This is a genomic window from Vibrio owensii CAIM 1854 = LMG 25443, assembly GCF_000817815.1.
Taxonomy (GTDB): Bacteria; Pseudomonadota; Gammaproteobacteria; order Enterobacterales; family Vibrionaceae; genus Vibrio; species Vibrio owensii.
In genome coordinates this window covers 57,672-254,876 of the sequence record NZ_JPRD01000023.1, presented here as the reverse complement: position 1 = coordinate 254,876, position 197,205 = coordinate 57,672, and the positions used below count along the sequence as shown (strand labels likewise).

General features: G+C 45.7%; 185 protein-coding genes, 2 pseudogenes and 1 riboswitch (1 of these 188 cut by a window edge). Of the genes and pseudogenes, 82 read left to right on the top strand and 105 right to left on the bottom strand.

The window, feature by feature from the left end; genetic code table 11:
- On the top strand, positions 1 to 738 hold a 738-nt coding region (locus tag H735_RS14735; RefSeq protein WP_042980037.1), incomplete at its 5' end, for a transketolase-like TK C-terminal-containing protein.
- Between the two features lie 116 nt (positions 739 to 854).
- On the opposite strand, the gene H735_RS14730 is transcribed toward H735_RS14735, so the two are convergent.
- The 3 genes and pseudogenes from H735_RS14730 to aroG all read right to left on the bottom strand — a co-directional run bounded on the left by H735_RS14730 (position 855) and on the right by aroG (position 5,052).
- The gene (locus H735_RS14730) at positions 855 to 2,417 is read right to left on the bottom strand and encodes a methyl-accepting chemotaxis protein (RefSeq protein ID WP_020194812.1); all 1,563 of its coding nucleotides are present in this window, start codon (positions 2,415 to 2,417) and stop codon (positions 855 to 857) included.
- A 221-nt stretch (positions 2,418 to 2,638) separates the two neighbouring features.
- Positions 2,639 to 3,810 (bottom strand): annotated as a pseudogene (locus H735_RS14725) (MFS transporter).
- 189 nt (positions 3,811 to 3,999) lie between these two features.
- Positions 4,000 to 5,052 (bottom strand): 3-deoxy-7-phosphoheptulonate synthase AroG, encoded by a 1,053-nt coding sequence (gene aroG, locus H735_RS14720; protein WP_009706150.1) that lies wholly within the window; start codon positions 5,050 to 5,052, stop codon positions 4,000 to 4,002.
- A gap of 460 nt (positions 5,053 to 5,512) precedes the next feature.
- On the opposite strand from aroG, the gene H735_RS14715 reads away from it, so the two are divergent.
- On the top strand, positions 5,513 to 6,493 hold the full coding sequence (locus H735_RS14715) for an OmpA family protein (protein ID WP_020194811.1): 981 nt from the start codon (positions 5,513 to 5,515) through the stop codon (positions 6,491 to 6,493).
- 462 nt (positions 6,494 to 6,955) lie between these two features.
- On the opposite strand, the gene cyoE is transcribed toward H735_RS14715, so the two are convergent.
- The 4 genes from cyoE to H735_RS14695 are packed head-to-tail and all read right to left on the bottom strand — an operon-like array spanning position 6,956 to position 10,195.
- Positions 6,956 to 7,870, bottom strand: a complete 915-nt coding sequence (gene cyoE / locus H735_RS14710; protein ID WP_020194810.1) for a heme o synthase — start codon at positions 7,868 to 7,870, stop codon at positions 6,956 to 6,958.
- Positions 7,863 to 8,882, bottom strand: a complete 1,020-nt coding sequence (locus H735_RS14705; protein ID WP_020194809.1) for a COX15/CtaA family protein — start codon at positions 8,880 to 8,882, stop codon at positions 7,863 to 7,865. Before H735_RS14705 ends, cyoE begins: the two co-directional genes overlap by 8 nt.
- 12 nt (positions 8,883 to 8,894) lie before the next feature.
- Positions 8,895 to 9,431: a hypothetical protein gene (locus tag H735_RS14700; protein ID WP_020194808.1), complete on the bottom strand. Its 537-nt coding sequence runs from the start codon at positions 9,429 to 9,431 to the stop codon at positions 8,895 to 8,897.
- A complete protein-coding gene (locus H735_RS14695; protein WP_020194807.1) occupies positions 9,428 to 10,195 on the bottom strand; it encodes an SURF1 family protein in 768 nt (255 codons plus the stop codon). Before H735_RS14695 ends, H735_RS14700 begins: the two co-directional genes overlap by 4 nt.
- On the opposite strand from H735_RS14695, the gene H735_RS14690 reads away from it, so the two are divergent.
- Entirely contained in the window at positions 10,194 to 10,430 is a 237-nt protein-coding gene (locus H735_RS14690) for a DUF2909 family protein (protein WP_005425979.1), read from the top strand. The genes H735_RS14695 and H735_RS14690 overlap by 2 nt on opposite strands.
- Before the next feature lie 2 nt (positions 10,431 to 10,432).
- Here H735_RS14690 and H735_RS14685 read toward each other — a convergent pair whose 3' ends face one another.
- Genes H735_RS14685 through coxB form a run of 4 tightly spaced genes read right to left on the bottom strand, consistent with a single transcriptional unit; the run spans position 10,433 to position 14,756 of the window.
- Positions 10,433 to 11,317, bottom strand: a complete 885-nt coding sequence (locus tag H735_RS14685) for a cytochrome c oxidase subunit 3 (RefSeq protein ID WP_009706156.1) — start codon at positions 11,315 to 11,317, stop codon at positions 10,433 to 10,435.
- Positions 11,318 to 11,328: 11 nt separating this feature from the next.
- Positions 11,329 to 11,934, bottom strand: a complete 606-nt coding sequence (locus tag H735_RS14680) for a cytochrome c oxidase assembly protein (RefSeq protein WP_020194806.1) — start codon at positions 11,932 to 11,934, stop codon at positions 11,329 to 11,331.
- 21 nt (positions 11,935 to 11,955) lie between these two features.
- The gene (gene ctaD, locus H735_RS14675) at positions 11,956 to 13,596 is read right to left on the bottom strand and encodes a cytochrome c oxidase subunit I (RefSeq protein WP_020194805.1); all 1,641 of its coding nucleotides are present in this window, start codon (positions 13,594 to 13,596) and stop codon (positions 11,956 to 11,958) included.
- Complete coding sequence (coxB, locus tag H735_RS14670; protein ID WP_020194804.1) at positions 13,593 to 14,756, bottom strand: cytochrome c oxidase subunit II; 1,164 nt, start codon at positions 14,754 to 14,756, stop codon at positions 13,593 to 13,595. The genes ctaD and coxB overlap by 4 nt, the downstream gene beginning before the upstream one ends.
- Before the next feature lie 330 nt (positions 14,757 to 15,086).
- Between coxB and H735_RS14665 the strand changes: the two genes are divergently transcribed.
- On the top strand, positions 15,087 to 16,781 hold the full coding sequence (locus H735_RS14665) for a phospho-sugar mutase (protein WP_020194803.1): 1,695 nt from the start codon (positions 15,087 to 15,089) through the stop codon (positions 16,779 to 16,781).
- A gap of 94 nt (positions 16,782 to 16,875) precedes the next feature.
- Here H735_RS14665 and H735_RS14660 read toward each other — a convergent pair whose 3' ends face one another.
- Complete coding sequence (locus H735_RS14660) at positions 16,876 to 17,295, bottom strand: GNAT family N-acetyltransferase (RefSeq protein ID WP_020194802.1); 420 nt, start codon at positions 17,293 to 17,295, stop codon at positions 16,876 to 16,878.
- Between the two features lie 88 nt (positions 17,296 to 17,383).
- On the bottom strand, positions 17,384 to 18,016 hold the full coding sequence (locus H735_RS14655; RefSeq protein ID WP_020194801.1) for a LysE family translocator: 633 nt from the start codon (positions 18,014 to 18,016) through the stop codon (positions 17,384 to 17,386).
- Positions 18,017 to 18,266: 250 nt separating this feature from the next.
- Here H735_RS14655 and H735_RS14650 point away from each other — a divergent pair, with 250 nt between their 5' ends.
- The 3 genes from H735_RS14650 to H735_RS14640 all read left to right on the top strand — a co-directional run bounded on the left by H735_RS14650 (position 18,267) and on the right by H735_RS14640 (position 20,217).
- The gene (locus H735_RS14650; protein WP_009706163.1) at positions 18,267 to 19,094 is read left to right on the top strand and encodes an AraC family transcriptional regulator; all 828 of its coding nucleotides are present in this window, start codon (positions 18,267 to 18,269) and stop codon (positions 19,092 to 19,094) included.
- Positions 19,095 to 19,165: 71 nt separating this feature from the next.
- Positions 19,166 to 19,909 (top strand): AzlC family ABC transporter permease, encoded by a 744-nt coding sequence (locus H735_RS14645; RefSeq protein WP_020194800.1) that lies wholly within the window; start codon positions 19,166 to 19,168, stop codon positions 19,907 to 19,909.
- Positions 19,906 to 20,217: an AzlD domain-containing protein gene (locus H735_RS14640; RefSeq protein WP_005435565.1), complete on the top strand. Its 312-nt coding sequence runs from the start codon at positions 19,906 to 19,908 to the stop codon at positions 20,215 to 20,217. Before H735_RS14645 ends, H735_RS14640 begins: the two co-directional genes overlap by 4 nt.
- 8 nt (positions 20,218 to 20,225) lie before the next feature.
- Here the strand turns inward: H735_RS14640 and H735_RS14635 are convergent, their stop codons facing one another.
- The gene (locus H735_RS14635; RefSeq protein ID WP_020194799.1) at positions 20,226 to 20,840 is read right to left on the bottom strand and encodes a fumarylacetoacetate hydrolase family protein; all 615 of its coding nucleotides are present in this window, start codon (positions 20,838 to 20,840) and stop codon (positions 20,226 to 20,228) included.
- 206 nt (positions 20,841 to 21,046) lie between these two features.
- A complete protein-coding gene (locus H735_RS14630; protein WP_020194798.1) occupies positions 21,047 to 22,084 on the bottom strand; it encodes a porin in 1,038 nt (345 codons plus the stop codon).
- Positions 22,085 to 22,652: 568 nt separating this feature from the next.
- On the opposite strand from H735_RS14630, the gene H735_RS14625 reads away from it, so the two are divergent.
- The 3 genes from H735_RS14625 (at position 22,653) to H735_RS14615 (ending at position 25,542) form a co-directional block, all read left to right on the top strand.
- Complete coding sequence (locus H735_RS14625; RefSeq protein WP_005435562.1) at positions 22,653 to 23,621, top strand: porin; 969 nt, start codon at positions 22,653 to 22,655, stop codon at positions 23,619 to 23,621.
- Positions 23,622 to 24,026: 405 nt separating this feature from the next.
- Positions 24,027 to 24,917 carry a DMT family transporter gene (locus H735_RS14620; protein ID WP_020194797.1) on the top strand — a complete coding sequence of 297 codons (891 nt, stop codon included), beginning with the start codon at positions 24,027 to 24,029 and terminating at the stop codon, positions 24,915 to 24,917.
- A 10-nt stretch (positions 24,918 to 24,927) separates the two neighbouring features.
- Positions 24,928 to 25,542 carry a glutaredoxin domain-containing protein gene (locus H735_RS14615; RefSeq protein WP_020194796.1) on the top strand — a complete coding sequence of 205 codons (615 nt, stop codon included), beginning with the start codon at positions 24,928 to 24,930 and terminating at the stop codon, positions 25,540 to 25,542.
- Positions 25,543 to 25,609: 67 nt separating this feature from the next.
- On the opposite strand, the gene H735_RS31920 is transcribed toward H735_RS14615, so the two are convergent.
- The 3 genes from H735_RS31920 to H735_RS14605 all read right to left on the bottom strand — a co-directional run bounded on the left by H735_RS31920 (position 25,610) and on the right by H735_RS14605 (position 27,539).
- Positions 25,610 to 25,744: a hypothetical protein gene (locus H735_RS31920; RefSeq protein WP_009706169.1), complete on the bottom strand. Its 135-nt coding sequence runs from the start codon at positions 25,742 to 25,744 to the stop codon at positions 25,610 to 25,612.
- Positions 25,745 to 25,877: 133 nt separating this feature from the next.
- On the bottom strand, positions 25,878 to 26,225 hold the full coding sequence (locus tag H735_RS14610) for a hypothetical protein (protein WP_020194795.1): 348 nt from the start codon (positions 26,223 to 26,225) through the stop codon (positions 25,878 to 25,880).
- Between the two features lie 123 nt (positions 26,226 to 26,348).
- A complete protein-coding gene (locus tag H735_RS14605) occupies positions 26,349 to 27,539 on the bottom strand; it encodes a multidrug effflux MFS transporter (protein ID WP_020194794.1) in 1,191 nt (396 codons plus the stop codon).
- Positions 27,540 to 27,650: 111 nt separating this feature from the next.
- Here H735_RS14605 and H735_RS14600 point away from each other — a divergent pair, with 111 nt between their 5' ends.
- Complete coding sequence (locus H735_RS14600; RefSeq protein WP_020194793.1) at positions 27,651 to 28,538, top strand: LysR family transcriptional regulator; 888 nt, start codon at positions 27,651 to 27,653, stop codon at positions 28,536 to 28,538.
- Between the two features lie 187 nt (positions 28,539 to 28,725).
- On the opposite strand, the gene fhuB is transcribed toward H735_RS14600, so the two are convergent.
- The 4 genes from fhuB to H735_RS14580 form a co-directional block, all read right to left on the bottom strand.
- Complete coding sequence (gene fhuB, locus H735_RS14595) at positions 28,726 to 30,720, bottom strand: Fe(3+)-hydroxamate ABC transporter permease FhuB (RefSeq protein WP_020194792.1); 1,995 nt, start codon at positions 30,718 to 30,720, stop codon at positions 28,726 to 28,728.
- The gene (locus tag H735_RS14590; protein WP_020194791.1) at positions 30,720 to 31,673 is read right to left on the bottom strand and encodes an iron-siderophore ABC transporter substrate-binding protein; all 954 of its coding nucleotides are present in this window, start codon (positions 31,671 to 31,673) and stop codon (positions 30,720 to 30,722) included. The genes fhuB and H735_RS14590 overlap by 1 nt, the downstream gene beginning before the upstream one ends.
- 91 nt (positions 31,674 to 31,764) lie before the next feature.
- A complete protein-coding gene (locus H735_RS14585; protein ID WP_020194790.1) occupies positions 31,765 to 33,888 on the bottom strand; it encodes a TonB-dependent siderophore receptor in 2,124 nt (707 codons plus the stop codon).
- Positions 33,889 to 34,095: 207 nt separating this feature from the next.
- Positions 34,096 to 35,004, bottom strand: coding sequence for an AraC family transcriptional regulator (locus tag H735_RS14580; RefSeq protein WP_020194789.1), 909 nt, complete (start codon positions 35,002 to 35,004; stop codon positions 34,096 to 34,098).
- Between the two features lie 219 nt (positions 35,005 to 35,223).
- Here H735_RS14580 and H735_RS14575 point away from each other — a divergent pair, with 219 nt between their 5' ends.
- The 3 genes from H735_RS14575 (at position 35,224) to H735_RS14565 (ending at position 38,932) form a co-directional block, all read left to right on the top strand.
- Entirely contained in the window at positions 35,224 to 35,982 is a 759-nt protein-coding gene (locus H735_RS14575) for a siderophore ferric iron reductase (protein WP_020194788.1), read from the top strand.
- Between the two features lie 79 nt (positions 35,983 to 36,061).
- The gene (locus H735_RS14570; RefSeq protein ID WP_027726584.1) at positions 36,062 to 36,847 is read left to right on the top strand and encodes an ABC transporter ATP-binding protein; all 786 of its coding nucleotides are present in this window, start codon (positions 36,062 to 36,064) and stop codon (positions 36,845 to 36,847) included.
- A gap of 264 nt (positions 36,848 to 37,111) precedes the next feature.
- A complete protein-coding gene (locus H735_RS14565; protein WP_020194786.1) occupies positions 37,112 to 38,932 on the top strand; it encodes a putative bifunctional diguanylate cyclase/phosphodiesterase in 1,821 nt (606 codons plus the stop codon).
- A 34-nt stretch (positions 38,933 to 38,966) separates the two neighbouring features.
- Here H735_RS14565 and H735_RS14560 read toward each other — a convergent pair whose 3' ends face one another.
- The gene (locus H735_RS14560; RefSeq protein ID WP_027726583.1) at positions 38,967 to 40,253 is read right to left on the bottom strand and encodes a peptidoglycan DD-metalloendopeptidase family protein; all 1,287 of its coding nucleotides are present in this window, start codon (positions 40,251 to 40,253) and stop codon (positions 38,967 to 38,969) included.
- A gap of 123 nt (positions 40,254 to 40,376) precedes the next feature.
- A complete protein-coding gene (locus H735_RS14555) occupies positions 40,377 to 41,006 on the bottom strand; it encodes a hypothetical protein (protein ID WP_020194784.1) in 630 nt (209 codons plus the stop codon).
- Between the two features lie 149 nt (positions 41,007 to 41,155).
- Here H735_RS14555 and H735_RS14550 point away from each other — a divergent pair, with 149 nt between their 5' ends.
- The 4 genes from H735_RS14550 (at position 41,156) to H735_RS14535 (ending at position 46,604) form a co-directional block, all read left to right on the top strand.
- Positions 41,156 to 41,557, top strand: coding sequence for a GFA family protein (locus H735_RS14550; protein ID WP_005435541.1), 402 nt, complete (start codon positions 41,156 to 41,158; stop codon positions 41,555 to 41,557).
- A gap of 200 nt (positions 41,558 to 41,757) precedes the next feature.
- A complete protein-coding gene (locus H735_RS14545; RefSeq protein ID WP_005435539.1) occupies positions 41,758 to 42,429 on the top strand; it encodes a YoaK family protein in 672 nt (223 codons plus the stop codon).
- A 471-nt stretch (positions 42,430 to 42,900) separates the two neighbouring features.
- Complete coding sequence (locus H735_RS14540; protein ID WP_005435537.1) at positions 42,901 to 44,265, top strand: YjiH family protein; 1,365 nt, start codon at positions 42,901 to 42,903, stop codon at positions 44,263 to 44,265.
- Positions 44,266 to 44,732: 467 nt separating this feature from the next.
- Entirely contained in the window at positions 44,733 to 46,604 is a 1,872-nt protein-coding gene (locus tag H735_RS14535) for a methyl-accepting chemotaxis protein (protein ID WP_020194782.1), read from the top strand.
- Between the two features lie 81 nt (positions 46,605 to 46,685).
- On the opposite strand, the gene H735_RS14530 is transcribed toward H735_RS14535, so the two are convergent.
- From H735_RS14530 to H735_RS14520, 3 genes are all read right to left on the bottom strand, one after another.
- Complete coding sequence (locus tag H735_RS14530; protein WP_027726582.1) at positions 46,686 to 47,009, bottom strand: VPA0510 family protein; 324 nt, start codon at positions 47,007 to 47,009, stop codon at positions 46,686 to 46,688.
- 235 nt (positions 47,010 to 47,244) lie between these two features.
- Positions 47,245 to 48,402, bottom strand: a complete 1,158-nt coding sequence (locus tag H735_RS14525) for an amino acid permease (RefSeq protein WP_009706178.1) — start codon at positions 48,400 to 48,402, stop codon at positions 47,245 to 47,247.
- A 784-nt stretch (positions 48,403 to 49,186) separates the two neighbouring features.
- The gene (locus tag H735_RS14520; RefSeq protein WP_020194780.1) at positions 49,187 to 49,498 is read right to left on the bottom strand and encodes a hypothetical protein; all 312 of its coding nucleotides are present in this window, start codon (positions 49,496 to 49,498) and stop codon (positions 49,187 to 49,189) included.
- A 140-nt stretch (positions 49,499 to 49,638) separates the two neighbouring features.
- On the opposite strand from H735_RS14520, the gene H735_RS14515 reads away from it, so the two are divergent.
- Entirely contained in the window at positions 49,639 to 49,986 is a 348-nt protein-coding gene (locus tag H735_RS14515) for a helix-turn-helix domain-containing protein (RefSeq protein WP_009706181.1), read from the top strand.
- Between the two features lie 92 nt (positions 49,987 to 50,078).
- On the top strand, positions 50,079 to 50,834 hold the full coding sequence (locus H735_RS14510) for a hypothetical protein (RefSeq protein WP_042980034.1): 756 nt from the start codon (positions 50,079 to 50,081) through the stop codon (positions 50,832 to 50,834).
- 86 nt (positions 50,835 to 50,920) lie between these two features.
- On the opposite strand, the gene H735_RS14505 is transcribed toward H735_RS14510, so the two are convergent.
- The 7 genes from H735_RS14505 to H735_RS14475 form a co-directional block, all read right to left on the bottom strand.
- Positions 50,921 to 51,667, bottom strand: a complete 747-nt coding sequence (locus H735_RS14505; RefSeq protein WP_020194778.1) for a phosphatase — start codon at positions 51,665 to 51,667, stop codon at positions 50,921 to 50,923.
- Positions 51,668 to 51,693: 26 nt separating this feature from the next.
- Complete coding sequence (locus H735_RS14500) at positions 51,694 to 52,428, bottom strand: nucleoside/nucleotide kinase family protein (protein ID WP_020194777.1); 735 nt, start codon at positions 52,426 to 52,428, stop codon at positions 51,694 to 51,696.
- 9 nt (positions 52,429 to 52,437) lie between these two features.
- Positions 52,438 to 52,956, bottom strand: a complete 519-nt coding sequence (locus H735_RS14495; RefSeq protein ID WP_005435522.1) for an MltR family transcriptional regulator — start codon at positions 52,954 to 52,956, stop codon at positions 52,438 to 52,440.
- 59 nt (positions 52,957 to 53,015) lie between these two features.
- The gene (locus H735_RS14490) at positions 53,016 to 54,287 is read right to left on the bottom strand and encodes a zinc-binding dehydrogenase (protein WP_020194776.1); all 1,272 of its coding nucleotides are present in this window, start codon (positions 54,285 to 54,287) and stop codon (positions 53,016 to 53,018) included.
- Positions 54,288 to 54,334: 47 nt separating this feature from the next.
- Positions 54,335 to 55,756: a PTS mannitol transporter subunit IIBC gene (locus tag H735_RS14485; protein WP_020194775.1), complete on the bottom strand. Its 1,422-nt coding sequence runs from the start codon at positions 55,754 to 55,756 to the stop codon at positions 54,335 to 54,337.
- A gap of 12 nt (positions 55,757 to 55,768) precedes the next feature.
- A complete protein-coding gene (locus H735_RS14480) occupies positions 55,769 to 56,212 on the bottom strand; it encodes a PTS sugar transporter subunit IIA (RefSeq protein WP_005425097.1) in 444 nt (147 codons plus the stop codon).
- Between the two features lie 475 nt (positions 56,213 to 56,687).
- Positions 56,688 to 57,407 carry a GntR family transcriptional regulator gene (locus H735_RS14475; RefSeq protein ID WP_020194774.1) on the bottom strand — a complete coding sequence of 240 codons (720 nt, stop codon included), beginning with the start codon at positions 57,405 to 57,407 and terminating at the stop codon, positions 56,688 to 56,690.
- Between the two features lie 313 nt (positions 57,408 to 57,720).
- Between H735_RS14475 and mngA the strand changes: the two genes are divergently transcribed.
- The 3 genes from mngA (at position 57,721) to manA (ending at position 63,760) form a co-directional block, all read left to right on the top strand.
- Positions 57,721 to 59,655, top strand: coding sequence for a PTS 2-O-a-mannosyl-D-glycerate transporter subunit IIABC (gene mngA, locus H735_RS14470; RefSeq protein WP_027726581.1), 1,935 nt, complete (start codon positions 57,721 to 57,723; stop codon positions 59,653 to 59,655).
- Positions 59,656 to 59,811: 156 nt separating this feature from the next.
- Positions 59,812 to 62,451, top strand: a complete 2,640-nt coding sequence (gene mngB / locus H735_RS14465) for a mannosylglycerate hydrolase (protein ID WP_020194772.1) — start codon at positions 59,812 to 59,814, stop codon at positions 62,449 to 62,451.
- 115 nt (positions 62,452 to 62,566) lie between these two features.
- Entirely contained in the window at positions 62,567 to 63,760 is a 1,194-nt protein-coding gene (manA, locus tag H735_RS14460) for a mannose-6-phosphate isomerase, class I (protein ID WP_020194771.1), read from the top strand.
- Positions 63,761 to 63,997: 237 nt separating this feature from the next.
- Here the strand turns inward: manA and H735_RS14455 are convergent, their stop codons facing one another.
- Both H735_RS14455 and H735_RS14450 read right to left on the bottom strand, forming a co-directional pair.
- A complete protein-coding gene (locus H735_RS14455) occupies positions 63,998 to 64,384 on the bottom strand; it encodes a GlcG/HbpS family heme-binding protein (protein ID WP_020194770.1) in 387 nt (128 codons plus the stop codon).
- Between the two features lie 9 nt (positions 64,385 to 64,393).
- On the bottom strand, positions 64,394 to 65,362 hold the full coding sequence (locus tag H735_RS14450; RefSeq protein WP_020194769.1) for an aldo/keto reductase: 969 nt from the start codon (positions 65,360 to 65,362) through the stop codon (positions 64,394 to 64,396).
- Between the two features lie 128 nt (positions 65,363 to 65,490).
- Between H735_RS14450 and H735_RS14445 the strand changes: the two genes are divergently transcribed.
- The gene (locus H735_RS14445; protein ID WP_020194768.1) at positions 65,491 to 66,366 is read left to right on the top strand and encodes a LysR family transcriptional regulator; all 876 of its coding nucleotides are present in this window, start codon (positions 65,491 to 65,493) and stop codon (positions 66,364 to 66,366) included.
- 9 nt (positions 66,367 to 66,375) lie between these two features.
- Here the strand turns inward: H735_RS14445 and H735_RS14440 are convergent, their stop codons facing one another.
- Positions 66,376 to 68,148, bottom strand: coding sequence for an SgrR family transcriptional regulator (locus tag H735_RS14440; RefSeq protein WP_020194767.1), 1,773 nt, complete (start codon positions 68,146 to 68,148; stop codon positions 66,376 to 66,378).
- 227 nt (positions 68,149 to 68,375) lie between these two features.
- Between H735_RS14440 and H735_RS31915 the strand changes: the two genes are divergently transcribed.
- Together H735_RS31915 and H735_RS14435 are read left to right on the top strand one after the other, a co-directional pair.
- Complete coding sequence (locus H735_RS31915; RefSeq protein ID WP_009706196.1) at positions 68,376 to 68,507, top strand: hypothetical protein; 132 nt, start codon at positions 68,376 to 68,378, stop codon at positions 68,505 to 68,507.
- Between the two features lie 235 nt (positions 68,508 to 68,742).
- Positions 68,743 to 69,282 (top strand): peroxiredoxin family protein, encoded by a 540-nt coding sequence (locus tag H735_RS14435; protein ID WP_005435499.1) that lies wholly within the window; start codon positions 68,743 to 68,745, stop codon positions 69,280 to 69,282.
- Between the two features lie 114 nt (positions 69,283 to 69,396).
- On the opposite strand, the gene H735_RS14430 is transcribed toward H735_RS14435, so the two are convergent.
- Positions 69,397 to 69,765, bottom strand: coding sequence for a winged helix-turn-helix transcriptional regulator (locus tag H735_RS14430; RefSeq protein ID WP_005435493.1), 369 nt, complete (start codon positions 69,763 to 69,765; stop codon positions 69,397 to 69,399).
- 167 nt (positions 69,766 to 69,932) lie between these two features.
- Entirely contained in the window at positions 69,933 to 70,517 is a 585-nt protein-coding gene (locus H735_RS14425) for an NAD(P)H-dependent oxidoreductase (protein ID WP_020194766.1), read from the bottom strand.
- Positions 70,518 to 70,787: 270 nt separating this feature from the next.
- Here H735_RS14425 and H735_RS14420 point away from each other — a divergent pair, with 270 nt between their 5' ends.
- From H735_RS14420 to H735_RS14410, 3 genes are all read left to right on the top strand, one after another.
- Entirely contained in the window at positions 70,788 to 71,129 is a 342-nt protein-coding gene (locus H735_RS14420) for an ArsR/SmtB family transcription factor (protein WP_009706198.1), read from the top strand.
- A gap of 85 nt (positions 71,130 to 71,214) precedes the next feature.
- On the top strand, positions 71,215 to 72,270 hold the full coding sequence (gene arsB / locus H735_RS14415; protein ID WP_020194765.1) for an ACR3 family arsenite efflux transporter: 1,056 nt from the start codon (positions 71,215 to 71,217) through the stop codon (positions 72,268 to 72,270).
- 153 nt (positions 72,271 to 72,423) lie between these two features.
- Positions 72,424 to 72,642 (top strand): hypothetical protein, encoded by a 219-nt coding sequence (locus tag H735_RS14410; RefSeq protein WP_005435487.1) that lies wholly within the window; start codon positions 72,424 to 72,426, stop codon positions 72,640 to 72,642.
- Between the two features lie 35 nt (positions 72,643 to 72,677).
- On the opposite strand, the gene H735_RS14405 is transcribed toward H735_RS14410, so the two are convergent.
- The 10 genes from H735_RS14405 to H735_RS14360 form a co-directional block, all read right to left on the bottom strand.
- Positions 72,678 to 73,460, bottom strand: a complete 783-nt coding sequence (locus H735_RS14405) for a helix-turn-helix transcriptional regulator (protein WP_020194764.1) — start codon at positions 73,458 to 73,460, stop codon at positions 72,678 to 72,680.
- A 37-nt stretch (positions 73,461 to 73,497) separates the two neighbouring features.
- Entirely contained in the window at positions 73,498 to 74,031 is a 534-nt protein-coding gene (locus H735_RS14400) for a YbhB/YbcL family Raf kinase inhibitor-like protein (RefSeq protein ID WP_005435484.1), read from the bottom strand.
- A 238-nt stretch (positions 74,032 to 74,269) separates the two neighbouring features.
- Positions 74,270 to 74,632: a RidA family protein gene (locus H735_RS14395; RefSeq protein WP_005534602.1), complete on the bottom strand. Its 363-nt coding sequence runs from the start codon at positions 74,630 to 74,632 to the stop codon at positions 74,270 to 74,272.
- A 14-nt stretch (positions 74,633 to 74,646) separates the two neighbouring features.
- Positions 74,647 to 75,693: a lactonase family protein gene (locus H735_RS14390; RefSeq protein WP_020194763.1), complete on the bottom strand. Its 1,047-nt coding sequence runs from the start codon at positions 75,691 to 75,693 to the stop codon at positions 74,647 to 74,649.
- Positions 75,694 to 75,772: 79 nt separating this feature from the next.
- Positions 75,773 to 78,226 (bottom strand): beta-N-acetylhexosaminidase, encoded by a 2,454-nt coding sequence (locus H735_RS14385; protein WP_020194762.1) that lies wholly within the window; start codon positions 78,224 to 78,226, stop codon positions 75,773 to 75,775.
- A gap of 356 nt (positions 78,227 to 78,582) precedes the next feature.
- A complete protein-coding gene (locus H735_RS14380; protein ID WP_020194761.1) occupies positions 78,583 to 79,212 on the bottom strand; it encodes a bifunctional 4-hydroxy-2-oxoglutarate aldolase/2-dehydro-3-deoxy-phosphogluconate aldolase in 630 nt (209 codons plus the stop codon).
- Positions 79,213 to 79,228: 16 nt separating this feature from the next.
- Positions 79,229 to 80,173 carry a sugar kinase gene (locus H735_RS14375; RefSeq protein ID WP_020194760.1) on the bottom strand — a complete coding sequence of 315 codons (945 nt, stop codon included), beginning with the start codon at positions 80,171 to 80,173 and terminating at the stop codon, positions 79,229 to 79,231.
- A 103-nt stretch (positions 80,174 to 80,276) separates the two neighbouring features.
- A complete protein-coding gene (locus H735_RS14370) occupies positions 80,277 to 81,800 on the bottom strand; it encodes a sodium:solute symporter family protein (protein WP_005435470.1) in 1,524 nt (507 codons plus the stop codon).
- A 234-nt stretch (positions 81,801 to 82,034) separates the two neighbouring features.
- Entirely contained in the window at positions 82,035 to 82,427 is a 393-nt protein-coding gene (locus H735_RS14365) for a RidA family protein (RefSeq protein WP_020194759.1), read from the bottom strand.
- A 51-nt stretch (positions 82,428 to 82,478) separates the two neighbouring features.
- Entirely contained in the window at positions 82,479 to 83,924 is a 1,446-nt protein-coding gene (locus H735_RS14360) for an N-acyl-D-amino-acid deacylase family protein (protein ID WP_020194758.1), read from the bottom strand.
- Between the two features lie 179 nt (positions 83,925 to 84,103).
- On the opposite strand from H735_RS14360, the gene H735_RS14355 reads away from it, so the two are divergent.
- The 6 genes from H735_RS14355 to H735_RS14330 all read left to right on the top strand — a co-directional run bounded on the left by H735_RS14355 (position 84,104) and on the right by H735_RS14330 (position 91,775).
- Positions 84,104 to 85,375: an amino acid deaminase gene (locus tag H735_RS14355; protein WP_020194757.1), complete on the top strand. Its 1,272-nt coding sequence runs from the start codon at positions 84,104 to 84,106 to the stop codon at positions 85,373 to 85,375.
- 89 nt (positions 85,376 to 85,464) lie between these two features.
- A complete protein-coding gene (locus H735_RS14350) occupies positions 85,465 to 86,328 on the top strand; it encodes a MurR/RpiR family transcriptional regulator (protein ID WP_005425077.1) in 864 nt (287 codons plus the stop codon).
- 471 nt (positions 86,329 to 86,799) lie between these two features.
- Positions 86,800 to 88,431 carry a methyl-accepting chemotaxis protein gene (locus H735_RS14345; RefSeq protein ID WP_020194756.1) on the top strand — a complete coding sequence of 544 codons (1,632 nt, stop codon included), beginning with the start codon at positions 86,800 to 86,802 and terminating at the stop codon, positions 88,429 to 88,431.
- A 365-nt stretch (positions 88,432 to 88,796) separates the two neighbouring features.
- Positions 88,797 to 89,747 carry an HlyD family secretion protein gene (locus tag H735_RS14340; RefSeq protein WP_020194755.1) on the top strand — a complete coding sequence of 317 codons (951 nt, stop codon included), beginning with the start codon at positions 88,797 to 88,799 and terminating at the stop codon, positions 89,745 to 89,747.
- A 4-nt stretch (positions 89,748 to 89,751) separates the two neighbouring features.
- A complete protein-coding gene (locus H735_RS14335) occupies positions 89,752 to 90,678 on the top strand; it encodes an ABC transporter ATP-binding protein (RefSeq protein ID WP_020194754.1) in 927 nt (308 codons plus the stop codon).
- The gene (locus H735_RS14330) at positions 90,678 to 91,775 is read left to right on the top strand and encodes an ABC transporter permease (RefSeq protein WP_009706212.1); all 1,098 of its coding nucleotides are present in this window, start codon (positions 90,678 to 90,680) and stop codon (positions 91,773 to 91,775) included. Before H735_RS14335 ends, H735_RS14330 begins: the two co-directional genes overlap by 1 nt.
- A gap of 75 nt (positions 91,776 to 91,850) precedes the next feature.
- Here the strand turns inward: H735_RS14330 and H735_RS14325 are convergent, their stop codons facing one another.
- The 3 genes from H735_RS14325 to fdhF form a co-directional block, all read right to left on the bottom strand.
- Positions 91,851 to 92,222, bottom strand: coding sequence for a hypothetical protein (locus tag H735_RS14325; protein ID WP_027726579.1), 372 nt, complete (start codon positions 92,220 to 92,222; stop codon positions 91,851 to 91,853).
- 192 nt (positions 92,223 to 92,414) lie between these two features.
- Positions 92,415 to 93,341: an endonuclease/exonuclease/phosphatase family protein gene (locus tag H735_RS14320; protein WP_020194753.1), complete on the bottom strand. Its 927-nt coding sequence runs from the start codon at positions 93,339 to 93,341 to the stop codon at positions 92,415 to 92,417.
- Positions 93,342 to 93,434: 93 nt separating this feature from the next.
- Positions 93,435 to 97,673 carry a formate dehydrogenase subunit alpha gene (fdhF, locus tag H735_RS14315; RefSeq protein ID WP_027726578.1) on the bottom strand — a complete coding sequence of 1,413 codons (4,239 nt, stop codon included), beginning with the start codon at positions 97,671 to 97,673 and terminating at the stop codon, positions 93,435 to 93,437.
- 315 nt (positions 97,674 to 97,988) lie between these two features.
- On the opposite strand from fdhF, the gene H735_RS14310 reads away from it, so the two are divergent.
- The 5 genes from H735_RS14310 to copI all read left to right on the top strand — a co-directional run bounded on the left by H735_RS14310 (position 97,989) and on the right by copI (position 105,522).
- Positions 97,989 to 98,411, top strand: a complete 423-nt coding sequence (locus tag H735_RS14310) for a hypothetical protein (RefSeq protein WP_020194751.1) — start codon at positions 97,989 to 97,991, stop codon at positions 98,409 to 98,411.
- 135 nt (positions 98,412 to 98,546) lie between these two features.
- A complete protein-coding gene (locus H735_RS14305; RefSeq protein ID WP_020194750.1) occupies positions 98,547 to 99,935 on the top strand; it encodes a TolC family protein in 1,389 nt (462 codons plus the stop codon).
- A gap of 12 nt (positions 99,936 to 99,947) precedes the next feature.
- A complete protein-coding gene (locus H735_RS14300) occupies positions 99,948 to 101,672 on the top strand; it encodes an efflux RND transporter periplasmic adaptor subunit (protein ID WP_020194749.1) in 1,725 nt (574 codons plus the stop codon).
- Positions 101,669 to 104,878, top strand: coding sequence for an efflux RND transporter permease subunit (locus H735_RS14295; RefSeq protein ID WP_020194748.1), 3,210 nt, complete (start codon positions 101,669 to 101,671; stop codon positions 104,876 to 104,878). Before H735_RS14300 ends, H735_RS14295 begins: the two co-directional genes overlap by 4 nt.
- Before the next feature lie 77 nt (positions 104,879 to 104,955).
- Positions 104,956 to 105,522, top strand: a complete 567-nt coding sequence (gene copI, locus H735_RS14290) for a copper-resistant cuproprotein CopI (RefSeq protein ID WP_020194747.1) — start codon at positions 104,956 to 104,958, stop codon at positions 105,520 to 105,522.
- 81 nt (positions 105,523 to 105,603) lie between these two features.
- Here copI and H735_RS14285 read toward each other — a convergent pair whose 3' ends face one another.
- The gene (locus H735_RS14285; RefSeq protein ID WP_020194746.1) at positions 105,604 to 106,131 is read right to left on the bottom strand and encodes an autotransporter domain-containing protein; all 528 of its coding nucleotides are present in this window, start codon (positions 106,129 to 106,131) and stop codon (positions 105,604 to 105,606) included.
- Between the two features lie 150 nt (positions 106,132 to 106,281).
- On the opposite strand from H735_RS14285, the gene H735_RS14280 reads away from it, so the two are divergent.
- The gene (locus H735_RS14280) at positions 106,282 to 107,190 is read left to right on the top strand and encodes a LysR family transcriptional regulator (protein WP_020194745.1); all 909 of its coding nucleotides are present in this window, start codon (positions 106,282 to 106,284) and stop codon (positions 107,188 to 107,190) included.
- A 109-nt stretch (positions 107,191 to 107,299) separates the two neighbouring features.
- Here the strand turns inward: H735_RS14280 and H735_RS14275 are convergent, their stop codons facing one another.
- Both H735_RS14275 and H735_RS14270 read right to left on the bottom strand, forming a co-directional pair.
- Positions 107,300 to 107,830 (bottom strand): hypothetical protein, encoded by a 531-nt coding sequence (locus H735_RS14275; RefSeq protein ID WP_009706222.1) that lies wholly within the window; start codon positions 107,828 to 107,830, stop codon positions 107,300 to 107,302.
- A 110-nt stretch (positions 107,831 to 107,940) separates the two neighbouring features.
- On the bottom strand, positions 107,941 to 109,272 hold the full coding sequence (locus H735_RS14270) for a ferredoxin reductase family protein (RefSeq protein WP_020194744.1): 1,332 nt from the start codon (positions 109,270 to 109,272) through the stop codon (positions 107,941 to 107,943).
- Positions 109,273 to 109,484: 212 nt separating this feature from the next.
- On the opposite strand from H735_RS14270, the gene blaCARB reads away from it, so the two are divergent.
- From blaCARB to H735_RS14255, 3 genes are all read left to right on the top strand, one after another.
- Complete coding sequence (blaCARB, locus tag H735_RS14265) at positions 109,485 to 110,336, top strand: CARB/PSE/RTG family carbenicillin-hydrolyzing class A beta-lactamase (RefSeq protein WP_009706224.1); 852 nt, start codon at positions 109,485 to 109,487, stop codon at positions 110,334 to 110,336.
- A gap of 129 nt (positions 110,337 to 110,465) precedes the next feature.
- Positions 110,466 to 110,981 carry a TetR/AcrR family transcriptional regulator gene (locus H735_RS14260; protein ID WP_005435424.1) on the top strand — a complete coding sequence of 172 codons (516 nt, stop codon included), beginning with the start codon at positions 110,466 to 110,468 and terminating at the stop codon, positions 110,979 to 110,981.
- 2 nt (positions 110,982 to 110,983) lie between these two features.
- Positions 110,984 to 112,033 (top strand): alcohol dehydrogenase family protein, encoded by a 1,050-nt coding sequence (locus tag H735_RS14255; RefSeq protein WP_020194743.1) that lies wholly within the window; start codon positions 110,984 to 110,986, stop codon positions 112,031 to 112,033.
- A 96-nt stretch (positions 112,034 to 112,129) separates the two neighbouring features.
- Here H735_RS14255 and H735_RS14250 read toward each other — a convergent pair whose 3' ends face one another.
- Positions 112,130 to 112,702 carry a GNAT family N-acetyltransferase gene (locus H735_RS14250; RefSeq protein WP_020194742.1) on the bottom strand — a complete coding sequence of 191 codons (573 nt, stop codon included), beginning with the start codon at positions 112,700 to 112,702 and terminating at the stop codon, positions 112,130 to 112,132.
- A gap of 7 nt (positions 112,703 to 112,709) precedes the next feature.
- Positions 112,710 to 113,873, bottom strand: coding sequence for a MerR family transcriptional regulator (locus H735_RS14245; RefSeq protein WP_027726576.1), 1,164 nt, complete (start codon positions 113,871 to 113,873; stop codon positions 112,710 to 112,712).
- A 193-nt stretch (positions 113,874 to 114,066) separates the two neighbouring features.
- Here H735_RS14245 and H735_RS14240 point away from each other — a divergent pair, with 193 nt between their 5' ends.
- A complete protein-coding gene (locus H735_RS14240) occupies positions 114,067 to 114,720 on the top strand; it encodes a DsbA family oxidoreductase (protein ID WP_020194740.1) in 654 nt (217 codons plus the stop codon).
- 70 nt (positions 114,721 to 114,790) lie between these two features.
- Here H735_RS14240 and H735_RS14235 read toward each other — a convergent pair whose 3' ends face one another.
- The 5 genes from H735_RS14235 to H735_RS31405 form a co-directional block, all read right to left on the bottom strand.
- Complete coding sequence (locus H735_RS14235; RefSeq protein ID WP_020194739.1) at positions 114,791 to 115,189, bottom strand: NUDIX hydrolase; 399 nt, start codon at positions 115,187 to 115,189, stop codon at positions 114,791 to 114,793.
- 19 nt (positions 115,190 to 115,208) lie between these two features.
- Complete coding sequence (locus H735_RS14230) at positions 115,209 to 115,724, bottom strand: GNAT family N-acetyltransferase (RefSeq protein ID WP_020194738.1); 516 nt, start codon at positions 115,722 to 115,724, stop codon at positions 115,209 to 115,211.
- A gap of 127 nt (positions 115,725 to 115,851) precedes the next feature.
- Positions 115,852 to 116,214 (bottom strand): VOC family protein, encoded by a 363-nt coding sequence (locus H735_RS14225; RefSeq protein WP_027726575.1) that lies wholly within the window; start codon positions 116,212 to 116,214, stop codon positions 115,852 to 115,854.
- Between the two features lie 115 nt (positions 116,215 to 116,329).
- The gene (locus tag H735_RS14220) at positions 116,330 to 117,736 is read right to left on the bottom strand and encodes a cytochrome-c peroxidase (RefSeq protein WP_020194736.1); all 1,407 of its coding nucleotides are present in this window, start codon (positions 117,734 to 117,736) and stop codon (positions 116,330 to 116,332) included.
- 357 nt (positions 117,737 to 118,093) lie between these two features.
- Positions 118,094 to 118,246 (bottom strand): hypothetical protein, encoded by a 153-nt coding sequence (locus H735_RS31405; RefSeq protein ID WP_005452601.1) that lies wholly within the window; start codon positions 118,244 to 118,246, stop codon positions 118,094 to 118,096.
- Positions 118,247 to 118,517: 271 nt separating this feature from the next.
- On the opposite strand from H735_RS31405, the gene speG reads away from it, so the two are divergent.
- A complete protein-coding gene (gene speG / locus H735_RS14215; protein WP_009706233.1) occupies positions 118,518 to 119,042 on the top strand; it encodes a spermidine N1-acetyltransferase in 525 nt (174 codons plus the stop codon).
- Positions 119,043 to 119,101: 59 nt separating this feature from the next.
- Here speG and H735_RS14210 read toward each other — a convergent pair whose 3' ends face one another.
- The 9 genes from H735_RS14210 to H735_RS14170 form a co-directional block, all read right to left on the bottom strand.
- The gene (locus H735_RS14210) at positions 119,102 to 119,899 is read right to left on the bottom strand and encodes a hypothetical protein (RefSeq protein WP_020194735.1); all 798 of its coding nucleotides are present in this window, start codon (positions 119,897 to 119,899) and stop codon (positions 119,102 to 119,104) included.
- Between the two features lie 162 nt (positions 119,900 to 120,061).
- Positions 120,062 to 121,183, bottom strand: coding sequence for an OmpP1/FadL family transporter (locus tag H735_RS14205; protein WP_020194734.1), 1,122 nt, complete (start codon positions 121,181 to 121,183; stop codon positions 120,062 to 120,064).
- 106 nt (positions 121,184 to 121,289) lie between these two features.
- Positions 121,290 to 124,430, bottom strand: coding sequence for an efflux RND transporter permease subunit (locus H735_RS14200; RefSeq protein ID WP_027726574.1), 3,141 nt, complete (start codon positions 124,428 to 124,430; stop codon positions 121,290 to 121,292).
- 5 nt (positions 124,431 to 124,435) lie between these two features.
- On the bottom strand, positions 124,436 to 125,569 hold the full coding sequence (locus H735_RS14195; protein WP_020194732.1) for an efflux RND transporter periplasmic adaptor subunit: 1,134 nt from the start codon (positions 125,567 to 125,569) through the stop codon (positions 124,436 to 124,438).
- Between the two features lie 75 nt (positions 125,570 to 125,644).
- Positions 125,645 to 126,436 carry a hypothetical protein gene (locus tag H735_RS14190; RefSeq protein ID WP_020194731.1) on the bottom strand — a complete coding sequence of 264 codons (792 nt, stop codon included), beginning with the start codon at positions 126,434 to 126,436 and terminating at the stop codon, positions 125,645 to 125,647.
- Between the two features lie 629 nt (positions 126,437 to 127,065).
- Positions 127,066 to 129,222, bottom strand: a complete 2,157-nt coding sequence (locus tag H735_RS14185; RefSeq protein WP_020194730.1) for a prolyl oligopeptidase family serine peptidase — start codon at positions 129,220 to 129,222, stop codon at positions 127,066 to 127,068.
- Between the two features lie 176 nt (positions 129,223 to 129,398).
- Positions 129,399 to 130,970 carry an ABC-F family ATP-binding cassette domain-containing protein gene (locus tag H735_RS14180; protein WP_020194729.1) on the bottom strand — a complete coding sequence of 524 codons (1,572 nt, stop codon included), beginning with the start codon at positions 130,968 to 130,970 and terminating at the stop codon, positions 129,399 to 129,401.
- 342 nt (positions 130,971 to 131,312) lie between these two features.
- Positions 131,313 to 131,708 carry an SAM-dependent methyltransferase gene (locus H735_RS14175; RefSeq protein WP_020194728.1) on the bottom strand — a complete coding sequence of 132 codons (396 nt, stop codon included), beginning with the start codon at positions 131,706 to 131,708 and terminating at the stop codon, positions 131,313 to 131,315.
- An 8-nt stretch (positions 131,709 to 131,716) separates the two neighbouring features.
- Positions 131,717 to 132,607: a DMT family transporter gene (locus H735_RS14170; protein WP_020194727.1), complete on the bottom strand. Its 891-nt coding sequence runs from the start codon at positions 132,605 to 132,607 to the stop codon at positions 131,717 to 131,719.
- A 113-nt stretch (positions 132,608 to 132,720) separates the two neighbouring features.
- Here H735_RS14170 and H735_RS14165 point away from each other — a divergent pair, with 113 nt between their 5' ends.
- The 3 genes from H735_RS14165 to H735_RS14155 all read left to right on the top strand — a co-directional run bounded on the left by H735_RS14165 (position 132,721) and on the right by H735_RS14155 (position 134,206).
- Entirely contained in the window at positions 132,721 to 133,314 is a 594-nt protein-coding gene (locus H735_RS14165; protein WP_020194726.1) for a TetR/AcrR family transcriptional regulator, read from the top strand.
- 59 nt (positions 133,315 to 133,373) lie between these two features.
- Entirely contained in the window at positions 133,374 to 133,625 is a 252-nt protein-coding gene (locus H735_RS14160; RefSeq protein WP_020194725.1) for a DUF6482 family protein, read from the top strand.
- Positions 133,626 to 133,780: 155 nt separating this feature from the next.
- The gene (locus tag H735_RS14155; protein WP_009706243.1) at positions 133,781 to 134,206 is read left to right on the top strand and encodes a universal stress protein; all 426 of its coding nucleotides are present in this window, start codon (positions 133,781 to 133,783) and stop codon (positions 134,204 to 134,206) included.
- A gap of 65 nt (positions 134,207 to 134,271) precedes the next feature.
- Here the strand turns inward: H735_RS14155 and H735_RS14150 are convergent, their stop codons facing one another.
- From H735_RS14150 to H735_RS14140, 3 genes are all read right to left on the bottom strand, one after another.
- The gene (locus H735_RS14150; protein WP_020194724.1) at positions 134,272 to 134,490 is read right to left on the bottom strand and encodes a hypothetical protein; all 219 of its coding nucleotides are present in this window, start codon (positions 134,488 to 134,490) and stop codon (positions 134,272 to 134,274) included.
- Positions 134,491 to 134,608: 118 nt separating this feature from the next.
- Entirely contained in the window at positions 134,609 to 135,361 is a 753-nt protein-coding gene (locus H735_RS14145; RefSeq protein ID WP_020194723.1) for a DeoR/GlpR family DNA-binding transcription regulator, read from the bottom strand.
- Entirely contained in the window at positions 135,354 to 136,106 is a 753-nt protein-coding gene (locus H735_RS14140; RefSeq protein WP_020194722.1) for a glycerophosphoryl diester phosphodiesterase, read from the bottom strand. The genes H735_RS14145 and H735_RS14140 overlap by 8 nt, the downstream gene beginning before the upstream one ends.
- Positions 136,107 to 136,336: 230 nt before the next feature.
- On the opposite strand from H735_RS14140, the gene ugpB reads away from it, so the two are divergent.
- The 5 genes from ugpB (at position 136,337) to H735_RS14115 (ending at position 141,461) form a co-directional block, all read left to right on the top strand.
- The gene (gene ugpB / locus H735_RS14135; RefSeq protein WP_020194721.1) at positions 136,337 to 137,644 is read left to right on the top strand and encodes a sn-glycerol-3-phosphate ABC transporter substrate-binding protein UgpB; all 1,308 of its coding nucleotides are present in this window, start codon (positions 136,337 to 136,339) and stop codon (positions 137,642 to 137,644) included.
- A 127-nt stretch (positions 137,645 to 137,771) separates the two neighbouring features.
- Entirely contained in the window at positions 137,772 to 138,653 is an 882-nt protein-coding gene (gene ugpA / locus H735_RS14130; protein WP_020194720.1) for a sn-glycerol-3-phosphate ABC transporter permease UgpA, read from the top strand.
- Positions 138,653 to 139,501, top strand: a complete 849-nt coding sequence (gene ugpE / locus H735_RS14125; RefSeq protein WP_005439065.1) for a sn-glycerol-3-phosphate ABC transporter permease UgpE — start codon at positions 138,653 to 138,655, stop codon at positions 139,499 to 139,501. Before ugpA ends, ugpE begins: the two co-directional genes overlap by 1 nt.
- Positions 139,502 to 140,659 (top strand): sn-glycerol-3-phosphate import ATP-binding protein UgpC, encoded by a 1,158-nt coding sequence (locus H735_RS14120; RefSeq protein WP_020194719.1) that lies wholly within the window; start codon positions 139,502 to 139,504, stop codon positions 140,657 to 140,659. It begins immediately after the preceding gene.
- A complete protein-coding gene (locus H735_RS14115) occupies positions 140,652 to 141,461 on the top strand; it encodes an HAD-IIB family hydrolase (protein WP_020194718.1) in 810 nt (269 codons plus the stop codon). The genes H735_RS14120 and H735_RS14115 overlap by 8 nt, the downstream gene beginning before the upstream one ends.
- A gap of 71 nt (positions 141,462 to 141,532) precedes the next feature.
- On the opposite strand, the gene H735_RS14110 is transcribed toward H735_RS14115, so the two are convergent.
- Positions 141,533 to 141,721 (bottom strand): hypothetical protein, encoded by a 189-nt coding sequence (locus H735_RS14110; RefSeq protein ID WP_009706250.1) that lies wholly within the window; start codon positions 141,719 to 141,721, stop codon positions 141,533 to 141,535.
- A 588-nt stretch (positions 141,722 to 142,309) separates the two neighbouring features.
- Here H735_RS14110 and H735_RS14105 point away from each other — a divergent pair.
- The 3 genes from H735_RS14105 to H735_RS31905 all read left to right on the top strand — a co-directional run bounded on the left by H735_RS14105 (position 142,310) and on the right by H735_RS31905 (position 142,990).
- Positions 142,310 to 142,645 (top strand): hypothetical protein, encoded by a 336-nt coding sequence (locus H735_RS14105; RefSeq protein WP_005439068.1) that lies wholly within the window; start codon positions 142,310 to 142,312, stop codon positions 142,643 to 142,645.
- An 88-nt stretch (positions 142,646 to 142,733) separates the two neighbouring features.
- The gene (locus tag H735_RS31910) at positions 142,734 to 142,862 is read left to right on the top strand and encodes a hypothetical protein (protein WP_009706252.1); all 129 of its coding nucleotides are present in this window, start codon (positions 142,734 to 142,736) and stop codon (positions 142,860 to 142,862) included.
- Complete coding sequence (locus H735_RS31905) at positions 142,862 to 142,990, top strand: hypothetical protein (RefSeq protein WP_009706253.1); 129 nt, start codon at positions 142,862 to 142,864, stop codon at positions 142,988 to 142,990. The genes H735_RS31910 and H735_RS31905 overlap by 1 nt, the downstream gene beginning before the upstream one ends.
- Positions 142,991 to 143,049: 59 nt before the next feature.
- Here the strand turns inward: H735_RS31905 and H735_RS14095 are convergent, their stop codons facing one another.
- The 8 genes from H735_RS14095 to H735_RS14060 form a co-directional block, all read right to left on the bottom strand.
- Positions 143,050 to 143,466: a MarR family winged helix-turn-helix transcriptional regulator gene (locus H735_RS14095; protein ID WP_005439069.1), complete on the bottom strand. Its 417-nt coding sequence runs from the start codon at positions 143,464 to 143,466 to the stop codon at positions 143,050 to 143,052.
- Positions 143,466 to 144,380 (bottom strand): CDF family Co(II)/Ni(II) efflux transporter DmeF, encoded by a 915-nt coding sequence (gene dmeF, locus H735_RS14090; RefSeq protein ID WP_020194717.1) that lies wholly within the window; start codon positions 144,378 to 144,380, stop codon positions 143,466 to 143,468. The genes H735_RS14095 and dmeF overlap by 1 nt, the downstream gene beginning before the upstream one ends.
- A 223-nt stretch (positions 144,381 to 144,603) precedes the next feature.
- Entirely contained in the window at positions 144,604 to 145,167 is a 564-nt protein-coding gene (locus H735_RS14085; RefSeq protein WP_020194716.1) for an HD domain-containing protein, read from the bottom strand.
- A gap of 118 nt (positions 145,168 to 145,285) precedes the next feature.
- Positions 145,286 to 146,173 carry a hypothetical protein gene (locus H735_RS14080; protein ID WP_020194715.1) on the bottom strand — a complete coding sequence of 296 codons (888 nt, stop codon included), beginning with the start codon at positions 146,171 to 146,173 and terminating at the stop codon, positions 145,286 to 145,288.
- A gap of 157 nt (positions 146,174 to 146,330) precedes the next feature.
- Positions 146,331 to 147,335: a CobW family GTP-binding protein gene (locus tag H735_RS14075; RefSeq protein WP_020194714.1), complete on the bottom strand. Its 1,005-nt coding sequence runs from the start codon at positions 147,333 to 147,335 to the stop codon at positions 146,331 to 146,333.
- A complete protein-coding gene (locus tag H735_RS14070; protein WP_005531901.1) occupies positions 147,325 to 147,885 on the bottom strand; it encodes an LbetaH domain-containing protein in 561 nt (186 codons plus the stop codon). Before H735_RS14070 ends, H735_RS14075 begins: the two co-directional genes overlap by 11 nt.
- Before the next feature lie 148 nt (positions 147,886 to 148,033).
- Positions 148,034 to 149,368, bottom strand: coding sequence for a dihydroorotase (locus H735_RS14065; RefSeq protein WP_020194713.1), 1,335 nt, complete (start codon positions 149,366 to 149,368; stop codon positions 148,034 to 148,036).
- Positions 149,369 to 149,472: 104 nt separating this feature from the next.
- Positions 149,473 to 149,931, bottom strand: a complete 459-nt coding sequence (locus H735_RS14060) for a Fur family transcriptional regulator (RefSeq protein WP_020194712.1) — start codon at positions 149,929 to 149,931, stop codon at positions 149,473 to 149,475.
- 179 nt (positions 149,932 to 150,110) lie between these two features.
- On the opposite strand from H735_RS14060, the gene H735_RS14055 reads away from it, so the two are divergent.
- Complete coding sequence (locus H735_RS14055; RefSeq protein ID WP_020194711.1) at positions 150,111 to 150,959, top strand: patatin-like phospholipase family protein; 849 nt, start codon at positions 150,111 to 150,113, stop codon at positions 150,957 to 150,959.
- A 180-nt stretch (positions 150,960 to 151,139) separates the two neighbouring features.
- Here H735_RS14055 and H735_RS14050 read toward each other — a convergent pair whose 3' ends face one another.
- Complete coding sequence (locus H735_RS14050; RefSeq protein ID WP_020194710.1) at positions 151,140 to 151,988, bottom strand: pirin family protein; 849 nt, start codon at positions 151,986 to 151,988, stop codon at positions 151,140 to 151,142.
- 323 nt (positions 151,989 to 152,311) lie between these two features.
- Here H735_RS14050 and cspE point away from each other — a divergent pair, with 323 nt between their 5' ends.
- The 4 genes from cspE (at position 152,312) to H735_RS14030 (ending at position 154,759) form a co-directional block, all read left to right on the top strand.
- Complete coding sequence (gene cspE, locus H735_RS14045; RefSeq protein ID WP_020194709.1) at positions 152,312 to 152,524, top strand: transcription antiterminator/RNA stability regulator CspE; 213 nt, start codon at positions 152,312 to 152,314, stop codon at positions 152,522 to 152,524.
- A gap of 297 nt (positions 152,525 to 152,821) precedes the next feature.
- Positions 152,822 to 153,031 (top strand): hypothetical protein, encoded by a 210-nt coding sequence (locus tag H735_RS31665; protein WP_020194708.1) that lies wholly within the window; start codon positions 152,822 to 152,824, stop codon positions 153,029 to 153,031.
- Positions 153,032 to 153,093: 62 nt separating this feature from the next.
- Positions 153,094 to 153,234, top strand: coding sequence for a hypothetical protein (locus H735_RS14035; RefSeq protein WP_009706263.1), 141 nt, complete (start codon positions 153,094 to 153,096; stop codon positions 153,232 to 153,234).
- A 325-nt stretch (positions 153,235 to 153,559) separates the two neighbouring features.
- A riboswitch (purine riboswitch) is annotated at positions 153,560 to 153,659 on the top strand.
- Between the two features lie 95 nt (positions 153,660 to 153,754).
- The gene (locus H735_RS14030; protein ID WP_020194707.1) at positions 153,755 to 154,759 is read left to right on the top strand and encodes an adenosine deaminase; all 1,005 of its coding nucleotides are present in this window, start codon (positions 153,755 to 153,757) and stop codon (positions 154,757 to 154,759) included.
- Positions 154,760 to 154,835: 76 nt separating this feature from the next.
- On the opposite strand, the gene H735_RS14025 is transcribed toward H735_RS14030, so the two are convergent.
- Positions 154,836 to 156,470: a sensor domain-containing diguanylate cyclase gene (locus tag H735_RS14025; protein WP_027726573.1), complete on the bottom strand. Its 1,635-nt coding sequence runs from the start codon at positions 156,468 to 156,470 to the stop codon at positions 154,836 to 154,838.
- Positions 156,471 to 156,618: 148 nt separating this feature from the next.
- The gene (locus tag H735_RS14020) at positions 156,619 to 157,548 is read right to left on the bottom strand and encodes a LysR family transcriptional regulator (RefSeq protein WP_020194705.1); all 930 of its coding nucleotides are present in this window, start codon (positions 157,546 to 157,548) and stop codon (positions 156,619 to 156,621) included.
- Between the two features lie 168 nt (positions 157,549 to 157,716).
- Between H735_RS14020 and H735_RS14015 the strand changes: the two genes are divergently transcribed.
- The 3 genes from H735_RS14015 to H735_RS14005 all read left to right on the top strand — a co-directional run bounded on the left by H735_RS14015 (position 157,717) and on the right by H735_RS14005 (position 159,815).
- On the top strand, positions 157,717 to 158,211 hold the full coding sequence (locus tag H735_RS14015; protein WP_009706267.1) for a hypothetical protein: 495 nt from the start codon (positions 157,717 to 157,719) through the stop codon (positions 158,209 to 158,211).
- Between the two features lie 3 nt (positions 158,212 to 158,214).
- Positions 158,215 to 159,204: an efflux RND transporter periplasmic adaptor subunit gene (locus H735_RS14010; RefSeq protein ID WP_020194704.1), complete on the top strand. Its 990-nt coding sequence runs from the start codon at positions 158,215 to 158,217 to the stop codon at positions 159,202 to 159,204.
- A gap of 137 nt (positions 159,205 to 159,341) precedes the next feature.
- Positions 159,342 to 159,815 (top strand): peroxiredoxin, encoded by a 474-nt coding sequence (locus H735_RS14005; RefSeq protein WP_005531886.1) that lies wholly within the window; start codon positions 159,342 to 159,344, stop codon positions 159,813 to 159,815.
- Positions 159,816 to 159,885: 70 nt separating this feature from the next.
- On the opposite strand, the gene H735_RS14000 is transcribed toward H735_RS14005, so the two are convergent.
- The 3 genes from H735_RS14000 to H735_RS13985 all read right to left on the bottom strand — a co-directional run bounded on the left by H735_RS14000 (position 159,886) and on the right by H735_RS13985 (position 163,767).
- On the bottom strand, positions 159,886 to 160,590 hold the full coding sequence (locus H735_RS14000) for a class I SAM-dependent methyltransferase (protein WP_020194703.1): 705 nt from the start codon (positions 160,588 to 160,590) through the stop codon (positions 159,886 to 159,888).
- Between the two features lie 198 nt (positions 160,591 to 160,788).
- Positions 160,789 to 161,196, bottom strand: a complete 408-nt coding sequence (locus H735_RS13995) for an SPOR domain-containing protein (RefSeq protein WP_009706270.1) — start codon at positions 161,194 to 161,196, stop codon at positions 160,789 to 160,791.
- A gap of 1,401 nt (positions 161,197 to 162,597) precedes the next feature.
- On the bottom strand, positions 162,598 to 163,767 hold the full coding sequence (locus H735_RS13985; RefSeq protein ID WP_020194701.1) for a D-alanyl-D-alanine carboxypeptidase family protein: 1,170 nt from the start codon (positions 163,765 to 163,767) through the stop codon (positions 162,598 to 162,600).
- 499 nt (positions 163,768 to 164,266) lie between these two features.
- On the opposite strand from H735_RS13985, the gene H735_RS13980 reads away from it, so the two are divergent.
- Positions 164,267 to 165,874 carry a BCCT family transporter gene (locus H735_RS13980; protein WP_020194699.1) on the top strand — a complete coding sequence of 536 codons (1,608 nt, stop codon included), beginning with the start codon at positions 164,267 to 164,269 and terminating at the stop codon, positions 165,872 to 165,874.
- A gap of 170 nt (positions 165,875 to 166,044) precedes the next feature.
- Here the strand turns inward: H735_RS13980 and H735_RS13975 are convergent, their stop codons facing one another.
- Positions 166,045 to 167,007: an NAD(P)H-dependent oxidoreductase gene (locus H735_RS13975; RefSeq protein ID WP_020194698.1), complete on the bottom strand. Its 963-nt coding sequence runs from the start codon at positions 167,005 to 167,007 to the stop codon at positions 166,045 to 166,047.
- 132 nt (positions 167,008 to 167,139) lie between these two features.
- On the opposite strand from H735_RS13975, the gene H735_RS13970 reads away from it, so the two are divergent.
- The gene (locus tag H735_RS13970; RefSeq protein ID WP_020194697.1) at positions 167,140 to 168,039 is read left to right on the top strand and encodes a LysR family transcriptional regulator; all 900 of its coding nucleotides are present in this window, start codon (positions 167,140 to 167,142) and stop codon (positions 168,037 to 168,039) included.
- 54 nt (positions 168,040 to 168,093) lie between these two features.
- Here the strand turns inward: H735_RS13970 and yghU are convergent, their stop codons facing one another.
- On the bottom strand, positions 168,094 to 168,954 hold the full coding sequence (gene yghU / locus H735_RS13965; protein ID WP_020194696.1) for a glutathione-dependent disulfide-bond oxidoreductase: 861 nt from the start codon (positions 168,952 to 168,954) through the stop codon (positions 168,094 to 168,096).
- Positions 168,955 to 169,170: 216 nt separating this feature from the next.
- Positions 169,171 to 169,737 (bottom strand): TetR/AcrR family transcriptional regulator, encoded by a 567-nt coding sequence (locus H735_RS13960; protein WP_020194695.1) that lies wholly within the window; start codon positions 169,735 to 169,737, stop codon positions 169,171 to 169,173.
- Positions 169,738 to 169,836: 99 nt separating this feature from the next.
- Between H735_RS13960 and H735_RS13955 the strand changes: the two genes are divergently transcribed.
- The gene (locus H735_RS13955; protein WP_020194694.1) at positions 169,837 to 170,370 is read left to right on the top strand and encodes a dihydrofolate reductase family protein; all 534 of its coding nucleotides are present in this window, start codon (positions 169,837 to 169,839) and stop codon (positions 170,368 to 170,370) included.
- 189 nt (positions 170,371 to 170,559) lie between these two features.
- On the opposite strand, the gene H735_RS13950 is transcribed toward H735_RS13955, so the two are convergent.
- Positions 170,560 to 172,104: a hypothetical protein gene (locus tag H735_RS13950; protein ID WP_152447586.1), complete on the bottom strand. Its 1,545-nt coding sequence runs from the start codon at positions 172,102 to 172,104 to the stop codon at positions 170,560 to 170,562.
- 365 nt (positions 172,105 to 172,469) lie between these two features.
- Positions 172,470 to 173,189 (bottom strand): beta-ketoacyl-ACP reductase, encoded by a 720-nt coding sequence (locus H735_RS13945; RefSeq protein WP_020194692.1) that lies wholly within the window; start codon positions 173,187 to 173,189, stop codon positions 172,470 to 172,472.
- 440 nt (positions 173,190 to 173,629) lie between these two features.
- Here H735_RS13945 and H735_RS13940 point away from each other — a divergent pair, with 440 nt between their 5' ends.
- Together H735_RS13940 and H735_RS13935 are read left to right on the top strand one after the other, a co-directional pair.
- Positions 173,630 to 175,114, top strand: coding sequence for a DUF1800 family protein (locus tag H735_RS13940; RefSeq protein ID WP_020194691.1), 1,485 nt, complete (start codon positions 173,630 to 173,632; stop codon positions 175,112 to 175,114).
- Positions 175,115 to 175,119: 5 nt separating this feature from the next.
- A pseudogene (locus H735_RS13935) lies at positions 175,120 to 176,466 on the top strand (DUF1501 domain-containing protein).
- A 156-nt stretch (positions 176,467 to 176,622) separates the two neighbouring features.
- Here H735_RS13935 and H735_RS13930 read toward each other — a convergent pair.
- From H735_RS13930 to H735_RS13920, 3 genes are read right to left on the bottom strand one after another with little or no spacing between them, the layout of a single operon-like run.
- A complete protein-coding gene (locus H735_RS13930; protein ID WP_020194689.1) occupies positions 176,623 to 177,417 on the bottom strand; it encodes a metal ABC transporter permease in 795 nt (264 codons plus the stop codon).
- Positions 177,418 to 177,420: 3 nt separating this feature from the next.
- A complete protein-coding gene (locus tag H735_RS13925) occupies positions 177,421 to 178,347 on the bottom strand; it encodes a metal ABC transporter solute-binding protein, Zn/Mn family (RefSeq protein ID WP_020194688.1) in 927 nt (308 codons plus the stop codon).
- Complete coding sequence (locus tag H735_RS13920; RefSeq protein ID WP_005439147.1) at positions 178,337 to 179,479, bottom strand: membrane protein; 1,143 nt, start codon at positions 179,477 to 179,479, stop codon at positions 178,337 to 178,339. Before H735_RS13920 ends, H735_RS13925 begins: the two co-directional genes overlap by 11 nt.
- Before the next feature lie 313 nt (positions 179,480 to 179,792).
- Here H735_RS13920 and H735_RS13915 point away from each other — a divergent pair, with 313 nt between their 5' ends.
- The gene (locus H735_RS13915; RefSeq protein WP_005439149.1) at positions 179,793 to 180,446 is read left to right on the top strand and encodes a cupin domain-containing protein; all 654 of its coding nucleotides are present in this window, start codon (positions 179,793 to 179,795) and stop codon (positions 180,444 to 180,446) included.
- A 69-nt stretch (positions 180,447 to 180,515) separates the two neighbouring features.
- On the opposite strand, the gene H735_RS13910 is transcribed toward H735_RS13915, so the two are convergent.
- Positions 180,516 to 180,755, bottom strand: a complete 240-nt coding sequence (locus H735_RS13910; protein WP_020194687.1) for an HP1242/YdcH family protein — start codon at positions 180,753 to 180,755, stop codon at positions 180,516 to 180,518.
- A 233-nt stretch (positions 180,756 to 180,988) separates the two neighbouring features.
- Here H735_RS13910 and H735_RS13905 point away from each other — a divergent pair, with 233 nt between their 5' ends.
- The gene (locus H735_RS13905) at positions 180,989 to 181,792 is read left to right on the top strand and encodes an SDR family NAD(P)-dependent oxidoreductase (protein ID WP_020194686.1); all 804 of its coding nucleotides are present in this window, start codon (positions 180,989 to 180,991) and stop codon (positions 181,790 to 181,792) included.
- Between the two features lie 311 nt (positions 181,793 to 182,103).
- A complete protein-coding gene (locus tag H735_RS13900) occupies positions 182,104 to 182,976 on the top strand; it encodes a B12-binding domain-containing radical SAM protein (protein ID WP_020194685.1) in 873 nt (290 codons plus the stop codon).
- A 63-nt stretch (positions 182,977 to 183,039) separates the two neighbouring features.
- On the opposite strand, the gene H735_RS13895 is transcribed toward H735_RS13900, so the two are convergent.
- Complete coding sequence (locus H735_RS13895) at positions 183,040 to 183,954, bottom strand: LysR family transcriptional regulator (protein ID WP_005439159.1); 915 nt, start codon at positions 183,952 to 183,954, stop codon at positions 183,040 to 183,042.
- Positions 183,955 to 184,059: 105 nt separating this feature from the next.
- Positions 184,060 to 184,929 carry an AraC family transcriptional regulator gene (locus tag H735_RS13890; protein WP_020194684.1) on the bottom strand — a complete coding sequence of 290 codons (870 nt, stop codon included), beginning with the start codon at positions 184,927 to 184,929 and terminating at the stop codon, positions 184,060 to 184,062.
- A gap of 130 nt (positions 184,930 to 185,059) precedes the next feature.
- Here H735_RS13890 and H735_RS13885 point away from each other — a divergent pair, with 130 nt between their 5' ends.
- Positions 185,060 to 186,208 carry an aminotransferase-like domain-containing protein gene (locus H735_RS13885; protein ID WP_005439163.1) on the top strand — a complete coding sequence of 383 codons (1,149 nt, stop codon included), beginning with the start codon at positions 185,060 to 185,062 and terminating at the stop codon, positions 186,206 to 186,208.
- A 437-nt stretch (positions 186,209 to 186,645) separates the two neighbouring features.
- Positions 186,646 to 187,674, top strand: a complete 1,029-nt coding sequence (locus tag H735_RS13880; protein ID WP_027726572.1) for a hypothetical protein — start codon at positions 186,646 to 186,648, stop codon at positions 187,672 to 187,674.
- Between the two features lie 111 nt (positions 187,675 to 187,785).
- Here H735_RS13880 and H735_RS13875 read toward each other — a convergent pair whose 3' ends face one another.
- Both H735_RS13875 and H735_RS13870 read right to left on the bottom strand, forming a co-directional pair.
- Complete coding sequence (locus H735_RS13875; protein ID WP_009706294.1) at positions 187,786 to 188,112, bottom strand: DUF4156 domain-containing protein; 327 nt, start codon at positions 188,110 to 188,112, stop codon at positions 187,786 to 187,788.
- Positions 188,113 to 188,191: 79 nt separating this feature from the next.
- Positions 188,192 to 188,656, bottom strand: a complete 465-nt coding sequence (locus H735_RS13870) for a hypothetical protein (protein ID WP_020194682.1) — start codon at positions 188,654 to 188,656, stop codon at positions 188,192 to 188,194.
- A 272-nt stretch (positions 188,657 to 188,928) separates the two neighbouring features.
- Here H735_RS13870 and H735_RS13865 point away from each other — a divergent pair, with 272 nt between their 5' ends.
- Positions 188,929 to 189,636: a lipoate--protein ligase family protein gene (locus H735_RS13865; RefSeq protein ID WP_020194680.1), complete on the top strand. Its 708-nt coding sequence runs from the start codon at positions 188,929 to 188,931 to the stop codon at positions 189,634 to 189,636.
- Between the two features lie 61 nt (positions 189,637 to 189,697).
- On the opposite strand, the gene H735_RS13860 is transcribed toward H735_RS13865, so the two are convergent.
- Positions 189,698 to 190,126 (bottom strand): VOC family protein, encoded by a 429-nt coding sequence (locus tag H735_RS13860; RefSeq protein WP_020194679.1) that lies wholly within the window; start codon positions 190,124 to 190,126, stop codon positions 189,698 to 189,700.
- A 252-nt stretch (positions 190,127 to 190,378) separates the two neighbouring features.
- Here H735_RS13860 and H735_RS13855 point away from each other — a divergent pair, with 252 nt between their 5' ends.
- The gene (locus H735_RS13855; RefSeq protein WP_020194678.1) at positions 190,379 to 191,848 is read left to right on the top strand and encodes a DEAD/DEAH box helicase; all 1,470 of its coding nucleotides are present in this window, start codon (positions 190,379 to 190,381) and stop codon (positions 191,846 to 191,848) included.
- A 212-nt stretch (positions 191,849 to 192,060) separates the two neighbouring features.
- Positions 192,061 to 192,447: a hypothetical protein gene (locus H735_RS13850; RefSeq protein ID WP_020194677.1), complete on the top strand. Its 387-nt coding sequence runs from the start codon at positions 192,061 to 192,063 to the stop codon at positions 192,445 to 192,447.
- A gap of 96 nt (positions 192,448 to 192,543) precedes the next feature.
- Here the strand turns inward: H735_RS13850 and H735_RS13845 are convergent, their stop codons facing one another.
- Entirely contained in the window at positions 192,544 to 193,437 is an 894-nt protein-coding gene (locus H735_RS13845) for a LysR substrate-binding domain-containing protein (RefSeq protein WP_020194676.1), read from the bottom strand.
- A 432-nt stretch (positions 193,438 to 193,869) separates the two neighbouring features.
- Here H735_RS13845 and H735_RS13835 point away from each other — a divergent pair, with 432 nt between their 5' ends.
- Both H735_RS13835 and H735_RS13830 read left to right on the top strand, forming a co-directional pair.
- A complete protein-coding gene (locus tag H735_RS13835) occupies positions 193,870 to 194,244 on the top strand; it encodes an MmcQ/YjbR family DNA-binding protein (RefSeq protein ID WP_020194675.1) in 375 nt (124 codons plus the stop codon).
- A gap of 5 nt (positions 194,245 to 194,249) precedes the next feature.
- Positions 194,250 to 194,792 (top strand): nucleotidyltransferase family protein, encoded by a 543-nt coding sequence (locus H735_RS13830; protein WP_020194674.1) that lies wholly within the window; start codon positions 194,250 to 194,252, stop codon positions 194,790 to 194,792.
- Between the two features lie 7 nt (positions 194,793 to 194,799).
- On the opposite strand, the gene H735_RS13825 is transcribed toward H735_RS13830, so the two are convergent.
- A complete protein-coding gene (locus H735_RS13825) occupies positions 194,800 to 195,723 on the bottom strand; it encodes a LysR family transcriptional regulator (protein ID WP_020194673.1) in 924 nt (307 codons plus the stop codon).
- A gap of 121 nt (positions 195,724 to 195,844) precedes the next feature.
- Between H735_RS13825 and H735_RS13820 the strand changes: the two genes are divergently transcribed.
- Entirely contained in the window at positions 195,845 to 196,513 is a 669-nt protein-coding gene (locus H735_RS13820) for an SDR family oxidoreductase (RefSeq protein ID WP_020194672.1), read from the top strand.
- A 99-nt stretch (positions 196,514 to 196,612) separates the two neighbouring features.
- Positions 196,613 to 197,205, top strand: partial view of an MFS transporter gene (locus H735_RS13815; RefSeq protein ID WP_020194671.1) — the beginning only. 595 nt of this gene lie beyond the right edge of the window; 593 of the gene's 1,188 nt are visible here — the first part of the coding sequence; its start codon is at positions 196,613 to 196,615; its stop codon lies off the right edge, out of view.

Below are 197,205 nucleotides of genomic sequence, written 5' to 3'. Positions count from 1 at the left end.
GGTATCGCACTACACGGTGGTTTCGTTCCTTACGGCGCAACATTCCTAATGTTCATGGAATATGCTCGTAATGCTATGCGTATGGCTGCTCTGATGAAAGTTCAGAACATCCAAGTTTACACGCACGACTCTATCGGTCTTGGCGAAGATGGTCCAACTCACCAACCGGTTGAGCAAATCGCGTCTCTACGTCTTACTCCAAACATGAGCACATGGCGTCCATGTGACCAAGTTGAGTCTGCAGTAGCATGGAAACTAGCAATTGAACGTAAAGATGGCCCATCGGCGCTTATCTTCTCTCGTCAAAACCTAGCGCAACAAGAGCGTACAGCTCAGCAAGTTGCTGATATCGCTAAGGGTGGTTACATCCTGAAAGACAGCGATGGTAAGCCTGAGCTAATCCTAATCGCGACAGGTTCTGAAGTTGAACTAGCAGTGAAAGCAGCAGAGCAGCTAACCGCTGAAGGTAAGAAAGTACGCGTTGTTTCAATGCCTGCAACAGATACATTCGACAAGCAAGACGCAGCTTACCGTGAATCAGTACTACCATCAGATGTAACGGCACGTATCGCTATCGAAGCGGGCATTGCTGACTTCTGGTACAAGTACGTTGGCTTCGACGGCCGCATCATCGGTATGACAACATTCGGTGAGTCTGCACCAGCAGATCAACTGTTCGAAATGTTTGGTTTCACTGTAGAAAACGCAGTAAACACAGCAAAAGAACTGCTAGCTTAATCGCTAAGTATTGTCAGTTTTCTCTATTGCGAATTTGAAAACTGAAAAGCCCCGCTTCGGCGGGGCTTTATTTTATCTAATCATTTTTCAACAACGATTCAGCTAGCTGGTTTGAATCACTTCTCTTCAAACTGAATAGCAAGTCGATAGAAGTCTTGAACTTGATCTTTCAACTGCTTACTGTTCTGTTCTACAGAATGTGTAGCCGCTAAGTTCTGCTCTGCTGTCGACGCAATCGAATGAATGTGCTGATTCACGTCGCTAGAAAGCTGCAACTGCTTATTGGCAGAGTCCGCGACATTCACCATCAAACCACTCATGGTTTGCATCATCTGTTCTACCTCAGACAGACGCGCCGCACTTTGTTCAGCCACTTGCGAACAGGTGTCTGTTTGATCTTTATTAGCGATGATATCCTTCTGCCAGCCTTGAATCGTCATTAGCATAGCTTCAATCGATGCTTTAATTTGCTCAGTCGCATTCGAGGTACGTCCAGAAAGCGCCCTCACCTCATCAGCCACAACAGCAAAGCCACGACCTTGTTCACCCGCTCGCGCTGCCTCAATTGCAGCATTGAGTGCTAGCAGATTAGTTTGATCGGCAATCCCACCAATCTCTTCCATTAATTGACTGACCTTTTGTGCTTGATCGCTCAATTGATAGGTCGTTTCTGTCGCCTTCTCAGCTTGCAAGCTTAGTTGCGCTAGGTTGGTATGGGTTTGATCTATCGTTTCTTTCGCCATTAGACAGGACTTCAAAGTATCATCAATCAGCAGATGAGCATCGTGAGTGCTGGATGAAACCGAGTTCGCTGATGCCTCCATCGAGTCAGCAGCATCACGAACTTCATGAATGTCTTTGTTCTGCTGCGTCAAAGCAGTAAGTACTTCTGCTGTGGTATGACTTAACTCTTCAGCGCAATTTTGGAGCGGTCTTGCCGAGTCCGTCATACGCCCCAGAACGGTACGAATACGAGCAGAAAGCATTTTGATGTGAAAGTCCGCGATAGAGAATGGCTTATTACCGGAATACACCAAGCGACTCACACTGTCGTATTGCGCTTGCAGTTTTTTAAACTGTTGCGGCGTATCAATGAGTTCTTGGCGGAATAATACGGTAAGCACGCCTGCCGGTAATAATGTCGCAAGCCAAGCGAGTGGCCCTTCAAGTGATAAAGCAAAGCTAGTGACCGGTGCGGCTAATGCACCTAGAAGAATCGCATAGCGTAGTGTTTCATTTAACTTCAGTGACCATGCACGTCCCGACTTCTCTGCTTTCAGAAGCCCTTGGTAAGCCTTAGAAGCGATATCAACCCATTCACGCTTTGGTTTCACACGAACCGATTGATAGCCCACCATTTGATGGCCTTCATAGATTGGGGTTACGTAAGCATCGACCCAATAGTAACCACCCGACTTCGTACTGTTCTTTACAATTCCGCGCCACGCTTTGCCTTGTTTTAGGCGAGTCCACATATCACCAAAAGCGGCTTTGGGCATATCTCCGTGACGAACGATATTGTGGTTTTGTCCGAGCAGTTCGTCGTGGCTGTATTCTGCGATTCGACAAAACGCATCATTACAGTAAGTAATGACACCTTTGAGATCGGTGGTTGAGACCAGCTCGTCGGAATCCCCTACGAGGGTTTCTTGAGCTTTATTGGAAGTTGAGACTGACATAGATGAGGCTTCTATAGTTTTTATTAAATTGCGACAGGTTATATACACGATTGTTATATTTATTACAAAATGCTAGAGAAAAAACCTTACAGATGCGACATTTCGAGCTCGAAAAACTTACTTAGATAACAATAATTAACCAATTATTTTGTGAGTTGTGAGCCGATAGACAAAAAAGACCCAGCGTACATAACTGGGTCTTATAAAATCTTGAAGTTGATTTATGCAACTTGAGATTCAGAGTTATTATTTGCTTTGATAAAAATATTCCCATCACCAATAGAACAAAAGGCAGAACGTACAAATTCAAGCTCTGCCATCCTACGGTAGATTCCAACCAGCCAGACAAAAGCGCAGTAACGGTGACGCAGCTGAACACGAAAAACTCATTAAACGCCTGCGCTTTACTCTTGTTCTTTGCTTCATAACTCTGGCTAAACAAGCTTGTTGCAGCGATAAACATGAAATTCCATCCAACCCCGAGTAAGATCAACGCGGTACTGAAATGCCAAATAGAAAGTCCGTGCATATTAATCGCGATACACGCAATAAACAGTACTCCACCAGCTAAGATCATCTTCTTCGCCCCAAACTTCTCGATCAAACTGCCCGTAAAGAAAGCAGGAACAAACATGCCCAAGACATGCCATTCAATCACGCCAGCCGCTCTGGTGAAGTCAAAGCCACAACCAATCATCGCCAATGGCGTTGCTGTCATCAGAATATTCATGACAGCATAGGCAACCATCGCGGCTAGAACTGCGATCATAAAGTTAGGACGGCGAACAATGACTTTTATCGAGTCTGTTTTTAAATGCGAATTCTGGGTGTGTGCCGGGGGGAATCGAATCGTTTGAAGCAAAGTGAGTGCGGTAACATACAAACCAATCAATACAGCAAAAGCACTAATATACAGTCCATCGCTTGACCACTTTTGTGAATAGACAGCGAGGTTTGGCCCCAATACTGCGGCAAGTACCCCACCCGCCATGGAAATAGAAATTGCGCGGTGCCTCGCAGATTCATCACAAACTTCAATCGCAGCAAATCGATAGAGCGTACCAAATCCAATCCCTACACCTAATAAAAACGTAGAAGCACAAAACAAAGTGAAGTTTTCTAACGAAAGCGCATAAGTTGCTAATGAAGCGCCCAAGATGCCAATAACGTTACCCAAGCTAAAACCTAGACGACGCCCTAGTTTTCCCATAATTAAGGAAGCAGGAATCGTCGCTGACATCAAGCCAAGAAATTGCAACGCTACTGGTAGAGTAATCATGCTTGAAGAAGGAGCGATTTGCTTTCCGATGAGCGCGATGACTGAGATTAAGAGAATGTTCCCTGTCATTAATAAAGCTTGGCAAAGTGACAATAGCCAGACGTTTCTGTTCATCTCATTCCTTGAGTGTTTTTTAATCTATGCCCACACCATAACGGATTTAAAACTAAAACACATGACTTATGTGCAACACGTTTATTCCTTGTTTTGGTTTATTTGGATATAACCGATTTCATTTTATGTTTTCAGAACATTAAAAAAGCCAGCGAGTTGCTGGCTTTTATGAACACGAAATATTGATGCTTATTTGGCGCGACGAGCTTTTACAGCATCTGATAACTGACGTAGAACGGTTTCCGTATCTTCCCAACCAATACATGCATCTGTAATAGATTGGCCGTAGTTAGCGACTTTGCCGTCTACTAAGTCTTGACGACCTTCAACAAGGTGAGACTCAATCATCACACCAAAGATTGCGTCTTCGCCGCCAGAAATCTGCTCTGAAACATCATCAGAAACCAGCATTTGACGCTTAAATTGCTTAGAGCTGTTTGCGTGGCTGAAGTCGATCATGACTTTCTTCGGCAGACCAGCAGCATCTAGCTCATCTTTGATTTGTGCAACATGAGATGCGCTGTAGTTTGGCTCTTTACCACCACGTAGAATGATGTGACAGTCAGGGTTACCTGCTGTTTCTACGATTGCAGAGTGGCCGTATTTTGTTACTGATAGGAAGTGGTGAGATGCGCTTGCAGAGCGGATTGCGTCGCTAGCGATCTTGATGTTGCCATCAGTACCGTTTTTAAAGCCAACTGGGCAAGACAAGCCTGACGCTAGCTCACGGTGTACCTGAGATTCAGTCGTACGTGCACCGATAGCACCCCAGCTAATAAGGTCAGCGACATACTGTGGCGTGATCATATCTAGGAATTCACTTGCCGTAGGAAGGCCCATGTCAGTAAGGTCAAGCAACAGCTTACGACCAATACGAAGACCATCATTCAGCTTGTAAGTATCATTTAGGTACGGGTCATTGATTAGACCTTTCCAACCAACCGTTGTACGTGGCTTTTCAAAGTAAACACGCATAACCACTTCAAGTTGCTCACCTAATTCATCACGAAGCACTTTGAGCTTTTTGCCGTACTCGACAGCAGCTTCTGGATCGTGAATAGAACATGGACCAACGATCACAAGCAGACGGTCATCTTTACCTTCAAGAATATTGTGGATGGCATTACGACATTCAAAAGTGGTTGTGGAAGCAGTTTCGGTTGCCGGAAATTTCTCAAGCACTGCAACAGGTGGCAATAGCTCTTTTACTTTATTAATTCTTACATCATCAGTTTGAAACATTACTTCTACTTCCTAATTACTATCCCAGCCCCACTAATTTGCCCAAACTTTACTCAGTGCAACATTGTTCACAAAGCAAGCAACAATAAGGGCTGTGGGCTTATTTAATTGTGTCAATGCAAGTAACTTATCGGCTTAGAAGAACAGTTGCAATCACTTTTTTAAAAAAAATGCAAATTAACACTCCATGTTCAAAACAAAACACAGTGTAAATTTTAATGTACAGAAAAAGTTCAAAATAATCATATATTTTCCTGTAACTTTGAAAAAGTTGTCTACAATGTAAGAAATATCAGAAGTTTGTGAGGGAGTTCGCGACTAAAAGTCTAGCAAGATCTAAGATATTGTTGCTTGATGTTAAATTAAATGACTATTAAACTAATTTCTTATAACTACCTAGTTTTACTCAAATTGTTAAAACAAAGTAGAAATTAATATGCAATCAATACAAGGAAACACTATGAAAAAAGTAGCAATTGCAGTAGCAGCAGTGGTAGCTGGTGGTTTAATTAACTCTGCTCAAGCTGAAATGTATATCGGGGGCAAAGTAGGCATGACTACACTAGATGATGCTTGCTATTTAAACAGCCCTTGTGATGATGATGCTTTCGGTGCCGGAATGCACATCGGTTACGACTTTACCGATATCATTGGTCTTGAGTACGGCGTTGATTACTTAGGTGACTACAAAGCTAACTTCAAGTCAGGGGCTAGTACAGTTGATACGATTGACGGCGACCTTTGGGCATTAACACTTGCACCAAAATTCAACTGGCATCTAAACGATACGTGGAACCTATTCGCGAAAGTCGGTGGTGCTTACATGATCTCTGGTGACGAGAAAGACATCGTTCCTACAGGCTCATTGGGTGCGGAATACACTATCGATAGAAACTGGAGCGTTCGTGCAGAGTACCAACGTTACCAAGATATTTCTGACGACGTTCTAGATGATATGGACGCCAACTTCTTCGGCATCGGCGTTAACTACAAGTTCGCAGCAGCACCTGTTGTAGCGGCAGTAGTAACAGAAGAGGTTATGGAAGAAGAACCAGTAATGATGACGAAGACGCACAAAGAAGAGTACGGTACAGGTACGTTTGAATTCGACAGTGCAACACTTACTGATTCAGTATCTGAGCGTCTAGATAACTTCGTTAACTTCTTGAACGAGTACCCACAAGCTCAAGTTGAAATCACTGGTTACACAGATAGCTCTGGTCCAGCAGCATACAACCAAAAACTGTCTGAGCGTCGTGCTCAATCTGTTGCAGATTACCTAATCGCAGCAGGTATCGATGCAGACCGCTTCACAGTTAAAGGCATGGGTGAAGAGAACCCTGTAGCTGACAACAGCACTCACGAAGGTCGCGAGAAGAACCGTCGTGTTGAAGTTGTAGTTCCTGAGTTCCAATACGAAGAACTAGTTCAACCAGAATAAGAGTTACCGCTCTAATTTCTAATCTAAGGGATGTTTCGGCATCCCTTTTTGTTTGCCTCTTCATTTGTTCACTTCAGTACCATTTATTTGCCGCTAAGACTCTCTCAACTCGCTCACTGTCTAAATCAAACTTCTTGTTTGTTCCGTCATAACACTTCTGGTTCGAGCTCTTATATCAAAGGCGACAGTTTAAGCTCATAGATTAAGGATTTGTTCAGCAAGACTTGACGGGGTTAAACAGAAAGCCGTGTGGCAGTTCTTAATGAGCTCTCCTCCTCTCTCCCGTTACAAACTAAAGCGTGATTCATAAATCCTCAGCTAACGGCACAGCGCTCAAAAAGGTATTTATCAAAAGGTTTGGTTCACACCACTAAGTAGTTACACCGCAATATGATTAGATATAAAGACCAACAAAAAACCGCACCTGATCAGTGCGGTTTGGAGAAACAAAGAAGAGAGCATCTATAGCGAGAAGATCAAACCAAGATAATGGTCTGCCAACAAAGCAACAAATAAAGCGAGTAAGTGATAAATGGAGAATTTGAATGTCTCCATAGCGCTGTTTTGTTCCGGTGAGAACTTCAATTTCCACGCGTGATACATAAAGCCAATGTTAAGAAGCAAAGAAGAGAAAAGATAAACCGAACCGACCATACCCACCAGCACTGGCAGAATACAAACGAGCGTGAGTAGAACTGTGTACAGAAGAATCGAAGTTTTGGTGTACTCAATACCATGGGTGACCGGGAGCATTGGAATATCCACTTTTCGATAATCTTCAACACGATGAATCGCCAATGCCCAGAAATGAGGTGGCGTCCATATGAAGATAATCATCACCAAAAGCCAAGCATGAGCGTGTAACTCTCCCGTAACTGCAGTCCACCCTAAAAGTGGTGGCATAGCACCTGCAATTCCTGCAATCACAATGTTTTGTGGGGTCGCTCGTTTAAGATACATGGTGTAAACCACCGCGTAACCGAGCAAGCTTAAAAACGTCATCCAAGCTGTTAACGGATTAACCAGCGCATACAGAAGTACGAAACCAACAACACCTAACGTAACAGCAAACAACGCGACTGATAACGGATTCGTATCACCAGAAGGCAGAGGACGCTTGTGAGTTCGAGCCATTCGCGCATCAATTCGGCGATCGATGAGGTGATTAAACGCTGCCGCGGAGCCAGCCATTAAGCCAATTCCGATAAGGCCTATCGCCGCTTGTAGCCAAGGAAAACTGGCCACCGGCGCTAAGCTCATTCCGACAATGGCGGTAATCAACATAAGCGCAACGACTTTGGGCTTTGTTAGTTTTAAATAAGTTGAACCGAGCTTCTTCTTAACACTTTCTAGAGGTAACGCGATTTCTTTACTCATAGCGAACTCCTTTCGCTTGATGACTCCAACGAGCTTTACCCTGCCATAGGTAGAACTGACTAACACAGATAAGTGAAAGCATGACCGCTGCGCCTAAATTGTGCGCGACTGCCACATAGATAGGAAGTTGGAACACAACATTGCTTACACCCAATAGGATTTGGCAAACCAAAGCTAAGCCAATCCATACACCCAAGCGCTGAGAATGGTGTGAGTCTTGTTTTAATAGTAATACGCAGTAAACCAGCACAACACATGCGGTAATGATGGCTCCAATACGATGGCTGACATGAATTGTCATTCTTGCTGGGTAATCTAGAACACCAAACTCATAGTTATCAAACCCTGTTTGCCAGAAAGAAAACGCCTCTTTCCAAGATAAGTAACTGGTCCAATTCCCCTCACAAATCGGTAAAGCGGTGCACATAAGAGCAGCGTAGTTGGATGATGTCCAACCACCAAGCAAGACCTGTGTTAACACTACGCCAAAAGCGATCAAGGAAAAGGTTCTTACGTTTTTGGAAGATGGCGAAAAGTAGAGGCTGTTCTGAGATTTAATCTGACAATAGAACACCGCTTGGAGAGCAAGCAATGTAAATCCGCCCAGTAGGTGCAGCATAACAATTACTGGCATGAGTTTTAAAGTCACGGTCCACATCCCCAATGCTGCCTGACCAATAACTAAGACGCAGAGTAAAATCGGAATCGTCGCATCAACACGTTCAGCCCTAACGGCAACAATCGCCATCATCAAAATTACGAGCCCCAAGGTGCCCGCGAAATAACGATGAATCATCTCCAGCCAAGCCTTTCCCTGCTCCACTGCTCGTTCTGGAAATAATGCATTCGCTCGAGAAACTTCAGCATCGGTTTGAGGAACGAGTAATTGACCATAACATCCTGGCCAATCTGGGCACCCTAAACCCGCATCAGCAAGGCGTGTGTATGCACCTAGCATAATGACGACGAGGGTAAGACAAAGACTGAACTTAACTAAACGTTTTAACGCCATATCACTCTCTCCCTAACCTACACGTGATAACTTCAATAGTTTTCGTAGATCCGCCAAAACGTCTTTACTCAACTGCACCAAATCCTCGTTGGCTTCCGGTGTATAGGCCATCACAAGCTGCCCTAATGGATCAACAATCAACATTTGCCCTGCTTGTACTTTTTCCGACAACGAATCATTCATTTGCATCACCATCATCGTTTCGCTCGTACTAGCTGCCTGCTTTGATGTCCAGATAACTGGGACAACTCGCTCTTGGTATTTGCCCAACGCAATATGACTCTGCTGCATGAGGTGAAGTTGTTGCTGACACTGTTCTTGGCAATCAGAGGGCAACACATAAGCCAGTTGCCACCCTTTTTCACTAAGAGGTGATGTCTGCCCCAATTGTTCAAACGTGGTATAGGGCTCCACCAGCTCACCTCGATTGGTGACACCTGTTTCGTACCAACCTTGACTAAGCACCACTTTGGCAATAACGGCCGGGAGGACAAAAAGAACAATGAGCGATAACAGTACAATTCTTCCTCTCGTGACTGCTGATGTCATACCTCACCTCCTTGTGAGCGTGAACTTTTAAACCATCGAATGAAGATCATCACCGTGATAAGCAGAAATACACCCGCCATAGCAAACCATTGAAAGGAGTAACCAAAATGCTTAGCACTGGTTAATGGCAAAGGATTCCATGGGAAAGAATACGGCCATCGAACTAAATTGTTTGGCTGTACGACGGTCGGCATTAATTCGACATTGAGTAACTGGCTCAGTTGATTTATGTTGAGGTTTTGGACACGTATCGTATCGCCAACTTCTGCCATCAAGTCAGAACTCAAAGGGTTCATCGATTTACGATATAAACGCCCAGTAACCTCGTAAGGAGCTTGTAAAGTTTCCACTTTAGGTAGCACAGAGCGTGAAGCTCCCCCTTTGACAAACCCTAACTCAAGGAGGGTCAATGTGGTTGGGTCTTGGGTCAAAGAAACGACTTGAAACGCTAAATAACCCACTGCCCCTTCATACGTCTGGTTATCTAAAAGGATGACCGGAAGTGCCTCCGGAGTCACATTGGCTTTCACCTTAATGCCAATCACACTCTCCTCACGCCAATCATTGTTCTCCAGTACAGTGCGTATATCCTGATAAGGTGCATTCGCTCGTGCTAAAATAGCTTGTTCTAAAAGCTGCTTTTCGTTACCACGTTCGAGCTGCCAGAAGCCCAGTTTGACCAATAGAGAAAACACGACCACAGTTAAACAAACAGCAATCCAAACCCATTTCGATAACATCAAAAACGAAACCGGAGGTGCCATGTCCACCGTATTTCTGTTCAAATTAACGCTTGTCCTTTTGCTGCTTTTCATCATCTTTAACCTCGCAAAAGCGCTTATCGAAATGGTTCGCGAAGACCCAGAGGACTCATCAAAAAAAGGCAAACCAATGAGCCATTACCTTGGTCGTCGTGTCATGTTTTCTGCGTTAGTCGTGATACTCCTTCTGATTGCTCTAGGGGCAGGATGGATCGCCCCTAACCCTCGTCCTTACTAGTTTTACAGCACATAAACAAAAACAAATAAACACAGCCAAACCACGTCTACAAAGTGCCAATACCAACTGCCCGCTTGGAACGCAAAATGGTTTTTAGGTGAAAAGTGGTCCTTGGCGATGCGGAACAGCAATACGATGAGGAAGATGGTACCGAGACAAACGTGCAAGCCATGAAAGCCCGTGAGCATAAAGAAGGTATTGCCATAAACGCCCGATTGCAGTGTCAGACCAATATCTTGATAAGCATGGGCATACTCAACCGCTTGGTAATAGAGGAAGAAACCCGCTAAGACGATGGTGATCTCCAACCAGACAATCAGCGCCGTTCGCTTATCTTGTTCTAAGCTGATGTGTGCCATATGTAACGTAATCGAAGACAATAGCAACAAAATCGTATTGGTTAATGGAATGCCTTGCCACGGCATTGCTTGGGTCGTATCACCACCCGGCGTGGTAGTGAGCGGCCATATCGCCTCGAAAGCTGGCCACAACACTTCATGAGTCATGGCATTGTTATCTGCGCCACCTAACCAAGGCACGGAAATCATTCTTGCGTAGAACAGAGCACCAAAGAACGCACCAAAGAACATGATTTCTGAAAAGATGAACCAGCTCATCCCTTGTCGAAATGAACGGGTGATTTGCGCGCTGTACTTTCCGGTAAGAGATTCGGTGATAACGTTGCTGAACCACCCAGCCAACATGTAAAGTAAAAACAGCATACCAACCGCAAGAATAATGCCGCCTAGCGTCCCAACCGCACCGTCACTTTGAGTGCCTTGAACGGTCATTCCAGCACCGACAGCGACAAGGAATAACGCAAATGCCCCTACAATAGGCCAACTGCTTTGTGCGGGAACATAATAGGTGTCAGGCTTGTTACTCATGAGTTCTCTCCTTACAGACGCGCTTTGGTTTGAGGCGTTAAGGTCTGTTTCTCGCTCCCTGAGAGGCTAGCTGTCGAAGACTCGCCCGATTGAGGAGGAAATTTGTAGAGTGTGTAAGACAAGGTCAATGTATGAATTAAATCCGGCACGTCCGGCTCAATGTAGAAAATCAAAGGCATACTCGCTTGCTGCTTACCTTCCAATGGTTGTTGATTAAAGCAAAAACACTCGATCTTATTGAAGTAAGCCGCACCAGTACCCGGCGATACGGAGGGCACAGCTTGTCCTACTAAATCTTCACCGCTTTGATTAAAAGCAAGATACTCCGTTTGAATCACTTCGCCAGGATGAACATCCATGGATACAACTTTTGGTTTGAACTCCCAAGGCATGTCTGGACTGACGTGCGCCATAAATTCCACACGAATCGTTCTACTGATATCCGCTTGCATTCCTGTGGGTTGAATCGCTGCGACCTCACTGGTTTTACCGTTAATACCCAATGCATCGCACATAATGTCGTAGAGCGGTACGAGGGCAAAACCGAAGCCGAACATCATTGCTGTCGCTAACAGCAACTTGATAGTGAGTTTCTTATTGGATGAATTACCTTGCATCTCGCTCACCTCACTCTTTTCTTAATCAACTTTTGGCGGCGTTGTGAACGTGTGGTGTGGCGCTGGACTTGGTACTGTCCACTCTAGACCTTCCGCCCTCTCCCATGGCTTGGCTGGCGCTTTTTCACCGCCACGGATGCATTTAATCACTAGCCACAAGAAGATCAGTTGGGAAAGACCAAAGGCAAAGCCACCTATCGATACGATTTGGTTTATGTCAGCAAACTGGATGGCGTAATCGGGAATACGTCGTGGCATCCCAGCTAAGCCCAAGAAATGCATTGGGAAGAACAGTACGTTAACCGAGATAATTGAGCACCAGAAATGCCACAGGCTTAGCTTGTGGTCATACATATTGCCTGTCCACTTCGGTAGCCAGTAATACGCTGCCGCCATAATCGAGAACACCGCACCAGATACCAAGACATAATGGAAATGCGCGACAACAAAGTACGTGTCGTGGTATTGGAAGTCCGCAGGCACAATTGCCAGCATCAAGCCTGAGAAACCACCTATCGTGAATAAGACAATAAAGGCGATGGCAAATAACATCGGTGTCTCGAACGTCATGGCACCTCGCCACATGGTCGCCACCCAGTTAAACACTTTCACGCCGGTTGGCACGGCTATTAACATGGTGCAGTACATGAAGAAAAGTTCGGCGAATACTGGCATCCCTGTGGTAAACATATGATGTGCCCACACTAGGAATGAAAGCAGCGCGATACTACAGGTTGCGTAAACCATCGAATGGTAACCGAACAACTTCTTGCCACTAAACGCCGGAATGATTGCCGAAACAATACCAAACGAAGGCAAGATCATGATGTACACCTCTGGGTGACCAAAGAACCAGAAAATGTGTTGGAACATCACCGGGTCACCGCCACCAGCGGCATCAAAGAAGCTGGTACCGAAGTATTTGTCGGTCAAAACCATGGTCACCGCACCGGCTAATACGGGCATCACAGCTATCAGTAAGAACGCCGTGATTAGCCAAGTCCAGACGAACATTGGCAACTTGAACCATGTCATGCCCGGTGCTCGCATATTTACGATAGTCACGATGACGTTGATGGCACCCATGATGGAACTGATCCCCATGATATGGACTGAGAAAACAAACAACGCCGTACTGTCAGGGCCGTAGGTTGTAGAAAGTGGCGCGTAGAAAGTCCATCCGAAATCAGGACCACCACCCGGTAAGAACAAAGAGCCGATCAAAATGAGGAAAGCAAAAGGTAAGATCCAAAAGCTCAAGTTGTTCATTCGTGGTAACGCCATATCTGGAGCGCCAATCATCATTGGGATCATCCAGTTAGCTAAGCCGGTAAACGCAGGCATGACGGCACCAAATACCATCACCAAACCATGCACGGTCGTCATTTGGTTGAAGAACTGAGGGTCAACCAATTGCAAACCCGGTTGGAACAACTCAGCGCGAATGATCATCGCCATCGCACCGCCAGTGAGGAACATGGCAAAACTAAACCATAAATAAAGCGTACCGATGTCTTTATGACTGGTGGAATAAAGCCAACGCGCTAGCCCTTTTGGTGCGTGATAATGATCGTGGTCATCTTCAATCGCAATGGTGGTGTTTGCGGTCGTTTGCGCTTCTGCAGGAGCAGATTTCACCGCTTTTTCAATTGGCTTACTCATATTTCCTCCTTGGCACTTTCTTGTGCCTTAAAGGCGTTAACATCGGATGCTTGAACGGTATCGCCAGTGTCATTTCCCCAAGCATTACGTTGATAGGTAATAACAGCAGCAATTTCTTGGTCGCTAAGTTGGTTAGCAAAAGCTTGCATCGCTGTCCCTGCACGACCGTTTACTAGTACATCGATGTGAGCCATAACCGGGCCTTTAGCTATTTCGCTGCCTTTAATCGCCGGGAATGCGCCCGGAATACCTTCACCATTAGCTTGATGACACACGGCACAACGCGCGGTGTAAATCGACTCACCTTGCCCCATCAAGTCTTCCATTGAAAGGTCTTGTGTTAGTGCTTCTTGTGCAGCCGCTTTTTGTAATGCAATTTCTTGTTTCTTGTCTGCCATCCATTGGTCGAAATCGTCTTCCGCCATCGCATGAACGACAACCGGCATGAAACCATGTGCTCGACCACAAAGCTCTGCACACTGACCGCGATACACACCTGGTTCGTCAATCTTGGTCCAAGCTTCATTGATAAAGCCTGGAATCGTATCTTTCTTAACTGCGAAATCAGGCACCCACCAAGAATGGATTACGTCATCAGACGTCATTAATAAACGAACTTTACGGTTGATTGGCAAAACGAGCGGGTTGTCTACTTCGAGTAAGTAGTGCGCCCCTTTCGCTTCGATGCCATCAATTTCTTTTTGGCTGGTAGCAAGTAGGCTGAAGAATTCGACGTCCTCTCCGAAATAGCTGTAATGCCACTTCCATTGAGAGCCTGTGATCTTCACAGTGAGGTCAGATTGACTGGTGTCCTCCATCGCCACCAACGTTTTTGTAGCAGGAATCGCCATGGCAATGAGGATAATGACGGGGATAATGGTCCAGATAATCTCCACTTTGGTACTTTCATGGAAATTTGCCGCAACTGCCCCTTTTGACTTGCGGTGTCGGAAGATGGAATAGAACATCACACCAAACACCACAAAGGCGATGGCACAACAGATGTAGAAGATCAGCATATGTAATTCATACACTTGCTCACTGATCCCTGTAACACCTCTCGTCATGTTGTAATCGTTTTGCTCTGACCAACTGTACGAAGAAAATGTGATAAAAATCACATTCGTTAATAAGGCTAGAGTAGTCGCTAATCTTTTCAAAAGATCTCTCCTCTGCTCAGCCGCTGCGCTTGCGCGAGCTTCCTTGTTTCCCGATGCAAATATCGAACAAATTTACAAAAAATCACAAAAACTACGATTTCAATGCACTTTGTTATATTTATGTTAAAAGGCTAGTTATAGTTCAATAGTTCTTCAAGAAATAAAATGTGAATAAATTCTGTAGAGAGAGAAAAATAAATTCGGTTTATCGATTGCCCTCTTTGAAATGTAATTGAGAACCATTTACATTAATAAAAAGAAAACATTGGGGACACTTTCCTGATAAAAGTGTCTAAACAAGTAGGCTCCCCCTGCTAAGGAAAGATGAATATGACAACACAAATTACTCAATGGCTAGCACGAGATCCTGACCCAAAAACTCGTGAAGAGCTTCAGCACCTAGTCGATGCGAATAACGAACAAGAACTGACAGATCGATTTGGCTCACGCTTAGCATTTGGTACAGCAGGTCTGCGAGGCAAAGTTGGGGCAGGTCCAAATCGCATGAACCGTTTGGTGATTCAAGAAACAGCAACTGGTCTCGGTCACTATCTGATTGAACAAGTGAAAGATGCACCGTCTCGCGGTGTTGTTATTGGTTACGATGGTCGCCCTGATTCACAACAGTTCGCACACGATACAGCTTCCGTACTTACTGCTTTAGGCATTAAGGTTTACCTAACCTATAAAGTAGCGGCAACACCAATAGTTGCTTTTGGTGTTCGTGAGTTAAATGCAGCAGCTGCTGTGGTGGTTACCGCAAGCCATAACCCGCCTGAGTATAACGGCTTTAAAGTTTACTGGGAAAATGGCGCGCAAATCATTCCACCGCACGATTCAGGTATTGCTACAAAAATCGATGAAACAACAACAGAACCGCTTCCTCTGATGTCACTGGACGATGCGAAAAAAAAAGGTTTGTTAGTTTGGCTCGAAGACGAGTACTACCAAACATACCGCAAAACAATGAACGACAATGCCCTGCTAACACCGGACAGCAACACAGATATCTCGATTGTTTACACGGCAATGCACGGTGTCGGTGCGGACATGGCAGAAACGTTGCTCGCAGACGCTGGCTTTAAAAAAGTGGCAAGCGTTCCAGAGCAGCGCGAACCGGACGGCACGTTCCCTACCGTAAACTTCCCGAACCCGGAAGAAGCAGGTGCAATGGACATGGTGATGGCGCTAGGTAAATCTGTCGATGCCGACATTGCTTGCGCGAACGATCCTGATGCAGACCGTTTTGCTGTGGCGGTAAAACGTCCAGATGGCGAATACCAGATGCTAACCGGTGATCAAGTGGGCTCATTGTTTGGTGATTACTTACTGCAAGCTCAACCAAACGCACTTGTTGGGAATACCATTGTGTCTTCTCGTCTATTGAGCAGCATTGCTAAAACACACGGCGCAGAATACTACCAAACGTTAACTGGCTTTAAATGGCTAACCAACGTAGCAATGACACAAGAGACAGAAGTAAATCCGTTCCTGTTTGCTTACGAAGAAGCACTGGGCTACACCGTTGGCAATAAGGTTTGGGATAAAGACGGCCTGTCAGCGCTGGTCGCTTTCTCTCAATTGACAGGTAAGCTAAAAGCACAAGGCAAAACGCTTTGGGATAAGTTAGAAGAGTTATACCGCCAACACGGTTTCTACTTTAACGCGCAGCGCAGTATTGCACTTGACCCGAAATCACCACCAATCGGTGACAAACTGCGCGCAAACCCACCGACAGAGATCGCGGGTAAACGTATCGAAGTCATTGAAGATCTGAAGTCATCACTTCGCTTTGTGACCGATGGTCCAACAGAAGAGATTGACTTGCCTGCAAGTGACGTACTGGTTTACCACCTAGAAGACAAATCACGCGTGATTGTTCGCCCTTCAGGTACTGAACCGAAGTTGAAGTGTTACTACGAAGTGATCAGCGACTTCCCAGCAGAGATGGATTACACGCAAGCTAATCAAGCAGCGGAAGCGAAGATGAACTCATTGATCGAAGCACATCAACAAAGCTTGTAATTCGGGTTTGAAACATCGATTCTGTGACAACAGCAAATCGCAAATAGTAAAAGAGGCGCATCGTGCGCCTCTTTTTTGTTAAATTCAAACCAAATCAAGCAATCTGTTTTTGCAGGAAATGTTTATCAATGCCTGCTGCTGGGTAACCTGAATACTGCCCTACTTTTTCAAAACCCAATTTCAAGTAAAAATCGAGTGCTTGAAAGCTATAAGTATCGAGGTACAAATGCGTTATTCCACGCGGTTTCACTTGTTCTTCCAGTAGAGAAATCAGTTTGCTTCCCAATCCCGAAGTGCGTGCCTCTGCATCTACCCAAAGATATTCAACGAACACGGTGTTATTGAACATCTCTCCCGTGAGTCCACCAATCACTTTGCCCTCGTCATTACGGGCAAAACAACCAATGGCATTTACATCACCATCCGGTAAATGCATGCGGTTATATGCTCGGATGCCATCACGGATAAAGTCGAGATCGTTTTGTTCTGGGTTGAGTTTAAATTCAAGTTTCATACTGCCACTCCTTGGAAATCAGTGTGATACTAAAACAAAAAGCCAGCGAGTGCTGGCTTTTGTTTAAAAATCTGATTGTTCCTACACACTACATCGCGAAGCTACTGAGCATCCACACCGCAAGGATTACGAACACCAAACCCATTAGCTTACCTTGGTACATGCGGAATTTATCGTTTTCCAATAACCCTTTACCCAATGTCCCCGCCAATGCAACCAGCAAGATATTGAATAGCAAGCCTAAGACGTTTAGCAGCAAACCAAGTGCGAGCATTTGCTCACCCGACGATGCGGTAATGTTGCTAGAGACAAACTGAGGTAAAAACATCACGAAGAACACTAAGGCTTTCGGGTTCAGCAGGTTACTCATCAAAGCGCGTTGATAGTAAGTCGATGCCATTTTGTTTTTTTGGTCAAGCTCTGGTGCAGCAGATACATCCGCTCGTAGACAATCCCAGCCCATTTTTAGTAAGTACGCGCCCCCCAGTAGATGAAGCACTTTTAACGCGATTGGACTCATTGCAATCAAGGTTGACACGCCCATTGCGGCCAATAAGGTTAAGATCACGCCGGATGTCGCGTTGCCCAAGCTCGCAAACAGACCAACTTTCTTACCATAGCTCATGCTAGAACTGGCAATCAGCAACATGTCAGGTCCAGGTAACAAAAGAAGTGCAACAACAGCAGTGAGATAAACAGGGAGTACAGATAAATCGATCATGGTGGAACTGGCTTTCTAAAACAGGCGGCGGATCTTATACCAATGAATAGATAACAACCAGACCAAATATCTAACCAAGGAGTAAAATTCAGAAAATAGAAAAGGTTTAATGTTCAATTTAAAAACAATTAACCTTTTTGGTGTTTATTTTTAATACCGATAGCAATTTTGTACAAAAATAAGCAGGATGGATCCGGTAGACTCCAAATGATGTGATGCCACGATTAATGCTTGCGCAGTTCGGAACAAGATGAAAGAAAAGAATAAGGAAATCGCGACTTTTAAGATTGCTCAAGAGCTCGGTGGCTTGGAGCTGCTCGACGCAAAGTACGAAAAACAGAATTTCTCTCGTCATAGCCATGAAGGCTACACCATCGGTGTGATTGAAAAAGGCGCGCAACAGTTCTTTCGTACTGGTGGCAACCACATCGCACCGCAAGACAGTATCATTCTTGTCAACGCCGACGAGGTGCATAATGGTCATTCAGCATCAGAAGGCGGTTGGGAATACAAAGCCATGTATCCCGTACCAGAGCAGTTTCAAACGCTTGGGGAAGAACTTGGCGCACCCAATGTCGCGCAGCCCTACTTCCCCCAACCTGTCGTTTACGATCCGGAACTAGCTAATCAACTGCGATTAGTGTTCGATACTCTAGAGAAGTCCGATAACCGCTTATTAAGAGAGACACTTGTCTACGGTACGTTGGTCAAACTTGCCAGTAAGCACAGTACACATCGAGCTCCTCTTCAAGATGCAACCAAAGCGCAAAAGCAAGTACATCTGGTCAAAGAGTTTCTTGAAGACTTTCCTCAAGCCGATGTCTCTTTAGAAGAACTGGCGAAATTAGCGGGATTAAGTCCTTTTCATTTGTTGCGTGAGTTTCAAAAGCAGTTTGGTTTCCCACCGCACGCATTTCAGATTCAACAGAGGCTCAGAATGGCGAAAAAACTGCTCAAGCTAGGACAAAAGATTTCCGACGTTGCTCAAGAGTGTGGCTTTCACGATCAAAGCCATTTGCATCGTCACTTTAAAAAAGCCATGGGCGTAACGCCTGGGCAGTACATCAAGCATTGTTAGCAATTTTGTACAAGGCAGCGTGCTGAGGTCAGCCTACCTTAACAGCATGTTTTTCTATTTAAGTTGAAGTTATGGATACTACTTTGCCAACTCATCAAGACTCAAAATCCTCACTCTTTTTACAAGGCACCATCGCAATGATGCCATTGAGCATTGCTGTATTGCCTTGGGGATTACTAGCCGGCTCATTTGCCATTGATACTGGCTTACACCCTTTGGAAGGTCAGGCGCTTTCCGCCATTCTGTTTGCAGGCTCCGCACAGCTCGTGGCCATGGGGATGATTAAAGCAGGCGCTGGCTTGACGACTATGTTGCTGACTACCTTTTTTATTACCTCTCGCCATTTTCTTTATAGCGTTTCGATGCGCAGTAAAATTTCGCCTTTGCCACTAAAATGGCGCCTTTCACTTGGCTTCTTACTCACGGATGAGCTATTTGCTATTGTCGGGCACCAATCCGATAAACAATTTGATCGATGGTACGCCCTTGGCGCTGGATTAAGCTTTTATCTCTTCTGGAACTTCGCAACGCTTGCTGGCATCGTTGCTGGCAGCTTGATACCTGAATTGAATGAACTCGGATTGGAATTTGCGGTTGCTGCCACCTTTATCGCGATTGTGGTGCCAACGATAAAAAGCATTCCCGTATTATGCAGTGTGTTGGTGGCATTAGTTAGCTCAGTGGCGCTGAACTACTACCAAGTGGAAGGGAGCTTGATGTTCGCGAGCATTCTCGCCATGTTAACGGGCTATTTTGTAGAACAATTTACGACGAAAGCTCCAAACATTGAGAATACACCGGAGGAGCGCCAATGATCTTTTTGTCTATCTTAGCCATGACCGCCTTGGTGTTCACCAGCCGTTATCTGTTCTTAGAACCGAAATTACCGCTTAGGTTGGGGGTAAGAACTCAGAAAGTATTGAGCTACGCAAGCCCTGCAGTACTCACCGCAATTTGGGCTCCAATTGTGTTTATGCCAGAGGGTGAACTTAGCGTCACATGGCAAAATCCTTTCCTATTGGCAGCTCTATTAGCCGCTGCGATTGCGTACCTCACCAAGAATGTCTTGCTCACCACCATAGTAAGTATGGTCGCGTTCTTATTGCTTCGAATTTGGTTGTAAGCTCACGACTAAGCAGCTACCCACTCAATCTCTAACAAGGTGATGTCTCCACACTTCAAACGCCCAAGGAAGACATCGCCTTGATGCACTTCTCCCACGCCCTTTGGTGTGCCTGTCATCACGACGTCGCCATCTTCTAGTGTTGTATAGCTCTTCAGCTCATCGAGAATATTCATTGGTGGGTAAAGCATCTGTTTAACGTGCCCTTTTTGAACATGAACACAGTTAATCAAAAGCTCTAAGTTGAGATCGTCTATATCGACACCTTTAAGAGAGTGGAATCGACTAAATACTGCTGAACCGTCAAACGCTTTGGCGCGCTCCCACGGTAGTCCTTTTTCTTTGAGGGTAGATTGTAAGCCGCGTTTGGTCAGATCTAAGCCGAGCCCAACCGCATTGTAATGACCATTTTTGATCAGAAAACAGATTTCTGCTTCGTAATGCAAAGGCTCTTGATGAAATGAGGTGAGTTTGGTTGAAACGGAAGTCGCCGGTTTATTAAACACGACCATTTGTTCTGGCATGGCATTATTAAGCTCTTGAATATGCTCAACGTAGTTACGTCCAACACACAGAACTTTACCAACTTTAACTTTCTTCTCTTCAACCTGAATGACGCTCATTGCTCTTCCCTGCAAAACAAAACGCACATGATAATCTAACTGCTTGAGTTACCCCCACTAGTTCCCGCTCTGGAATGTTAAAAACAAGACATTCAGCCCGTTTTGCTCTTGCACTCTTCAAGGCGAAACGCTCTTGTTTATCAAACACTAGATATGAAAAAAGCCAGCACGAAGCTGGCTTTTATAGTAACTAGGACAGGTTACTATTATAGGTAGTAACGAGCACCAAGTGCCCATTTGTCGTCTGTTTTACGATCGTTAGAATCGTTTAGGTCGAACTGGTAACCAGCGTAACCAACAAACTTAGAAGTGAAGTTGTATTCAGCTTGAACAGCCATTTCTTCACGATATGTCTCTTCAGCAAAGCTCTTAAGTTCTTTACCTTCAACCATTTCGTAGTTAACGCTTAGGTTAAGACTGCTTGGGAATGCGTATGCAATTAGAGCTTCGTATGCGTTACTCTCTGCCAATTTAACATTGTCGTTGTTACGCTTAAATGTGTTCATGTTTTCGTTAGATGCAAACACAGCCGCAACATAAAGGCCTTGACCGTAAGAGCCGTAAGCTGCAGAAACTAGGTGAGACTCAGCTGAAGCTTTACCTGTGTACTTGTTAGTATCAAGGTAGTCACCGCCATTGTACGTGTAACCGATTTTCGCGCCCATGATTGCGTAAGAAAGTGCAACTTGCATGCGGTCATCGTATTCAGCGCCGTCTTCTTTAGCACCTTGCCAACCTAGACCGAAGTTGATTGAACCAGCTTCACCTAGCTCGATTGCGTTGCGGTAAGAAAGCATCTTGTCCGCACGACCAGTACCTAGGTTACCGTGGTCATCGTAGATAAAGTCGTTCGCAAACGCGATTGGCATATCAGCAACACCAGCTACGTCGTAGTAAGGTGCCCATTGAGTACCACCAACTGCACGGCCGTATACGTCGTGAGTTAGACCTAGGTAGCCAAGACGAGTTGTGAAAGAGTTGTCGCCACCGTCTAGGTAGTTAAGAGCCCACTCACCACGAGCGTCAGCTGTGAAGCCGTTGCCTAGGTCTTGAGTTGCTGTGAAGTTGATACGTGGAGAGTTAGTACCTACATCTGTGTCGCCTTGCTCAGAACCGTTTAGGTTAACTGAAACGTGACCACCGATAGAGAAAGTAGTGCCGTCGTTGTTGTAAAGCTCCACTGCTACTGCTTGTGTACCAAATGTTGCTGCTGCGATCGCTGCTGCTAGGAATTTTTTGTTCATTATAAAATCCGTGTATTTATGCATTAGTTTATAAGTCAGTTTTATACAAAAGTGGATTGGGGCATCTCTTCCATCAATGTCGCGTCACTTTTGCTTAACAACTGCTAATCAATGTATTTCAGAAGTTCCCAAGAGCAGAGTGAAAAGATGTAATAAAAAAGAAAAATGGCAAACGTTTAGCTCGAATCAATACACAAATTTGGAAAACAACACCTAAAAACAGAAACATTTTGTTACATCTACGAAGAAACACCAAGCATAAGTTATTGTTAAACGGTCAGATAGTCTAATATTTAAGAAACCCAATGTTACATTTCGGGTAAAGAAATATGATTAGGAACTTTTTTAAAAACACACTGTCAATTAGGTAAGACAGAAACATCAAAAAAGATAAAAAGCCCTTTCCTCTTATTTTCATGAATAGGAGCGCATTCATGCATTTGAAATAAAAATGCAATGGAATCATAACTTAACAGAAATCTATCTTTCATTTTCGCGGTTTACCTTAAGCGTCATCGACACAAATCGAGCAAGTAAGCTCATCGATTACAACTAGGGTAATAAGAAAATGAAAAAGGCAGCACTAACTACTGCAGTTCTAACAGCATTGGTATCATCACCATCTTTCGCAGCAACAGTTTACAAAGACGACGGCACTGAATTAAAAGTTGGTGGTCGTGTTGAATTTCGTGGTGACTTCATCGGTTCAGACGGTGCGGAAATCGATGGCTCTATGGAAGATGCATCACGTGCACGTCTAAACCTAAAAGGTAAGACAGACATCGGTAACGGTCTTTCAGCTTTTGGTGTTTACGAAGCGGAACAAAAAACAGGTAAAAGCGAGTTTAAAAACCGTTACATGTACGCTGGTGTGAGTGCTGATGCAGGTGATTTTTCGGTAGGTCGCCAAGACATGGCTGCTGTTATCATCTCTGATATGACGGATATCACTGAGTTCTCAGGTGTTCAACAAGTTATTGATTCATCTTCTGATAAGCAAGACAGCGTATTCGCTTACCGTGGCGAATTTGATGCTCTACAAGTTCAAGCAACTTACCAAGCTAACTCTGGTGACAGCCAAGACAAATACGGCATCTCTGGCCTTTACTCTCTACCAATGGGTCTAGACCTAGGTCTTGCTTACTCTGGTGGCGATGTAGATAAAGATAACTCAGAAGACCAAATTCTTGGTGGTATCGCTTACTCTCTAGAAAACCTTTACCTTGCAGGTACATACTCACAAGGTGCACTAGACGATTCTGAAGACTTCACCGCTTACGAAATTGCAGCAAGCTACAAACTAGCAAGCAAGTTCACTGTTGTTGGTCTTTACACGTACCAAGAAAACGATCCAAATGGTGGCGCAAAATACGATGCTCTTGATGGTTTTGAGCTAGTCGGTTACTACAAGCTTAACAGCAACTTCCGTACTTACCTTTCTTACTACATGAACCAACTCGACGAAGAGAAGGATGCAGAAGGTAAAGTGATTCAAGGCGAAGACACACTACGTCTAGGCGTACGTTACGACTTCTAATAAAAACTTGTCCTAATAGCGAGTCTTTTGGCCGGCACTATTGTGTCGGCTTTTTTGATCGTATTAACTAACAAAGAACTTGCCCTCTTTTAATGCACCAAATCCCGAAGTTAGTGCATTTCCTCTAGTTTATCTTAAGCAATACCGATCTAGCCCTTTAAAATCAATAAATTAAAAGTTGGCACACTAGCTGCAATACTTAGATCGAGCAAATGCATGGCAGCGTTTGTGCTTCTCGTTCTTTGTACCTACTTCGGTAGGCACGTCCTTTGAATTGGTAATGTCGCCTCCCTCTGGGAGGCATTTTTTTATTGGCTACCCACAGATTAGGACGTATGATTCTGATAATTCTCTAAAACCGGAAATATCCAATTGAATCATCATCCTGTCCAAGGGGCATCTTGGATGCTTACCGCAGGTTTGGCATTCGCCATCGTCAATAGTTTTGCTCAAGTTGCGAGTATTCACTTTGGTGTGTCATCCACCACATTTGCACTCTTCCAGTACGCCATCGCATTTTTCGCTATCTTGCCTTACTTGCGAACCTTAGGTATCCGCCAATCTCTGCGCACGAATCATTTTGCTTGGCACGCATTACGTATCTTCTTAGCGGTTATTGGTATTCAACTTTGGTTGTGGGCGCTCGCTTACCCCGTCCCGATTTGGCAAGGTATTGCGTTGCTAATGACCTCCCCTCTTTTTGCTACCGTTGGTTCAGGCCTGATTCTTAAAGAGAAAGTGGGAGTCGCTCGTTGGATTGCGACACTAACGGGCTTTATTGGCGCGATGATCATCCTTGAGCCATGGTCAGACTCCTTCACATGGGCAACCTTGCTTCCTGTTGGCGCAGCGTTTTTCTGGGCTTCTTATTCTTTGATGGTGAAGAAACTATCAGTGAACGATCCTCCTTCCACTATGGTGGTCTATCTGCTTCTACTGATCACACCATTTAATATCCTGCTCGCCGTTCCTACTTTCGCGATGCCAGAAGGTTGGAGTATCTGGGGCATTTTGGTTGCTGCAGGTGTACTGACTGCTCTTGCACAGTGGGCGGTTGTTAAAGCTTATGCCGTAGCGGACGCCTCTTTTGTACAACCCTTTGACCATGCAAAGTTACCACTTAACGTGTTCGCTGGCTGGTTAGTGTTTAACTGGGTTCCACCGGGTCGACTATGGCTTGGTGCCGCAATCATTATCGGCTCGATTGCTTTCATTACTCATTGGGAAGCAAAAAAAGAAAGTAATTTGAAAGAAATATTTGGGTTTTGGGTTCTATATTTTCAGGAAAGGAAATGAGGAGCATCTTATGACACAGCCAATCAAAATTACATTGTATCGTTGGGCAGGCAGCTGGGGACCGTTTAAAGTAAACATCCCATGTGGCGAATGCACACTAACAAAAGACATTCTTGCAGATACGTTTGAGAACGAATTAGCAGACGTACCTGTAGAGCTTGAAGTGAAAGATTGGTTGTCTCACTGGTGGGAACCGTTGAAGCTTGGTGCTTGGCACGCCCCTATCCTAGTTGTTGAAGGCAAAGTCGTCAGCCAAGGGGAAGCGCTAAACAGAGGTGTGCTTGTCCAGTCTGTTATTGCTGAATGGACCAAACGAGACCAACTTCAAGGCAACATCGTTTACGGTAAAGCGACCTGCCCTTACTGTGTAAAAGCCAAAAAACTGCTTGATGAAGCGGGTGTGGAATACAAATACCATGACGTTGTAAAAGACAGTGCAGCACTTTATCGCATGATCCCAGAAGTAAAAGCGATCATCGGAGAGAAAACACCAGTCACTGTCCCACAAATTTGGTTAGATGGTCAGTACATCGGAGGCGCCGATAACTTGGAAAAGTGGTTAGCGGAAAAGGGATTGGATAGTGTGCCAGATAACGTGGTTGAGATCCCAAACCAAACAGCTTAGAGCTCCGAATTCAAAAACCGATACCTAGAATGCAAAAAGCCCCGACATGATGTCGGGGCTTTTCTTATTAATTCGCTAGCTTTTTCATAACGCGAGCAAACATAGAAGGCTTTTTCTTCTTCGCTTTACCGTAAAGCGCTTTGTGCATCGCATCTTTGGCAATCATTTGGCCAAAGTAAACACCACCAAGTTCGTAACCCATGACCTTCTCCTAAGAAGTAATTGACTGGTTTATGTTGTAATTTTACACCATAAAAACCACAAAACAAGACTTTAGTCACAATTATTTTGTAATTTACTTACAGAATTTTTATCCTAGCGAATCAGAACGATAATTAACGCTTAAGCTGTTGGTAGGTTTTACCTGCTGCTTTGTACGTGTCTTTTGGTTTGATCTCAAAGAAAGTCTCAAAGAACCAAGCTGCGAATTTGATCAGGTGATCACCTTCATTCATTACATGTTCAACGAATTCTTTCTCTTCACCCGATTCATCGGCTTGAACCGTGATGTGGTAGATACGTTTTTCGCCTTCTACTTCAGCAAGACCAAATTGACCAGTCAGTGATTCAGCCGCTTGCGCTACTTCCTCTTCCTCACACGCTTTTAATAGCTCTAGCGCTTGAGGCAGGTTTTCTTTTTGACAGATTTCTTTTAGCAGTGCTTCAAATTCGTTTTGTTGCATGATTTCACCTAACGATTAACGGGTGTTGTCGAACACTCACTTCCATAAGCCAAGTGTAGGTAACGACACAATAATTGGTTGCGCATTTTAGAGAGGAGCTTAAATGCTTGCAACCAGATTTAACTATGAACGTTCCGGTTGAACCAAGCCATTTGAAGGCGTACGAAACTGCCCGAGCAGCAAAACAACGTAAGAGATAACGGCGACTAAAACGTAGAACATACCTAATTGATGTTGAGTTGTTACCCAACTTTCAACGAGGTAACCACCAAACAAACCTGCCAAACACATCTGGATAGATCCTGACAAAGCAGACACAGCGCCGGCTTGCTGCTTGTGTGGAGACAATAAGAGGCTAATTGACACAGGAAAAGACATCCCCTGTGCAAAGCTCAAGCAAGTGAACGCCACCAATAACGACACAACGTTAAACGGCAAACAAAGTAACATAACGCCAGAAGCCGCGACGATGACAAAGCTCATCAGTAAAATCTGCTGTTCTTTATAACGTGAGTTGATGAAGTTGAGCACCAAACTGCCCATCAATAAGCCAGCCGAAGGCACGATCATTAGTGTTCCGTAATCAGCAGCGGTTAATCCAAGCTCTTGTTGCATCAAAAATGGATAAAGAGACAAGGTAACCAAAGCAGATAAGTAGCTAAGCCAGTTGTAGCTTGCGCTGCCAATCACTTGTTTATTGGTTAGTAATTCAAGGTAGTTCAGCATTACACGTTTTGGTTCAAAGCGTCGCTTGGGATACGGCAGTGTTTCATGCAACACAGCAAAGCCCAATGTAAAAATCGCTAACAGATAAACAAGCACGAACACAAAAACCGCATGCCAACTGATGTGATAGGCAATCCAACCACCAAACAAAGGAGCGACTATCGGCATCACGGACGCTGTGACTGATATGTAAGAAAGCGCTTTGGTTAACTGTGGCCCATCGTAACTATCACGCAAGACGGAGCGTCCAAGCACGGAGGCACTACCCGCCCCAAGTCCCTGCAACAAACGTCCGGCTTCAAGGGCAACAATATGATCAGCAAACACAATACAAATGACCGTACCAATCAAGTAGACGCTCTGCCCCAAGAGAAACACCGGTCTTCGTCCAATGGCATCCGATAAAGGCCCATAAAACAGCTGCGAAACACCGAAACCAACAAGGAAAAAAGTCACTAGGTTTTGAACGGTATGCTGTTGCAAAGCGAGGTCATGACTGATCAGAGGCAAAGAGGGAAGATAAATGCTGACGCCTACTTGACCAGTCGCGATGATCATCATCGCCAATAATAATGGTGTTTTACGCAATATACCCTCCTTACAACATGACAGTTTCACGACAGACAGTGTATATTTGTTACTCAAAGATGATAATCAACCAAAATGGAAAGGGATTATTTCCCCTGAGGATGGAATTGAATGGATTGGATACAGAGTGTTAATAGCTACATTCGCGTTGTTGAAGAAGGCAGTTTCAATGCAGCAGCACGTAAACTCAATACCACCAGCTCCGCCATCAGCAAACGTATCCAATGGTTGGAAGATAAGATCGGCGTCCAATTACTAAAACGAACGACGCGCTCCATTAGCCAAACCGAGGCAGGCGCTTTGTTTTACGAGCGCGCTAAAGTACAACTCGACTCTTGGCAGTCCGTACTCGACGAAACTCGTTCCGTTAACCAATCTCCTGCAGGGCTCCTAAAAATTGGCGCTACGCTCGCCGTCGGCTCTAAGTTCTTGGTGCATTACCTTGATGACTTTCTGGAAAAATACCCAGACATAAAGCTGCAATTGATTACAACCCTACCCGGTCAAATACCTGAACTCAGTTTAGATTTGTTCATCAGCCGAGAGTTAGAGCAATTGAATTCGCTTAGCTTTAAAGCAAGCCCTCTGTTCGAACACAAGGCCCAGTTTTATGCGGCCCCCAGTTACCTAGAGAAACATGGCACACCGCAAAGTGTTGAGGAACTGTCACAACATAACGTTTTGATTTGGGGTGAAAAGCCCGTAAGAGAAATCAAGACTAATCGTGGGAAACGCATTAGCCTTTCAGGGAATTTCGCCACCACCAACCCAGAAGCTCTGTTTCACGGCGCAAAACGTGGCATGGGCATCTTGCTATCAAACAACGTGATGATAAAAGAGGACCTGAGATCCGGAGCCTTAGTGCCGATTCTTCCAGACATCACAGCTGATGAAGCCACCGTCTATGCGTATTACCCTAAGCTCGATTACCAACACACTCGAACTCAACTCTTCTTGGACTACTTAAAGAGTCGCTTAGAAGAAGAAAAGCGCGCTTAATCTGATTACGCTTTGGTTGCAAAAGCACTGGGGAATCGCAAGAGTGCGTTGGTCTTTCTTGAGTGCTTTTGAGTGATAGATAAGAAGTTATCACTTTCCTCACTCTAAAAGAGCCAACGCACCAAATCATACTAAGAACAAGGTTCGCTGATATTTGATGACAAAAACCTTCAGCCTACTCACAAACCTACGAATTTCGGGATTTCAGCAACAAGAAGATGAAGTAGCTGCCACCGATAATAGAAACCAACGTGCCTGCCGCAAGCTGAGCGGGGAAAACTACCACTTGTCCTAACCAGTCGGCGAACAACATTAGTGCCGCACCAATCAAAAACGATAAGATGATCTGTTCTCGAACCAAGCGCGCACCAACCATCGCTGCAATATGTGGGGCCAGTAACCCGACAAAAGCAACCGGCCCCATGGTGGTTGTCACCATCGAACATAAAATCGCGACAATGCACAATAGAGCAACATAGGCGATGTTGATGTTCAACCCTCTTGCACTGGCAAACTGACGACCAGTAGCAATTAAAGTCACCCAACGGCTCAACAGTAAAGCAGCACCAATACAAACGGTTATCACGATAGCCATGATCGTTGCCGCATCAGGTTCAACACGATAAGTAGAGCCAGCTAACCACGCCAACAGGGTGTACTTCCCTTCCCCTACTCGCGTTAAAGAGAACTGCACTAAAGCCTCCAACACTGCGGTCAGCGAGATACCCGTCAGGATGAGAATCGAGGGTGCAAACTGATGCTTCTTACCAAGGAATAACAGCAAACACAGTGCAATAGCGCTGCCCAAAAACGCAATCCACGGGCTTAGTGAATGAATCGAGTATCCCATAAACAGGCTACTGAAAATCAATGCTAAAACAGCACCCGCCGATACACCGAGGATGTCTGGGCTCGCAAGTGGGTTATAAACCAAGCGTTGTAAAATCACACCAGCGACAGCAAGGCCCCCACCAGCAAATATCGCAGTTAACATCCTAGGCCAACGGATTGACCATTCAAACGCATCTGGAATTGTAAAGTAGCCCATATCAGAAGCCGGTTGTGACAATGTACTTAACGCCAACAAACCGAAGATCATGATGAACAACAAGAAATAAGCCAAAGATGAGATAGACTTTGGACCTTTCGGCATAGAGAAAAACATTTGATCTTGGGCAGACATTTGTTTGCGGGCAATAATGATCAAAGCTGGAGCTCCAATCACCGCGGTTGCCGTTCCTGTTGGAATCATATCCAAAGACCATTGAGCTAAGAATATTGCCAGACTGTCGGTCACACAGAGTAATAGTGCGCCTAACGCACAGCTTGCAATGAGTTCTGATTTCGCCTTTAAAAAGCCCAAGTGCCTCGCGATATTTGGGGCAATCAAACCAATAAAGCTGATAACACCCACCGAGGTAATCGACACTGAAACCAACCACACGCCGATTGCCATTAGCACGAAAAAGGTTGTACCTATGTTAAGGCCACGCGCAGCAGCTCCTTCCGTACCAATAGAAAGCAACGTCAAAACCCTCGGTGCCAACAGAAAAATAGCAGAGATTGGCAGTAACTTAGGCATTAACCAAAGCACTTGTTCCCAACCGTTTTGCCCAAGATCGCCAGCTCCCCATACAAACAGGTTTTGTGCGTACTGGTCGTTAAGTAAGATAATCGCGGTCGCAAATGCGCCTAACAGTAAGTTAACCGCCATACCGGCCAAAACAATTGGCAAGCCACTCATGTTTTTGATGCCAACAATGGAAACAATAAGCCCCATTGCAAGCAAAGCCCCGACCAGCGCAAACCAAACTGAATACTGAGCCACCAACATCGGCGCGACCACATTTAGAATGACCAGACCAAGCCATGCACCGGACGATGTACCTAAGGTAAGCGGAGACATCATGCGATTCTGTGTTAGCTGTTGAAACAGGCTACCTATAGTACCGAGTGTTCCACCAACCAAAATCGCCATTACCAAACGAGGTAAGTTTACATAGGCTAACGCCATCAACTCGAATGAATCATCGACCATTCGTTCGAACGAAGCGGTGTCACTAATCTGTGAGATTTGCCGGAACAACTCATCAACGGGACCAAATTCAGACTGACCTAGCCATAAATGAACAGAGGCGGCGAGCAATAACACCGCCCCCATCATCAAACCACTGAATCTCATTACTGCTCCGCTAGCGTCAACAACGATTGCGCCATGGCTTCAGCGTTATACAAAATCGACATCGCCCCGCCGTAGCTCCAACTTGCCGCTACTGGGCTAAATTGGCCATTACGCACGAAAGGCATACTCTTCCAGATTGGGGACTGATTTAATTTGTCTTGGTATGGGAAAGGTTCGAAGTAAAGCGCAATGCCATTCTTCACCTTCTTAAGCTCCGTCATACGCTTTTGACTGATACCCCACTGACTCGCAGGAAGATCCATTGCATTTTCAAAGCCTAACTGCTCAAGCGCATACTGCGGGATCGAGTTATCACCGTAAATGTACACCGAAGTGGTGCTGGCAAAACGGAATGAAGTAACTTTCGGTTTGTCACCTTGATACGCCTTGGCTAACTCAGCCTTTAGAACAGCAATACGCGCATCCATCTCAGCCAGTTTATTGTTCGCTTGTTCTTCTTTGCCAAGCAATTGAGCTATCTTCTTAAAGTTCTCGATAGCCGCCGCCGCGTTGCTATGCTGCTCACTATAAGTTTGATAATAAAATACTGGCGCAATTTCAGAGAGTCGCTCTTGCAGATCTTTCTGAGGCGAAGCAATAAGGATCACATCAGGGTTAAGCTTCTTAAGTGCAGAAAAGTTAGGCTCTGTTCGAGTACCAATATCCGCCACACCTTTTGGAATCGCAGGTTGCACAACCCAATCACTGTACCCTGCAATATCAGGCACCGCGACCGGTGTTACGCCTAGTTCGATCACTTGCTCAGCTATATCCCAGTTCAGTGCCGCCACTCTAACGGGTTGAGCTTTAATAGTCTTAACACCTTCACTATCTTCGACTTGGTAATCCGCCATCGCATTAAACGATAAAGTGCCAGCTAAAACAGACAGAGTGAGTTTTGTATTCAAATTTTTTGCTTTAGAAAAATGGGAAGCGATTGATTTTAAGCTCATATATTTGCCTACTTAATCTAAATTCGATATTTGTTCAAACGACAAAAGCAGCCGAATTAAGGCTGCTTTAGTAGTGATATTCCTAACCTAGTTAGAACTCATAGTTCACACTAAGCTCGACAGATTGCTCTGCACCGAACCAGCAGTTCGATTGGTCGTAACACGCGTAATACTCTTCGTTGAAAACATTGTTCACGGCTAGGTTCGCTGTTGCACCAGATAGCGTATCGCTAGCTGCCCCTAAGTCGTAACCTACAGACAAATCAACCACCGTGTAAGACGGAACTTTACCTTGTGTATTACTCGCATCCATTTGCATTTCGCCAACGTAACGAGCACCTACGCTGAATCGAGAGCCCGCTAGCATGCCGTTAAATACGTTGTAGTTTGCCCACATATTAGCCGTGTGTTCAGGTACATAAATTGGCGTCGTACCTTCTAAACCGTTGTTAGAGTCTTCAGTAATTTCCATGTCAACATACGTATATGCTGCAGTAATATCGAAGTTCTCGGTCGCGAACCAACGTCCTGATAGCTCTGCACCTTGCGATACCACTTCACCCACTTGGATTCTTGGGCCATAAACGTTGGTTGGGTCTGTCATCAACATGTCTTCTTTCACAATATGGAATAGAGAAACCGTTGCTTCTTTCGACATATCATCAGACAGGTATTTCACACCAATCTCTGCTTGCTGTGCTGTCTCTGGGTCAAACTCATTACCAGCCTTATCAACACCCGGCGCTGGTTCAAAGCTCGTCGCGTAACTAGCAAAAGGTGCTAACCCATTGTCAAACTGATACAGAGCCCCTAAGCGGTAAGTAAACTGTTTATGATCAGATTCATGCGCGTAGTAATCACTCTCTGATTTGTAATGGTCAAATCGTGCGCCAGCAATCAACACTAGTGCATCTAAACGGATTTGGTCTTGCAGGTAAAAGCCCAGTTGGCTTGATGTTGTGTCATCTAGATATTCACCCATTTTAGTTACATCGCTACGATCTAACAGATCATTGTTAGGGTTCAATGGATCAAAGCTATTAAAGCCACTGCCATTCGCAATGTAAGACGAGTAGTTAACATTACCGTCTAAGTCTTGGTAATCTAGACCAAGCAATAGATTGTGTTCGACAGACCCAACATTGATGATGCCGCTCAACTGGTTATCAATAACAAAGCCTTTGAAGCTTTCATCCGTTGAATACAAATAACGATCCAGCTGGTTCGGCGTGCTTGGGTCGTAACTCACATGATAAGTGTTCTCTTGGTATAGAGACGCATCGGTGTAACGAGCATTCTGTAAGAATGTCCATTTATCATTGAAGTCATGGTTAATCTTATAACCAACCATCAACACTTCACGTTCCAACGTATTCCAATTCTTATCACCCATCGAAACGGATGGATCGCTTACTTTCAGAACATCTAATGGCATTGCCGAGTTAATGCCCATTGAAGGATCTTTTTGGTAGTAAAGGTTAAAGTTAACTAATGTACTGTCAGTTGCTTGCCAATCCACTGAGGGAGCAATTAGGTATCGCTCTTCTTCTGCATTATCAACTTGGCTATCTTGTTTACGAGCAAGCGCGATCAAACGGTAAGAAAAATCACTGTCGCCAAACTGACCAGTGGTATCGATAGAAGCTTCCTGTAAATTACGTGATCCCGTCGCAACGCCAACCTTAGTAGATTGCTCTGTTTGCGGGGCTTTCGCGATCATATTCACCATACCACCCGGTGGCATTGCACCATAAAGTACAGAAGTTGGTCCTTTAAAGATCTCGACTTGCTGCATTGCAATCGGGTCAATCTGTGGTTGTAGGTTCCAACCATTTAAGAATTGAAGCGAAAGACCATCGTAGTAGTTAACGTTGTTGGTCGCAAAACCACGGATAGAGTACGAATCAAACATGGCTACCGAACTACCACGGTTTTCAGTTACAACACCCGGTGCATAACGAAGGGCTTGATTCAAAGATTGAACACCTCGTTGCTCTAACTGTTCTTCATCAATAACGGTAATACCTTGAGGCGTTTCTTCTGGCTCAAGCGCCGACTTAGTTGCAGTATTACGATAAGCTTTTCCTAAAACAGTGATAGTTTCTATGTTCGAATCTGTCGCTGTAACAGCTTCTTCTGCTAAAGCCTGCGTGGAAAATGCAGTCAACAACGCAACTGCCAGTGATGAATACTTAAAACGAACGTGAGTGGTCATGATTCCCTCGGTACCAATGCTTAACTTAAATAGTAATAAATCTCATTTGCATTGTATGTATCTATAAAAGGGATAATTAACAATTTGGTGCAAATTCCAAAAGAACTTGGCCAATTTTGAGAAGAGTTAGGTCAATTGATGATTAAAAATACAATTAACCTTATTGGTTGAGAGGCTTTGTAGGGAGTACGCAGAAAGAAGATATGACTACGATTTAATAATAGGCACCCAGTATTCCATGACGGCATCTGCGGCATTAGATTTATAGGCTGACGGGTACACTTCAAGTTCGTAACCGTCGACACCTCGATAACCAGATTTAGGCAACCAATTAAGTACGAACCAACTCAGAGTGTATCGAAGATTCTCAATCGGGCCACAGTGTTTAACCACTGCATAGGTTTGTTTAGGAACGGATAAGACCTCTAATTTATCAGAGATAATGCTTGGCAATTGAGGGATTGAGATTTCGTCTTTAAGTTCGACCCCAGCCCAATAGCGGATATTAGTACCATCAAAACTCGATCGAGTAAGGTCGACAACGCCAATAAATTGAAAGGCATTCTCATCAGGAAGCGACACTTCTCCTTCTAAACGCGACCACAGTTGCGGGACTTTCTGGGCAAAATCTTGCGTCAGTGAAAACAAACCACTGATTTCCGAGGTAATCCCCTTAACCAAGAAAGGCTCTCTTTCGTCGATACGCACATTAACAAAACTTAGCGCGCCCTTTTCTTCAGCGCTTACCGTTTCAGACACTTGTATCGGCTTTCTTAGCCCTACTCTTTTTCCCGCTTTTCTGTACTGACTAGGGCTTGAACCAAACATCTGCTTAAACGAACGACTAAAACTAATTTCTGAATTGAATCCGAGTCCAAGGGCGATATCGATCACTCGCTCTTTGCTGTCCAACAATTCTTCAGCCGCTTGGCTTAACTTAAGTTCTCTCACGTAGTTTGCAACAGTCAGCCCGGTTTCAGCCTGAAACACCCTTTGCAATTGCCATCGTGACCAGCAACTCTGCTTCGCAATATCCTCTAATGATAGTGTCGAGCTGAGGTTCGCATGGATATAAGCCAAAACGCGGCTGATACGGTCAAATGCAGGTGTGTTCATAGTCAAGCAATCAAATTCTCGGTAGTGGTCATAACGTATTAGATGTCAGAGATACTTTTATCATTTAAAGGCGCTTTTATCACTTAAAAATGGCTAAAGTGCACCCAATTCATCCTTAGCTCTCATTGAAATTTCTCCGAGGAGATGCCCCATTTTGTATGGTTATCATCGATAAGGTTCGCTATGATAACGCAATTAATTCTCATTTAATGGTTTAAGATGCTTTCCCAGCTGCACAATGTTTTCACTCGTCGGAGAGCCCCTTCTCTACACCAAAAAATCTTCGCTTACTCTAAACAAATTACGCCTTATCTTAGTGGAAGTTATGGTTCTCTGAGCAGCAAAAGTATCGCTATTACGAATGATAATAGCCATATCGAAATCAAGCGCGTATACGATGGCCTTGCAAAGAGTCAACCTGAAGCGGGTAAAGCCTACTGGTTAACACGAACTTGGGACCTAGTATGCTGGCAACCTGTCTATGTCACCTTTGTTTCAATATACGGCCTTCATTCGCTGCCCGATATCAAGAATATTGGTCAATTTAGGTATAAAGAGTTCGTCACAGGATACCGTTTCTTCAATGGTGACCATCAGCACGGCACACCAGAAGAGTTAATCCCACACGCTGGTAAAGCCATACTTGAACTCACTGAGTTTTTCCGCGAGCAGATTAGTGAGTGGACACGCATCCGCCCGGGCTTTACCAACCATTTACTCGCGGATCTATTATTGGGTTGTTTAATCAAACTGCAACAGCACGAGCAAAGCCTGACCAATGAGTATATAACCGAGCAAGCGAAACTATGGTTAGCGGCATGCCAACTGCCAGATAGTCATTTAGCCAGCCTCAAAATCGACGATACTTCGGGAATGCTTAAGCTCGTTAGGGTCAGCTGCTGCTTAGTCTATAAGTGTGACTCTGGGAAATATTGTGACGATTGTCCTAGGCATCCAGACAACAAGAAGAGCGCTTAACACCACCATCTAATTTCAAAGGCCAGTAAAGGTGCATTTGCTTTTATCAAGTGACTTTGTTGGTCGAGGCATTACTGACATGTTTCAACTTTCAAACATCAAAGTCGTTCGTGATGAGCGAACCATTCTCTCAATTGACGAGCTTTCCATTCCAACGAATGAACTCACCGTGATTCTTGGTCACAACGGTTCAGGAAAATCGACATTGGTTAACTTGCTCTCAGGGCAAATGGCACCGGACCACGGTACGGTAGAGTTAAATGGTGCTTCTCTCTCCTCTTTAAAAAGCAGAAACCTAGCCAAGAAGATCGCGTATCTACCGCAAAAGCTCCCAGCTTCTGCAGGCTTAACGGTAGAAGAGTTGGTTCGTCTAGGGCGTTTTCCTTGGCGAGGCACATTTGGTCTTTGGAACTCAGAAGATCAATCCATTATCCAACAAGCGATGGAAAGAACGGGCGTTGCTGAATTCTCGCAGGCACTAGCGGACGATTTGTCCGGTGGTGAACGCCAGCGAGCTTGGGTATCTATGTTGCTTGCTCAGCAGTCACCAGTATTAATCCTCGATGAGCCAACGTCAGCACTGGATGTTCATCACCAATTTCAACTGATGAGTTTGCTGTCTGAACTGAACAAAAAAGAAGATGTGGGTGTGATTGTCATCTTGCATGACTTGAACCTCGCACTGCGCTACGCGACACACATCGTTGCTTTAAAAAGAGGTCATATCGCATTTGAAGGAAGCGCTGATAAGTTACTCGACGAACAAGCGCTGTCTGCACTGTATGAATCTCCTATCCGACTGATCGACCATCCTGTACCAGCCAACACCGCAGCAAGTGAGAAAGTCGCCGTCGTCTGTGAATAGCTTAGGAAACTCTCATAAAAGACGACATAGCGCAGTCTCTAGTATCTAGTCACTACCAAGGAGACTGCCACTTTTGTGAGAGGTTGATTCAGTCCTTGCTAACCCATTAGTTGAAAAATGCCTTTCTTAAGCAATCAGAGTTTGAAAAATCACGTGAAGTAAACAATAGTTAACGTGATGCATATCGATTAAATGAGAAAAGATCGTGTAACAAAACCAACATAAACACGATATGGCAAAACACAACGTCGGGTGAAATATTCAATGGATCATGAACAAAACAGTATCCAATTGCTTGATGAGATTCTAAAACTTAACGGTAGTGCATTACTCGATAGAGTAACGCTGGAGCTCCATCAACAGTTTCAAAGCTACTGCACATGTGTAGTGGAAATAGCGCACCTACAGCACTGTGCCGTAACACTTTCCAATTCAAGTGGTGGCACCATTGCTGACAGCATGTGTTATGGATTAGAGGGCACACCTTGCGAAAAGGTGGCACAAGACATCGGTGAGATTATTTTCTATCAAGATGAGGTCTACCGTCTCTACCCTAAAGACCAGCTATTCCAAGATGCTGGCATTCAAGCTTACATCGGCCTTCCACTGAAAACACACAATGGGGAAGTGCTTGGTATCTTACTTTCGACCTTTCCTCGCGCCATCAATGAGCAAGAGGCAAAGGAAATCATCTTCTATCACCGTTTCTTGTCCAACGTGATCATCCACAGCTTAAGAGAGAAGTGGATCAGTGAACGTTCAGACAAACTGCTTAATCAACTGAGTTATGAAGTCTCCCATGACAACCTCACTGGTTTGCTCAATCGCAGTTGTTTGGCAGACACGCTAGAAACACTCACACAACAAGCTACGCGTCCTTTTAGCCTCGCCTATTTGGATATCGATAATTTCAAATCAATTAACGACATTAACGGTAACTACATTGGCGACCAAATTATCAAATTCACCGCAAATGCGATTCAGCAGAGCTTAACGTCACCAAATAACGCGTTCCGTGTTGCAGGAGACGAGTTTGCCTTCATCACTTATGACGAAGACCCTGTCGCGGTTTGTCAGGAAATTCTAGATAAGATTGAAGCGGGTTATTCAGACAAATCCAACCGTATTTCCTTTACGGTCAGCATTGGTATTGCTCGTGCTCCTGTTCATATGCTCAACAGCGACGACCTAATTCTCAATGCCAGCCTAGCGCTCAAAGACTGTAAAAAGCACCGAGATACACGCATACAACACTACGACACCCATTTAAGTGCGCTCTATCATCGCCAAACACAGTTGATTGAAGCACTGCGCGAACAACTGCGTTTGAGTATCGATGAAAACGAAGAGCTATACGTCGTCGTTCAACCGATTGTGGACATCACCAGTGACCGCTGGGATTACTTTGAAATCCTAGCGCGATGGAACAGCAGCGTTTACGGCAGTGTCTCTCCCGTAGAGTTTATTGAAGCAGCCGAACAATCCGGGTTGATCATAGAGCTAGGCGAACGAATTGTTGAACTGGCTTGCCGTGCGAAACAAGATCTTGAACGACAGCTTGGCTACAACGTGAAGCTTTCTATTAACTGTTCTGCACACGAACTGGTCGATTCAAACCGTTACATGAACTTTTTAACGCGTATTTTGGAGAAATACGACCACCAAGCGACTGACTTTGTTATTGAGCTCACCGAAACGGTTTTGTTGTCACAAAGTGGCCGCGAACAGATGGTTCTGAACTCACTTCGTTATCTCGGGTTTAAAGTTGCACTGGATGATTTCGGTACGGGTTATTCTAGTCTGAACTACATCCATAACTACCCTATCGACAGCATTAAAATTGATGCCACCTTTGTGAGAAATATGTTGGCGAACACCACGTCAGAACAAGTGGTGCTGCTCATTGCTCAATTAGCACAACTGTTAGAAGTCGATTTGATTGCGGAAGGGGTTGAAGACGACAGAGCCTTACAGAAACTGATAGAGATGGGGTGCCACCACATCCAAGGCTACTTCTATTCGAGGCCACACAACGTCAATGAACTGATAAGTATCATCAACGAAAAACAAGTGAAAAGCGCATAAAAAAGACCAAACAATGTTTGGTCTTTTTTGTATTTTATAAAACTGCTTTTTCTTTGTCTTTCAGCAGTTTGTCCATCTCGTCTCGATTAGCGACAAAGCTCGCCATTTCCTTCTTCGGCACTGAACTCGCCATAGGAATGTTGGCACGCATTGCGTTCACCGGACGACCGTATTCGATCAACTCGTAGTGAAGGTGCGGACCTGTCACACGCCCTGTTTTACCAGATAGACCAATACGTTGACCACGAGAAACCTTTTGGCCTTTCTTCACGAGGATCTTGCTAAGGTGCAAGTAACGCGTTTTGTACTTGCTACCGTGCTCGATCACCACGTAGTTGCCCGCATATGGGTGTTTACGCGTCATGATAACAGTACCGTCACCGGTCGCTTCTACTGGTGTACCAATAGGCACAGCCCAGTCCGTACCGTTGTGCGGTGCAACACGCCCTGTTACAGGGTGAAGACGTGTCGGATTAAAGCCAGAGCTGATACGCCAGCTACGGCTGACAGGATAACGTTGGAAGGCACGCTGTAGGCTCTCGCCTTTCGCGTTATAGAATTGACCGTCGGTATGAAGATAAGCGGTAACTTCACGACCACGGTTATAAATTTTGATTGCTTCTATTTCGTTCTTGCCAGTTGGTACGCCATCAATGCTTTGAGATCGGCGAACCACTTCAAATCGGTCACCAGCACGTAAATCTTTACCGAAGTTCACTTGCTCTTTTAGCAGGTTAACCACTTGGCTGATTTCAGCGGAGCTCAAGCCTAAGCGATTTGCGGATGACGAGAAACTGCCTCGAATCACACCAACCAATGGCTCTTGTTGCCACACACCAGGAATTGAGATGTCTGAGAAATCGTAGCTGCCATCGTCATTACGGTGGTAAACCACTTTATCGGCAATGGAGAACTGAAGCTCCATCTTTTGTAGCTCGCCTGTCGATTCATCACGCCAGAAACGCAATGTATTGCCAGGTTTCAGGGTATCAAGAGCAAGGAAGTTCAAATCCGTTTCCATCACTTTCATCAACGAGCTGTAGCCGAAGCCCAGTTGGCTAAAAATGGTACTCAGGTTATCACCTGCTTGGATTTGGTATTCAAAATTGGGTGGAGTGACAACTTCTGCTGTTGTCGCATCAAGAATATTTTCGACAACCTGCGATTCTGGCAGGTTCAATGCGATGGTTTTGGTAAGGGAAGACTCTTTGAGAGAGTTGGAAACACCAATCGCAACTAATACTGGCAAGGAGTACAACAGTAGCGCTTTACGACTTGTCAGATTCGGCAACCGTCTTGTTGTAATTTCATTTGTAGACACGGGAATTACTATCTCCTTTATAACAAGGCTCATAGCTTATGCATTCCCGCATAAGAAATCACTATGAAATTACGAGATCTAGCGCAGAAAACACTTATTTTTTACAGAAGACAAAAAAATTCATTACTGTTGCATATGTAGGTTATTACCTACACGTTTAAGCGTCGCTGAATTCAATTGATTTGGTTGTTCTGCCATCGCTTGATCTTCGCCATGTTGAAGATAAGAAAGCGAAATTTGCGTATCACTCTCCCACTTCAAAGAAGACATCTGAATTCGGTCACCAATGAAAACACTGTTCAATAGCACAACTCGGCTTGGCACAGCATCAAATTTGAACAAACCGATGTAATAAAACGCCCCTGAACCTTGTGTCGTCACAATCACTGGCGCGACAATCCAAGGGGTTTCATTGATGTCGCGTTGAGCAATAAACTCGGTAGGAACTAGCACTTCACCTCTGGTGCCACCTGCGTCGTATTGACCTTTTAGGAAGCTGTTCTCTTTATCCCAATCTTCTAGAAACGTTACCGCACCTTGCTCAGGAACTTGAACCGTCCACGGATTTCGTGACTGAATCCCCAGAACTTCGGCCACGATAGGATTAGATTGTGCCTGCGCTTGAGGAAACTTCGCCATAATCTCTTCATTGGACAGACTAAATCGATAAATGCCCGCAATGATCACCACAGCTAACAGGACGATTGGGATCAGTAGAATGAGAGGGATAGGTAGGATTCTCTTACGAGCCATGAAGACTTCCTTGTGTTCTTGTTCTCTTAATTATGTTCGGAGTATATACCAATTCACCCGTGAAGACCTCAACGCCTACTCGTTCGATTTGACTCAAGTGTTTCAAAATTAAACTAAACTGTTTGGTGGGCAACCAATAGGTAATAACGATGACAAAAATCACCCACACATGCGAGTGTGCCTGTGGCTTAGTCCAACTTCGTTGCACGGCGGAGCCCATTCGCACTTCTATCTGTCACTGCTTCGAATGCCAAAAGCGAACTGGCAGCGTGTTCGGCGTTCAAGCTCGATTCAACAAAGACCAAGTCATCCTCGATGGTGAGGTCACCAGTTACATTCGAATTGCTGATTCAGGCAATCAAGTTCAATACGAGTTTTGCCCTGCGTGCGGCACGACCATGCGCTTACTCTTATCGGACGCACCAGATTACGCCGTGATTCCGATGGGTTTGTTTAACAATAAAGAATTTGCAGAACCAACGGTCTCTATTTACGAACAACGAAAACACGGCTGGGTAAGCTTTGATTGCACCATGGAACACATCGGTTAAGCAGAAACAGCCCCAATCTGAAAAATTACTTAGCACTCAACCTATCTACTTTCGATATGCTTATTTACTCTCGATGCGAACAAATCATTCAACAAAAGTTGAGACTTTATTGAGAATGATCAACCGCGTAATAGCAGAAGTACTTTCGTTCCGCGCCACGAGCGCTATAATCTGCTCCTAACATTTGGTGAGGTTTTATTGTGATTTCCAGACTTCCTCGTTGGGTGGAATATGGCGCGTTTTTGCTTGCTCTTCTCGCAGGCTGCGTCAATGCCGTGGGTCTTCTCGGCTTTCAACATCAAGCGATAACGCATCTTTCCGGAACCGTAACTCAGCTAGGGAACAGCTTACTAACAGGTGTGGACTCAACCATCCACCTGCTCTTTATTGTATTCAGCTTTTTAATTGGCTCTGCGTTTAGCGGATTCTTTATTGAAAGTAGCGCTCTTAAACTTGGCCGCCGTTACGGTGTTGCACTTTGTATTGAAGGCAGCTTGCTACTGTTGAGCTTAGGCTTTTTGGTACAAGGCAATGTATATGGTCAGTACCTTGCTTCTGCTGCATGCGGTTTGCAGAACGCGATGATAACCACTTTCAGTGGCGCTGTGGTACGAACAACGCACATGACCGGCATCATTACCGACCTAGGTATTATGATTGGAGAGAGCTTACGTGGTCGTCAATTTGACCGACGTAAAGCCAAGCTGTTCATCTTTATCTTTTTAGGTTTCTTGTTAGGTGGTACTGCTGGTGCGGCATTGTTTAACGTTTATGAACTGTATGCGTTGGCCTTCCCTGCACTTCTCGCATTTGTTATTGCCATCGCATATTGGTGCTACTTGTACCTACTCAATCGCAATCAAACAGCCTAAATGTAATACGACGGTTTAAGCATTCGACTTAAGCCGTCACTCTTTTACTCTCTCACCTATCTCTTTCTGCTTTAAACGAATCCCTTCGATTGCTCTGATTCAGCTATTTGTTCTTTAATCCCTTAAAAGTTGTGCCACTACTGGGAGAAAACACCGCTTTCGCCTTGAGATCCGAATCACATTTGCTAGGCTTTTTATTGCTTTGGTCACACTGTGCCGTTTAACAAGCTGCTCAGAGGGGCTTGCGTGCTACAATTTTCTAACACAAGCAACAAATTCATATACAAGATTCTGGTTTTGATTCAATTGACCGAAAAAACGGCTGAATAACTAGATGTATTTAATGAATAGTATTGCAAAGGATACAGTTTGCGGGTAATCTCCGCACACTGTGATTAAATACGGATGTTTAGTGAATATTTATGTCATGGAATATGGCGAGTATTGACTAGTAGTAACACGAGACAAAAAATGCATAACAACACCAATGCTGCTGAAGCGCCTAAGGGCAACTTTTGGATGTTCTTCATCCCATCCCTGATCGGTCTTCTACTTTTCATGGCTCCAATCTCTTACGATGGCGGCCTGACAATCCCTGTTGCGGTAATGGCAAAAGTCATTCCTGCGGTTCTTGGCGATACCTTAATTGCGATCGTGACCGCTATTGTTGCTTTCATGGCTATAGCTTCTGTTTTGTGCAAAATTTTCAAGCCAGCAGCAATCCTACGTAATGGTTTCTTGAACGGCCTATTTAATCCTTCTCCACTTTGGTTAATGGTTCGCCTAATTGGTGGCGCAGCTGTACTGATGACTTTCTTCCAAGTGGGCCCAAAAGCGATTTGGGAAGAAAACACTGGTGGCCTTGTGCTTACTGGTCTTCTACCAACACTGTTTGCGGTATTTATTTTTGCAGGCTTATTACTGCCTCTACTTCTTAACTTCGGTCTACTAGAACTGTTCGGTGCACTTCTAAGTAAAGTAATGCGCCCTGTATTCAACCTTCCTGGCCGTAGTGCTATCGACTGTATGGCTTCATGGTTGGGCGATGGTAGTGTTGGTATCCTGCTAACCAGTAAACAGTATGAAAACAACTTCTACACCCAGCGTGAAGCAGCGGTTGTAGGTACGACGTTCTCTGCGGTATCTATTACGTTCAGCTTGGTGGTACTTGCTCAGGTTCAATTAGAGCACCTATTCCTGCCTTTCTACGGCGCAATCTGTTTGGCAGGTGTTATCGCAGCGATCATCATTCCTCGCCTTCCACCATTGAGCCTAAAGAAAGACCGCTACATGGACGGCAGTGAGCCTAAGAAAGACGCAGACGCAGTACCTGCAGGTCACACAACTTTCTCTTGGGGTATGGATCTCGCACTAAAACGTGCTGGTCAAGTAACTTCAGTACGCTCAGTATTTAAAGAAGGCGTACACAACGCAATCGACATGGTCTTTGGCGTACTGCCAGTGGTTATGGGTCTTGGTACTGTTGCGCTGATCATTGCTGAATACACATCGGTATTCGAAATCCTAGGTCAGCCATTTATCCCTTACCTAGAATTGCTACAAATCCCTGAAGCAGCGGCAGCATCTCAAACTATCGTAGTTGGCTTTGCGGACATGTTCATCCCAGCGATCCTAGCGGCATCAATCGACAACGAGATGACTCGCTTCGTGATTGCAGCTATGTCAGTTACTCAGCTTATCTACATGTCAGAAGTGGGCGCACTGCTTCTAGGTAGTAAGATTCCAGTAAACATCGTAGAACTGTTCGTTATCTTCATTCTACGTACGCTGATTACGCTACCAGTTATTGCCGGTATAGCTCATTTAATTTTCTAAAATCATACATCTTACAAAGGCTCCGCTCTGTCGGGGCCTTTTTTGTATCTGCTGACTCGTTTTGCAATTTCCCGCCTGTTTTGTCACATCTCCCCTTATGTATTCAGCTTTCGAATAGCCTCACTTTAAACACATAAGTTATAAATATAACTTTAAATTCATTGATTTAAATTGCAGAAAACCAACAACTCAGACTTGTTTCTATAAGGCTCAATGATACTATTCTTATGTTTTTAACAGTTTGATGACGAAGTTCAACAAATTAGATCAATCTCACAACTTTATAAAACAAGCGGCTTTTTGTTCTCGTTTCGCCAACAAAAGTCGTAATTAGCCTTCAGGTTTCTGATAAATCTGTCGATAACAAAAATAACAAACACAATAATGTGTTCACTTCTGCCGAATGTGCCCGATAAAAAAGAGGTGCAAGCAGGGTAAACCAGCCGGGAGACTCGAGAGGGAAAAGTATGAAATTCAGACATAAGGTTGTCACCGCCTCTTCTATTTTATTGCTTGTGACTGTGGCATTGCTGTCGACACAACAAGTGATGACTATTCGTTCACAGATCGAAGAAAACATCGACACCAGTGTGAGTGAGATCCTATCCAGTGTGGGGAACACGGTAGAATCCGAAATGAACGCTAAAAAAGAACTCGCTCAATCCATGACTGAGATTCTTGAAATTAACCCAAGCGACCACGATTACGTGAAAGAAGTGCTAGAGAAGCCAATGCCAAAATCAAGCTTCTTGGCCATCGGTTATGCTTACGACAGCAACGGATTCGTGATTGAAAACGATGACGGTTGGGAAGCCGGCCCTGATTACGATCCTCGTGTTCGCCCTTGGTTTGTATCAGCAAAAGCAGAAAACAAACTTGTTGTCACCGACCCTTACGTGGATGTGTCTTCTAAGAAAGTGATCATCTCTATCGGTACACCAGTGCGTGAAGCTGGCCAGTTCTTAGCAGCCATGTTCTACGATATGGAGCTAACCACCCTTTCTGACTTGGTCAACCAAGTAAACCTATTCGATGCTGGCTACTTGTTCCTAGTGACTGCGGATGGCACAACCATTGCGCACCCAGAAGCAAAATACAACGGCGAGAAGCTATCAAACTACCTACCGCAAGTATCACTAACGTCTGGCGCTCAGCACATCGAGATGAATGGCGACAAATATATGGTCAGCCTAACGCACATCGCGAGCGAGAACTGGTATGTGGGCGCGGTTGTAGACGAGAGCATTGCTTATGCTGCGGTAGGTAAGCTGCGTAATAGCGCAATCATCTACTCATTGATTGCCGTTATTGCCTCTATCATCGCGCTGACTATCCTTATCCGTACCTTGATGCGCCCTCTTGATGAGCTAAACACAGCGATCCAAGCTGTAGCATCAGGCAAAGGCGATTTGACACAGCGTTTGGATACCAATACCGATCAAGAATTCTCTGAGCTCGCGAAAGGTTTTAATACCTTTATGGAGAACTTGCAGCATCAAATCATCGAATCGAAGAGCATTTCTGATCAGATCCTAAGTGGTACGCAAATCACCGCTGAAGGCGCTCGTGATTCGGCTTCTGCGATTCAAACTCAGCTGCAAGAACTTGAACAGCTCGCAACCGCAATGCACGAGATGTCAGTGACTGCGACAGAAGTTGCGAACAACGCACAAGGCGCGGCAAGTGCAGCGAAAGAAGCAGACGATGCAACGGTGCAAGGTTCTTCTATCGTGAATGAGTCTACAGAGACGATTAACCTGCTTTCAGACAGCATCGATCAAGCAGTTGAGGAAGTGCAAGGTCTTGAGTCAGCAACGGCAAACATCGAAACGATTCTAAAAGTAATCAACGACATCGCAGACCAAACCAACCTACTGGCACTGAACGCAGCAATCGAAGCAGCACGTGCAGGTGAATCGGGTCGCGGCTTTGCAGTCGTAGCGGATGAAGTTCGTACTCTGGCGCAACGTACTCAAGAATCCACGACCGAAATCCGCAGCATGATTGAACAGCTTCAATCTGGCGCCTCTTCTGTGGCTAGTGCTATGCACCAAAGTAAAGGCAGCGCAGTAGAAGCGGTAGAGAAAGCAGAACACGCCAACGACGCCCTGCAACGTATTCGCGATGCGATCCAACGTATCTCTGATATGAACTTGCAGATCGCATCAGCAGCAGAAGAACAAAGCTTGGTAGCGGAGGAAATCAACAACAACACGGTTAACATTAAAGATCTGTCGACCCAAGTTGCTGATTCAGCGAACCGCACCAACGATGCAATGCAAGCCCAACATGAAGATGTTCGTAAGCAAGACGAGATCCTAAACCGCTTTACGGTCTAACTTCTCCTCTTTAACCCAGAACAAATTTCATCACCCAACAAGTAAAACAGCGAGCCAAAGTGCTCGCTGTTTTTTGTTTGCTTACAAGACCACATGTATATAGCGATCTTTCGAGCGCTTGTAATAAAAGTCATCCACTTTTAGGTAGGTAAAATTGCCAATCTGAATATAGGTGCTACGTGGTGGAATGTGTTTGTAATGGTAGTAGTGATGCTTCGGTCGCTTGTGCTTCACCACCACAACCTTTTTGTGTTTATGCTTATGTTTGTGCTTATGATGATGGTGGTGATGTCCGTGATGATGTCCGTGTTTGTGGTGATGTTTAGGGTGTGCCATTGCTTCAGCACTGAACATCCCCAAAGAAAGCATCATTCCAACGACTGTGAAAGAAAATCGCTTCGACACTCGGTTCCCCTTTACTTTATAACTTGTTAGTCATCATAAAGAGAGTGGTCGCAAGCCATGTCAACCTGTGGCGAGACAGTTTCACCTCAAGGTCAAATATCATCACGATTTATCAGGCAACGGTCAGGCCATACACGCCGTTGATGCAGCACTAACAATTCTGCACAAAAAAGCCGCTTGACCAGTTATGGGCAAGCGGCTTTCTAGATTCAATTTGTGTGTTCGTAAAGTCGATTTATACCGCTTGAGCGAACAGCAAGAAACAACCGAATAGGAAGATCATGCTCATACCCATCGCACCGCCACCAGCTTCGTACACGCTGTTGTCTTCTACAGGTACACGACGCACTTTCATGGTCATCGATAGTGGAACAAACACCGCTAGGAATACAAGGATGATACCTGCGTAGCTAAGGATCGCTAAGAAGTGCTCTGGAGCAAATACCGCGCCAAGCAACGGCAGAATAAACGTCGTCACGAATACCACTGGCTTACTTGCTTTTAGAAGGTCTGCATTTTGGTCGTAAAGCGCCATCGCCACACCCAAGAAAGACGTCAGCAGTGCCAAACCAGTAAACATAGACAGAATGAACTCAAGACCTGTGTACTGCTGACCAAGAACAGAGATCAACTCAGACACGTTTGAGAACTGGATAAGTTCGTGTGGTGGCAAGTTACCCACTACTGCAAACAACCACAGTAGGTAACACACAAGAGGGATCGTCGAGCCAACAATGATCATGTTGCGCAGTTGGGTTTTGCTCGCTTCTTTGTTGTAAGTCACCAAAGAAGGAATCACGACCATGAAGCCAAAGCTTGTGAACAGAACTGAACTTTGCTTGATCAGTGCCATTTTGTCTGCGTTCACGACTTCACTCAGACCTTCAAACGACACGTTTGGCGCAAGAGAAAATAGTGTAAGAACAAGCGCGACAATCATACCGATGAATAAGCCACGGTTTAGCTTATCAACCACACCGGTACCCGCCGATACAATTAGACCAACCAAAACGGTAAAGCCAACTTGGCTAGAAATAGTAGAAAGTGGTAGGCCCATTGACGCAGTCACTTTTTGTACCAAGTCACCAGCACCGATGATGTACGCCATTAAAAGACAAACAAGCAGCGCGTACAAAAGACCGTTAGTAACAAACTGACCGCCTTTACCAAGGGTTTCACGAGCAATCGCGTTCATGCTAACGCCACCACCTACTTTACAGCTTGCTTCCAATAGAAGAAGTGCAGCGTAAGTTGTACCCGCCCAGATGAACAGCATAAGAAGAGTGCCCCAAAGGAGGCCGAATTGAGCAAGCACCATTGGTATAGCAAGCATACCAGCGCCAAGAGCAGTACCTGCAACGATCAGGGAGCTGCCGACAAGTTTTAGGTTCACGGTTAATACCTCTAAATTTAATCCGTTTTGTTTTGACTTATCCTGCTTTTGGTTCGAAGCACGATCTACGGAAACGCCCTACTTTGCAGCCAATGAATTCGATGCTAAACACCAATTCAGGATGCAAGAAGCCTAGACTCAAGACGGATCTATCCTGTCTGAGTACATTGGGGATGTAGGGAATCATTTCCGGGCAGAGTTCGATTAACGGAATGTCTCACTTTGGGTTCGAAGCAAAATCAGCACATCCATTTTCGTCAATCCCATTCTCTGCTGAATGGATTTGGTTCGAAAGGATTGTAAGGCATAAATAGGACGATTGAAAAGCAAAAGCTCCATCTTATAGCCATATATTTTAACAACTATCAGTTGATGCAACAGATATGTTGTAAAACCGCCGATTATTTAGCCTTTTGTTGTTATAAAGCTTAAGAAGTGAGCTATGACGCTCAATTTTTGAGGTGTACATGAAAATGTACACTTTGTTGAGAGGTGTTAGAAACCCGGAACATAGCCTAGATTCAGCAATATCGTTATTATTCGCTCCGTACCGACACGTTTCGGTTCACATACCTCTAAACACTGATTTACGGTTCGAAAATATAGGTAAATGAGTGTTCCGAATGCTGGGTTTGGTTCCCCAGCATTTGCATCCTTTCTTTAAATTCCTTCGGTGCTTTTATTTGACACAATTGGCTTTGTGGGATTTCGCTCGTTCATGTTGTTACAGCTCTCCATACTTTACAGTTATCCATGCTTTACAACGAGCAACGCTTTCAACCGATCACATTTCCTTGTCAAGTGCGTCAATGATGTAAGTGAGTGCTGCAACACCCATATCTGCCACTAAGCGCTCTATCAGGCTCAAATTCTCATAGGTTTGATTCAGCTCAGTCTGGTCAAGATCGCATCGATGCAAAAACAGCTCTTTATACTTCATCAACCTTTTCTGTGATTCTCGGGTTAACCATGTCATATCCAAGCGACTATCACGGCTGCGATTGCGAATTTCATCAAGCAATTGTTCTAAAACGCGTTGCATTTTGCGAATGCCTACTTCACCAGAAATTGATTTATAAAGCTGATATTTTTCCATTTTCTGAAACTGACTGAAATTTAGTAATTTTTTTGTGGAACGTCATTCTTATCGCTATATCAACTTGGGTAAATACGAGGTGGTTAAACTGGTCCGGATATTGCGTGCTTCAGGACAAAACTGTCCTTTAAGGAGCGCCTATGCATGTAGACCCACTGATTGAAGTACTGATTGCTCGACGCAAAGAGAGAGGTATGTCGCGTGAGCAAATGGCAAAAGTCGCAGGGATGAGCGAAAAGACTTACCAAAGAATTGAGAGAGGCGAATCGGATTTAAAACTCTCCCAATATCGCTCCATTCTGCGGGCTCTCAACCTAACAGATTTGGATGTCGCCCTCGATGCTAGAGGGGTCGGTAACATTTCTGCAAGCGATGTTGCCTCAGCAGCGAGATTACTGTCACCAGAGGCACAATCCATGCTGACTAAGCTGATCTTCTTGGTGTTAGAACAGAAAGCCAACGAAAGCAAAAGCTCAACGAGAACATAAAGTCGTGCCCTAGACTCCTCAGTCAAACAAAGTTATGGTGAGCTAAACTTAAAGATTAGAGCTTCGGTACTCCAACCATGGGGGAATGCATTATGAGAAGCATCTGGGTCATGATCACCGCCATTCTCTGCTTGCTAGGGGCAACAAGCCTGTCTGCACAGCCGCAAGTGAAGCCCGCAGTAAAGCCGATCACGCAACCGGGTAACAAACACGATTTGCGTCCTGTGAATCGCCCTCATAGGCCAATCAAGCCGCCCCACTATAATCGGCCACCTTATTACCGTCCGCCCTACTACAGACCACCCTATTACCACCGACCACCTTATGTCGTTAGGCCACCTCGCTATCATTCGTCGTTTATCTATGTGAGACCGGGGTATTGGTATCCACCTTATCGTGGACGTTATTACTATTATCATAGCGATCTCGTAGGCATAGCGACCTTCGCCATCTTTGCCGGCATCACCTATGCAATCGTTCAAGACTCGTATTACCGCAGGAATGGAGACCGCTATGATTACGTCCGTTACCCGCCAAGTGGTAACTACACGATTGTGAATGGAAACACCATCACTACGTCCTCCTCAACGTCGTCAAACTATGCGCCATCGTCGTCAGGGAAAGTTGTGTCTTCTTCGCCAAGTTCGAACGCGCCGCGAGTCACCCACGTTGTTCCGGCGACCAAACCTGAGCCTAGCCCTTACAAGCTTGGAGAGATCGTAGATTCACTGCCTCACACGAAAGAAACGGTCGTCGTCGACGGACAGAGCTATTTCAAATACAAAAATACTTGGTTTGCGCCACTCAGGGCCGAACGTAAGTTTGTTGTGGTGGAATCCCCGTTGTAGTGCTTTATGTCTCATCCAAAACGAACTAAACCCGCACGCTGCGGGTTTATGTTTGTTCGTAGATTGTCGTTTGAGTTACTCGCTTCTCAATAGAGCGCTTCGAACTCTGGAATCCTCGCCTTACCTCTCAGTAATAAGAAGTTCAAGAATCTGCTTGTCGACGTAGTGAGTATCTTCTCTTCATCCACATTGTGTTTCTCCAGCAAAGCAATTGCCAAGTCTAACTTGGAGATCTCTTCACAGAAGTGAGCATCCGACCCTGTGCTGAAGTAAACGCCAATCTCTTTGCCGAGCTCGACAATGCGATCACAACGAGAATCACTGCCCTTGCGGCTTTTGCCTGTCAAAGATGTATTGTTAACTTCAATTGCAACATCATGTTCTTTGGCACAGCGCAACACTTGCTCCATATCAAATGGATAATTTGGGTTACCTAAGTGACCAAGAACATCCACTCTGCCGCTTTTAATCGCATTGATCAGGGCCGCAGTATGCTCAGCTTCGGTCGCGGGCTTGAAAACGGGCTCATGGAAACTCGCAATCACCCAGTCAAGATGTTGGTCAGAGGACGGTGGTAAGTCTATCTCCCCTTTAACATTCAGCGTGTTGGCTTCTACGCCACGGAGAATACCTACATCGTGTAAAAAGCGGGGCAAAATTCTTTGATTGTTGAAATACCAGTAGTGAGGGGCTCCTGGCATCTCGGGAGCATGATCGGTGGTACAAAGAAGTTTTAGCCCCTTATTCTTAGCAGACGATGCGTTCTCTAAAATGGTGCTGTAAGCGTGTCCACTGGCAATAGTATGGGTGTGGCTATCAATCACGATATCCATGGTGACCTCCTGAGATTGTGGACGAACTATCGAATTTCGAACGAACCGTTTTGATTGAGGAACAACGATAAATCTGCAGGAATCGAATGATTCAATACTTTATCAACGTTGACCGCATCTGAACGCAAGTAGAACTCCAAGGCGGCTTCTGGGTCTGTGCCACCACGAATCTTACGATTGACTAAACGCTCTTGTAGAAACTCCGCTTGAGTATCAATAAACACCGTAAAATCGGCCAAGCGATGCAGCTCTTTCCATACTGGTTCATCTAGTAACAACCAGTTGCCCTCGACGACGACAATATTGCGGTTAACCTGAATGGCATCATCAACCGGATCATGTAAGTTGCGGTCGTAGTAAGGCCATTTGCTGTCTTTCACTTTAAGCTGTTTCAGCTTATCGATAAGCTCAGTGAGATTGAACGTCTCGTAAGAGCCTTTAATGCTGCGCAGAGGAACAATTTCACCATTACGTTCAATGGTGTTGCTGTCGAGGATTTCGTTCGGGTAGTGAAAACCATCAAAAGGCAGAACCTGAAGTGGCTCTTGGTTATCATCTTGTTCAGAGAGGTATTCCCAGAACGCAGCAAGGGTGGACTTACCGCTGCCCGGAGGGGCACACAAGAACACGACAATACGTTCCTGTTTCTCATGATATAGGCGGGTAAATTTTTCGATAAGAGGTTGATGGATTCGCTTTACGTCTGCATCGGGAAAGGTAGCTTCGGTTTCAAAACCACTGACGTTTAAATTCACTTTCATGGTGAACCCTTATTGATTGATCTCCCCTTCGATTCTTTCTATCAACATTTCACACGACAGCTTCAACACTGTTTTGATGAGAGATTCGTATCTCATTTGCGAAAAGGACTCAAACGAAGAGAACTTAAGCTGATTGATCGACTCAAGATAAAAGCTGTCTTGCTGAGAAGAGAGTACCGCTTGGTTTTTGATGAAGTCATAAATCACGTCATCCGCGAATTCGACTTTCTCCGGTTGGCTAACCACATACTCCAACACCTGATCGTACAACCCGATATCGGCGTAAGTTTCCAAAGAGATTTTGCCCATCGCAAACATCAGCTTCGATACCACATCGGTCGTCACCAACGGACCATCTTCTTTCAATAAAGGATCCACAGCATACTCCTTCACTAGATCGTCTTGGACGAACACGCTCGGAAGTAATGCTTTTAACTTGAGGTTAATTATTTTGTTAGAAACCTGAAGAAACGCCGTGGCATTTTCGCACTCGTCCAGTTTCTCCAGTAGTTCGTCTTCACGTGACAACGTATTATGACCTCTCCATTATGTGGCAGCGCAAAGGCTACCACACAAATTCGTTGCAACTAAACCGTTAAGCTCACGTCATAAAACTCAAGTAACGCTTTTTCTGCATGTGCGTTCCACACATAGTTATTCGCGTTCAAAATTGCGTCTAATTCGGCGAAGAACGGGTCTTGGTCTGCCAACGATAAGAAATCATCAATCGCGGTCAATGGCAGGTCAATGTGTGGGTAAATCAACTTCTTACCACCCGGGATATCCAACTGATTCAAAATCGTATGTGGCGCAGCTTGCAGACCACCAACGTGCGTAATCATGAACGATGGATTGATCTTACCTTGTGAAGACAAGTCGATAGATTCAACCATATCGCCAGTCGAGCCACCAGATGTGCCCACAATGTGCGTTGATTCGTAATGCACGTTGTAGAAGTTAAACGGTACTTTGAATTTTTTATCGGTAGGGCCTGCGAAGAAGTTCAAGCAACCATCGTTACCCAACAGCTCATCGGCTTGTTCTAGCACCTGCGATACCGCTGCATACACCATCACGTCGTCGTAGCCTTTGCCATCGTTCAGCGCTTTCAGATAAGTCACAGGGTCATCGACTTGAGCTGTGTTCACGTAATAAAGTTCAACGCCCTGCTCTTTTGCTTTCTCAACCGGAATTAAGCACTCTGCTCGGTCCAAACGTGCGGCGTCGATGTCTGTTACCACAATCAACTTTGGCTTCACCGGACCATTAATCGCGTAGTCAATCGCGCCAATCCCCATAGGGCCAGCACACGCTAGTAGCGCTAATGCTCCGCCCTCTTTGATGCCCATATCGTGCTCGTACACGTATTGCGTAGTGTGGTAACTCGCATGGTAAGCACCGATGATGCATGACATTGGTTCAGCCAAAGACGCATCTGCAAAGTAGTCACCGTGGTAAGGCAGCACACAGCCTAAATCGATAGCGATTTTAGGTATGATGGAATACGTTGCGTTGCCACCAAAGGTTTCGTAGCTGTAACCCGCAGAGTAACCACTAGGCAAACCCATTGCTGGTTGCAGTACAAAGTAATCGCCTGCTTTGTATTGGTCTTTTAGGTTCTCACCGACTTCAACAATCACACCTGCGTATTCATGACCCGTCATCACTGGCACTTCATCAATGTTCTCAGGGACGCGTTTGTGTTTGCTACCCAACAATGCTGCTTTGTAAGTGGATAGGCAAATGCTGTTTGAAATGTTTTTAACCAGAAGTTCATCGGCTGAAATACTTGGCAAATCAAAGGTTCTTAGTTGAACGTCTTTCTCGCCACAGATAACCGCTGCCGTTGTTTGTACCATGATTTCTCTCCTAAATGGGGTGGTAGGTGCCACCCCATACTGCATTGTTAGGCTGGTTGCTCAGTCGCGACCGCTTGTTGCTTAATCGTATCCATCAGCTCATTGAGCGCTGGGTCATTGAGGAAGTTCTTAATCGTTACCACTGGCAAGCCTGTTGCTTTGATGGCTCGACTTTCTAAGCTTTCGTGCGTCACGACAATATCGGCTTCACTTGGGACTTTTTCGATAGCGAAGTTCTTCACTTCAATATCAATCCCGGCTTGAACTAGCTTGCGTTTGAAGGTTGAAGCCCCCATCGCACTTGAGCCCATACCCGCATCACAAGCGAATGCGACAAATGAAATTGGTTTGTTGACTTCTTGTGTTGCTGCAGCAACTGGTTTGATTGCGCCTTCCGCTTTCATGTCTTTCATATCAGAGACTGATTGTTCAAACTCGTCTCCTTTGTCTTCGGCTTTGCTCATCTTCAGAATCGCACTTGCGACAAGGAAGGAAACAATCGTTGCAGTTGTGACACCTGCGATGGTCGCTAGGAAGCTGCCTTTCGGTGTTAGTGCTAGGTAAGAGAAGATTGAGCCTGGACTTGGACCTGCTACCAAACCTGCATCAAGTAGGTTGAAGGTTGCGATACCTGTCGCGGCACCCGCAATCATCGCCAAGATCATGATTGGCTTCATTAACACGTACGGGAAGTACAGCTCATGAATACCACCGAAGAAGTGAATGATAATGGCACTTGGCGCAGAACGTTTAGACAGACCTTGACCAAACTTCGCGTAAGCCAGCAGCATACCAAGACCCGGACCTGGGTTAGATGCCACCATAAAGAAGATAGATTTGCCTGTTTCAGCGGCCGCCTGCAGACCTAGTGGGTAATAAATACCTTGGTCAATAGCGTTGTTTAGGAACAGCACTTTCGCAGGCTCGTTGATGATCGCAAGCAGAGGAAGGAATCCCGTTGCCACCAAGGCTTCGATGCCTGATTTCACAAACAAGTTTGCCGCTGTTACTGCTGGGCCAACAATCTCGTAGGCGAACAGACACAGGATCATGCCCACAATACCTAGTGAGAAGTTGTTCACCACCATCTCAAAACCAGAAGGAATACGGTGTTGGATTCGCTTATCCATTTGCACCACAACCCAAGCACTGAGTGGGCCCATGATCATTGCGCCAACAAACATTGGGATGTCCGCACCAACGATAACCCCCATGGTACCGATGGCACCGGCTACCGCGCCGCGTTTATCACCAACAATTTGACCGCCGGTATAACCGATTAACAGTGGTAATAAGTAAGTGATCATTGGACCAACAAGTTCCCCAAACGCTTCGTTTGGCATCCAACCTGTTGGGATAAAGAGTGCAGTAATAAAGCCCCAAGCGATGAAGGCTCCGATATTTGGCAGCACCATGGCGGTCAAATGCCCCCCGAATGCTTGCACATTGGCTCGCATGTTTGCTTTCACGTTATGTTCCTTTTAGTATGCTTTTATTATGTCTAGCACTTGTTCCTTAGATGAAGCTTGTGCCAGTTTTGCAATGTTCTCTTCGTCCACAAACATCTCGCTCAGCGCTTGAATCACCTCAATGTGGGTATCAGAGTCTTTTGCAGCTAGGGTAATTAGAATGTTGGCAGGACCAAGGTCCGAACCAAAATCAACTGGTGAAGGGAAAATATGAATGCCCAAGCCCGTTTTTAGGACACCGGTTTCTGGGCGAGCATGTGGCATCGCCAGTCCAGGGCACAACACATAGTAAGGACCATTTTCTTCGGTCGATTGGATGATGGCATCCGCGTATTGCTGAGAAACGTAACCTTTGTCTTCTAGGTATTGCGTTGTCTTTTTAACTGCGTCTTGCCATTGGTAAGCGCGGTCATTAATAACATCTACTAGTTCGTGGTCGATTAATTCATACAGCATTTTTAAACCCTATCAACAGTTCGGTATCGATGGGTTAATTATCAATAAGAGTCGTAGAACCGCGCAAGCACGCCTCTTTTGTGCAACAAATCACAATTAAATGGCTGTCAATTTGTTTTAATGAACATAGCTCAAAAATAGACAAAGAAAGTTAGCAACAAATTTTCTTTCAGCAACATGTCAATAGGCATAATTTGAACCTCCGCACCTATCCAAACATTTCTAGAAATTCGCAATAGTTTATCTCGATCACATTACGACTATTGACTCGCTATTTATCGTGATTAAATTCAAACTTCATTTTCCACTAATTCGGCGCTAGTGAGTTTCAAACAGGGATAATCATCACACTTGTTTGCTAAAAGAAATCGAAACGTTGCTTAGTTTCAGCATAGAGCGAACAGAAGGTCGGAAGAGAAAAGACACAAAAAACCCGCCGAGTGGCGGGTTTAAAATGAAATGCGTAATATCGCGCTTACGACTTATGACGTTTTGCCACCAGCGTAAACTTGTAGTCAGTCGATTTGAAGTAGTTGCGGCTGTATTCAAACACCACATCCCCTTGTAAGAAACCACGCGTGCGCTTTTCGATAATCGGCTCAGCCGGATCAATATCTAGCAGCTCTGCAATGTCTTGCGGTGGCAGTACTGGGATGATTTCTTGCTCACTGCGATCAATCACCATGCCCTTCTCTTTCTCGATAAAGTGGTACTTAGAACCTTGCATCACTTGATAGGTGAGATCAGGGAACATGTCTGTCGGTAGCCAAGTTTCTTCTACCGTGATTGGGTTGTCATCTAGGTAACGAACACGTTTCACGTAAAAGACTTTGTCATCTTCATTAATGTTCAGTGCATCCGCCATCGTGAGCGATGCTTTAGTGATCTCGAACGCGACCACATCACTGTGCGTGACTGCATTTAGGTGCGCCCACTTCTCTGCAAAGCTGGTCTGTTGGTAAATGTCGTAGTTAACCTTGTTCTCTTTCACATAGGTACCACTACCCTGCACACTTTCCAGTTCGCCATTTTCAATCAGCAGTTTTAACGCTTGGCGAACCGTGACTCGGCTACAAGAAAATTCTTCGCGTAACTGAGCTTCGGTAGGAAGAGCGGTTCCTACTTTGTATTCGCCATCGCTGATCTTCTCGCGAATCGCATCCGCAATCTGGCGATACATTGGCAGTCTTGCCATGTTTACCTCTATAAAAACAATACAAATGACCATTCAAGTGAACTTGTTTGAGACAACTCAAGAACCGAGCACACTGGAGTGAACTATCATTGCAAGAAAGACTTGGTTTATGAGCTCTATAATACGAATTCAGGTCAACATGACAAGCACTTGTTCGCATATCGGCATACAAAAACAAGCCAAAACAATACAACAATAATACATACTTTAATTCAACTGCGATCCTGATCACGGATCATTTGTATTTAAAAGGTATTATTCACATCATTGTTGAATGCACAACAATGTCGAATGTGACAATGGGACAAAAGTTATGAAATTAACCTCTCTTACAAACCCATCGCTGATAAACCTACAAACGACGTTCGAAAGTCGTGACGCAGCGATTCGTGCACTTGCCGACCAGCTAGACCAGCAAGGCAAACTGCATAACAAGGAAGAATACCTACAAGCAGTGTTTGCTCGTGAAGAGCAAGGCCCGACGGCGCTAGGCGAAGGCTTAGCAGTACCGCACGGTAAGACAGATGCAGTAAAAGAGGCGGCGTTTGCCGTAGCCACACTAAAACAAGACTTAAAGTGGCAAGGTCTGGATGAAGACGAAGACGTAAACCTGATCTTCCTAATCGCAATTCCAAATGCGGAAGCAGGTTCAACACACATGCACTTGTTGACCGAACTGACCACAACGCTAGTGGATGACGATGTTCGTGAAGCAGTGCTAAATGCTACAAATGTAGAACAAATTTTCGCTTTGCTTGATGGTCAGGCAGAGCAAGAAGAAAAACAAGTCCAATTAGATACAAATGCACCAACCATCGTTTGTGTGACGGCTTGCCCTGCGGGTATTGCGCACACTTACATGGCAGCAGAATACCTAGAGAAGACAGGTAAGAAGCTGGGTTACAACGTGCATGTTGAAAAGCAAGGCGCAAACGGGATTGAAGATCGTCTAACTGCTGAACAGCTCAACAGTGCAACAGCGGTCGTTTTCGCGGCTGAAGTGGCAATCAAAGAGTTAGAGCGTTTTGACGGTATTCCTCGTGTAGAAGTGCCAGTTGCTGAGCCGATCAAACACTCTGAGCGCATTCTTAACGAAGCAGTTGAAGCAGGTAAAGCAGGTCGAAGTGCAGGCGCTGCAGTTGCAACCAACGACAAACCGAAGAAGCTACCACTTAAAACTGAACTAAAACAAGCACTGCTATCAGGTATCTCTTACGCGGTTCCTCTTATCGTTGCTGGCGGTACCGTACTTGCTGTTGCCGTGCTATTGGCACAAATGTTCAACCTACAAGATTTGTATGCAGAAGAAGGCTCTTGGCTGTGGATGTACCGCAAGCTAGGTGGTGGTCTACTGGGTACATTGATGGTTCCTGTACTGGCGGCATACACCGCTTACTCATTGGCAGATAAACCAGCGCTTGGTCCAGGCTTTGCCGCAGGTATCGCCGCGAACCTTATCGGCTCTGGCTTCCTTGGTGGTGTTGTCGGCGGTTTGATTGCTGGTTACGTCATGCGTTGGGTAAAAGAGAACATACGTTTGAACCCAGCGTTCAACGGCTTCTTAACCTTCTACTTATACCCGGTTATCGGTACTTTGGTTGCTGGCTCATTGATGCTGTTCGTTATCGGTAAACCTGTTGCTTGGCTAAACCAAGGTTTGACAGACTGGCTAAACGGCATGTCTGGTACCAACGCCCTACTTCTAGGCGCAGTAATTGGTTTATTCGTATCGTTTGACCTTGGTGGTCCAGTCAACAAAGCCGCTTACGCATTCTGTCTGGGTGCAATGGCGAACGGTGTTTACGGTCCATACGCTATCTTCGGCTCAGTGAAAATGGTCTCTGCGTTCACAGTAACGGCTTCAACCATGCTTGCACCTCGCCTGTTCAAAGATTTTGAAATCGAAACAGGTAAATCAACTTGGTTGCTTGGTCTAGCGGGCATCACTGAAGGTGCGATTCCGATGGCTATCGAAGACCCAATCCGCGTTATTGGCTCATTCCTACTTGGATCGGTCGTAACAGGCGCAATGGTAGGTGCTGCTGGCGTAGGTCTATCGACTCCAGGTGCAGGTATCTTCTCAATCTTCCTACTACACGATGCAGGTCTAGGCGCATTCACGGCTGCGGCAATCTGGTTTGGCGCTGCGCTGATTGGTGCAACTATCTCGACCATCACTCTCATCATGTGGCGAGCACACGCAGTAAAAAAGGGCAAATTTGTCACTGAGGCTGCCGCTCAACATTAATTCGAATCATTCATAGATTCGCTCAACACAAACTTTGGGCGTGGGATTTCTGCGCCCTAAATATTCGTCGGCAAGCATAAACGCCGCAAAAACGAATAGAAAGCAATCAAATTTAAAACAAATTAACGGCAATTATTGCCTAAGACGGTAAAAGTTATGACTACATCTCGCGTTCATATTACTCCTCACATGCACTGGGATCGTGAATGGTACTTCACTACAGAAGAGTCTCGCATTCTGCTAGTGAACAACATGGAAGAAATCATGACTCGTCTGGAAAACGATCCAGACTACAAATACTACGTTCTAGACGGTCAAACCGCAGTTCTAGAAGATTACTTCGCAATCAAGCCAGAAAACAAAGAGCGCGTACGTGAGCTAGTACAAGCAGGCAAACTGATTGTTGGCCCTTGGTACTCTCAAACGGATACGATGCAAGTATCTGGTGAATCTATCGTACGTAACATGCTTTACGGATTGCGCGACTGTCTAGCGCTAGGCGAGCCAATGAAGATTGGTTACCTACCAGATTCATTCTCTATGAGCTCTCAGCTACCAGCTATCTACAACGGTTTTGGCATCAATCGCGCAATGTTCTGGCGTGGTTGTTCAGAGCGTCACGGCACAGATAAAACCGAGTTTTTGTGGCAATCAAACGATGGCAGCGAAGTCTCTGCGCAAGTACTGCCACTGGGCTACGCGATTGGTAAATACCTACCGCAAGACGAAGAAGGTCTGCGCGCGCGTCTAGATAAATACTTCCCAGTGCTAGAAAAACCGTCGGTAACAAAAGACATCTTACTACCAAACGGTCACGACCAAATGCCTATCCAAAAAGACATCTTCGAGGTGATGGATAAGCTACGTGAAATCTACCCAGACAAAGAATTCAAAATGAGCCGCTTTGAAGAAGTGTTCGAGCGTATTGAAGCCGAGCGCGATCAGCTTGATACCATCAAAGGCGAGTTCAACGACGGTAAATACATGCGTGTTCACCGTACTATTTCTTCAACGCGTATGGACATCAAACTGATCCACGCAGAAGTAGAAAACAAGATCGTAAACATTCTTGAGCCATTAGCGTCTATCGCATGGACACTGGGCTTTGAATACCACCACGGTCTAATCGAGAAGATGTGGAAAGAGAGCATGAAGAACCACGCTCACGACTCGATTGGCTGCTGCTGTTCAGACAAAGTACACGCAGAGATCTTGAACCGTTACATCCTTGCTGACGACATGGCGACCAACCTGATCAACTTCTACAAACGTAAGATTGTTGACCACATGCCTGCACGCGAAGGTTGCGACAAGCTAGCACTATTCAACCTATCGCCATACGCTCGTGAAGAAGTGGTAAACACCACCATCACTATCCGTGCAGAACAGTTCAACCTGTTTGATAAAAACGGCACGCCAGTTGAATACTTCATCCAAGATCAACGCGTAATCGACCCAGGTAAGATTGACCGTCAAATCGTTCACTACGGTAACTACGACCCGTTCATCGAGTACGACATTCAAATCAAACACACTGTGCCAGCGATGGGCTTCACTACCCTACACATTCAAGCGAATGAGAAAGGCACACAAAAAGTGGCTGAGCAGAAAGAGTTCCTTCTTGAGAACGAATTCTACCGCATCAACGTCAACGCAAACGGCACTCTGAACATCTTCGACAAAGAGACAGAGCACCTTTACGAACAAGCGCTGCGCATTGAAGACGGCTCTGACGATGGTGATGAATACGACTACTCACCTTCTCGTAAAGAGTGGCTACTGTACTCAGACGAATTCGATGCAGAAGTGAATGTGAAGCACGAAGGTTTCCAATCTGTGGCAACCATCAAGCTGCGCATGAACTTGCCAGAGAACCTACAACAACGTGAAGAGCGCACAGGTCAAAACGGTTACCTAGACGTGAACTGCCAAGTGGTTCTAAAACAAGGTACACGCCGTATTGAAGTTCGCATGGAGCTGGACAACCAAGCTGACGACCACCGCGTTCGCGTATTAGTACCAACACCGTTTGTGTCTGAAACCGTAGTAGCAGATAACCAGTTCGGTTTGATCACTCGCCCAACGAACGATCTAGAAATGGCGAACTGGGAAGCAGACGGCTGGAAAGAAGCACCAGTGCCGGTTTACCAACTAATGAACTTTGCTGCGGTTGAAAACGCACAAGGTGGTATGGCGCTAATGAGCAACGGTCTGCGTGAGTTTGAAGTGATTTCAAGCCAAGGCAATGAAGAGCGTGACACATTCGCCCTAACCCTTCTGCGTGGTATTGGCGTATTGGGTAAAGAAGAGTTGTTGCTTCGTCCGGGTCGTCCATCTGGTATCAAGATCCCGACGCCAGATTCACAAGTACGCGGCAAGATCGTTTGTGAGTTCGCACTGTTTGGTTTCGCGGGCAACCACATCGAAGCAAACGTAATGGCAGCGGCGCGTGACAACGTGACTCCAATCCAGTGCTACAACAAGCTCCCTTACAACGCGATGAAGCTGAACGTAGGCGAGCAAAATTTACCGCTAACGCACAGCTTGCTAAACAAATCGCTAGAAGGCGCGGTACTGAGCGTACTGAAGAAGGCGGAAGACGAGGATGCACTCATCCTGCGCGTCTACAACCCATCAGAGAGCGAAGTGATTAACGACACAGTGGCGTTTACTTCAGAAGTCACGTCATGGAAAGAAACTCAGCTAGACGAGAAAGTCCTACTAAATGAAGTGGACACTGCATCGTTCGGCACGCTGAAGCCGTGTCAGGTTAAGTCTTTCCAAGTGAAGTTCTAATCCGGTTCTCGGGATAAGGCCATCGACTAGATAGCCCGTCCAAACCGACTCAGGCTTGCTCTCATCGTGGAGCAAGCCTCTCCTCTTCTTTCGTTCCAATCAAGAGAATATCGCCATGCAACACGCTCTATTCAAACTGGACAATGTGATTCAAAACTACGCTTGGGGCAGCCACACCTCGATTCATGATTTATTCGGCATCGACAATCCAGCAAACGAGCCACAAGCAGAAATCTGGATGGGTGCTCATCCAAACGGCTGTTCAAAGCTTGCTGACACCAAACAGCTGCTGTCAGAAGTCATCAACCAAAACAAAACGCAATCGCTGGGTGATTACACCGCTGCACGTTTTGGTGAACTGCCATTCCTATTTAAAGTGCTTGCCGCTGAAACACCGCTGTCTATCCAAGTACACCCTAGTAAGCACAAAGCGGAAATTGGCTTTGCTCGTGAAAACGAACAAGGCATCCCGCTTAATGCTGCAAACCGTAACTACAAAGATCCAAACCATAAGCCGGAGTTGGTTTATGCGCTGACGTTTTACAAAGCGATGAACGGCTTCCGCCCAATTGAACAGATCTTATCTCTGTTTGAGCAAGCGAACATCACTGCTCTAGAGACTGAAATCAACGCACTGAAAGCCACACCAAACAGTGAAGGTCTTAAAGTGTTCTTCTCTGCAATTATGTCGTTAGAAGGCGAGCGCAAACAACAGGCTTTGAATGAGCTATACGCAAGCTTAGAGCGCCCTGCGAAAACTACTATGGCACGAGAAGCTTACGGTTATATTCAGGACTTCCGTCAGCATTACGCGGACGATATTGGTCTGTTTTCGCCATTGATGTTGAACACGATTGAACTCGCTCCGGGCGAAGCAATGTTCCTTCATGCTGAAACGCCACACGCATACGTCCAAGGAACAGGTTTGGAGATCATGGCGAACTCAGACAACGTACTGCGCGCTGGCTTAACACCTAAGTACATCGACGTTCCTGAGCTTATCGACAACACCATCTTCAACGCGATTGACCCAGAACAAATCAAGCTCGCGCCCGTGCATAAACAAGGCAAGCTTAGTTACCCAATTCCGGTGGATGATTTCGGTTTTGAAGTGATGGCCGTTGAAGGTACAGCAACGACTCAATTCGTACGTAGCGCAGAGATTTTGTTTTGTATCGAAGGGGAAATCTCGGTTTCTAGCCAAGACGATCACATCACTTTGAAAGCGGGTGAATCGGTCTTCGTCTGCAGCAACTCAGTGAAGTACGTTTGCCAAGGTCATGGCACCTTAGCTCGCGCCTTTAACTGATTGGCAAAATGAACTGACAGCTTATTGGATAGCAGCTTTCTGTTATCCAGTAAGCACGCTCCTAACCTAGGTTTGCGCTGATTTTGTCAGTGGTCAGCAATAACCACCTTGTCACTCTCCACTTCGATGACGCTTTTCGAAGGCGAGCAGGCATTTACCGTTGATATTCGTGGTCAACTCCATCATTTTGACCATCCCCACCAATGTCTAGCGAAGAGCATTGGTGGGATTTTTTGTTTACAGCGCTTTTAATACTTCCATCGCAAGTGCTTCATCATCTTGCTCAGCCAAACCACTGATGCCAATTGCCCCGACGACTTTCCCCTCTTGTTCTACAGGTACTCCGCCCATAAAGCCCGTGATCTTTGGGTCAGTCCAATAGCTCAACTGCTTACCCGTCTCACGAGCCCAAGCGCCCAAATTTCCACTAGGCTGACGGTCTCTAGCCGAGGTGTAGGCTTTATTTTGTGCCAACAAACCTGCTTGCACGCTCACATCATCCATTCGGGCAAAACCGAGCAACTCACCATGCGTATCCACCACGGCAACCGCAATGTTTTGCTTGCGAGCAGTCGCAATTTCCAATGCCGTTTGAATCAGAGTTTGAACTTGTACGTATTTCATTTTTCTCTCCTAAGGAATCTCATGGCCAAGGGTTTTCTCGAACAATCCATACCAATGGCTGCGTGATAGCGTGACGTTCTCTACTTGAGCACAAGCGCGAATACGCTGTGGGTTTGCAGTACCAATAACAGGCTGAATTTGGTTTGGATGACGCGTCAGGAAGGCTAAAACAATCGCCTCAGACGACACACCATATTCAGCTGCTAGCGCCATCACCATCTCCGCCGTCTGTCTGGTATTGTGATCATCAGAATGTAAGCCACGCTCTGAGAATCTGCCCTGCGCCATACTGCCCCACGCTTGCAGTTGGATATTGTGCCTACGGGCATGCTCCAGTGTTCCTGCAACGTAGTCAGATGCAGACGAAGGAAGCCCCATGCCCTGCTTGATGAAGTCAGACTTAGCCAGACTCATTTCTAACTGGTTCGCCACAATAACTTCGCCCGTTGCATGTTGGAGAAGATCAATTTGAGCACTGTTCATGTTAGAAACACCGAAGTGGTTAACTTTGCCAGCTTGTTTCAGGGCTTGTAGCGCTGTGCCCAGTTCTTCAAATTCAACCAAAGGATCAGGACGATGCAGCATCAAAACATCAAGATTCTCCACGCCAAGGCGCTCAAGAATGCCCTCAACAGAAGCCGTCACCCATTTAGCAGAGAAGTCATACTGCTTAACACCATGCTCACCTCCTAGACGGATGCCGCACTTGGATTGCAGATAAATTCGCTCTCGTAACGTTGAGTCACTGGCTAAGATGCGCCCAAACACTTCTTCTGCCTTACCAAATTTGTAGATATCCGCATGATCAAAGAGATTGATGCCAACCTCTAATGCTGCCTCTACAGCGGCATAAGCTTGGTTTTCATCTTGGGCGGTTAACGGGTTGCGATTCCACTCCCCTCCAAGCCCCATGCAGCCGAAGACCAAGCGGCTAACGTTGGGTAAGGTTTTGGCGAGCGGTAGTGTTGGATTGTTCATCGTTATTCTCACTTTTCCGATTTCTGCATTTTTAATTTCTTAAGTTAACTCGAACCATCTTACCGTTCGTAAAAATTAGTTTAATACCGTAAAATCGAATTCATTATCCCCACTAGCGAACAATCAAGATGGCAGATTACAAAAGAATTGAAAAACTGATGCTGTTTGCCGAAGTGGCTCAAACACTCAACTTTTCTAGAGCAGCAGAGCAACTTGGCATTTCTAAAAGCTACCTGTCGGAACAAATCAAGCGATTGGAATCGGAACTCGCTACGCCTTTGATTGTTCGAACCACACGCAGCGTGAGATTGACGGCAGAAGGTGAGTCGATCTTTGCACAAGCGGAAGATCTCAAACGACGCGTAATGGAAATGGAAAAGAGTTTAAGTCAGCAATCTGAGCAAATAGACGGCCTGATTCGGCTTACCGCTCCCAAGATGTTTGCTGAAGCGGTGCTGCATGATTTATGTGTGGCGTTTCGCGCTCTACATCCAAACGTAGAGTTCGAGATCCTTTCTAGCTATCAAGCATTTAATCTGACGGAAACCAGCGTCGACTTTGCGTTTCGAGCGACAAGAACCCCGCCAGAGAATATGATTGCACATCACCTTTTGGACTACTACCACTGGCTAGTTGCTTCTCCTGAGTATCTACAAGAAGAAGGCACGCCGGAAACGTTAGCGGATTTAAAACAGCATCAATGCTTAACCACATTGCATCAAAAAGAGTGGCCGTTAAAAACGGGAACAGTTCAAACCCAAGGTTGGCTTTCTAGCAACGAAAACCGCTTACTCAAAGAATCAGCCCTATCTGGCAATGGCGTTGCTCGATTAGCCAGTTACTTTGTCGAGCAAGACGTTGAACACGGCCGTCTAGTGCAGGTTCTGTCGGAAGAAACTGACCACCAACACAACGCGGTTTACTTGGTGTATCCGCAACTCATCTATCAGTCAGCGAAAACCAGAGCCTTCATTGAATTCGTGAAGCAGCACTTTGCTAAATAAGTAAGACAGTTAATCCGCTGACCACACCGAGCGAATATCTGGCCAACCCCAGTTGGTTAAAGCAACATCTTCCAATACACCTTGGAAGCGCAAAGTTTGCGTATGGTGGAACATAGGTGCAATCCAGTATTCGCTGACGAGTGTGGAAGCAATAGGTTCTAGCGCTTTGAGGTAACCTTCTAGCGCGGTATACGCGCGCACTTTCTCTAATTGCTCATCCAACCAAGTCGCATTCTCTTCACCCAAGGTGTGGTGCAACACGGTATTGCTAAAGAAGTTGGTAAACGCCGAAGCGTGACGGTTGTCATCTAAGTTAATATTCGTCACCACCAAGGTTTCATCCAATGTGCCGTTCTTGGCTTTTTCACTTAGCTCTCGGTAGGAATACATCACAATGCCGACTTTGCTACCTGTCCCTTCAAGTAGGTTAGCAATTGCACGCGCACATCGTCTCAAGGCCGTGTAGTTGTACCCTGCGATGGTAATATGTTTAGGCAGTTTGCTTTCTTCACCAAACGGTCTTAATACGGGTTTCCACGTTGGCAACATGTTGTAAGCAGGCACGCTGCCAAACACGATTTTTTCTTTGCGCATCACATCAGCAAGTCGTTCCGGTTGAATCAGCTCGGCGATATAACGGCGCTGCGCTTGAGACAGAGGATACTTGGCATGTTGATTAAACAAGGCAAACAAGCAACCGTCCTCGGTGCGACTGTGTTGACTCGCCGGAGCCGCTTCTGCATCTTGTGTCGACATGTAATGCCCGCACATGCTGTCGGCAAGCTCGTCGTCCGCTTTTTCTACCTGCTTAGGTGGCGTATTTGCGGCTAGGGATGGGTTCTCCATTTTCTCATCATTGACGATCCAGATCGTCACCATGTCGGTCAGTACTCGACAGGCGTAATAGCCGTCAAAAGCTTGCAGTTTTAATCGATGGGCACTGTGTTCAATCACAGAGAAAGGACCACTGCCAACGACCAAATTGTTATTGGCGACGTTCACTTGGCTAACAGGTTGGATACCGTACTTCACGCCAGAAATAAGCCCAGCAAAACCCAAATCTGGCTTGCTAAGGGTAAACACAACCTTGAGTGGGTTTGGCGCAGTAATGTTATCGACATGAGCCAATTCTTTCTCATACAACTCAAGAGAACTGAGTTTAGCAAACAGGCTAACAACGGTATCGGCATCAATCGGTGCGCCATTGTGAAAAGTTAAGCCCGGGCGCAGGTAGAAGGTCCATTCGTAACTTTTCTCGTCATAACGCCAATGATGAGCAAGCTCTGGCTTCACCACTCCGTTGTAGTCACTGGATACCAAACAACAGTAGATTTGACGCAAGAAGAAGCGCTCACTGCTTCGATGCAGTTGATGAGGAACAATACGCTCAAACATACGTTTGTAGGTGAGCTGAATGTTGAGTCGACCTTCTTGAACAGACGCCCCTGAAGTCGTTTTGAGCAAACGTCCAAACGCAGCTTCATCTTCATCGAGAATCGCCAACGCTTTTTCGTATTTACCCAGTTTGATTCGCTCCAGTGCGAGGCTTTCTTTTAACGCACTCAACTCGATGTTCAGCAATAACGTTGAACGCTGATTTCGTCCCGCCTTTGGTAGCCAACTCAACCATGCTTGCTCCTGCATTTGCGACAGTAAGCTGCGTGCATGGCGAGGAGAAGTGAACAGCAGGTCAGCGACTTCCTGCAATGTGGTTTTGGCTTCACTTCCCACGCCAAATGGTGTGAGTCGTTGGTAGTAGCGGAACAAGTTGAGATCAGACACCGCGCGCCCTCAAAAAGTGGATATAGGTTTATTTTACTCAACTTATCCGAGAGAAAATAAGAAAACTTCCAAACACTTTGTTCCCCTTTTTACCCTCACTAACGCAAAAATCGGTGAGTTAGCGCACCTTCTGGGGCTAACTAGGAATAAACCACAGAAATCTACTCTCTTTTTCAGCTCCTCTTTTCTTCGCATACTGACCCTGTCAGCAACAAGGAGGAAACACTATGCGATTCCAAATTCGATCAGCGAAAGACATGCCGACAATGGCAACCTATTTCCGAGAGCGCGTTGCGCATTCGGACAACAAGCTTGAAGTTATGGCTCTGGTAACAATGAACGATTTCTTCAACTGGTAAACGAACCTTAAGCAGAACTTAGCTCCTGATACTACACCCCCAATTCGTTGTATCTTTAAGTTCTGCTTTCCTCTTCTAACTGTTTCTTTTTCTTGCCATTCATTATCTAGGTTACCAAAAGTTAACTAGTTGAAATGCCGCAAAACTGGGTCTACATTGAAGTCTCACCCCCTACACAATCGCTTTTATTGCGAAGGGGCATCCATGGATATATACCACCAAATCGGGAGTCATTATGGCAACTTCAGTGAAACTTAAAGCGGGCGACAGCTTCCCTTCTCTTCAAGCAACCTTGCTAGATGGTTCAAGCGTGACGTTAGGTCAGCCGCAAGGTGATGCGACTTGGCAAGCTGTATTCGTTTATCGTGGTAAACACTGTCCTCTTTGTACCAAATACCTCAATGAGTTAGAGGGCTACAAACAAGCTTTCGCAGAAGCAGGCGTTGATATTCTTGCGGTTTCAGGCGATTCAAAAGAGCAGCTTGAGGGACATCTAGAGAAACTCGAAATCAGCTTCCCGATTGCTTACGGCCTAACCGAAGAACAAATGAAAACATTGGGTCTGTACATTTCACTGCCTCGTTCAGAGCAAGAAACTGACCATAACTTCGCAGAACCGGGGCTGTTTGTGGTGAATGAACACGGCAACTTGCACGTGGTGGATATTTCAAACAACCCATTTGTTCGCCCTGAGCTTGGCGCACTATCACGTGGTTTGGCTTGGATTCGTAATCCAGACAACAACTACCCTATCCGTGGTACGTTGGACTACTAAGCGGATTACGCCCAATCAGCCCCAAACAACAATCAAACATAAAAAATGCCAGCGATATGCTGGCATTTTTATTGGCTTAAACCGTTAATCGATGATGAGATACAAAAGGCCGCGTTATTTACGCAACTCAATCTGGTGAGTCTCAGACCAAATTCGCAAATCATCAAGAATCTTAAGTGCGGTACGGCCGAACTCTGTTAGCTCATAGCTGACTGCAATTGGGCGATCGCTGATCACTTTGCGCACCACCATACCTTCCGCTTCTAGCTCTTTAAGGCGTTGGTCGATCATCTTTTTGCTTGCGCCGCCTAGCATGCGTGCTAAGTCATTGAAGCGAACTGGGCCATCTTTCAAATGAAAAATCAAAGAGCCTTTCCATTTACCACCAATTAGACGCATCCCTTTCTCGATAGCACATGGCTCCGCACATACGTTAGCCACTGACTTACGACCTTTGCTATCTACACTGATTCTGCTTTCCACAATACACCTCAAGATACGCACCCAATCTAGGTAACGAAAAGTAAGCTAGATACATTTAGTGCTTTAGAGTAATAAAAACGTCACCTCGCCGCAAACAAATAAAAATGGACCGCCTGCAGCAGTCCATCTCAATTCATCATTCAGTTCGCACTATGTTTCTAAAAGGATTAGAAGTTTTCGTTAATGTGCGCTTCGAAACGAACAAAATCGTTTTCGATATCTGCGTTCTTCATCACGTCGTAACAAGCGAATGTAGGCAGTGCTGACATACCAAAGAAGCGGAAGTTAGCGTGCATATGGAACATCAAATCGTCCACGCCTTTACCTTGGAATAGGTATTCGTTCTCATCATCAAACGATTCTTCTGGCGCGTTGAATGTCAGTGACAGCATGTATTTGCTGTTGGTTTGAGTACCGCCTGTACCATAGTTTTTCTTTGGTTCTTCTGCGCTACGGCCATCAAATGCACACAGTGCGCCGCCCATACCCGCAGTAAACACGTCGTCCATGTATTTTTTGAATGACCAAGGCACAGACATCCAGTTGATTGGGCTTTGGATGATCACGCGATCAGCCCATTCAAAGTGTGCGAGTTGATCATCTACGTTGATCTCATCTTGCAGTGTCACAACGCGAACCTCATGACCTTTTGCTTGGAGAAGCGTCTGTGCTTTGTCGACAAGAGAAGCGTTTAGACGACCTTCTGAGTATGGTGATGGTTCGTGTGCGTTGATGATCAGTACGTTGCTCATGGGATTACCTTTAAATAAGTTCACAAGATGACGCAATAACCATTGTGCGTCGGATGTGGTTTATTATGGTAACCTAGAAATATAGTGCAATTAGTTAACTTTTAGTAACCTACTTGGATTTTGATTATATTACTGTTTTTACAAGAGATATTTTTTCAACTTTTTATTCATCGTTATTTCCCGATTAATTTTTTCATCGATTTGTTGCATCTTCCACAGAGCAGGCGTACACTTTATCGCAATTCGACGATTAACTATTAAGGCCAGCGAATGAGTGATAAGTGCAACGACACGTGCGAAGTTGTTTTTCAGACAACACAACAACAGCTCGAGAAAGAACAAACTCTAGCAGCACAAGCAAAAGCTTTGTCACACCCAGCACGTTTACGCATTCTGCATATCCTGCACACGCTTGATACAATGGGCGGTTGTTTGAACAGTGATTTGGTTTCTGAACTGGGTCTTGCGCAATCTACTGTTTCCGAGCACTTGCGCATTCTAAAGCAAGCTGGCTTTATCAGCGCCGAGCCAAACCCACCTAAGGTGTGTTACCGCATTCAACGCGACGCGTTTGATCAGTTCAATCTAGGATTTTCCAAGTTATTTGATTAATTCCCTTTGCACGCTGGTCAGGCGTGCAGAGATAAACTATACCTTTAACTATCGCCTTTCGACGATAAACGAATAAGAGAACACTATGACTACTCAAGTTTTAAATAGTGCCAGCGACAAAATGAGCTTCTTGGACCGTTACCTAACGGTGTGGATTTTTGTTGCAATGGCAATCGGTGTAGGTATTGGCGCAGCATTCCCTCAAGTTGCTGAGTGGAACGAGTCAATGTCAGTTGGTAGCACAAACGTACCGCTAGCGATTGGTTTGATTTTGATGATGTACCCGCCACTCGCAAAGGTGAACTACAACCTGCTAGGCACAGTGACGAAAGATAAAAAAGCGATCACGCTGTCTTTGGTCATGAACTGGATTGTCGGCCCTATTTTGATGTTCATCCTTGCATTGACTTTCCTAGGTGATCATCCGGGCTACATGGTTGGTATCATTCTGATCGGTCTTGCTCGTTGTATTGCGATGGTATTGGTATGGAACGATATCGGTGGCGGTAACAAAGAATACGGTGCAGCTCTAGTTGCATTAAACAGCGCTTTCCAAATCGTGACTTACAGTGTGATGGCATGGTTGTTCATCACTGTGTTGCCACCAGTCTTTGGTTACGAAGGTTTCGTGGTTGATATCTCGATGATGGACATCGCGGAAAGTGTTCTGATTTACCTTGGTATCCCATTCCTAGCGGGCTTCCTAAGCCGCAAATGGCTGGTCGCTGCGAAAGGTGAACAATGGTACAACGACGCGTTCATCCCACGCATTTCACCAATTACGCTTATCGCCCTACTTGCGACCATCGTACTGATGTTCAGCTTAAAAGGTGAAATGATTCTTGAACTTCCAATGGATGTATTCCGTGTAGCAATTCCACTGGCTATCTACTTTGTGTTGATGTTCTTTGTCAGCTTCTTCGTTGGTAAGAAAATGGGCATCGACTACGACAAAAATGCATCGATTGCTTTCACGGCAACAGGCAACAACTTTGAATTGGCAATTGCGGTTTCTATCGCGGTGTTTGGCCTAAACTCAGACCAAGCTTTTGCTGGTGTCATTGGTCCACTGATCGAAGTGCCTGTATTGATTGCTTTGGTGAACGTAGCACTCAAAATGAAGAAGAAATACTACAAATAACCAAAGGTTATAGTGACTTGAAAGCGCCCGTCGTTAAAGCGATGGGCGCTTTTTTATATCCGCTCTAGGCATAGGCTTATTAACAAATTCCTATTTGCTAACTCAAAGTTTTGAACAATGTTTTAAATTAATCATTCACATAGGAGTTTGAGTATGAATTTAGAATATAAAAAACTGAAGTGGCATGCTGTTCTCAAGCTTTCACAACAGACAATTAAATACCTTGAAGAAGAAAACAGTACGAGCTGGAGTGACGTTGATAAAGTAAAAGCGAACGTCCACGCTGCAGAGTTACTGCAACAGCTTCTGTCTGATTTGGCGATTGCAGATTCCAAAGCACCAACTGCGTTGCACTCGGTAAAACGCGCGTAAGCGATTAAACGCGCGCAAGCAATTATTCGCAAGCGCTAACTGACCACAACCGTTTTGATGTAGTCACTCGGAGTCAATCCGAATTTGCCTTTAAAGCGTTGACTAAAACGCCCCTCGGATTGATAGCCGCAAGACTGAGCCAACAGCGCGACGTTGTAATGACCATTCTGCATCAAATACAAGGCATGATTTAAGCGTACTTCCGCCAGCACTTCCCGATACTGAGTGCCCTCTTGCTTGAGCTTGCGAATCATAGTCGCACGGCTCATGGCAAAACGTTCAGCCACTAGCTCTAATGGGTGTTCCTCTCCCGGAGAATGCGACAAATAACGGCTCAGCTTCTGGCTGAATGTTGTGTTCGCACTCGCAAACAAGTGATGCAACACACCACGCTCAGCAAGTTGTTGATACAACCCCATTACCCAGAAGGTTTGGGTCTCTTTGCTCATGGTTTGTTGGTCAAACGAGAACAAAGCATTGAGCGTGTCTTCCAAGGCTTTATCGGCTTCTAATGTCGGCTTTTCTTCACCACCGTCAATGCTTGCACTCAGTTCAAGCATTGCTTCTGACGGCAAACAATGAAAGCTGAACATTCTAGAGAGAAACTTACCTTTTTGCGGTAAGTTCTCAAAACTCAGCGATGCGGAAGCCTCACAAAGCAGCAACTCAGAATGGGAAAGATCCAGCGCCGATTCTTTCCAGAACAGACGCTTACTGCCCGTGATGATCTGAATGATACTTGGGGAATGGATCTTCACATTACGCAGTTTCTGTAACTGCTCGGCACGAAACAACGTGACTCGATATTGATGGCTCATCTATTCCCCTCGTTTTCTATCATCTACCCATTACGGCTTAACGTGTGTACGTCGCCGTCAGTTTTGCTTTGTCTAGTGCCATGCTGTTAAGGGTAAAACCAACCACAGCAGCCGGCGTGTTTTCATCTAGGTTTAGTTTCTCTGTTGGCAATGCCCAAACCGTAAATTGGTAGCGGTGCATGCCGTCTGCTTCTGGTGGGCAAACGCCACCAAAACCAACCGTTCCGTAGTCAATACGCGACTCTTTACCGCCCAATTTTTCAATGTTCACTGCGCGTGGCAGTTCACTTACTGAAGCTGGAATGTTAAACGCAACCCAGTGCCAGAAACCACTGCCAGTAGGTGCATCAGGGTCATAAGCCGTGATTGCAAAGCTCTTAGTTCCTGCTGGCGCGTCCTTCCACATCAATTGTGGAGATTGGTTGCCACCATTACAGCCCCAGCTGTTGTATTCGAAGGTCTTCGCCATAGGATGACCTTCTTGGATGTCTTTACTGGTTAACTCAAATGCTTGCGCTGAACCCACTGCCAATAAGCTTAACGCCAAAACCGATGTAGTGATTGCTTTCATGATGATGCTCCTATTTCTTAAGTTCGGGATAAGTGTATGCCCCAAAAGAAACAGCAACCGATCATTAAGTATCAAAAGAACTCATTTTAAGCCAATAAGTGATACTTTGCGTGATATTTTCAAATTCGTGCTTACTGGCGACCTATTTGGTTTATGCTGATTAGTTCAATAAAACAAAGCCCAGCGTTATTGAGCTATATAACGCTGGGCTTGATGGTTTAAGTAGAGAGATGTCGAACTACTGGAACTTCTCACCCGCAGCAGCAACGAACGCCATTTCTACCAACAGTTCAGGGTTCGCCAATTCAACTTTGACGCAAGCACGGCTTGGTGCGCAGCCCTCAGGGAACCACGCATCCCACACTTCGTTAAGCGCATCGAAGTTAGCAAAATCCGTCACGTAAATCGTCACAGATAGAATGCGCGACTTATCGCTATCAACACTGGCTAGCATTTGTTCAGCTTGGTCGAAGATCTGCTGCACTTGCCCTTTCATATCCGCAGTGGTGTCAGCTTCTGCCACCTCAACAAAGTTGGCAATACCGTTGAATACCGTTACATCAGACCAACGTTTGCATGGATTAATACGATGAATTGTCATGTTATTTCTCTTAATTACGACTTCTCAACCAAACACACAGGCGCACCGATGTCGCATGAGTATCCGGTTGGAGTGATAGCGCCAGTTTCCGGATTCCTGTGAAAGCTAGCGACATTATGTGAATGTTGATTAGCAACGAGCATCCACTGCCCGTCATGGGATAAAACAAAATCTCTTGGGAACGCGCCACCACAATCGGACGCGGCAATTTGAACCGGAGTATTGCTCGTTACATCAAATGTGCTGATCAGATTTTGCGCACGGCATGAGACATAGACAAAGCGCTCATCCGCAGAGAGACGAATCGCAGACGCCGCTTCTTTGTTCTCTTCATCGGCTAGCAGTTTAACTTGCTGAGTCAGATTCCATTGTCCGTTTTGCTTGCGAAGTACCACCAGCGTTTCAGACAATTCGCAAACAACGTACGCGACAGATTCATCACGATTGAAGATCAAATGACGAGGCCCTGAGCCAGCAGGCATAGCGACACTTTGAGAAAGTGGAAACTTAACTGTCTCACCATCATTGCCGTAGTCATAAAAGTGAACACTGTCTGTACCTAAATCGACCACAGCCAATTGAGCGGAATGTTCTAGAAAAGTGACTTGATGGGCATGAGGGGAAGTTTGACGGTCAATATTGGGTCCATTACCTTCTACATACAATTCTGCAATGGATTTCAATGGCTTACCTTGCTCATCAAGTTGGTAAACACTCACATTGCCGGAACCGTAGTTTGCAACAGCGAGTAACGGTTCTTTAATGTCGATATGGCAAGGGTAGTCACCTTCAATTGGCAGTGCATAGTTGTCTGTTTTTTCAGCAAATATCAGCTCTGCACCTGCCAAGCGTTCGACTTCATTAAATGTATATAAACCCTCTCCTTTGAGCGCAAGGTAAGAAGGGTTACGAATCGTTTTTACTGCGTCTGGAACAAGTTCATTGATGAGCGTTAATGCGCCAGTAGCAGTATCGAGAGAAACACACGCAATGCCCTGACTTTGACTTGGTGAATCGGTATAGGTGCCTACATAAAAATGTAAGTGACCATTTACTATCATGGGAAACCTTTAGGAGATAAAAGAGTGCTTAACCGATAAGATGCCGCCTGCGTTACCAGACGGCAATCCCTTTTAGTTATCAATCGGTTAAAGTGTGAAGCAACTGCTCGGTTGGTACTACGATGGCGACAATCGTTTCATCAAAAATAATCGCATTTTCATCGATAGTACATTGATACGCTTCAGTGTCAGATTGGCTAATGTCACTGCCCTGCTTGGCGAGCTCAATCAAAGTTAAACCTAAATCGGCAACTTTGATTGCGGCTTCTGCAACTGGCACCGTTTCTACCGACGCCACGTTCGCCGCGAAAATAGGTTTGGCTTGCTGCGCCGCTAACTTAACGCTTTGATAATGCATCGCCAACGCATCCAATGCTGCTGTATCACCTTGAGTATAAGCCGCGACTAAATCTTGCATCTCATACACTGCTAGGCTTTCTACTGGCAGTGCATCCGCAAAGCGGTTTAGTCGCTCATACTGATTGTACAAATCACCTTCGTTTGGCGTAGAGATCCACTTCTCCCAATGACGAGCGTAGTATTGAGCCGGCTCGATGTACTTCGCTAACGTTTGTAGCGGTGTTTCGTCCGCGCCATTAGCAAGACGTTTCAACATCATATTGGCATCGGCATGATGACGTAGACCAAGCGAAATCTCAGACCATGTATCCATCACCTTCATGCGCTTGTACATGCTGCGCTCATCGGTCAGTTCTTGACTCGACCATAGACGCTCAGCAATCGCGTAGCTTCTCGGCCATAAACGTTGCTCGATGGTCATTGAATCGAGGTTCTCACCCCAGATAGTGATTTCTCCACCTAAGATTAGCTGCTGTTCTTTCTCGGTCAGTTCAGCCGGATAGCCACCGTTCGGCTCAGGAATGACACTCCCCTGCATGTCACTGCTCGCGACCAATTCTCCAGTCGCAGGCCAACGAACATTGCCAATCAATTGGTAACTGGTGTCTTTCAACTTGCCGTCCGCAAAGTCATAGTTGAATTCGGTGTAAGACATAAAGTTATCGAAATGCCCTTTAAACTTCACACCCGGCACGTACTCGATGATGAACACTTCTTCGCGGGACTTACCGTTGTAATCGGTAAACGCACGGTAGCTGCCGTCTGTCGCTTCAATAATGGTTAGATTACCTGTACGTGGACCACCTTTGTTGCGTGGTTTCACCCAATCATAAGTCGCGAATTTCTCACCTTGATGAAGTTGGTCATCAACCGTGATTCCTTTCGGCATTGGATCATTGCGGTAGTGGTAACTGGTTGGTTGTGGCTGGTCTAGGTAATAGCCTGTTGAGAGAATGCCTTGATAGCCCTCTTTTGCTGCTCGACCTATACTGTCGTGCCCTTGCCAACTTTGAATCACAATCGAGGTTGGAAGGTCTTTGTGCCAGATTTCATCCCAGCCAGTCATCTTCTTGTCGCGCTGTTCCAGCATCTGTTCAACCTTGGTGTTCAGATACGATTGCAGACCGCGCTCACCATCCAGATTGTTGTCTTTGATGAATTGCTGAATCTTCGGGTTGTCTTTCCACTGTTGATAATTTGGTTCATCCCCGCCGATATGGAAGTACTCATCAGGGAAAAGCTCAACCACTTCGTCAAACACGCTCGCCAGCATCTTGTAGAGTTCAGGATTGGTCGGGTCCATTAACGGCTCAAACACACCCCAGCCACGTTGATGCGGATAAGATTGCTCACCCATACCAGACATTAATTCAGGGTAAGCGTGCGCCACTGCCGAAGCATGTCCCGGCAAAGAGATTTCAGGGATAACTCGAATGCCAAGGTTACGCGCGTAATTCACCACATAGCGGATTTCGTCTTTGGTGTAGTAATCACCATCTGCGGTGTTTTGCCAAAGCTTTTGGTAATTATCGAGCTGGATACGAATCGCTTGGTCATCCCAAATATGCCAATGGAAAACGTTCATTTTTGCTGATGCCATAGCATCGAGTTGGCGAAGAATCACGTCGAGTTCAATGAAGTGACGAGAAGTATCATAAGAAACACCACGCCAAGGAAAGCGCGGCTCATCTTGAATCGACACAGCAGGCACAAAGTACCCAGTTGCGTCCGTAGTCACTAGCTGCAAGAAGGTTTCTAAACCATGGAAAGCACCGTAAGGGCGTTCGGAGCGAATGATGATCTGACCATTACGCGATTCAAGTTGGTACGATTCATCGCTGTTAATATCTTGCACCTCGGACTTAGGCGCATTACGAATATCAATCACCAAGGTCGCGTCTTTTTCCGACTCAGCATGCCAGTTCAGCATTGGTAAGCCGGTTTGGCGATATAGACGATCCATGGTGCGCTTTGCGTTGAACTGCACGCGCGGGGAATCGTAACCTTTGATGTACATGCTGAAGGATTTATCCAGTGTGATTTTACCCTGCCCCAACTCTACATTTTGTGGGTAAGGCATTAGGTTAAGCTCGGTGTTGGGAGTCATCGCCATCGCTGCCGTTGGAATTGTGATTAAGCCTGAAATGAGTAGTGCTAATGTACCTTTGTTCATCCGCGCCATCCTGTCGTTGCTAGGGGCTGTTGATCTTTCGCGGTTAAATTTTGTTCGAGATAAAATCGTTTTAGGCGCGGCAAGGAGTGTGCCGCCTAGTCATTCTAAGCAAATACTCCTTAACAAAGCATAAAACGATTTTAGCCGAACCCTTTGGGCAGCGTTTGTTGGTCATTTCTACTGCGTTATCGACTTCTCATGTAGGCTAACTACATAGCAAAGTCTCTGCTTTGTATAAATATCCAACAATTCGCTGCAAAAATCAGCTCGAAAGTTCAACAGACCCTATAATTGTTCAACCCAAGTCACGCTATTTAATGGGGTCTCGCAACTTGGGTAAAAGAGCTCTGTTTGAGTTACGCAACCAGCTCTACTGCTTCACGAACCAGCTTGCCAATTTCGTCCCATTGTTCGTTTTCAATTAAGCTCGGTGCCACCATCCAAGTACCACCGCAGCAAACCACACGGTCGATGGCTAGGTAATCATTGACGTTGTTCTTACCGATACCGCCTGTCGGCATCAGGCTCACATCAACATAAGGTGCAAGTAGTGACTTCACCATCGCGATACCACCGCTCGCTTCCGCTGGGAAGAATTTGAGGAAGTTCAAACCCAGCTCTAGTGCTTGCTCAACCTGACTTGGGTTATTGACGCCCGGTACGATTGGCATGTTGATTTCTTGGCAGCGAAGCACGGTATTTGGGTTCAACCCCGGCGCGACAATAAACTCTGCACCCGCGTCTTTCGCTTGGGTAATCTGCTCTGGCGTCAGTACCGTGCCAGCACCGATGCACATTTGCGGGTAAGCATCGCGCATGGCCTGAATCGCATCGGCAGCGGCGTCTGTTCGAAACGTCACCTCCGCAACCGGCAGACCGTTTTCTACTAACACTTTCGCCAATGGAATTGCGTGCTCAACCTTATTGATCTGGATAACAGGAATAACTTTGAATTGCTGAAGTTGCTGAATCATTGCTTGGGACATAATACGTTCTCGGAAATTATCGAATTAGATGAGTCATGGCGTGGTTTGGAATGATCGCGCCAGGATATTGAATAACGGTTGCTGCTAGTGCGTGACCGAGTTGGGCAGATTGCTCGCAGCTTTGTCCGGTCAATCGGCCAGCAAGGTAACCAGCAGCAAATGAATCGCCGGCGGCACAGGTGTCGATGACTTTGACAACCTTCTCTGCGGCTACGTAAGCGGTTTGCTTGTCATCACCATGCGACCAAACCAATTTGCAAGGCTCACAGCCACGTTTAATCACAATTTCTTGGCAACCAAAGCGAAGGCAGCGTTGCTCTACACTTTCCTCTTCATCCCATACCAAGACATCATCATCTTCTGTGATAAGCGCAATGTCGACCAGTGGCAGAATTTGGCTGTACCAATGTTTCGCCTCTTGTGCAGACCAAAGTTGAGGACGGAAGTTATTATCGAAGATAACCTTGCCTCCACCTTGTGAGAACTGACTTAACGCCTTTTTAAGCCTTACTTTGCTATCGTCATTTAGAATCGCGACGCTGATGCCACTTAGGTAGAAGTAATCCAGCTCTCGGTTCGCAATCGCAGCTTCTAATTTGTTGAGCGAAGAGGTAGAGAAGTAGCTTGTAACGGCTGCACTGTCACGCCAATAAAGAAAGCTGCGTTCGCCTTCTTGGTCGGTCTGCACCATGTACAAACCCGGAAGCTGAGCTGGGAATATTTCGACAAGGTCAGTCGCAATGCCTTCTTGTTGCCAGTTTTCCAGAAGCTCTTGAGAAAGTACGTCTTCCCCAAGACCGGTCGCGTAGGACACTTGGACAGGCTGCTGAGCCGTTAGTCGAGAGAGGTAAAGTGCGGTATTGAGCGTGTCGCCACCAAAGCCTTTGCGAATTGGGTCGCCGCTCAGTTCAATCATGCATTCGCCAAAGAAAGCAATTTTAGTCTGGGATGAATCGGTCATCGTTCACCTACTTTGGATAAATTTAGAATGGTGGCTCGGGGGAGCCACCAGTTTGTCAGGAGCTTATGAGCGAGTTTCTGTTCGAGCCGGAAACTCTCAGCTGTTAAGCGTTTTGATTTGCCGCCGTTGCGCGATTTTGTAGAGAAGCGTCTTCTTCCAGAACACCTTTGTCAGACAGTTCCATTTCCATTAGAGCACGCTCATCATCAAGGATTGCTCGTGCCATTTCTGGTGATACTTGGTTAGCTGGAGTCACTAGGCTCACTGCCACACCAGCAGTTAGAGCAAACAAGCAAGATGGAATCACTGGGTTGCCCCAGAAAGCGGTCAGGTCAGGGCTCAGCATTACTGCAAATGAAGCAATAGACGCACCTGCCAATGTTGCCAACGCACCTTGCCAGTTGTAACGCTTCCAGAAGCGACCCAACATACCGCACACGAACATGCCAGACATGACTGTCGAGATCATCTTAGTGATGTAGCCGATGATGTCGTTAGAAGTTAGCGCGAATAGCAATGCACAACCGATCACCACAACCAAAGCCAAGCGAGAGTAATTCAACATGGATTCTTTGTTTGGCACGCGACCGGTGAACATGACGTAAACATCACGCAGTAGGATAGAAACGCCCGCAATCGCATCGGAACTCGCACTCGACATGGTTGCTGATAGACCAGCAATCAGAACGATAAGACCAACACCTACTGGCAATACCGTTGCCGCGATGTATGGGAAAGCAAAGTTCGCGTTGTTCAGTTCAGGGTCAATCGCATGCGCCGCCATACCGATGACTGCTGGGATGATGGAGAAGAACAAGTACAGCACACCAGAAGCCACGAACGAACGGCGGATGGTTGATACATCTTTGCCTGAGTAGATGCGTTGGCGGAATGAAGGCGTTGCAAGTACACCCACACCAATCACAACAGCAAGAGAAACCGCTGGGATTAAACCAAGCTTATCAATCGCAAGGAAGCTCACCGCTTCTGGGTCCATGGCAGAATACAGGTTATCCAAGCCGCCAATGTGCTGCACTGACAGTACAGCCATTAGGATGAAGCCAACGAATAAGATGATAGCTTGAATGGTGTCTGTCCAAACCACCGCAGTGTAGCCGCCAATAACGACGTAAATGGTAAACGCTGCTGCGATGATCATCTTCGCAGTGCTCAGCTCAATATCGGCAATCCACGCTAGGTACATACCACCACCAAGGATGTGTGCGCCTAACCAGCCAATAGAAGCGATAAAGATAAGCAGACCAACCACGTTCTTCACGATGCGGTTTGCACCTACGTAGTATGCGAGCTCTTCACTCATGGTCATAAAGTTGAGTTTACGAACTGGCGCGAACCACAGTGCCAATAACAAGATACCAATTGCGCCGCCAATGCCGTAAAGCGCACCAGCCCAACCGTTTGAGTAACCAAAGCCAACCGCGCCCATACTAGAGCCCGTGCCAACCATAGTTGCTACCGTGGTACCTAATACGAGGAACAGAGGTAAGCCTCGACCACCGAGTAGAAAGTCTTCACCTGATTTTTGATTGCGAGAGACAAACCATCCCAACCAAATTAAAAATAAGACATACGCACCGAAGCCGGTAAGAAAAAGTGTACTGTTCATTGAACACCTCTCATATCAAAATCCATCTTTCAGATTGATATAATTCCAGCAGCAAGTATTAGATTTTATTCCAGAAATTATCTAATTTTATTTTAATAGCTTTTGCTAAATATATTAGGCACTACTGCTTTATGAAATTATATTTATGTAGGGAGTGAGAGTGCCAAAAAGATAATAACAGGAAAGTAATTAATTCCGGCACTCTATTTTATTTAATTAGGTAAAGTGTGATTTCTATCGGCGCTCTTCGCGGTAGCAAGTCACATCGACTTCGACTTTCACGTCCACCACGAGATCACACACCATGCAAATACGTGCAGGAGGGTGGTCGCCAAAGAACTCTCTGAACACTTTATTGAACGATTGGAAGTAACGAGAATCCGTTAGTACTACTTTTACGTGTACCACGTCAGCTAACGTGTAGCCAGCCTCTTCCATGATGTCGACACAGTTTTGAATCGCTAGGCGAGACTGGTCAACGATACCACCTTCTACCACTTCGCCGTCAGTCATTGGTGTTTGACCCGATACGTATAAGAAGCCGCCCGCTTCTGTTGCTCGTGCAAATGGTAAATGTTGACCGCCAGTACCTACGCCGCCTTCTACACCATAACGTTTAATTGACATAATATTCTCCAGTGATAATGCTTAATCTATAAAATTAATTTATTTAATAAGTTATTGATGGGTATTATTTCGATAAATAAATACGCCATTTCTATTTTCGGTGACTTTATCTTTTAAATAAGATAGCTCGCCATTTACAAATACAGATTCAATACCTTGCGCGACAGAAATTGGATTTTCGAACGTTGCAGTATCTTTAATTGTATTTGGGTTAAATAAAACCAAGTCCGCGTAAGCGCCTGTTTTTATTTCCCCACGATCTTTCAGTTGGTAGCGTGTTGCTGACATCCCCGTCATCTTGTGAATCGCTTCTGCCAATGGGAAAAGCTGTTCTTCACGACAGTAATGCCCCAAAACTTTCGGGAATGTGCCCCACAAACGTGGATGTGGATGCGGGTCATTTGGTAATCCATCCGAGCCCACCATGGTCAACTTATACTTAAGGACACGTTTGACGTCGTTTTCATCCATGCAGTGATAAACCGCACCCGCAGGTTGCAACGCTTTTGCTGCTTCCATAAGAGGCAGTTGCATCTCGTCAGCAATGTCTTTCAGCATCTTGCCAGCGTGTTCAGGTTTACTTTCAGACCAAGTGATGAAGATGTCGATTTCATCCGTCACCTGTTTTAAATCCAGCGTTGAAGAACTGGCAGAATATGGGTAGCAATCGCAAGACACGTCTTGATGCTCAGAAACCTTGTCCATCAAATCCAGCACTTCTACCGTGCGTCCCCAGTTGCCTGCACCTGCACATTTCAGATGAGAAATCACCACTGGCACTTTGGCGTACTGCCCAGTTTCAAAGGCTTCTTCCATTGCGCTGATGATTTCTTCAAACTCAGTACGCATGTGCGTGGTGTAGATACCACCGTGATGACCGAGAATTTCCGCTAGGCGCATGACTTCATCCGCGTTCGCTTGCTTGGCACTCGCATAAGCAAGACCCGAGCTCAAACCCAATGCGCCCTCTTCCATCGCTTGTGCCAGTGTTTGGCGCATTTGCTCGATTTCTTCATCGGTTGCCGTGCGCAGTAAGTCGTCCATCACGTTGTTACGTAAAGTTGTGTGACCGACTAACGCAGCGACGTTGACAGCAGGGTTCGCCGCTTGCACCGCCTTCGCATACTCCGCAAAGGTTGGGTATTTGAAGTCTTCCTGCTTGCCCAATAGGTTCATTGGGTCTGGCGGAGTATCATTGAGTACCGCAGGGCTCGCGCTAATTCCGCAATTTCCTACGATTACCGTCGTCACGCCTTGGCTGATCTTTGGCAAGCAGTCAGGGTAACGAATCACATTGGTGTCATCGTGCGTGTGCACATCAATAAATCCCGGAGCCAACGCAAGACCCTGACCGTTGATAACCTTCTTTGCAGAAAGCTCGCCTAGCTGCCCTACTTGCTCAATACGATCTTGACGAATCGCAACATCAGCAATGAATGGTGCTGCACCCGTACCGTCAAATACCTCTACGCTTTTGATAATGGTATCGAACAACATACTTCACTCTCTTCGTCCGTCGTTAACATGATTCCATCTTAATAATTCTTGAAATTTAAACAGTGAAGAAACACACAAAAAACCCAGATTTGTTTGATACTTTCTAACACATTATTTATGATAGTTAGCAACAAACACTTAATATCAATCACTTAGACCATGTTAGAAGTAGGTACGCCATGAAAGACAATCGCCAAAAGTGTGATAAAAACTATCATAATGAGTGTGTTACTACGCCAGGTTACGGAGAGAAGGCTCAACCTGTTGCGTGCAATTCCGATGGGTTACACAGTTTGATCCATGAAGAGATCACCCTGCCTGCAGCGGTGATCAAATCTTCTTCATTGAAGAACAACCTCGATTGGATGCAGCGTTTTGCCAATCAGCACAAAGTGAAACTGTCACCGCACGGTAAAACCACCATGACTCCCGCTTTCTTCCAGCAGCAATTAGAAAACGGCGCTTGGGGCATTACCGTCGCAACGCCGGCTCAGGCAGAGATTGCGGCGCTAGGCGGAGCGAAAAACATCATCATGGCGAACCAACTAGTCGGGCGCGCGAACATGACCATCATCGCCAACTTGATTGAATCCCATGGAATCAACTTCTATTGCTGTGTGGATTCAAACCGAAACGTCAAAGCGCTAGAGCGTGCCTTCGCTGAATATCAGTTGCCGCTTAATGTACTGATTGAGTTTGGTGTCGAAGGCGGTCGCTGTGGATGCCGAAATCAACAAGATGTGGTTGAGCTCGCCACACTCATCCACCAGCAACCTCACCTTACGCTCAAAGGTATCGAGGTTTACGAAGGTGTCATTCATGGTGACAATGCTGAGCAGGACATCCGTGACTTCCTCAACACCACATTAGAAATCGCAGCCCAACTACAAAACGACAAGTTGATTGAGTCCAAACCTCTTGTTACTGGCGCAGGCTCTGCTTGGTATGACGTGGTTTCTGAATGCTTCGCCAACCTAGAAGATTTTGACGCCATCATTCGCCCAGGTTGTTACGCAATTCATGACACAGGCATTTACCTAGACGCACAAAACAAAGTCATGCAGCGCGCTGAAAACAACCAAGGTGCGGCGTGTGATTTAGGTGGTGACTTGGAATCAGCACTAGAGCTTTGGGCTTATGTCATTTCTCGCCCCGAGCCAACCAAGCTAGTTGCTGGCTTTGGTAAACGTGACGTGGCGTTTGATGCCGGATTACCAATCCCTGAGCGCGCATACCGCGAAGGTGCGTCAATCTCTATTGAAAGTGCGGTAACGACCGCGGTGATGGATCAGCACGCGTTCATCGAAGTAGACGCAAACAGCGACCTTCAAGTGGGTGATATGATTGCCTTCTCAACCTCTCATCCATGTTTAACGTTTGATAAGTGGCGTGCCGTGGCGGTTTGTGATGATGAGTATCAAGTCACTCATTGGGTTAAAACCCGTTTCTGATGATGAGCTTAGTGAGGCTTTTCGTTATACTTCATGCCAAACCAGTGGAGGCGGCACAATCGTCTCCATGCAAAAGATAGGAACACAGCTTGAGTTTAGAAGTCGATATTATCTCTCAAATCACTGAACGTTTCAGTGCGCTGCGCGATGCCGAAAAGAAGGTCGCGAAGTTGATCATGGACGACATTCAAACTGCCGCCAATGCCAGCATTACTGAACTGGCAGAAAGCGCAGAAGTGAGTGAAGCCACCATCACCCGTTTTGCCAAAGCTGTTGGCTGTAAAAATGTACGTGATATGAAGATCAAACTGGCACAAACCTTAACGGTTGGACAACGATTCATCCTTGAACCGCCTGATCAAAGTGGCTACCAAGGCATCTATGAGTCGATCAAGCAATCCCTTGATGTAAACCGCAGTTTGATTGTTGAAGAAGATATCGACACTGCCGTGAACTGGCTGCACAACGCAAGACAAGTGATCTGTATTGGTATGGGTGGTGGCTCAACCATTGCAGCACAGGAGATGCAGCATCGCTTATTCCGTCTGGGTTACCCTGTTGTGGCTTACAACGATGGCTTGTTATCGCGCATGATTGCGGCGACGGCCGACGCGAACGATGTGTTGGTGATGATCTCAGCCACTGGCTATACCCCTGCCATCATAGAAACCGCGCAATTAGCCAAGCAGTACGGCGTGAAAGTCATTGTGATTACTCCGAAAGACACGCCTTTGACTGAACAAGCCGATTTGGTTCTGCCTATTGAGCACCAAGAGACGGACTTCATCTACAAGCCATCGGCTTCTCGCTACGCGATGTTGGCTTTGGTTGATGTACTTTCGATGGCATTAGCCGTTAATCATAAGCGACGCTCGCGCGATAAACTTCGCCGACTCAAAGTTGCCCTCGACTCTTATCGTGGCGGTTTGGAAAGACAGCCTCTCGGGGATTAAACCAACGTGGTCTAGATACCCAAAACCTTGGCGATAAAACTCAAACAATGAAGCCCGATGTTCAGCATCGGGCTTTTATTTTACCGAGATATACCCAAGTCATTTTCGCTGAACCAAGCATCTCGAGGTTACTTGGGTATAATACTTCAATTCGGTACAAGGTCTTGTTTTAATATTTAGGAAAGCTTGCTAACACATAAATAACGAAATTCATCAATAAGAAAATTCTGATTGAATGTAAGGTTATCAAGATTAATACCAATTCGTGCTCGAAATAATTTACAAGTTAATTAATTATTTTTCCCATCAATATTAATTAACTATTAACTTATTTTTTAAACGAAATGTGAACATTAAGTTTCCATTTTATTTTCGTTTCCGATAAAACTATTTGAGACTTTCATCACACTAAATTTCAAATCTCAGGAATAGACTACGAGCCTTTCAAGCCACCCCAATTGCAGTGAGTCTATGAAACTTTCTAACCTAAGTATTAAAAGTAAAATCAGTGCGTTGATACTTGTTATCTCCGCTGCCGTCATTGCGTTATCTTTCTTCTTTACCTCTCAAATAAAACTTATTGATGGCAAGATGACAGAATTTTCTGACACCACAGTGCCAAGTATTTTATTGGTAAAAAACATTGAAATTGAAATTGGCACCTTAAGAAAAGACGAATTCTCTTTACTGACCAATGTAAACCATCCTGAATTTAACACTTGGCTTAAAGGTTTGGATGAATCAGAAAATAAAATCGACAACTATATTGAACAATACGGTAAATCACTTTGGGATCAGCGCGACCGTGATGCTTATAATGAAGTAGCGAGTGCGTGGTCAAAATACCGTAGCTTCAACGACAAATATTCAGAGCTATTAACCACAAAACGCATTGATGAAGCCAACGCTATGCTGCTGGATGGATTTTCAACCTTCCAAGCACTTTCTAGCTCGATTAAAGATCTGGTTGAGTTAAACCAAACCTTCATCAAAGAAGACATCAACAGCACTCACGATGTGGTAGCAGACGTCATCACTTATAGCATTATCGCGATTGTTGCTTTATTGGCATTGAGCTTTGTACTCGGCCTATTCCTCACAAAACAAATCTGCTCTCCACTGCAATACGTGGTTGAAATGGCCTCTAAGATTGCTTCCGGCGATCTAACCTACAAACTTCCGCGCAATAAAATTGGTAACGATGAGCTCGGTTTATTGGCAGACGCTTGTGAAGATATGCAAGCCAAGCTATTGAGTCTGGTCGACAGCATCTCTTCTACTACCGCTCAGGTGAGCACCGCTACCGAGGAAGTGAGCGCCATTTCAGAACAAACCTCTTTTGGCATGGATGAACAGCAGCAACAACTTAATCTGATTGCGACCGCCATGAACGAAATGCAAGCAACAGTGCACGATGTAGCAAGCAACACAGAAGCCGCTTCAGAAACTGCAAACAGCGCCTCTCAAGAAGCCAAAGAAGGCTTAGAAGTGGTCCAAGAATGCATTGAGCAGATCAACGAAGCTTCGGTCGCGATTCAATCGGTTGGCACCATGGTAAGCGAGCTAGAGCAAGACGCATCGAACATCAGCGTGGTGGTTGACGTAATTCAAGACATCGCAGAGCAAACTAACCTGCTAGCTCTCAATGCCGCAATTGAGGCAGCCCGAGCGGGTGAACAAGGCCGCGGATTTGCAGTTGTAGCTGATGAAGTTCGTACGCTAGCGAGTCGCACACAAGCATCGACAGAAGAGATCATTGCCATCATCAGCAAGCTTCAGAATTGCTCGAAAACCGCTGTATCGGCAACAAACAACAGCAGCGATTTGATTCAAGTGTGCGTTGAACAAGCTCAGCGAGCAGGTACGACGATTGGTCACATCGAGCAAAGCGCTGACAACATCGCTGAAAAGAGCATCCAAATCGCGAGTGCGTGCAGTGAGCAGAGCTCTGTGACTGAAGAGCTGCATCGCAATGTCGAACACATCAACCAGTTCTCTAGCGAAGTCGCAACAGGCTCTCGTCAAACCGCGATTGCGTGCCGAGACTTAAGTGAACTGGCGGTTGGTCTACAAGAAATCGTCAGTCAGTTTAAAACGGCTTAAACAGCCATTAAAGGTTGCGTTAACTTTGTCCTAGCGCGCTCTGTAAAGCCCGATGCTCAGCCATCGGGCTTTACTTTATCTAACCGTTTCTTTACGTGTGCACAGTAAACCTGATCCTTGTCTCGATTCTTCAATTTATCTTTTCTAATCCCACCAACATCACGGTAACCCACTATATTTGAATGAGAATATTCTTAGAGACGCATTCAAGAGTGAGGCCAGTTTCAATAATTAATCAATTGATGAATATTGAAGGAATTAACTTCCTAGCCGGATAAAACTGACTCACGTTACACTGAATGCAGTCCCACACTCTTCTATAGCTTGATACGAGTTCGAGCTCACCTTCTTAGAGGAAGCGTCGCATGATGAAGCGAATCATTCTTGGCACCCTAGCCCTGGCTCTTTTAACTGCCTGTTCCAAAGATGACGGACAGCAAGCCCTTGGCACACTAGAACGTGACCGCGTAACCTTTACTGCAACCTCTAGCGAGATAATTCGAGCCCTACCCATCAAGGAAGGCAGCCAAGTCACCGAAGGAGAAGTGCTGGTTCAGCTCGATACAAAGAACCAAGAAGCCGTTTTAGCTCACGCCGTAGCCGAGCAAGCCAAGGCTGACGCCTATCTTTTGAAATTGACCAATGGTGAGCGACCAGAAGACATTGCCGCAGCGCAAGCTCGCGTTGCCAGAGCGGAAGCTCAATTGGTTGAAGCGCAAAAGAACTACCAACGTAAAGCAGAGTTAGTTCGTAAGAAACTCATCAGCCAATCAGAAAAAGACACCGCTTTAGCAGCCAGAGATTCTGCCCGTGCAGAGCTAGACTCCTCACAAGAAGAGTTCAGCAAACTAACAGCTGGCTCTCGTCCTGAAGATATTGAACAAGCGAAAGCCGCACTCATGGCAGCAAAAGCTGATGTGGCACTGCAAGAACAGAAACTAGCAGAACTCACCATCACGGCCACGCGAGATGGGTTGTTAGATAACCTACCATTTAACCTTGGCGAACGCGTCCCTGTCAATGGCGTGGTTGCTGTGATTCAAGCTAGCCGCGTCCCATACGCTCGTGTTTATGTTCCTGCTAACTATCGCGTCGACTTTGTTCCGGGTAAAACGGTTAACGTGCATGTAGATGGCGTTGAACAACCATATAGCGGCACCATTCGTTGGGTAGCAACTGAGCCTTCATTCACGCCTTATTTCGCGCTTACCGAGGAAGAACGCTCGCGTTTGATGTACCTAGCAGAAGTCGACCTACAAGACTCCGCACAATCCTTGCCTTCAGGTATCCCAGCACAAGTGGATTTGGTGGAGTAAGCCAATGACCGAATACGCGATTCAAGCTGAAAATGTGGTGAAAAAGTTTGGTGACTTCACCGCCATCAACAACATCACGCTCAATGTGCCTAAAGGCAGTATTTATGGTTTTCTTGGCCCCAACGGCTGCGGTAAATCGACAACCATTCGTGTGCTGACGGGCTTGCTTAGCCCAAGTGAGGGCAACGTGGACGTGCTTGGGTTAGAGATCCCAAAACAATCGGAACTGCTGCGCCTTAAGATAGGCTACATGACACAAAAGTTCTCGCTTTATGATGATCTGACGGTTCAAGAGAATCTTGAGTTTATTGGACAAATCTTTGGTATGGAAACCAAGGCGCTGAAAGCTCGCATCGAAGAACAGCTATCCACCTACGGTCTCGACCAGTTGCGTAAACAGCGCGTCGGTGGAATGAGTGGCGGCCAGAAACAACGCTTGTCTCTCGCCGCAGCCACTATGCACAAACCAGAACTGTTGTTTCTCGATGAACCCACATCTGCGGTTGACCCAGAAAACCGACGCGATTTCTGGGAGCAATTGTTTGATCTCTCTGACCAAGGCACGACGATTTTGGTCACTACGCACTACATGGATGAAGCAGAGCGCTGTCATCGTCTGGCGATTATGGAAGCTGGGGAAATCCGCGCCGATGGTGAGCCAGAAGAGCTTATGGCGCAAATGGGCGTTAACATCGTCGAAGTCAAAGCGGATAACTTACGCGAGCTAAAAGAGAAAGTCATTCAGCGCGAAGAAGTCCGTTCTGCCGCACAGCTCGGCATTCGCTTACGCATTTTAATCCACCAGCACATCGAAGAACCGATCGAATGGTTAACCCAAACCTTTCCTGAGCTTGATGGCTGCGAGATGAACATTGCTCGCCCGAGCTTGGAAGATGTGTTTGTCAGCGTTACGGGAGAAGGTCGCCAATGATGAAATCTATTGCCCGTATGAAAGCGGTGATGATCAAAGAGATCCGTCAGCTTTCACGTGACCGCATTACCTTTGGCATGGTCGTGATGATCCCGTTGATTCAGCTTTTGCTGTTCGGCTTTGCCATTAATACCGATATTCGCAACATTCCCGTTGGCGTCGTCGATCAAAGTGGCAGCACTGCTGGGCGTGTGATCACCGAGTCCGTCAAAGTCACACAAGTGGTCGATGTGGTCGAAACCTTCGCTACCGCTTCTGAAGCCGAGCAAGCCATTCAAGACGGTTTGGTGCGAGCGGCTTTAATTCTACCTAGCGACCTAACCCAACGTATGGTGCAAGGGCGAGAGCTTGGCCAGTGGATTGTGGATGGTTCAGACACCATGATCAGCTCAGCGATTCTCTCGCTACAAACCATGCCGTTAACGGATTTTGATTTTGAGATACGCCCTGCCCCAACCAAAACCTTTGAAGTTGCGCTGTATTACAACCCGAGTCGGCGCTCGGCGGTGAACATTGTCCCCGGTTTATTGGGCGTGATTCTGACTATGACGATGATCTTGTTCACCAGTGCAGCCATTGTTCGTGAGCGGGAACGTGGCAATTTAGAGTTACTGATTACTACGCCAATCCATTCCATCGAACTCATGGTGGCGAAGATCATTCCCTACATCTTTGTTGGTCTGATACAGGTGTTTATCATTTTAGGCTTGGGGCACTGGATATTTGGTGTGCCGATAAACGGCGCCATTAGTCAGATACTGTTTGGCACGCTGTTGTTTATCGCCGCGAGTTTAACCTTAGGTTTGGTGATATCCACCATTGCGACGACACAGCTTCAGGCCATGCAGATGACGGTATTCATTCTATTGCCGTCGATTCTTCTGTCCGGATTTATGTTCCCGTATGAAGGAATGCCCGTCGCCGCCCAATGGATATCAGAAGCCCTACCAGCCACCCACTTTATGCGCATTATTCGTGGTGTGGTGTTGCGCGGTGCAGACTTAATGGAGTTATGGCGAGATACAGTCTGGCTACTGGGCTTTACGGTGATAGGTTTAGTTGTTGCATCATTACGCTTCAAAAAATCACTCGATTAATCCATCAGATTCCAAACTAAAAACGCCTCCGGATTTGGAGGCGTTTTTATTGAATCGTCAATTATCGTGGCGAGATCAGTAGTACTCACCTAAAGAGCAGTCGTGCAGGTCTGAAATGCTATAACTTCTTAGCGAATTGATTTTGAAGTTGAAAACCACTTGTTTGCATACATTTCGACTGCGGTCGCTATAGGTAATGTAACCTTCGCTGTATGCACGTTTGCCGCTGGTTGAGGTGATGTCTGCGTTCAACTCCAGATGCGCCTTGTGCGCTTCTACACGTTCCATCATCTCATGTACGTCAAGCCACTCTTCACGATTGGCCATTTGGATCAGCATCGATTCCGCCTGTGTTTCTAGCTTTTGCGGATAAACGTAAAAACGGTTATAGGCAAAATAGGCGCTCATTAAAATAAGTATTAACACTGCTGAGGTAGTTCTTGTCATACAAGTTGCCTCTTATCATTATGAATTTCTGCTTTTCTCTATATTCTCAGTATAGGAAGCGGATGGAGTTTAGGTTAAAGAATTCACCCAAATAACAACTTAAGGTCAGAGTCCGTCAATTCCATGACAAGCCACACCGCGATTTAACCTAATTCTAAATAACTAGACACTCTGCCAATAAAAAGTACTAACTCATTGCCCTATGAGCGTCGTCACCAACTTGTGATCAGAGCCATTCGGTTGATCTGCCGATGCTCTTGAACAGATTCTCCGATTTGAGTTTTCTGACTTAAGCCAGAGGTGATCAATCCCTATCATGGCGAAAGCAGGAACCGGCAAGCCTTTCACTGATGTTGGCCAACTGGCAACAGGTTGAGTTTGGAAACGAGAAAACAGCCCATTAAACCTTGGGCTTGCAGCAGAAAGATTGAAATCCCCGATCACGATCATTTCCGGTGTTGGATACAAATCAGTTAGGGTTTCTATGGTTCGAATCAGTGCATTGCGGCGTTGCCATAACGGCTCTGTTCTTGGCGAGGGAGGATGCGCCGTCATTAAAGTAATAGGGGTGTCCACTTGCCATGTTGCTCGAATCACCTCTTGACCATCTGGAGTGTGATAAATCGAAACTGGCTCCAAAGGATAACGGCTCAAAATCATCTGATTTGACGGGTAACCAACACCGCGCTGGCCGCCATAATAGAAAGGATAAATGTCGTTGAGAAGATGAAGCTTCTCCCCCACTTGAGGCGAGAGCTCTTGCATCACCACCAAATCTGCAGGGTGTTTAAGCAAGTAATTAATGAACTGATTGATGTCTGGATTTTCGTAGAACAGGTTGAATTGGACTATCGTCAGCGGATTTTCGCAGGTTTGGTTGTTCGTGATCTGAGTGGGTAAGAGATACGCAATAGAAGCAAAACCAATCAAAGTGGCAGCAATGGCTTTCGTCCAGTGACGGCAAACCAAAAGTACCAAAGCAAAACCTAGGTAGGCGAATAAAAGAAGAGCGGGAATCGAGGTTAGATTCTCCGCCCACCAAATATCATGATATTGCCTTGCCACCAGCCAAATTGAAGCGGGTAAAAACAACACAATCCATTGAATGACTCTCAGCACACGCACGGCTCATTTAGCGATTACATATCATAAGCTTATATGTAATCGACCAACTCGCCAGTGCGCAGCTGACCTGTATCTAAACAGATTGGCTTAAATGGAATGAACCGCTTCCGTTGCAGGCTCTACGTGTTGCACTTTTTCGCTCACTTCCACTTTAACCGCAGCGACCTTGAACTCAGGGATCTTCGCATGCGGGTCAGTTGCTGTTGTCGTTAGGCGGTTGACTGGCGATTCAACAAAGTGGAATGGAATAAACACCACACCTTTTTGAATCCGCTTAGTCACAAAGGCATCAATCTCAATGCTGCCGCGACGTGTAGACACTGTCAGACGCTGACCATTACTGATGCCAAGTGCTTCTGCGTCTTCGACGCTCACCATCGCACGTGGTCCAGCAAGATTATCCAACCCTTTGGTTTTGCGCGTCATGGTGCCAGTGTGGAACTGCTCAAGTACACGACCCGTCGTTAACACAAGTGGGTACTCTTCATCTGGCAGCTCAGCCGCATAACGGAACGGTACGCCCACCATTTGCCCTTTACCACGAGTAAACTGGGTTTGGTGCATGATGCGAGTACCCGCCGGGTTGTTCTTGTTGCTCGGCCATTGCACACCGTTTGGCGTAATGGCATCCCAACGAAGACCCGCGTATTGAGGTGTCACACGTGCAATTTCATTGGTGATATCAGACACGCAGTGGTAATCCCAATCACTGCCCATGGCATTGGCTATTTCTTGAATAATCCACCAATCTTCTTTCGCTTCACCCGGTGCCGTTACGACAGGATTCACGCGCTGAACACGACGCTCCGTATTGGTGAAGTGACCCGCTTTCTCTGCAAACGAGCAAGAAGGCAGAACCACATCCGCGTATTGCGCAGTTTCCGTTAGGAAGATGTCTTGAACCACCAAGAAATCGAGCGCTTCTAAACCTTCAATCACATGCGCTTGGTTCGGGTCACTCAACACTGGGTTCTCACCCATGATGTACATACCACGAACGTCACGATGGCAAGCCGCATCAATGATTTCTGTCAGGGTTAGACCTTGCTCAGAAGGCAGATTTGGTGCGTTCCATTCAATCGCAAACTTCTGACGCACAATTGGGTTGTATACCTTTTGGTAGCCCGGGAAACTGTTTGGCAAAGCACCCATATCACACGCGCCTTGCACGTTTGATTGACCACGCAATGGGTTGATACCACCACCTTCAATACCGATGTTGCCACACAGCAATTGCAGGTTAGCGATAGAACGCACGTTGTCATGACCTGTCGTGTGCTGAGTAATACCCATCGAGTAGTAAACAGCCGTACGATCTGCTGTACCGATCATGCGCGCCATTGCTTGAATGTCTTCGGCTTTTACGCCCGTAACCAACTCCACTTTATCGAGGTTATAAGCTGGCGACATAACTTCTTGCAGTAAGGTATCAAAGCCGTCGACACGTTCTTCGATGTACTCTTGATCGTACCAACCGTTCTTGATGATCTGCTGCATGACACCATTTAGGAGCATCACATCCGTACCCGGACGGTGAGCCATATACAGCTCAGCATGCTCTGCCATATCGACACGTTTCGGGTCAGCCACAATCAAGCGAGCGCCGTGGTGACGAATTGCTTGTTTAATGTGTGAAGCGATGATCGGGTGTGCTGATGTGGTATCCGAACCAATAATAAAGATCACATCCGAGTGCTTAATACTTGGGATGTCATTGGTCATTGCACCACTACCCAGTGACGCTTCAAGGCCGGTTACACTCGATGCGTGACACAAACGCGCACAGTGATCGACGTTATTGGTGCCCAGTTCACGACGGACAAATTTTTGGAACGCGTAGTTGTCTTCGTTGGTGGTTTTCGCTGAAGAGAAACCCGCCAATGCGTTGCTGCCAAAATCTTGCTTGATGCCTGAGAACTTGCTCGCAATCAGTTGAATCGCCTCTTCCCAGCTTGCAGGTTGCAGCCAACCGTCTTTACGGATCAATGGCGTGGTAAGACGCTCTTCACTGCCAATGAAATCAAAACCAAAGCGCCCTTTCACACACAACATGCCTTGGTTCACTGGCGAGTCACCACCCTTCACGTAACGAATCGTATTGGTTGCTTCGTCCACGAACATAGTCAACTTACAACCCACACCACAGTATGTACAAATGGTGTCGACCGCTTTCAGATCTTCAGTCCGGCCTTGCGAACGGTCACGACTGTCGACCATTGCACCCGTTGGACACACTTGAACACACGCGCCACATTGCACGCAGTTCGAATCACCCATTAGGGTTAAGCCATTCTTGTTACTTCCAAAGTGTGGACGGTCGTCAGGACGCAATGCCGGACGACCTTGTTTATCGCACACGAAGTTCAGTACACCGTGTACGGCTTTGTCGCGGCACGCTTGGATGCACTGACCACAGCTAATACAGCGGTTAGCATCAAACTCAATAAACTCAGAACTGCGGTCAACTTCGTACTTATGACGCAAGTCTTTCGCACGAAGATCTAACCAATCTTGGTGTGATTTAATCTGCAAGGAGAAGTCAAAGCTTTGCTCAGCTTCATATTCGGTGGAGTAATCACGCAGCGCACAATCGGTATTTGCCTGACAGCCACATTCTAGACAGCGCGCCGCTTCCTTCATCGCTTCTTCGTTATCAAAGCCCAACTCCACTTCAGCGAAGCTTTGCTCGCGTTGTGCTGGAGTCAGCTCAGGCATGATAGAGCGAGCGACTTTTTGGATGTTCTCGAAGTGAAATGGATCGACTTGAGAGAGTTTTTTCTCTTTGCGCGAGTTGAACGCCGCCTTTGGCATATCTGCCATATCGCCATTCAAAAACAGATCAATGGCTTTTGCCGCAACGCGGCCATCACCCACGGCTTCAACTGCCGTTGCAGGACCACGGCGGAAATCACCAATACTGAAGATGTTGCCCGTGCCGGTGTGCATGGTCTTTTCATCGGCATCAGAGGTGTTCCAACGCGTAAGCGGAATCGACAAATCTTCGCCTTCGAGGAAGCTCAGATCTGGCTTTTGCGATACTGCCGCAATCACGGTGTCGAACTCTTCGGTGAAGAACTCGCCAGTTGGTTTAGGGCTTCGACGACCAGATGCATCCGGCTCCCCCAACGCCATGCGCTCTAGACGAATCGCATTCACGCGTCCGGTTTCATCGGCAAGGTTTTCTGCAGGGTTGGTCAAGAAGTGGAATTTCACCCCTTCGTGTTCCGCTTCGACAATCTCGTAGTCTTCTGCCGGCATTTCGTCACGAGTACGACGATAAATCAACGTGGTGTCTGCACCAGCACGACGCGCAGTACGAGCACAGTCAATTGCCGTGTTACCACCACCGATCACCGCGACTTTCTGACCCGTGACGTAGTTTTGCTCGGTAACGTAATCTTTGAGGTAATCAACGCCTAAGTAGCAACCTTCAAGGTCACTGCGTGTGTAGTGCATTTCAACCGCTTGAGACGCACCGACAGCCAAACACACCGCGTCGTATTCTTCACTCAATTGAGAAAGCGTGAAATCCACACCCAGCTTTTGATTGGTGTGAACTTGCATGCCATTACGGCACATCAGTTCGATTTCTTTATCGAGAATGTCTTTTGGCAAACGGTATTCAGGAATACCGTAACGCAACCAACCGCCCGCTTTTGGCATGGATTCAAAGACCGTAACGTCGTAGCCTTCATTCGATAAGTAGTAGCCAGCCGTTAGACCACCGGGACCACTGCCGACGACGGCAATGTTCAAACCTTTGCTCGGTTTCTTTTCTGGTACGTAGGCTTCATGCGCAGACAAATCCGCATCCGCGGCATGACGTTTTAGCTGACGAATTGCAATAGGCTCATCGACTAACGAGCGGCGACATTCACTCTCACAAAATGCCGGGCACACACGACCAATCGATAGCGGCATAGGAAGCGTACGCTTAATCACTTCAATCGCTTTTTGATGATCGTTCTGTGCGATGTGATAAAGGTACGATTGGATATCTACACCCGCTGGACACGCGGTTTTACATGGCGCTTCACAATCGGCGTAATGGTCCGTCATGATGCGGTTAAGTGCTTTTCTGCGGTGCTCGCTTAGTTGTTCTGATTGCGTGACCACATTCAGGCCACGGTAAACTTCGAGTTCACACGCACGCTTAGTACCGCCACTTTCGACTTCAACCACACACAAGTCACACGGTACTTTTTCATTACTTTTGTTCATTCCGCACAGCGATGGGATCTCGACCCCACACACTTTTGCTGCTTCTAAAAGGGTTAGACCCTCTTCTACAATTCTATATTTTCCATCGATGACAATTTCTATCATGCAACCCCCGCAGCAAAGCAAACCCAAATCTGCACAAGTAAAACCATGCATTCTATAAGGATAATCATTTGTAAGACAAGTTAGTGTGATGTAAAACTTATAAACCACATTTTTCACGTGTCATAAAAAGCGAGGGCTTCTTTCGCTAACTTTCAACACTCGGTGTTTAACAAACGTTTTACTCCCTCGAAAGTGCGAAAACTGAAGGGTTGGACTATTTTGATAATAAGAGTAATAAATGATTGACCTTACCCTTAGGTTAACCTTTAGAATCGAAGGGTTTTCATCATTTTCATCAAACACATGGGAAAGGGTATGCACTTAAAATCGCTGCATACAATCTGGTTAACTCTCTTCACGACACTAGTGCTATTGGTATCTAGTGTGGCGAACAGTGAGCCGTTGATGAATATTCAAATGATGTCTACTGGCATGGCTCACCATCCTTCTATGATGAGTGACGGCGAACACTGCGGTATGCCTGGCATGATGGACGTCTCCATGACTGACGCTTCTATGTCCGAAGATGGCGATGCAAGAGAAACCAGCATGAACTGTGGTGGAGGCTCTGGCATGGTTCATACCTGCTGTACTGCCGCGTGTACGATAGTTTTCGTCCCCCTACCGAATCCTGTCAATAGCCCGATGCCCGTCGTCTATCGCGCAACTATTACTCCTGAAGTTGCTTCCCCAGTCGTACACGTCAGCCGCGACTTGTACCGACCTCCTATAGCCTAAATCCGTCCTAGCATTCGACCCTGCGCGTATATCGCAGGTTGTTTTAATGCGCCTGAACGATGAGGTAACAAGGCTTTACTGTTCCCGCAATAAAATCCGCACCTCCATCGATCCGGCGAACACTGGATTTAGATTATGGATATCAAGCCATACCGCTTAGCTGCACCTATTTTTATGGTGGCTCTGGTCGCTGCGCCAACCTTGGTTAACGCCGCAGGTAAAGAGACGCACGCAGCGCAAAATTCCGCATCAAGTGAGCGAGCTTCGACCACCAAGCTTGCCCAACTGATCAACGTCGCTTTGAGTAACGATGGCAATCGTAAGCAATACTCAGCGCAGTCCGCTGCCATGCGTGAAACAGGCGTCGCGAGCGCGACCTTGATGGACCCAAAACTGAAAGTGGGTTTTGGTGGCTTGCCTGTCGACAGCTTCAAATTCGATGAAGACCCAATGACCAACATCTCCGTTGGTTTAATGCAACAGTTTGAGCGTGGCTCGACGCTTGATTTACAGCAGAAAAAAGCCAATCAACAAGCTGACGGCCTTGGGCTTCAAGTTCATGCTCGTGAGCTTGAGGTGGCCAACAGCATGACTCAACTTTGGTTAGAGCTTGGTTACCAGCAACGCGCGGAGCAAATCATGCTTGAGAACCGCAAGTTGATGAAGGAAATGGAAAGCTTTATTCAAACCAACTATTCGATTGGTAAGAGTGAAGCGCAAGATCTGCTCAACGCCCAACTTCAAGTCAGCAAGTTGGATGAGAAACTGCAAGCCAACGCACAAATGCAACGTCGTCTTATCTCTCAACTCTCCGAATGGTTGGGGTCAGATTGGTTGGCGAATGAACAGGCCCTGCATGCGAGCAATCAACTTAATTGGGACACACTGAACAGCAAACTTGCTGCCAGTCAGGGTTCCACCAAGCATTATCAGCAACTCAGCCAACACCCGATGGTTAAGATGGCCGACGTCAGCATTTCTGCCAATAAAACGCAGGTGGAAATTGCTGAGCAAGCCTACAACCCACAATTTGGCGTCGAAGTAATGTACGCCTACCGCCAAGCCGACAACATGATGGGTGAGCCCGCCTCCGATTTGGTTAGCGCTTACCTCACCATGGACATTCCACTGTTCACAGGTGACCGCCAAGATCGCAATCTCGCGGCCGCTCAATACCAAGTTGGCGCGGCACAATCGCAAAAAGACACCTTACTAACGCAGATGAATGCCAAGGTGAACACTTTGCTGGTTGATCGCGGCAACTTAACCCAGCGTTTAGAACGTTATCAATCCACCTTATTGCCTCAAGCGAAAGCGCGCATTCAAGCCGTTGAGCGGGGTTATCAAAACAACACAGCGCAGTTTAACGATGTGATTTCTGCCACGACTGACGAGTTGGCTCTGCAATTAGAGCAACAACGTCTGCTGACCGATCTCAACATCGCAAACAGCAATTTAGCCACCCTACTCGGTGGTTTCGACTATCAAGTCGAGCAACCAGAACTGTCTGAATTTAAAAAATAATAAGGTAAAACAATGAAAACATTACAAGTTGCAACCATCGCGCTGATTGTTGGTGGTGCTTTAGGGTTTGGTGCTAATCATTTTCTTACGGGCTCAACTCATGACATGAGTGCGATGGGTGGCGAGTCTGCTGCAAGCTCTAATGATCCGCTTTACTGGGTTGCCCCAATGGATCCGAACTACAAACGCGACAAGCCGGGTAAGTCCCCAATGGGCATGGATTTGATTCCGGTTTACGCAGAAGACCTATCCGGTGAACAAGACGCACCGGGTACAGTGACTATTGACCCTTCAGTAGAGAACAACCTCGGGGTTAAAACCGCAAACGCGACACTACAACAGCTATCACCACGCATCGAAACGGTTGGCTATATTGCCTTTGATGAAAGTCTGTTATGGCAAACCAACGTTCGTGTGGCGGGTTGGGTAGAAAAACTCTACATCAATGCCGTGGGTGAGAAAGTGAAGAAAGGCGATGTGCTGTTCACGCTCTACTCTCCTGAACTGGTTAAAGCACAAGAAGAATTGCTGAATGCGTACCGCACTGGCCGCAAAGGCCTTGTAAAAGGCGCGACCGAACGCTTGGTAACGCTTGGGGTTGACCGTGCTCAAATCAAATCCATTACTCGTAGCGGTAAAGCATCGCAAACCATTGAAATCAAAGCGCCTGCTGATGGCGTTATCGCTAGCTTAAACGTGCGTGAAGGTGGCTATTTGTCCCCTGCTCAAGCGGTGATCAGTGCCGGTCCTTTGGACAATGTTTGGGTTGATGCAGAAGTCTTTGAGCGTCAAGCACACTGGATGAAAGCAGGCTCTCAAGCCACGATGACCCTTGACGCGATTCCTGGTACTGAATGGCAAGGTGTCGTGGATTACGTGTACCCAATCCTCGACCCGAAAACACGTACGTTACGCGTACGTCTCAAGTTCCCTAACCCAAATGGCGATCTAAAGCCTAACATGTTTGCCAATATCGCGTTGCAACCTGTCACTGACGATGCGGTATTAACCATTCCTAAGTCATCCGTTATTCGCTCCGGCGGCATGACTCGCGTTGTTCTGGCTGAAGGTAATGGCAAATACCGTTCTGCTCGAATTGAAGTCGGTCGTGAAGCTGGCGAACAAATCGAAGTATTACAAGGACTTAAACAAGACGACAAGATCGTAACGTCATCTCACTTCATGCTTGACTCTGAATCAAGCCAGTCAGCAGATCTGTCTCGCATCAACGGCATAGAAGCAGCGGCAGAAACGGCATGGGCAAAAGGCGAAATCACAGATGTAATGAGAGATCACCGCATGCTGACCATTAACCACCAGCCGGTACCAGAATGGGATTGGCCAGGCATGGTGATGAACTTTACTTTTGCTGATGGCGTCGAGATGGGTAACTTGAAAAAAGGTCAGGCTATCGAATTTGAAATGCAGAAAACAGAATCTGGTCAGTATCAAATCGTTGACTATAAGGCAGACAACAGCGTCATTGCAGCTGAAGTTTGGCTAACTGGTGACATCACGATGCTGATGGCTGATTTTGGCATGATTACCTTAAACCACCTACCAGTAGCAGAATGGAATTGGGATGCGGGCGAAATGAACTTCTCTGTCGGTGAAGAGGTGGATTTATCAGGTTTTGAAGAAGGAGAAAAAGTTCGGTTTCTAGTTGAAAAACAAGGATCTGATTACATTCTTAAACAGCTAACGCCAGCAACAGAGGCGGTTGAGGAATCACTATGATCAGTGCAATTATTCGTTGGTCATTGAGCAACCGTTTCTTAGTGTTGATCGCGACCTTAGCTCTTGTATTAGGCGGACTTTACAGTGTAAAGAATACGCCTGTTGATGCCATTCCGGATCTTTCTGATGTGCAAGTGATCATCAAGACAAGCTATCCAGGTCAGGCTCCTCAAGTCGTCGAGGATCAAGTCACTTACCCACTTACAACCGCCATGCTTGCCGTGCCGGGTGCTGAGACGGTTCGTGGCTACTCCTTCTTTGGTGACTCTTATGTTTATATCATTTTCAACGATGATACCGACATGTACTGGGCACGTTCTCGCGTGTTGGAGTACTTAAGCCAAGTAGCACCAAAGCTCCCACCGAACGCAAAACCAACCTTAGGTCCTGATGCGACAGGCGTAGGCTGGGTTTACAGCTACGTATTACAAGACAAAACTGGCAAGCATGATTTGGCTGATCTTCGCAGCCTGCAAGACTGGTTCTTGAAGTACGAGTTGCAAACCGTTGATGGCGTCTCTGAAGTCGCTACCGTGGGCGGTATGGTGAAGCAATACCAAGTACAGATTGATCCTGCCAAGCTGCGTGCTTACAACCTCACTTTGCAACAAGTGAACATGGCAATCCAAAACGGCAACCAAGAAACCGGCGCGTCCGTTATCGAAGTTGCGGAAGCCGAACACATGGTTCGTACCACGGGTTACTTAACCAGCATTGAAGACATCAAATCACTGCCTCTAAAAGTCACCGAGAAAGGCACGCCGTTACTATTAGGAGACATCGCAGACATTAATCTTGGTCCACAAATGCGCCGTGGTATCTCTGAGTTGAATGGCGAAGGCGAAGCTGTGGGTGGGGTTATCGTGATGCGTTTTGGTGAAAACGCCAGTGAAGTGATTGCGAAAGTCAAAGACAAACTTGCAGACCTACAACGCAGCCTACCAGAAGGCGTAGAAATTGTGGCAACCTACGACCGCTCTACCCTTATCGATTCAGCGGTAGAAAACCTATGGAAGAAGCTTGCAGAAGAGTTCATCGTCGTTGCGATTGTGTGTGCGTTGTTCCTATTCCACATTCGTTCTTCATTGGTTATCGCTCTGAGTCTACCTGTCGGAATTCTTAGTGCGTTTATCGTGATGCATTGGCAAGGCATCAACGCCAACATCATGTCCTTGGGTGGTATTGCGATAGCCATTGGTGCCATGGTGGATGGCGCAATCGTGATGATTGAAAACGTTCATAAGCACATTGAACGAACACCACTGACCGACAAGAACCGCTGGCAAGTAATTGGCAAAGCCGCAGAGGAGGTCGGCGCACCGCTGTTCTTCTCGTTGCTGATCATTACACTTAGCTTCGTACCGGTGTTCGCCTTAGAAGGTCAGGAAGGCAAGATGTTCTCGCCGCTTGCGTTCACTAAGACTTACGCCATGGCAGCGGCAGCAGGTTTGGCAATCACACTCGTCCCTGTTCTTATGGGCTACTTCATTCGTGGTAAGGTGTTACCGGAACACAAAAACCCGGTTAACCGCGGCTTGGTCGCGTTGTACCGCCCGTTGTTGAACACCAGCTTAAAATACCCTAAGACCATGATTGTTATTGCATTGGGTCTAATGGCGTCGGCTTACTACCCAACCAGTAAACTGGGTAGCGAGTTCATCCCACCGCTGGATGAAGGCGACTTGATGTACATGCCAACGACCTACCCAGGTATCTCGATTGGTAAAGCGCGCGAGCTTCTACAACAAACCAACAAGCTGATCAAAACCGTTCCAGAAGTGAAAACCGTATGGGGCAAGATTGGTCGTGCTGAGACTGCAACCGATCCAGCGCCACTCACCATGATCGAAACCGTGATTCAGTTGAAGCCACGCGATCAATGGCGTGAAGGCGTAACAACCGAGTCGCTACGCAAAGAGTTCGATAGTCTGGTTCAGTTCCCTGGTCTTACTAACGCTTGGGTTATGCCGATCAAAACGCGTATCGACATGCTGGCAACGGGCATCAAAACCCCTATCGGTATCAAGATCGCCGGACCCGATCTGAAAGTGATCGAGAAAATCGGTTCTCAGTTGGAGCCAATTCTTAATGGTGTACAAGGCACGGCATCGGTTTATGCAGAGCGTGTAGCAGGAGGCCGCTATGTCACGATCGACATTAAACGTCGTGCGGCAGCGCGTTACGGTTTAAGCATCAAAGATGTTCAGCAGGTGATCTCGACCGCGGTGGGCGGCATGAATGTGGGTGAAACCATCGAAGGCTTGGAGCGTTACCCAATCAACGTTCGTTACCCACAAGACTACCGTGACTCAGTGGTAAAACTGCAAAACTTACCGTTAGTGACACCAAATGGCGCTCGTATTGCACTGGCTGACGTAGCAGACATTCGTTACGAAGACGGTCCTCCAATGATCAAGACGGAAAACGCACGTCCAAACGGCTGGGTGTTTGTCGACATCGATGGTCGTGACCTTGGTTCTTACGTCGTGGAAGCGCAACAGGTCGTGGCAGATCAACTGGAGCTTCCTGCAGGTTACTCGTTGGCTTGGTCTGGTCAATACGAATACATGGAGCGTGCGAAAGATCGCTTGAGTGTCGTGGTACCAATCACCATCGCCATCATTATGCTGCTGCTTTACTTCAGCTTCCGTCGTGTCGGCGAAGTGATGATCATCATGCTTACCCTACCGCTCGCTATGGTCGGTGGTTTGTGGCTCATGCATATCCTCAACTACAACTTCTCGATTGCCGTCGGGGTCGGCTTTATTGCCCTAGCAGGTGTCGCAGTTGAGATTGGGGTCATCATGCTCGTCTACCTGAACCAAGCGTGGCACTACAAAAAACTCGATGCGGAAGAGAGCCAACAAAAGCTTGAGGCGAAAGACCTAACCGATGCCATTCGCGAAGGTGCAGGCTTACGTGTTCGCCCAGTAATGATGACGGTACTAACGGTCATTATTGGTCTGATTCCGATCATGTACGGCGAAGGTACAGGGTCAGAAGTGATGCAACGTATCGCCGCACCAATGATTGGTGGTATGGCATCGGCACTGCTACTGACGCTCTTGGTACTTCCAGCCATCTTCAAGCTGTGGAAACAACGCGAGTTGCGCCCAAGTAACTCAACTCCTAGTCAAGCAAGTACGCAAGCTGGTAATCAAATCGAAAACGCCGACAGCAAAGATCGCACTGGCAACAAGGCGTAATCCCTACCTTCCCCTCAAACAATCCGTTTTGAGGGGAAGTAACCAAGTTATTAATGAATTAAAACAAGGATATAAAAATGAAAAAGACACTAATCACTCTTGCTCTAGCCTTAACTACAACGGCTGCCTTTGCCCAAATGGATCATTCAAGCATGGACCACGCAAACATGGATCATGGCAATATGAAACATGAAAATATGGACCACGGCAGCATGAAGATGGACCACAGTAAAATGGACCATTCAAAGATGATGGATATGCCGGGCATGTCGGCAGTAGGTATGCCAGCAAAAGGGGCAAAGCCAGACAAGGTGGTACACGTTATCTTGGGTGATGACATGACCATCAAGTTCAAGAAAGACGTTAAGATTGAGCCAAACGATGTGGTGCAATTTGTGGTGATGAACACCGGCAAGATCAACCACGAGTTCACAATCGGTTCTGCCAAAGAGCAGCTAGAACATCGCGAAATGATGAAGACAATGAGCGGTGCTCACATGCACGACTCGGGCAACTCTGTGACGGTAGAACCGGGCAAAGCGAAGCAGTTATTGTGGCATTTCCACGGTGACAACAACGTTGAGTTCGCGTGTAACATCCCGGGCCATGCAGAAGCGGGGATGACAAAGAACATTACTCTGTAAATTGTACTTACACACCCAAAAGGAGCTGACATTTCAGCTCCTTTTTTCTCTCTGAACCCATGCTTTCGAACTGACATCGGCTCAGAAGTTATAGGCTGCCATGACTCGAACCGCCATCTCATCTTCCTCCGATAAGCTGATGTCCTCGTCAATTTTGTAGCCTTCAACAATAAGTCCAATGCTGGCAATATCGACTTTGACACCTAAGGTTGGTTCAAAGTTGTTTTGGCTGTCTGTGTCGACATACTCACCCGTCTCTTCTTCAAAATACTCAATCTCGACATTGTTGTAATTCAACCCGATACGCGGCGTTATCGCCAACACATCGTTTACGCGAATTTCGTAGCCCAACGCAGTATGTAATCCCCAAACTTGCTTCTCTGCCCAATGCGTACCAAAGTGCTCTTGCTCACCGTTATCTATCGGTGCGTTGAAGCCAAGTGACCAATTGATATTGGGTAACACTTCTGCACCCATCTCTACACTCAAGACCTCATGCTCATCCAAAAAAGTCACGCCACCGGCGATAAAGGGTTCTCTCTCTTCTGCAAACACTGGAGCGCTAAGCAAAAGCACCAAAATGAATAAGCCAACCAGATCTTTAAGCATGACACCTCCGAGCAATGAATACGTCGATTTACCACTTTCAGAATACGTGGATTACGTGCGCATTTTTGACGGTTAAGAAGCTCAAATTTGAACCTTTGAACACCACACAATGTCGTAACCAACGATGTAAATTTATGCTTAAGGCGCTTTGTGAAACACTCCATAGACCTCAACCTGTATCGCTTTTTAAACCTGATTTTTGAACAGAAGTCGTTGCCCAAGGTGTGCCATACGCTCGATATCAGCAGAGCCACGTTTAATCGCCAACTGGCTGACTGCCGCGAGCTATTTGGTAACGAGCTGTTCATTGCCAATAAAGGGCTGTATTTCCCGACCCTGTTTTGCAGCCAGCTCATGAACATTATCGAGGAGCCGTTAGAACAACTGGAGTCTGCTCAAACTCAAGTCAACGTTCTTGAAGCCGCTACGCAACCGACCCAATTTCGCTTTTTTGTCCCAAACCCTCTTAGCGCCATTCTCACCACACCGCTACTCGAATTGCTCAGCCAACACGACAATATCGCTGACTTCTCAATGGTGGATTGGAATCTTGAAGGCATCGAATTTCCAAAAGCGGGCTCACTCGCCGTCGGTATTTCTGGTTACCCTTCCGTCATGAATGAACGCGTGGTTGAGCGGAAAATCGGTGAACTAGGTTTGTATCTCTATACCTCGCAGAACAACCCGCTTTGGCAACATGAACGTATTGATATTCAGCGCCTACAAAACGAAAAACTGGTGCGAGTGTCGATGGGCGCACTTGATGACGCCATTTACTACGAGAGGGTGAAACGCCAACTTGGGTTTGCTTTGGAAAGACGGTTAACCGTGCCATCAGTTCATGCCGCTTTGGATTGGTTGATCAAAACCGATTATGTTCTGATTTGCTTTGCCCTGCCCAATTCGGCTTTGCCGCAAGGCATCAAGAAGATTCCGTTGATTCAGGATAACGCTCAGATGTTCTTTGATATCGGCTTGCAGTTTCACCGTGGCTATTATCAACACCCAACGATAGTGAAATTAGAAAAGCACCTGTCCGATATTCTCAACGATTTATAACGTCAATGGCCATCGCGATACTGGACATACAAAAAAGCCGCCCGGTACAGGCGGCAAACAAGCAGTATGTGCAATAAAACGATAAAAATATAAAGGTCGATGAAAAACGTTAGAAGTTGAAGCTCAACGTAGCGCGAACCACATCCTCTTCAAATTCTTTACCATTGATCGGGTTAACCGCTGAGTCGTTGATCTTACCGTAATCAACCGTTAGGCCAACCATGCGCCAGTTAACCGTACCGCCAACAGAAGCGTAAACGCTATCAATGTTCATGCTCTGGCCAGAGTGAGTGCCACCATTGATATCAACGTCCGCATTAAAGTAGTTGATACCAAGCTTAGGAATGATATCGAACTCAGCAATTTCAAAGCGGTAACCAATGTTCGCGTACATACCCCAAGCGTCTTGATCGTTCTTTACGGGCATATCAATTGCGTCAGAGCCAACAAAAATACCACCACCGGTGACAATGTTGTTACCCACATCGCGGCTGTAACCCAAGGTGTACATTTCGTGGTCGCCAACAAAGGTCGCACCCGCTTCAATCGAATTATTACGTCCTTCTGCCAATGCGTGGCCAGAAGCGGTCACTGTTGCCAATGTTGTTAGCGCTAGAATGCGTTTTGATGTGATAGTCATCTTTACTCTCTCGGTTTGGATTTGCTTATTACCCTACCCATTTCTGAATATCGAAATTGAGGCTTAAAAAGCTCACCGCTGAGCTAACTTATGACTAACAATCTTGACACTTAGCGCATAATAAATAGCTCTTCGTGATAACTCTGCTTAATATTAAATTGATGCGCATCTAGCTCTTTTTTCAGTGTTTTTGAGAAAGCTTCTGGTCCACAGAAATACATTTCATACTGGTTCAAATCACCACACTGAGCCGCAATACGCTCAGCATTCAAACGTGGCGATTTCATGGTATCTATCACGTGCAGTTTGACGCTTGCTTGGTGCGCTAAGTGCCAAAGTTCATCGACCAACTGGCCGTCGATACCGCGACTGCAGTAAAACAGGTGAACGTCGCTAGTTTGCGCTTGCACTTTCAATGCTTCCAAAGCGGCGAAGAAAGAAGCAATCCCTACCCCACCAGCAATCCAGATTTGAGGTTTCTCTAAATCAAATTCCAAACGTCCGTAAGGCCCCTCTACCATTACTGCATCGCCCGCTTTTACGCGCTCATACAAGCCGGTAGTAAAATCGCCTAGCTCTTTGATTAGGAAACGTAATTCATTACTTTCACTGCCAGATACGATAGTAAACGGATGGGCATCTTCATCACCAAAACGTAAGTAAGCAAATTGCCCCGCCTTGTGCCCTTGCCAAGACGCATTTGGTTTAACGACCAATTCCATCACTTCAGCTTGAGGGAAGTAACGTGTCGACGCCACAACCGCAGAATGTTTATTACGACGACCAACGAAGCCAAACAAACTGTAAAGTGCAGCAATCGAGCCGACGACGGCAAACCCAACAGTAAGATAGTAAACAGGCTCACCCCAATACGCGCGTTTGAGCAGCAGTACGGAGTGAATCGCGATCAGCAAATACGCCACAGACATAAAGCGGTGCGATAGTTTAAAGGGTTTGTATTTCACTGCGCCCCATAGAGAAACCACCAGCAAAACCAATAGCATGTAAAAGCCCCACTCACCCATGCCTTGAGCAAGGTCGCGCAGACCATGAATCCAAGCCTCGATTCCAGAAAGGTTACCTTCCGGCCCTGCACCTGTGTGTTTCTCTGGTCTTGCTAATACACCAGACATGACTAGCCACTTCGGCACTTGATACCAAAGCCAGTGCGCAAGACCTAATGCAACGCCACCGATGCCGAGCCATTTGTGCACTCGATACGCTTTGTCCATGCCATGTAGCCAGTTTTCAACCACAGGAAGGCGCATTGCCAACACCATGGTGATAGACATCAGCATCAAAGACAGAATGCCTGAATATTGGATCATGGCAGATCGCCATTCAAACACATTGGTAGAAGAGAAAAGCTGCGGTTCCATCGCAAACCATAATACGGACATCGCGGCGATCATTGCCCAGATGAGATTGCGGAATGTTTTCATGATTGGTTACTCGGTTAATCGACAACTTTACTTTAGCGCTTCACATGTAAAGCAACGTCAATAAGAGTAAAAGCGGGTAAAGCTCGACATATGCAAGGATTCCTACAGAAAAAAGACAAGAATCTAACAGTCATTAGAGTATTCACTCGTTATAGTTCCGGCTAAATTCGCCAAAGTGCGAACTGGAATAAATAACACTAAGAAAATCAATAATGAAAAAGCTATTTCTGCTACTCGGATTGTTAGTCTGTTCGAGTGCAACGTACGCCGCCAAACTGAATGAAGACCTCTCCGCAATTGAAGACCACATTACGGGTCGCATTGGCGTTTCTGTTTGGGACACGCAAACAGACGAAAAGTGGGATTATCGTGGCGACGAGCGCTTCCCAATGATGAGTACCTTTAAAACGCTGGCGTGCGCGACCATGCTGAAAGACATGGACAGCGAAAAGCTTGATAAAAACGCCACCGCGAAAGTCGAAGAGCGCAACATGGTGGTGTGGTCACCGGTCATGGATCGAATGGCAGGCCAAACTACCCGTATTGAACATGCCTGTGAAGCCGCAATGCTGATGAGCGACAACACCGCGGCCAACATCGTTTTACGCAGCATTGGTGGTCCGCATGGTGTAACCAGATTCTTACGTTCTATTGGCGATAAAGCCACTCGTCTTGACCGTTTTGAACCAAGATTGAATGAAGCAAAACCGGGCGATAAGCAAGATACAACAACGCCTAACGCCATGGTAAACACTCTACACACCTTGTTAGAAGGCGATGCACTATCTTACGAATCACGTATTCAGTTAAAGATTTGGATGCAAGACAACAAAGTCTCCGATTCTTTGATGCGCTCTGTATTGCCAAAAGGCTGGTCAATTGCCGATCGTTCTGGTGCTGGCGGGTTTGGCTCGCGTGGTATCACGGCGATGATCTGGAAAGAAAACCATAAGCCAGTTTACATTAGCATTTACATTACTGAGACCGATTTATCGTTGCAGGCGCGCGACCAAGTCATCGCTCAGATTAGCCAGTTGGTGTTGGACGAATACAAAAATATTTAACGCTAACTTGATGATTTAAAACGGAGCTTTCTGGCTCCGTTTTTTTATGTCTGCGATCTTAGTTGACACAGGTAGAACGATCGCTCTACCCTAAAAGTAGAACATTCATTCTACCCATGAGAAGACGCTATGTTGAAAGAACAGATCGCCGCCAGTTTAGAACAAGCTTTTAGCGAGCTTGGATTTGCCGAGCCGAGTGTGGCACAGCTCAAGACGGCCTGTGGCGTTAGCCTACGCACCTTGTACAAGCACTACCCTTCTAAGGAAGACATGATCGTGGCGGCACTGGAGCATCGCCACCAGCGCTACTTAAACTTCCTGCTGGATAACTCGCCACAAGCCGGGCTAGAAGCGACTCAGCACGTATTCAACAAGCTCAAACAATGGATGGAAGACTACGCGCCACATGGTTGCATGTCGATGAACGCGATTGCGGCATTTCCCGAGCACGACATCATCAACCAAACCGTGAAAGCACACAAAGAAGACGTTCGACAATTTTTGGGTAAACAGAGCCTTCGCCAAGATCTCGCCACGCAGCTGTTCTTACTGCACGAAGGCGTGTCCAGCGCTTGGCCGGTACTGGGTAACGAGGCTCTGAACTCTGCGCAACAAGCTGTTTTAAGATTGCTAAAGGAAGATTAATCATGACAACACTACCAACCACAATGAAAGGTGTTCTATTGACCGGTCACGGCGGACCAGAAATGTTGGAATACCGCCAAGATATTCCAGTCCCAACCCCAAAAGAGAATGAAGTGCTGATTCGCGTATCCGCAGCAGGCGTGAACAATACCGATATCAATACACGTATCGGGTGGTATTCAAAAGGCGACAACGACAGCGAGGACGCAAGTTGGAGTGGTAATGCACTGGTTCTTCCACGCATTCAAGGCGCTGACGTCTGTGGCGAGATCGTTGCCGTGGGTAATATGGTAGATGAACGCCGCATAGGTGAACGCGTGTTGATTGAACCTTGCTTGAGCGACGTGAACGGTGAAAACATTAATCCACCTTGGTACTTTGGCTCAGAATGCGACGGTGGATTTGCAGAATACACCGTGGTCTCAGCCAAGCACGCCTACCAGCTAAAGACGGATTTGACTGACGTCGAACTTGCGTCTTTCCCATGTTCGTATTCAACGGCAGAAAACATGCTCACTCGCTCTCGTGTTGCAAAGGGAGATCGTGTCCTGATTTCTGGTGCTTCTGGCGGTGTCGGTTCTGCGGCGATTCAACTTGCCAAAGCGCGCGGGGCCACCGTTATTGCCATCACAAGCCCAAGCAAAAATGAACAAGTGCTGGAGTTGGGCGCAGATGAAGTCGTACCACGCAATGCAAATCTTGTTGAAGCGCTTGGCAATAGCAGCATCGATGTGGTGGTTGATTTGGTTGCTGGCGACCAGTGGCCACAGTTCCTTGAAGTCTTGCGCCCGAAAGGTCGTTACGCGGTATCAGGTGCCATTGGCGGCGCAATGGTTGAGTTAGACGTGCGCACTCTGTATCTCAAAGATCTCAGCTTCTTTGGTTGCACTGTCCTTGAGCCTGAAGTGTTTGGAAACTTGGTTCATCATATTGAACAAGGCAACATCAAACCATTGGTCGCACAGACGTTCCCACTTGAAGAAATCAACCAAGCGCAAGCGGCATTCCAAGAGAAGGGACACGTAGGCAAGATGGTCCTTACCGTGAGGTAATGCCTGGTAGAACGCATTAAAAAGCCCCTCTGCAAGTTCATCGCAGAGGGGCTTTTTCGTTCAGGTTAGGCCAACCAATGACCGGAACTTAATGGGTTACCAGTAAGCAGGACTATCCAAACCTTGCACGCAAGAGGATGAGCCTTGGATTGGCGTCAATTCACCTGCAAGTGATTGTGCCAACCAACCATGTGGAAAGCTCAAAGTATGAGGCGCTTTGAATTGCGCTTCCGTCACTTGTTGGAAACCAACGCGCGAATAGAAGTTAGGATCGCCGTAGGTAAACACCAACTCGATGCCTTGTTGTTTCAAGTGTTCAAGGCCAAAGTTGATCAGGGCTTGTCCTACGCCTTTACCCTGGCACTCTGTCAGTGTGGCCATTGGCGATAATAAGTAACCCACTTCACCATTCTCAAAGCTTAATGGCGTAAACAACACGCCTGCGATCAAACGCTCACCCTGTTTCGCAACAAAGCCTTTCAATTCTTGCTCTGGCGTTGTAGTTAACAAATCGCCGACGAGTAAGCCAATGGTTTTACCTTCAGCTTCGCCTTCAGAATCAGAAAAGGTTTGAGTAAACAAAGCGATCATCTCGCTGCTCATGCCTCTCTCATATGGAGAAAGTGTGTAGTTAGATTTTTGAGTATTTTGATTTGTTGTTTCGTTCATTTTTCTATCAATCTTTTTGTAAGATATACATCTGATACGCCACTTCATTACCACGGCGTTTAACGATATCTAATTCAACTTGTATGTCTTTTAATGCTTGTGATGCTGGCATCTCAGCTTTCAAACTTTGCACACGCTCATCTAAAGGAACGTAGTAGTTATCCCATGCCTGTTGGCTAATCGGGAATGTCTCTAACACTCGGTAGCCTGCTGCTTTCGCCTGCCCAATACGCTTCTCGACACTGCCCACATCTGGGTATTCTTTTTGCCAGAATGTCACCGTATCTTCGCTTGGTGTATCCGTATTCCACACCAAATCGCTTACCACTAAGATACCGCCGTCTTTAAGCAATGGGCGCCATGCTTTGAATGCGTTCTCCACACCCATGATGTAAGCACTGCCTTCCGCCCAAATAACATCGGCCGAGCCTTCTGCAAATGGCAGTTCTGTCATGCTCGCACACACCGTAGTGATATTGTCACTTAAACCAAGAGCCTCAGCTTTGCCTTGTAGGCGTTGCAAAGACGGCTCGTCGTTATCAACCGCTGTGATGTGTGCATGTTTTGCCAAAGTACGAGTCGCAATGCCCTGCCCACACCCGATTTCCAATATTTCATCAGGTTGAGTTGGTAATAGGCTCAATGCTTTCAACGTATCTTGCTCTGAACCAGGCCCCCAAAACTCCAAGGCTTCATATACGCGGAAGAAGTCCGCCATATAGTCGTCGTGAGTATTCATATCTTTTGATAACCAACGTAAGTGAAGGGCTTCTTTCTCGCTAAAACCTTGCGTCATCAGCCATTTAAAGTGCGCATCCGGCGCGACTTCATCCAACGATTCATGCCAATCGGTTAACGGTGTTTCACCCAGCAGTGCCGCCAACAGCTGTCGCGATTTCTGCTTTTGCTCAATCTCTTCATCGAGCTGTTTGAGTCTTTCCAACATCAACTGGCGATCTACTTTGGCTTCCAAACAGGCTTTACACTCCTTGAGCGTCAGTCCGCCACTCTGCAATTGCTGGATAAAACGCAAGCGTTGTAGATCCGCATCGCTATACGCGCGGTAGCCGTTGCTTAACCGTTGCCCTTTGATGAGCTCAATCTTCTCGTAATAGAGCAATGTGGTACGAGACAAACCCAGCATCTCTGCCAGTTCCGATATCCGATACATGTAATTTTCCTCAGCGCTGATAAAAGCATCTTAAACTGTAGAGTTATAGACAGGTCAATATGAATTGTAGAAAAAGATACGCTGAAAGATAAAACGCGGTGAGAAAGCATCAGGTTACTAAAAGGTAACTGGTTGAATTCGCACTCTTGGTCTCCATATCCAATTTATAACTCGAAAAAGTAAGGTCTGTTTTATGGAATCAGTAATCAAAATCGACGTAGTGTCAGATGTGGTTTGCCCTTGGTGCATCATCGGCTACAAACGCTTAGAACAAGCAATTCAAGAACTAGGATTGGAAGACAAAATTGAGTTGGAATGGCAACCGTTCGAGTTGAACCCAAACATGCCAGCAGAAGGTGAAAACCTACGCCAACACCTAGCGAAGAAATACGGAACAACGCCGGAAGACAGCGTTCGTGCGCGCGATAACCTGACTAATCTGGGTAAAGAAGTGGGATTCGACTTTGACTACTTTGATGACATGAAGATGGTCAATACGCGAGATGCACACGTACTGCTGCAGTGGGCGGAGCAATTTGGTAAGCAAACTGAACTGAAGTTAGCCCTGTTCGCGGCGTTCTTTGGTCAACGCAAAGATGTCTCTGACCGAAGCACACTGGCAGCGATTCTGACTGACATTGGTTTAGATGCAAACATGGGCATCGCCACCCTAGACGATGCAAGTAATGCTGACTCTATAGAGTATCAAGAAAGCCAATGGCATCAACTTGGCGTGAGCTCAGTACCAACAGTGGTGTTCAATATGGAAAGTGCAGTGACAGGCGCTCAACCAGTTGAAGTCTACAAGCAAATCCTGAGCGAATACGCAGAAAAACTGGCTAAGTAACAGGTCATAAGAAAACGCCCACAATACGTTCGCATTGTGGGCGTTTTTGTATTCTGCTCGAGGTTTAGTGTTATTTCACTAATCCTTGTTCAACTAAGCTTGGGAAGACCTCATTGCGGAAAATCGTGCTTATCGCGATGTCATCCACGTTTGAAGAATCTACCCATTGGCACTCTTCGATTTCGTTACTGGCAACCACCTCGCCCGAATAATCATTAACGAAGAACACATCCATGACCAAAGTAATGCCGTTTTTATCGTGTGCAGGCGCTTCAAAGCGACCAAACAGCGTCAATGCATTTTCCTTCACGGCAATGCTCACTTCTTCTTGCAGTTCACGGCACAACGCTTGCTCTGGTGTTTCGCCACTATCCAGTTTTCCGCCCGGCGCATAGAAGGTGTCTTTGCCTTTTGAGCGCAGCACTAACAGTGCGCCGTTTTTAATGATGATACCTGCTGACTTGTGCATCTTGCTTTCCTTCTAGGCGCTAGAGAAACTTCTCGATCATAACTTCATTGATGTACTGGCCGTTAACCTTGGCGTGCTTCTTAGCGGTACCAACCACTTCAAAGCCATGTTTTAGATACGTAGCGAGCGCGTTGGGGTTGTCCTCTCGGACATAAGCAAACAACTTTTCATAGCCTTTGGATTTAGCATCAGCAAAGGTGGCAGTAAACAGCGCTGAAGCGACACCTTGTCGACGGTATTTGGCATCGACGAACGTACCAATAATACCAACGTGAGCGAATGCCTTGGTATAACTGGCAAAAGGCTCTACGTTTTGGAAACCCAGCACGGCGCTGTCTTCCTCGTCCTCTTCTTTTACATTCAATGCCACATTGAACACACCCGTTTCAGGAAAGCTTTCAATGAAGCCTTCTTCCTCTTCTGGGGTGAAGGTGGTATCAAGGATCGTGTATAAGCCCTCTTCTATGATGGGATTGAGAACTTCGGTAATGCCTTGAGCGTGCTGTTTTTTTGCCTTTGTGACGACAACTTTCATAGTATTTTTCGTTCTTTTTATAGGGATGAAATAGGAGCTCGATTATCTTCTATCTTGATCGTAAAACCAATGACCTAACGATCGTTCGATCAGTAAGTATCCACTGGATCATCCTATAGCTAACGCCCTATAAATAAGCCACCGCTTCGATGTTGTTACCATCGGGATCATAAAAAAACGCTGCGTAGTAATTTGGCGCATAGTGTTCACGCAAACCTGGCTCACCATGACAAGTAAACCCAGCCTCAATACCCGCTTTATGAAAGGCCTCGACGGACGCTTTGTCATTGGCTTTAAACGCAATATGGCAAGGGGCACTTTGAGCACCCTTTTCTATCAGGAAACGCGTATTGGCTTCACCAACTAACCCAAAGCCTGCCGCTGCTTCGTCCGACCATTTTAGTTCGATGTCCAAAGGGGTAAGCATCTTGGAATAAAAAACGACACAAGCATCAAAATCCACAACTTTAATTTCAAAATGATCAATCATACCCATCCCTACTTGATTGAATTTGTTCCATAAAAAAGACCACCTTAATCAAAGGTGGTCTCGATTGCGAAGTCTATCGTTTTATCGGTGACAAACTTGTCGGTAATGCCTCAACTTAACTTAAAGGGCGGCCTTCATAATCGCCCGTCAATGTTTTCAAGAACGCTTTGATGGCATCCACTTCTTCATCCGACATTTCCACTCCAACTTGGTATTTACCCATGTCGTAGATGGCTTTTTCTAGCGTATCAGCATGTCCATCGTGGAAGTATGGCGGTGTCAGTTCAATGTTACGTAAGGTTGGTACTTTGAACTTGTGCTTGTCTTCTTTGTTGCCAGTGAAGTTGTAACGACCAAGGTCAGCGTCCGTCATATCAGTACCACGCTCAGCAAAGTAGTCCGCTTTCATACCCATGGTTTCAAACGTTTCACCACCCATCGCTTCACCTGCGTGACAGGTTTGACAATCGTACTTCTTGAACAGCATTAGACCGTATTTCTCGTGCGAGTCCAGCGCCTTTGTATCACCCATCATGTATTGGTCGAAGCGGCTATTTGGTGTGGTTAGGGTTTTCTCAAACTCGGCAATCGCATCCGTAATGTTGTTACCATTAATCTCACCTGAGTAAACCTTTTTGAACATCGCAACCATTTCTGGGTCTTGGCTTAACTTGTCGATGATTTCATCCCAATCCATAGAGCCCATTTCAATCGGGTTAAACGGAGGACCACCCGCTTGGTCTTGCAGATCGGCAGCACGGCCATCCCAGAATTGCAGCTTGTTGTACACAGCATTAAACACGGTTGGCGCGTTGATGCCACCCACTTGGCCATGAATACCAACAGATGTTACAAGTCGGTCCACGCCGCCTGTATCAAGGCTATGGCATGACGCACATGAGACACTATTGTCTCCTGATAGTCGCGTGTCGTGATAAAGCACCTTACCCAGTTCAGCCTTGTCTGCATCGGTTTCGAACGTGGTGTAAATTGGTTGTAGAACTTTGGTTTTACGTTCTTCAGATACCGGAGACTGTGCATGGCGCTCTGCACGCTTCTCACGAATCCACTTCAATAAGGTGTGTTTTTCGTCTTTCGACATGCTTGCTGACCAGTGCATAGTCAGGTAAATCGCTGGCGGCATTGAGTCGTCGTAAAGCACCTTCTCAAGACGAGCAAGTGCGACTTCAGAAACAGGATCATTCTGCTTCACGTCGTCGAACAGATTGGTCATGTCAAAGTGACGCATGGCCACCTTCACATCCGCTTCCATGATCTGTTTCGCCACTGGCATTTCTGAGTAGAAAGGCATTTCGCTGTTTGGCGTATGACAATAGCCACAACCCTTATCCGCTAACACCTTCATCGCTTGATAATCCAGCGTAGATTGGTCTAACGAACTAAATTGCGCCAAATTTTGTTGAGCCACTTTTTTATCGTCTTGGTTCACCATGTAAACGGTGCCGAAGTAAGCCACCAAGCCTGCTCCCACGATCCCTAGTGTTATTTTCTTTTTATTCATCACTGTTCCCCTAAATCAGTTGGGGCGAAAGTTATTGAAATGCCAATATTTTTAAAAATGGGAAAAAGGAATAGATATTAATCGAATATTTAGATGAGCAACGAATTTAACATCTAAAGTTTATAAAAACAGACACTTGCAGCAATAAGTGAAAAATACAACATAAAAACAACAACTTAAAACCGGAGCTTTTATTGATATGAGTCAAAAATGACGGAGGCGACAATATATTAACCAAACATATTAAATTTGATTAAAAATAATTCAGGTCGAAATAAAGTAGGAATTTAGGAAGGAATTGTAGGCACAAAAAAAGGCAGCTCGGGAGCTACCTTTTTAGCAAGTCAGCAAATGTAATTATGCTTTCTTAAGATCTTTAGCTGGGTAAGTTAGTGTCTTTTCGCCAGCTTTAACGTGTGCGTAAAAACCGCCGCTGCTTAGACCTGTAACAACCATTTCGCCTAGTTCGATACCTTTAGTAGCTACTACTACGTCACCGATTGAAAACATATTTAATACCTTGTTTCTGTAGATTATGACCTTAAGTCGTTGGCGGTATTTAATCTGAAATTGCACCCTTAACCTAATCAGGTTTTTTGTCGTCATGATTAAGTTTCATTATTGCTGTAGCCCTTATAGATAAAGGCGTTGCAAGGGTATGACGAAGATCGCTTTTACGACCCTAAACTCTTAGAAGTAAAGGGGAGATTTCCCTCTAATGGGCTAAGATGGCTTGGTTATAATCGCATTTGATTATGCTTTTGCTCTCTGGAGATAGACGATGAAAAATGGTCTCACAATTCGTGCTTTAGAACGTTCAGACCTGCGCTTTATTCACGACCTCAACAACAACCGCAACATCATGACGTACTGGTTTGAAGAGCCTTACGAATCTCATGATGAATTAGAAGAACTGTATCGCAAACACATTCACGACGATGCCGAGCGCCGCTTTGTCGTAGAAGATGAACACGGTGTCTTAATTGGTCTGGTAGAGTTGATTGAAATTAACTACATCCACCGTAGCGCCGAATTCCAAATCATCATCGCTCCAGACCACCAAGGACGAGGCTATGCCGAAGAGGTGATCAATCGTGCTTTGGATTACTCATTCTCGATTCTTAACCTGCACAAAATCTACCTGTTGGTTGCCTTGGACAATGAAAAAGCGATCCACCTCTATCAGAAGTGCGGCTTTATTGAAGAAGGCCATCTGGTACAAGAGTTCTTCATCAACGGCAGCTACCGCGATGTAAAACGTATGTACATCCTACAAGACCAATACCGCGCAGAGTTAGAGAGCTGATCCGTTCTAGTATGGAGTGGCACTTTTTAATTAAAACGCAGCCGATGGGCTGCGCTTCTTTAATCAAACTGATACTGGTATGAGACGATGACGCGCTTGTCTGGATCATCGAGATAAGTGTTGTTGTCCATAATAAACGTCATCAAGTTAAACGAGTGACGCTTTTGAACAAGATAACCTAACCCTAAGCCACCAAAAGCACCTTTGTAGTTGTCACCTTCACTGTTCTCTGAACCATAAGAGCCACCCGCAAATCCCATCAAGGTCAATTGCTCTGTTATGGGTTTCAATGTGAACGCTCCCAAATAACCGCTACTGCCTGAAGAGTTCATCATGTTGAACCCATTCTCTGGGCTAGGTGTGCCAGTAAAACCAGGGTCTGAACATGCACTGCCCTCTGCGCCATCACAAACTGGCACATCGCCATCGTTATAGGTGTAGCCAGCCATAGGAAAGATCTGAAAGCCTGCTGGCTCGATGCCGAAATAGCTCAATGGTACAAAGGTTCCGACGCTGTAGTTGGTTTGATCAGCGCCGTTAGTATATTCATTCTTACCAAAGTTGAAGTTCACGATACCCACCGGAAACAACCAAGAGCCGCCCACGCGCCATTCACTCGCATCATCATTGATACGAACATTAATTTTGCGAGCTTCATCCAATGCCAAGGAACCAGAGAACGAGATGTTCTGGTCATCAAAATCATAGTTGTTGGAATAAGCCGCACCGAACTTGGTGATCACCTTTGTTGGGTCATCGGCTAATTTGTTTTTGTTCTCTTTGGGAACGCGTTCACTAGCCAGAGCCGACGAGCTTAAAACTAACGCTGCACATGCCAGCCAAAACGTGTTGTTCATTTCAAATTTCCTCGACGAATTCGCTATCGTCTTTTTACTTTGTGCTTTTTGTTCAGTTGAATTAATACCGTCCCGCTACAAACAAAAACGGCGGTAAGCCTAGGACGTGCTTACCGCTGCTTTTCGTCGTATCGCTAATCTAGTGATTGCGTTAACGCCGGATTATTGGTTTTTCCAGCTGTAGCCGATGCTTAGGAAGTACAACGCTGGATCATCAAAGCTTGCAATCGTGTTGCCCGCTCGACCTTTCACTTCAGACGATTCAATCAAGGTCGCTTCGAAGGCAACTGAAACCGTGCTTGCTTCATCAATCTTGTAATCAATGCCCGTACCTAGACGGTAAGCGTTGCCAGTTGGGATAGTCAGATCACCGTTGGATTGATCTGTGTACATGCTTGAGTCAAATGCGAAACCTGCATTCCACATCACTTTGCTATTAACCTTGTACTGTGTACCCAAAGCAATCTGGTAGGTGTCTTGTGTTTCTACATCCATCAGCGTTTGGTAAGCGCTCCAGTCTTGCCAGTTCAAGTTACCCATCACCGCCAGTTTGTCGTTAAGCTCATGGTAAGCACTGAATACCAACTGCTGAGGTGCAACGGCACTGGTCGAGAAGTCTTTATCATCGAATTCGAACTCAGTTTCATTCGAGTAAGACAGACCTAAGCGAGTACCCGAATTCAACTCATACAGCACACCAACGCGGCCATTCACTTGAGTGTCGGTATCTTCAATGCCACCAGCGAGAGTCGTACCATCAACTTTGACATCCATATCTAAGATGCCGTAATGGATGCCTAATGCAGCACCTACAGACCATTGATCGTTAATACGGTATGAAGCAGAAGGTTGAACCGTCACGGCCTGAGTAATTGCATTAGGAATATCAATACGGCTGAACAGCTTGTCGTATTCCAGACCCAAGCCGTAGTTGCCGTACATACCAATACCAAGCGTCCACTTATCGTTCACTTGTTGGCTGTAAAACGCTGAACCAAGCGGCACGTAGCCAATGATGTTACCTGCGTCACCGCCACCAAAGGTGTCCAGCGTTGTGTCGCCATACAAGCTGATCAAGTGACCTGAAAATGACTGACCCGCCACATTAGACAGACCAGCAGGGTTCGCCGCCATGACCGAGGCATCCTGCGCTCTTGCCGCCATACCCGCAGACGCTAAACCAATGTCTGTGGTGGAAGTCTCGTACAAGTACAGACCTCCTGCTTGCGCTGCTGCACACGAGATGAGGGACCCCACAGCAACGATTTTGGTAAGATTTTTCATACTAAAACCTATAAGTATATTTAAAAGAAAACCCATGCTGACAATTTGGTTTTATCTCAACAAAAACTCTTTTCATTGCAGCAGCATGGGGAGGAGCGATTAGAATTTACGCGCTAGGTTCCTCCGTTTTAGTTGGAACATTACGCTTAAATCGTTCGCGCAATGACTGCATCATCACGAAGAAAACTGGAGTCAATAATGTGCCGACAAAGGTTGAAAGGATCATACCGCCGAAGACAGCGAAACCTAATGAATGACGTGAAGCAGCACCTGCACCAGATGCAATCACTAACGGGAAAACACCCCAAATGAATGCAAATGCCGTCATTTGAACCGCTCGGAAACGAATTCGAGCTGCTTCTTTTGCCGCATCAATAATCGATAGCCCTTTCTCTTCTCGAAGTACTTTGGCGAATTCCACAATGAGAATGGCAACTTTCGCTGACATCCCGATCAAGATAACAACACCTATCTGTACATAGAGATCGAAAGACTGACCAACCATGACTAGCGTTCCCATTGCTCCCAGAATGGCTACGGGTACTGCCATCATTACCGCAGCAGGAATCGTCCAACTTTCATATTGAGCAACAAGGAATAGGTAGGTAAATAAGAGGGATAGAGCAAAAGCAATAGGCGCAAGGTTGCCTGCCTTTTGCTCTTGATAAGTCATGCCTGACCATTCGTAAGAATAGCCGCTCGGCAAACTGGTTTGTGCTAGCTCCTCTATCGCGTTAACGACATCACCAGAACTGTAACCTGGAGCAGGAGCGCCATTCACTGTTGCCGAACCAAACATGTTGTAATTTGATAGAGTATCCGGGCCAAAGATCGGCTCTACTTTTACTAACGTTGCCAAAGACACCATCTTTCCAGAACTAGAGCGAACATACAGATGGCTAATGTCATCAACGTTGTCTCGGAACTGCTCCTCTGCTTGAACCTTTACTTGGTAAGAACGACCAAATAAATTGAAGTCCGAGATATACGCACCGCCTAACTCGGCTTGAAGCGTTGTAAATATCTCATTCAATGGCACTCCCATTGAGATTGCTTTATCACGATCAATGTTGATGTAACGCTGTGGGATGTTTGCGCGGAAAATGGAAAACGCTCGTGCAACCTGCGGCAGTTGGTTTATCTTTGCTACAAACTCTGCGGTAGTTCTTGCCAACTCCTTCGGAGAGCGACCCAAGTTATCTTGCAAAACAAGATTGAAGCCATCGACCGCTCCCATCCCTTTAATTGCAGGAGTCGCAAATACAAACGAGGCTGCATCTGGCGTAGAATTCAGCAACTGATTCACTTTTGCCATCAGAGCACGTTGATGCAACGCAGGATCTTGTCGCTCATCCCAATTATCCAGTTTAATAATTAACATGCCGGAGTTTGGGATAGCGGCCATATTGATGACAGAAAAGCCTGCCACCGAGACAACATTCTCCACGCCATCCATCTGTTTAAGCTCATCGACATATTTTTTCATTAAAGGAGCGGTGCGTTGCAATGCGGCAGCATCAGGTAACCTCATCTCAACCATAAACACACCTTTGTCTTCATTTGGAACAAACGACGACGGGACATTCATAAATCCGTAGGCAAGCGCACCGATTAACGCTCCATAGACTCCAAGACTGAGAACAAGACGACGGCTCAAAAAACCAACTAAGCCTTGATATTTACGGGTGATGGCATCAAAACCGCGGTTGAAAGCACGTAAAGGTGCGATAGGCTGCTCATGCGTTGACTTGAGCATCAGAGCACATAATGCAGGGGTAAGTGATAACGCATTGACTGCTGAGATAAGAACCGAGACACAAATCGTCACTGCGAACTGGTTAAACATGCGCCCAGAAATACCTGGTAGTAGTGCAACAGGTACAAATACAGCAAGTAAAATAAGTGTGGTTGCCAGTACTGGTCCCGTCACCTCTTTCATCGCTTGAATAGTCGCAGGCACAGGAGCAAGGTGCTCCTCATGCATTACACGCTCAACGTTTTCTACCACGATAATGGCATCATCGACGACGATACCAATTGCCAATATCAGTCCAAATAGGGATATCGTATTTATCGTCATCCCCATGAGAGCCATTACCGCAAAAGTAGCAATGATCGACACTGGAATTGCTAACGTGGGTATGACCGTTGCACGCCAATTTTGGAGAAACACATACACGACTAGCGTAACTAAAAAAACCGCAATAACGAGGGTCTCATACACTTCATCGATGGACGTTTCTACATACTCGGTAGAGTCGTAAGCAATATCGTAAACAAGATCATCAGGAAACGTCTTTTCGTACTCTTTCATTGCCTGCTTGACTTCTTCCATGACTGCCAACGCATTCGCTGTAGGCAATTGGTACAGCGCAAGTACTGCTGCAGGGGCGTTATTCATACGGCCATCAGCCTCATACCCTTGAGCGCCAACTTCCACACGAGCGACATCTTTAAGGCGGATTAAAGTCCCCTTTTCACTTGCTCGAATCACAATGTTTTCAAACTCAGCGGCAGTCGTCAGTCTACCTTTTGTCTGCAAAACATATTGATACTGCTGATCTCCCGGAGCAGGCATTCCGCCAACCTTACCTGCGGCAACTTGTATGTTTTGTGTTTTGATTGCTGTGATGACGTCACTGGCAGAAAGCTTCAAGGTCGCTAGCTTGTTAGGATCTAACCAAACTCGCATGGAGTAATCTTTTTTACCCAGTAAGGTAATATCACTCATACCTTCAATACGCTTCAAACGTTCAACTACGTTTAAATCTGCATAGTTGGAAAGGTAAATGCTATCGAATGATTGATTTGGTGAACGAAGAGTAATAACGCCAAGCATGTCCGACGACTTCTTTTTCACCGTTACACCGATTTGGTTTACTTCTTGAGGTAAAGAGGAGGTCGCTTGGGCAACTAAGTTGTTCACTCGAACCTGTGCCATATCACCGTCAGCACCTACCCGAAAGTAAACCTTCAGCGTGTATGAACCATCGTTACCTATGACGGATGACATATAAATCATGTCCTCAACACCATTGACTTTGGCTTCGATAGGTTGAGCTACCGTCTTTTTAACCACATCCGCATTTGCACCCGGATACATGGTTGTTATTGAAATTACTGTCGGTGATATTTGGGGATACTCTGAAATCGGCAACACATTTAAAGCGATCATCCCCATCAAGGTCATCGCCAATGAAATGACCAAAGCGAACTTTGGTCGGTGAATGAAAAATTTACTTAACATCGTGGCTAACCCTGTCGCTCAATATCATTCACAGTGCTGCCTGGACGCACTTTTTGTAGACCGTTCACAATGACTTTTTCATTTTCAGACAGGCCTGATAGGACAGCATGGTTCACACCATAAACTTGACCCAACTCGATATTGCGACGTGAGACAACATGGTCATCAGCAACCACCATAACGTAGCTACCAGCTTGATCTTGTTGAATCGCTGATGACGGAACTAGCAACCCATCAATCGTTTTGTTACGGAGTTTGATCGTCAAATTTCCGTATTCACCCGGCATAAGTGAGTAAGTTGGATTGTCAAACTGAGCCTCAGCCTGAATTGAGCCTGTTTCTAAATCGATCTTATTCCCAAGTGCATAGATCTTTCCTTTGTGCGGATATGTTTTGCCGTCGGATAGAGAAAGCGTTACATCAACATTGAGCTTTTCGTCGTGGCTTCGTGCCACATCAATTGCATTTCTTACACGTCGATAGAGTTTTTCATCCACATCAAAACCAAAGCGAATCGGATCAATTTGGGTAATCGAAACGAGTGGAACAAGTTGTATTTTTGAGATGCGGTCGCCAACGCGAAAGTTACTGAATCCCACACGACCAGAGAATGGAGCACGAACTGACGAGAATTCCAAATCAAGCTTAGCTGAAACCAGAGTCGCCTTTGCCTCTTCCACCTCTGCACTAGCCGTTGCTTTATCTGTAATCGCTTCATCAAACTGCTGCTCACTGATGCTCTTGTCTTTGATCAACTTTTGAGCTCGCTGTGCATTTCGGTTAGCTTGAAGCAAGTTAGCGCGCGCCTTTTCTAATGATGCTTCAGCATAGGAAAGTGCGGCTTCATAGGGTCTCGAATCGATTTCAAATAGAAGCTGACCTTTTTCAACCATATCTCCATCTTTGAAATGAATCGCGGTCAGCTCTCCTCCCACTCTCGGCATAATATCAACATCATTGACAGCTTCTGTTCTGCCGATAAAGGTATGGTAAGGGGTGATTGGTGTTTTAGTGAGAGTGAGCGTTTCGACTGATGGGGCTGCCTTGTTTTGTGTTTTCGCCTCATTAGTATTACACCCATAGAGTAAGGTAGTCGTAATAAGTAGAGAGAGTAATACTGCTTTATTTTGGACTTTCATAATAGACCTACTTAGGAAAAAGTGAGCTTATGAAAATACGCCCACTCATTTATTCCTGAGATATAAATATAATTATTAGAATTGGTAGTTATATTCGATGCGGTGATCACCATCGCCAAAGTCGACTTGCTCATTCCAGTTTGCAAAGTAACGAATATTTGAACGCGGTGTTATTTGGTAAGAAATCGCAAATTCATGCGTTAAGATATTATCCTCACCCGCATAATACGTGTCTTTATAATCACTTGAGCCCGACAAGGTGTGCATATACATCGGGTTGTAGTTGATCCAAATTTTGTCAGTAATATCGATTTTCGAATACATACCGACCACAGTAAACGTCCCCGGAATCTCGTAGCCGTTGTCTTCACCACTGAAATCGTTGGCGATCGTTACACCTGCACCTGCTAGTGGGTAAAGCTGGACGACACCAAGTTTAGGCAAGGCCTTGATGAAGCTGTACGATGCATCTAACTTGTCAGCATCCACGTCGTAGTTCACATCAAGCTGACGTCCCAATCCTTTCGCCACTTCAACTTGGAAATTACGCAGACGGAAGGAATCAATACTGTCATCCACTTTGCTGTACAACGGATCATCTTCGTCTCGAATGCCAAACAGTTCGCCACCAATACCTTTGACTTCGATAACGTTCATTGCCATCGTGCCCGGTTGTGACGCTTTATAAGTTTGGCCTATTTTGATGTTTGCTCCTTTGTCCGTAATACCAAAACCTGCTTGGGTATAAACCGCAAGAGGATCCGACATATCTTGTAATTGTTCATCTGAATTTGTCTCAGCAAAAACGGGGGACGCAAACTGGATTACTGCTGCCATTACAACAACAGATGGTTTCACCAAATTCATAGGATTTTGTCCATTCTCATGATAATTAATTGTTTTGCGTCATCGAGTCATCACAAACAGCAAACGTTCAGAAGCAAGCTTTGGAGGATAATATTTCTAAATGCTATTCTAATGATGGCTAAAGGATTGACGCTGTGCGTAAATTAAGAGAAATGGTATAGAAAGTTCAATCACCTATGGTTATATGAGTTATAACCTAAACTTTGGTAAAAGAAGAAATAATAAGAAAACAATGGAACTAGAAATAAACAAGCATTGACAAAACAAATAATAAGTTATTTTTAACATCACTTCTTCATGTGAAATCTTTCTTTGATTCTATAAGTTAACAAAAAAGAATCACTATTGATAATAGCTAGTAAATACGTGAGATACAGAAGTTTTTTATATCTATGTAATTTTTCTATTTCATATTTATACTTTACAGTTGTGGAGCATTTTATATTAAAATAATGTTATTCTCCCTTTTGTAAAAGTACCGTTTAATACCCTACAGAGAAATAATGAGGAATGTGAGAACTGTCACTCTTACTTTATCCCTTGTATTCACATAAAAAACGCAGCCCGAAGACTGCGTTTTAATTCCAATGTAAATGAACTTAAGCTCTTTGGTTAATCCACCCTCTCGCTTACAGCTTTTCAACGCCCATATTGAACAAAGTAAAGCTGTAAACATCGGCGGTTTTCTCGATAACCTTACTGGTCGGTGTGCCTGCACCGTGACCTGCGTTGGTTTCGATTCGAATCAAAGTTGGGTTTGTACCCGCTTGTTTAGACTGTAGCTCAGCTGCAAACTTGTAAGAGTGCGCTGGCACCACACGGTCATCGTGGTCACCCGTTGTCACCATAGTTGCAGGGTACTTAACGCCGGCTTTGACGTTGTGTACTGGCGAGTATCCTTTGAGGTAATCAAACATCTCTTTACTTTGTTCTGCTGTACCGTAGTCATAAGCCCAGCCCGCTCCTGCCGTAAAGGTATGGTAGCGAAGCATATCCAATACACCCACTGCTGGCAGTGCCACTTTGAACAGCTCAGGGCGCTGCGTCATCACTGCACCAACAAGCAAGCCGCCGTTCGAGCCACCGTTAATCGCGAGCTTGTCTGACGAAGTGTAGTCTTTATCGATAAGGAACTCCGCTCCGGCAATAAAGTCATCAAACGAGTTTTGCTTCTCTAATTTGGTGCCAGCATTGTGCCACTCTTTGCCGTACTCACCACCGCCACGGATGTTCGCGACAGCGTAAATACCGCCCATTTCCAACCATGCAGCTCGACTCGGACTGAAGTAAGGCGTTAGACTGATATTGAAACCACCATAACCATACAAAATCGTTGGCGCACTGCCGTCCATCGGCGTGCCTTTTTTGTAGGTGATGATCATTGGAATCTTGGTACCGTCTTTCGATTTGTAGAACACCTGACGAGATTCAAATTGTTCTGGATCGAATGGTGCGTTCGATTTGTGGTAAACCTCGCTGTCACCGTCTTTGATGTCTAAGCGATAGGTCGTGCTTGGTGTCTTGTAGTTGGTGAAAGAGTAGTAGACTTCAGCGTCTTCTTTCTTACCCCAAAAGCCGTAAGCACTGCCGATGTCTGGCAGCTTGATTTCACGAATGAACTTACCGTCCATATCGTATTGTTTGACCATAGAAAGCGCATCAACAATGTAGCTGGCAAACAGATAACCGCCCGCGGTTGATGGGCTAAGCACGTTGTCAGTTTCAGGAATTAAATCTTTCCAATTCTTCGGCTCAGGGTTGCTCGCATCCACCGTCACCACGCGTTTGTTTGGTGCGTCTAAGTTAGTGACCAAATACAGCTTGGTGCCTTTGCTATCAATCACCCAAGTACCAGAATTGGTGTCATCCAAAATGGTTTGCAGTGGACTGTCTGGCTTGGTCAAATCTTTGAAGAACAGCTTATTGCCAGACGTTGAAGTGCTTGCCGAAATAAATAGGTAACGTTGGTCGTCGGAAGTGTAACCACGAACGTATCGGTGCTTCTCTTCCTCTGTACCGCCGAAGATAAGCTTGTCCTCACTCTGCTTAGTGCCTAGCTCGTGATAGTAAAGCTTGTGTTGGTCGGTTTTTGCCGAAAGCTCGCTGCCTTCTGGCTTGTCGTAACTTGAGTAGTAGAAACCTTTGTTCCCCAGCCAGTTTACGCCGCTGAACTTAATATCTACTAACGTCTCACCGACAGGCTTTTTGGTTTCAGCATCAAGCACAATCACTTTGCGCCAATCGCTACCGCCTTCTGAAATACTGTAAGCGACTAAAGAACCATCTTTAGTGAAGCTCACATTCGCCAATGAGGTCGTGCCATCTTCGCTAAAGGTATTTGGGTCGAGGAAGACTTCTGGCTTCCCATCATCAAGTTGGCGGTAAAGCACATCTTGGTTTTGTAAACCGTCATTCTTGTAGAAATAGGTGTATTTACCTTCTTTGAATGGTCGCCCTAACTTCTCGTAATCCATTAACTGAGTTAAGCGTTCTTCAATCTGGTGACGATAAGGAATTTGCGCCAAGTAATCGAACGTGACTTGGTTCTGCGCTTTGACCCAGTCAGCGGTTTCTTTACTGCGGTCGTCTTCTAACCAGCGGTATGGGTCACTGACTTTGGTACCAAAATACTCATCCACCACATCAACTTTCTTTGTCGTTGGGTACTTCACCGCCATTTTGTGTACGTGTTCAACCAATTCCTTTGTTGAGTCTTCGGCATAAGCTCCCGGTAATACGCCCGTCAACGCAAACGCGGTCACCAGTGCTAAGGTTTTCTTTTTCATAGACTTCCTTTTCTGTTTTTGTTTTGTGTAATGCATCAAGCATCTTACCCATATCGAAGTAAGGATTCTAATTGCTTTGAGAAAATTGCTTGGTGAAGGTTTTAAAGTCACCAAAGCCAAACTAACTGCTTAGCTTCGGTGATTCCCCTCAATGTGGGGTTATAGACAAGAGCTTGTTAGCTCAGTTCAATACTTCGAGACATACCCGATTCCGCGGCAAAATCTTGGTCGTGACTGATAAGAATAAAGCCGCCTCGATACGCGCTTAGTGCCTGAGCAAGCATGATTTTCGATTCCAGGTCTAGGTGATTATCCGGCTCATCCAAAAGCAACAAAGGCTGAGTTGGTTGATGGCTAACAATCAGCATCGCGAGCTTCATTTTCTCGCCGCCACTCAATACGCTGCCCAAACGAAACACACTGTCTCGGCGAAAACCAATGCCTGCTAGCAATGTTCTGGCATCGCTTTCTTTTATCCCCTCACAATGTTGCATTAGGTTTTCCAACATGGAGAGTTCAGGCTGTATCGCACCAAAGTGCTGATCGAGATAATAAAGCGGCGTATTGATTTGTAGCTCACCACTTTGCAGTGAGAACTCACCCAAGAGTGTTTTCAGTAAGGTCGATTTGCCGCATCCGTTTTTGCCCAACAAATGCAATTTATCATCCGCATGAACTTGCGCAGTGATGGGCTGAGCCGACCCAAATGGCAACACGCCTCCTAAAAGCGACACGACTTTTCGCGAGCGACTTTGACTGTCTGCCAAATACAGTTTTTGCCCTTTGATTTGCTCTTTGCGCACTCGCAAGCTTTGCTTTTTCTCTTGCAGGTGCGCTTGGCGAAGTTGCTCGTTTTTGTTACGACTGGCGGCTCGGGCTGTGGCTTTGTCTTTCATACCATCCAGTAAGATTTTCGGCTGACTGCCATCCTTTCTCAGCTTGTTACCTTGAGCCGCTCTTTGTTCTGCTTTCTCCCGATTGCGCTGAGCTTGCTCTTCCAATTGCTTTTTTTGTTTATCGACACTGGCTAGTTGGCGCTCTACCGCTTGCAGTTCGGTGCGCTTTTGCTCAGCATACATGTCGTAATTACCGCCAAACACTTGCAAACCTAAACCGGATAGCTCCCAGATTTCCTCCATTTCGCGCAGTAACTCTCTGTCATGACTGATGAGCAGAATCGCGCCTGAGAAACTGCGCATCGAATCAATCAACCACTGCTTGGCATGCGTATCAAGATGGTTTGATGGTTCATCAAGGATCAGCAATTCCACTTCGCTGTCGAACAACTGCCACAGCTGCAAACGCGCTAACTGTCCGCCACTCAATTGCGAACAAGGAAAGTCTGGCTGTGGCGGCAAGCCCATGGTTTCTAGCTGCTTAGCAAGTTGGATGGGCAAATCCCATTGATCCCCCACCACCTCAAACAAATGCTCAGAGCAATCTCCCATTTCGATCTGCTTAAGCGCGCTTAGCACTTTGTCCTTTGCTAAAAACTGAGCAATCGAAAGTTCCCCCTCTAGCAAGTGCGAAGGTTGCTGACGATATGTCGCAAATGACCTTGGTACGGTCACCGTGCCACTGGCCGGGGTTTGCTCACCGCTGAGTATCGATGCAAACACTGATTTTCCGACACCGTTGCGTCCGACTAACCCAACACGACGTTTGGTCATAGAACATGAGATTTGCTGAAACAGCGTTTCGCCATTACCAAATTGATGACTGATATTGTAAGCCTGTAAGACTGGCATAATTTGCCTCCTGTATGACAGGGACAACAGCCGTAGCTTGAGATAAATCTAGAGATGAGATCGATGCAAATACACGGGCCCATAGAAGCGCTTCAAATAGAAAAATGGTAATTGCAAAGAAATATCGGAAAGTGAGCTACGCCTACTAACCCTGTAAATCCAAAAAATAAAATGAGAGTTGGATGACAGGTTTAGTTGTTCATGTTGGCGTAATCTCCTAAAGAAGTGATGCGCAAAGTCTAAAGGTTTTCTTGTATAAAAAGCAAGCGACTTCTGTCACAAGCCGCTTTCAGGCCGAGAGCTCGTTTGGATGCCCTAGCTTACAAGGGCACAAACCTAGGACTATGTTTCAAAGTAAATTGCAGGTTTGATATCAACCAAAGGCGTGCCATCTAAGCAGTCCAAACCACGCACTTTGATTACTCCCTCGTCGATAGACTCAATCGGTAATACCGCCGCACCAAGAGGGTTTGGTCTGTGCGGCGAACGTAAAGTAAATGTGCCGTTCTTTCCTTGCATCATTTCTGGTTGGCGGTTCGCACCAGAAAGCCAATACAGAACCAGTATTTTCTGCCCAACTTCAAGCCCTACGAGCCCTTGGTAATACTGAGATTTAAGTTGAATTTCACACACAGGTCCATCTTGTGGCTGAATGTTATTTGGGCACTGAGAAACATCAGTATATGGCGTGCGAATTTGCCCAATAAACTCAAGTTGTGGGGTTTGATTTGTGTTCATATCAACCTCTATTTTTGTTCTGACTTCATCGCTGAAAAAGCGTAAATGGAAATGGTGACTAAGATGATTGAACCGCCAAGAATGCTTGCCATTGCTGGGATTTCATCAAAGAAGATTAATGCCCAAAGTGGTGCTAGCACGGTTTCGATCATCAGAATCATGCCTACTTCAGGCGCCGTGATGTAACGGGTCGCGACTTGTGAAAGCACACGCCCAAACGGCGCAGTAAACAGCCCCATCAAGCCCATAATCAGCCAAGTGTTCGCGCTGTAAGTTGAAGGAGCAGCCCAAAACAGCATTGCCATCGCTAAGAACAGTCCACCAAAACCAACACTTGCCATGCGGCTTACGTGTTGATGCTTACGCAGTTGCACCTGGTTGAGCGACAAACACACCACGGCAAACACTGCTAAACCATCGCCAATCCAGTTACCCGATTTAAAAGAGCCAGAGACCACAATCGCAATACCTACCATCACAGCAACAATCGCAATCCACGTCGAACGCTGGGTCACTTCACCCAAAAACCACCAGCTAAACAATGCAGCCAAAGCCGGTGCTGCGCTCAGAATCACAAAGGTATTCGCAACCGTGGTGAGCTTAATGCTCATCACCAAACCAGCAGCACTGCCGAGCATCAATAAGCCAGATAACAATACATGCCAGCCGCTCTCTTTCACCGCTCGAACCAGACCGCGCTCATCGCGAAGCTGGATAAATATTGGCATCGAAATCGCGGTAAACAAGCCAAATAGAAATGCGGTATCCACACCACTCACGCCTGAAAAGCGTATAAAAATTGGGTCTAGGCTCATCAACAGTGCACCAACCAAGGTGATCACCACCCCGGCAAAGCGAGCGCCTTTGGCGTTTAGGTTATTCATTAATGCCGTCGTCATCGTCTTTGTCCTCAAAAATAAATCATACTCGTAAGTATGACTTTCTAATTTCGGAGTTGTGTCAACAAAAATCATACCGTATAGTATGATTATCAAATCAAGAGAATCTGAGCATGAGCAAGATCGAGCAAAACCGAGAGAAGAAACGCCGAGCTATTTTGGAAGCCGCGAAAGAGAACTTTTTGTCCGAGGGGTATGTGTTAGCAAACATGGATAAAATCTCCGCCCAAGCAGGCATGACAAAGCAAACCGTGTATCGCTACTTTCCATCTAAAGCTGCGCTATTTGAAGCAACATTGCGCCAGATAGGTGAAAACATGGATGGTGGCTTCATTACTCACCTACAAAAGAATGATCTGCGAGAAGCGCTGAACTCATTTGGTGAACACTTTGTTTCTTTCCACCTTTCTGATGAGCACTTGGCGACCTTCCGCTTGTTGATTGCAGAAAGCGCCAAAGCGCCTGAGATCACGACGATCTTCCGCGAAGTCGGTCCGGACGATACCGATGCCAAGCTCACTCAGTTCTTCCAAGATCGTTTCGATATCAAGGAGCCGGAAACACAGATTCGCCTATGGACAGGTATGCTACTGTCGATTCGCTCTGGCGTTTTAATGGGAATGGAAAAGCCAACGCAAGCTGAGATTAAGGAGCACGTGCAAGAGGTGACTGAGTTTTTGTTGGCAGCAATCGAGCATCAGAAGTGAACTAAAATCCATCGTTCGCCGTAACAGCCAAAGAGTGAAAACACCAATGGGAAACGGCTATGAATCTTTTGATTGAATCGGTCGAGGGTGGTATCTACCTCGCTTACAATGTAGAAAACCATACAAAGTCATTGATATTGAACGAGCAAAAAAGTCCGCTCAAATTTGCCAGCCTCTGCGAGGCAAGAGACCACTTTCGAGGAGAAGGATACTCCTCTGCAAAACTGGTTCACCTCAACGCATCCGACGAAATGTGTGGAGAAAGAATACGCTGTGACATGCCATTAGAGATTGAATTGAGCTGGTATTAGTACCGGCTCTTTTTCGCCCTCCCCTCTATCATCCTATCGCTCTTAGGCTGGTGATAATTTGCCAAAACTTTGAGCGATTTCGGGATCTTATCAACACATTTTTTGTTAAAGGCGTACTATGCTATTGGTAGTGTATTCCACAAGAGGGCGTGGTTATGAAATACAAACATATCCTAGTCGCACTGGAACTGTCTGATGAGAGTACTGTGTTGATTGACCGAGCGGTATCTATGGCGAGTTATCTCGGTGCCGAGATTTCTTTTATTCATATCGATGGTACTCATGGCGAAATTTATCGTGAGCTTGTCGATATTAAAGCAAACCCAGACCAAAGACCGTTGAATGAACATTCAATGGAGTGCTTGAAGTCCTTTAGCGATTACATGGAGCAGCCATTGAAGCACTTCTTCGTTGGCACGGGTGACTTGGCGGACAAACTGGAAGTGACCATCAAAGAGCAAGAAGTTGATCTGCTTATTTGTGGCCACCACCAAGACTTCTGGAGCAAGATCATTTCTTACTCGAGACATCTGATCAACAAGTCTCCGGTAGATATTCTGGTTGTGCCGATTCACGACTAGTTTGAATGAACGATCTAAAAAGCCGCCAACGATGGGCGGCTTTTTTGTTGTTCTTGTTGGCTCAATTAAGGCTCTATTTCACCAATCGAATACAGCACCAACTCTTCTGGGTTGTTCCCTTCCCCTAATGAATGGATGTCTTCCCCTTCTTGCATCAGCTCATTAATCAGCTTGAGCGCTTTATCTTGCTTCACCCCAATAATGGTTGGCATTTCAGAGGCAGAGACACCAAAACGTGTCGCAACAAGCAAGTTTCTTACTTTGGTTTTATCCGATTCAAACATGGCATGACCTCTTTATTTTCAATCATCTAAGCATAGCGAATCGCGATGAAAAAGCATCACGCAGGTCGAATCAATAACGGGTTTTCCTACGAGTTAAACAAGTATGGCGAGCAAAAGATCAGTTACTGAAAACGCGGTCGAAATAATTGAGTGGCGCCACCTTAGTGTTGGCTCTTCGCTGCCATTTACTTTTGTTCGCCACCAACCACTTTTGTTCGGAGTTGGCTAAAATTGCTTGGCTTACCTTGGCTTCTCGTAACTCATGTTCCATCGCAAACAACTGAGAATCAACTTCAGTGCGACCAAAATTGACCATCTCTGAATGAGGCTGCGCGATTTCGGTGATACCTGCACAGCCAATAATTCCGATGTCTGCGGAAAACTGGCCGTAAAACTGTTCTGCCGAACCATCCACCACGTCACGATCGTTCGTTCGAATACGACCACCCGGAATCCAAGTTTCGATGTTCTCAAAGTGAGACAGAATATGCGCCGCTTCGAAGTTATTGGTCACCACACGTAACTCACTGTGATTGGCTAGACGTTCAGCAACCAAAGCAATCGTAGTACCAATACCTAGAAACAAAGTCGTGCCGTTTGGGATAGCTTTGACCACGTCATCGGCGATGATCTGCTTTTCCTGTTGATTGGTGACTTGGCGAGAGGCATAGCTGCGATTGCTCAGAGTAGCAGGCAGTCCGACACCACCATGATGGCGTCGGGTAAGTCCGAGTCGACAAAGTTCATTGATGTCGCGACGAATGGTTTGCGTCGTGACTTCGAAACGTTGGGCAAGTTCTTCTATCGAGCAATATTCTTGCTGATGAACCAGTTCAATGATGCTTTGTTGACGGACGTTTAAATTATTCATTCAGTGCGGGTTCTCGTATGGCTGAAGGCACTTTTACTTTATAACGTTGAGGCGTATCTGTAATCATCATATCCACGCCCCAATGCCAATGTGCTTTAACTAATTGAGGAAAGTTTGGTGTATAGCAAAAGAGTTGATAGCCATACTGCTTGATCTTCTGAGCTTGCGATTCAGTCAGGAAACGGTAATCACAATGCACACTGTATGCATCGATGTGTTGTAGCACGACAGCGAAATCATCTGGAATCTCTTGCCATAGCTGCCCTCTTCTCACTTCTGGCAGGTAGTTTTTCATCATCATTAAGGCTTCTGTGTTAAAGCTAGAAAACAGAATCGCGTCCGCTTCTACGCCTAAGTGCTCAATCACCTGTGCAACCTTTTCGCACAACAGGTCGATTTCGTCACCGGAGTAGACCTTCAATTCAATATTGAGCTTCACACCCGCTCTTGAAGTGAGCTCAAGCGTCTCTTCTAAACTAGGAATAGGCTCGCCTGCGAAGTCATCACCGAACCATAAGCCTGCGTCGAGTAACCTTAGCTCGTGCCAAGTCAGATCTTTGACTTTGCCTCGACCATTCGTGCAGCGGTTGACCGTTTTGTCATGGATGACGACAGGAATGTTGTCCGCACTAAGCTGAACGTCGATTTCAATCCATTCACAACCAAATTCAATGGCGCGTTGTATTGCCGATAAGGTGTTTTCTGGAGCCAAACTGGATAAGCCACGGTGTGCTGTTATTTTCATTTTTTATTCCGTCTTTTTCATTTGTTTTCAAATGAACTATCTCAACCCTCAATGACGCTTTGATTACAAAATAGTGACGAAAGTAATGTTCAAATAAGTTCATTTTTTTGTAACTAGAACGTCATTTGGCTCATTTAATGTTCATTTGAATTTTTTGGAGCGGATTCATAATCAAAATGAACATTCGCAAGGAAACACCTGTTCAAATCATCCAATGAAAAGGAATCATTATGGCTATTAAACACCTCGCCGGACTTGCAGTTGCAGCGGCATTCATCAGCACGCAAGCACAAGCAAAAACAGAGGTTGAGTGGTGGCACGCGATGGGCGGCGCACTAGGTAACAAGGTTAATGAAATTGCGGCAGACTTTAACGCAAGCCAATCAGAATACGAGATCAAACCGGTTTACAAAGGCAGCTACGCAGAAACGATGACTAGTGCTATCGCGGCATTCCGAGCAAAAGAGCAGCCAGCGATTGTACAAGTATTCGAAGTGGGTACGGCGACCATGATGGGCGCAGACAAAGCGATTTATCCTGTTTACCAATTGATGGAAGACACCAAAGAGTCGTTCAACCCTGATGATTACCTTGCAGCCGTAACGGGTTACTACACCACAAACGAAGGCAACATGCTTTCCCTGCCATTTAATAGCTCTACGCCAGTGCTTTACTACAACAAAGACATGTTCGCAAAAGCAGGCATAGCAAACCCACCAAAGACATGGAAAGAGATGGAAGAAGTTTCTCGTAAGCTGCTGGCATCCGGTGCGAAGTGTGGTTTCAGCACAACGTGGCAATCATGGACGCAAATCGAAAACTTCGGTGCGCGTAACAACGTTCCTGTTGCCAATAACAACAACGGCTTTGCTGGCTTAGACACTGAGTTTAAGTTCAATGATTCGGCGTTTGTTCGTCACATTGATCAAATGGGCAAATGGTCGAAAGAAGGCATCTTTAAGTACGGCGGTCGCCAATCTGATGGTATGCCACTGTTCTACACCCAAGAGTGTGCAATGACTATGGGCTCGTCAGCAGGTCTGGCTGGCATTAAAGAGAACATGAAAGACGTTGATATCGGCGTAGCGCAACTGCCTTATGATTCAGAGATCGTCGCGAAGCCACAAAACACCATCATCGGTGGTGCATCACTTTGGGTACTTCGTGGTCATTCAAGCGAGGAATACAAAGGCGTGGCGAAGTTCTTCTCTTACCTTTCTAGCGCAGAAGTCCAAGCAGATTGGCACCAGTTCACTGGTTACCTACCAATCACTAAAGCGGCTTACGAGCTAACGAAAGAACAAGGCTTCTACGCTAAGAACCCAGGCACAGATACAGCAGTTCTACAAATGACGTCAACCGAGCCTACAGAAAACTCGAAAGGCATTCGCTTTGGTAACTTCCTGCAAACTCGCGACATCATCAATGAAGAGCTAGAAGCAGTGTGGGCAGGCAAAGCAACGGCACAAGCTGCGCTAAACAATGCAGTTCGTCGCGGTGACGAGCAACTACGTCGCTTTGAGCGCACACAGAAGTAACGAACATTAATAACGAACAATGATGCGCTGAGTCTTATTCAAATAACCGCTCAGATACGCACTCTCCCCGCCCATCTTGGGTGGGGAATTCGTTCACACACCTTGCCTGTTTTACTTTGGTATTTGTATGTCCTCACCTGTTGTTTTTAAACACAAATGGCTTCCGGTTGCGCTAATCGCACCTCAGTTGGTGATCACCTTGGTGTTCTTCATCTGGCCGGCAGGACAAGCCATTTTCCAATCTTCTCAACTTGAAGATGCTTTCGGCATGAGCCGTGAGTTTGTGGGTTTGGAGAACTTTGAAAAGCTCATCCATGATCCCCTTTACTTAGATTCGTTAATGACCACGCTGCAATTTAGCATCAGCGTTGCGGTGCTCGCGTTGGTCAGCGCACTGATTCTTTCCGCTTTCGCCGAACAAATCATCCGTGGCGCAACCATGTATCGCACCTTCTTGATTTGGCCTTATGCGGTCGCTCCGGTTGTCGCAGGTTCGTTATGGCTATTTTTATTCGACCCAACCATCGGTGTGATGACCGAACTGTTGAACCTGTTTGGCGTAGACTGGAACCCAACCCTCAATGGCACTCATGCTATGTGGATGGTGATCATCACCTCAACGTGGAAGCAAATCAGCTACAACTTCCTGTTCTTCTTAGCAGCACTTCAATCCGTGCCGAAGTCTTTGCACGAAGCCGCGGCCATTGATGGTAGCGGTCCGATCAAACGCTTTATCACCATTAGCTTCCCGCTGATTTCACCAACCAGCTTTTTCTTGTTGGTCGTGAACTTTGTTTATGCGTTCTTTGATACGTTCGCCATTATCCACGCGATGACACAAGGCGGCCCGAGCAACAGCACCTCAACCTTGGTTTACAAAGTCTACAACGATGGTTTTATCGGGCTGGATTTAGGTTCATCGGCCGCACAGTCCGTGATCCTGATGATCTTGGTTGCTTCCCTGACTGTGATTCAATTTAAGTATGTTGAGAAGAAGGTGGCGTACTGATGGTAGAAAGAAGACCGTTTTTTAATCTGTTTTGCCATGTCATTTTGATTCTTGGCATCATTTCGATTGCGCTTCCGGTTTGGATTGCAATCGTAGCAACTACCCATGAGAACAGTGCATTCGCTACTGGCACTCCACTTTGGTTTGGGGACTTGGGTTTTAGCGTGTTTACTGACTTGTTGAGTAACGACACTCAGTACAACAACAATACTTTGCCGATTGGCAGTATGCTTCTGAACTCTTTCATTATGGCGATGTGCATTACCATCGGTAAGTTGAGCATTTCCATCATGTCTGCCTATGCAGTGGTGTTCTTCCGTTTTCCGGGACGAATGCTGGCGTTCTGGATGATCTTCTTCACGCTGATGTTACCCGTTGAAGTACGCATCATGCCGACGTTTGAGGTGATTACGAACCTCAACATGCTCAACTCATTTTACGGCTTAACCATTCCGCTGATTGCCAGTGCGACCGCTACTTTCTTGTTCCGTCAGTTCTTTTTAACGGTACCGAATGAGTTAGTGGAAGCAGCACGCATTGATGGCGCAGGACCAATCAAGTTCTTCTTCGATATCTTGTTGCCTCTGTCGCGCACCAACATCGCAGCACTGTTCGTCATCACCTTCATTTACGGCTGGAACCAATATCTATGGCCACTGCTGATCACCACTGACGTGCAGTACTACACCATCGTGATGGGCATTAAACAGATGCTTGGAGTAGTTGATGGTGTTGTGGAATGGAACAAAATTATGGCCACCACCATTATCGCCATGTTGCCACCCGTGATTGTGGTAATTGCAATGCAAAAAGCCTTTGTTAAAGGTCTGGTAGATTCGGAGAAATAAATGTCCACGTTAACTCTTTCTAATATCGCTAAATGTTATCCGAACGGCTATCAGGCGATCCAAAAACTCAATCTTGATATCTGCGACGGCGAAATGGTCGTGCTGGTTGGCCCAAGTGGCTGTGGTAAATCCACCCTACTTCGCATGATTGCAGGTTTAGAAGAAATCAGCTCTGGTGAGCTCAAGATCGACACCACAATCGTCAACGATCTCGAACCGGGTGAGCGCGACATTGCCATGGTTTTCCAGAACTACGCCTTGTACCCGCACATGACGGTGTACAACAACATGGCTTATGGGCTGCGCAACCGCAAAACACCGAAAGCGGAAATCGAGCGATTGGTTCACGAAGCAGCAAAGATGCTGGAGTTGGATCACCTACTCGACCGTAAACCTGGGCAACTTTCTGGCGGACAACGTCAACGTGTCGCGATGGGGCGTGCTATTGTACGTGAACCAAAGGTGTTCTTGTTTGATGAACCTCTGTCTAATCTAGACGCCAAACTGCGTGTTCAAATGCGTTTGGAAATAAAGAAGCTTCAACGTCGCCTCGGCACTACGTCAGTTTACGTTACCCACGACCAAGTGGAAGCAATGACGCTGGCAGACAAACTTGTCGTGTTGAACAAAGGCAATGTCGAACAAGTCGGCACACCGCTAGAGATATACGACAACCCTGCTTCTCTGTTCGTCGCGACCTTTATTGGCTCACCATCCATGAACATCTTAGATGGCAATGTTAGCGCTGACGGCATTACGATTGGCGATGCACTGCTTCCTACATCCACAACAAACTTAGATCTAGGTGAAGTTAAGCTAGGTCTTCGTCCAGAGCATTTACAAATCAGCCAAGATAACCCATGGTTGCAGGTAGAAGTCGAATTGATTGAATCGCTCGGTGCTGACTTGCTGCTTTACTGCCGCACAGAAGGTGGTGACTCACAAAAACTGGTTGTTCGTGTTGAGGGGCATACGCCGATTCAAATTGGCGACAAGCTTGGTCTGGATATCAAACCAAAGCATGTTCATTTATTTGATGCCAACACAGAAAAGCGCATCGAGTGTACACTGGCTCCAGCGGTGTCACTACAAGACGTCAGTGACAATACCCAAACAATCAATCCTAAAGTAAACAAGCAAGGAGTGGTGAATGCCTAACCCGTTATCAGAGCTCAAGTTAGAGGGCCTGAAACAGATCGAATGGTTGCTGACCGACGTGGACGACACGTTGACTTGGCAAGGCAAACTGCCACCAGAGACATTAATTGCGCTAGCCGAGTTAGAGCGTGTGGGCGTAAAAGTGGTCGCAGTAACAGGCGCATGTGCTGGTTGGTGTGACCAAATGGCAAAGATGTGGTCACTGCATGGTGTGATTGGTGAAAATGGCGCGTTTTGGATGAGAAAAGACGCGACAGGATTCAATACCACCTTCGCTCGCCCAGCCGAAGCGATGCGCAAAGAACAACGCGCATTACAAGAAAGCATTGCGGGCATTTTGGCAGAGTATCCTGATGTCGAGTTCAGCCAAGATCAGAGTTTTCGCTACTGTGACGTTGCGGTGAACATAGCGCAAGATAGAGCGCCAGTTTCCCCTTCCACGACAATGGAAATTCTTAATCGCATCGTGAATTTGAATGTGGAGTCTCACCCCGTCAACGCAACATTGAGTTCGATTCACATCAATGCTTGGGTAGGTAATCACAGTAAGCGTACTAGCGGTGAAGCGTACATTAGGCAGTTCAATAATGGTGAGCTACCGAGTTTGGAGCGCATCACTTACGTGGGAGATTCATTGAATGATGAAGGCATGTTTGAATGGCTGCCAACGACCTTTGGCGTAAACAACATTCGCCCTTTATTGGAGAAACTGAATCACCAACCTAGCTTTTTGACCGAGGAAAATGGCGGTTTTGGGTTTGCTCAATTGGCTAACCTAATCGTCAAAGCTAAAAGGCCGTAACGGCTTTTGACAGGGCTGTTTGGTTAAAGCGCAGCCTTCGAAAGGGTTAGATACTTAGGTAAATGGATACCCTAAGAATAGGAGGACGCGGTTCTCTCTTCGGCGAACAGTCGATGGATGAATTGGCGTTCTTCTTCACTCAAACGCACTGTCACTTCCTGTTTGGTTGCATTCTGAACCAACTGATAAACCTCATTCAATTGCGATAACGTCAAAGAATTCAGTTTTTGCTTTATTGCACTAAATTGCTGCTGTTCCATATTTTTATGCTACTTATTCCTTATTTCATCTCTCATTGAGAAAAAAAGACACTCAATCCAAATATCACCATGGAGGGGGGAAATATATTCGGATTGAGTGAAAAGAAGGAGTAAAGACTGCGGCGGATTGCATGAGAAAATCAAACTCTCAATCTTTATTAAGCACTCCAACGAGAAAAAGAATATCGCTTTCTGATGTATTTATAATTAGCAGTTGTGAAGTTTATTTATCATAAGTGCTTAAAAATCTCTCACCGAGAAACACCGCTTAAGCCCTTGCTGTACTTAGCATTTCTCCAATTTAAGCAGCCCACCATGCCCAGAATGGACAATCTCGCAACAAAGATTGCTTGTTGTTTTCACTAATTATTTTTGTTTGTCGCATCCAAAAGCAGCCCATATTATCCGCAGCACAAGGGATGACATTCCTTACGCTCTTTAACAATCAAATGCCGTACTTCCTCATCTGCAACTTTCCTACTGATGTAAAAATTTCCTTTTGATTCCCATTTTCTAATTTTTACAACCACTGCGCAGAGCATTTAAAGCAGTGTTCTGCATTACAGTCTATTCATGTAGGAATTCATCGTGGATAAATATCAAGCTGCATACGCTAAGCGTCTAGAAAAACTGAAAGGCAATCGTTCGCCAAAAGCTATTGCACGTATTTCGGCGTGGGATGCGTTTTTTAACAAAGAATACGAGATGCAAGATCTAGAGTCTCAAATGACAGACTCAGCTCGCAAGCACTACGAGCAATCTGACGTTAAAAATGAAATCAGCTTTGGTTCATTCAAACGCGCGTTCTATAAAGAATCGATCGTGATTTATGACCTAACCGATGGTGCTTCAATTCAGAAGGTGTTCACACCACTACTTGTGCTAACAACAGCATGGGTACTGTTCGTGTGTTTTACCCAGTAATTGAATAACCGAATTTAATAAGCAATAGATAAACTATTGGCAGAGTGTTTATTACCTTTGTTCAATACAAACAGTTGAGAGTTTAAGGATGAAAGGAAGAAACATTGCGGCATTTGCCATTGTGATGGCAGCACTAACGTTTGGGTATGGCTTTAAAGCGTACCAAGAGGCTAATGGTGTCATTTACCCAACCTTTAAGAAGGAGTTTAATCTCTAATGCCTAAGATTACCCTTCTGCTACTCGCAACGACAGTCGCCATGGGCATTACTGGCGCTGCATTCTGTGTTGGCGTCACTTACGCGTTTACACAATTACCAATAGAGCAAATTCTATCGAGCTTATAATAAAAAAGTAGAGCATTTCGGTGCTCTACTTTTTTGCTATTTAGGGTTTAAAAAACCAATCAAAATTCTCGATTCATCTTCTCTAAGCAGGCGAACAAAATCGCTTGATGCTCGGGGTCGATATTACGCGTTAAGTCTTGAACCAAATCTAAATGAAGTTGATTGTGATGACGGTGAATCTCTTCACCCGCTGGTGTGAGCTTCACAACAATTGCGCGACGATCTTCTGGGTGCGGGCAACGCTCAATAAGCTCTGCTTTCACCAACTTCTCGATTTGAACCGTCAGCGTACCCGTTGTGATACCGAGTTTCTCAGCCAACTCTTTCATACGCATAGCACCATGCCCACCCAACACTTCGATGGTGTGAGTTTGAGCCAGTGAATAACCCGTTTCTTTTACTACAGATTGCTCCCAAGATGACATTTTGTCATAGAACTCGGTAAGCGTTTGATTCAGCTTTTCTAATTCGCGCATCAGTCAGTCGTTTGAACTTCCAAAGTCAGGTGGTGAATCTTATCAAATTTACTCAATAATTGCTTAAATTCATCCAGCGTTTTGTCGCTATGATTTTTCAGTGCGATTGCCGCAGAGTAATGGTGACCACTCACTTTCCAGATGTGTAAATCAACGATCTCGGCATAAGGCGTGAGTGTCTCTGTAATCTCATCTCGGTAAGACTTGTTGATGCTCTCGTCCAGTAACACAGGCGCCGTTTGCTTCATTAAGCCCAAGGTCCATTTACCAATCACAACAGCACCGACAATACCCATCATGGCATCTAACCAAACCCAACCGTAAAACTTACCAACAATCAGCGCCACGATCGCCAGCAAAGACGTCAATGTATCCGCCAGCACGTGAAAATACGCAGCGGTTAAGTTGTGGTCGTGATGATGTTCGTGCCCATGATCGTGAGAGTGGTGATCGTGATGGTCATGCCCATGATGATGGTGATCTTGCAGAAGTAGCATACTTGCAAGGTTAACCACTAGACCAATTACCGCCACCATGATCGCCTCGTTAAATTGGATACTTTCTGGATTAAAGAGACGATGAATCGACTCGACCATCATCATCAGTGCCACAATCCCCAACGCAATCGCGCTGGTAAAACCGCCAAGTACACTGACTTTGCCCGTACCAAATGAGAAGCGGTCATTGTGCGCGTTTTGTTTCGCGTAGCGGTAAGCAAAAAGAGTAATACAAAATGCCGCTGCGTGTGTGCCCATATGCCAGCCATCTGCGAGCAATGCCATTGAGCCAAACATGGTTCCGGCAGCAATCTCCACCACCATAGTGGTCACGGTTAGAATCAATACGTAGAGCGTGCGTTTTTCACCCTTTTGGTTGTGAGAAACGAAATCATGTGAATGTTGCGATACAGCCATTGCGACACTTACCTTCCAATTTTAGTTTGATTATCAAATTATTTGATTTCAATTTAGTTTGACCATCAAACAATGTCAACCTAGGAAGGCAATTTGATCGAAGAGAAGGTTGAAAAAGGATCTTGCTGAGCGCAGAAAACGCAAATGTAAAAAAGCACTTAAGCTCGCTAGAGAAGCCTAAGTGCTTTTGAATATAGTGATGTTCTTGAGTAGAGAGTCGGGACTAACGCTCAGCTAATCGGCGGGTATCTTCATCGATGATCGCTCGAAGCGCTTTGGTCAGATCATCAAAGTCGGTGTGCTTTTTGCCGTATTCCAGATTAAACGCGTAATTGAAATCAACAGGGTTATCACCTTGCGTGTGCTGCAGAATGGTCTCTAACTTATCCAACGCTTTGGTGAGGCGAGCTTCTTCGGTAGTGGCACTGTCATATTCCAACCAAAGGTCCAACAACTCCTGTTGCATAGACGCGTCTAGTGGAGCGATAAGCTGTTTCAAATCCGCCAGTTCTAGCGCACTTTTATCCAGCCCATCGTGTTGCTCCAACGCTGAAATGTCGCCACTCACGGCTTCTGCTAAGTCATGCACAATGCAAAGCTTGAGCACTTTTAGCATGTCTAAATGCGGGTAATGTTCTGCCACCAGCATGGCAAGCAAACACAATCGCCATGTGTGCTCAGCCGTGCTCTCATGGCGACCAGATGATGTCCAAGCAGTGCGCAAGGTGCTTTTGAGCTGCTCCGCCTCACGCAGAAAAGTAAGAATGCCGGGTAGCTTGTCGATCATATTTACACTCATCTCTGTCTGTTTTGCCAAAGACTAGCGGATTGCCTTCCATGAAGGAAGCAAATCACTCGAACCTTTGTTCCAAATAGAGGGTTAAACATCTATATCGAACACTTGGTTAAAGCACCTTTGCTCGCAACTGGGCAATTTTCAAACTGCCTGAATCCAAAATGATTTTTAGATCCTGATGCACGCGCATGTCGTAGTTATCGCCGTTCTTCGCTTTAGCTTTCCAAACCACATCGTAACTCACGGCCCAGCCAGAGTTTTGATCGCCCTTGATGGTCAAGCCTTGGATATCGTGCGAGTTCCAGACGATGTTGTCCGTGACACCTTTGTACCAACGAAGAAAGTCTTGGTATGACTGCATAGGGAAATCTGGGTACACCATATCAACGGGCTCTGCGATACGAGCAAGGAAGTACCCTGATTCGCGCTGATGGTCAAAACCTGCGAACCACTGGTAAACAAAACTTGCGATGTCGTTTCGGCTCAACTGTGAACGAGCCTCTGCATCGTACGTCTGACTCAAAACATTCATATCAATTTGTAGCAGCGCAATCTTACCCGCGTCATTGAAAGTGAAATATTCCGTCCAGCGATGTCCATCTGATTTGATGGTATCGCTTTGACCGTCTTGGGTTTGAATCAGTGTGCCGAACAGCTCAACCTTCACTCGTCCGTCTTCCGAAACAGGAGCAATACGGTAGCTAAAATCATCTTGAGTTTGGTAAATCTCAAACCAGTCTTTAATAGACTCAAGGTGCCCTGCTTTCCCTTTGTATTCTGTTGCTGTTACGTCGTTGACAAGCGTTTTGCTGTCGTCAGAAAACAAGGTTTCACGCGCTTTAGCAAATGCATCGAACCCTTGCTCTCCAAGTAGCTGATACTGAGCAAAAAACGCATTGATGGTGGCTTCGTTTTGCGCCTGTTTGTTTGGCTCACTCGCCAAAGAGAAAGCACTCACTACAACCAATAGTGAAGCGAGAAATTGTTTTACACGCATGGATTTTCCTCCCCCAAGGGTATGCTGATCAAATTGTATGATAACGATTTGAATTACCGGGGATTAGAGGAATAAAGACTTAAGAACTATTAGCGAATACCTAATAATCAGAAGAAAGAAAAGGCACCTCACGAAATGAGATGCCCAGGTTCGAAGTTTATACTGATTCACACGAAAGCAGCTTGGCTTCAAATTGTTCGTCAATGCTGTCTGCGATCAATTCGATGCGGCTTTCGGCACAATCATCCAACTCCACTTCGGTTAGTCCATCTGGCGTTAAGTTGTAGCCATAAATGCCATCGCTCGTAATAAACACGGCTTTCATGCGCTCGACTTCTAGCTCTACCAGCAAAGGAATCAGCTTCCGACGGTCAAACACTTTCTCCGGTGAGAAGCGCCAACCAACACTTTGGAAGCCTTCGCCTTCATTAGTCGCTTTAATAATGCCACTTTCAGGCATTGGCATGTCTGAAGCCAACGGCTTGTCACTCCCATGATGGTGGTGATGGTGCGGTGGATGCTCATGAATGGTTGTTTCACCTTCAAATTCATGAAAAGGGATCACGCCGTGCTCCGCGAAAATTACTTTTGTATTTGGACGACCAACTTCCGCCACGTAAGCTTCTAGCTTCTGGGTATCACCCTCTTGATAGAGGTCGAGCTTATTACCCACCACCGTATCGGCAATGGCAATTTGCTGATTGAATGTATCGTGTTCGGTGTAACGAAGATCTGTCAGTTTACGAGCATCAACTAAAGTGATGTTCTTTTGCAGTGACAACACTTGTCGATAATGATCGGTCGATAAAACCTGTAACACCTCTTTTGGATGCCCAAGGCCAGTCGGCTCAATCAACAAGCGGTCGGGCTTTGCTTCATTCAGCAGTTGATTCAGTGCGATTTGCATTGGTAATCCCGCCGCACAGCACATACAACCACCGGGTACTTCACGAATAAAGACTTGCTGCTCTTCGCTTTGCTGCCCTTGAACCAAACTGCCATCAACACCGATTTCGCCAAACTCATTCACCAAAACAGCCCAGCGTTCGTTCTCTGGCTTATTCGCCATCAGGTTCAAAATCGCAGAGGTTTTACCGACGCCCAAAAACCCGGTAATAATGTTAGTTGGAACCCCAAGTATGGGCTGATTATCAGAGCTCATTGGCAATTCTCCTGTAGCCTTGAACCAGTTCGTGGTTTGCCGAAACCACAGACTCCGAAAACGCCGAGTATTCTGGCGGCACTTTCGAGATGCTGTTCAAATCAAAGTCGGCGCCGATATTGGTCATCGGCGGAACATGGAAGTTCTCTGGCAAGTCTAGTCCATCTACCACGCAGTTATGACGAATCACACAACCTGTACCAATCACAGCATTAAACACCACGGAGTTAAAACCGATAAACACGTCATCACTGACTTCACATGGGCCATGAATAATAGAACGGTGCGCAATCGAAGAACGCTCTCCAATGGTCACGGCTGCACCTGCTTTTGAGTGGATAACGACGCCATCTTGAATGTTGGTATCGCGCTTGATAACGATGGCTTCCATGTCGCCTTGCTCGTTCACTTCATCGGCACGAATCACCGCGTAAGGACCAATAAAAACGTTATCTTCAATGATTACTTTGCCACAGATGATCGCCGTTGGATCAATGAACGCCGTTTCCGATACTTCAGGCATGTGACCAGTAGGATTTCTTCTTAACATATTGATTTCTCTTTATTCGGTGCCTTAAAGACACTCAAGCTACGACAACTATACTTCTACAAATAAAGCTCAAAGAAAGCGGATAAATGTAAGCTTTCGAAAATAAACTGAGCTTTCAAATAATCTAAGTTTCTGAAAAAAGTGAATCCTAGCGATCGAATACCAATCGCATGGCGTGTGCAGCCTGCTCATTCACTTGCTGGTTGGCATACACTAAACCGCCATTGACCCATGTATTCTTAATTTGAGCCGAGAACTGGTGACCAGCAAATGGCGACCAACCACAATGGTACAAGCTGTTCTCGTTCGTCACTGGCGTTGGTGCTGCGGCATCAACAAGAACCAAATCCGCAAAGTAGCCTTCACGAATAAAACCGCGATCCTGAACACCATAACGAATCGCTGGGTTGTGAGCGGTTTTCTCTACCACTTGCTCCATCGTCATGTGCCCGCGACTCACTTGATCAAACAGCGTGAGTAGTGCGTGTTGCACCAAAGGTAAGCCAGCAGGTGCTTGGTCGTAAGGCACTTGCTTTTCTTCCCAAGTGTGCGGGGCATGGTCCGTCGCAATAATATCAATCTGGCCTGTGCTTAATGCCTTTAGTAACGCTTCACGATCGCTTGGGTATTTTACGGCTGGGTTGCATTTAATTTGGTTACCACGCTCTGCATAGTCTTCATTGCTAAACCAGAGGTGGTGAACACACGCTTCTGCGGTGATGTTCTTACCTTGAATCGGGCCCGCTTCAAACAAAGCCAATTCTTTTGCTGTTGTGATATGCAGTACGTGCAGTTGGCTGTTGTGCTTCTTCGCTAACTCAACGGCGTAAGAAGAAGAGGCATAACAAGCTTCTTCGTCACGAAGTACAGGGTGGTCTTCAATGGTGAATTCCGACTTCTCTTTCAACAGGCGTTCTTTGTTCTGAGCAATGACAGGGCCACTTTCACAGTGCGTTACGATCAATACTGGCGAATCACGGAAAATCTCATCCAACGCTTGCTCGTCTTCTACCAATAAATCTCCGGTAGATGCGCCCATAAAGACTTTCACACCACAGTGCTTCTTTGGATCGAGTAACTTGATTTGCTCAAGGTTGTCTTCAGTTGCACCAAGGTAGAAAGAGTAGTTAGCCAGAGAGCTTTGTTCCGCGATGGCAAATTTGCGTTCCAACGCTTCAATCGTTGTGGTTGCTGGGCTTACGTTTGGCATTTCCATGAAGCTCGTGATACCACCAGCGACGGCTGCACGTGATTCGGTTGCAATAGAGCCTTTATGAGTCAGTCCTGGTTCGCGGAAATGTACTTGGTCATCGATCATTCCAGGGATCAAATAGCAACCTTTCGCATCGATAACGACATCACCTTCCCTTGCTGCTATGTCAGTTGCGATGGTTTCGATTCGTTGATCGACAATTCGCAAATCGGTTTTGGTGATGGTTCCTTCATTTACTACACGGGCGTTTTTAATGAGCGTTGCAGACATAGCGGTTCAGAATCTCCTTGCTGATGATGCTAATGGTTGGGATGTATTTGAGGAAAAGGCGACGACGTCGTCATGGTGTGAGCCAAACTCAATAAAAAGCACAGCTATTTGGTGTCAGCGCAGTCATCACACACACAATTGATTTCTAATTGCGGGCTAACGACGGTAAACCCCTCTTGTTTTGCATGAGATTTAAGACCATTAATCAATTTAGGATCGATGGCTTGTTCGCTGATCTTGTTGCACTTGGAGCAGATAAGAAATTGAGGGATACCGTGCTCGTGTTCGCAGAGAATATGGGAGCATACGATGTATTTATTGGACACTTTAAGCTTGTGAGCCAGATGCTCACCTTCAAGAAAATCCAAGATTCGATACACAGACATAGCCTGAATATTCTGATCAAAATGGGCTTTGCAATAATCCACTAGCTCATAAGCTGATAACGCTCTATCGGCATGAACCAAGGCTTTCAACACCAGTTTTCTCTTAGAAGTTAATTGCTTTCCCTGAGCCTTAAAACTCTTCTCAACATGCTCAATAATGGCGTCAATATTGCTCACTCTCACCTCACACAAGACACACGCTACCTTTTAATAATTCTGATTATTGTTATGTTATAACATAAAAAACAGATTCATCAAGGTGAGACCAAAGTGAACGCGACTTGGGAATGCGCATTAGATCCGTTACTCTAATTAGCTCGTATCCCAAATCAGAATAATCAAAACGGATGGCTAGAATGGAACACGTTGGCTCTCGGGCGCTGGTTGTTGAAGGCGGTGCCATGCGCGGGGTATTTTCCTGCGGCATACTCGATCATTTTATTAAGCAAGACTTCTCCCCGTTTGACAGTTTTTGGGGCGTTTCGGCAGGCGCGAGCAACTTAGCCGCATACCTTGCAAAAATGCCGGGAAGGAACCTCAAAATCTATCTTGATTACAGCTTACGTAAAGAGTTCATTTCTCCCACTCAGCTGCTGCGTGGCGGTGACATGATGGACTTGGATTGGATGTGGGATATCACGCTTAAAGAACTCGATATAGATAGAGATGTGCTTTCTGCAGATCCCCGTCCTTTCTTTTTAGGGGTCACTCGACAAGACAACGGGCAACCAGAATACCTCACGCCATCCATTCAAATGTTGGCTGAAACTATGAAAGCCAGTAGCGCCCTGCCCATCATGTACCGAAACGGCGTCGCTTTAGATGGTGTGAGATATGTTGATGGCGGCGTAACGGATGCGATTCCTGTCGCCGAAGCCATTAAACGCGGCGCGACCAGAATCATGGTGCTAAGAAGTCGGCCAGCCAGCTATCGCAAATCCAAACCTAAACTTGAAAAGCTCACTGCACGCCTGTTGAAAGATCACCCAGCTTTGGTTGAGCCAATGCTCACGCGTCATATTCGCTATAACCAGAGCTTGGAATTGATAGAGAATCCACCCGCTGGCGTTGAGATCATTCAAATCTGTCCGCCAGAAGGCTTTAAGTTAAAACGCTTGAGTCGCTCGCCAGAACCATTGCGCAAAGCTTATGAATTGGGCTTGGAGTTTGGCAAGCATGCCATAACGCGTTGGGAACAGAGCTAAACACAAAAACAACTTTCAAAGCGCCGCAGAATAAAAAAAGCCACACCATGTTAGTGTGGCTGATGCAAATTCGATGGCAGTGGATATCGTCTTTGCTTGCGTATGAGCCCAATGCACGGACTCCAAATCACTTAGGGGTCACCAATCGTGCTAATTCAGTGCGCACGACTGTCGGTCAAACTAGTACGTTTCAAACAATCCAGAGTTGTAATCTTGAATCGCTTGTTCAATCTCTTCGATGCTATTCATGACAAACGGACCGTAATGCACGACAGGTTCATCAATTGGTTCGCCGATAAAGAGCAGTACGCCACTGGTATCATTGGATTGAAGCGTCACCAACTCACCTTTAGAAAGCAGTGCCATTTCTCCCTGCATGACAACACGCTCTCCAATAGTAATGCTGCCTTTATAAGCATAGACCATCATATTGTGATCGTTAGGTGTCATAAGGTTTAACGACGCGCCTTGGTGTGCTTGCCAATCGGCGACCGTTACAGGTACACCAGTTTTACTCAATGGCCCTCGAATCACTTCATCATCAATGTTCAGCTCACCAGAAATAACGCGAACTAAGCCATGCGCCTCTGCGCGATGTTCGGTAATGGTTTCCGGTTGGAAGTCGTGATATTGCGCCGGAGCCATCTTGTCTCGCGCGGGTTGATTGATCCAAATTTGGAAACCGTGCAGTTCACCGTCTTCCATTATTGGCATTTCACTATGAATGACACCTCGGCCAGCCGCCATCCATTGCGCACCACCAGAACGAAGTTCACCAACATTATCCATGTGGTCACGATGTTGGAAGTGTCCCGTTAACATGTAAGTCAGCGTTTCAATGCCTCGGTGTGGATGCGGAGGGAACCCGCCTACGTAATCGGCTCTTTGGTCTGATTTCAGTTCATCTACCATCAAGAATGGTGAAAAGCTTGCATTGTTAAAGCCTGCGACACGGCGAATTTTCACGCCGTCACCATCAGCAGTTGCATGTGATGGGATAATCTGACGAATATCTCTCACTGTACTCATAATCTTGCCTCCCTTTAGGATATGAGTTGATTCTAGAGAGCAAGTACTGAGTTTATGAGGGGGAAAAATTGTTCTACTTCATCAACTTTTTCGAACGAAAAAAAAATGAAAAATAAATGTAGCTATTTTTTAAACACCCTGTATAGTGGCGGCTGGCTCTAGAAAAGAGCTGTTAATGCTACATTTAGTTTAAGTTCCCTCTCAGTAACATCCTGAATCTTCGGTTCAGACTCCTGCGTAAAACTTCCTCTTGATTGCACATTCAATAGCTTAAAAAAGATCCATCACAATTCGTACATTATTGTTTAATTTCAGAGGTTTTTATGTCTGGTAAAGTAACTGGTTCAGTAAAATGGTTCAACGAAACTAAAGGTTTTGGTTTCCTAACTCAAGACAACGGCGGCCAAGATGTATTCGTACACTTCAACGCTATCGTTGCTGACGGTTTCAAAACTTTGGCTGAAGGTCAGAAAGTAAGCTTCAAAGTAGAAGATGGTAAAAAAGGTCCTCAAGCGACTGAAGTTACTCCTCTATAAGATAGCTTTTCTTGGTGCAGCATCTCCTCGCTGCACCAAACTCTCTCCCCCTTCAAAAAATTCCTCAAACTTAATACTCAGCAATCAAATATTGCTCGGTTTTCTGCTGCCTAAAATAAATGGGCTGCACCACTGTATCCATCGTTGGAACAAGGTATCTGTCGTCAGATCACTGTTACCATCGTTGGTATGTAAATTACTAAAATTAGGAAAAATTATGTCTAGAAGAACAGGTCGTCAAAGACACTGGTATCAATTATTGAATAAAGAAAAGATCACAAAGAAACAGGAGAATAAATGATAGAGATTGAATTCCGTTTAAAACAACCCGACATCTCTTGGAACGCCAAAATTCATCAACTTAACAGTGATATTTTAAGGCGCCATATATTGCCAAAACTCCAATTTGCTTGCTATCTCATTGATTTTAAATACTGTGAGAAAACCTATTCCGGTGACATTCTGTGTGACTCAGGTTCAAAGCTAGGAAGTTTTATTATTAAATAAATCAGTTTCGTGCATTAATAATTAATGTGGAAATTTAGGAAGAAATTCCCAAGGTGAAAAACATGGCAAATAAAAGCAAGAAGCAAATTGAGCAAGAAAAGAAAGAGTCCGAACAAAACGCTGCTGCGATAAAACAACAAACTCGCCGCCGAATTGAGGACATCATGGAGCAAAGAGAATTTGATAAAATGTTCGAGCTATAAATACATTCCCTTTCATTTCCTTTTCTCTACTCTTCTCAATTTAAAGTATCGATGTGCAAGGTATCGCCACCCCTTCTCTCAGTTCACAATGAGAGCTCACAATGAGCAACGCACAATAAACTCGATATGACTCCCAATGTTTCTCGCATGATGTGATTCAGTATTAGCCACTGAATATTCGACTCAGCCAGGTGTGTGCTGACAACGAAACCATCATGCGATGAAATCGCTCCCTTTTCTCTTATCCCTTATCCCTTATCCCTTATCCCTTATCCCAAAGAATTACAATTTACTCACTAGCTCTAGCCAAGCCCCAATTTTTGCGTATAATCGCAACCGTTTGCTTCGTATAACCCCAATGATATGGTTTGGGGGTCTCTACCAGCTCCCGCAAAGTGCTGATTACGAAGAGTCGAGATCACTGTGGATCTTACTCTTTGTAATGGCGTTCGATTTTTCTCAATCTATACCTATTCTTAGAGTAATTGCATCCACGTAAAAGCATAAGAAGAGGTGGAATATGAACGCATTTATTCAAGGTCTTCCAAAGGTAGAGTTACACTTACATATCGAAGGTTCGCTAGAGCCAGAACTGTTGTTTGAGCTTGCACAGCGCAACAACATCGACATTCCATACGAATCACCACAAGCACTGCGCAAGGCGTACGAGTTCGAAGATTTGCAGTCTTTCCTAGATATCTATTATCAAGGTGCTAACGCACTTCGCACGGAACAAGACTTCTATGATTTGACTTGGGCATACCTAGAGCGCTGCAAAGCCGACAACGTTATCCATACTGAAATCTTCTTTGACCCACAAACCCACACCGATCGCGGTATTGAGTTTGAGACTGTTATCAATGGCATTCACCGAGCAATGCAAGATGGTAGCGAGAAGTTAGGCATCACCTCTCAAATCATTGCGTGCTTCTTGCGTCACCTATCGGAAGAGAGCGCGATTGAAACACTGCAATCCATTATTAAACACAAAGACAAAATCGTCGGTGTTGGTTTGGATTCTTCAGAGCTTGGACATCCGCCAGAGAAGTTCAAACGTGCGTTCCAACAAGCAAAAGAAGCAGGTTTACTCACCGTGGCACACGCAGGCGAGGAAGGTCCGGCGCAAAACATCATCGATTCTGTCGAGATGCTGGGCGTTAGCCGCGTTGACCATGGTGTTCGCTGCGTTGAAGATGCATCGTTAGTCGAAGCGCTCATCGAAAGTAAAATGCCACTCACGGTATGCCCGTTATCGAACATTAAGCTTTGCGTGTTTGATGAAATGGAGCAGCACAACATTGTCGATTTGCTACGCAAAGGCGTCGCAGTAACCATTAACTCCGATGATCCGGCTTACTTTGGTGGTTACATGACGGATAACTTTATGGCGGTCAGCAATGCACACCCGATGACGAAGCCAGAGTTGGCTCAGTTTACGATCAATGCGATTAATGCGAGCTTTATCAGCGAAGCACTTAAAGCCAAATACCGTGCTCAAGTCGCTGATTACTTAGCGAATCACTGATTATAAATACAAACCAATAAGGGCTAGTTCGCTAGCCCTTATTTTGTTGTTTGCCATACGTAATTCACCACGTGCCTCATGACGTGTCTCGCTCGGTTTTAATACAGTTTCTTCCCGCATTTTTCGCAACATAGAGCGCCTTATCCGCTCTTGCGACCAGTTCATCAAAACTGTCTTCTAACTCTAATGTCGCAATACCCGCACTGAACGTTACTTTCGAAACGGGGCTGAAATCCTCATCCTTAAGCGCTTCTAAACGGATTTGCGCCCATTGCTGTGCCTTCTCTAAAGATACTTTGGAAGCAACGATGACAAACTCCTCCCCGCCCCAGCGTGCCAACATTCCCTCTTCCAAAGGATCTTGAGCGAGAAAGTCAGCAATATGCTTTAGTACGTCATCCCCAACGTCATGCCCATAGGTGTCGTTGACCTCTTTGAAGTGGTCGAGATCGAGCAAAATCAATGACACTGGCCAACTGTGCGCTCTTGCTTTCTGAAGCTGCTCGTGGACTTTGGTGATCAGTGCGCGGCGGTTAAATAAGTTAGTGAGCGGATCATGCATGGCCAACCACGTAAGCTTGTGGTTATTTGCATTGAGCAAATTGACCGAGTATGCCAACTCTTGGTTCGCGGTGTTGAGCTCTTGCGTTCTGAGCGCGACCACTTCCTCTAGCTTTCTATTGTGCTGATGGATTTCATCAAAGGTGTTTTTAAAGGCATTGGAAAGCTGGCCGATTTCATCTTTCGAATCGTAGCCAGAAAACGTGGTGTAATGGTTGTTGACTGCGTTTTCTACATCGTATGTCAGCTCCAAAATCGGTCTTGTGATGGAATTGGTGAGATAAAACACGATAGGCATAAAGACAACAATCACCACCGATGAAGTAATCGCAACATCTTCCAGTAGCTCATTGATATCGAGGAAAATATCGGACTCTTCCGTGGTCACGAAGAGCGTCCAATTAGGTAAGGTGTCGATTTTAGCAAAGGTCACGATCTTGGCTTCATTGACCTTCCTGTCGTAGTAGTGGCCGTGTCCGACATTTTCCCAATTGGTTTGCACTGCAATGTCCGCGAAGCCTTCAAAACCAACTCGCTCACCTTCAAAAATATTGGCGTGCAAAATCAGAGAGCTGTCGGGGTGAGAAACCACCGTTCCACTGCTATCAGAGATCCAAGCATAACTGCTGTTGCCTAACTTCACTTTAGACAAACGCTGCGCGAGATAGTCGACAGAAATAGACACACCGACAATACCTTTCCAGTTATCCGCTTCGTCATACACGGGCACACCAAGGGCCACAACGGGTGTTTTGACCAGTAAGCCGACGTGCGGCGCTGTGATGTGATAATCCGCGCTCTTCCATCGAGCGTCTTCTACAAATTCTGGCCACTCAATTTTGATGGTTCTGCTTTTGTGATCAATTAGATTCCAATGCTCATCGACGAAAAGCGTATTAATCACGGACTTCTTAGACATGCTTTTGAGCCACTTAAGCTCTTCGACAATAAAGTCGATATCCCCTTCTTGCACACGTTGATGACCACTGATGGTTTGCAGTGACGCCACATGTCGTTGCAGTTCTTGACTGATGACGTCTGAATGAAGGTTGGATAATTGAATGGAGTTTTCTAAGGCGACACTAAAGATCCGTTGCCGCTCTTTAAAGTACAACACGGCGAAAAGAATCAGGACGAAACAAATCGTCATTACTGAGTACGTAACGACAAACTTGGTTCTCACACTTCGGAAAGCAAACCCCGCGATATACACAAATGTCCTTATCAAGTGTATGGATATGCATATAGTCTAGTTTGTTAATAAAGAGTCTGCTATGTGGTTTAGCGCAAAAATTGGCTTAAATTGAATGATTTATTACGAATTTCTCAGCAGCTAATAAACACTGCTCCCGTAGCCATTGATGGCTTGGGTCATTAGTGCGAGAGGGGTGCCAATACATCGCCACATCGATCGGATCTTTCATGAACTCAGCTTCAAGCTCTCTGAGGTGATACAAATCTCGATATTGCTCCAGTAAGGTTTGTGGCATCAAAGCAAGATAATCACAGCGTTGTATCACTGGCAGTATCTCGATAATACTTCCCGCCTGCCATGCCACTTGGCGCTTCCCTAGTATCTGCTCATTCTTGATGCCACGGCCAATCAAATAACCGTTTTGTTGGTCAAACTGAGAAAGGGTCACATGCTTCTCGTTAAGGTACTCTTCAACGCTGATCGTATTACCTTGTAACCGAGGATGATCCTCTCGGCACACAACCGTGAGTTTATCGGACATCAAAATCTGTGAACGCAGATGCGGGTGTAAATTGGTTTGAGCTTCAATCACCAAATCGCACTGCTGTGACCTCAGCAGACTGGTTAAGTCCATAGTGAAAAGCGGCTCAATCCGCGTGTTTGCTTTCGGTGCTTTTTCGTTAAGCAAGGCTGAAAGCTCTGGCAGCAAAGTAAAACTGAACACACTGAGTGAAGAGATCACAAAACGCTTATCGCACTCAGCAGGATTAAATCGTGAGTGCTCAGGCAACATATAAGCGATGCTTTCTACCGCTGTTGCTAATGTGGGATAGATATCAATAGCGAAAGCTGTTGGTGCCACGCCGTGGCTTTCGCGAATAAATAACGCATCCTTAAACACCTCACGAAGTCTGACTACCGCTTGACTGACCGCAGATTGACTCACACCCAGACGTTGCGCCGCTTTGGTGTAACTCTTCTCTTCGACAATCGCCACGAAGGTCGGGATAAGACTGTAGTCTGAGTGCTTCATAGATTATGTGTTCTCGAATATTTTCATACTGATATGAGCTTAACTTATATCATATATAACTCAACTTATGACGTTTTTTCATACAATTCCGCGCATGTGATTACAAAAGACAAAACAATAATCACACGCTCAACGTTTTACCCTCACACATCGACAAAAGGTATAACTATGAACGTCATAAAAGCCATAGGTCGCGTTATCTTTGCGATTTTTATGGTGCTATTAAAGTTCTCACTATTCATGGCTCTCATGCTTGGTGGGGCTTACTTGCTTGCACCCATGGGCACGATCAATTCAAAAGACATTGATATGAGCTTGTTCACCAACACGCCCAACGACACCATGATGGTGATCTTCAACTCCGAATACTTCAGCGGTTATCTGTTCTCTGTCACCATAGCCCTTGCCCTTTTTGTCATCTATTTGCTATGGCAGATCCATGAAGTTGCGGTTCACCGAGCTCAAGAAAAGAAAAGTTCTCATATCCAATTAGTGTTTGCCCTCTCCTTGTGTGGTTTGTTCCTTCACAAAGCCTGGTGGGTTCTGGCGCTGATCATTGCCTTCGCTAACTGGGAGCACATTGGCAACTCACTGAGCAACATCATTCGCAATAGCCGTTTGTCATCTCAACCACAAACACCCGCAAAAGTGACGGAGGAATAAGCCATGAAAGAGGTAATGATTCCGTACATTCTTATCATGTGGATTTTGGTTTCAACGGGTGCGATTAAGTGGACATTTAAAAGCGCGTTTTGGATCATCTCTGGCGGTGCATTCATTCTGGTGGTGCTAGGAATTCTCTCACGTCTATGGGCTCCGGTTGATTTGACTTATTCATCGACGGTGAAAGCGCCCCACTCGGTGTTGTCTCCGCTGTTTCGCGAGCAGATTGACCACATCTATGTCGACCACAACCAAGAAGTGAAGAAAGGCGATGTGATCTATACGCTGGTCGACACTACCTCTTTGGCAGACGTAGAAAAAATCAAAGCAGGCATTGTTCAGCAAGAAGAAAACGTGGCTCAGTTAAAGCGCGATATTATTCGCGGTAAGACATCACCAGAGATCTTCAAAGGGCGTGACATTGAATACTACGAATCTCAACTTCGCGTTGCAGAAGCGTCGTTGAAGTCTTTGCATGCCGATTTGCAAAAGACCGAGTTTGAGCAAAGCCGTAAAACCGTTCGTGCGCCTTTCGACGGCCAAGTTGCAGTGGTGAACGTAGCAGATGGTAGCCGTGTAGGTAACATGCACATCTACGACACGTCACGTAAGTTCTTGGAGATGCGCATACCAGACCAAACCTATCGCTATGTTGAACAGGGTCAGTTTGCTGAGTTCTACGTCGATGCGTATCCGGGTGAAGTGTTCCGAGCTCGCGTTCACAGTATCACGGCGGGTACTGGAGAATCATCGGTCTCGCCATTGCAAGGCCCACAGAGCGTTCGTCAACACGTAGGCGCAAACACCAGTAGCCACGGCCGTACAGTGATTCTGGAAATTTTCGAACCGGAAGGTAAATCCATTCCAATTGGTGCGACTGGCTCTGCGTGGATTGCGGTAAATAAACCACACAGCCTGTTTGGCTTCATTGATGTGATTGGCGCAGCAACGGTTCGACTTCACTCTTATAAGTCTTACCTGAACGCGATGTAGTTAATAAACAAACCGCCAACTTAGGCGGTTTGTTTTTATGAAGCCAATTAAGACCTTACATTTCTTCCGTGGTTAGCCTGCAGTTTTAGCGCTAGACTGAGTGAGCTAAATAAAGCATACACAAAAGGAAGAAAATCATGATTCAACAAGGTCAAGCACTGCCTGCTGCAACGCTAAGCGAACTGACTGCAGATGGTATGGTAAACCACCAAGTAACAGAGCTATTTGCAGATAAGAAAGTGGTTCTATTTGCGGTTCCAGGTGCATTTACTCCTACTTGTTCTGAAGCGCACCTGCCAGGTTACGTCGTATTGGCTGACCAACTAAAGGCAAAAGGCGTGGACCTGATTGCTTGTGTATCTGTTAACGATGCATTCGTAATGCAAGCTTGGGGTGAAGCACAAAACGCATCTGAGTTGCTAATGCTAGGTGATGGTGACGCAAGCTTTACTAAAGCACTGGGCCTAGAAATGGACACCGGCGGTTTTGGTGGCGTTCGTTCACAGCGTTACGCGATGATCATCGACAATGGTGTGGTTACGACACTAAACGTTGAAGAGCCAAAGACATTTGAAGCAAGCAAAGCGGAGACCATTCTCGCTGCACTTTAAGCTCAACGCTAAGATCACAAAACGGAAGCCTCTGCGCTTCCGTTTTTTCTATCTGAACTCACTGATTTTACTAGCTCAGCGCCACACATTTAATGAAGATAAAGTTCGGGAACGTCGCCAAACGTTGGTAATGCTCCTGAGAGATTTCACGAATTTTTTCATTCACCTTACCTTCTGAAATCGCCAGCATCGCCATGTTACTGCCCGTGATCGCATCGGTAATGTCTTGTAATGAGCGGCGGTAGAATGCCACAGGAACTGGTTCTCCTACGGTATTCCACATATCTTCAACCAGCTCTTTATCGTAGTAATTGCCAGAGGCCGAACATTCGAAATCCGCAAATGGATGATGGGTCGAGAAGACAAACTGACCACCGGCTTTTAATACTCGTTGAATATCGTTAAATAAGGGGCGAAGGTCTTCAATGTAGTGAACCATAAGCGGGCAAATGACCAAGTCGTACTGTCCGTCTGCCTCTTCTGGTAACCCGAGCGCCAAGTTTTGCGCGTAAGCGGTGACCGAGCTACCAAGCTTTTCTTTTACGATATCTATCATCTCTTGAGCAGCGTCGATGCAGGTTACTGAGCTTGCGCCCAACTCAAGAAGAAGCTGCGCGTAAATACCAGAGCCACAACCTAAATCCAGCACCTTTTTACCTGCCACATCACCGACTAGTTCAAGGGTGTTTGGACGCTCAAAATGCGCGTTGTACAGGTTATCTTGCGCGGCTAAATCGTATTGCTTTGCGTAGGTGGTGTACATTTCTTGCTTCATGGTGACTCCGACAGAAAAAGTGGGATGCGAAGACTAGAAAATACCCGATAACAAGTAAAGTCAAAAGCACGTTAGAAGCGTGATCTTGCGCGTACATTGAAGAAGATGGGTGACTGGAGGTTCGGTTGAGCCTTTCCAACCGATTGCAAAGGCTCGATGTGTAACGATAAAGCGCTTATTGGAATGAAAGGAACAGCACTAGCGCATGCGCACAACGCTGGTCTCTTGCTTGCGCTGCATCTCAGCAAACGTTAAGACAAACGGGGAAGATTGCTTAACTCGGCTTGGTAATGAAGACAGGGCGTTGTAGGCGTCTTGCTTGGTTTTGAAATCCCCTACCGTCACCGTGTACCAACGTGTGCCACGGCTGTTTTTCCAGTTTACCCACACCGGATGTTTAGGATCGATGTAGCGAATGTACTCTTTGACATCCTTTTCTTTCTTTAAGGCCAGCACTTGCATGGTGTAGTGATTTGGGTTGAGGTAGCCATAAGCGTCTTGCGATGACATCACACCCACACACTGCCCTGTTTCCATTGGTTGGTGCTGCGGCATCACACAGCCAGTAAGTGACATAGCCAAAGTCAAAGATAGAATCTTGCGCACGCGTAACTCCGTTTTTTTGTTCTGAATGGTTCTCTTGAAGAGTGCTCTACATTGAGTAGGCGACCACCGACTCCAAAACATGAAACACAAAATAAAAACGGCAGATTTATCATATTCAATCGGATAATCCGCCGCTGAAGGCAAAATTACACATTGTTGAGTCGTCTCTAACGCTTTCGGATATTGCTCTTCCAACAGCAACATATCTGCTTTGCCTTTCAACTGAATAAGATGATGACGCAGATTGGTTGAAGTAGGTTTGTAGAACTCTTGCGACTTCTCATACGCTGTGCGAGCCAACTCGGCTTTACCTTGTCGATTGTAGATATGCGCCTCATTGAGATACATGATCTGCAACCCTCTGGCTTTGTGCCCTTTGGCATGGCGCTTGAGGTAAATTTGCTGCGCTTTTTGAATGAACTCTAATGCTCTATCCCAGCTTTCGATGTGCAGATAAAGCAGACCAAGGTTATTGTAAATCGTACCTTTGTAAGCCTCTTGACCAACTTGCTCGGCGATATCAATGCCATCAAGGAAGTAACGTTGAGCATCCACCAGTTGGTTTGTCGCATTACTCAACGCGCCCGCGACATTGTAAAACTTGGGCAAAAGCGAGTTGAGGTGCTCTTTCTCAGCTATCTCGATAGCGAGTTTTATTTCGCTCAAACCCACATCATTTCGACCGTGCAAGGTGTGCTCTTTCGCACTGTCTGCTAGCAACACGGCATCAAGCCATGGTTGATCGCTCTCTCGGGCAATGGCTTGAAGTTGCTGAAGGTAGTCTGCCGCCAATAGAGGTTCATCATTCACACGCGCCAATCGATATTGCTGATACAAGGCATAGGAAGTTTCGAGCTCAGACGAAAAGGCGTTCCCGACTGCCTCCAACGCTTGTTGCGCGCTTTCTGGATCACTGTAAATAAGCGAACTCACATCGAGTAGCGCTTGTCCTTGAGCTGTTTTAGCAAGCAAAATTTGAGTATCTTGACTGGCAGTTTGTTTGATATGTTCACTTGGCGAATCCTTACGCCAGTAATCGTGCAAAGCGAAAGCGACCACTACCCAAAGAAGCGCCGCTAACAAGGTGACAACATAGCTTTTTCTCACGAAGTATTACGTTCCATCTCGATTGTATTTAGATTTTTCTTTTTAGAAGCATCTGATTTATAAGAAAACCATAGCATCAATCAAATGCATTCCCAAGCATGCATAAGAATCGACATTTATATGAATGTCACGTTTCTGCCCATGGTTAGGCAAATGCTCTAATGGCAAGTTTTATTGCCATTTGTGTATGTTCTTCTGTGGAGTTAGGAGGAGAAAGGGCTGAGCTTGAGAGGAAAATGAAAAAGCCGCACCTGAAACTCAGATGCGGCTTAAATAGAATGGGATTAAGAGAAGTTAGAACCAGCTCGCAACCAAACGTTTGAACCAATCCATCAGGCGTTTAAAGATGCCGCCCTCTTCAACAGGTTCAAGAGCAACCAATTCCGCTTCTTTGACTACGTCGCCATCGACTTTGTACAACACTTTGCCGACAACTTGGTCTTGCTGAATTGGAGCCATTAGGTCGCCATTGTATTCCACTTCGGCTGCCAGCTTGTTCACATCACCTTTTGGCAACGTTAGGTAGATATCACGATCAACACCGACTTTTAGCTCGTCTTGGTTACCCATCCAAACGCGCGCCGTTGCCACTTCTTTACCTGCTTGCGTTGGTACAACGGTATCGAAGAAACGGAAACCGTAGCTCAGAAGCTGTTTACTCTCTGACTCACGCACGCTAGGGCTTTTCGCACCCATCACAACCGCGACTAAACGCATGTCACCGTTGGTTGCAGAAGTCGCGAGACTGTAACCCGCGCCACTGGTGTAACCCGTTTTCATGCCGTCAACGCTCATGCTTCGATCACGTAGCAATCCGTTACGGTTGTATTGAGTAATGCCGTTGTAGGTAAACGAAGTCTCGCTGTACAACGGGTAAATATCAGGAAGATCACGGATAATCGCACGGCCTAGCGTTGCAATGTCACGCGGCGTTGAATACAGACCATCGCTATCCAAACCATGTGGGTTGGTAAATGCAGAGTTTGATAGACCAAGTTGGTTCGCCCAACTGTTCATCAAACCAACAAAGCCCGCCTCACTGCCTGCAACGTGTTCTGCGATAGCAACACTGGCATCGTTACCCGATTGAACAATCAACCCACGGTAAAGATCCGACAGTGAAACCGACGTGCCGACTTCGATAAACATCTTGGAAGAATCAGGGAAGTTTTTCGCCCACGCGTTGCGGCTGATCACCACTTCATCGTCTAGGCTAATGTTGCCAGACTTGACCTCTTGACCCGCAACATAAGCGGTCATCAGCTTGGTCAAACTTGCCGGGTTTAGACGTTTGTCGGCATCACGTTCCACTAGCACTGTGCCAGTGTGGTAATCCATTAATACGTAGCCACGAGAGCTCAGCTCTGGGGCATTTGGAACAACGGTAGGAACAGCAAAACTAAACGCAGAAACAGCAGTCAAGGTGGTCGCTAACGTAGCATTGAATAAAGTGTTTTTTCTCATAGCAGCATTCTGTGGCTTACAACTTACAAACTAAGTCGAGTATATGGAAACGCTGTTCAGTTACAGCACCTCTGTTACGATTGGTTACGTTTACTCGATATTTGTCCCAAAGAATGCGAAGTTCGTTGGAATTTGTGCTTATTCGTTAACCAACCCCTTGAAATCATGATTTTTGATTAGCCCTAGTTCAGCGTTCGCGTTCTTTGAAGCGTTACCAACCTTCAGTCGCGCGTCACGCTGCCACTTTTGGTCAAACAATCTTCGCTAACACCAAACGAATATTTACACATCAAAACATTACACCTCATTGTATTTTTCACTAAAAACCTGACTTACAACCAGTTTAAAAGCCTTAAAACTCTATCGATTTGCAATGTTTTACACAAAACATTATGATCACGTCGCATTTTTTAATTAGAACTCAAAACAATCGGAGGGCGGTTTTAGTGTTTTTCTTGTTCAGGAAAGACACATTTAAAAAAGCGTACATGTTGTATTTATGGATAATGCACTAAAAAAATATAGTATCGACACTACCGACTATCAGGTTGGTCAAGATAACGTTCAAAAATGGGGATTTGATATCCACAATCCAGTATTTGGGATTAGTGCTGGTCTTGTTCTTCTCTGTCTTGCTTCTCTTTTAATTGTTGATCCTTCAACAGCCCGTGATGCCTTAAACGGCGTTAAGAACAGCATCATTTCTGACTTCGATGTGTTCTTCATGTGGTCTACTAACTTCTTCATCGTATTTGCTATCGCTGTCTTACTTTCACCGCTGGGTAAAATCCGCATTGGTGGTAAAGACGCGCAAGCAGAACACTCAACAGCCTCTTGGTTATCTATGCTGTTCGCAGCGGGTATGGGTATCGGTCTGCTATTTTGGAGTGTTTCGGAACCAACGGCTTACTTCACTGATTGGTACGGCACACCACTGAACGTAGAACCTTACACCGAGGAAGCAAAATCACTCGCTATGGGTGCAACCATGTTCCACTGGGGCATTCACGGTTGGGCGATTTACGCCATCGTTGCACTTTCACTGGCTTTCTTTGCCTTCAATAAAGGCTTACCACTTTCTTTGCGCTCTGCGTTCTACCCACTATTTGGTGATAGAGCTTGGGGCTGGTTAGGTCACGTCATCGACATTCTTGCGGTACTTTCAACCCTATTTGGTCTAGCCACTTCGCTTGGCTTGGGTGCACAGCAAGCCACCAGCGGCATCAACCATGTATTTGGTTTGGATGGCGGCATTGGCATGCAAATGGTCGTTATTGCGTTTGTGACCTTTATTGCGGTTCTTTCTGTTGTTCGAGGCATCGACGGCGGCGTTAAGCTATTAAGTAACATCAACATGGCAGTGGCATTTGCCCTACTGGCTTTCGTGTTGTTCATTAGCTTTGATGTAGCGACAACTTCTATCTGGGATACGACCGTCGCTTACGCAAAAGACATCTTCGCGCTAAGTAACCCACATGGTCGTGATGATCCGGAATGGATGCACGGCTGGACTGTGTTCTACTGGGCATGGTGGGTATCTTGGTCACCATTCGTTGGTATGTTTATCGCACGTGTTTCAAAAGGTCGTACTGTTCGTGAATTCCTATTTGCCGTTATCGTTATTCCAACCACTGTGACATTGATTTGGATGGCTGTGTTTGGCGGTATCGCGCTTGATCAAGTCGTCAACAAAGTAGGTGAATTGGGTGCGAACGGCCTGACAGATATCTCGCTAACGCTGTTCCACGTTTACGATGCAATGCCGTTTAGCTCTGTTATTTCTGTTCTGTCTATCGTTCTGATTTTAGTGTTCTTTATCACTTCTTCAGACTCAGGTTCATTGGTTATCGATAGCATCACGGCTGGCGGTAAAATTGATGCACCTGTACCACAACGTATTTTCTGGGCATGTATCGAAGGCTCTATCGCTGCGGTCATGCTTTGGATCGGTGGTAAGGAAGCACTGCAAGCGCTTCAATCCGGCGTGGTGGCGACAGGCTTGCCATTCACCTTTGTTCTATTGCTGATGTGTGTCAGTTTGATCAAAGGTTTGAGATCAGAATTGCCTGCTTATCAAAACACAGCACAGAAACAATCTGTCGCTTAGTAAAAGCTGTAGAGCATTAAGATGAGAAACGAGCGTCCATTTGGCGCTCGTTTTTTTATCCGCGTCATTGCCTGTATTGTTGAGTCAGTAAGTTAAGTTCTTACACATAAAAAAGCCCCAAGCACAAAGGCCTGGGGCAAATAAAGCAATGAGTTACTGGTCAAGGGTAGCTAACTCACCACTGGAACAACGTTGTATTCATGAATGGTGATGGAGCCTGCTTCCTCAATCGAAACTTGCCACGTCTCGTTAACGGTTAGGTTGACGGCTTCACCTTTCATCATCGAATCTTCATAACTGTCTGCTGTTAATCGAATACGCAGTTCCACTTGGAAACGATCACCATTCGGTTTCACTTCGATCTGCTGAACGTCGTGATCGCAGTTTGGTTTGAAGGTAGCACGAGCAATCGCGTACCAATCGCGGAAACCGTCATGCCCCAGGAATTCACCCTCTGGCATCGACCATTTCACATCTTGCGCTAGCTTGTCGGTAAAGAACTCTGTGTCCTCTTCCAGTACATCGAACTTGGCAAACCACTCGGCAACAAACTTCTGCATACGACTTTCTGGTGAAGCCGTGATCTCTTCAATCTGCGCCAACAAACGGCTCGCATGATCTTTTGCACGCGCTTGCACCTCTTCCAATTTGTTGTACACATTTGGAATGTAAACCATGCGGTGCGTGTAAATTGGCTTGCGGTAATTCATACCTGCCAAGTAAGCGGTTTGTTGGAATGGGTAAACAAACTGCTCAATAGTAAAGTGGTTGTAGCCAAGTGGATCGTAAGACTCTTCAGGACCACCTACCGTAAAAGAAAGAATGAAATCTTTACCTTTTAACTTGTCGCCTTCTGGGCCGTAAGCGAAGTTGAAATTGAATACATCATCCACCCACTTTTTCAGTAAGGCTGGTGACGAGTACCAGTAGAATGGGAATTGAAGCACAACCACATCCGCACTCACGAGCGCCGCTTGCTCTGCTTCAACATCAATTTGATAGTTCGGGTACAGAGTATCTAGGCGGCGAACTTCAACATCAATCAGTCCCGCTTTTAGCTCGTCTATGATAACGGTGTTTGTGTATGACTCATCTAGGTTTGGGTGGCCTGAAATTACCAGTACTTTGCTCATCGTGATTCCTCTGTTTCGAAGCGTTAACCGATGAGTAGAGAATACGCCGAAGTAACCTTTAGTTTTAGACGCTCTTTACTTAAATCATTATTAGGTAGAAACTAAAGATAAACACATCACTCGGGAAAAGGCATGAACGGCACGACCTACAACCAATTAATGATGTTCCATACCATTGCGCAAGAAGGCAGCATCACCGCCGCAGCGCGTAAATTAGAAATAGCCCCGCCCTCGGTGAGCCAAGCGTTAAAGATGCTAGAAGAGCAACTCGGCTTGCCTTTGTTTACGCGTACCACTCGCCGCATTGAGTTAACAGAAGCGGGACAGTTGCTCTATGAACGCACATTAGCGTCGATGTCAGAGTTAAACCTTGCCGTCGAAAGCGTCAGCGATTTGAGCCGAGTTCCTTCGGGTAAAGTCCGTATTACCGTGCCTCGATTCGTGTATCAATCGCTACTCAAACCCATCTACATTGAGTTCTGCCAACGCTACCCAAGCATTCAATTAGAGATTTCTGTTTCAGACAAAGCCATCGACATCATTCGTGACGGCTTTGATATGGGTATCCGCTTTGGTGACCGAGTAGAAGAAGGCATGATTGCACGCCAGCTAACACTCCCAGTGAAAGAAGCGTTATTCGCCTCACCGGGCTACGTTGAGCAATATGGCTTACCCAAAACACCCGATGATTTGAAGCAACACAAACTGATTCAGTACCGATTTATTTCGTCGAACCAAGTCGCTCCACTGAATCTAAACAATCAAGGCGAGACCCTTACCGTCAACATGCCAACTGCCCTCATTGTGAATGATACCGATGTGATGATAGACGCGGCGCACAACGGTTTGGGGATTGGGCGTATCGTGACACCAATGGTCGAAGAAGGCTTTAAGAAAGGTGAAATCGTGCCTGTGCTTGAAGAATACTGGCAACCCTACTCAGGCTTGTATGTCTACTTTCACAAGAATACTCAAAAGGCGAAGCGCGTACGCGTACTCATCGACTTCTTACTTGAGAAAGCTGAGCTTTAATACAACAAAAAAGGAATGCCGAAGCATTCCTTTTTACTCATTCAGAAAGGGCAATTATTCAGGCTTCTTCGCCAGAGCCGCATCAATGTCTGCTGCGCTGTGACGCTCTGCCACTTGCTCCCACTCTTCCCCCCATGCGCGGTTAACAATGCGACCACGTTTTACCGCTTCACGCTCATCAATCGCTTTCGCCCAACGCACAACGTTTTTGTAGCTTGCTACGTCTAGGAATTCAGCCGCATCGTAAGCACGACCCAATACAAGGTTGCCGTACCAAGGCCAAGTTGCGATATCAGCAATGCTGTACTCATCACCACCTAGGAATTCATTGTTCGCGAGACGCTTGTCTAGTACGTCTAGCTGACGTTTTGTTTCCATGGTGAAGCGGTTGATTGGGTATTCAAACTTCTCTGGTGCGTACGCGTAGAAGTGACCAAAACCACCGCCTAGGTATGGTGCAGAACCTTGAAGCCAGAACAACCAGTTCATTATCTCGGCACGCTTCGCGCCTTCTTTTGGTAGGAAGTGACCAAACTTCTCCGCTAAATAAAACAAGATGTTACCAGATTCGAACACATTCACTGGCTCGGCACCTGAACGGTCTACCAAAGCAGGAATCTTCGAGTTCGGGTTAACTGATACAAAGCCAGAGCCAAACTGGTCGCCATCGCCAATCTTAATCAGGTACGCATCGTATTCTGCTGCCGTTACGCCTGCCGCCAAAAGCTCTTCAAACATGATCGTCACTTTTTGACCATTTGGTGTACCCATTGAGTAAAGTTGGAATGGGTGCTCACCAACTGGAAGCTCTTGTTCATGACGTGCGCCAGAATCCGGACGGTTGATGCTCGCCCACTGACCGCCGTTTTCATTATCGTTTGTCCAAACTTTTGGTGGAATGTATTCGTTAGTCATTGTTATCCCTTATTGTGTTTGAATGCATCTTCAAACTGACGGCTTTTGCGCGCCAGCAAGCATTATTAAAATCACCACTTCGCCAACTGCGATTGGGCATACTCAAGATATTAGGTCGAATTCGCCAAATAAAAGTCCTGCAATCTCTTTTAGTTAGAACCTTTGGTTATGGGAATTTCTTTCACGCTATAAGTAAAAAGTACACGTTAATGTGAACTAGGTTCGAGATGCCAATAACGAAGAACAGATCAGATTTAACGGCCCATCCATCATCTCCGTCTTAATCAAGCTCGCATCGTGGCAACAACTGATCGAGAACGCGAACCCGTGTAGGTAATCTGCCAATAGATCCAAACTGTCTTTCTCCACTTGCGGAGACAACGCCAAAGGTTGAACAATGATTTGATAACGCTCGGTAAACACTTGAGCAGGGCCATGAGATGTCATGCTCAGCATGGTTTGTAGTAACCCGTTGTATTCACGCAACAGTTCAATGTAGCTAACACACAAGTTTTTGAGTTCGCCTTGCCAATCTTCATTCACTTTCGGTTGATAAATTTCCTCCACCAGCGATGTGGTCAACGCTTCAAGCAACGCATTCTTGTTTTTGAAGTAGTAATAGATCGCCATAGGATCCACATTTAATTGCGTCGCTAACGAGCGAATACTTGGTACCTTGCCATCCTTTATCATCAATGACTTAGCTGTATCTAGGATGTTTTCTGTGCTTAACTGCGACTGCTTGGCGGCTGGTCTCCCGCGTTTCTTTTCGTTGACAGACATTTGATCTTCCCGATAAACTTAGAATTATTCTACATTGTAGAATTAATTTTAAACCATACTTTAGCTTGGCTCAAGCATCACCATTTTGATGAGGTACTCATGGCAAATATCGTATTTATTGCAACTAGTCTGGACGGTTACATCGCAGATAAGCAGGGCAAGCTCGACTGGCTACATTCAGTACCAAATCCAGACAACATTGATACTGGCTTCTTCTCTCTAATGGAGCGTATTGATGGCTTAGTAATGGGACGCAACACTCTAGATGTCGTGCTGAGCTTTGATTGCGATTGGCCATACAGCAAACCTGTGTTTGTACTAAGCAACACCATGACAGAAGTACCACAAGGCTACGAAGACAAAGTCTTTCTAGTAAAAGGCGAGCTAAACGATGTGCTTGCGGATCTAAACGCAAAAGGTTTTAACGACCTTTACATCGATGGCGGGGTGACGATTCAGAACTTCTTAAAAGAAGATCTTATCGATGAAATGGTGATCACACGCTTCCCTATCCTACTTGGCGGCGGCGCACCTCTATTTGGGGATTTGGAACAGCCGCTGAACTTCAAAGTCACCAAGAGTGAAGTTGTTTTGGATATCTTAGTTCAAACCACTTACGTGCGTGAAAGGTAATCTACTTCGGTAATTTGAACAAAATAAAAACGCCCTTCATGGAGATATGAAGGGCGTTTTTTATTCAAATTGTTCTGGCTTTTTGAAGCTAGATTTTGGGCAGAAACGCTTTAGAACTGATGCTCTACAGTTTTTCTGTCAGATAAGGAAAAGTATCTTGACTCCTTGGACGATTGTTACATTGCATACTCATGCCCGTAAATAATCCATTACATCATAAACACCTTCTGTAAGGTGACTCCTAAAGTGCTCATTTTTATAGGCCTTATCACCATAGGTTCCTTCCCTAATTCTTGATAAATAAGTTTTAATGGACATTCTATCTTTTTCCTTTAGAAAACCTTCTAGGATGGAACCAAAACAATAATCAGATTCTTTCGATAGAATCTCTATAAACAATTCAAAAGCCTCTATGTTCATAGAAAAAAATCGTTCTCGTACATCAGCGTCATTATAATTAATTGAAATATTGAGAGGATACATTGCGATATCGTTCATTGTAACGTTCAAAAAGAAAAATCTAGTCTTAGCATTCAACTTAGAATTAATACCTTTACCTACTATTTCTGAAGTAGATTTAAGAGCCTGCTTCCACGGTTTTATCAATAATTTTTCTACAGTAAGATCAAACGACTTGTTGTTATCATCTTTAATGAGCAAAGAGTGTAAAACTCTTGCTGATTTAACCTCGATGACTAGTGCTGTATTTGAATCTGAATTGTATATAATTGCATCAGGAGATTTATTTTGATCTTTATTATATTTAAACTCAGGTATAAATTCGTAACGTGTATTCAACGAACAGCTCTTCGTTATTAATCTTGTTACATAATTTTCAAAACACTCTCCAAAATCAGACATAAATTTCTTTGGTGTCATATCTAATAGCTTGTAGAAAAGATTATTAAATAGTATGTCTTCAAATAATTTTCCATCTATTGGTATATATGTTCCATCACTTAACTTTAATAAAGGTCGATTACAAAATTCCAGAATATTACGAGAATCATCACCTAATTCAGAAGTATCATTTAGCGAAATAGAAATACTATCTAAAACATTTCTTACAAGCTCAGGCTTTACATTGATATAAACTTCATCATTTATTCTTATTTTCCACGCTGAAACATCATAAGGATTAAAATAATCAATCTCTGAAAATTCGTAACATCTATAAACAGTAGTATAAATAACATATAAATAGTCTTTCAAGCTAAAACCATACTTACTCTTGAAAATTTCCCTGTAACTTCTTAATAGCTCAGAGTTTAAAAAAATGTAATGTGATCTAACAAACTGCATGAAGTAATTATCTCGATATTGAGCAATTGAGATATTTGACAATTCACTTTCAAACTTAAAGTCCCTGATATAATTATCGTTCGAAGCTATCATTATTTTACAAAGATAACTTAGTGATTTTGGATATGATGTTTTTGTTGGTATATACTTCTTACTTAGTACTTTTTTCCACAACCAAAGGCGCTCAGATCTTGATGTTACATGGCTATACTTCTTACATAACGCTCTCTGCTTTTTATTTTTTGCTAGATAACTATATACCCATGACATCAGCTTAGTACTTTCACGTTCATGATAAGATATTATTGAAAGTAATATTATTTCTAATTCACTGACTGAATTATCAATTGAAGTCTCCATTTTAAAACACTGGTTAAGTGCTTTCGCTGACATCAGCAAACCAAAATTTTCTCTTTTACTTAGATCTACCAAAATTGACCTCTAAATCATCGAATAACCGAAAGCAACGTAACAATGTCTTTTCATTCAGCAGACATTGTCTTTATAATATTTTCGGAAAATACAGACGCCATAGAAGTAACGTATTGTTCTATAGGTCTTATTCTTCCTTCCACTCATAAGTTGCAGAACATGTCTGCATAATCACCAATACTCAACTACACTCATAATCTACCATTAAGAAAAGTAGGTCAAGAACTGACATAAGAAAGTGATCAGGAATTTTGAGATAAACAACTTTGGGGCAAAAGTGTGCCAACTACTCACTTGCCTATACCAACAAAAACGCCCTTCACACAGATGAAGGGCGTTTGTTATTTAAGCTTTTTATTCGAAGGTTAAAGCACTAACCCACCGTCAATCTTGAGCACTTGGCCTGTTATGTAGGCGCTCTTGTCAGAGGTGAGAAAGGAGACACCATTGGCGATGTCTTGCACTGAGCCCATTCGGCCTAATGGGGTTTTGCCTTCCATCATTTGAATCACTTTTTCTGGCAGGTTCTTGGTCATATCGGTTGCGATAAAGCCTGGTGCAACGCAATTGACGCGGATTTGTGCGCCTTTTCTTGATAGCTCTTTCGCCCAGCCTTTACTCATAGAAATAACGCCGCCTTTACTTGCGCCGTAATTGCTCTGGCCGATATTGCCATCCGTTCCCACGATAGAAGAAATGCTGACAATGCTGCCTGCACCTTGTTCTAGCATGACAGGAGCAACGCGCTGAGTGAGTAAGAACACCGCTTTTAGGTTCACGTCGATGACGCTGTCCCAATCTTGCTCTAACATGTCTGGCAACAGTGCATCGCGAGTGATGCCCGCGTTGTTAACTAGCGCATCGATTCTTCCATGCTGCGCTACGATACTTTCTACCACTTCGCTGACGGCTGCGGCATCACACAAATTCACTTGATAACTGCTTAGCTGCTCCGACTGGCTCCATTCCACGGGCGATATATCTAGCCCGACAACGTGGAATCCATCCTCCAGTAATTGCTCACAAATCGCTTGGCCAATACCACGAGCCGCACCAGTGACTACTGCTACTTTTTCCGGTTTCATCTTGGTCTTCCTTAAATGTTGAGATTACAAATTCGCTTGTATCCCTAGCGTTTTTTATTTTTATGCCTAGTCGCGTTACAGCTGCGCCTCTCATACGCAGGGTCTTTCATATCTTATAAAAACTATAGAAACAGTCTGGGAGTCGGATGTGAACTAATCAAGACAACTTGATGATGGTTTGCCAAATAGTTCGTTTCCGTCACCGTTCTGCCGATCAACCTGTGCAACAAATGCGCTTTTTGTTGAATAACTCGCCTTTCATTTAAAGCTCAGACGAATAATTTTTAGATTAGGCAGCAAAGTCACAGTAAACCTGTGGGTATTACATTCTTGATATCAAAAATCTGGATTACGATTTTAAAGATACAGCGTGTTTTTAAACATGGACGTGAAAAGAGACGCCTTACCTGACAAAGATAAGAATACCTACGGGAGATAAAATGAATCAGGCTTACATAGACGCAGCAAGAACGCTGCAACAATGCACGTTCGGGGGTTCCCAGCGTGACATTAATGACCTTGTTCAATCAGGAAGCATTGAAAACTGGGTCGCTCAACAAACTCTTATTCCCTCTTCTTCTTGGCTGACGCACTTTGAGCAAGATGAGCTTAACGTACCCGACTTAGGGCAAGGTTTATATTACGCCAGCAGTTGGACGCGCATGACGGTAGAAGGGCAAGACATTCTGCGCCAACGCATCGCATATACCCTCTCTCAACTGTTTGTGGTGAGCGTGAAAGATCCGGCGTTCAGTGCTGCCTCTAAGCGTCGCTACATGTGCCAATACTTTGATGGATTGCTCGATAACACTTTTGCTAACTTCCGAGATGTGATTCGTTTTGTGTCGACATCCCCAATCATGGGTGAATATCTGACCTTCGTAAACAACGTTTCTAACGAGCTCACAGCCCCAGATGAAAACTACGCACGAGAGCTGTTGCAGCTGTTCACGCTTGGCCCAGTCAAACTGCGTAATAACGGTGAAGTACGTTTGGATGCCGAAGGTAACGAAGTGGCGTCGTACACCCAAGAAGACATTGAAGAACTGGCTCGTGTGTTTACAGGTTGGAAATTCATCGACATTCGCGGTAACGACAAATACAGCCAGCCAATGGAACCGCGTGGCGAACACGACATGGGTGAAAAACGCATTCTTGGTAAGAAGTTCCCTGCCGGCGTAAGCGCAGTAGATGAACTGGAAGCCGTGATTGAACTCTTGATGAACCAAAACACGCTTTACACCTTTGTGACCAAGTTCTTCATCAATAAGCTTGTGACCAGCAACCCTAGAGCGGGCTACGTTCGCCGTGTGCGCCGCGCATTCAAGCGCTCCGATGGCGATATGCAAACGCTAGTGATCGCGATTTTAACCGACAAAGATGTCCTGCGTTCTGGCAACACTGTAGGTAAACTGCGTGATCCACTGTCTGTATTTACGCATGCGATGCGCGCGCTACAAGTAAAGCGACGTGACGGTGTGATGATGTGGCCGAAGCAGTTCAACTGGTATAACCGAACGCTGCCTCTGTCTGCCCCTTCCGTGTTCTATTACTACCAACCGGATGATGCGCCCAACCACCCTGATTTTAATGGTCTGGTTGCACCAGAGTTCAATGTTTACCAATGGCACGACATCTATCAATACGGCATCCAATTCCGCGAGTTAATCGCTCGATTTGAAGAAGAAGCCAAAGATTGGTACATGGATGAAGCGCTATTCACCCGTTACCTTGCTTTTGATGACGAAGGCGTTGTGGATTACCTCAACGAGCATTTGTTTGCTTACCAAATGAGTGAGCAAGCACGTCAATGCTATCTCGATTACCTCGCTCAGTGCCCAAGCCGCCAATCTAAGTGGCGCAAAGAGATCAAGAATCTCGTTATGAACGCACTGCTTTCACCAGAATTCATCACACAGGGGTAATCACCATGAACTTAACTCGACGTCGATTTTTACAAGCAGGTTCCGCTGGTGTGGGGATTTCTGCGCTTAACCTTGCGGCATTCCCAGCCTTCGCTGATTCGTTTAACCAATGTAAGAATGGCTATCGCGCTGTGGTTGGTATCGACCTTGCGGGCGGTAACGATGGCTACAACATGCTTATCCCAACCGCCGCTAACGCCAACAGCCAATACCGCGCGCTACGTGGCAACTTGGCTTTGGATGAGACAACCTGTATCTACTTAGACGCAGTGAACGACGAGGCCAAACTGGCACTTAACCCTGCGATGGCGGCCCTCAAACCTTATTGGGATAGCGCCAACCTTGTGCCTGTGGTGAATCTTGGCCCGTTGACTCAGCGTGTCAACAATGTGATTTACGATGAAAGCACTCGTCCGGCGCACCTGTTCAGTCACTCGCATCAATCTACTATGGTGCAGTCTCATGCCACCAAGTCACTGTCGAAAGAAGGCTTTGGCGCGAAGACATCCACAGAGCTTGGCTCTATGCTGCGCAGCTTGAACGAGTTGTCACCGATGTTTGATATTGGCGGCACACAAGTATGGACGAACTGTATTGAAGCCCAATCCAACTCCGTCGGGTCTCAGCCACCAAGTGATATTTTCAACGATCAACGCTCACGCGATCTGTTCGATAAACTGCAGAGCACGGGCAGCTACGGCAATGTCTTCCAGTCTCATTATGCGGGCGTTGCGGTCGACTCAACCAGAATGTATGAGCAGTTCAGTGCGATTCTAAATGCCGAGATCCCAGACGTATTCCCAGAAACGCGCATCGGTAAGCAATTGAAAGCGGTCTTTAAACTGTTGCTACATAAAGATCAGTTCCAACATCCTGCACAGTACTTTAGTTGTAAATTGGGCGGGTTCGATACTCACTCTGCTCAAATCAGCCGCCAAACCGGTTTGCTACAAGAACTGGCTGAAGCGATGGCCGCTTTCCAATTGGCACTAGAAAACAACGGCTTGTTTGAGCAAGTGACCACGTTTACCCATTCTGAATTTGGTCGAACTCTGATTCCGAACGGCACAGATGGGACAGACCACGGATGGGCAAGCCATGCATTAGTCATGGGCGGCGGTGTAGCCGGAAAAGCAATTGTGGGTGAATATCCAGACTTATCTGAGACGAGCCCTTACTTGCTTTCACGTGGTCGTGTGATTCCAACTATCTCTTCTGATCAGCTTCATGCGAGCTTAATGGCGTAGTTAGGGCTGTCTGAAACGGGAATTAATCAATTATTCCCTGCGCTGGATAACACTTTGACAGATTCAATCCAACCTCAGACTCTACCTCTGTTCAAATCTTGCTAATATAGTAGGAGATAAGTAACTAAGTAATCAGTTAATAACTAGCAAGGTTACTAATAAGAAAAAGCAGTGCTAAACAAAAGGCTCCGTTCACGCGGAGCCTTTTTATCATTAAGGCCAAAGTACTAGGTCAACGTTCGGTTAGATTCCTCAACGTTTTCATACCGTCTCTTCATAAACGGATTGCGCTTTTGACAGCCAAGGCTGAAGTAAAAGATTGAACAACATGCCTGCAATGAACAAGGTGATCACGATACTTGCCCCACTTGGCAAATCATAATGCGCTGATGCCGCGATACCCGACAATATCCCCACGATGCCAATACTGATGCTCGCAACGAAGAATCTTGTTCCTTTCAGTGCTGCCGCACACAAGGCCGGAATCACCAACAAGGCAAATTCCAAATAGATGCCCGTTAGCTTGACCGTAATCGGCATTAATATCGCGAAGATGAGATAGAAGCCACTGCCCTGCATAAACTCTGGCTTCACCCACACCAATAACAACATCGCTGCGGTGATTAATGCCAAAGGCCAAACATCATCCCATGTCGACCACAATAACTGCCCGTTGAGAATGCCTTGAATAAAATCGGCACCGTGCGGGTCTTTGCTCACCAGTAATATCGCCAGTGACGCCGACACCACAAACAAGCTGCCAATCATTGGCTCTAAATGCTGTTGGTAGCGCTTTTCCATTAAGGCGATCAGACCGCAAAGCAATAACGACATCACCCAAGGGCCAACCATCTCACCAAAGAAAGAACCAGAAAAGAGATCGTATTGGTTCAACCAATAGTGACTCAGCGCTGCCCCCAAGGCCGCAACTTGTGCCACCGCCAAATCAATAAAGATAATTTGGCGCTTTAACACTTGCTGCCCGAGTACCACGTTACCAACCAGAGCAATCAAGCCACACAGTACCGCTGGTAATAGCCATGCATAATCTGCCATGGCTTAGATCTTCACCGGAACAGGTTGCACGAGCACATCCAACAAGTCATCAATAACTTGGTCGTACATCTCATCCAAGCTTTCGCCATCTGAAACTGTCAGAGGCAGCTGAATCAGCGGCTTATTGGTTTGTTTCTGTAGCCAGTTTGCTGGACGCTGGTCTTGATGCGACGAGTAGACAATCGCTTCAAAAGAATCGGAGTCCAACTTAGTTAAGGATTGAAGGTGAGAAGTGGTAGGAGAAATACCCGGCTTTGGTTCGAGGTCAGCAATTTGCTCCATACCTAGCCAGTCGTATAGGTAACGGTAGGTTTCGTGATAACCCACCACTTGTTTACCCTTTAACGGCGCGGCTTTCTCATTCCACTCATTGAGCTTTTTACGCCAGTGAGCGCGGAACTTCATGCCATTCACTTGATAGCTTTGCGCGTTATCAGGATCGATGCTCTTCAAACGTTCTGTCACAGCACGCGAAATCGCAACCATGTCATTCGCCGCAAACTGCACATGTGGGTTTCCGTGCGCATGAATGTCCCCCATGCTGCGGTCGACATGATCATGAGTGTCTAACATGCGCACGAAATCGGTCGCATAGATCATGCTTTGTGAACCGTTTTGTACCGCACCATTGCTACTGCGAACTTGCAACATAGGCAACCATCCTACTTCTAACTCCGCACCAGAACACATTGCCATGTCGGCTTGGCGCATCTTTGCAATCAAAGAAGGGCGAGCTTGTACATAATGAGGATCTTGCTTGGCGGTGGTCGCGGAATAGATGGTCGCGTCTGGGGCGTGACTTTCGAGAAGGGCTTTCCATTCTGGCTCACAAACAAAGATATTAAGAGCCAAAGCAGGTGAAGAGATGATGGCAGCCCCCGCCGCCATCATCGCTAAACTGCATTTGTTTAATGTCAGCTTAGAACGCATGTGCACCGTGCGCTCCAAATGTCATTACGTATTGCAGAGTGAATACGTTGTCTGTCTCGCTGTCTTGGTTATCAATGCGAGTGTATTGCGCACGGATAGTACCGAAGTGAGAAGAATCCCATGCGATCATCGCATCCATTTCTTTATCATTCAGTGCTGTGAAGTGCATGTGGTCGCCGTGCGCGTGGCCATCGTAACTTTCTGCTTCACCGTAACGTAGACCGGCAGACCAGCTTGGGTTAAAGCGGTAAACACCCGATACGTAGTATGCGCTTAGGTTGTCTGGCGATTCAGCATCGTTTTTGTATTTGCTGTCTACCACACCATCTAGCAACATGTACTCCGCAGATAGCGTGAAATTGCTGTACTTGTAGTTACCGTCTGGCGCCCACTTCCATACAAAGTCTGCACCGTATAAGTTTTCACCCGTTACCGCAGCTGCGTGACTGTGGTCATGATCATGCTCATCTGCATGGCCGTGATCATGGTCTTCGAACTCTGTTACCTTACCGTTTTCGTTACGTAGGTAGCTCAGGCCAAACTGCCAGCTAGAAGACTCAGAAAAATCGCTGCCAAGCTTAAGTGTTGTCGTGTAAACGCCAACTTCAGAACCATCCTCAACAGAAGACATCTTGCTACCGCTTAGCGCTTCTACACCCAACTTCACATATAGGTCTGTCGGAAGAACGATGTTTGCGCGCACACCGTCATCGTAGTAATGCGAGCCAAGGAAAGTACGGTAAGCAATTGGACGCTCAACAAAGCTGTCTGTGTGCATGTGTTGGTTGTTCAGGTAACCAAAGTCAGACAGGAAGCGACCTGCACGTACATTTAAGCCATATGGTAGTGCCAGAGTCTCGATAAACGCCTCTTCAAGCATCAGCTCGGTTTCATCACCGTGGCTTTCTAGAACCGCCGTTAGTGCGCCGTGGAATTTATCATCGATGTTTGCAGACATGTTCAGCTCAGTATGACCCAGGCCAAAACCTTCTTCACGCTCTGAGTTATGACGCTGGCCATCTTGATAGTAACCGTCTAGTACCACGCCAATCTGAGGGTTCGAAAGCGTATCGGCAAAAACTGGGGAAACAAACAAGCTACCAACCGCTAAAGAGACCAATTTCTTATTCACTACGTTTTTCCTTATTTTGTTATGTTATAACACCATTTAATATTTCGCGGATGTTATAACATAACAAACACTAAAAAAAGTGTAGCTTGTAACATTTTGTAAATTTAGTTTTTATGAAAATTATCAATAACAATCATAAGGTTAATTAGAAGAATCTTGCTTCATCGTCGTACTTATTCCCATTCGCTCTGCTCTGTTGTGATCTGTCCAATACAAGCGACTAAGTGAAAATCTCGCACTTCAAGGGTTGAAAACCGACCTGTGCGAAACTACGTATACTTAAACAATACAAAGCAAACACTGGAAACACGCAATGATAAACATGGACTTTTCACAACGTTTGGTGATTAAAACTGGCGAACAAGATTGGGTAGCCAGCCCAGCCGCCGGTGTATGGCGCAAACCGTTGGAACGAGAAGCGAAAGAGTCTGGGCATACCACCAGCGTGGTGAAGTACGAGCCGAACTCACAGTTCTCGACGCACCCTCACCCATACGGAGAAGAGATACTGGTGCTCGAAGGGGTGTTTTCTGATGAGCATGGCGATTACCCAGCGGGGACTTATCTCCGTAATCCTCCGGGAAGCCAACATGCCCCATTCAGCAAAGACGGTTGCGTGATCTTAGTAAAACTCAATCAATTTGATCCTAACGATCTAGAAACCGTTCGCATCAATACCAACCAAACCGAGTGGTTGCCGGGCATTGGTGGCTTGGAGGTGATGCCATTACACAACTTCGAACACGAGCATGTCGCGTTGGTTAAATGGCCTAAAGGTGAAAAATTTCAGCCACACCGCCACTTTGGAGGTGAAGAGATCTTTGTCCTATCTGGAGAGTTTAAAGACGAACTAGGGGAATACCCTACCCACACTTGGCTACGCAGCCCTCACATGAGTGAACATTTTCCTTTCGTCGAGGAAGAAACGGTAATCTGGGTCAAGACTGGCCATTTGCCTGTCGATTAATCTAGCCCCTTTAAAAAAGCAAAACGGCTCGAACATTCGAGCCGCCATCAAAGACACTTAACAGGTCAATTAAGCGTTCATAATTTTTGAGTAAAGCCAGTCTTTTAGCTCTGCACGGTTATGTTTCATCGTGTTCATTTCGTGGTCGTCGATTGGGCTTCCTCGCAATTCTAGTTGGCGTATTTCCTTGTCGAGCGTGTTGTAGTTTTTAGCGTTTTCAGCAAACGTGGCGTCATCTGCCGTAAGTTGAGTAATGGTATCCAAATGTTCTGGGAATTCATGAGTTAATGAGTGATTTTCACCTAACATAGAGACCTCTTTGGCTGAGTACATTTCAAGTTAAATAAGCTGCTCAAATCTTAAGCAACGCTTAAAATAACCATAGCATTTCATGAGCGGTTAATTCGTCGTATCGCCCACAAAAAGACTAACAAATTCATTTTCAATATTTTCTATAAAGTGTTTCCCTCACTCTCCCAATAGTCGAACGCCAAAGATGCCACTATGATTGTTGCATATCGAATTCAAAAGGAATCTCAATTATGCAAAAAATCATCCTGATTACTGGTTCTACAGACGGCATTGGTTTGGAAACAGCAAAAATGTTAGTGGCAGATGGTCACCACGTAATTGTTCATGGCCGTAACGAAGCAAAGGTTCAAAACGTAGAGCAAAGCTTGATTGAGATGAACGCTGGCAAAGTGGAAAGCATCGTTGCTGACCTATCTTCAGTCAAAGCAGTGGAACAGATGGTTGCAGAAGTGGCAGAGCGCTTTGGCAAACTGGATGTGATCATCAATAACGCTGGCGTGTTCGCAACACCGAATTCAAGAACTCAAGAAGGTCTTGATGTGCGCTTTGCCGTTAACACCATTGCGCCATACATGCTGACAAAAGAGTTGCTTCCACTACTTGGCAACACAGGTCGTGTCGTAAACCTATCTTCTGCGGCACAAGCGCCAGTGAGCATCGAAGCCTTGATGGGCAACAAACCACTGTCAGACGGTGAAGCTTACGCTCAAAGTAAGCTGGCACTGACTATGTGGTCACGCGTAATGGGATTGCAGTTGAAAAACGTCGGCCCGATGGTGGTTTCAGTCAATCCAAAGTCATTCCTTGCCAGCAAAATGGTGAAAGACGCTTACGGTATCGCGGGTAATGACATTAGTTTGGGCGCAGACATTCTAATTCGTGCTGCACTATCGGATGAATTTGCTCAAGCGCATGGTTCGTACTTCGACAACGATATTGAAGCTTTTGCCGCTCCTCATCGTGATGCGTTGAATGACACCAAATCACAACAAGTGGTAGACGCAATTAAAGCAGTGATTGCTAAACTCGCTTAATTCAACACGGTTGATTCCTGTTAAACACCTAGCTTCGGCTAGGTGTTGTTGTTTTTACGTACTGATTTCTGTGTACCAGTTTCTAGCGTTTCTGTTTATCACGTTTTGGTCTCGTGCTTCTAAAACTGCCACCATTGCTCATTTTCAATAAAATCTAAAAACTCATTCGATATAAAGGCCAATTATCAACAAACCCTTCTCTTGTTAATCTTCAGCCATCGGGAAAAACGCCAGACTCAAACGCGTTCGTTCCCATTATCTTTCGCGAGTGATGACATCGAATCATCCCGCTTTTAACTGGAGATCCAACTATGAACTATGAGGGCAAAGTTTACCGACCATGGCCGGAATACCGCAGCATCTTAATCCAAACCACATTGGGTTGTAGCATCAACACCTGCACGTTTTGCAGCATGTTTGATGACAAACGCTTTAAGGTACGCCCTATTGAAGACGTGATTAAAGACATTGAAGAAGCGCGTCTTATCTACCCACATGTAGAATCGATCTTTTTGATTGATGGTAACGTTATGGCTGCACGTACGGATTACTTGCTTAAGATCTTCGACAAACTGCGTTCAACGTTTCCTGAGTGCAAAAAGATTTCTCTTTACAGTGGATTGAACGATTTCCGCCGTAAAACCATTGCTGAATTGAAAGAGCTAAAAGATGCGGGTTTAGATATGGCCTATTCTGGTCTTGAATCTGGCGATCGCATTGTTCTTGAGCGCATTAAAAAACGCATGTCACCAGAGCAAGCGGTCGAGGGCATGGCAATGGCGAAAGAAGCTGGCATTGAAGTGTTGCTGTCTTTCATCTTTGGCCTTGGTGGTCGTGAGCGTTCAAAAGAACACATTATTGCGACAACAGACATCTTGAACCAAATCAATCCTGAGCAAATTGCGCCTATGGCACTTGCGATTCAGCCAGGAACGGTGATGGAACAAGAAGTGAAGAATGGTGAGTTCACTATGCCAACTCAACTTCAAGTGCTTGAGGAGGAGAAATATCTACTCGAAAACTTGAATATTGATACCTTCTACTGGGGCGACCATGGTAACAACATCGTTCCACAAAAAGGTTGGTTGTTGGATTCACGCGAAGATTTTCTGAGAAACATCAATCACGCGATCGCATCTAACCCAATGGCAAAAGACAACGTCATCCAGACTTTCTCTTGGTAGTCGTTCTCTTTCTCGCTAAATGAACACAATAAAAAACGCTTTCCGATTGGAAAGCGTTTTTGTTTATTTCTGATGGGTAGCCAGTTCGGTTTCCCAGTAAGGTGGCTGCCCGTAATACTCGGCAAAGTAATCAATAAAGGCACGAACCTTAGGTGCGATCAAACGTGAGCTAGGGTAAACCGCCCAAATGCTGGCGTTCATCACTAATGGGTAGTCTTCCAAGATTTCGACTAACTCACCGGCTTGAAGCTGTTTGTAGACACTCCAAATTGAGTTAATCGACACACCAAGCCCATCAATACAAGCGTCACGCATCGCATCGCCGTTATCGGTTCTAAAGCTTCCCGAAGCGCGCATCGCATAATGACCATCTGGGGTTTCAAACACCCAATTGTCCAATCCCATTAGCGTCACGCATTCATGCTCAGCAAGTTCTTGCGGTGTTTTCGGCGTACCGTGCTTTTCTAAATACTCTGGTGAAGCAACAATGATGCGACGATCTGGTGCTAGTTTGCGTGCCACCAGCGTTGAGTCTTTCAACTCTGCAAGACGAATCGCGACATCAAACCCGCCTTCAACCATATCAATAATGGAATCGGAGAAACGAAAATCCACCGTAAGCTCGGGGTAAGCCGCCATAAAGCCTTTGAGTGCAGGCACAAGATGCAAACGCCCAAACGATGCCGGAGCCGTTACTCGAAGCGTGCCGGTTGGTGCGCTATGACCAACTCCTACCGCACCTCGCGCCGCTTCTACCGTTGCAAGCACTTCTTCAGCGTGTGGCAAAAATGCCTGACCTTCTTCCGTTAATGAGACCTTACGTGTGGTTCGGTGCACAAGGCGAACGCCTAGCCCTTCTTCCAACTTATTGATGTGAGCACTAGCAACGGCTGGCGATAATCCAAGCTCTTGTCCTGCCATGCTGATGTTGTGCGTTGATGCCAAACGAACGAAAAGCTTGAGATGTTCTATATTCATTTCATTTTCAACTTATTCTATAAAGTCCGACGTCAATGTCGGGCATTTTCATCTGACACAATAGAAAAGCATTGAACGTGAAGCAAAGCTTTTTAAAAGAAATTGTTAGAAGAAACTGATAGGCAAGTAGAAATCTAATTCAAACGCTTCTTCATGATTTAAAAAGTGGTTTTGATGATAATGCACATACGCAGGAGTCGAGCGTTGTTTGAAGCCCGAGTTTGGTAACCATTTCTCCAACACCATACTGATTTGAGGAAGCAACTCACCATACACACCAGTCAACCTGAACACCGCATGTAAGCCACCCGGTATGATCATCTGGTTCACTACGCCGCGATACTTAAGCGGTTTATCAATGGCCATACAGGCCACATAGCGACATTTGTCCAACTCAACCCAAGCCGGATTGGAATGATGTAAACCATATTGGGTAGAGAAGTCTCGGTTCTCTGAATTGGCCCACGCTTTAAGCACCAGCCAAGCATTACGAATAGAACGGTTATAGCCTTCATGACGAACATAAGCAGCAAAGCGTTGGGGCACTTCAACAATCTTTGGCTCAGGTAAGGTACGCTTCGCGACTCGATGGTAACCCGCCGCCACTTCTGGATCTTTGAGATACGGCTTTTCCGCGACATGCAAATCATGCTTACGCCAAGCACCGGGCGACATATCAAACGTGGATTTAAAGGCACGGCTGAATGACGACACCGAGCTAAATCCACACTTATTAGCAATCTCTAATACCGACGATTTGGTATCGAACATCAACTGATTTGCTGCGTATTCCATTCGTGTACGACGAATGTATTGATGAATCGACTCCCCTACCACATCTTTAAAAATACGGTGGAAATGCTGCTCAGAATACGCTGCTACATCGGCTAGCTCTTTAGCGGATAATTCTCTGCTAATGTCTTGGTGAATGTAGAACAGTACGTCATTGATTCTGGAAACCTGTTGCTGACTCATAATTTAGCGTTTGATTGAAATAGCATAAATGGACATGTTTAACAGCATAAATGGACACACTTAAGTTAGCAAATCCCATGTACTATCTTCTGAATAAAACCAAAATTAAAAAATACGAGAAACACAACACATGGAAATCGCACAGTCACTACAACAAGTAAAGTCATCGTACATTCGAGAGATCCTCGCTGCCGCTAGCGATAAAAACGTCATCTCGCTTGCTGGCGGTTTGCCAGACGAGAAGACCTTCCCAATCGACTTAATGAAGCCGACGCTTGAAAACTTGGCCAACATGCCAGAGGTGTTCCAATACGGCTCAACCGCAGGCTATGGACCGCTACTGAGCTTCCTAAACGGTTACTTCAAGCTTCCTGAAACACACACAGCGATGATCACTACAGGCTCTCAGCAAGGTTTGGATTTGATTGCACGTGCTTATGTGAACCCGGGTGACAAAGTGGTAATGGAAGCCCCAAGCTACCTTGGTGCGATGCAGGTTTTTGGCTTGGTTCAAGCAAACATCGTGACGGTTTCTCAAACTGAGTTCGGTCCAAACCTTGAAGAGCTAGAGCAGTGCTTCGCAGAGCAAAAGCCGAAGATGTTCTATGCAGTGCCAGATTTCCATAACCCAACGGGCGTATGCTGGGCACTAGAAACGCGTCAAAAGGTTGCAGAGCTTTGTATTCAATATAATGTGGCTTTCATCGAAGATGCACCATACCGCGAGCTGCGTTTCTCTGGTGAAGCTTTGCCTTTGGTGTCTGATTTCTGTCCACAGAACTCTATCGTACTGCGTTCATTCTCTAAGATTGCATCACCAGGTCTTCGCATTGGTGTGGTTACGGGTAAAACTAGCTACCTAGAACCGCTGATTAAAATCAAACAAGGTGCCGATCTGCACTCAAGCGTACCGATGCAAGCCCTACTGCACGGCTTGCTTCAACATGACAACTTCGAAACCCACATCAGCACCATTTGTGAACTGTACAAGTCTCGCTACGATGTGATGTATGCAGAGCTAGAAAAACAGCTTCCCGCAAGCTGCGTCCTCAAGCCTGTTGATGGTGGTATGTTCGTATGGGTAGAGATCCCAGAGTGCGATACCTTTGAGCTGGCAAAATCACTGCTTGCTAACGGTGTGGCGGTTGTACCGAGCCCTGTCTTCTACCCAGAAGGTTCTGAAGTGAAAGCGGCACTGCGTCTTAACTTCACCAATGCAACACCAGAAGAATTAAAAGTGGCGGTAACACGCTTAGCTGACGTACTCAACGCGCTGTAATAAAAATTACACCTTAAAATCCAAATACCTGCCTTTGAGATGCGAATTAAGTCTCAAAGGCAGCGTTTCAAAAAGTTCCCAAAAAAATTTATTTTTTTCTCTCAAAATCAACTCTCTACGTTAAGTGTCTGTTTTCGCTTGATCCTCGCACTGTCGCAAAAAATAGATCTCGATCACGAATTTGAAGCCTTGAAAAGTTACGTCTATCTTTCAGAAAAAAGACATCGACCTTGCAGCATCATCTGCGAATTCAAACACTTTTGATCGTGACGGCTTATCACTATCGAAAGTCGAGCTGAAACCATCAGCAATGCAGTCTTGTGAAGATGAACGTGGCGAGGACGCAATTACAACCATTCTGAATGTCGCTATACCAATCCACGATTGGACTTATACACGTCGGCTTAGCGCATCATATTACAGAGGGGTTTATCAGGATGAACAATCGACCATCGAAAGGACTCGTCGTCACTGGCTTGTCCGCCATGCTTTCTCTCGCTGCGATTCAAACCGCACAAGCGAGCAACTCACCAAACTGTAGCGACGTATTAGCCGGCAACAAAACTGCTGCGTCGCAGAAAATGACTGTCTTGCTGGGTGAAGACATCACCCAATCTAACCTCATCACAACGGTGGTTCCGGCCAAAAACAATCCGTTTGTTACCGAAGAGTTAGTAACAGTTTCAAACAACGTCTCACCTAACGGTTTACTGCCGAAAAAATCATTAGAAGAGATCAAACAAGTTCGTGACAACATTGAGAAAGCGGGCATTGAAGTCAGCAAACTGCAAGGTACGTTTGAAGTGGCGTTTGTCAACCTAATCGACGGACACTGCCAGTTCTCAACCAACAAGCTCACCACAAACGCGAAGATCGACTTCGACCACTTAGAAGGGTTGTCTGCTTATTCTATCCCTGCGCTACTCGCTATGGTTGATAAATCTTATGCAATGGCAGAAGCTCGAATTGAAGAAGAAAAAGCGCGTGTTGCGGAAGTTGAGCGCGAGAAAGAACGACAAAGAGAAATGGCAGCTGCAGCGGCGGCCGCTCGTTATCAAGACGCGAACGTACTTGTTCGAGTGGAGAAGTTTGATGGCTCTAACGTTACCTTCTCAGTGACTAACTTAGCCTCTGACGGTGAGTTACAACCGAACTTTAATACCTTCAGAGCTTATCAAACCGACAAGGGCGAATTGATTTACAAATCTGAATCTTTGTTGAGCTTGGTCGATCAGGAAGGTAATGGCCTAACGACGATTGGTATTGCTGAGCTTGGCCCACAAGCTGGCAAAGATTTGACCATCTCTCCAGGAGAAACTCGTCAGTTCATTACCAGTATCGAATCAGAAGTCGCACCAGAAGCTAAGCTAAGCCTAGAGTTCCCGGCAAAAGTTCTGAACACCGATGACGCTTTCTCTCTGTCCTTTACGGATTCAGTTGCCATGGCGACTGCAGGGCTGAACTAAATCGCAGGGCAGAACTAACTAGCATCCACGGCTTGTCCCTTGTCGTTTCTTGCTATGCCTTGAAGGCAAATACTAAAACGAAAAAAGCAGACATTAACGTCTGCTTTTCTTTTAGTTCTGACACTGATACGCGTTAGCGAACATGGTCACTGAGCTTGAGAAACCAAGTGGTTGATACAAGTAAAGGGTATCTGCCCCCAGCTCTGCTGCTTTAATGCGCATTTGGTTTAGTGTGCCCCAAACCATGTCTTTGTCTGCATGAAGCCAGTAATCATAAAAGTGGCCTTCTGAGCCCATTACTGTGCCTAGGTGCTGACAGTTTGCGATTGCGTTTACATCATCCCAAATCACTTTCACTTGCTCGGACTCTTGCGTTGGGAAGGTCACGCAGCCAGTTAACAACGTTGCTAATGCTGCAGCAGTCATTAACTTTTTCATAATTTCATCGCCTTAGAATTAAATAGTCTGCGGATTCTATTTATCACCCAGACGATGACCAACAAATTATTTTTATGCTTTACATAACAGCCTGTTTAGGTGCTTTTGTTGGTCGTTTTAATGCTCTTGCATCTCGAATATTCAACGTCATCAAAGTCAAATTGATGAACCCAGCAACTAACTCCACGATTTGAACCACGTAAAAAGTGGTATCAAAGCGCCCAAGTTCCGCTAAGTGATGAAGGTAAATGGCTGATGGGACAAGAATCAAGATGCCGTTCAACGCAACGAAAGGCATACGCTTTTTCTTCGCCGCAAATGGGCCCTTCTCTACATTCGGAGCCATCTTAGACCCCGTAATACCAGCTGCCGCCATTAAAGGTACTACAGCCCAAATCGCATAAGAAATATAGGTTTTGACGAACAAGATAGCTTGGTGATCACCAAATAATTCAACCAACACGGAACTAATAAAAAAGCTCATGATGAGTAGGTATGCACTGATAGAGCTGAGTCGATGAGCTAGGCTGAGTGACTTTTTCATAGCGATATTCTCTTTTTCGATTTGATTTGATTTGATTTGATTTGATTTGATTTGATTTGAGTAGCGTTACAAAATAAAGATTACACAACAACCATTGCGCAAGCAACATTTGCATTAAAAACAAATTGTAAACCTGACTCGGCATTTGCGCCTGAAGGTTTTAACTTAATGTTTTTAATGAACATTTACTTTCAAACAAAAACAGAGTTGTGATTGGATTTTGTGACGAAATTGGAGTAAAACTGAAGGGTAGATGAAAAGAGGAACTGAATTTGGCTTCCAAAAATAAACTGATCCGCTATCAATCCACTGAAGTCGCAGATGTTTTCAGTAAAGAAGATGAGCTGATCAAACTCGTGCAGACGGATCAACTCTCTCAAGTCTTATTGTTGTGGCAAGTGAAAAGCCCAACGCTCGTCCTTCCTGCAGGAAAGAAGTGGCCTATTTCAGACGAGCTTGAACAAGGCCTTGAAGAGACGAACTGGAAGCTATTCTCTAGAAAAACTGGCGGCGCACCCGTACCTCAAGTTCCTGGAATCATTAATCTATCCCACATCTATCATTGGCCAGTAGGTCAACCATACGACATCAAAAAAGCGTATCTGGACTTATGTTCTGTCCTAGAGGTTTTCTTTGAACAACTTGGTGTAAAGGTTGATGTGCACGCAACACCCAACTCCTATTGTGACGGTGACTACAACCTAAACATCAATGGACAAAAAGTGGTGGGAACCGCACAACGAGTCTTACTGAAGAAAGGCGGCGGGCAAGTGGTGCTCTCTCAGGCCTGTATACTTATTGATGCGGACGTAAAAAAGATCGTTGAACCTGTGCAGTTATGTAATCGCCTTTGCGGGCATAACGATGATATTCGCGGCGACGTGCACACTCCCCTATTCAATCATATAGAAGAAAGGCCAGATACTGACGCGCTGTTCCAACTGCTAACTCAAGCCTTTTTGGATCACGCCAAGCACTAACCTAACTCTTAAGAGCAAGGTACACGCTCTATACCTTGCTCCATCCTTAATTCAATAAATACTACTGAGTGTAATCATTTCGTTCGCTGTCTTTATCTGACAGATACTCGACAAACTCAAACTGCATCCCATGATCTTCCAAATAATAGACGTTTTTACGAAATGGGTGTTCCGCGCCCCAGTGGTCAAGCTCATAACCCACTTCTTTTAATCGAGCGACAAGCGCATCAACATCTGCAACGACGATGCCGAGGTGCTTCATGCCAGTAAAATGTGTCGTCCAATGCCCAGCATCACCAGCTCCACCATCGGAGATCGCAATGTAAGAATGTTCATCTCCGACATGAAACCATTCGATAGGACGTCCAAACCAGTCATCAAGCTTACCGCTGCCACGGATTGTCCACTCTGGAATAGCGGTGGTTAAAAATTCAATGGTTTTGCGCGCATTTACGACGGAGATATTGGCGTGTTCAACATAGCTTTTCATAACGTTGTTCCTTGTTAATTTGGGTTATCGTTTTAGTTTTCCTTTTGCTTGTTAAACACTCTAAAACCTCAAGCAAACTTGAGGTAAATACTGCATTTTAACGCTGTCGTGAGAAATGAGATCTGCTTCAAAAAATTATCCATGACAGAAATAGTTGAAGCTAACGCCTAAAAGCCTCAGAATGTCGCACTTTTCGCGTCGTACATAAATTCGACGCCTTGTTATCTAACTCGACAATTGAGAATCATACATATGGGTTTTACCTCGTTAGGTCTATCTGCTCCAATCCTTAAAGCTATTCAGGAAAAAGGCTACGACACCCCTTCGCCAATTCAGGCACAAGCAATTCCAGCTGTTTTGGAAGGGAAAGACGTGATGGCAGCAGCACAGACTGGTACAGGTAAAACGGCAGGCTTTACGCTTCCGATTCTTGAACGTCTGTCGAACGGTCCACGTGTACGCAGCAACCAAGTCCGCGCATTGGTGCTAACGCCAACTCGTGAGCTTGCGGCTCAGGTGCAAGAAAACGTGTTCATGTACAGCCGCCACCTACCTCTAACGAGTGCAGTGGTATTTGGTGGTGTGAAGATCAACCCGCAAATGCTTCGCCTACGTAAAGGTGCGGACGTATTGGTTGCAACACCAGGTCGTCTATTGGACCTATACAACCAGAACGCAGTGAAGTTCGACCAACTAGAAATGCTGGTTCTAGACGAAGCGGACCGCATGCTAGACATGGGCTTCATTCGCGACATTCGCAAGATTCTTGATTTACTGCCAAAGCAACGTCAGAACCTTCTGTTCTCTGCGACTTTCTCTGATGAAATCCGCGATCTTGCAAAAGGTTTGGTAAACAACCCTGTTGAGATTTCAGTAAACCCTGCAAACTCAACAGCACGCACTGTAGAACAATGCATCTACCCAGCAGACGTGAAGAAGAAAGCGCCAATGCTGGTCAAACTGATCAAAGATGGTGACTGGAAACAAGTATTGGTATTTACCAAAACCAAGCATGGCGCAAACCGCTTAGCGAAGTTCTTAATCGACCAAAAGATTACAGCTGCAGCAATTCACGGTAACAAGAGCCAAGGTGCACGTACTAAAGCACTGGCTGACTTTAAATCTGGCGAAGTTCGAGTGTTGGTTGCAACCGACATCGCTGCACGCGGTATCGATATTCCTCAGCTTCCTCAGGTGGTTAACTTTGAGTTGCCAAAAGTAGCTGAAGATTACGTTCACCGTATCGGCCGTACTGGTCGTGCTGGTGAAGTGGGCAAAGCGATTTCTCTAGTGTGCGCACTTGAAGCATCAGAGCTGTTTGCGATTGAACGTTTGATTCAACAACTGCTTCCTCGTAAAGAGCTAGAAGGCTACGCACCAACTAACGTATTGCCAGAGTCGAAGCTTGATACTCGCCCTATCAAGCCAAAGAAACCGAAAAAGCCTAAGAAGCCAAAGGCAGAAGGTGAAAACGGTCAAACTGCTGAGAAGAAAAACAGCGGCGGTAACAACAAACCAAAGCGTCGTTTCAACAGCGACAACAAAAACGGTAAAGGCGAAAACAAATCAGGCAAAGGCGGCGCTGGTAAGCCAAAAGGCAACCGTGACGGCCAAGCTCGCTCAAACGGCAAGCCAGCAGGCGCAAAGCCTTCAAACGGTAAACCGTCAGGCAACAAGCCATCAGGACAACGTCGTAAGCCACGTCCGCAAGTAGCTAAGTAATTTGATACCGAATTAAAACGACAAAGCCGCTGACAATCTCAGCGGCTTTGTTTTATCTGCCATCTAGAGAAAACCGCGACCTTTTTCGCTTTCTTTCCTCAAATCATAAAAACCTGTGACTTTCCCCTCTATATTATTCACAAGACAATTGATTATCAGACTTTAGAAGTGATATTCATATGTATGCATTTAACTGATGAGAGGTGTTGTCAATGATTTCTGCACAAGATTTTCAAATTAAGCAATCCCAGTTTTCCTTTAAACAAGATCATTATCTTTTGGAAAAGATAAAAGGAATACGTGTAAAAACGAACACATTTAAAGACCATGCCTTACGTATCCTTTGCATCGGAACAATAGTCTCAAGCGTCGTTTGGATGGTTTGCCCTGAATCACTTGGAGCTTTTACCGCCCCTTTTGCCTTCGTTGTGGGCATAATTGCTGCCCTCAATTCAACAAAAAAATACGAGCTACAAATTGAATTCCAACATGTTGATGGAACTGGCTTACAGTGGGTATCCGTAGCTAAGAGCAGCAATCAAAAAGTCAAAGACGTCTTTAAAGAACAAGTCATTAAAGTAACAAGCCAGCTCAGTTAATCAAATAACTAGCACCCAAAGGCATGTTGGGTTATCTCAAACAGCCCGTCGTTTGACCTTATCATTCCCAATGAAAATAAACTTAAAACTAGCAAGTTACTTAAAAGAAAGCTCTTTCATTAACCAAGCTTTAAAAGCACTGATACGCAAAGAGCGCGAAGACGAAGGGTCATCAATTACCGAGTAACGAACACCTGGCTTTAAACCAATATCAAAAGGTTTCACTAGCATCCCTCTTTCAATAAAGTCGGCACAAACACTATCTGTTGCTAAGCACGCCCCGTGACCAGCTACCACAGCATTGATTCCCATATCAAAGGTGCCAACCTCCATCCACTGAAGTCTGTCTTTTTGAGTATCAACGTTGGCAGCTTTAAACCACTGCTCCCAATTGAATGCCTCTGAGTGAAAGTCAATCAGCCAACAACGTTGTAACTGCTCAGGGTGGGTAAACTTAATTGATTCAGCAAGTTGTGGAGAACAGTAAGGATAGATTTCTTCTTCAAATAACGTCTTTTGCTCCAACCCTAAATCGGTTGCATCTCCATCGCCTTGCCAAATTAGTACATCGGTCTCAGTGTGTCTGATATCCATGGTGTGGAGGTTTTGCATTCTGATAGGAATATGCGGGTACTCCATTGTAAATTTCCATAGCCTTGGCATTAGCCAACGAGTCGAAAAAGAACGCGGAGCACTAACATTCAACACGCCTTCTAGCGGTTCATTTTGAATTCGATTTAGGCCTGTAATGATGTTTTTGAAACCATCATTAACGTGTCGATGAAGAATTTGCCCTTTATCCGTCAGGTGCATTTCACGTCCACGTCGAATGAACAGCTTGCAACTCAAACGTTGTTCTAACTGCCTCAACTTTTGGCTTATCGCTGCCTGAGTGATGCAAAGTTCCTCAACCGCTTTACTGTAGCTTTTTAGTCGAGCTGCAGATTCAAAGTAATGAAGCGCTGAAAGATAGCGAAGTCTATTGTCCATAATCTCTACTTATAATACTTGTAATAAATCGTTGTTCGTAATGGAGCTTTGTTGGTTCGATAATACTGACATCAAATGGTCGAACAAGGAAATTCAATTGAAGAACATATTGTTAAAAACTCGAAAAATAGCATTTATACTATTGAATAAATTTAATTTAATTAAAAAAACCAATATTGATAGGTATTACATTAACGACCTCAGCAATCACGTAAGAAAGGATATAGGAGTCCAATCCTACGAGGAGAAAAGTTCACATTACTCAAATTATCTATAATGTAAAATTATTTAAATTTCACTCTACCTGAGTTAAAGCAAAAAGTTCAGACAGAATCCAACCTTTAAAGCTTTACAATGAATCGTGATACATCAAGACCAATCAACCTGTGCTAACCTAGCCAACACCGTAATTCTCATAAGTTAAGGTTGACCATGACATACGATGAATTTAATCAATTCTGCGGCTCATTCGCTGCCACTTCCCATGTTGTTCAATGGGGGGATGCACACGTTTGGAAAATCGGTGGGAAGGTATTTGCTATTGGTGGCTGGAGTAAAGACAAGCAGCCTGCCTTTACGTTTAAGACTTCTCCTTTAAACTTCGATTTTTTAAGTGATTATGAGGGTTATATTCCTGCCCCTTATTTCGCAAACAGAGGTATGAAGTGGATTCAGCAAACGGAAACCTCCGGACGCCTAGACGAAGAGCTAAAGTACTATTTATCAGAATCTTATCGATTAGTTGCACTTGGCTTGAGTAAGCGAAAACGCGATGAATTGGGCATTGAACTGCCACCAGCGAAGTAATACCGATGCTTGAAGAAAAACTTGCCCAGTTGTTGGCAGAAGAGCCACTTCGCATTCAAGCCTTGGAGTGTGTTCGAACACTGGCTTTACCGGATTGCTACATTGCTGCAGGCTTTGTGCGAAACCTAGTTTGGGATCACCTTCATCTAAAGCAAAATCCAACACCATTAAACGATCTTGATGTTGTTTATTTCGATCCGGATGAGTTGGACGAACAAGCCTACCTCAAATACGAAACGCAGCTAAACGCCTTGATGCCAGAGTTCAACTGGCAAGTGCGCAATCAAGCAAACATGCACCTAAGGAATGGTGATAATCCTTACCAAAGCACCTTAGATGCAATGAGTTACTGGCCAGAAAAAGAGACAGCGGTCGCTGCCAGATTGAACGAAAAGAACCAGATAGACTGCATTTCAGCGTTCGGATTTGAGTCTTTGTTTGAAGGTCTGATTACTTACAATCCCAAGCGAACGTTAATGCTGTTTCAATCTCGGGTAGAATCCAAAAACTGGCTAATCACATGGCCTCAATTACAGGTTGCCGTCTAAGTCTTGCTTATTCCGGAAACTGGCTATGAAAACGCTCAATCAAGAAGTCCAAAAACAAACGAAGTCGCTTGGGTTGATACTGGCGGCTCAGGTAAATCACGTTCAAATCTGCGCCTGCAGAAGAGGTTGATGCGTTGAAGTTCTTCATGTAGCCATTTAACACCGTCACTAAACGCTGCTGTTTGATGTCCTCTTGTACATCGAGAATCGATTTCAACGCAATACCCGCGCCATCTAACGCCCACTGACGAATCACTTCACCATCATCAGAAAAACGCTTCGGTACGACAGTAACAACATTGTGCTGCTCTTCATCTTGAAAGTGCCACGTTTTCAACTCTTCATTGCTGCGAACCATGGCTAAACAATCGTGATGTGCTAAATCTTGTGGCGTGATCGGCGTGCCTTTCTTTGCCAAATACTGAGGAGAAGCGCAAAGCACTCGGCGACTGGACGCCAGTTTGCGAGAGATAAGGTTGCTGTCGGCTAGCTCCCCATATCGGATGACGATGTCCAAACCGGATTCAGCCAAATTGGATAAGTTATCGTTCAAATACAGATAAGGGATCACGTCGGGATAGAGCTGACTAAATTCCGACAGTATTGGCGAAATGTATTGCTTACCAATATCGCGAGGAGCCGAGATTTTAAGTGTGCCGCGCACTTCTTTGATGCCAGTTTGGAGTAAGTTCTCCGTCTCTTTAACGCTGTCGATGATTTCTAAGCATGCCTGATGGTACATCGCACCAGAGTCCGTCAGTGAAATATGTCTTGTACTGCGATTAAGTAATTTCACCCCATAACGGTCTTCCAGCGACTGCAATCTTGCCGTTACTGTTGCTGGCGATAAACCGAGCTCTCGACCAGCCGCCGCCAACCCTTGGTTCTTCACTATGCTGACAAACAGCGTCATATCCGAAAACTTGTCCACATTCCCTCCTAAAACCTTATTATTCGACTGAACTGAATAATCAATTCAAATATTACCCAATTATCAAATTTCTTCCAATCAATATACTGGCTCCAACGAAACGAGATTGGAGAAACAAATCATGAAAACAGAAAAAACTGTCTATGTAGTACTAGGTGGCACATCAGGTATTGGTGCTGAACTTAGCCAACAACTTGCAAACGACAATGCGGTTGTCCACGTAGCAAGCCGAAAAACAGGGTTAGACATCAGCGATGAACAGTCGGTTTACCACTACTTCGAAACCATTGGTGCTTTTGACCACCTGATCGTCACAGCTGGCTCTTATGCTCCGGCAGGCAAAGTCGTAGACGTGGAAGTTTCCCAAGCAAAATACGCTTTTGATACCAAGTTTTGGGGCGCAATCAACGCGGCGAAACATGGCGCACGCTACATCAAGAAAGGCGGCTCAATTACGCTAACGTCTGGCATGTTATCGCGCAAAGTTGTTGCTAAAACCTACGTCAAAACTGCCATCAACGCGGCCATTGAAGCGACCACGAAAGTACTGGCGAAAGAATTGGCTCCAATCAGAGTGAATGCAGTCAGCCCAGGGTTGACCAAAACTGAGGCGTATCAAGGCATGAACGAAGACGACAGAAATGCCATGTACAAACGCACACAAAATAGCTTGCCCGTAGGCAAAATTGGCGAAGCCAGTGACGTTGCAAAAGCTTACCGACTTCTGATTGAAAACAGCTATATGACCGGCGCCGTGATTGATGTTGATGGTGGCGCACTGCTTGGCTAACAACACCCGCTTAGCTAACCGCAAATAAAAACAAGGTGCCAGAGCAAGAAAAAGCATGGCACCAATGGGTTCAAACGAAATAAAAAAAGAGACTCCCCCATGAATAAAGAAAAAATGCCGCTGCAGGTATGGATCCTAACGCTTGCAGCTTTTGCTATCGGTACCGCGGAATTTGTTATTGCAGGAATCCTTCCTCAAGTCGCCAACTCTTTGTCCATCACGGAAGGGCAAGCGGGTTATCTAATCAGTGCCTACGCGCTTGCCATTGTGTTTGGCGGCCCATTACTTACGATTTACTTGGCGCGCTTTAACAAGAAAGCCGTACTGGCTGGACTAATGGTGCTGTTTATTCTCGGCAACGTATTGTCCGCTTTCGCACCGAACTACTTTGTGTTGATGGTCAGCCGAGTGATCACAGGCTTGGTTCAAGGTCCTTTCTACGGCATCGGAGCCGTGGTCGCGACCAATTTGGTTTCAGAAAAAATGGCAGGTCGTGCGGTCGGACAGATGTTCGCAGGCCTAACACTGGCTAACGTTTTAGGTGTGCCTGGCGGTACTTGGATTGGCTTGCAATTCGGCTGGCACACCACTTTCTTAACCGTTGCCGCTTTTGGTTTAGTGGCTCTGTTCTTCATCACTTCAGTGATCAAATCAACTGGTCATGGCGAAGCAAAAGATGTCAAAGCGCAATT

What these genes read in the sequence shown, in the direction of transcription:
- H735_RS31665 (WP_020194708.1), top strand. Translation starts at nt 152,822, where the DNA reads ATGATAGAGATTGAATTCCGTTTAAAACAACCCGACATCTCTTGGAAC.
- H735_RS14680 (WP_020194806.1), bottom strand. Translation starts at nt 11,934, where the DNA reads ATGCAAGGTAATTCATCCAATAAGAAACTCACTATCAAGTTGCTGTTA.
- blaCARB (WP_009706224.1), top strand. Translation starts at nt 109,485, where the DNA reads ATGAAAAAGCTATTTCTGCTACTCGGATTGTTAGTCTGTTCGAGTGCA.
- H735_RS14310 (WP_020194751.1), top strand. Translation starts at nt 97,989, where the DNA reads ATGCACTTAAAATCGCTGCATACAATCTGGTTAACTCTCTTCACGACA.
- H735_RS14480 (WP_005425097.1), bottom strand. Translation starts at nt 56,212, where the DNA reads ATGCTGTATGAATTAATCGACCACGAACTAGTAGATGTTATTAATGAC.
- H735_RS14260 (WP_005435424.1), top strand. Translation starts at nt 110,466, where the DNA reads ATGTTGAAAGAACAGATCGCCGCCAGTTTAGAACAAGCTTTTAGCGAG.
- H735_RS14145 (WP_020194723.1), bottom strand. Translation starts at nt 135,361, where the DNA reads ATGAATAATTTAAACGTCCGTCAACAAAGCATCATTGAACTGGTTCAT.
- ugpB (WP_020194721.1), top strand. Translation starts at nt 136,337, where the DNA reads ATGGCTATTAAACACCTCGCCGGACTTGCAGTTGCAGCGGCATTCATC.
- H735_RS31920 (WP_009706169.1), bottom strand. Translation starts at nt 25,744, where the DNA reads ATGGGTTACGAACTTGGTGGTGTTTACTTTGGCCAAATGATTGCCAAA.
- H735_RS14695 (WP_020194807.1), bottom strand. Translation starts at nt 10,195, where the DNA reads ATGGCACCTCCGGTTTCGTTTTTGATGTTATCGAAATGGGTTTGGATT.
- H735_RS14155 (WP_009706243.1), top strand. Translation starts at nt 133,781, where the DNA reads ATGAAATACAAACATATCCTAGTCGCACTGGAACTGTCTGATGAGAGT.
- H735_RS13900 (WP_020194685.1), top strand. Translation starts at nt 182,104, where the DNA reads ATGAACTATGAGGGCAAAGTTTACCGACCATGGCCGGAATACCGCAGC.
- H735_RS14510 (WP_042980034.1), top strand. Translation starts at nt 50,079, where the DNA reads ATGAGAAGCATCTGGGTCATGATCACCGCCATTCTCTGCTTGCTAGGG.
- H735_RS14000 (WP_020194703.1), bottom strand. Translation starts at nt 160,590, where the DNA reads ATGAAGCAAGAAATGTACACCACCTACGCAAAGCAATACGATTTAGCC.
- H735_RS14365 (WP_020194759.1), bottom strand. Translation starts at nt 82,427, where the DNA reads ATGTCAATTAAACGTTATGGTGTAGAAGGCGGCGTAGGTACTGGCGGT.
- H735_RS14515 (WP_009706181.1), top strand. Translation starts at nt 49,639, where the DNA reads ATGCATGTAGACCCACTGATTGAAGTACTGATTGCTCGACGCAAAGAG.
- H735_RS14225 (WP_027726575.1), bottom strand. Translation starts at nt 116,214, where the DNA reads ATGATTGATCATTTTGAAATTAAAGTTGTGGATTTTGATGCTTGTGTC.
- H735_RS13915 (WP_005439149.1), top strand. Translation starts at nt 179,793, where the DNA reads ATGATAAACATGGACTTTTCACAACGTTTGGTGATTAAAACTGGCGAA.
- H735_RS14540 (WP_005435537.1), top strand. Translation starts at nt 42,901, where the DNA reads ATGCATAACAACACCAATGCTGCTGAAGCGCCTAAGGGCAACTTTTGG.
- H735_RS13830 (WP_020194674.1), top strand. Translation starts at nt 194,250, where the DNA reads ATGCTTGAAGAAAAACTTGCCCAGTTGTTGGCAGAAGAGCCACTTCGC.
- H735_RS14015 (WP_009706267.1), top strand. Translation starts at nt 157,717, where the DNA reads ATGAACGTCATAAAAGCCATAGGTCGCGTTATCTTTGCGATTTTTATG.
- H735_RS13970 (WP_020194697.1), top strand. Translation starts at nt 167,140, where the DNA reads ATGAACGGCACGACCTACAACCAATTAATGATGTTCCATACCATTGCG.
- H735_RS13930 (WP_020194689.1), bottom strand. Translation starts at nt 177,417, where the DNA reads ATGGCAGATTATGCATGGCTATTACCAGCGGTACTGTGTGGCTTGATT.
- H735_RS14275 (WP_009706222.1), bottom strand. Translation starts at nt 107,830, where the DNA reads ATGACTATCACATCAAAACGCATTCTAGCGCTAACAACATTGGCAACA.
- H735_RS14175 (WP_020194728.1), bottom strand. Translation starts at nt 131,708, where the DNA reads ATGAACACAAATCAAACCCCACAACTTGAGTTTATTGGGCAAATTCGC.
- H735_RS14305 (WP_020194750.1), top strand. Translation starts at nt 98,547, where the DNA reads ATGGATATCAAGCCATACCGCTTAGCTGCACCTATTTTTATGGTGGCT.
- H735_RS13835 (WP_020194675.1), top strand. Translation starts at nt 193,870, where the DNA reads ATGACATACGATGAATTTAATCAATTCTGCGGCTCATTCGCTGCCACT.
- H735_RS14355 (WP_020194757.1), top strand. Translation starts at nt 84,104, where the DNA reads ATGAAAGACAATCGCCAAAAGTGTGATAAAAACTATCATAATGAGTGT.
- H735_RS14600 (WP_020194793.1), top strand. Translation starts at nt 27,651, where the DNA reads ATGGATTGGATACAGAGTGTTAATAGCTACATTCGCGTTGTTGAAGAA.
- H735_RS14180 (WP_020194729.1), bottom strand. Translation starts at nt 130,970, where the DNA reads ATGCCAGTCTTACAGGCTTACAATATCAGTCATCAATTTGGTAATGGC.
- H735_RS14010 (WP_020194704.1), top strand. Translation starts at nt 158,215, where the DNA reads ATGAAAGAGGTAATGATTCCGTACATTCTTATCATGTGGATTTTGGTT.
- H735_RS14620 (WP_020194797.1), top strand. Translation starts at nt 24,027, where the DNA reads ATGCTTACCGCAGGTTTGGCATTCGCCATCGTCAATAGTTTTGCTCAA.
- H735_RS14195 (WP_020194732.1), bottom strand. Translation starts at nt 125,569, where the DNA reads ATGAAAGTCCAAAATAAAGCAGTATTACTCTCTCTACTTATTACGACT.
- H735_RS14640 (WP_005435565.1), top strand. Translation starts at nt 19,906, where the DNA reads ATGATCTTTTTGTCTATCTTAGCCATGACCGCCTTGGTGTTCACCAGC.
- H735_RS14095 (WP_005439069.1), bottom strand. Translation starts at nt 143,466, where the DNA reads ATGCGCGAATTAGAAAAGCTGAATCAAACGCTTACCGAGTTCTATGAC.
- H735_RS14660 (WP_020194802.1), bottom strand. Translation starts at nt 17,295, where the DNA reads ATGAAACTTGAATTTAAACTCAACCCAGAACAAAACGATCTCGACTTT.
- H735_RS14110 (WP_009706250.1), bottom strand. Translation starts at nt 141,721, where the DNA reads ATGGAACAGCAGCAATTTAGTGCAATAAAGCAAAAACTGAATTCTTTG.
- H735_RS14390 (WP_020194763.1), bottom strand. Translation starts at nt 75,693, where the DNA reads ATGATAGTAAATGGTCACTTACATTTTTATGTAGGCACCTATACCGAT.
- H735_RS14065 (WP_020194713.1), bottom strand. Translation starts at nt 149,368, where the DNA reads ATGTCTGCAACGCTCATTAAAAACGCCCGTGTAGTAAATGAAGGAACC.
- H735_RS14030 (WP_020194707.1), top strand. Translation starts at nt 153,755, where the DNA reads ATGAACGCATTTATTCAAGGTCTTCCAAAGGTAGAGTTACACTTACAT.
- H735_RS14025 (WP_027726573.1), bottom strand. Translation starts at nt 156,470, where the DNA reads ATGACGATTTGTTTCGTCCTGATTCTTTTCGCCGTGTTGTACTTTAAA.
- H735_RS14625 (WP_005435562.1), top strand. Translation starts at nt 22,653, where the DNA reads ATGAAAAAGGCAGCACTAACTACTGCAGTTCTAACAGCATTGGTATCA.
- H735_RS31405 (WP_005452601.1), bottom strand. Translation starts at nt 118,246, where the DNA reads ATGTTTTCAATCGGTGACGTAGTAGTAGCTACTAAAGGTATCGAACTA.
- H735_RS14580 (WP_020194789.1), bottom strand. Translation starts at nt 35,004, where the DNA reads ATGAACACACCTGCATTTGACCGTATCAGCCGCGTTTTGGCTTATATC.
- H735_RS14330 (WP_009706212.1), top strand. Translation starts at nt 90,678, where the DNA reads ATGAAATCTATTGCCCGTATGAAAGCGGTGATGATCAAAGAGATCCGT.
- H735_RS13905 (WP_020194686.1), top strand. Translation starts at nt 180,989, where the DNA reads ATGCAAAAAATCATCCTGATTACTGGTTCTACAGACGGCATTGGTTTG.
- H735_RS14410 (WP_005435487.1), top strand. Translation starts at nt 72,424, where the DNA reads ATGAATTTAGAATATAAAAAACTGAAGTGGCATGCTGTTCTCAAGCTT.
- manA (WP_020194771.1), top strand. Translation starts at nt 62,567, where the DNA reads ATGCAACACGCTCTATTCAAACTGGACAATGTGATTCAAAACTACGCT.
- H735_RS14570 (WP_027726584.1), top strand. Translation starts at nt 36,062, where the DNA reads ATGTTTCAACTTTCAAACATCAAAGTCGTTCGTGATGAGCGAACCATT.
- H735_RS14150 (WP_020194724.1), bottom strand. Translation starts at nt 134,490, where the DNA reads ATGTTTGAATCGGATAAAACCAAAGTAAGAAACTTGCTTGTTGCGACA.
- H735_RS13875 (WP_009706294.1), bottom strand. Translation starts at nt 188,112, where the DNA reads ATGAAAAAGTTAATGACTGCTGCAGCATTAGCAACGTTGTTAACTGGC.
- H735_RS13860 (WP_020194679.1), bottom strand. Translation starts at nt 190,126, where the DNA reads ATGAAAAGCTATGTTGAACACGCCAATATCTCCGTCGTAAATGCGCGC.
- H735_RS14080 (WP_020194715.1), bottom strand. Translation starts at nt 146,173, where the DNA reads ATGCGTGTAAAACAATTTCTCGCTTCACTATTGGTTGTAGTGAGTGCT.
- fdhF (WP_027726578.1), bottom strand. Translation starts at nt 97,673, where the DNA reads ATGATAGAAATTGTCATCGATGGAAAATATAGAATTGTAGAAGAGGGT.
- H735_RS13980 (WP_020194699.1), top strand. Translation starts at nt 164,267, where the DNA reads ATGGATAATGCACTAAAAAAATATAGTATCGACACTACCGACTATCAG.
- H735_RS14590 (WP_020194791.1), bottom strand. Translation starts at nt 31,673, where the DNA reads ATGAGCTTAAAATCAATCGCTTCCCATTTTTCTAAAGCAAAAAATTTG.
- H735_RS14325 (WP_027726579.1), bottom strand. Translation starts at nt 92,222, where the DNA reads ATGACAAGAACTACCTCAGCAGTGTTAATACTTATTTTAATGAGCGCC.
- H735_RS14020 (WP_020194705.1), bottom strand. Translation starts at nt 157,548, where the DNA reads ATGAAGCACTCAGACTACAGTCTTATCCCGACCTTCGTGGCGATTGTC.
- H735_RS14505 (WP_020194778.1), bottom strand. Translation starts at nt 51,667, where the DNA reads ATGGATATCGTGATTGATAGCCACACCCATACTATTGCCAGTGGACAC.
- H735_RS14120 (WP_020194719.1), top strand. Translation starts at nt 139,502, where the DNA reads ATGTCCACGTTAACTCTTTCTAATATCGCTAAATGTTATCCGAACGGC.
- cspE (WP_020194709.1), top strand. Translation starts at nt 152,312, where the DNA reads ATGTCTGGTAAAGTAACTGGTTCAGTAAAATGGTTCAACGAAACTAAA.
- H735_RS14210 (WP_020194735.1), bottom strand. Translation starts at nt 119,899, where the DNA reads ATGAACAACACGTTTTGGCTGGCATGTGCAGCGTTAGTTTTAAGCTCG.
- H735_RS13870 (WP_020194682.1), bottom strand. Translation starts at nt 188,656, where the DNA reads ATGAAAAAGTCACTCAGCCTAGCTCATCGACTCAGCTCTATCAGTGCA.
- H735_RS14190 (WP_020194731.1), bottom strand. Translation starts at nt 126,436, where the DNA reads ATGAATTTGGTGAAACCATCTGTTGTTGTAATGGCAGCAGTAATCCAG.
- H735_RS14160 (WP_020194725.1), top strand. Translation starts at nt 133,374, where the DNA reads ATGAATCTTTTGATTGAATCGGTCGAGGGTGGTATCTACCTCGCTTAC.
- H735_RS14555 (WP_020194784.1), bottom strand. Translation starts at nt 41,006, where the DNA reads ATGGCTCGTAAGAGAATCCTACCTATCCCTCTCATTCTACTGATCCCA.
- H735_RS13820 (WP_020194672.1), top strand. Translation starts at nt 195,845, where the DNA reads ATGAAAACAGAAAAAACTGTCTATGTAGTACTAGGTGGCACATCAGGT.
- H735_RS14250 (WP_020194742.1), bottom strand. Translation starts at nt 112,702, where the DNA reads ATGAACGAAACAACAAATCAAAATACTCAAAAATCTAACTACACACTT.
- yghU (WP_020194696.1), bottom strand. Translation starts at nt 168,954, where the DNA reads ATGACTAACGAATACATTCCACCAAAAGTTTGGACAAACGATAATGAA.
- H735_RS14085 (WP_020194716.1), bottom strand. Translation starts at nt 145,167, where the DNA reads ATGATCGACAAGCTACCCGGCATTCTTACTTTTCTGCGTGAGGCGGAG.
- H735_RS14005 (WP_005531886.1), top strand. Translation starts at nt 159,342, where the DNA reads ATGATTCAACAAGGTCAAGCACTGCCTGCTGCAACGCTAAGCGAACTG.
- H735_RS14035 (WP_009706263.1), top strand. Translation starts at nt 153,094, where the DNA reads ATGGCAAATAAAAGCAAGAAGCAAATTGAGCAAGAAAAGAAAGAGTCC.
- H735_RS14115 (WP_020194718.1), top strand. Translation starts at nt 140,652, where the DNA reads ATGCCTAACCCGTTATCAGAGCTCAAGTTAGAGGGCCTGAAACAGATC.
- H735_RS13955 (WP_020194694.1), top strand. Translation starts at nt 169,837, where the DNA reads ATGGCAAATATCGTATTTATTGCAACTAGTCTGGACGGTTACATCGCA.
- H735_RS14405 (WP_020194764.1), bottom strand. Translation starts at nt 73,460, where the DNA reads ATGAGCCATCAATATCGAGTCACGTTGTTTCGTGCCGAGCAGTTACAG.
- H735_RS14655 (WP_020194801.1), bottom strand. Translation starts at nt 18,016, where the DNA reads ATGATCGATTTATCTGTACTCCCTGTTTATCTCACTGCTGTTGTTGCA.
- H735_RS13945 (WP_020194692.1), bottom strand. Translation starts at nt 173,189, where the DNA reads ATGAAACCGGAAAAAGTAGCAGTAGTCACTGGTGCGGCTCGTGGTATT.
- H735_RS14205 (WP_020194734.1), bottom strand. Translation starts at nt 121,183, where the DNA reads ATGAAAAATCTTACCAAAATCGTTGCTGTGGGGTCCCTCATCTCGTGT.
- H735_RS14165 (WP_020194726.1), top strand. Translation starts at nt 132,721, where the DNA reads ATGAGCAAGATCGAGCAAAACCGAGAGAAGAAACGCCGAGCTATTTTG.
- mngB (WP_020194772.1), top strand. Translation starts at nt 59,812, where the DNA reads ATGACTACATCTCGCGTTCATATTACTCCTCACATGCACTGGGATCGT.
- H735_RS14490 (WP_020194776.1), bottom strand. Translation starts at nt 54,287, where the DNA reads ATGGTACAAACAACGGCAGCGGTTATCTGTGGCGAGAAAGACGTTCAA.
- H735_RS13850 (WP_020194677.1), top strand. Translation starts at nt 192,061, where the DNA reads ATGATTTCTGCACAAGATTTTCAAATTAAGCAATCCCAGTTTTCCTTT.
- H735_RS14300 (WP_020194749.1), top strand. Translation starts at nt 99,948, where the DNA reads ATGAAAACATTACAAGTTGCAACCATCGCGCTGATTGTTGGTGGTGCT.
- H735_RS14370 (WP_005435470.1), bottom strand. Translation starts at nt 81,800, where the DNA reads ATGAACAGTACACTTTTTCTTACCGGCTTCGGTGCGTATGTCTTATTT.
- H735_RS14255 (WP_020194743.1), top strand. Translation starts at nt 110,984, where the DNA reads ATGACAACACTACCAACCACAATGAAAGGTGTTCTATTGACCGGTCAC.
- H735_RS14615 (WP_020194796.1), top strand. Translation starts at nt 24,928, where the DNA reads ATGACACAGCCAATCAAAATTACATTGTATCGTTGGGCAGGCAGCTGG.
- H735_RS13885 (WP_005439163.1), top strand. Translation starts at nt 185,060, where the DNA reads ATGGAAATCGCACAGTCACTACAACAAGTAAAGTCATCGTACATTCGA.
- H735_RS31915 (WP_009706196.1), top strand. Translation starts at nt 68,376, where the DNA reads ATGCGATTCCAAATTCGATCAGCGAAAGACATGCCGACAATGGCAACC.
- H735_RS14700 (WP_020194808.1), bottom strand. Translation starts at nt 9,431, where the DNA reads ATGACATCAGCAGTCACGAGAGGAAGAATTGTACTGTTATCGCTCATT.
- H735_RS14340 (WP_020194755.1), top strand. Translation starts at nt 88,797, where the DNA reads ATGATGAAGCGAATCATTCTTGGCACCCTAGCCCTGGCTCTTTTAACT.
- H735_RS13960 (WP_020194695.1), bottom strand. Translation starts at nt 169,737, where the DNA reads ATGTCTGTCAACGAAAAGAAACGCGGGAGACCAGCCGCCAAGCAGTCG.
- H735_RS14685 (WP_009706156.1), bottom strand. Translation starts at nt 11,317, where the DNA reads ATGAGTAACAAGCCTGACACCTATTATGTTCCCGCACAAAGCAGTTGG.
- H735_RS14230 (WP_020194738.1), bottom strand. Translation starts at nt 115,724, where the DNA reads ATGAAAGTTGTCGTCACAAAGGCAAAAAAACAGCACGCTCAAGGCATT.
- speG (WP_009706233.1), top strand. Translation starts at nt 118,518, where the DNA reads ATGAAAAATGGTCTCACAATTCGTGCTTTAGAACGTTCAGACCTGCGC.
- H735_RS14650 (WP_009706163.1), top strand. Translation starts at nt 18,267, where the DNA reads ATGAAAGAAAAGAATAAGGAAATCGCGACTTTTAAGATTGCTCAAGAG.
- H735_RS14645 (WP_020194800.1), top strand. Translation starts at nt 19,166, where the DNA reads ATGGATACTACTTTGCCAACTCATCAAGACTCAAAATCCTCACTCTTT.
- H735_RS14070 (WP_005531901.1), bottom strand. Translation starts at nt 147,885, where the DNA reads ATGTTAAGAAGAAATCCTACTGGTCACATGCCTGAAGTATCGGAAACG.
- H735_RS13880 (WP_027726572.1), top strand. Translation starts at nt 186,646, where the DNA reads ATGAACAATCGACCATCGAAAGGACTCGTCGTCACTGGCTTGTCCGCC.
- H735_RS14635 (WP_020194799.1), bottom strand. Translation starts at nt 20,840, where the DNA reads ATGAGCGTCATTCAGGTTGAAGAGAAGAAAGTTAAAGTTGGTAAAGTT.
- H735_RS14575 (WP_020194788.1), top strand. Translation starts at nt 35,224, where the DNA reads ATGCTTTCCCAGCTGCACAATGTTTTCACTCGTCGGAGAGCCCCTTCT.
- arsB (WP_020194765.1), top strand. Translation starts at nt 71,215, where the DNA reads ATGACTACTCAAGTTTTAAATAGTGCCAGCGACAAAATGAGCTTCTTG.
- H735_RS14185 (WP_020194730.1), bottom strand. Translation starts at nt 129,222, where the DNA reads ATGAAAAAGAAAACCTTAGCACTGGTGACCGCGTTTGCGTTGACGGGC.
- H735_RS14730 (WP_020194812.1), bottom strand. Translation starts at nt 2,417, where the DNA reads ATGTCAGTCTCAACTTCCAATAAAGCTCAAGAAACCCTCGTAGGGGAT.
- H735_RS14375 (WP_020194760.1), bottom strand. Translation starts at nt 80,173, where the DNA reads ATGACCGATTCATCCCAGACTAAAATTGCTTTCTTTGGCGAATGCATG.
- H735_RS14475 (WP_020194774.1), bottom strand. Translation starts at nt 57,407, where the DNA reads ATGGCAAGACTGCCAATGTATCGCCAGATTGCGGATGCGATTCGCGAG.
- H735_RS14565 (WP_020194786.1), top strand. Translation starts at nt 37,112, where the DNA reads ATGGATCATGAACAAAACAGTATCCAATTGCTTGATGAGATTCTAAAA.
- H735_RS13890 (WP_020194684.1), bottom strand. Translation starts at nt 184,929, where the DNA reads ATGAGTCAGCAACAGGTTTCCAGAATCAATGACGTACTGTTCTACATT.
- H735_RS14050 (WP_020194710.1), bottom strand. Translation starts at nt 151,988, where the DNA reads ATGAGTACAGTGAGAGATATTCGTCAGATTATCCCATCACATGCAACT.
- cyoE (WP_020194810.1), bottom strand. Translation starts at nt 7,870, where the DNA reads ATGAGTAAAGAAATCGCGTTACCTCTAGAAAGTGTTAAGAAGAAGCTC.
- H735_RS14240 (WP_020194740.1), top strand. Translation starts at nt 114,067, where the DNA reads ATGGAATCAGTAATCAAAATCGACGTAGTGTCAGATGTGGTTTGCCCT.
- H735_RS31905 (WP_009706253.1), top strand. Translation starts at nt 142,862, where the DNA reads ATGCCTAAGATTACCCTTCTGCTACTCGCAACGACAGTCGCCATGGGC.
- H735_RS14435 (WP_005435499.1), top strand. Translation starts at nt 68,743, where the DNA reads ATGGCAACTTCAGTGAAACTTAAAGCGGGCGACAGCTTCCCTTCTCTT.
- H735_RS14715 (WP_020194811.1), top strand. Translation starts at nt 5,513, where the DNA reads ATGAAAAAAGTAGCAATTGCAGTAGCAGCAGTGGTAGCTGGTGGTTTA.
- H735_RS14445 (WP_020194768.1), top strand. Translation starts at nt 65,491, where the DNA reads ATGGCAGATTACAAAAGAATTGAAAAACTGATGCTGTTTGCCGAAGTG.
- H735_RS14380 (WP_020194761.1), bottom strand. Translation starts at nt 79,212, where the DNA reads ATGTCCCAAGCAATGATTCAGCAACTTCAGCAATTCAAAGTTATTCCT.
- H735_RS14705 (WP_020194809.1), bottom strand. Translation starts at nt 8,882, where the DNA reads ATGGCGTTAAAACGTTTAGTTAAGTTCAGTCTTTGTCTTACCCTCGTC.
- copI (WP_020194747.1), top strand. Translation starts at nt 104,956, where the DNA reads ATGAAAAAGACACTAATCACTCTTGCTCTAGCCTTAACTACAACGGCT.
- H735_RS14285 (WP_020194746.1), bottom strand. Translation starts at nt 106,131, where the DNA reads ATGCTTAAAGATCTGGTTGGCTTATTCATTTTGGTGCTTTTGCTTAGC.
- H735_RS14585 (WP_020194790.1), bottom strand. Translation starts at nt 33,888, where the DNA reads ATGACCACTCACGTTCGTTTTAAGTATTCATCACTGGCAGTTGCGTTG.
- H735_RS14610 (WP_020194795.1), bottom strand. Translation starts at nt 26,225, where the DNA reads ATGCAACAAAACGAATTTGAAGCACTGCTAAAAGAAATCTGTCAAAAA.
- H735_RS14055 (WP_020194711.1), top strand. Translation starts at nt 150,111, where the DNA reads ATGGAACACGTTGGCTCTCGGGCGCTGGTTGTTGAAGGCGGTGCCATG.
- ugpE (WP_005439065.1), top strand. Translation starts at nt 138,653, where the DNA reads ATGGTAGAAAGAAGACCGTTTTTTAATCTGTTTTGCCATGTCATTTTG.
- H735_RS14220 (WP_020194736.1), bottom strand. Translation starts at nt 117,736, where the DNA reads ATGAATAAAAAGAAAATAACACTAGGGATCGTGGGAGCAGGCTTGGTG.
- ugpA (WP_020194720.1), top strand. Translation starts at nt 137,772, where the DNA reads ATGTCCTCACCTGTTGTTTTTAAACACAAATGGCTTCCGGTTGCGCTA.
- H735_RS14075 (WP_020194714.1), bottom strand. Translation starts at nt 147,335, where the DNA reads ATGAGCTCTGATAATCAGCCCATACTTGGGGTTCCAACTAACATTATT.
- H735_RS14400 (WP_005435484.1), bottom strand. Translation starts at nt 74,031, where the DNA reads ATGAAAGCAATCACTACATCGGTTTTGGCGTTAAGCTTATTGGCAGTG.
- H735_RS14550 (WP_005435541.1), top strand. Translation starts at nt 41,156, where the DNA reads ATGACAAAAATCACCCACACATGCGAGTGTGCCTGTGGCTTAGTCCAA.
- fhuB (WP_020194792.1), bottom strand. Translation starts at nt 30,720, where the DNA reads ATGAGATTCAGTGGTTTGATGATGGGGGCGGTGTTATTGCTCGCCGCC.
- H735_RS14245 (WP_027726576.1), bottom strand. Translation starts at nt 113,873, where the DNA reads ATGTATCGGATATCGGAACTGGCAGAGATGCTGGGTTTGTCTCGTACC.
- H735_RS13940 (WP_020194691.1), top strand. Translation starts at nt 173,630, where the DNA reads ATGAATCAGGCTTACATAGACGCAGCAAGAACGCTGCAACAATGCACG.
- H735_RS14140 (WP_020194722.1), bottom strand. Translation starts at nt 136,106, where the DNA reads ATGAAAATAACAGCACACCGTGGCTTATCCAGTTTGGCTCCAGAAAAC.
- aroG (WP_009706150.1), bottom strand. Translation starts at nt 5,052, where the DNA reads ATGTTTCAAACTGATGATGTAAGAATTAATAAAGTAAAAGAGCTATTG.
- H735_RS14535 (WP_020194782.1), top strand. Translation starts at nt 44,733, where the DNA reads ATGAAATTCAGACATAAGGTTGTCACCGCCTCTTCTATTTTATTGCTT.
- H735_RS13910 (WP_020194687.1), bottom strand. Translation starts at nt 180,755, where the DNA reads ATGTTAGGTGAAAATCACTCATTAACTCATGAATTCCCAGAACATTTG.
- H735_RS14420 (WP_009706198.1), top strand. Translation starts at nt 70,788, where the DNA reads ATGAGTGATAAGTGCAACGACACGTGCGAAGTTGTTTTTCAGACAACA.
- H735_RS14425 (WP_020194766.1), bottom strand. Translation starts at nt 70,517, where the DNA reads ATGAGCAACGTACTGATCATCAACGCACACGAACCATCACCATACTCA.
- H735_RS14385 (WP_020194762.1), bottom strand. Translation starts at nt 78,226, where the DNA reads ATGAACAAAGGTACATTAGCACTACTCATTTCAGGCTTAATCACAATT.
- H735_RS14665 (WP_020194803.1), top strand. Translation starts at nt 15,087, where the DNA reads ATGACAACACAAATTACTCAATGGCTAGCACGAGATCCTGACCCAAAA.
- H735_RS14395 (WP_005534602.1), bottom strand. Translation starts at nt 74,632, where the DNA reads ATGACAATTCATCGTATTAATCCATGCAAACGTTGGTCTGATGTAACG.
- H735_RS14690 (WP_005425979.1), top strand. Translation starts at nt 10,194, where the DNA reads ATGTCCACCGTATTTCTGTTCAAATTAACGCTTGTCCTTTTGCTGCTT.
- H735_RS14360 (WP_020194758.1), bottom strand. Translation starts at nt 83,924, where the DNA reads ATGTTGTTCGATACCATTATCAAAAGCGTAGAGGTATTTGACGGTACG.
- H735_RS14500 (WP_020194777.1), bottom strand. Translation starts at nt 52,428, where the DNA reads ATGAAAGTGAATTTAAACGTCAGTGGTTTTGAAACCGAAGCTACCTTT.
- H735_RS13845 (WP_020194676.1), bottom strand. Translation starts at nt 193,437, where the DNA reads ATGGACAATAGACTTCGCTATCTTTCAGCGCTTCATTACTTTGAATCT.
- H735_RS14335 (WP_020194754.1), top strand. Translation starts at nt 89,752, where the DNA reads ATGACCGAATACGCGATTCAAGCTGAAAATGTGGTGAAAAAGTTTGGT.
- H735_RS14345 (WP_020194756.1), top strand. Translation starts at nt 86,800, where the DNA reads ATGAAACTTTCTAACCTAAGTATTAAAAGTAAAATCAGTGCGTTGATA.
- H735_RS13895 (WP_005439159.1), bottom strand. Translation starts at nt 183,954, where the DNA reads ATGAATATAGAACATCTCAAGCTTTTCGTTCGTTTGGCATCAACGCAC.
- H735_RS14630 (WP_020194798.1), bottom strand. Translation starts at nt 22,084, where the DNA reads ATGAACAAAAAATTCCTAGCAGCAGCGATCGCAGCAGCAACATTTGGT.
- H735_RS14520 (WP_020194780.1), bottom strand. Translation starts at nt 49,498, where the DNA reads ATGGAAAAATATCAGCTTTATAAATCAATTTCTGGTGAAGTAGGCATT.
- H735_RS14170 (WP_020194727.1), bottom strand. Translation starts at nt 132,607, where the DNA reads ATGACGACGGCATTAATGAATAACCTAAACGCCAAAGGCGCTCGCTTT.
- H735_RS14295 (WP_020194748.1), top strand. Translation starts at nt 101,669, where the DNA reads ATGATCAGTGCAATTATTCGTTGGTCATTGAGCAACCGTTTCTTAGTG.
- H735_RS31910 (WP_009706252.1), top strand. Translation starts at nt 142,734, where the DNA reads ATGAAAGGAAGAAACATTGCGGCATTTGCCATTGTGATGGCAGCACTA.
- H735_RS14450 (WP_020194769.1), bottom strand. Translation starts at nt 65,362, where the DNA reads ATGAACAATCCAACACTACCGCTCGCCAAAACCTTACCCAACGTTAGC.
- ctaD (WP_020194805.1), bottom strand. Translation starts at nt 13,596, where the DNA reads ATGAGTAAGCCAATTGAAAAAGCGGTGAAATCTGCTCCTGCAGAAGCG.
- dmeF (WP_020194717.1), bottom strand. Translation starts at nt 144,380, where the DNA reads ATGGCTGTATCGCAACATTCACATGATTTCGTTTCTCACAACCAAAAG.
- H735_RS13925 (WP_020194688.1), bottom strand. Translation starts at nt 178,347, where the DNA reads ATGCGTTCTAAGCTGACATTAAACAAATGCAGTTTAGCGATGATGGCG.
- mngA (WP_027726581.1), top strand. Translation starts at nt 57,721, where the DNA reads ATGAAATTAACCTCTCTTACAAACCCATCGCTGATAAACCTACAAACG.
- H735_RS14455 (WP_020194770.1), bottom strand. Translation starts at nt 64,384, where the DNA reads ATGAAATACGTACAAGTTCAAACTCTGATTCAAACGGCATTGGAAATT.
- H735_RS14270 (WP_020194744.1), bottom strand. Translation starts at nt 109,272, where the DNA reads ATGAAAACATTCCGCAATCTCATCTGGGCAATGATCGCCGCGATGTCC.
- H735_RS14200 (WP_027726574.1), bottom strand. Translation starts at nt 124,430, where the DNA reads ATGTTAAGTAAATTTTTCATTCACCGACCAAAGTTCGCTTTGGTCATT.
- H735_RS14235 (WP_020194739.1), bottom strand. Translation starts at nt 115,189, where the DNA reads ATGCACAAGTCAGCAGGTATCATCATTAAAAACGGCGCACTGTTAGTG.
- H735_RS13855 (WP_020194678.1), top strand. Translation starts at nt 190,379, where the DNA reads ATGGGTTTTACCTCGTTAGGTCTATCTGCTCCAATCCTTAAAGCTATT.
- H735_RS13975 (WP_020194698.1), bottom strand. Translation starts at nt 167,007, where the DNA reads ATGAGCAAAGTACTGGTAATTTCAGGCCACCCAAACCTAGATGAGTCA.
- H735_RS13985 (WP_020194701.1), bottom strand. Translation starts at nt 163,767, where the DNA reads ATGAGAAAAAACACTTTATTCAATGCTACGTTAGCGACCACCTTGACT.